Genomic DNA, 224,834 nt, shown 5'->3' on the forward strand with positions numbered 1-224,834 from the left:
ACGTCCCGCCGCGGTGCAGTGCCGCGCTGGTCTCGATCATCGGCAACCTCGCGGACAACGCCCTGGAGGCGATCACCGGGGCGAACCCACCCGAGCGTGCCGTGTTCCTGCGGCTGGAGTCATCGGACGGCTCGATCACGATCGACGTGAGCGACACCGGTCCCGGGATCCCACCCGGCGCGGCCGAGGCCATCTTCAGCGGCGGCTGGTCGACGAAGCCACACCCGGACGGCAGGCAGCGCGGCCTGGGGCTGACCCTCGTCCGCGAGATCGTGCGCAGCTTCGGCGGCGACATCGCGGTGCAACCGGGAGCCGGGGCGCGCTTCGTGGTGAGCCTACCGATCCCCGCGCCGGTGCGCCCATGAACGAACGCCCGATCCGCGTGCTGGTCGTCGACGACGACTATCGCGTCGCGGCGCTGCACTGCGAGTACGTCACCCGCATAGGCGGCTTCGAGGTCGTCGACTCGGCGCACACGGCGAGCGCGGCGCTGGCCGCGGTGCAGGCGAGCCGTCCCGATCTGGTCCTGCTCGACCTCTACCTGCCGGACGAGAACGGCCTGGCCTTGCTGCGCCGCTTCCGCGAGGGGGACCCGCCGCACCCGGACGTCCTCGCCATCACCGCCGCCCGTGACTTGGCCACCGTGCGCACCGCGATGCAGCGTGGCGTCGTCGGCTACCTGGTCAAGCCGTTCTCACTGCGCACGCTCGTCGATCGCCTCGAGTCGTACCGCTCCCTGTGGCTGCGCGCGCGCATCGAAGGCGAGGTCGACCAGAACTCGATCGATCGGCTGTTCGCCTCGCTCACCCCGCGCGAGCAGGCCGCCCACCTTCCGAAGGGACACTCCGAGCCCACGATGGCGCTGATCCGGGCCGAGTTCGGGGATGTGGACGCCGAGTGGTCGGCGACCGAGGTTGCCGACCACACCGGCATGAGCAGGGCGACCGCACAGCGCTACCTGTCGTTGCTGGTGCGCTCCGGCCAACTCGACGTGCGGCTGCGGTACGGCACGACCGGCCGGCCCGAGCATCGCTATCGCAGAGCGCGCTGAGGCCGGCCGGCAGGTCAGGGTGGGTCAGCCGTCGGCGCCCGCCGGGGTTGTCGTCGGGGTGAAGCCTTCGAGCTTGTTCGCCTGCAGCGCGAAGCTGTTCGTGAACGTGTTCGCCAGGGTCACCTTCGAGACGTCGGTGCCGAGCGTCTTCTCCATCGCGTAGATGGTCTTCGGACCGTTGGCCGGCATGATGCCGTCCGGCAGGAACTGGCCCTTGTCGGTGGTGAGCCCCGCGATGTACTGCGCCTTGGTGATCGTGCTGTTCTGGACGAACTGCTGCGGCAGCTTGTTCGCGATGTCTTCGGCGGAGTGCGTGGCGATCCAGTGCATCGTCGCGACGAGGGCGTCAACCACCTTCTGCGCAGCCGCCTTGTGCGAGTCCACCCACGAGGACAGGGCCAGGACGCCTGCGGCCGGCCAGGCGCCGCCGAGTGCTGCGGTCGCACCCTGCGTGGTCGCCAGGTCGATCGCCGAGTAGCCGAGCTTCTTGGTCTCCAGTGCGCCGACGGTCGGCTGGGTGGTCATGACGCACGCCGCGCTGCCGCGCTGGATCGCCGCGATGGCGGTGGCACCGGCCCCCACCGCGAGGGTGTGGTAGTCCTTGCGGCTGATCCCCTGCTGCGATGCGAGGAACTGGGTCAGCTCGTCCGTGCCGGAACCCAGGTCGGTGACACCGAGGGTCTTGCCCTTGAAGTCCGCCGCGGAGTGGACGCCGCTGTCGTTGCCGCACATCTCGCGTTCGCCGGGAGCACCGGAGAGCTGCACGATGTCCTCGACCTCCTTGCCCTTGGACTGGAAGTCGATCGTGTGGATGTACCAGGCGCCGGCCATGTCGACCTGTCCCGAGGCCATCGCGTCCTCGGCACCGACGCCGCCGTTGACCTCCGTCGACAGCTTCACGTTCACGCCGTACTTCTTGTAGTAGCCGAGGTTCTGCGCGAGCTGGTACGGCAGGTAGATCTGCTTGTCGATGCCGCCGACCATGAGCTTGACGGTGGGCAGTGCCGAGCTGCCCTTCGTCCCGCTGGCACTGCTGGAACAGGCCGCGGTAGCCCCGAGGGCAAGCGCCCCGATGGCCGCGACCGTGATGGCGCGTCTGAACATGGGTGTTCCTTTCTGTTGGGTGGATCGAGCGGCTCAGATAGCCGTCGACTCCGAGTGACTGGGCGGCCGCCACGCCAGCACCCGCTTCTCGAGCAGGGTGAGCAGGAACTCGGCGACGAGCGTGACGACTGCCATGATCGCCATGCCGGCGAAGACCGTGTTCGGGTCGAACCGGTTCTGCGCCTGGGTGATCACCAGGCCCATGCCGCGCTGCGAACCGAGCACCTCGCCGACGAGCGCGCCGATGATGGCGAAGCCGAACGCGGTGTGCAGGCTTGCGATGATCCAGGTCAGCGCCGACGGGATGGTGACGTGCCGGGCGACCTGCAACGACGATGCGCCGAGCACCCGGACGTTCGCGACGAGGTTCGGGTTGACCTCGCGGACGCCCTGGTAGGCGTTGAAGAACACGATGAAGAACACCAACACCGCTGCGAGCAGCACCTTCGGGAAGGTGCCCAGCCCGAACGCCACCAGGAAGATCGATCCGAGGATGATCCGCGGAACGGCGTTCAGCACCTTGATGTAGGGGCTGAGGACGTCCGAGAGGAAGCGGTTCTGGCCCAACAGCAGGCCGAGCACCACGCCCGCCGCGGTGCCGAGGAAGAAGCCGTAGACGGCCTCCTTGAGCGTCACCGCGATGTCGTCCCAGATCGACCCGAACTCGGTGCCCTTCGTGAAGAGCGTCACCAGTGCGTCCCAGATCATCGACGGCTGGCCGAAGAAGAACTTGTCGACCCACTGCTCGGCGGTGCACAACTGCCAGCCACCGACGATGAACACAGCGAAGCCCAGCCGCGCGAGCCAGAGCAGCATGAGGCGGCGCCGCTTGGCCCGCCGCCCCGCGAGCTTGACGGCTGCGTCGCTCTCCAGCTGCGCCGGCTGCGCGAGCAGCACGTGCGGAATCGTGGTCATGCCGCTGCGCCTGACGTGCGTGCGTAGGCCCGTTCGACCTCTTCCTTCAGCGACGACCAGATCTGGTCCTGCAGCTCGAGGAAGCGCTGCTCGTGCCGGATCGCCTGGACCTCGCCGCGCGGCCGGGGCAGGTCGATGTCGAAGCTCTGCTTGATCGAGCCGGGGCTGCTCGTCATGATCAGCACCCGGTCGGCCAGGGCGACTGCTTCGTCCAGGTCGTGCGTGATGAACAGGACCGACGGGCGCAGCTGCTCCCACAACCCGAGCAGTTCGGTCTGCATGATCGCCTTGGTCTGCACGTCCAGCGCGCCGAACGGCTCGTCCATCAGCAGGATGCGGGGCGAGTTGATCAGGGCGGCGGCCATTGCCACGCGCTTGCGCATGCCGCCGGACAGCTGGTGCGGGTAGCGGTCCTCGAACCCGGACAGCCCGACGCGCCGCAACCAGTCGCGGGCGAGCGCGATCGCGTCCTTCTTGCCCATCCCGTTGAGGACGGGCCCGATCATCACGTTGCTGAGCACGTTCTTCCACGGGAACAGCGCGTCCGCCTGGAACATGAAACTGACGCCTTCGGTCACGCCGCGCACCTCGTGCCCGCCGACGCGTACCGAGCCGGCACTCGGCCGCTCCAGGCCGGACACCTGCCCGAGCGTCGTGGACTTGCCGCATCCGGTGGGGCCGACGATGGCACAGAACTGCCCCGGCTCGACGGTGAGCGATACGTCGTGGATCGCGGTGAACGGTTCGCCCGATCGGGTCATGAATCGCTTTGTCAGGTGGCTGATCTCGATGCGCGCCGCGCCTGTGGACGACGCGCCGGCCGATGCCGCGGCGTGGTGCTGCGGTGGTTTCGCGGCCATTGGGGGCTCCTTTGCTTCGCTGAGCCGGCGGGCGCGATGTGGCGCCGATCACCGGTGGAAGCAGACTCTAGGAACCCGCACCTGCCCGGGGCGCGCTTTAGAGAGCAGCGCGGCTTAGTCGCATACTTCGCCGTTGTGCTCGTTGTGCGCGCCGGCCGGCTACATGTGACCTTCGGCCCTACGGACGGTGCCGACCCGCTTCATAACCTGCAGGCACAAGGGAGCAAGGAGTGAGGACTCATGGCCGGCGAACGCGTCACCGTGCTCGAGCTGCGTGATCACCTGCAGTCGCACGTCCAGAACGAAGAAGCGATCCTCAACGAGTACGTCGAGGCCACCGACGGCACCCAGTCCAAGGCGTTGCGGTACCTCGTCGACCTGATCGTGAAGGACGAACGCCGGCACCACCAGATCTTCAGCGACCTGGCGGAGACCCTGCAGTATCAGGTCGGCGTCCCCGGTCCGGAGCTGGTGGTCCCCGACATGGACTTCGACCGTGCCGACGGTGCCGCGACGTCCGAGATCATCGAGCGGCTGCTTCGCTTCGAGCTGGAGGACAAGCGCGAGCTGAAGGAGCTACGCAAGAAGCTCAAGGCCTTCGAGGACTGGACGCTGCACGCGTTGCTCGTCGAGCTGATGCAGCGCGACACCGAGAAGCACATCGCGATCCTGAAGTTCGCGAAGAAGCACACCAACCGCAAGCGCCAACCGCGCTGACGGCAACGCAGTGCTTGCTTGATCTTGGGCCGTCCACCGGGTGTCCTACTCCCACTCGATGGTGCCGGGGGGCTTGGACGTCACGTCCAGCACTACCCGGTTCACCTCGCGCACCTCGTTGGTGATGCGGGTGGAGATGCGCTCCAGCACGTCGTAGGGCACCCGCGTCCAGTCGGCGGTCATCGCGTCCTCGGACGACACCGGCCGCAACACGACCGGGTGGCCGTAGGTGCGCCCGTCGCCCTGCACTCCCACCGAGCGGACGTCGGCGAGCAGCACGACCGGGCACTGCCAGATCTCGCGGTCCAGGCCGGCGGCGGACAGTTCGGCGCGGGCGATCGCGTCGGCGCGGCGCAGGATGTCCAACCGGGCCGCCGTGACCTCGCCGACGATGCGGATGCCGAGGCCGGGCCCGGGGAACGGCTGGCGCCAGATGATCTCGGCCGGCAGCCCGAGTTGCTCGCCCACCCGGCGCACCTCGTCCTTGAACAGCGCGCGTAGCGGCTCGACCAGCCCGAACTGCAGGTCGTCCGGCAGGCCCCCGACGTTGTGGTGCGACTTGATGTTCGCGGTGCCGGTGCCGCCGCCGGACTCGACGACGTCCGGGTACAGCGTGCCCTGCACGAGGAAGTCGACCGAGTCGCCGCCGCTGACCACCTCGCGGGCAGCCAGCTCGAAGACCCGGATGAACTCGCGGCCGATGATCTTGCGCTTCTCCTCCGGATCGCTGACGCCGGCCAGCGCGGCGAGGAACCGGTCCTGCGCGTGCACGACCTTCAGCCGCACCCCGGTCGCCGCGACGAAGTCACGCTCCACCTGCTCGGGCTCGCCGGCCCGTAGCAGCCCGTGGTCGACGAACACGCAGGTGAGCTGGTCGCCGATCGCCCGCTGCACCAGCGCCGCCGCGACTGCCGAGTCGACGCCACCGGACAGCGCGCACAGCACCTGTTTGCCGCCGACCTGCGAACGGATCGCGGCCACCTGCTCGTCGATGATGTTCGCCTCGGTCCAGCTCGGGCGGGCACCGGCGACGTCGTACAGGAAGTGCGTCAGGATGGCCTGGCCGTGCTCGGAGTGCAGCACCTCCGGGTGGAACTGGACGCCCGCCAGCCCGCGCTCGGTGCACTCGAAGGCGGCGACCGGAGCGCCGGACGTGCTTGCGGTGACGGTGAATCCGGCCGGTGCGGCAGTGACCGCGTCGCCGTGACTCATCCACACCTGCTGCTCAACGGGCAGGCCGCGCAGCAGCACCCCGCCGCCGGTGACGTGCAGCGCGGTACGTCCGAACTCCGAACCGCCGGTATGGGCGACCTCGCCGCCGAGTGCCTGGGTCATCGACTGGAAGCCGTAGCAGATGCCGAACACCGGCACGCCCGCCTCGAACAGTGCCGGATCGGTGCGCGGCGCGCCGTCGGTGTAGACGCTGGCAGGCCCGCCGGACAGGATGATCGCCTTCGGCTCGCGGGCGAGCAGCTCGGCGACCGGCATCGTGTGCGGCACGATCTCGGAGTACACGTGCGCCTCGCGCACCCGCCGGGCGATCAACTGCGCGTACTGAGCCCCGTAGTCGACGACGAGGACGAGATCGGCCCGCATGCCGAGCAGTCTACGGACTGCGGTTCACCGGGTTGCCGTTCGGCCAGGGGTAGATGAAGCCGGTCAGCTCCTCGCTGAGCAGCCACAGCCGGTGCGCGAGCTTCTCGTCCTGCGCCTGCTCGGACAGCCGGGCCAGGCCGAGCGGTCCGCGTGTCTCGCCGAGACGCTGCGGACCCACGTACGAGCCCGGCGTCGCCTCGGTCACCGCGTACAGCGCTGCCCGCGCACCGGCCGCTGCCGGCTGGGTGAACAGCTTGAGGAACACCGGCGCCGCAACGCGCATGAGCCGGGTCGCGCCCATGCCCTCCGGGTCGCTGGCCAGGCCGGTGGCCGACACACCGGGGTGCGCGGCGACCGAGATCAGCGGCAGCCCACGCGCATCGGCTTCGCGCTGCAGCTCGAGGGCGAAGAGCAGGTTGGCCAGCTTGGAGTTCGAGTAGGTCGCCTGCGGGTCGTACGGCCCGTCCGCGTTGCCGCCGAGGACGGCGTCGGTGCCGGCGCGGTGCGCGATGGACGCGACGGTGACGACCCGTGGCGCCGGCGCCTTCAGCAGCGAGTGCAACAGCAGGCCGGTCAGCACGTAGTGCCCCAGGTGGTTGGTGCCGAACTGCAACTCGAAGCCGTCGCGGGTCCGGGACCTCTTCGGCGGCGCCATCACCCCGGCGTTGTTGATCAGGACGTCCAGCGGCTCGGTCCAGCCGTCGCAGAACCCGCGAACGGACTCCATCGAGGCAAGATCGAGTTCGCGGACCTCCAGCCGGGCTGACGGCACCGCGGCGCGGATCCGGTCCGCCGCACGCTCACCGCGGCGCACGTCACGCACCGCGAGCACGACCCGGGCATGGTGCGCGCTGAGCTCGCGCGCGGTGTGCCAGCCGATGCCGGAGTTTCCTCCGGTGACCACCACGGTGCGGCCACCCAAATCGGGCAACTGCGCCGCCGTCCACTTCATCCATGGAAACTTACGCGTTCTGGGCTCAAGTGCACGTTAGACCAGGCAGACTGAGCGCGTGTCAGAGTCGAGCGTGCGTACCCGCGTGTGGCGCAACGGGCAACTGGAGAGCGAACACATCGAGTTCGACCAGGTGTCCGACTTCCTCGCGCAGCCGGACTGCTTGGTCTGGGCCGACCTGTGCAACCCGGACGACGAGCTGCTCGCCAAGCTCGCCAAAGAGCTGGAACTGGACCCGCACGCGATCGAGGATGCCCGTGACGAGCACGAGCGGCCGAAGGCGATGCGTTACGCGACCCACATGTTCCTGACCACGAACGCGATCCGGTACGACGCGAACTCGGGCGAACTCGTGTCCACCAGGGTTTCGGCGTTCACGCTCCAGCGCGGGTTCTTCACGGTGCGCCTGGACGACGCCTTCGACATCTCCAGCGTCGTGCAGCGGTGGGACGACAATGCGGACCTGATCAAGTACGGACCGCGCGCGCTCATCCACGGCCTGCTCGACGAGATCGTCGACGGCTACTTCCAGACGGTCGAATCGCTCGACGACGGGATCGAGGAGCTGGAGGACGACCTGTTCGACGAGAACAGCAATGCCGCCCGCCAGCTGCAGCGGCGCACGTTCGCGCTGCGCAAGTCGCTCGTCGAGGTCCGCCGCACGGTCCTGCCGATGCGCGAGGTCGTCAACACGGCGATGCGGCGGGTCAACGAAAGCGACCACAATGCCGAGCTTGCGCCGTACTACGAGGACCTCTACGACCACGTGCTGCGCGCGGCCGAGTGGACCGAGTCGCTGCGCGACATGATCTCGTCGGTCTTCGAGACGAACATGGCGCTCGCCGACCTGCGGATGAATCTGATCATGAAGAAGCTGACGTCCTGGGCGGCGATCATCGCGGTGCCGACCGCGATCACCGGGTTCTACGGGCAGAACGTGCCCTACCCGGGTTTCGGGCACGAGTGGGGCGTCTGGGCCAGCGTGGCGTCGATCCTGCTGATCGCGCTCGCGCTGTACGGGCTGTTCAAGCGCAAGGACTGGCTGTAGCGGCGCCTCAGGTCCCGATCGAGGTGCGTACCGACAGCAGTTCGGGGAAGAACGTCAGTTCCAGCGCGCGCCGCAGGAACGCGACGCCGGACGAGCCGCCGGTGCCCTTCTTGTAGCCGATGATCCGCTCGACGGTCTTCACGTGCCGGAACCGCCATTGCTGGAACAGGTCCTCGACGTCGACGAACTCCTCGGCCGTCTCGTACTCGGCCCAGTGCTGCTCGGGGTCGGCGTAGATCTGCCGGAACACCTCGACGACGCCGTCAGATGCCGTGTACGGCTGCGACCAGTCCCGCTCGACGACGTCGGCCGGGACGCCGAACCCGCGCCGGGCGAGGAAGCGCAGGAACTCGTCGTACAGGCTGGGCGCGTTCAGGTCGGCGGCGAGTTGCTCGTGCGCCGCCGGGTCGTGCGCGAACACCTTGAGCATCGCGGCGTTCTTGTTGCCGAGCAGGAACTCCACCGTGCGGTACTGCAGCGACTGGAAGCCCGACGCGGGGCCGAGCCGGTCGCGGAACTGGGCGTACTCGATCGGGGTGAGCGTCGCCAGCACCGACCACTGCTCGAGCAACTGCTTCTGGATGTGCTTGACCCGCGCGATGCGCTTGAGGGCGGGCGGGAGGTCGTCCACCCGGATCAGCTCCATCGCCGACCGCAGCTCGTGGATCACCAGCTTGAGCCAGAGCTCGGACACCTGATGCTGGATGATGAACAGCATCTCGTCGTGATGCTCGGACACCGGATGCTGCGCGCTCAGCAGCCGGTCCAGGTCCAGGTAGCCGGCGTACGTCAGCCGTCCCTGCAGGTCGGTGGTGACCGTTTCCTCGAGCTCACGCACGTTCGTCATCTGGCCTCGGCTTCCTGATTCGCCCCTTCCCCCCATCGTGCCCTGTCCGGGCGACCGGCGGGACCCGCGAACGGCACTGTCCTTGGGGCCCTAGAGTTGCCGAATGCAAGCTCCTTCACCCGATCGGGTTTGCAGACGGGAGCTGAGATCGTGGACCAGGTCGACCGCAGCCTGCTCGCCGAGCTGCAAGCAGATGGCCGGTTGTCCTTCAACGAGCTGTCCCGCCGGGTGCACCTGTCCTCCCCCGCGGTGGCCGAGCGGGTGCGCCGGCTCGAGGAGACCGGCACGCTGACCGGGTACCACGCGCACGTCGACACCCGGCAGGTCGGCTGGCCGGTGCTCGCCCTGGTGCTGATGGACTGTTACGGCCCGCGCTGCGTGCTGCAGGACGAGCAGCTGCTGGCCTGGCCGAAGATCCTGGAGGTGCACCGGGTCACCGGCGAGCACTGCAGCCTGCTCAAGGTGGTCGGCACCTCGATCGAGGACTACGAGCAGACCGTCGACCGGCTCGGCAGCGCCGGGCCGCTGTCCAGCATGATGGTGCTCTCCTCACCGCTACCGTGGCGCGCGGTCGAGCCGCCGCCGGCCGAGGGCTAGCCCGCCAGGCTGGGCAGCACCCCGGTGTACGCACGCGCCGCGGCGTGCCGCTCCTCGCTCACCGGCCCGTAAGTGGTGTCGCGCTGGCGGACGGTGCGACCCGGCAGCGCCGAGACGATCTCCTCGAGCTGCGCGACCGTCTTCGCCGAGCCGTGCTGGCTGCCGGCCATCCGGCTGATCGTCTCCTCCATCAGCGTGCCGCCGAGGTCGTTCACACCGCCGCGCAAGAGCACCCGCGATCCGTCGATGCCGAGTTTGACCCACGAGCACTGGATGTTGTCGATCCGCCCGTGCAGCAGGATGCGCGCCATCGCGTGCACGACCCGGTTCTCCCGCATCGTCGGACCGGGGCGCGCGACGCCGGCGAGGTAGATCGGCGCATTCGTGTGGATGAACGGCAGGCCGACGAACTCGGTGAACCCGCCGGTCCGGTCCTGGATGCGGGCGAGCGTGCGGAAGTGGCCGAGCCAGTGCGCCGGGTTGTCGACGTGGCCGTACATCATCGTCGAGCTGGACCGGATCCCGAGCTCGTGCGCGGTCGTGACCACCTCGATCCAGGTGGACGCCGGCAGCTTGCCCTTGGTCAGCAGCCAGCGCACGTCGTCGTCCAGGATCTCGGCGGCCGTCCCGGGGATCGTGCCGAGCCCGGACTCCTTCGCCTTGGCGAGCCAGTCGCGGATCGACAGGCCGGTCCGCGCCGCGCCGTTGACGACCTCCATCGGGCTGAACGCGTGCACATGCATGTCCGGCGTGCGCCGCTTGACCTCGGCGGCGATGTCGAAGTACGCGGTGCCGGGCAGGTCCGGGTGGATGCCGCCCTGCATGCACACCTCGGTCGCGCCCAGCGCCCACGCCTCCTCGGCGCGCCGGCCGATCTCGTCCAGCGACAGCGTGTACGCGTCGGCGTCGGTGCGCCGCTGCGCGAAGGCACAGAACCGGCAGCCGGTGTAGCAGACGTTGGTGAAGTTGATGTTCCGGTTGACGATGTAGGTGACCTCGTCGCCGACCACGTCGCGGCGCAGGTCGTCGGCCAGCGCGGCGACCGCGTCCAACTCGGCACCGTCGGCGTGCAGCAGTGCGAGCGCGTCGGCGTCGGACAGGCCGACGCCGTTGTTGTCCTGCACGGCACGCTCGGCGGCGCGGAGCGCGGCGGCGACGTCGGCGTCCAGGCGCACCGGCGCGCTGGTGCGGGCCACCTCGGCGCGCACCGCATCCCAGTCGCCGTAGACGCTGTCGAAGTCGGCACGCCGGTCGGACGTGCGGCCACTCGTGTCGATCGCGGTGTGCAGATCGATCCGCCCGACGGACAGCTCGGCGCGCCAGGCGTCGTCCGGCACCTGCCAGGCAATCCCCTGCGGCTCAACGCCTTCGCGCGCCAGTCCGGTGGCCGGATCGGCGAGGGCGGTGACGTGCGGCAGGATCCGCGGGTCCAGCCACGGCTCGCCGGCCCGCACGTACGGCGGGTACACGGTGAGCCGCTCGACGAGCCGGAAGCCGTTCTCCGCCGAGTGCGCGGCGAGCTCGTCGATCTGCGGCCAGGGACGTTCCGGGTTGACGTGGTCCGGCGTCAGTGGCGACACCCCACCCCAGTCGTCGATGCCGGCACGCAACAGCAGCGCGTACTCCTCACCGATCAGGTTCGGCGGCGCCTGGATGCGCACCGACGGGCCGAGCAGCAACCGGCTCACGGCAACCGTGGCAGCCAGGTCGTCGATCTCGGCGTCGGCCATCCGCGCCATCGCGGTGTCCGGCTTCGCGCGGAAGTTCTGCACGATCACTTCCTGCACGCCGTTGTAGGCGCGCGCGACCTTGCGGATCGCGAAGATCGACTCGACCCGTTCGGCGAGCGTCTCGCCGATGCCGATCAGGATGCCGGTCGTGAACGGGACGTTCGAGCGGCCGGCGTCCTCGAGCACCCGCAGCCGCACCGCGGGGTCCTTGTCCGGCGAGCCGTAATGCGCACCGTGCGGGTCTTCGTACAGCCGCCGGGACGTCGTCTCCAGCATCATCCCCATCGACGGCGCCACCGGCTTGAGCCGCTGCAGCTCCGCCCAGGACATGACGCCCGGGTTCAGGTGCGGCAGCAGGCCGGTGCGCTCGAGCACCAGGATCGCCATCGCGCGCACGTAGGCCAGCGTCGAGTCGTAGCCGTGCGCGTCCAGCCACTCGCGCGCCTGCGGCCAACGCTCCTCGGGGCGATCCCCCAGGGTGAACAGCGCTTCCTTGCAGCCGAGCGCCGCACCCTGCTGGGCGATCGCCAGCACCTCGTCCGGCGTGAGGTACAGCGACTCGAGCCGGTTCGGGGTGGTGGCGAACGTGCAGTAGTGGCAGCGGTCGCGGCACAGCCGCGTCAGCGGGATGAACACCTTGCGCGAGTAGGTGACCACGCCGGGACGCCCGGCAGCCGCCAGTCCCTGGTCGCGCACCCGCGCCGCCGACGTCAGCAGATCATCGAGGTCCGACCCACGTGCCGTCAGCAGGATCTCCGCCTCGGTCGCGTCGAGCGCGACCCCGTCCCGCGCGCGGCGCAGCGCGCGCCGCAAAGCCGAGGAAGTCACGTGAACTCCTTGCAAAGGTGGCCGGCGACTTCCGCTCGGTGGCTACATGCGGTGGAACTCCGGGTGGACTCCCCATCCCGGGACTTGGCAACCCAACGCTACAACACGCGTAGCCGGGGCAGGATCTCCTCGCCGTAGAGCTTGAGGAACTTGGCCTGGTCCGGGCCGGGGGCGTGGAAGACGAGGTGGTTGAAGCCGAGGTCGAGGTAGGTCTTGATCTTCTGCACGTGCTCGTCCGGGTCGGTGGACACGATGAACCGTTTCGCGGTCTGCTCCACCGACAGCGCGTCGGCCAGCCGCTGCATCTCGACCGGGTCCTCGACGCCCTGCTTCTGCTCCGGCGTCAGCCCCAGCGCCCCCCAGAAATGCGTCGCGGCCATCGCGGCATCCCGGTCGTGATCGAAGGACACCTTCACCTCGATCATCATCTCCAGGTCCGCCACCTGACGGCCCGCCTTCTCGGCACCCTCGGTCACCGCCGGCAACAGCGTGTCGGTGTACAGCGCCGGATCCTTGCCCGAGGTGGTGATGTACCCGTCACCGGCACGACCGGCGAACCGGGTCGCCGCCGGACCCGACGCGGCCAGCCACAGCGGCACCGGCTCATCCGGACGGTCGTAGATCGTTGCCTTGTCGGTGCGGTAGAAGTCGCCCTCGAACGTCACCCGCTCCCCGGCCCACAGCGCCCGGATCAGCCGCACCGCCTCCCGGAACCGCGCGAACCGCTCCTTGCCGTCGGGCCACACCAGCCCCAACGGCACCTCGTTCATCGACTCACCGCTACCCATCCCCAACACCACCCGCCCCGGGAACAAGCACCCCAACGTCGCGAACGCCTGCGCCACGATCGCCGGGTGATACCGGAACGTCGGCGTCAACACGCTCGTCCCGATCGTGACCCGCTCGGTACGCGCCCCCAACGCCGCCAACCAGGTCATCGCGAACGGCGCATGCCCACCCTCATGCCGCCACGGCTGCAGATGATCGGACACGAACACCGAATCAAACCCACACTCCTCGGCCAACACCCCGTACGACAACAGCTCCCGCGGCGCGAACTGCTCGTTCGACGCCTTGTACCCGAACCTAATCGCGTTCATCGCTGCCCTCCGGAGACGATCAGTTCGACCTTCTGGAACTCCTTGAGCGTGGAGTAGCCACACTTGCCGATCACGCGCCGCACGGCACCGAACAGGTTGCGTTCGCCGCTCGGGTCGGACGTCGGCCCGTCGATCAGCTCTTCCAGCGACGGGCGCTCCGCGGGCTCGAGCCCGAGGTCGACCACCGCCGAGCGGGGCACCCGCGGGTGCGCGGCGGTCGCGTCCCAGTACCGGCCGTCGCCCGGCGCCTCTGCCGCGACGGCGAGCGCCTCCCCGAGCATGACGGCGTCGGCTCCGCAGGCGAGCGCCTTCGCGATGTCGCCACCGGTGGCCAGGTCGCCGTACGCGACCAGGTGCACGTAGCGCCCGCCGGTCTCGTCCAGGTAGTCGCGGCGGGCGGCCGCGGCGTCGATCAGCGCGGTCGCCATCGGCACGTCGATGCCCAGCGCGGCGTGCGTGGTCGAGCCCAGGTGGGCGCCGTAGCCGATGATCACGCCGGCCGCCCCGGTACGCATCAGGTGCAGCGCGGTCCGGTAGTTGGTGACACCGCCGACGAGCACGGGTACGTCGAGGTCGGCGATGAACGTCTTCAGGTTCAGGCCCTGACCGTCCGGCCCGGGTTCGCTCGCCGCGACGTGTTCGGCGGAGATCACCGTGCCCTGGATGACGAGCAGGTCGACGCCCTCGGCGAGCACGTGCGGCGCGAGTTCGACGGTGTGCTGCGGCGACAGCCGGACCGCCACGCGGACGCCGGACGAGCGCAGCTCGGCCACCCGGCGGCGAAGCAGGTCGGGCACGACCGGCGCGGAGTAGACACGCTGCAACGTGGCGTTGTCGGCGTCCAAGCCGGCCAGTTCGCCGGCGGCGTCCTCGTACCGCGCCCAGAGCCCCTCGCCGTCGAGTACCGCCAGCCCGCCGAGCCGCTCGATCTCGACCGCCGTCCGCGGCGACACGAGCGCGTCCGTCGGCGCCGCGACCAGCGGCAGGTCGAAGGTGTGCGCGTCGATCTGCCATGCGGCGGAGACCACGGACGAGCCGCGGGTGCGCCGCATCGGGACCAGCGCGATCTCGTCGAGGTGGTAGCCGCGCCGCGCGCTTCGCCCCAGCCCGATCTCCACGGTGTCCGGCATAGTCACTGAGTCTGCCGTACCGCCCTACCGGAGCGGGCGGGCGGCTACCGCGAGCTGTAGTTGGGGGCCTCCACGATGCCCTGGATGTCGTGCGGGTGCGACTCCTTCAGGCTGGCCTGGGTGATCCGCACGAAGCGTCCCTTGTCCTGCAGTTCGGCGATCGTGCGGGCCCCGACGTAGAACATCGACTGCCGCAGCCCTCCGATCAGCTGGTGCGAAACGGCGGCGAGCGGCCCGCGGTAGGCCACCCGGCCCTCGATGCCTTCGGGGATCAGCTGGTCGTCGCTGGTCACCTCGGCCTGGAAGTAGCGGTCCTTGGAGAAGGACTTCTTGCCCCGCGAGCTCATCGCGCCGAGCGAGCCCATGCCGCGGTACGACTTGTACTGCTTGCCGTTGACGAAGATCAGCTCGCCGGGGGACTCGTCGCAGCCGGCGAGCAGCGAGCCGAGCATCACCGTGTCGGCACCGGCCACGATCGCCTTGGCCAGATCGCCCGAGTACTGGATGCCGCCGTCGGAGATGACCGGGACGCCCGCGGCCTTGCAGGCCAGCGCCGCTTCGTACACCGCAGTCACCTGGGGCGCGCCGACGCCCGTCACGATGCGGGTGGTGCAGATGGAGCCCGGCCCGACGCCCACCTTGACGGCGTCCGAACCGGCGTCGACGAACGCCTGGGCCCCGGCCCGGGTGGCGACGTTGCCGCCGATCAACTGGACGCCCCTGGTGGCCGGATCCGACTTGAGCCGGCGCACCATGTCCAGCAGCAGGCGCACGTGCCCGTGCGCGGTGTCGGCGACCAGCACGTCGACACCTGCCTCGATCAGCGTGGTGGCGCGCTCCCATGCGTCGCCGAAATAGCCGATCGCCGCACCGACCATCAACCGGCCGTGCGCGTCCTTGGAGGCGTTGGGGAACTGCTCGGACTTGACGAAGTCCTTGACCGTGATCAGCCCGGCCAGCCGGCCCTGCTCGTCGAGCAGCGGCAGCCGCTCGCGCTTGTGCTGGCGCAAGATCGCGGTGGCGTCCTCGTGCGAGATGCCGACCGGCGCGGTGACCAGCGGCATCCGGGTCATCACCTCGTCGACCTTGGTGGTGGCCCATTCGGCGACCGGGACGAAACGCAGGTCGCGGTTGGTGATGATCCCCAGCAGGCGCTGGTCGCCGTCGACGACGGGAGCGCCGGAGATCCGGTACTCCCCGCACACCTCGTCCAACTGCTCCAGGGTGGCGTCCGGGCCGATCGTCACCGGGTTCGGGATCAGCCCCGTCTGGGTGCGCTTGACCAGGTCGACCTGGTACGCCTGGTCGGCGATGGACAGGTTGCGGTGCAGCACGCCGAGGCCGCCCTGGCGGGCCATCGCGATCGCCATCCGCGACTCGGTCACGGTGTCCATCGCCGCCGACAGCAGCGGCACCGCGAGCGAGATCTCCCGGGTGAGCCGCGACCTGGTGTCCACCTCGGACGGCACCACGTCGGTCTCACCGGGAAGCAGCAGCACATCGTCGAAGGTCAGGCCGAGAGCGGCGAACTTCGGGGGCAGGCCGTCGATGGCGTCAGGCAACGGAACTCTCCTTCACTGCCGTCAGTTCAGTCTAGTGGAGGGCTGACACCCCGATGACCCGGGACAAATGTCAGGGTCGACTGGGGGGGAAACCCAATGGCGCCGCCCGCTGCAGACCCCGACCCTGGAAGGCATGACGAGACCGATGTCCCCGATGCACACCACCGAAGTCGGCGCACCCGCGGCCACCGCGATCGACGTGGTCAAGCTGTACGGATCGGGCGAGACGGCGGTGCGCGCCCTCGATCACGTCAGCGTCGAACTGGTTCGCGGCGAGTTCACCGCGATCATGGGCCCGTCCGGCTCGGGCAAGTCGACCCTGATGCACTGCCTCGCCGGGCTGGACACCGTCACCTCGGGCGTCGTGCTCATCGGTGACGTCGAACTGTCCGGGCTCTCGGACAAGAGGATGACCGCGCTGCGGCGGGACCGCATCGGCTTCGTGTTCCAGGCGTTCAACCTGGTGCCCACGCTGACCGCGCTGGAGAACATCACGCTGCCGATCGACATCGCCGGGCGCAAGGTCGATCAGCAGTGGCTGGACACCGTGGTGATGACGCTGGGCCTGCGCGACCGCCTGGCGCACCGGCCCAGCGAGTTGTCCGGCGGCCAGCAGCAGCGCGTCGCGGTCGCCCGCGCCCTGGCCAGCAAGCCGGAGCTGATCTTCGGCGACGAGCCCACCGGCAACCTCGACTCGCGCACCAGCGGCGAGGTGATGGGGATCTTGCGCGAATCGGTCGACACCCTCGGCCAGACCGTCGTGATCGTCACGCACGACCCGCGGGCCGCCTCGTACGCCGACCGGGTGCTGTTCCTGGCCGACGGCAAAATCGTGGACGAACTGCGCTCGCCCGATGCCGATGCCGTCTTCGACCGCATGAAGACGCTGGAGAAGTAGCACCGATGGCCAACGCGATGCGGAGGGTGAGCGTCCGCAACCTGCGCGCACACAAGGTCCGCCTGCTGCTCACGCTGATCTCGGTCATCCTCGGTACCGCGTTCGTCGCGGGTTCGTTCGTGTTCACCGACACGCTCAAGGGCAGCTTCGACAAGATCTTCACCACCGCGACCAAGGGCATCGACGCGCAGGTGAAGCCGCGGCACGAGTACAGCGCGGGCGTGCCGATCAGCCTGGCCGACAAGGTCCGCTCGCTCGACGGGGTGCGCGCGGTGCAGCCCGAGATCACGGCGCCCGCCGTGCTGGTGAACAGTGCGGGCAAGCGCGTCGACCCGGGCGGCGCCCCCAGCCAGGCCGGCGCCTGGACGACGGCGGCCGATTCGCTCACCACGCCGCCGAGCTTCGTCTCCGGCCGGGCACCGAGCGGGCCGGACGAAGTCGTCGTCAACCAGAGCGCGGCGAAGAAGGGGCACCTGCACACCGGCGATCACGCCAAGGTGGTGCTGCCCAATACCGGCGTCCAGGACGTCACCGTCAGCGGCATCTACCACTCGGACACCGACACCGGCGGGTACATCGGCGTGCTGTTCACCGAGCAGCGGGCGGTCTCGCTGCTCACGGACGGCGCGCACTACACCGCGCTGGACATCGCGGCCGACTCCGGCGTCTCGCAGCGACAACTGGCTGACCGGATCGCCACGATCACGCCGTCGACGCTGGAGGTCAAGACCGGCCAGCAGGTGCGCGACGACGCGACGGAGGGCGTCACCGCCGCGCTGTCGTTCGTGAACTACATCCTGTTCGCGTTCGGCGTGATCGGCCTGATAGTCGGCACCTTCATCATCTACAACACCTTCTCAATGCTGATCGCCCAGCGGCTGCGCGAACTCGCCCTGCTGCGCGCGATCGGCGCCAGCCGCAAGCAGATCCGCCGCTCGGTCGTGCTCGAGGCGGCGATCATCGGACTGATCGGCAGCCTGCTCGGCCTGGCCGGCGGCGTCGGACTCGCCTACGGCCTGCACGCGCTGCTGGATGCGCTGGACCTCGGGCTCCCGTCCGGCGGGCTGGTCCTCTCGCCGCGAACCGTCATCGTGTCGGTGCTGCTGGGCACCGGGGTGACCCTTCTCTCGGCATACGCCCCGGCCCGGCGAGCCGCGAAGACACCGCCGGTTGCCGCCATGCGCGAGGAGTTCGCGTCGGCGAGCCCGGCGAGCATGCGTCGCCGGATCCTGATCGGACTGGTCTGCGGGCTGCTCGGCGTCGCGGCGACGGTCGGCGGTTTCGCCAGTTCGTCGGCGGGCAGCAGCGCCGGGTTGACCGGGCTCGGCCTGGTCGGCGTCTGCGCCGGCACGATGCTGCTGTCGCCGGTGCTCGCCCGCTGGATCATCTCGCCACTGGGCCGTCTGGTGGGGCGTCCGTTCGGGACCGTCGGGCGGCTCGCGCGCACGAACGCGGTGCGCAACCCGCGACGCACTGCCGCGACTGCGTTCGCGTTGACCCTCGGGCTGCTGCTCGTCAGCGGCATCGCGGTGATCGGCGCGTCGATGAAGTCGAGCATCAACGCGCTGTTCGACAACAACGTCAAGGCCGACTACATCCTCACCACGAAGATCCAGCTGAACGTCCCCGCCCCGGCGGCAGCCGCGGCCGCCAAGGTCAACGGCGTGCAGTCACTCACCGAACTGCACGACCTGGACGCGCTGGTGAACGGCAAGCGGCACCGCGGCACCGGTGTCGACGGTCCGCTCACGCCGGTCTTCAACATCCACATGGTGCAGGGCAACTACGACGTGTCCGGGAACGGCATGGTGGTCAGCAAGACCGCGGCAAAGGACAACGGCTGGACGATCGGCGATCCCCTGGTGTTCTCGCGGCCGGGCGGCGCGCGCGTCACCGAGAAGGTCACCGGCATCTACGAGGACAGTCAGCTGCTCGGCCCGTACCTGGTCAACGGCGATGCCTACCGTGCGCTCGTGCCCAAGAACGAGTGGGCGGACATGGTCGCGCTCGTGCAGGCCGCGCCCGGCACCGACAGCGCGGCGTTGAAGCAGGGTCTCGAGGCGGCGACCAACGACTACTACGTGGTCGACGTGAACACTCGCGACGAGTTCAAGGGGCAGATCGCCAGCCAGGTGAACGGCCTGCTCGGGCTGCTCTACGGCCTGCTCGGCCTGGCCATCGTGATCGCGATCCTTGGGATCATCAACACCCTTGCGCTGTCGGTGGTGGAACGGCGCCGCGAGATCGGGATGCTGCGTGCGGTCGGCATGCAACGCAAGCAGGTGCGGCGCACGGTGTACCTGGAATCGGCGCTGATCGCGGTGTTCGGGGCCGTGCTGGGCCTGGTGATCGGGCTGGTCTACGGTTCGCTGTTCACCCACACGCTGCGTGATCAGGGGCTGGATCACCTGAGTGTGCCGTTCGGGCAGAGTGCGCTGTTCCTGGTGCTCTCGGCGGTGGTCGGCGTGCTGGCCGCGCTGTGGCCGGGGATCCGTGCGGCGCGGACCAAGCCGCTGGAGGCGATCGCCGAGGCGTAGCTCGTGCCTCCTCGTCCCGGCAAGTCGACACTGACGTTCCAGCCGGACCTCGCGCCGCGCTGATGCGGTTCCGCAATGGGGAGACGCGCCCCAGGCCGGACGACTCAGTCCTCGTCGTGCCGATCGGGGTCTGCTGGCGAAACTGCTAGCAGACCCCGATGCGCCAGGACGGGTTTCGACGGGCTTCGAGGAACGACACCGGGAGGGCAATTGTCTTCCTCGGCACACTTTTTTGGTCGTAGGGTTGGCGCAGGCGGGGGGCTGGGTCTTACCGTGGACGCGTGACACATCGCGTGGGGACCCGATGAGAGCCGAGCGACGCTTGCGGAGCGAGCAGCGGGCGCAGCGACGCTTGCGGAGCGAGCAGCAGGCGCAGCGACGCTTGCGGAGCGAGCGGTGAATCTCGAGAACGGGCCGCTCGACCCGTTCCTGGACGACCCGCAGGATCCGGCCGCGTTGCTGGATGACGCCGAACCGCCGCAGCCGCTGACCGACGAGGAGCGTGCCGACGTGCAGGCCGACCTCGCCGAGCTGCAGGAGTTCCAGTCGGCGCTCGCGCCGATCGGCATCGAGGGCATCACGGTCGAGTGCGGGGACTGTGGCGAGCAGCACTACTTCGCCTGGGACCTGATGCGGGCCAACCTGTTCGCCCTGCTGGGCGAGGGCCGTACCCACGTGCACGAACCGGCGTACTCACCGGACCAGGATGCCTACGTCAGCTGGGACTACGCGCGCGGCTACTCCGACGCCGTCGCCATGCTGAGCAAGCGGCCCTGACCCCTTCGCCGTCCCGGAAAGAATTCCTCGCTCGGCGCGTCACCTTTGGGCGCGCCAGTCTTTGAAACATGCAAGACGCATCACCCACGCCGAACGGGTGGTCGAGCATGTCGGAGGGCAGAGCGAATGGCCGAGGTGCGACGTCTCCCGGTGCCGCGAGAGGGCGACTGGGACTGGCAGATGCGGGCCGCGTGCCGGGGTAAGGACACCGCCACCTTCTACCACCCGGAGAACGAGCGCGGCCCGTCCCGCGTCAAGCGCGAGATCCGGGCGAAGGCGGTGTGCGCACAGTGCCCCGTGGTCGAGAACTGCCTGCGCTGGGCGCTGGCGGCACGCGAGCCGTACGGGGTGTGGGGCGGGCTGTCTGTCGAGGAGCGGGAGGCGCTCATCGCGCGCAAGCCGGCCTGAGCCACAGCCGAGTTGTCCTCGCTTCGTCACCTGATGCGGTGGCGAAGCGAGGACAACGTGCAGCAGTGCGTATCCGGCTCAGAAGCCGGGGCCGTGCGAGTGGCCGTGACCGTGGCCGTGGCCGTCGTGGCTGTGCTGCTCCGGTTCGGCCGGCTTGTCGACGATCGCGCTCTGCGTCGAGAGCACGACCGAGGCGACGGAGGCCGCGTTGGCCAGCGCCGCCTTGGTGACCTTGACCGGGTCGACGACACCGTCTTCGAGCAGGTCGGTGTACTCGCCGGTAGCCGCGTTCAGGCCGTGGTTCACGGGCAGGTCGCGCACCTTGGCGGTGACGACGTACCCCTCTTCGCCGGCGTTGCGCGCGATCCAGTTCAGCGGCTCGTCGAGCGCGGTGCGCACGATCGCCACACCGGTCGCCTCGTCCCCGGTCAGCCCGAGGTTGCCGTCCAGCGCACTGGCCGCATGCACCAGGGCGCTGCCGCCGCCGGCGACGATGCCCTCCTCCACCGCGGCGCGGGTCGCCGCGATGGCGTCCTCGATGCGGTGCTTGCGCTCCTTGAGTTCGACCTCGGTGGCCGCGCCGACCTTGATGACGCCGACGCCGCCGGCCAGCTTGGCCAGCCGCTCCTGCAGCTTCTCGCGGTCCCAGTCGGAGTCGGTCTCCTCGATCTCGCGGCGGATCTGCGCGATGCGGGCGTCGACCTCGTCCTTGGCCGCGCTGCCGTGCGTGACGGTGGTGGTGTCCTTGGTGACCGCCACCCGCCCGGCTCGGCCGAGCAGGTCGAGCCCGGTCTGGTCGAGCTTGAGGCCGACCTCGGGCGCGATGACCTGGGCGCCGGTGACGATGGCCAGGTCCTGCAGGAACGCCTTGCGGCGGTCACCGAAGAACGGAGCCTTGACGGCGACGACCGGGAAGGTCTTGCGGATCGCGTTCACGACCAGCGTGGACAGCGCCTCGCCGTCGACGTCCTCGGCGATGATGACCAGCGGCTTGCCGGCCTCCACGACCTTCTCCAGCACCGGCAGCAGGTCGGCGATGGCCGAGATCTTCTGGGTGGTGATGAGCAGGTACGGGTCGTCCAGGACCGCCTCGAGAGCCTCGGCGTCGGTGACGAAGTAAGGGCTGATGTAGCCCTTGTCGAACTGCATGCCCTCGGTGAACTCGAGCTCGGTGGTGAGGGTCTGGCTCTCCTCGACGGTGATCACGCCGTCCTTGCCGACCTGGGTGAACGCCTCGCCGATCAGGGCGCCGATGGTCGGGTCCTGCGCCGAGATCGTCGCGACGTGGGCGATCGACTTCTCGCCCTCCACGGGCACCGCGACCTTGTCGAGCGCCGCGCTGACCGCCTCGACCGCGGCGTCGATACCGCGCTTGAGCGAGCCCGGAGCGGCCCCGGCGGCAACGTTCTTCATGCCGGCGTTGACCAGCGCCTGGGCGAGCACGGTGGCGGTCGTGGTGCCGTCACCGGCGATGTCGTTCGTCTTGGTCGCGACCGACTTGGCCAGCTGGGCACCCAGGTTCTCGTACGGGTCGTCGAGTTCGATCTCGCGGGCGATCGTCACGCCGTCGTTGGTGATGACCGGCGCGCCGTAGCTCTTGTCCAGGACCACATTGCGGCCCTTGGGGCCGAGGGTGACCTTGACCGTGTTGGCCAGCTTGTTCACGCCACGCTCGAGGGCGCGGCGGGCCTCCTCGTCGAAACTGAGGATCTTCGCCATGGTGTTCCCTTCTGTGCGCACAACGACGAACGCCCCGGTGCCGCTGAGCGGCTCCGGGGCGCCGTCGTTACGGCTTACTTCGAGATGATCGCGAGGACGTCGCGGGCGGAGAGGACGAGGTACTCCTCGCCGGCGTACTTGACCTCGGTGCCGCCGTACTTGCTGTAGAGGACGACGTCGCCGACGCTCACGTCGAGCGGCACACGGTTGCCGTTGTCGTCGATGCGGCCGGGGCCGACGGCGAGCACGGTGCCCTCCTGCGGCTTCTCCTTGGCGGTGTCCGGAATGACGATGCCCGACGCGGTCGTGGTCTCGGCCTCATTGGCCTGTACGACGATGCGGTCCTCGAGCGGCTTGATGTTGACCTTGGTGGCGGTCACGGTGGATCTCCCCTTCTCGGGTTCATATGTCGATGAGCGGGCGGTTGCCGTCGCGGGGGTCAACCGGTCCTGGTTGGCACTCTAGCCCTGCGAGTGCCAACTCTCAACGCCGGGGTGTGCCACCGCTACCGGAACGTGTACGCCGCCCAGCTCCGGCCGGCGTCGCGGGTCGTCCATATCGTCCGGCCGTCCGCGCTGAGCGCCCGGCCGAGGGTCGCGGACTCGAACCCGAGCCACCGTACCTGGCCGGGGCCGTCCGGCACCGGCGCGAAGCTCGCTCCGCCGTCAGCGCTGCGGTAGAGGACGTCGGAGCCGACGAGCAGCACGTGCTCGGACGCGGCGGCGAACGCGGTCGCCGGGCCCAGTGCCTGCAATCCTGACTGCCGGAAGGCCTTTCCCGGGCCCGCGGCCGTGGCGACCGCCTGGTGGTCGCCGGCCGTGCGCGGGACGCACAGCACGCTCACCGACCCGTCGACCGCCGCGGCTACGGCCCTGCTGTCCACCTCGCCGCCCTGCACCGGCTCCTGGCGGCACGGTTCGCCCCGGTCCGTCCAGGTCGCGCCGTCGTCGCGCGAGACCCACAGCGCGGTCGGGGCGCTGCCGGCGCCGCCAGCGGTGTGCCCGAACACGGCCAGGTAGGCGTCCGAGCCGATCCGCGACAGTGCCACTCCCGGGCTCATCCCACCGTCGACCTTGGCCACGGTGTGCCACTTCGGCGTGCCGACGGGCGCCGTCTGGACCCAGTACGGGCAGCCCGGCACGCAGGTGGTCGCGACGCGGATGACGTTGCCGTCCAGCGTCTCCAGCGCCTCGGCGCCACCGGCCTGGCTGGTCCAGGTGTGCCCGCCGTCGGTGGTCATGAACAGCGCCGCCGGGCCGAAGGCGTAGCCGATGTCGGGCGTGGCGAACCGGACGTGGCTGACGCACCGATCGGCACACTTCTGCAGCGCGACGCTCGCGCCCGGCGGCGTCATGCTGTGCCAGGTCCTGCCGGAGTCGCGCGTGTAGGCCATCGCGGTGCACGCAGCGCCCGAGCCGTCCAGGCAGTTGGCGCTGCCGAGCGCCCAGCCGTCGTGTGCGCCGGCGAAACTCAGGTCGACCGCCCGGAAGTGGGCGATCCCGACCGGGTTGGACGCCGTCGAGACCGGCTGGGCCGGGGCGGACGTCGGAGCGGACGTCGGCGTCGGGGCGGCCGGGGTTGCGCTGTCCAGCGGCGTGGCCCGGTGCAGCTGGGTGGCCGGCGGCGCGGACGCGGTGTGCCGTCCGCCGGCACTGATCCCGACCAGGGCTGCGGCGACCGCGGCCACGGCGGCGGACGCGATCAGCGGCAGCGTCCAGGTCCGCCACCTGTGGGCCTGCTGGATCGGCACGACCGACCCGTGGACGGCGTCGGCGATGATGCGCTCGGCCAGCTGCTCGCCGGGCGGCGCATGCCCGGCCTGCGCGGCCAGGCTGGCGCGCAGCCGGCGCTCCAGCTCGCTCATGCCAGTCTCCTCGGGCTCGCCCCGGACGTGGCACGCAACGCGGCCAGGCCCCGGCTGATCAGGCTGCGGACCGTCCCGACGCGGCAGTCCAGCGTGCTCGCGATGTCCTCGTCCGGCAGGTCGTGGAAGTAGCGCAGCACGAGCGCAGCGCGCTGCCGGTCGGGCAGCGTCCGCAGCAGGGTCCACACCTCGTCGCGGTCGGCCAGCTGCGCCGCGGCGTCCCACCCGTCGGCCAGCTCGGGCACCGCTTCGACGGCGAACTCGCGGCGGTCGGCGCGCCGCTGCTGGTTGATGAAGCCGTTGGCCATCGCGCGGCGCACGTAGGCGAGCGGCACCTCGGCGGCCTCGATCCGGGCCCACTTCGGGTACAGCCGGGCGAAGGTGTCCTGCACCAGCTCCTCGGCGGCCGCGGCCGAACCGGTGAGCAGGTAGGCGGTGCGCAGCAGCGCGGGCGTGTTGGCCCGCACGAACGGGGCGAACTCAGCGGTCCGCTCCATCACCACCTCCATGCCTGGTAGACAGCACGGGCGGCGGCCACGTTGCGATGAATCCCGCTCTCACCAGCCGGGCGTGTGGTGCAAGCGCGATTCACACCGCGTCGAGGTGCGCCGTGAGCGTGATCTCGCCGGCCGCACCGGACATCGTCAGCCGCACGTCGAAGCTGCGCTCGTCCGCGCCCACGGTGACCTGCCCCGGCCCGATCTCCGGCGACCAGAAGTAGCCCTCGTCCCGGTTGCCTAGGTCGCACTCGTAGTCCAGCGGGTCCGGATCGTCCTGCGCGCCCAGGTCGTAGCTGCCCGGCCCGTGGTACCCCTCGATGGCGAAGCACAGCCGCAGCAAGGGCTGCCCGCCCACGAGCGGCGCGCCTTCACCGTCCTCGGGCACCTCGATCGCGACCCGCAGCTCGGGCTGCTCGCCCTCGTCCAGGTCGGCCTCGTCCAGGTCGGCCTCGTCCAGGTCGGTCTCGTCCAGGTCGGTCTCGGGCGGCTCGACCCGCACGTGCACCGGGCCACTCGCCGACCCGGTCACCGCCCCGCTCACCTGCAGCTGCAACTGGAACAGCGGCAGCGCAAGGATCTCGGCGCGCGCGTCCGCCTCACGCCGCGCCGCCGCGGCGTCCTGGTTGTCCTTCCAGCGGCGCAGCGAGGGCACCGCGGCGAACGTCAGGTCCGACGCCACCTTGTCGCCCAGGTCGCGCTGGGCGTTCCCGGCCTGCGCCTCGGCGTACTCGCGCTCGCGCTGGTTGCCGGTCAGCAATTCGGTCTTCTTCGCCTTCCACCACCGCTTGGCCAGCCCTCCCAGGCTGTTCTCCTCCGGCATCGCGATCCCTCCCTAGGTGATCCGCTCGTAATGCGTGCGGGCATCGTCCAGTGCGAACACCGTACGGCCTCGCCCCGGTTTCGGAATCCCCCTGGCCTGCAGCGTGCGCCAGATCGGACGGTGCCACGTCGTGACCGGGATCGAGGCGACCACCTGCACGTACGCCGGGCGCTGGCCGCGGGGAAGCCGCTCGACCGCGCGGTCCAGATCGCCTGCCGCAAGCGCGGTGCCCGGGCGCAGCGTGACGGCCGCGACCAGCGCCTGCGCGTCGCCGGACGGCACGCCGTACGCCACGATCAGATCGACCGCCGGGATCGTCCCGAGGCAGAACCGGGTTCCGGCGGGCAGCACCGGCCCGGCCGCGGTGGGGACGATGTCAGTGACCGCACCCGCGAGCCACAGCTCGCCCTGCTCGTCGCGCAGGAACAGGTCCGCGGTCGAGCGCCACGCGTCGCCCGGCTCGAACACACCGCGCAGCACCGGCTGCTCGGCGGGCTCGGACGGGTCGACCCGCGCGAGCAGCAGGCCCACCTCGTCGACCCCGCACTCGCGCCCCAGCCCGGCCGCGTCCCGCACGAGGCCGTGCGCGCTCAGGTCGAACGCGGCGATCGTCACGTCCGCGGTGCCCGGCAGTGGCCGCCCCATCGATCCGGGTTTCTGACCGGTCAGGTTGGCCAGGATCACCTCGCTGTCGGCGGCGGCGTAGAACTCGAGCACCCGCACGCCGGGGAACCGCTCGACCACGCGGTGCCACAGGTTGCGGGGCATGCCCGACCCCATGAACATCCGGATCGGATGGTGCCGCTCGGCCGGGTTGGGCGGCGCCAGCGTGATGTCGTGCAGCGACGTCCAGGTGTAGGCGACGTGCGTGGCGCCGTACCGCCTCACCTCGTCCCAGAACGTTCGCGGCGAGCCGTCCGTGGCCATCGCGAAGCGCGCGCCGCCGGCCACCGCGCCGCCGACGCTCATCAGCAGCGCGGACGCGTGGTGGATCGGCGTGGTGCTGTAGACGGTGTCGCCGGGCCGCAGCGCGGCAGCGCTCGCCGTGCCCAGCGCGGACATCGCCCAGCGGCGGTTGGTGATCTGCACCGCGCGGGTGCCCCGGGCCTCGCCGTTGAACAGCACGAACGCCACGTCGGCGGCGCGGTGCGGGTTGGCCTCGAACCAGGCAGGCAACTCGACCTGGTCCGGGTCGATGCGTTCCAGGTCCAGGACGTCCGGCGGCAGCTCACGGGCGCCCGGCCCGCCGCCGAGCACGCACCAGGTGACGCCGGCAACCGCGCCGGCGCGGCCGGCATGCTCGGGGTCCGAGATCACCCGGCTCACCGCGCCCAGCCGCGCCTCGCGCACCAGGTCCCCGTCCGGGCGCAGCAGCACGGCCGTGGCACCGAGCCTGCTGAGCGCGGCGACGACGGTGAAGGCGCTGGGCCGGGTGTGCATCAGGACGCCAACCCGGTCGCCCTGCCGCACGCCGACCCCGACCAGTCCCTTGACCACGCTGTCGATGCGGCGCTTGACCCCGCTGTTGCGGTACGCCCGGTCACCGAACAGGAACAGCGCGTCGCCCGGTCGACGGCGAGCTTGCTCGTCCAGCAGCAGCCCCAACGAGATCCGGGTGGTGGGGTCGAGTCCCTCGATGCGGGCCAGCCGAGGCAGCTGGGCCGGCGCCTCGGACAGCACGTCGCGAGCCGCCCGGGCCGCGTGCAGAACGGTGCCGACGATGACGCGCCCCGCACCGATCCCGAGCTCGGCCGCCTGGGCGAGCGCCTGCGCGCCGGCACCCGGGCGCAGCGCCGGGCGGTCCGGAACCTGGTCCGCGGGCACGATGTTCGCCGGCAGGCCTGCGGCACCGCTGCGCCACGCGATCCAGTCGGCGACGGCGGGCCAGGTGATGCTGCTCGCCGTGCTGCCGACCACCAGGCCGAAGTGGCCGGTGGGCAGCGTCAGTTCGTACACGTCGGCACGAGGGGCGGCACGGGCGATCGCCCGGACCGAGTCCGGGTGCCCGATCGTGTCCGCGGCGCCGACCACGGACAGGACCGGCACGTCGATGTCGGCGAGCGTCACCAGCCGGCGGTCGATGAGGAAACCGCCCTCCAGCATGCGGTTGTGCGTGACGAACTGGTCGAGCAGTTCGGCGATGGCCGGACCCGAATAGGCCGTCCACGCCCCGGTGTCGAGGAACTGCCGCTGCCGTTCGCGCGGCAGCAACGCTTCCCGGTCGTGCAGCGCGAGCAGGAACTGGACGCGGCCCTGGACCGTCTTCATCGGCGAGAGCAGCATGAAGCCGACCCGGGTGGCCCAGCGTGGCAGGGACACGAGACGGAGCACACCGCTGTCGACGAGCGAGTTCGCCAGCCGGCGGGCCACCTCGGGCGAGACCGGGATCGGCAGTGGCGCGGTCGTGTCCACCGGTGAGCCGAACGCGACGAGCGAGTCGATCCCGTTGCCGCGCCGGTACGCCGCGGCCTGGTAGCAGAACATGCCGCCCTGCGAGTAGCCGCCGAGGACGACGGCGCGACCGGCCGCGGCGACCACCCGGTCGATCGCGTCGCTGAGCGCCAGCACGTGATCGGTGAGGGTCCGCTGCAGCCCGCCGGGCTCGTGGCCCGGGTCGCCGAAGTCGATCACCCACGGGTCGCAGCCACGCTCGTGCAGTGCGGCCACCGCCGACGTGTCCGGCGAGACGTCCCACACCTCGGCGGCCATCATCAGAGGGGGCACCAGCAGCACCGGCGCGCCGCGCGCGTCGTCGGCGAAGTAGTGCCGCAGCCGGTAGTTGGGCTGCTCGGCGGCGATCGCGTAGTCGGAGGGTCGCTCGCCGGTCTGCAGGCCGCCGAAGCGCACGACCTCGGCCGCGTTGCGAACGGTCGCGCTCACCCGCCGCGCGAGGCGGACCGGGTCGGGCAGGCCGGGGCGATGCGGGCGCTGCTCGTCCTCGTTCGTCGCCACCCGAGCAGCCTGCTGCCCGGCCGCCGCTGTGGCAAGCCGGCGCGTTCAGGGCACAGGTACGAAGCGCCACTGGTGTGCGGGGCGGGCGATCAGCTCCTCGGGGACGTCCGGGACGCCGGAGCCGGTCGGGTCGATGACGACCACGCGTGGCTCGCCGTCGGCGCTGCGGTACACCTGCGCGCCCGGATCGGCGTGCGCCCGCACGTACGCCACCAGCTCGTCGCAGCGGCCGTCGGCCGCGCGAACCTCCCACATCAGCGTGCTCACCACAGCATCGTCCCTCAGACCAGGACGTCGGTGACGGGCAGCGCGGAGTCGGCGGGCAGTTCGAGGGACGACGGGGTGGCCCCGTGCGCGACCAGCTGGGCGCCCAGGGCGGCCACCATCGCGCCGTTGTCGGTGCACAGGCCCGGACGCGGCACGCGCAGCCGGATGCCCGCGGCGTCGCACCGCTCCTGCGCCAGCGCCCGCAGCCGGGTGTTCGCGGCGACCCCGCCCCCGATGATCATGTGGCCGACGCCGGCTTCACGCGCGGCCCGCACCGCCTTCGCGGTGAGCACGTCCACGACCGCCTCCTGGAACGACGCGGCGACGTCGGCCACCGGCACCGCCTCGCCGGCCCGCTGCCGCGCCTCGACCCAGCGCGCAACCGCGGTCTTGAGCCCGGAGAAGGAGAACGCGAAAGCCGGATCGTGCGCGCCGGTCATCCCACGGGGAAAGGCGATCGCGTCCCGATCGCCCTCGCGCGCGATGCGGTCGATCGGCGGTCCGCCCGGGAACGGCAGGCCGAGCAGCCGGGCCACCTTGTCGTACGCCTCGCCAGCGGCATCGTCGACCGTGGCGCCGAGCTCGGTGAGCTCCTCGCCGCCGATCCGCGGCACGAGCAGCACCGAGGAGTGCCCGCCGGAGACGAGCAGCGCCACGCACGGCTCCTCCAGCGGGCCGTGTTCGAGCAGGTCCACCGCGACGTGCGAGGACAGGTGATTCACCCCGTACAGCGGCTTGTCCAGCGCCAGCGCGTACGCCTTGGCCGCGGCCACGCCGACGAGCAGCGCGCCGGCCAGTCCCGGCCCGGCCGTCACCGCGACCGCATCGACGTCCGCCGCCGCCACACCAGCGGTGTCCAGCGCGCGCCGGATCGTCGGCACCATCGCGTGCAGGTGCGCGCGGCTGGCGACCTCGGGGACCACGCCGCCGAACCGTGCGTGCTCGTCCACGCTGCTGGCGATGGCGTCGGCGAGCAGCGTGGTGCCGCGCACGATCCCGATGCCGGTCTCGTCGCACGAGGTCTCGATGCCCAGTACCAGCGGCTGATCAGAGGGCACGTGTCATCACCACCGCGTCGACCCGCCCGTTGTCGTAGTAGCCGCGGCGCACGCCGAGCTCGGCGAACCCCTCGCGCAGGTAGAGCGCGCGCGCCGGCGCGTTGTCGACGCGAACCTCGAGGAACGCCTCGGCGGCGCCGCGCCGTCGCGCCTCGGTCAGCAGCGCGTCGAGCAGGCGCGCCGCCAGCCCCTGCCGGCGCGCGGACGGGACCACCCCGACGGTCAGGATCTCGGCGGAGTCCTCGATCACGCGCACGCCGGCCCAACCGAGCAACTCGCCGCCGGCGCCCTCGGCCGCCAGGTAGTACCGGTGCCGCGTATCGGCCAGCTCGTTGCGGTACCCGTTGGCCGTCCACGCCTCGGTGCCGAACATCGCGCGCTCGTAAGGCATCAACGCGTCCACGTGTGCCGCGGTCATCGGCACGATCTCGGTGACGCCGGCCGGCTCGGCGCTCATCGGCTCACCGCCTTGGACGTGGGCGACGGTTGCGCGTCCGGCCGGCGCAGGTAGAGCGGGGTGAGCGGTTCGGACGCCGTGCCGGAACGGATGCGGTCGGAGGCGCGCGCGACCAGGGCCGGCGCCGCAGGAAAGTCCGCGTCGAGCACGGCCACGCCGAACACGTCCCGATACAGCCGCGCGCCGGCGCCGGCCACAGCGGTGATCCCGTCGAGCGGCACGTCGGCAGGGCGCGCCACGTGCGGGCCGTCCAGCCGTCCGCCCGCCGCGTCGTAGCGCGCCCAGTAGACCTCCTTGCGCCGCGCGTCGGTGGCGACGATCAGCTCGCCCGGCTGCCCCGCGGGCACCACCGCGTCCAGTGAGCAGACACCGTAGGCCGGGATCGCCAGCAGCTCGGCCAGCACCGCGGCCGTGACCAGCCCGACCCGCAGCCCGGTGAACGGGCCCGGCCCGAGTCCTGCCACGATCGCGCCGAGCGCTCCGGGGGCGACCGCTGCTTCGCGCAGGCAGGCGGCGATGTTCGGCGCGAGGTGCTCGCCGTGGCCGCGCGCGTTGACGGTGACCCGCTCGGCGAGCTGCTCCACCGCATCGTCCGTCACCTCGAACAGGGCGGCGGTGACCGCGGCGGAGGAGGTGTCAAGGGCGAGGACGAGCACGAGAACTCAGCCTAGCTGCGCGATGCGGGCGGCGCGGCCGGCCCAGTCGGCGCCGTGCGGGAACAGCCGGACGGTGCGCTGCTCGCTGTCCTCGGCGCGCGCGATCGCGATCTCCAGCCGGGCGTCGGCAAGCTGCTCGACCAGGCCGGCACCCCACTCCACCGCGGTGACCGCGTCGGCGGTGTCCACGTCCAGGTCCAGATCGTCGACCTCGTCCAGCGAGCCCAGCCGGTAGGCGTCGACATGCACCAGCGGCAGCGGACCCCGGTGCACGCGCGCGATCACGAACGTCGGCGAGACGACCGTGCCGCGCACCTGAAGTCCGGCGCCGATGCCCTGCACCAGCGCGGTCTTGCCGGCTCCGAGCGGTCCGGTGAGCACCAGCAGGTCGCCGGCCCGCAGCACGCCCGCGATACGGCGCCCGAGCGCGTGCATGTCCGCGGCGGTCGGCACCGCGAAGCTGGGCCCGGACAGGGCGTCGCGCTGCTGCTCGGTCAGCGGGACGCGCGGGCCTGCCGGCCGGCCCGGACCGTGCAGTGGACCGGCCATCAGACCTCGCCCACGTACACGCGGGGTACCCGGGCGCCGACCCGCGTGACGATCTCGTAGTGGATCGTCCCGATCGCCTCGGCCCAGTCGTGCGCGGTCGGCTCGCCGTCGCGTCCGGGTCCGAACAGGAGTGCCGCGTCGCCCGGCGCGACCGGATGATCGCCCACGTCGACCACGAACTGGTCCATGCAGACCCGCCCACTGACCGTGAACCGCGCTCCGTTGATCGATACCGGGCCGACGTCGGACGCGTGCCGTGGCACGCCGTCGGCATAACCCAACGGCACGAGCGCGAGGGTGCTCTCGCGGGTGGTCGTGTAGGCGTGCGCGTACGAGACCCCCTCGCCGGCCGCGACCCGCTTGACCGACGCCAACGCGGCACGCAGCGTCATCGCCGGAACCAGCGGGCCGTCGCCCGCCCCGGGCATCGGCGACAGGCCGTAGACCGCGATCCCCGGACGCACCAGGTCGAAGTGCGCCTGCGGCAGGCTCAGCGTCGCCGCGGAGTTCGCCAGGTGCCGCACCGCCGGCCGCACCCCGGCCCGTTCGGCGACCTCGAGCGCGTCGCCGAACGCGGCGATCTGCCTGGCGATGGTGGGGTGTCCGGGCTGGTCGGCGTAGGCGAAGTGGCTCCACACGCCGTAGGCCTGCACCTCGCCCGCCGCCTGCGCCTTCGCCGCGGCGGCCACGAGCTCGGGCCAGTCGGTGACGTAGCTCCCGTTCCGGGACAGCCCGGTGTCGATCTTGAGATGGACGCGCGCGGTGCGGCCGGTTGCGGTCGCAGCGGCGCGCACCGCGTCGAGTTGCCAACCGCTGCTGACCGACACGTCGATTCCGTCGGCCACGGCGCGCTGCACCGCGGCCTGCTCGCCGGGCGTCCAGAGCCAGGCGAGCACCGGCTCGGTGAGGCCGGCGGCGCGCAGCGCCAGCGCCTCGTCGATCGTCGCGGTGCCCAGCCAGGTCGCGCCGCCGGCCAGTGCGGCGCGGGCCGACTGCACCAGCCCGTGCCCGTAGCCGTCGGCCTTGACGATCGCCATGACGTCGGCTGCCGTGCCGGCCCTCAGCGTGGCGACATTCGCCCGGATCGCGGCGAGATCGACGACAGCTTCGGTACGCAACACGCCGTCCAGTCTGTCAAACCGGTCCCGGCGCTCGGATCACAGTCACTGCCGGTGAGCCGTCCGAGCGTGCTGCGCGCCGATGCGCACGTCTCGACCGTGCAGGTTCGTTGATCCTCGCGAGCTCACCGCCACGCCAGCCGGTGACCTGGGTATTGGCGTTCGATCGAGCGACCAACCGCGCATCGCCTCGCCACCGCTGCCTGGCCTGCGGACAGCTCGGTGGATCGTCAGCCGGTAGCGAGGGAGCCGAGGGCGCCGCGCAGCTCGGCGAGGACGTCGGCCGCTGACGGCGGTCCGTCGGCGGCTGCGAGCTGGCCGGCCACTCCGTGCGCGTAGGCCGCTGCGGCGGCCGCGAGCGGCGCGCGCAGCCCGCTGGCCAGCAGGGCCCCGATCAGGCCGCTGAGCACGTCACCGCTGCCGGCGGTCGCGAGCCACGGCGTGCCGGTCGGGTTGACGTATGCGGTCCCGTCGGGAGCGGCGACCACGGTGGCGTTGCCCTTGAGCAGCACGGTGGCCCCGAGGTCACGGGCCGCCCGCCGCGCGGCCGCCAGGCGATCCGGCCCGGGCTGGCCGGCGATGCGCTCGAACTCGCGGTCGTGCGGCGTGATCACCGTCGGAGCCGAACGGCCGCGGATCAGTCGCGGCGTCCGCGCGATCAGCGTGATCGCGTCCGCGTCGGCGATCACCGGGACGTCCGTCGACAGCACGTCGGCGAGCAACGCCATCGCGGTGCCGTCGGTCCCCAGGCCGGGGCCGACCACCCACGCCTGGACCCGCACGTCGTGCGGGCGCGAGTCCGGGTGCACGACGACCTCCGGGTAGCGCGCCCGCACCGGGTCAGGCGCCAGCCCCACGTAGCGCACCATGCCCGCGCCGCCGTGCACGGCCGAACCGGTGGCCAGCACGCCCGCACCCGCGTACTGCTCCGAGCCGGCGGCGAGCCCGACCACCCCGCGGGTGTACTTGTCATCGGCCGCGCCGGGCCGCGGCAGCACGGCCCGCACGTCCGCCGCCTCCAGCAGGTGCGCGTCCGTTACGGGCAATTCCAGCCCGAGGTCGACGAGTCGCAGCTCGCCGCACAGGTCGGCGCCCGGGCCCAGCACGGTCCCGGACTTGATGGCGCCGAAGGTCACGGTCACGTCGGCCCGCACGGCCTTCCCCCCGGCGGCACCGGTGTCCGCGTCCACCCCGGACGGGACGTCGACCGCGACCGTCAGAAGGTCGTGCGCCGCGTCCGCCAGGTCGGCGGAGACACCGGTCAGCCCGGCCCGCCCGCCTATGCCGAACATGCCGTCGACGACCAGGTCGGCGCCGGCCAGCAGCTGCGGGTCGGCTTCGTGGGCGCGTCCGCGGGCCCGGTCGAACGCGACCAGCCCGTCGGCGTGCGCGCGTGCCGGGTCGAGCAACAGCGCGTCCACCCGTGCTCCGCGCGCGGCCAGCCGGGCGCCGGCGAACAACGCATCGCCGCCGTTGTTCCCGCCGCCGACGAGCAGCACGACGTGTGCGCCGTAGACGCGGTCGAGCAGCGCGGCGCACTGCACCGACAGCGCGTGCGCGGCCCGCTGCATCAGCTCACCTTCAGGCAGCCGCGCCATCGCGTCGGACTCGGCGGCACGCACCTGCGCGACGGAGTGCACGCCGCGCATCAGCCGGACTCCGCGATCACGGTCGCCGACGCGATCCCGCCGTCGTGCGAGAGCGAGACGTGCCAGCGCGTCACGCCCAGTGCGGCGGCCCGCTCCGCGACCGTCCCGGTCACCGCGAGCGAGGGCCGGCCCACGTCGTCGGTGCTGATCTCGGCGTCCGTCCAGAGCATCCCGCCACCTCCGCCCAATGCCTTCGCCAGCGCCTCCTTGGCCGCGAACCGGGCCGCAAGCGATTCGGCCGAACGCGGTTCGCCGCCGGGAGTGACGAGCTCTGCCCGCGTGAACAGGCGGCGCGAGAGCGAGGGCGTGCGCTCGATCGCCTCGGCGAACCGGGCGACCGGGCACACGTCGATACCCACGCCGACGATCACGAAACCCCTTACGCCGTAGGCGATCCGCCCTCAGGCGCATAGTCGGACAAGTGCCCGGGGAAAGCGGACACCTTCGGGTTCAGGTAGGCGGCCGCATTGTTGACCGCGGTAGCGACCTCGCCGAAGCCGGTGGCGATCAGCTTCACCTTGCCGTCGTAGTCGACGATGTCGCCGGCGGCGTAGATGCCCGGCACGGTGGTGCGGCCCTGCGTGTCGACGACGATCTGCCGCTTCTGGATGTCGATACCCCACTCCATCAGCGGGCCGAGGTTGGCGGTGAAGCCGAGGGCGGCCACCAACTTGTCGCACGGCAGCGTGCTGATCTCGCCCTTGATGTCGACGTCCACCTCGGCCACGTCCGGCTCGCCGCGCACGGCGCTGACCTGCGCATCGGTCAGCATCGCCACTGACGACGCCTTGAGCAGCTCGACCGAGTGCGGGTGCGCCCGGAACTCGCCACGGCGGTGCACGATCGTCACCGACTTGCCGATCGGCTCGAGCATCAGCGCCCAGTCCAGCGCGGAGTCGCCACCGCCGACCACGACGATGTGCTGGCCCTCGTACGCGGTCGGATCGGGCACGAAGTGGAACAGGCCGCGGCCCAGGTACTCCTCCCCGGCCGGCAGCGGCCGCGGCGAGAACGTCCCGATCCCGCCGGTGATCACGATCGCGCGGCACTCGATGCGCGTGCCCTCGGACGTGGTGACCGCGAACTGTGCGCCCTCGCCGTCGCCGACCACCCGCTCCAGGCCGACCGCTTGATGGCCGAGCAGGTACTGCGGGTCGTGCGGCGCCGCCTGGGCGAGCAGCTGCGCGACGAGCTCCCGTCCCTTGATCGCGGGGAAGCCCGCGACGTCGAAGATCGCCTTCTCCGGGTACATCGCGGTGATCTGGCCGCCCGGTTCCTCCAGCGAGTCGAGCACGGCCGTCGACAGCTTGCGCACGCCGGCGTAGTAGGCGCCGAACAGGCCCACCGGGCCCGCGCCGACGATGAGCAGGTCCACCGCGATGTTGCCCGTACCGTCCGTCACAGCCGCGAGCCTACCGACAGCGGGCTGCGAACAGGCGGTCGCCGCGCAGTCACTCCACCGTGACGGATTTGGCCAGGTTACGCGGTTTGTCGACGTCGTAGCCGCGAGCCTGCGCGATCTCGGCGGCCAGCACCTGCAGCGGCACCGTGGTGACGAACGGGGTGAGCAGCGTCGGCACGGCCGGTACCTCGATCAGGTAGTCGGCGTGGCTGCGCGCAACCAGGTCGCCCTCCTCGGCGATCACGATGGTGCGCGCGCCCCGGGCCTTGATCTCGGCGATGTTGCTGCCCATCTTCTGGTGCAACACCGGACGGCCGATCGGCGAGGGCATGATGACGACCACCGGCAGGCCGTCCTCGATGAGCGCGATCGGGCCGTGCTTGAGCTCGCCGGCCGGGAAGCCCTCGGCGTGCATGTACGCCAGCTCCTTGAGCTTGAGCGCGCCCTCCAGCGCGACCGGGTAGCCGACGTGCCGGCCGAGGAACAGCACCGCCTTGGACGTCGCGATCTCGCGGGCCACGGCCCGGACCGCGTCCAGCTGCTCGAGCACCCGCGCGATCTGGTCCGGGATCGCGGCCAGGGCGTCGAACTCACGCTGGATCTCATCGACGTACTTGGTGCCGCGGGCCTGCGCGAGCGCCAGGCCCACCAGTTCGACGGCGGCGATCTGTGCCAGGAACGCCTTCGTGGACGCGACCCCGATCTCCGGGCCGGCGTGGGTGTACAGCACGGCGTCGGACTCGCGCGGGATCTGCGCGCCGTTGGTGTTGCAGATGGCGAGCACCTTGGCCCGCTGGGTGCGCGCGTACCGCACCGCTTCGAGCGTGTCGGCGGTCTCGCCCGACTGGCTGATCGCGACGACTAGCGTCTGGCGGTCCAGCACCGGGTCGCGGTAGCGGAACTCCGACGCCAGCTCGACCTCGACGGGAACCCGGGTCCAGTGTTCGATCGCCTGCTTGCCGATCAGCCCGGCGTGGAACGAGGAGCCACATGCGACGACAAACACCTTGTCGACGTCGCGCAACTCCTGCGCGTCCAGACGCTGCTCGTCCAGCACGATCTGCCCGTTCAGCAGGTGGCCACGCAGTGTGTCCGCGACGGCGCCGGGCTGCTCGTCGATCTCCTTGAGCATGAAGTAGTCGTAGCCGCCCTTCTCGGCGGCGGCGAGGTCCCAGTCGACGTGGAAGTGGTTGCCGTCGACGGGCGCACCGGTGAAGTCGGTGATGGTGTAGCCGTCGCGGCGGATCTGCACGACCTGGTCCTGCCCGAGCTCGACCGCTTCCCGGGTGAACTCGATGAACGCGGCCACGTCGCTGCCCAGGAACATCTCGCCGTCGCCGACCCCGACGACGAGCGGAGAGTTGCGCCGCGCCGCCACGACCACGTCCGGTTCGGCGGTGTCCAGGAACACCAGGGTGAACGCGCCCTCGAGCCGCCGGCAGACCGTGCGCACCGCGTCGGCGAGGGACTCGGCGGCTCCCTGCAGTTCGGCCGCGACGAGGTGCGCGACCGTCTCGGTGTCCGTCTCGCTGACCAACTCGACGCCGGCGGCCTCGAGCTCGGCCCGCAGCGCGGCGTAGTTCTCGATGATGCCGTTGTGGACGACGGCGATCCGCCCGGACGTGCTGGTGTGCGGGTGCGCGTTCTGGTCGTTCGGCGCGCCGTGCGTGGCCCACCGGGTGTGCCCCATCCCGGTGCTGCCGGCGATGGAACGGTTCGCCAGCTCCTTGTCCAGGTTCTCGATGCGCCCGGCCTTCTTGGCCGTCTGCATCGCACCGTCCGGCCCGATCACGGCCACGCCGGCCGAGTCGTAGCCGCGGTACTCGAGCCGCCGCAACCCCTCGACCACGACGTCCAGGGCGGCCCTGGGCCCGACGTATCCGACGATTCCGCACATGGGAACAGACTACGTGAGCCGGCGTCGTCGCCCGGTCACCTCGGACGCGGGCGCATCGCCTAACGTGCAGTACATGAGTGATCGCCACGCCTGGGAGCAGCCCGGGGCCCATGAAGCCGCGCCCGGCGTGTTCCGGATCCCGCTGCCGCTGCCGGGCGATCACCTCAAGGCCGTCAACGTGTACGCGATCGTCGACGGCGAGCAGGTGGTGCTGATCGACGGCGGTTGGGCGCTCGAGGACTCGGCCGAGCTGCTCGCGGCAAGCCTGGACAAGATCGGCTTCGCGCTCGGCGGTGTCCGCGAGTTCCTGGTCACGCACGTGCACCGCGACCACTACACGCAGGCGGTGGCGATCCGCCGCCAGTTCGGCACCCCGGTCTCGCTCGGTGAGGGCGAACGCCTCGCGCTGCAGGCGATCCACACGATAGATGCGCATCCGGACGTGGCGAACCTGTACCAGGCCGGCGCGTTCGAGCTGTCCAAGGCGCTCGCCGCGTGGCAGGGCGAGCGCGACCTCACCAACTGGGAGGACCCGGACACCTGGCTCACCGACGGGCTCGAGATCCCGCTGCAGACCCGGACGTTGCGAGTGATCGCCACCCCCGGCCACACGCGCGGCCACGTGGTCTTCCACGACGCCGGGTCGAACCTGCTCTTCGCCGGCGATCACGTGCTGCCGCACATCACGCCGTCGATCGGGATCGAGCTCAGCCGCCCGGAGTCGCCGCTGCGCGACTACCTGTCCTCGCTGCGGCTGGTCAAGGCGATGCCCGACGCGACGCTGCTGCCGGCGCACGGGCCGGTCAGCCCGTCGGCGCACGCGCGCGCCGACGAACTGCTGGACCATCACGAGAAGCGGCTCACCGCGATGGCCGGTTCGGTGGAACGGGGCGCGAGCACCGCGTTCGAGGTGGCCGACTCGATCACCTGGACCCGCCGTGAGCACCGGCTCGACGACCTGGACCTGTTCAACCAGGTGATGGCCGTCAACGAGACCATGGCCCACCTGGTCGTGCTCGCCGAGCGCGGCTGGCTGACCCGCACGAGCGTCGACGGCGTCGAGCACTTCGCCCGCGCCTGACCCGGTTCGTACGACCCGCCGCGGCCTCAGGGCGCAGCGGGTTGCCCGATCGGGTCCGCGGCGCCGAGCAGCGTCCTCGCGTACCCGATGGCCGCGGGGGTGTCCCGGAAGATCAGCCCGTCGCGGCGCAGGTGCTCGGCGACGCCCAGCCGCCGCAGCACCTGGCCGTGTTGCGGACGGATCCCCGACAGCAGCACGGTGATGCCGCGGTGTTCGAGCCGGCTGATCGCATCGCCGAGCACGTGCGCGCCCGTCGCGTCCACGGTGGTCAGGCGCGACAGGCGCAGGATGATCACCCGCACGTCGGCCACCTCGGTCAGCTCGAGCAGGAAGCGGTGCGCGGCGGCGAAGAACAGCGGACCGTCCAGGCGGTACGCCACGATGTTGCGGCTGAGCAGTTCGAACTCCTCGGCCGCGTGGTCGGCCGCGTCGAGCGGTACCTGCTCGAGCTGGGACGATCGCGCTACCGCGCGCAGCGCGAGCACGACCGCGACCGCGATGCCGACGGTGACCGCCGTGACGAGGTCGACCGCGACGGTGACCGCGAAGGTCGCAGCGAGCACCACGGCGTCGGACCTCGTGGCGCGGGCGAGCGTGGCCAGCGAGCCGACCTCGACCATCTGCACGCAGGTCGCGATCAGCACGCCGGCCAGCGCGGCCACCGGGATCTGTGACACCCAGGGCGCGGCCAGGTAGACGACCGCGGCCAGACCCAGCGCGTGCGTGCAGGCGGCCAGCCGTGAGTTCCCGCCGGACCGGACGTTGACCGCGGTGCGCGCGATCGCCGCCGTCGCCGGGACGCCGCCGAACAGGGGCACCACCAGGTTGGCCAGCCCCTGCCCGAACAGTTCGCGATCGGGATCATGGCGCTGGCCGACGGTCATCCCGTCGGCGACGGTGGCGGACAGCAGCGACTCGAGCGCCCCGAGCGCGGCCACGGCCAGAGCCGACGGCAGCAACGTGCCGATCGAGCCGGGGTCGAGGAAGCCGAGCGACGGCGCCGACAGGCCCTCCGGCAGGCTGCCGATCCGGACTACGGGCAGGTGCGTGAGCCGCGCGGTCACCGCGACGACGGCGATGGCCAGCAACGAGAACGGCACGCCGGGACGCCAGTGCACGCCGGCGAGCATGACCGCGGCCACCCCGAGGGCGATGGCGAGCGGCCACGGGTGCGGGTCGGCGGCGAAGTGGCGGACGGCGGACCAGGCCGACTGCCAGGCCTTGTCCCCGCCGCCGGCGGCCCCGAGCGCCGCAGGCACTTGTTGCAGCACGATCACCACGGCGATCCCAGCAGTGAACCCCTCGATCACCGGCGCCGGAAGGTAGCGAGCCGCGCGCCCCAACCGCAGCACGGCGGCCAGGACCAGGATCGCGCCGGCGAGCAGACCGACGGTGAGCACACCGTCGACCCCGAAGCGGTGCACGACCGGGATCAGCACGACGGTCATGGCGCCGGTCGGCCCGGACACCTGCAGGTTCGAGCCGCCGAACACGGCCGCGACCGCGCCGGCAACGATCGCGGTCACCAGGCCGGCGCCGGCCCCGGCACCTGACGCGACTCCGAACGCCAGCGCGAGCGGCAGGGCCACCAGCGACACGGTGAGGCCGGCGAGAAGGTTCTGCCGCGGATGGCGCCGGGCGGTCTGCCAGTCCGAGGCACGCGGGAGCAGCGCGCGCGTCCGCGCGATGAACGGGTGACTCACCGGCGCGGGCCGCGGGGTGCCCGATGGCGCAGTTCGGCGAGCAACTCCCCCTGGCCGGCGAGGATCGCGGTGAGGAACCGGCGGGCAGCCGTCATCAACTCGCCGACGTCGGCAGCGGCCAGCGAGTAGGTGACGGCGCCGTCGACCCGGTCGGCCCGCACGATTCCGGCCCGGCGCAGCACGGCCAGCTGCTGGGACAGGCTGCTCGGCTCGAGTTCGAGCTCGGCGAGCAGTTCACGCACCTGCATCGGGCGCGTCTGCAGCAGCTCCAGCACCCGGATGCGCACCGGATGTCCGAGGGTGCGGAAGAAGTCGGCCTTGGCCTGGTACAGCGGGATGGGAGCCGAGCGCTTCACGGTGATGATTGTTTATGTAATTGCAAACTTCTTCAAGTCGTCAACCGAGTGACCTGCGCCATTGGCTCTGTCCGATCAGGCAACCGTCCGCGGCCTCAGGGCGCAGCGGGTCGCTCGATCAGGTCAGACGGATGCGACGACCGCTGCGACGCGCCGGGCGATCGCGTCGGCGTGCTCCTGCGTGCCGGCCTCGACCATCACCCGCACCAGTTGCTCGGTGCCCGACGGGCGCAACAGGATCCGCCCCGCGTCGCCGAGTTCGGCGGCCGCCGCCGACACCGCGCCGGTGACTGCCGCCGAGGCTGCCACCGCTGCCTTGTCGCCCACCCGGACGTTGACCAGCACCTGCGGCAACCGGTGCACCACGGCGCCCAGCTTGGCGAGGGGCTCGCCGGTCCGCACGACCCGCGCCATAAGGTGCAGCGCGGTCAGCAGCCCGTCGCCGGTGGTGGCGGCGTCGGTGAACACCACGTGCCCGCTCTGCTCCCCGCCGAGGTTGAGACCGCGCGCGCGCAGCGCTTCGAGCACGTAGCGGTCACCGACCGCGGTGGTGACGACCGCGATACCGGCCTCGCGCATCGCGTGGTGAAAGCCCAGGTTGCTCATGACCGTGGCGACGACCGTGTCCTCGCGAAGCAGCCCGGACTCGCGCAGCGACAGCGCGCAGATCGCCAGGATCTGATCGCCGTCGACGAGCACGCCGGACGAGTCGACCGCCAGGCAGCGATCGGCGTCACCGTCGTGGGCGATCCCGAGGTCGGCACCGGCCGCCTGCACGGCGGCGATCAAGCCGTCCAGGTGCGTGGAACCGACCCCGTCATTGATGTTCAGCCCGTCCGGCGCCGCGGCGATCTCGCTCACCCGGGCGCCCGCGCGGCGATACAGTTCGGGCGCGACCAGGGAGGCGGCGCCGTGCGCGCAGTCGACGACCACGTGCAGCCCGTCCAAGCGCTGCGGAACGGCCCCGAGCAGATGGGTGAGGTAGCGCTCGGCCGCATCGGTCGCGTCCCGCACCCGGCCGATCTGGGCGCCGGTGGGGCGGCTTGCCGGCCCGGTGACGACGGCCTGTTCGATCTCGAGTTCGAGCTGGTCCGGCAGCTTGTGGCCACCGCGCGCGAACAGCTTGATGCCGTTGTCGGGCATCGGGTTGTGCGAGGCCGACAGCATCACGCCCAGGTTGGCGCCGTACGCCGCGGTGAGGAAGGCGATCGCCGGGGTGGGCAGCACGCCCACCCGCAGCACGTCGGCACCGGACGAGGTCAGCCCGGCCACCACCGCGGCCTCGAGCATCTCGCCGGACGCGCGGCCGTCGCGGCCGACCACCGCGAGCGGACGCTGCGCCCCCGCGGTGGCCGTGCCGGCTGTGTCCCCGAGGTGCGCGACCAGCACCCGAGCCGCCGCGCCGGCGACGGCGAGGGCGAGTTCGGGCGTCAGGTCGCCGTTCGCGAGGCCGCGAACGCCGTCGGTGCCGAAGAGCTGGCGCACTACCGCTTGGAGTACTGCGGCGCCTTGCGGGCCTTCTTCAGTCCGTACTTCTTGCGCTCCTTGACCCGCGGGTCACGGGTGAGGAAGCCGGCCTTCTTCAGGGCCGGACGGTCCTCCGGCTCCAGGCCGATCAGCGCGCGCGCGATCGCCAGGCGCAGCGCACCCGCCTGGCCGGTGACTCCGCCGCCGGTCAGCGACGCGATGACGTCGAACTGGCCGTCCTTCTCCAGCGTCACGAACGGCTCGCGGATCAACTGCTGGTGCACCTTGTTCGGGAAGTAGTTCTCCAGGGTGCGCCCGTTCAGCTTGAACTCGCCGCTGCCCGGGATGAGCCGGACGCGGACGACGGCCTCCTTGCGACGGCCGACGACTGGGGCATTGGCGTTGCTCACTGGCTTACCTGCTTGATCTCGAACGGCTGGGGCTTCTGCGCGGCGTGCGGGTGCTCGGGTCCGGCGTAGACCTTCAGCTTCTTCAGCTGGGCCCGGCCGATGCTGTTCTTCGGCAGCATGCCCTTGACCGCGAGCTCGATGACCCGCTCGGGCTTGGTCTCGAGCAGCTCACCGACGGTGCGCTTGGACAGGCCGCCCGGGTAGCCCGAGTGGCGGTACCGGTATTCGTCGCGCTTGGCGGCGGCGACGGCGACCTTCTCGGCGTTCACGACGATGACGAAGTCGCCGACGTCGATGTGGTTGGCGAACTGCGGCTTGTGCTTGCCGCGCAGCAACCGGGCGGTCTGGCTCGCCAGCCGGCCCAGCACCACGTCGTTCGCGTCGATGACGTGCCAGCGGCGCTCGATCTCGCCGGGCTTGGGGCTGTAGGTACCCACTGATCCCACTCTCTCGGTCTTCACGCCGCGAGCCGACTCGCTGCCGGACGGCGCCCCCACGGTCGGTTCTGTCGAGACCCCGGGGCATGGCCTGCGCGCGCAGGGACGCCTGCGCACCAATCGGCCACTCTACCGGGGGCCGCGGACCGGCTCCAAATCGCGCGGTCCGCCGAATCTCATGCCGGCTTCACTCGTTGAGCCAGGAGTCCAGGCAGTCCGACGCACGGAACGGGGGCATCGCAGCCATGATCCGGCAATCCGGCGCCGTGCGCCCGCGAACCGTGGACCGACTGCCGTTCTGGTGCGTCCTCGCCGCGATCGCGCTGCTCGCCTGCGCGGCGATCAGCTGGGTCATCTCCCCGACGTGGGGTAGGCACAACACGCTTGCCGCGGCCCGCGACGTCGGCCGGGTTCCCACCGCGCCGGGAGCCCTGGCCGCGCTCGTCACGCCCGAGCAGATCGAGATTCCGAAGCTGCACGTGAAGGCGCCGATCGTCGCGATCGGCACCACGGCCGGACGCGAGCTGGCGGTGCCCACCGATCCCCGCGTCGTCGGGTGGTGGCGGCACGGGGCTGCGCCGGGCGCGCGGCACGGCACGGCGGTGCTGGCCGGGCACATCAACTACGCCGGCGTCGAAGGCAGCCTGGCGCGCATCGGCACGCTCGACCCGGGCGACGTGGTGTACGTGCGCGGACTGCACAAGGGCAAGCGGACCACGGTCAGGTTCAAGATCACCGGGGTGCGCACGTACCAGAAGACGGCCTTGCCGTACCGGCAGATCTTCGACCAGTCGACCGTCGGCAGACTGGCGATCGTGACCTGCGGCGGTCCGTTCGACGCGAGCACCGGCAACTACCTGGACAACATCGTCGCGTACGCCGTCCCGGGCTGATCACCGCGGCCGGGCGACCCGCGTCTCGTCGAAGACCGGCTCGTCCGATTCGTACACCGAGCCGTCCGCGCCGAAGATCACGAACCGGTCCATGGAGCGGGCGAACCAGCGGTCGTGGGTCACCGCGACGACGGTGCCGTCGAAGGACGCCAGCCCCTCCTCGAGCGCCTCTGCACTGAGCACGTCGAGGTTGTCCGTCGGCTCGTCCAACAGCAGCAGGGTCGCCCCGGACAGCTCCAGCATCAGGATCTGCAGCCGCGCCTGCTGGCCGCCGGACAGCGAGCCGAACACCTGATCGCCTTGCTGGTTCAGGCCGTACCGCCGCAGCGCACCCATGGCGCGGCCGCGGTCCAACCCCGACCGGGCGGCGTCGCCCTCCCACAGCAGGTCGACCAACGTCCGGTCCTGCCACTGCGGGTGTGCGTGGGTCTGGGCGAACAGCGCGGGGACGACTCGGGCGCCGAGCCGCCAAGAGCCGCCGTGCGCCACCGGATCGCCGGCCAGCAGGCGCAGGAAGTGCGACTTGCCGGCGCCGTTCGCGCCGAGCACGCCGACCCGTCGCCGTAGTAGATCTCCGTGTCGAACGGGTGCATCAGGCCGGTCAGCTCCAGGCCGTCACAGGTCACCGCGCGCACGCCGGTGCGGCCGCCACGCAGTCGCATCGTGACGCGCTGCTCCTCGGGCTTGTCCGGCGGCGGCCCGGCCGCCTCGTAGCGCTCGAGCCGACGTGCCATCACCCGGTACTTCTGCGCCATGACCTCGCTGACCCTGGCCTGGATCTGCAGCGTGCGGACCAGCTCCTTGAGCCGCGCGTGCTCCTCGTCCCAGCGCCGGCGCAGCTCGGCCATCCGTTCGTGCTTGGCGGCCCGCGCCTCGTGGTAGGACGCGAACCCGCCACCGTGCACCCAGGTGTCGCCGCCCTCCACCGTGACGATCCGGTCGGCCACCCGCGCCAGCAGTTCGCGGTCGTGGCTGACGAACAGCACCGTCTTCGACGTCTCCCGCAGCCGCTGTTCGAGCCAGCGCTTGCCCGGCACGTCCAGGTAGTTGTCCGGCTCGTCGAGCAGCAGTACCTCCTCCGGGCCGCGCAGCAGCAGCTCGAGCGCGAGCCGCTTCTGCTCGCCGCCGGACAGCGTCGTCAGCTCGCGGTACTTGCACCGCTCGTACGGGACGCCCAGCGCGGCCACGGTCACCGTGTCCCACAGCACCTCGAGGTCGTAGCCGCCGACGTCGCCCCAGCGCGCCAGGGCGTGGGCGTAGTCGAGCTGCGTCGCCTCGTCGTCGCGTTCCATCAGCACGATCTCGGCCGCCTGCAAGCCGGTCCAGGCGTCGTTCAGCTGCGGGGCGGCGAGGTCGACCAGGAAGTCCTGCACGGTGGTGGCGTCCCGGACCGAGCCCACGAACTGCCGCATGACGGCCAGCCCACCGGTCGAGACGATCGCACCGCGCTGCGGCCGCAGGTCCCCCGCGATCAGGCGGAGCAGCGTCGTCTTGCCCGCGCCGTTCGCCCCGACCAGGGCCGCCTTGGCGCCGTCGCCGACCCGGAAACTGACGTCCCCCAGCAGCACCCGCCCGTCCGGCAGGGTGTGGCTCACCCCCGAGACGTCGACATAACCCACCCGGGCAGTGTGCGGCATCCCGGCGAGGGGCGCACCCGCTATTGCGGACCGGGTGCAGAATCGGCGCATGACCGCCGATCTCGCCACGCTGCGCGATGCTCTGCCGGACGGCGCGCTCGTCACCGATCGCGACGTAGTCGCCGGCTACCGGCAGGACTGGGCGAAGGACCCGACCGCCGGTTGGCCGCTGGCCGTGGTTCGCGCGACGTGCACCGCCGACGTCCAGGCGACCTTGCGCTGGGCGAGCGAGTTTCTCGTCCCGGTCGTACCCCGCGGCGCAGGCTCGGGCCTGTCCGGCGGCGCGACCGCGGTCGACGGCGGGCTGGTGCTCACCACCGAACGGATGCGCGAGATCGCGGTGGACCCGGTCTCTCGCGTCGCGGTCGTGCAACCCGGGCTGCTGAACGCGGAGGTCAAGCGCGCGGTGGCCGAGCACGGCCTGTTCTACCCGCCCGACCCGTCCTCGTTCGAACTGTGCTCGATCGGCGGCAACGCGGCGACGAATGCCGGCGGGCTGTGCTGCGTGAAGTACGGGGTGACCAGCGACTACGTGCTCGGCATGCAGGTCGTGCTCGCCGACGGAACCGCGCTGCGCCTCGGTGGGCCGCGGCTGAAGGACGTCGCGGGGCTGTCGCTGACGAAGCTGTTCGTCGGCTCCGAAGGGCTGCTGGGTGTCATCACCGAGTTGACGCTGCGACTGGTCCCGGCGCCGCCGCCCGCCTCGACCCTGGTGGCATCGTTCGCCTCGATCGACGCGGCGGCCGACGCCGTGCTCGCGATCACGTCGCGGCTACGTCCGTCGATGCTGGAGTTGATGGACCGCACCTCGATCAACGCGGTCGAGGACTACACGAAGATGGGCCTGGACCGCACCGCCGAGGCGCTGCTGATCGCCCGCTCCGACGCTCCGGGCGCCACCGCCGCAGAGGAGATCGCGATCATCGAGCAGGCCTGCCGTGACCACGGCGTCGACGAGGTGTTCTGCACCGACGATCAGGACGAGGGCGAGGCGTTCGCCGCGGCACGCCGGGCGGCGTTCCCCGCACTGCAGCAACTGGGTTCGCTGCTGCTGGAGGACGTGGGCGTGGCGCTGCCGCGGCTGCCCGAACTGGTGCGCGGCATCGAACAGATCGCGCGGAAGTACACGACCACGATCGCGGTGGTGGCTCATGCCGGTGACGGCAACACGCACCCGCTGGTCGTCTTCGACCCAGCCGATGCCGACGCCACCTCCCACGCGTACGAGGCGTTCGGCGCGGTGATGGATCTGGCGCTCGACCTCGGTGGCACGATCACCGGCGAGCACGGGGTCGGTCGCCTGAAGAAGGACTGGCTGCCGGCGTACCTCGGTGAGGACGTGATGGCGCTGTCCCGCCGCATCAAGGACGCGCTGGACCCGGCCGGCATCCTCAACCCGGGTGCCGTGCTCTGACTGCCGGGTGCCGTGCTCTGACTGCCGGGTGCCGTGCTCTGACCGTGCGTGTCAGTGCGGCCGATCGAGGTCTGCACGCAACAGTGCCCGCAGAGCCCGATACCCGAACGAACCACGCGACTCGCGACCGATCGAGGTCTGCACGCAACAGTGCCCGCAGAGCCCGATACCCGAACGAACCACGCGACTCGCAGCCGATCGAGGTCTGCATGCAACAGTGCCCGCAGAGCCCGATACCCGAACGAACCATGTCACTCGCGACCGATCGAGGTCTGCACGCAACAGTGCCCGCAGAGCCCGATGCCCGACCGAACCACGCGACTCGCGACCGATCGAGGTCTGCATGCAACAGTGCCCGCAGAGCCCGATACCCGAACGAACCACGCGACTCGCAACCCACCGAGGTCGAATCGGTCGCGTCGCGCGGGCCCGGCTGCACGGTGCGGCCGGGAACGCACCGGCCGCGCTCGCGTCGGCGCCAACCACCGCCGGGCATACTGCCGCCCATGACCATCGGCTTGTTGCTGGCCGCCGCGATCGTGGCGGTCGGCGACTGGGCGGCGGTGGGCCGGCGCTACTTCCGCATCGAGTACCTGCTCAAGCCGCTGACACTCGTCCTGTTGATCGCGGCAGCCGCGGCCGCCGATCTCGGTGCCGCCAAGGTCTGGGTGCTCGCCGCGCTCGCGTTCAGCCTGGCCGGCGACGTCGCGCTGGTGTGCAGCGACCGCGCGGCCGCCGAGCCCGACAGCGCCCTCCTAATCGGTCTGGGCAGCTTCCTGCTCGGCCACGTCTGCTACCTGATCGCGTTCGCGCGGCACGGCGTGCACGGGCTGTACCTGCTGGCCGGGCTGCTTGTGGTTGCCGGAGCCGCGGCGCTGAGCCTGCCGCAGGTGCTCGCGGGGGCGCGGCGGACCGGCGGTCGACAGCTCGCGATCATCGTGGCCGGCTACGCGGTACTACTCGCCGCGATGGCCGTGTTCGCCGTCGGGACGGGCACGATCGCGACCGCGCTCGGCGGGCTGCTGTTCCTCGCGTCGGACACGGTGCTCGGCCACGACCGGTTCGTCCGTCGAGTGCCGCGCGGCCCGCTTCTCGTGATCGTCAGCTACCACGCAGCGCAACTGCTCATCGTCATCGGGCTGCTGCGCTGATCCCTCCCCCACGGTCCGGCCGCGGCTGCCAATAGGCTCGGCCCATGCCGCCGCGCCGCCCGCTCCGCTCCGTCCCCGTCGTCATCGTGCACGGCTGGCGCGGATCCGAGCCCAAGCACTGGCAGAGCTGGCTGGCCGCGCAGTTGCTCGACGCCGGCCGCGAGGTGCGCTACCCCGACCTGCCCGATGTCGAGACGCCGTCGCTGGACGCCTGGCTCAGCGCACTCGACGCGACGCTGGCCGGGCTGCCTGAGGAGGGCTTCGACGTCGTGGCGCACTCGCTCGGCGCCGTGCTCTGGCTGCACCACGTGGCTGCCGACAGCGACGCCCCGCGCCCGGCCCGGGTCGCCCTCGTCGCTCCCCCGTCGCCGGCCACCCGGATCCCCGAGATCGTCGGATTCTTCCCGCCGCCACTGGACATCGACCTGGTCCGGCACGCCGGCGGCGGGACGGTGCTGGTCGGCGGCGAGGGTGATCCCTACACACCCGAGGGCATCGGCGCCGCCTACGGACTGCCACTGAAGATCGCAACGACCGTCATTCCGGGCGGCGCACACCTGAACGTGGACACCGGCTACGGGCCGTGGCCGGCGGTGCTGTCCTGGTGCAACCGCGACAACCTCGCCTTCTACTGAGTGGCCGGTTGGACGGACGGGCCCGGACGGACGGGCTCGGGCGACCAGCCGGGCGGGGCGAGCAGGTAGCCGAGCCGCCCACACCAGCGTCGGCTCACCCGCAGATCCCGAACGATCGCCGCGTACTCGTAGTAGTCCGGATCGCTGGCGTGGTGCACGCGGTGGTGCGAGGGCGTCGCGGGCGCAGAGCGAGACGGTCAGGACGGCGCGGCCCGCATCGCGCGCGTCTGCTCGATGCGCGCAGCCAACTCGTCGTCCGCGGGGTAGCGGACCTCGACCAGGGTGAGCCCGTGCGCCGGCGCCACCGATGCCGCCGCCCGCTCGGCCCGCGGCAACTGGGCGGCCGGCCAGGACGGCTGCTTGCGCCCCTCGCCCACCGCGATCAGGGCGCCGACGAGCGAGCGCACCATCGAATGGCAGAACGCGTCCGCCTGTACCGTGCACGCGATCAGCTCGCCGCCACGCACGACGTCGAGCGCCTGCAGGGTGCGGATCGTGGTGCCGGTGTCACGCGGCTTGCAGTACGCGGCGAAGTCGTGCAGGCCCAGCAACTCGCTCGCCGCGGTGGCCATCGCGGTCTCGTCCAGCCGGCGCGGCCAGCTCAACACGTGGCGGCGGAGCCGCGGATCGGGCACGCCGTCGCAGATCAGGTACTCGTAGCGCCGCCAGAGGGCGCCGAACCGGGCGTCGAACTCGGCCGGCACCGCCCGCGCGGCGCGCACCCGGACGTCGGCCGCGAGCAGCCGGTTCAGCCGGTGCGCCAGCCGGTCGCCCTCGGCTGCCCAGGTCGGCGCCGCGACGTCCAGGTGCGCCACCTGCCCGCTCGCGTGCACGCCGGCATCGGTGCGTCCGGCCACCGTCACCGCGACCGGCCGGCGCAGCACGGTGCCGAGGGCGTCCTGCAGCACCCCTTGCACCGTGCGCAGGCCCGGCTGCGCGGCCCAGCCGGCGAAGTCGGTGCCGTCGTAGCTCAGCTCCAGCCGGACACGAACGAGCCCGCCGGCCGCTGAGTCATCAGCGGGCTCGGCGGGCTCGTTCGGCGAACTCACCACGCGGGACTACTTCGCGTCGTCGGCTTCCGCGTCGTCGGCTTCCGCGTCGCCCTGCGCGGCGGTGTCGGCCGAATTCGCGGCACCAGCCTCGGCCTCGCCAGCAGCCTCGTCCGCAGCCTCGTCAGTCACCTCGTCCGCGGCCGCGTCGGTCTCCTCGACACCGGCGGACGCAAGCGAACCGGTGTCCGCACCGGCCTCCAGCGCGGCCTCGTCAGCGCTGGCGACGGACGTGTCCTCGTCGGCGCCGGCGGCCTGCTCGGCGACAGCCGCGGCGGTGGCGGACTCGGCGGCCGCCTCCTGCGCGATCTCGCGAGTGCGGCCGGTCGGCGCCTTCTTGGCGGCGGTCCTGGTGCCGCGCGCCCGCTCGGCCTCCTTCACGACCGTCCGGAACTCCTCGACGATCTCGATGATGGCCATCGGCGCGTTGTCGCCCTTACGCGGATTGGTCTTGATGATCCGCGTGTAGCCGCCCGGCCGCTCGGCCATCTTCGGGCCGATCTCGGCGAACAGCTTGTGCACGACGTCCTTGTCGCGGATGACCGTCATGACCTGACGGCGCGCGTGCAGGTCCCCGCGCTTGGCGAAGGTGATCAGCCGCTCGGCCAGCGGGCGCAGCCGCTTGGCCTTGGCCTCGGTGGTCGTGATCCGGTCGTGCTCGAACAGCGAGGTCGCCAGGTTCGCGAGCATCAGCCGCTCGTGCGCGGGCGAGCCACCGAAGCGGGGCCCCTTCGTAGGCGTAGGCATGTCGTGCTCCTCAGTGACCCGAAAACGGATCAGGTTCTGTGTGTTTGTCGGGGAGGACTTACAGCTGCTCGGTCTCGGCGAAGTCGCCGTCGCCGTTGTCGAAGTCGTCGTCGCCGTACGACTCGACCGAGGTGGGCAGCTCGAATCCGGGCGGGCTGTCCTTCAGGGCCAGGCCCAGGCCGTGCAGCTTGATCTTGACCTCGTCGATGGACTTGGACCCGAAGTTGCGGATGTCCAGCAGGTCGGCCTCACTGCGTCCGACGAGCTCACCCACGGTGTGGATGCCCTCGCGCTTGAGGCAGTTGTACGAGCGGACGGTGAGGTCCAGGTCCTCGATCGGCATCGAGAACGCGGCGATGTCGGCCACCTCGGCCGGCGACGGTCCGACGTCGATGCCCTCGGCCTCCTCGTTCAGCTCGCGGAACAGGCCGAACAGCTCGACCAGGGTGTGGCCGGCGCTGGCGACCGCGTCGCGCGGGGTGATCGAGCTCTTGGTCTCCACGTCGACCACGAGCCGGTCGAAGTCGGTGCGCTGCTCGACACGGGTGGCCTCGACCGCGTACGTCACTTTCAGCACCGGCGAGTAGATCGAGTCGACCGGCACGCGGCCGATCTCCTGCCCGGGCTGCTTGTTCTGTACCGCGGTGACGTAGCCGCGCCCACGCTCGACGACCAGCTCGATCTCCAGCCGGCCCTTCTTGTTGATCGTGGCGATCTTCAGGTCGGTGTTGTGGACGGTGACCCCGGCCGGCGGCGCGATGTCCGCGGCGGTGACCTCGCCCGGGCCCTGCTTGCGCAGGTACATGACCACCGGCTCGTCGCTCTCGGAGCTGACCACCAGCTCCTTGAGGTTCAGGATGATGTCGGTGACGTCCTCCTTGACCCCTTCGACGGTGGTGAACTCGTGCAGCACGCCGTCGATGCGGATGCTGGTGACGGCCGCACCGGGAATCGAGGACAGCAGCGTGCGCCGCAGCGAGTTGCCGAGGGTGTAGCCGAAGCCGGGCTCCAGCGGGCCGATGATGAACTTCGACCGGGTGTCGGTGATGGGCTCCTCGGTGACCGAGGGGCGCTCGGAGATCAGCACTGGTGTGCTCCTTGTAGGTCGTGGACGCCCGCTATATGACGTCCTGACTATTCGTTGTGCAGCGTCGTGATCACCCCGCTGCGGGGCCTGCTTACTTCGAGTACAGCTCGACGATCAGCTGCTCCTGGACCGGGATCTCGATCTGGGCCCGGACGGGGAGCGAGTGAACGAGGATGCGCAGCTTGTTCGGCACGATCTGCAGCCAGGCCGGAACCGGTCGCTCGCCGAAGGTCTCGCGGGCGATCAGGAACGGCGTCGTCTCCAGGGACTTCGGCTTGACGTCGATGATGTCCCACTGCGACACGCGGTAGCTGGGGATGTCGACCTTGTGGCCGTTGACCAGGAAGTGGCCGTGGCTGACCAGCTGGCGGGCGTGGCGGCGGGTGCGCGCCAGGCCGGAACGGTAGATCACGTTGTCGAGCCGGGACTCGAGGATCTGCAGCAGGTTGTCGCCCGTCTTGCCCTGCCGGGAGACGGCCTCTTCGTAGTAGCGACGGAACTGCTTCTCCAGCACGCCGTAGCTGTACTTGGCCTTCTGCTTCTCCTGCAGCTGCAGCAGGTACTCGCTCTGCTTGATGCGCGAGCGGCCGTGCTGGCCGGGCGGGTACGGACGGCGCTCGAATGAGCTGTCGCCGCCGACCAGGTCGACGTTGAGCCGGCGCGAGATGCGGGTCGCGGGACCGGTGTAGCGAGCCATCTAGATCAAACCCTCCGGCGCTTCGGCGGACGGCAACCGTTGTGCGGCTGCGGGGTGACGTCGGAGATCGTGCCGACCTCCAGGCCGGTGGCCTGCAGCGAGCGGATCGCGGTCTCGCGGCCCGAACCGGGGCCCTTGACGAACACGTCGACCTTCTTCACGCCGTGCTCCTGCGCCTTGCGCGCTGCGTTCTCGGCGGCCATCTGCGCGGCGAACGGCGTGGACTTGCGCGAGCCCTTGAAGCCGACGTGCCCTGCCGACGCCCAGCTGATCACGTTGCCCTGCGGGTCGGTGATCGAGACGATCGTGTTGTTGAACGTGCTCTTGATGTGGGCCTGGCCCACGGCGATGTTCTTCTTCTCCTTGCGGCGGACCTTCTTGACCGCTCCTTTTCGTGCCGGACCCGGCATTACTTCTTACCTGCCTTCTTCTTGCCGGCAATGGTCTTCTTCGGACCCTTGCGCGTGCGGGCGTTGGTCTTGGTCCGCTGGCCGTGCACGGGCAGGCCGCGGCGGTGCCGGATGCCCTGGTAGCAGCCGATCTCGATCTTGCGGCGGATGTCGGCGGCAACCTCGCGGCGCAGGTCGCCCTCGACCTTGAAGTTGGCGTCGAGGTAGTCGCGGAGCTTGACGAGGTCGTCGTCGCTCAGGTCGCGGGCGCGCAGGTCGGGGCTGACCCCGGTGGCCTCGAGCGCCTGCTTGGCGCGGGTACGGCCCACGCCGTAGATGTAGGTGAGCGCGATCTCCATCCGCTTCTCGCGGGGGAGGTCGACGCCGGCAAGTCGTGCCATACGGGCGGTTCTCCTGAATCTGTTACGTCGAAGGTGTGGTGCGCACCCGCCCGGCTGTTGTTCCGGGGGCCCTGCCCCGGATACCGGCTCCGGCCTTCGCCCGGAGGTGGACCTGACCGATGCGGTCAGGTTGGCGTGCGCTTAGTGGTGCGGCTGCTCAGCCCTGGCGCTGCTTGTGGCGCAGGTTCTCGCAGATCACCATGACCCGACCGTTGCGACGGATGACCTTGCATTTGTCGCAGATCGGCTTGACGCTCGGCTTGACCTTCACGGTCGCGTTTCCTTTGCAGTGAGCTCGGTGGCAGTGATGGCTACCGGTAGCGGCTTACTTGTAGCGGTAGACGATGCGCCCGCGGGTGAGGTCGTACGGCGAGAGCTCCACCACCACGCGGTCCTCCGGGAGGATGCGGATGTAGTGCTGACGCATCTTGCCGCTGATGTGGGCGAGCACCTTGTGTCCGTTGCTCAGTTCCACCCGGAACATCGCATTGGGAAGTGGCTCGACCACGCGGCCTTCGACCTCGATGGCCCCGTCCTTCTTGGGCATATCCTCCGCTTTTCGTCGCTAATTCGGTCCGTGCACCGGCGCTGCACACGAGGGTCCACCTCTTCGACCCGCGGCCACAGCGGGCATGGGAAAAGGGGCGGCAGGCGCCAACGACCGAGTCTACCCGGCGGCGTGTCCCCTTGCCAAAACGCCCCTGCCGGCCCTCGGCTGCGCCCAGACCAGTGGCGTGACCAGGATCGCGGCGAGGGCGACGATCAGCGCGATCCGGGGCGAACCGTTCGCCATCGCGAGGAACACCGCGAAGCCGAGCGCGAGCGTGCCCAGCCGGGCCAGGCGACGCGTGGCGTCGGTGCGCCGGCGCAGCGCGGCGATCACGAACGCGGCCGCGGCGAACACCACGAACGCCCGGATCGGCGACTGGCTGACGTTGGTCACCTGGCCCGGGACGTAGTAGCCGGGCAGATAGGTGTCCGGAGTGCAGTAGGTGTACTCGGTGTAGCCGCAGTCGCCGTACATGGTGATGCCCGGGCTCAGGAAGCCGGCACCGACGTCCCAGACCAGCCCCATCGGTGCCAGGCAGAGCAGCGCGGCCGTCCAGAGCCGCACGGCGACCGGCAGCCGCGCGAACGGATCGCGCATCACCAGGTGTGACCGGCCGATGGCTGGCCGCCGGCCGGGGACTTGCCCGGCGCGACCCAGGCGGCGACGGCGCCCGCGGCCACGCCGATCGTCGTCAACAGCGAGGTGTTGGAGCCGACCGACGGAAGCACGAACAGCACCCAGTACAGGACGAGTGCACCGGCACCCACGACGGCGGTCTGCCAGGCGCGCGCCGCGGTCATGCCGAAGCTGTGGCCCGCGACCGGCGCGAGAGTCAGCACCGCACCGGCGATCGCCAGACCGCCCCAGGCGTGCACCGAGTGCCACGCGTTGGCGCCGTCCTCCTTGAGCGAGATGCCCAGCACCACGCCGAGGATGCTGACCAGCCCGAGTGTCCAGACGAGGGCGGACGTGCGGGACACCGGCTGTGCGCCGGTCGCGGCGTACGCACCGGTCCAGCCGGCCGGCGGTGGCTGCATCGGCTGGCCCACCGGATAGCCGGGCTGGGTGGGGGTGCCCTGGTACGGGGCCTGGTACGCGGCCTGGTGCGGCTCCTGGTACTGCGGCTGGTACGGGGGCTGGTACTGCGGCTGGTGCGGCTGTGCGATCGGGCCCTGCTGCGGATGCGTCACGGTTCCTCCACGGACTGCGGCGCGCCAGCACGCCGCGAATCCCCGACTCTAGCGGGCAGTGAGCCGCGCGACGAAGGTGTACCGATCGCCGCGGTACCAGCTGCGCACCCACTCCACCGGCTCGCCGTTCGCGTCGAAGCTGTGCCTGCTGAGCACGAGCATCGGCGAACCGGTGTCGGTGTCGAGCAGGTCGGCCTCCCGCGGTGAGGCCGCGGCCGTCTCGATCGTCTCGTCAGCCGTGACCGGGACGACGCCGTACTCGTCGTCCAGCACCCGGTACAGCGACGCCGCGCGGCGCAGCTTGGCGATCAGCCCGGGAAAGCGTGCCGCCGACAGCTGCGAGGTCTCCACCGCCATCGCGGCCCCGTCGACCAGGCGCAGCCGCTCGATCACGTACACCGGCGCGCCGGCGTTGATCCGCAGCCGCCCGGCGACCTCTTCGCTCGCGCGCCTGCGCCCGGTGTCGAGCAACTGGGTCGTCGCGGCGTAGCCGGCGGCGGCGGCCTGCTCGGTGAAGCTGGTCATCTCCAGCGGCCAGCTGATCTTCGGCTCGGCGACATACGTGCCCGAGCCCTGTCTGCGCACCAGGCGGCCCTCACCGACCAGTTCGCTCAGCGCCTGTCGCACCGTGGTTCGCGAGGTGCCGAGTTCGACGGTGAGCACCCGTTCGGTCGGGACGAGGCTGCCCGGCGGCAGCGAGCTGATCAGCTCGAGCAGGTGCCGCTTGACCACGTAGTACTTCGGCTCGCGCGGCGCGCGCTCGTTCGCTGCGACGACCACCGAATCTCCTTCACGCCGTGCCTGCCGAACCGTACGCATGTCTACACCATTGACACCCACGGGGTAACCCGGCACGCTCAAAGTTGTCTAGTCCATTTACTCTATGGCATCGCGGAGCACTCCTTGTCGATCGATCCTCACATCCGGCGCCTGGCGCTGTCGTGTCTGCTGCTCGGCTTTCAGGGGCCGACCCCGCCGCGGTGGCTGCTGGACTGCCTCGCCGACGGGCTGGGCGGTGTCGTGCTGTTCGGCTCGAACCTGCGCGGGAACGACGTGCGGGCGCTGACCGAGTCGCTGCGCAAGGCGGCCGGGCAGGACATCGTCGTGGCGCTCGATGAGGAAGGCGGTGACGTCACCCGCCTGGACGACACGCGCGGCAGCGCGAGCCCGGGCGCCGCCGCCCTCGGCTTCCTCGACGACCCGGTCGTGACCGAGCAGGTGTACGGCGCGATCGGAGCACGGCTGGCGCACTGCGGTGTGACGCTCGATCTGGCACCGGTCGCCGACGTCAACCTCGACCCGCTCAACCCGGTGATCGGGGTCCGCTCCTTCGGCGCCGATCCCGAGGTCGCGTCACGCCAGGTCGCCGCGGCGGTGCGGGGACTGCAGCACAGCGGGACCGCGGCCTGCGTCAAGCACTTCCCCGGGCACGGGGCGACGCGCGCCGACTCGCACCATCAGGTCGCCACGCTGGATCGTTCACGTGCGCAGTTGGAGTCGGTCGAGTACGCGCCGTTCCGCGCCGCTATCGCCGCGGGCGCGCGCTCGATCATGACCGGCCACCTGCTCGTGCCGGCGCTGGACGCCGGCAACCTGGCCACGGTCAGCGCCGCGATCACGACCGGGGTGCTGCGCGACGAACTCGGCTTCACCGGCACCGTCGTCACCGACGCGCTCGAGATGCGTGCGCTGTCCGGGACGATCGGCATGCTCGACGGCTTCGTCCGAGCGCTCGCCGCCGGCGCCGACGCGATCGAGACCGGAGCGCTCGAGCATCCGCAGCTCGTCGCGGAGATCCCGGCGGCCGTGGCACGGGCGATCGACGGCGGGCAGCTCACCCTCGAGCGGCTGCGCGACGCAGCGGCCCGCACGGCGCGACTCGCCGGGCCGGGCGACCCGTCCGCCGGGTTCGATCCCGACATCGCGGCCGGTGCCGCCGCCCGCTGCATCGAGGTGCTCGGCACGTTGCCGCCGCTCACCGCGCCCCTGGTGCTCGAGTGCCGCCCGCCGGGCGGCATGGCCTCCGGTGAGCTGCCGTGGACCCTCGCCGAACCGCTCGCCGCCCTGGTTCGCGGGACGCAGGTGCTGACCGTCCGCGGCCCGGACGACCTGGCCGCGATCGCGCCGCGTTCGGCGGGGCGATCGCTGGTGGCCGTGGTCCGCGATCCGGCCCGGTACCCGTGGCAGCAGCAGGTCGTGGCCGCGGCACAGGCACATCCGGCCGCAGTGCTGGTCGACGTCGGCTGGCCCGGCCCGTCCGCGCCGCAGTTGCCGGCAATCCGCACGCGCGGCGTGGCGCCCGGACTGCTCGCCGCCGCGGCGGCCGTCCTGGCCGGAGCGGATCGATGAGCGCGCCACAGCCCGGGGCGCTGATGGCCGCGGAGATCGCCGAGCAGCCGGCGGCCCTCGCCCGGCTGCTCGAGGACAGCGAGCAGGTGCGCGAGGCGGCCGGGCGGATCCGTCGCGCCGCGCCCCGCTTCCTGCTCGCCGCCGCCCGCGGTACCAGCGATCACGCCGCGTTGTATGCCAAGTACCTGGCCGAGATCCGGCTCGGGCTGCCCGCCGGGCTCGCGTCCCCGTCGTCGATGACCGTGTACGGCTCGCGCCCGAACCTGGCCGAGGTGCTGTTCCTCGCGGTCAGTCAGTCCGGCGGGTCGCCGGACCTGGTCGACTCGACCGCCGCGGCCCGCGAGTGCGGCGCCCTGACCGTGGCGGTGACCAACGCGCCGGACTCGGCACTGGCCGCCGCAGCCGAGATCCACGTCGACATCCGCGCCGGCACCGAACGGGCTGTCGCTGCCACCAAGACGTACACGGCGGAACTGCTCGCGCTGTACCTGTTGCTGTCCGGCGAACGGCCGCCGGCCGGCGCGCTGCCGGATGCGGCGGAGCGGACGCTGGCCTTCACCGCGCCCGAGCAGGTGGCCGCCCGCTACGCCGGCGTCGACCGGCTGGTGGTGACCGGGCGCGGCTACTCCTACCCGAGCGCCCGCGAGGCGGCACTGAAGCTGATGGAGACGAGTTACCTGTCGGCTCAGGCGTTCTCCGGCGCGGACCTGCTGCACGGGCCGCTCGCCATGATCGACGCGGATGTTCCGGTCATCGCGATCACCTCGCCGGGACGCGGCGGAGCAGCGATGATGCCTGTCGTGGAACGACTGCGCGACAACGGCGCCGCGGTGCTGCAGGTCGGGCCGGCCGACGGGCTGCCGCTTTCCACCGACGGGATCGCCGAAGAACTCCTGCCGATCCTGGAGATCCTTCCGTTGCAGCGGCTCGCGCTGCGCCTCGCCCTCGACCGCGGCCGCGATCCGGACCGCCCGCGCGGCCTGTCGAAGGTGACGCGTACGTGGTGAGCGAGCGGCCCGAACTCGACCTGCTGCCCACCCGCGCCGTCGTCGAGCTGCTGCTGGACGGTGAGCAGCGGGTGGTGCCCGCGGTGCGCGCGCAGGCCGCCGCGATCGCCGGCGGTGCGGACCTGATCGCCGCGCGGATGCGCGCCGGCGGGCGGTTGCTGTTCACCGGCGCCGGGACATCCGGACGGATCGCCGCCGCCGAGGCGGCCGAGCTGCCGGGGACGTTCGGGCTGGACCGCGCGCTGGTCGCCGCGCGGGTGGCCGGCGGGGCGGTCGGCACCGACGAGCACGAGGACGACCTGGCGGGCGCGCAGGCCGACCTGACGGCGCTGGCGATCACCGCCGGCGACGTGCTCGTCGCGGTCGCCGCCAGCGGGACGACGCCGTACACGCTGTGCATCGCTGGGGCGGGGCGCTCGACGGGCGCGCAGGTGATCGCCGTCGTCAACGTCCCGGCATCGCCGCTGGCCGACCTGGCCGACGTCGCCGTGGAGGCGGTGGTCGGCGACGAGGTGCTGCGCGGCTCGACCCGGCTGAGCGCGGGCAGCGCACAGAAGATCGCGCTCAACGCGCTGACCACGGCGGCCATGGTCCGCCTCGGCCGGGTGCACGGCGACCTGATGCTCGACGTGGTCGGGGCGAACGCCAAGCTGCGCGCGCGATCCGCCGGCATCGTCGCCGAGATCGCGGGCTGCTCGCCGGAGGCCGCCGCGCGCGCCCTGGCGAGTTGCGGTTCGGCGCGTGCCGCGGTCGTGCATCTCGTCCTGGGTCTTCCGCCGTCGGTGGCCACTGCCCGTGCGGCGCAGCACATCACACTTCGGGACGCACTGCGATCGAACTCTTGACACCGTAAATGGTCTAGGCCAATATCCGAAGTTGTCTACATCAATCGTGGTAGGTCAACTCAACCGGAGGCGAGCTTGAAGCGCAGAGCACTGGCCGCGATCCTCGCGGTCGCAACGGCGGCCGCACTGGCGACCGCGTGCAGTTCCTCGAAGTCGTCCGGTGGTGATGGCAAGGGGCTGGCACTGAGCACCGAGGGCAAGGGCAAGACGGTCACCGTGTGGCTGCAGGGTGATGCCAAGGGCTGGCAGGACGTGGTCGACCAGGCCAACCAGCGTTTCGAGCAGGAGACCGGCGCCAAGGTCGATCTCCAATGGCAGAACTGGCAGAACTACACCACCAAGCTCGACTCGACGTTCGCGGGCAGCACCGGCATCCCGGACGTGGTCGAACTGGGCAACACCCAGATGGCCTCGTACATGGCGGCGGGCGCGTTCGCCGACCTGTCGAGCCTGAAGAGCAAGTTCGACAACAGCGACACCTGGATGAAGGGCCTGCTCGACACCACCGTCTACAACGGCAAGCAGTACGGCGTCCCGTACTACGGCGGCGTGCGCACCGTCATCTACCGCAAGGACATGTGGCAGGCGGCCGGCATCACCACCCCACCGACGAGCCTGGATGAGCTGTACTCGGACCTGGACAAGCTCAAGGCGGCCCACTCCAGCGACCCGAACTTCTCGGCGTTCTACATGCCCGGCCAGTACTGGTACGCGGCGATGACCTTCGTCCATGACGCGGGGAGCACCATCGCCACCGAGAAGGACGGCAAGTGGACGGCGCAGCTCAACAGCGCCGAGGCGCAGAAGGGCCTGGAGAACTGGAAGAAGCTGGCCACCGAGTACTCCTCGGGCGGTGCCACGAAGAACGAGGCCGACCAGGACGGCGTGATGGCCAAGGGGCACGTTGCCACGATCTTCGGCAGCGGCTGGGAGATGGGTGTCGTCGCCGACCCCAAGACGGGTGACCCGAAGCTCAAGGACCAGCTGGCCACCTTCGCGATGCCGAGCGAGACCGCGGGCAAGTTCATGCCGAGCTTCTTCGGCGGCTCGGACCTCGCGGTGCCCGCCAAGGCGAGCAACCAGGGCCTGGGCGCCGAGTGGCTGCGGATCTTCACCGACCAGAAGAGCATGACCGCGCTGGCGAAGTACGCGATCCCGAACTCCAGTTCCCTGCTGGACACCTACCAGAGCCAGTCCGACGCGAACAAGATCAGCGGCCAGGCCGCGCAGCAGACCTGGGTGACACCGACGTCGCCGAACTGGGCGAACGTCGAGAGCGGCAACATCCTGCAGAACATGCTGCAGGACATCGTCACCGGTAAGAGCAGCATCGCCGACGCCACTAAGGCCGCCGACGACAAAATCGACAGCACGCTCAACGCGACCGGCTGAGCCGGCCGCGGACCGGAGCACGACGAGCCGGTGCCGGATCGCCTCCGGCACCGGCTCGCGCCACGAGAAGGAGGTGATCGCCGTGACGGCAGACCGTCCCGGCCGCGTCGGCGGTTTACGCGCAACCGGCCTGCCGTACCTGCTGATCCTTCCCGCCGTCCTGATCGTGGTGGCGGTCGCGGGCTGGCCGCTTGTCAAGATCGTCGTCCTGTCGCTGTCGAAGCAGGAGAGCAGCAAGTTCGCGCTGTTCCACCACCGCGGCAGCACGCCGTTCGTCGGCCTGGACAACTACACGGCCGTGTTGACCGACTCGAACTTCTGGACCGTCGTCATCCGCACGGTGGTCTTCACCGCCGTCAACGTCGTCATCAGCCTGCTCCTCGGGATGGCCTTCGCGATCCTGATGAACCGGGTCTCCAACTGGGCCCGGCTGCTTCTCACCGCGGTGCTGCTGTTCGTCTGGGCAGTGCCCTCGACGGTGTCCAGCCAGGTCTTCTACTGGATGTTCAACAACCAGTTCGGCGTGGTGAACTACCTGCTCGGCAAGCTGCCCGGCGTGCACCTGCAGGGTCACGACTGGTTCGCCGACCCGGTGCAGGGGCTGGCCGTCGTGTCCGTCGTGGTCATCTGGGGTGCCCTGCCACTACTGGCGATCTCGCTACACGCCGGGCTGACCCAGGTGCCGCCCGACGTCCTCGAGGCCGCCCGCGTCGACGGGGCATCCAGCTGGCAGAGCTTCCGGAACGTGACGCTGCCCTACCTGCGTCCGCTGCTCATCATCATGACCACGCTGTCGATCATCTGGGACTTCGGCGTGTTCAACCAGATCTTCTTCATGCGCAACGGCCACCCGGAGCCCGGTTACCAGACGATCGGCGTCTACATGTACGCCGAGGGAGTCGGGAGCAGTCGCTACAACGTGGGCTCGACGATCGCGATCCTGATGATGGTGGCCGTGTTCGCGATGATGGCGGTATACATCCGCCAGTTGATCCGGATGGGCGACACCGAATGACTACCCCGGACGTGATCACGACATGACGGCAGTGATCAGGGCGCACGTCGATCCGGCCGACCCCGCCGAGCGAGCGGCGACGACGGCTGCGGCCGACCGGCCACAGCCGCGCAGCCGCGCCCGCTGGGCGTGGAACGCCCTCGCCGTACTGCTGTCGGTGATCCTGGGTGCGCCGATCTACTGGATGCTCATCACCTCGTTCATGACGGGCGCGGACCTGAGCAGGTCGACCCCGCAGTTCGTCCCGGTCCGGCCCACCCTGCGCGCGTTCCGCGAGATACTCGGCGATCCGGTGTTCCGGCAGAACCTGCTCAACACCCTGATCATCACGCTCGCCGCGGTCCTGATCAGCCTCGTGGTCGGCTTCCTCGGTGCACTCGCGATCGCGCGACTTCGCTTCGCCGGACGCAAGGTGTTCGTCCTCACCGTGCTGGTCGTGCAGATGATCCCGCTGCTCGCGCTGACAATTCCGCTCAGCCTGCTGCTGGACCAGTTCCAGCTCAAGAACAGCCTGACCGGCGTGATCATCTCGTACCTGATCTTCTCGATGCCCTACACCGTATGGACGTTGCGCGCCTTCATCGCCGGCATCCCGAAGGAGCTGGACGAGGCCGCGATGGTCGACGGGTGCACGCGTTGGCAGACGTTCTACAAGGTCATCCTGCCGCTGACCGGACCGGGGCTCGTCGCCACCGGCGTGTACTGCTGGATCCTTGCCTGGAACGAGTTCGTGGTCGCGAACACACTGCTGCTCGACAACAACAAGCAGACCCTGATGGTGTACCTGTTGCAGTTCCAGGCCAGCTCGACACACGGCGCGGACTACGCCGGGCTGATGGCGGCGGCGACGCTGACCTCACTGCCCGTGGTGGTCTTGTTCGTCATCTTCCAGCGCCGCATCACCGCCGGCCTGACCGCGGGGGCGGTGAAGGGCTGATGGGCGTGATCGGCATCGACGTCGGCGGCACGAGCATCAAGGGCGCCCGGTTCGCCGACGACGGCAGCATCGCCCGCCGCGGCGTCGTGCCCACGCCGCAGCACGACGTCGCCGCTACCGTGCGCGCCCTCGCCGCCGAGCTGATCGACGGCGGCAACATCGACGGCGGCAGCATCGACGGCGGCAGCGTGACGGCGGTGGGCGTGGCCGTCCCGGGAATCGTCGAGGACGGTGTCGTGCGCTACGCGGCGAACCTGGCCTGGCGGGACGTCCCGCTGCGCGCCCTGCTCGCCGATGCGCTCGGGCTGCCGGTCACCGTCGCGCACGACGTGGGCGCCGCCGCGCTGGCCGAGGCCGGCGACGACGAGCTGCTGTACGTCTCGCTCGGCACCGGCATCGGTGCCGCGCTCGTGGCTGGCGGGCAGGTGCGGCACGGCGCGACCGGCCAGGTCGCCGAGATCGGCCACATCCCGGTGTGGCCGGACGGCGAACCGTGCGCGTGCGGGCAGTTCGGCTGCCTCGAGGTGTACGCATCCGCTGCCGGCGTGGCGCGCCGCTACGGCCGGCCGGGGGCGACGTCGGCCGACGTCCTCGCGCGGTCGGGGAGCGAACCGGCCGCCGGTGCCGCCTGGTCGGACGCCGTCACGGCGCTCGGCCTCGCGCTGGCGACCGCGACCCTGCTGTTCGACCCGGCCCGCATCGTGCTGGGCGGCGGTCTGGCCCAGGCGGGCGACCCGCTGCTGGCACCGGTGCGCGCGGCGCTGGCGGGACGGCTGACGTGGCGTTCCGCGCCACCGGTCGTGGCCGCGCGATACGGGCTGGACGCCGGGGTGCGCGGTGCCGCACTGCTTGCCGAACGCCTGCCGGCGGGAACTGCCGACACTGACGCTGGAGAGGTTGGTCGCGCGCGATGACGGTACTGGCAGGTGCTCGGGTAGTGACCCCGGACGGCGTGCTCGAACCGGGTTGGGTGTCGATCGACGGCGGCCGGATCGCCGCGGTCGGAGCCGGCGCGGGGCCGCCGGGAGCCGAACCCGTCTCCGGCTGGCTGCTGCCCGGCTTCATCGACCTGCACGTCCACGGCGGCGGCGGTCACGACTTCACCTCCTCGCCGGCAGACATGGCCGCCGGTGTCGAGTTCCACCGCCGGCACGGCACCACCCGCGCGCTCGTGTCGCTGATGGCGGGCGGGATCGACGCGATGTGCACGCAGCTGGGCTGGGCCGCCGAACTGGCCGGGTCCGGCGCGATCCTCGGCGCCCACCTCGAAGGCCCGTTCCTGGCGTCGGCTCGCTGCGGCGCGCAGAACAAGGCACATCTGCTGGCTCCGGACCCGCTGGTGCTCGCCAAGCTGCTCGACGCCGGCCAGGGCACCGTGCGCACCGTGACGATCGCGCCGGAGGTACCCGGCGCGATCGGCGTGGTCGAGGCGATCGTCGCGGCCGGTGCTGTCGCGGCGGTCGGGCACACCGATGCCACCTACGAGCAGGCGAGCGCGGCGTTCGCGGCCGGCGCGTCCCTCGCCACCCACCTGTTCAACGCGATGGGTTCGATGAGCCAGCGCGCGCCCGGACCGGCCGTGGCCGCGCTCGACGCCGGCGTGTACGTCGAGCTGATCAATGACGGCGTGCACGTGCACGAGGCCCTGGTCCGGTTGGCCGCCCGCGTCGCCCCCTCGCGGCTGGCCCTGATCACCGACGCGATCAGCGCGACCGGCGTGGGCGACGGGCACTACACGTTGGGCGACCAGGCCGTCGTGGTCGAGTCCGGCAGGGCGAGGCTGGCCGGCGACGACCGGCTGCGGCTGGCGGGCAGCACGCTGACCATGGACGTGGCGGTGCGGCGCGCGGTGCAGTCGGTCGGGCTGTCGATCGAGGCCGCCGTCGCCGCTGCGTCGACCAACCCGGCGCGGCTGCTCGGGCTGTCCGGCGTGTGCGGAGCGATCGCCCCGGGTCTGGCCGCCGACCTGGTGCTGATGGACGACGACCTTCAGGTGCAGCAGGTGATGAGGGCCGGCGCCTGGCTCTGACCCCAGACCTTCTCCGTTGAGTGGCGGGTTACGCGTTCAGTGGCGGGCTACAAGCCGCCACTGAACCGGAAAGCCGCCACTCAACGGGAGCAGCGGGGGGGGTGTGGACAAGCTGGTCCTCGTCCACAGACGGGGGCTGACCGGTCGCGTCGGGTGGGCTTGTTGCGCACACTGCCGGACATGGCTGAGCTGATTCGCGTCACCCGGGGGGTATGGAGACGTGCGGACGAGGTCTGCGATCTCGCCGCGCGATGCGCCGCCATCCTGAGCGCATGTCCGGACGGCAGCGTCGTGGCCGGGCGGGCCGCCGCACAACTGCACGCCCTCTGGCTCCCTCCAGGCGCTGCCGGCACCGTCGATGTCGTGCTTCGACGCGACGCGGTAGTCCCGCGCGCCCACTCGCACAGCATGCGCGGCGAACTGCGCAGCCGCCGCCGCACGCTGCACCCGGACGAGATCGTGCTTGTCCAGGGCGTGCCGGTGACCAGTGCGGCGCGTACCTGGCTCGACCTTTCCGAGTCTCTGGCGATGCCCGACCTGGTGGCGCTGGGCGACAGTGTCCTGCGCGGAGGCGATACCGCGCCGGCCGAGCTCGCCGGCGTCGTGTCCCGGGGATACCACCGCCGGGGCGTCGTTCGGGCACGTCAGGCATTGCCGCTGCTGAACGCGCGCTCGCGGTCCCGTCCGGAGAGTCACTTCAGGTATGCCCTTGTCAGCGCAGGACTCCCGACGCCGGACGTCAACCTGCCGATCTACAACGAGCTTGGCGAGTGGCTCGCCGAACCTGACCTGAGCTATCCGGACGCGATGTTGGCGCTGGAGTACAACGGCGCCGAGCACGCCGAGGCGACCCGGATGCGACGCGACTACACCCGCACGTTCGACGTGCAGTACCGAGGCGGCTGGCGCGTGGAGACGTTCGGACCGGCCGAGATCTTCGGGCGACCGGATCAGACGGCACAGTTCGTCAAGGAGCTGCGGCGCGAACGGCTCAGCCGCCGCCGCATCGCCTGACTGGTGCGGTACAACGGGGCGCGCCAGGACGCACCGAGCCGCCCTTCTCCGTTGAGTGGCGGGTTACGCGTTCAGTGGCGGGCTACAAGCCGCCACCGAACCGGGAAACCGCCACTCAACGGGAGCAGCCACGGGACGGGCTCAGGCCGCGTACGCGCTGAGCTCGATGCCGCGCTCGGCCAGGGCGGCGCGGCCACCGTCCTCGGCGGTCAGCACCCACGGGCCGTCCTGCAGGATGGCCACCGTGTGCTCCCAGTGCGCCGCCCATGAGCCATCGGCCGTCGACACCGTCCAGCCGTCGTCCAGCTCCTGCGTCGCCCGCGAGCCGAGCGTGATCATCGGCTCGATCGCGAGCGTCATGCCCGGCGTTAGCCGCGGGCCCTTGCCGGCCCGGCCGTGGTTCAGGATGTGCGGCGCCATGTGCATGGCCGTGCCGATGCCGTGGCCGCCGTAGCCGGTGACGATGCCGTAGCGGCCGGAGGCCCGGACCGAACTCTCCACCGCGTGCGAGATGTCGGTCAGCCGGCCACCGGACCGCGCCGCCGCCAGGCCGTCCCACAACGAGCGCTCACACGCCTCGGACAACGCCCGCGCCTCGTCGGAAACCTCGCCCACGCAGACCGTGATGGCCGCATCGCCGTGCCAGCCCTCGACGATCGCGCCGAAGTCGATCGAGACGAGGTCGCCGTCGGCCAGCTTCTCCGCCGCGGACGGGATGCCGTGCACGACCCGGTCGTTCACCGATGCGCAGATGACCGCGGGATACGGCCCGTTGCCGATGTCGTAGTGCAGGAAGGACGACGTCGCGCCGGCCTCGCGCAGCACGTCGCGGGCGATCGAGTCCAGGTCGGCGGTCGACACGCCGGGGGCGGCCGCGTCGTGCATCGCCGTCAGCGCGCGCGCCACCACCAGGCCCGCTCGGCGCATCAGCGCGATCTGGTCCAGGTCCTTGATCTCGATGCGCTCGGGGAACGTCCGCATGGCCTCAGCCGGCGAACGGAGCGAGCGCGGCGATGGCCCGCTCGGTGACGTCCTCGACGGTACCGAGCGCATCGATCGAGACCAGTTGGCCACGCCCGTCGTAGAACTGGACTAACGGCGAGGTCTGGGCGGAGTACACCTCGAGCCGGTGCCGCACGGTGTCCGGGTAGTCGTCGTCTCGGTGGTAGAGCGCACCGCCGCACTTGTCGCAGACGTCCGGTCTGGTCGTCGGGTCGTACTCGACGTGCCACACGTGGCCGCACTGCTTGCAGGTGCGCCGCCCGGACAACCGCCGCACCACCTCGTCGTGGTCGACCTCCAGGTCCAGCACCACGCTGAGCGAGCGGTCGAGCGAGGCCATGATGCCGTCCAGCTCGCGAGCCTGCAGCACGTTGCGCGGGAAGCCGTCCAGCAGGAAGCCCTCGACGGCGTCGTCCTGCGCCAGCCGGTCGCGCACCATCGCGTTGGTGACCTCGTCGGGCACGAGATCGCCGGCGTCCATGTACTTCTTGGCCAGCCTGCCGAGCTCGGTCCCGCCGGACACGTTGCTCCGGAAGATGTCCCCGGTCGAGATCTTCGGGATGGCGAAGTGCTCGGCGATGAATTCGGCCTGGGTCCCCTTCCCGGCACCCGGCGGGCCGACGAGTACCAGCCTCATCAGCGAAGGAATCCCTCGTAGTTGCGCTGCATCAGCTGGCTCTCGATCTGCTTGACCGTGTCCAGGCCGACGCCGACCATGATCAGCACCGCGGTGCCGCCGAACGGGAAGTTCTGCGCGTTGCTGCTGGTGATCGAGAAGAAGAAGTTCGGCAGCACCGCCACGATGCCCAGGTACAGCGAGCCGGGCAGCGTGATGCGGGACAGCACGAACTGCAGGTACTCCGCAGTCGGGCGCCCGGGCCGGATACCGGGGATGAAGCCGCCGTACTTCTTCATGTCGTCCGCGCGCTCGACCGGGTCGAACGTGATGCCGACGTAGAAGTAGGTGAAGAAGATGATCAACGCGAAGTAGACGATGATGTAGACCCACGACGACTGGTTGATCAGGTAGTTGTTCACCCAGCGTTCGAAGGCCGAGGCCGAGGTGCCGTTGCTGGTCAGCTGGCTGATCAGCTGCGGGATGTAGAGCAACGAGGAGGCGAAGATGACCGGGATGACGCCCGCCTGGTTCACCTTCAGCGGCAGGTAGGTGGACGTGCCGCCGTACTGGCGCCGGCCGACCATCCGCTTGGCGTACTGCACCGGGATCCGGCGCTGGGCCTGTTCGACGAACACGACCGCGATGATGATCGCCAGCCCGAGCGCGCAGATCAGGGTGAAGACGAACCCGCCGGCGTTCTGCAGGATCGTCTGGCCCTCGTTGGGGATGCGCGCCGCGATCGAGGTGAACATCAGCACGCTCATGCCGTTGCCGACGCCGCGGTCGGTGATCAGCTCGCCGAGCCACATGATGATGCCGGTACCGGCCGTCATGCACAGGACCATCGTGGACAGCGTCCACATGTCGTCCTTGTACAAGATCGCGCCCTGGCAGCTCGGGAACAGCTGCCCCGAGCGCGCCAGCGCGATGAACCCGGTCGACTGCAAGATGCCCAGGCCGATGGTCAGGTAGCGGCTGTACTGGGTCAGCTTCTGCTGGCCGGACTGCCCCTCCTGCTTGAGCTGCTCGAAGCGCGGGATGACCACGACCAGCAGCTGGATGATGATGCTGGCCGTGATGTAGGGCATGATGCCCAGCGCGAACGCGGACAGCCGAAGTAGCGCACCGCCGGAGAACAGGTTGATCAGCGAGTAGACGTTCGCGTTGTCGCCGGCCTGTGCCTGGTTGATGCAGTCGTTGATCGCATGCGTGTTCGTGTTCGGGGTGGGCACCGAGGCGCCCAGCCGGTACAGCGCCAGCATGGCCAGGGTGAACAGCAGCTTCTTGCGCAGGTCCGGCGTTTTGAACGCCGATGCGAATGCGCTGAGCACGTGTCCTCCTGCGGAGCTGATCCGGTGTGCGCCAACGGTGCCGGCGACGAACTAAGTGTGGTACCAGACGCTCGGAGACGGCTCGCTCAGGCTAACAGTCCGTCCCGGAGCGCCGGGAATGCGGCGGCTCCGCTCAGCGCTCGGTGACCGAGCCGCCCGCCGCGAGGATCTTCTCGCGTGCGGTGTCGGAGAACTTGTCGGCGGTGATCGACAGCTTCACGCTGCCCAGCTCGCCGTTGCCCAGGACCTTCACCGGCTCGCCCTTGCGGACCGCGCCCGCGGCGACCAGCTCGGCCACGCCGACTGTGCCGCCCTCGGGGAACAGCTGCGCGAGCGCGGCCACGTTGACGACCTGATACTCGACGCGGAACCGGTTCTTGAAGCCCTTGAGCTTCGGCAGCCGCATGTGCAACGGCAGCTGACCGCCCTCGAAGCTGGCCGGCACCTGGTAGCGGGCCTTGGTGCCCTTGGTGCCACGGCCGGCGGTCTTGCCCTTGGAACCCTCACCGCGACCCACCCGGGTCTTCTTGGTGTGGGAGCCGGGCGCCGGACGCAGGTGGTGAACTTTCAGCGTCATGCTCTACTCGACCTCCTCGACCGACACCAGGTGGGTGACGGTCGCGACCATGCCCCGGAACTCCGGGCGGTCTTCCTTGACGACGACGTCGTTGATCCGCTTCAGGCCGAGCGAACGCAGCGTCTCGCGCTGGTTCTGCTTGTAGCCGATCCCCGACTTGATCTGGGTGATCTTCAGGCGCGCCATGCTCAGGCCCCCTGTCCCGCCCGCGCCCGCAGCATGCCGGCCGGAGCGACGTCCTCGAGCGGCAGGCCGCGGCGGGCCGCCACCTCCTCCGGACGCACGAGCTCCTTCAGCGCAGCGACGGTTGCGTGCACGATGTTGATCGGGTTGTCCGAGCCGAGCGACTTGGACAGCACGTCGTGGATGCCGGCGCACTCCAGTACGGCGCGCACCGGACCACCGGCGATGACGCCGGTACCGGGGCTGGCCGGCTTGAGCAGCACCACGCCGGCGGCCTTCTCACCCTGCACCGGGTGCGGGATCGTCTGCTGGATCCGCGGGACCTTGAAGAAGTTCTTCTTGGCCTCCTCGACACCCTTGGCGATCGCGGCCGGAACTTCCTTGGCCTTGCCGTACCCGACGCCGACCGTGCCGTCGCCGTCGCCGACGACGACCAGGGCGGTGAAGCTGAACCGGCGGCCACCCTTGACGACCTTGGCGACGCGGTTGATCGTCACCACGCGCTCGAGATGCGTGCTCCGCTCGGCCTGTCCGCCACGGTCACGCCGGTCGCGACGCTCGCCGCGCTGACCGCCCTGGTCGGTACCGCCTGTGCGGGCTCCGCGCTGGGGTCCGGGCATCAGCTTTTCTCCTTGCGTGCGTTGGTCATATCTAGAACTCCAGTCCGGCTTCGCGCGCCGCGTCGGCAAACGCGGCGATGCGGCCGGTGTAGGTGTTGCCGCCCCGGTCGAAGACGACCTTGCTCACGCCGGCGGCCTTGGCCGCCTCGGCGAGCTGGCTGCCGGCCTGCCTCGCCTTGGCCGTCTTGTCGCCGTCGCCGAGCTTGAAGGTCGACACCGACGCGAGCGTCACGCCCAAGCCGTCGTCGACGAGCTGAGCGAACAGGTGCCGCGCGGACCGGCTGACGACCAGGCGCGGCCGCTCCGCCGTCCCGGCGACCTTCTTGCGCAGCCGGAAGTGCCGGCGTGCCTTGGCGACCCGGCGGGTGGCCGAGACGCCGGCCGAGCGGCGAGCCTGCTTGGCGATCGTGGATGCGCCCATTACTTCTTCCCTGCCTTACCGGCCTTACGACGGATGACCTCACCCTGGTAACGCACGCCCTTGCCCTTGTACGGGTCGGGCTTGCGCAGCTTGCGGATGTTGGCGGCAACCTCGCCGACCTTCTGCTTGTCGATGCCCTCGACCGCGAACCGGGTCGGGGCCTCGACGCGGAACGAGATCCCGTCCGGCGCCTTGACCAGGACCGGGTGCGAGAAGCCGAGCGCGAACTCCAGGTCGCTGCCCTTGGCGACGACGCGGTAGCCGGTGCCGACGATCTCCAGGGTCTTGGTGTACCCCTCGGTCACGCCGGTGACCATGTTCGCGATGAGCGTGCGCGAGAGCCCGTGCAGTGCCTTGGACTCGCGCTCGTCGTTCGGGCGGGTGACGGCGATGACGCCGTCATCGCCGCGGTCGACCGCGATGGGCTCGGCCACGGTGTGGCTGAGCGTGCCCTTGGGGCCCTTGACGGTGATCAACTGGCCGGCGATCGTGACGTCCACGCCGGACGGCACGGTGACCGGCAACCTGCCGATGCGAGACATAGCAGACCCCCTTACCAGACGTAGGCGAGGACTTCCCCGCCTACTCCACGCTTGGCGGCCTGCCGGTCGGTCAGGAGGCCGGATGAGGTCGAGAGGATCGCGACGCCGAGGCCACCGAGCACACGAGGCAGCCCGGTCGACTTGGCGTAGACGCGAAGGCCCGGCTTGGACACGCGCCGGACGCCGGCGATGCTGCGCTCGCGGTTCGGCCCGTACTTCAGGTCCAGCGTGAGCACCCGGCCCGGCTGGCCCTCGGGGGCATCGGCGATCTGGAAGCCCGCGATGTAGCCCTCCTGCTTGAGGATCTCGGCGATGTGACCCTTCAGCTTGGAGTGCGGCATGGAGACGACGTCGTGGTACGCCGAGTTCGCGTTGCGCAGACGAGTCAGCATGTCTGCGATCGGGTCTGTCATGGTCATGTGTTGCTCTTCTTTCTCGCGGCGGTTCCTAACGGCCTGCCACGAAGAGTTGCAGTTGATCTTTCGGTGGGGTGACTTACCAGGACGACTTGGTGACGCCGGGCAGTTCGCCCGCGTGCGCCATCTCGCGCAGGCAGATCCGGCACAAGCCGAACTTGCGGTACACCGAGTGCGCCCGACCGCAGCGCTGGCACCGCGTGTAGCCGCGGACGGCGAACTTCGGCTTGGCCGCGGCCTTGTTCTTCAGGGCGGTCTTCGCCATCAGCTGTTCTCCTTAAAGGGGAAGCCGAGCGCCTTGAGCAGCGCGCGTCCCTCGTCATCGGTCTTGGCGGTCGTCACGACGGTGATGTCCATGCCGCGCGGGCGGTCGATCGAGTCGGGGTCGATCTCGTGGAACATCGACTGCTCGTTCAGCCCGAACGTGTAGTTGCCGTTGCCGTCGAACTGCTGGTCCGACAGGCCGCGGAAGTCGCGGATGCGTGGCAGCGCCAGCGACAGCAGCCGGTCCAGGAACTCCCACATCCGGTCGCCGCGCAGCGTGACCTTGGCGCCGATCGGCATGCCCTCGCGCAGCTTGAACTGCGCGATGGACTTGCGGGCGCGCTGCACGAGCGGCTTCTGTCCGGTGATCAGGGTCAGGTCACGGACCGCACCGTCCATGAGCTTGCTGTCCTTGGCGGCCTGGCCGACGCCCATATTGACGACGATCTTGACGAGGCCGGGGATCTGCATCGGGTTCGCGAAGGAGAACTGCTCCTTCAGCGCCGGCGCGATGTCCTCGCGGTAGCGGGCCTTGAGCCGCGGCACCGGAACCTCAGCGGTCGGAGCGCTCATCAGATGTCCTTCCCGGAACGGCGCGAGACGCGCACGTTCTTTCCACTCTCGTCATCGCGCCGGTAACCGACACGCGTCGCCTTGCCCTCGCCGTCGATCACCATGACGTTGCTCGCGCTGATCGCGGCCTCGACGTGCTCGATGCCGCCGGCCTTCGCGCCACGCGAGGTGGTCGAGAGCCGGGTGTGCTTCTTGACGCGGTTCACGCCCTCGACGACCACCTTGTTCGTGATCGGGTCGGCCGCGATGACCTTGCCCTTCACTCCCCGGTCCTTGCCGGCGATGACGACGACCTCGTCGCCCTTCTTAATCTTCACGGCTAGAGCACCTCCGGTGCCAGCGAGATGATCTTCATGAACTTCTTGTCGCGCAGCTCACGGCCGACCGGGCCGAAGATGCGCGTGCCACGCGGCTCGCCGTCGGCCTTGATCAGGACTGCGGCGTTCTCGTCGAAGCGGATGTAGCTGCCGTCGGGCCGGCGCCGCTCCTTCACGGTGCGGACGATGACCGCCTTGACGACATCACCCTTCTTCACGCCGGCACCCGGCAGCGCGTCCTTGACGGTCGCGACGATGGTGTCGCCGATGCCGGCGTAGCGCCGACCCGAGCCACCCATCACCCGGATGCACAAGATCTCCTTGGCACCGGTGTTGTCGGCGACGCGCAATCGCGATTCCTGCTGAATCACTTCGACTCCAGATCCTTGTGATCGCGCCTACGTTCCGGACGTCCCGGCATTAGGCGAAGATCGCTACTTTCCTGTGAAGGCTTCACTTGGCCTTTTCGAGAACCTCGACCACACGCCAGCGCTTGGACGCCGACATCGGGCGGGTCTCCATGATCAGCACGCGGTCGCCGACGCCGACCTCGTTGGTCTCGTCGTGCGCCTTGAGCTTGTTGGTGCGGCGCAGCACCTTGCCGTAGAGCGCGTGCTTGACGCGGTCCTCGACGGCGACCACGACGGTCTTGTCCATCTTGTCGCTGACGACGAGCCCCTCGCGGGTCTTGCGGTTACTCTCGCGGTTCTCACTCATGATGCGGTAACACCTTCACTGGCTTGCGCGGGAGCGACCGAGAGGCCGAGCTCACGCTCGTGCAGGATCGTGTAGATCCGCGCGATGTCGTGGCGCACGGTGCGCAGTCGCCGGTTGTTGTCCAGCTGCCCGGTGGCCGTCTGGAAGCGGAGGTTGAACAGCTCCTCCTTGGCCTCGCGCAGCCGCGTCTCGAGCTCGTCGTCGTGCAGCTCGCGCAGTTCGGCCGTGGTCGTGCTCGCCATCAGAGATCACCTGCTTCACGCTTGACGATGCGGCACTTCATGGGCAGCTTGTGGATCGCGCGGGTCAGCGCCTCGCGGGCGACGACCTCGTTCGGGTAGGAGAGCTCGAACAGCACGCGACCCGGCTTGATGTTGGCGATCCACCACTCGGGCGACCCCTTGCCCGAACCCATCCGGGTCTCGGCGGGCTTCTTGGTGAGCGGACGGTCCGGGTAGATGTTGATCCACACCTTGCCGCCACGGCGGATGCGCCGGTTGATAGCGATACGGGCCGACTCGATCTGCCGGTTCGTCACGTACGCCGACTCCAGCGCCTGGATGCCGTACTCGCCGAAGCTCACCTTGGTGCCGCCGGACGCGGTGCCCTTGCGGCTCGGGTGGTGCTGCTTGCGGTGCTTGACCCTGCGGGGGATGAGCATGACTACTTCTCCGTGCTCTCGTTGTTCGCCTCGGCGTCCGCGGAGCCCTCGGGCTGCGTGACCGGCGACGGCGCCTCGGCCGCGATGTCCGCGGCGGCGGCGGCCTCGGTGGTGACCGGCGCGACCTGCACCTCGGCCGCGGCGACCGCGCTCTCGACCGCCGCGGTCTCGACGGCGGGGGTCTCGACGGCCGCCTCGCCGGTCGGGGCCGACGCGGCGCGACCGGCATCGGTGCTCACGCCGGTGGTGCCCTGCGAGCCGGAGCGGCGTGGCCGCGAGGCCGGCCGGTCACGGCGCTGGCGCAGCGCCTCGGCGGCCTGGGCGGCCTCGCGCTCGGCACGCGACCCGGTCGGCACCTCGCCCTTGTAGATCCACACCTTGACGCCGATCCGCCCGAACGTGGTGCGCGCCTCGTAGAAGCCGTAGTCGATGTTCGCGCGCAGCGTGTGCAGCGGCACCCGGCCCTCGCGGTAGAACTCCGAGCGGCTCATCTCGGCGCCGCCCAGGCGGCCGGAGCACTGCACCCGGATCCCCTTGACGCCCGGGGACTTCAGCGTCGACTGCATGCTCTTGCGCATCGCCCGCCGGAAGCTGACCCGGTTGGACAGCTGCTCGGCGACGCCCTGGGCGACCAGTTGCGCGTCACCCTCGGGGTTCTTCACCTCGAGGATGTTCAGCTGCACCTGCTTGCCGGTGAGCTTCTCCAGCTCGCCGCGGATGCGGTCGGCCTCGGCGCCACGGCGGCCGATCACGATGCCCGGACGCGCGGTGTGGATGTCGACGCGAACGCGGTCACGGGTGCGCTCGATCTCGACCTTGGCGATGCCGGCGCGCTCCATGCCCTTGCTCATCAGCTTGCGGATCGCCACGTCCTCCTTGACGTACTCCGCGTACTGCTTGTCGGCGAACCAGCGACTCTTCCAGTCGGTGGTGATGCCCAGGCGGAACCCGTTCGGGTTGACCTTCTGGCCCATTACTTGGCCCGTCCCTTCTTGCCGGCGGGCGCATCCACGCTCTCGACCTCGATGGTGATGTGGCTGGTGCGCTTGCGGATGCGGTAGGCACGGCCCTGCGCGCGGGGGCGGAAGCGCTTGAGCGTCGGCCCCTCGTCGACGTAGGCACGCGAGACCACCAGGGTCTGCGGGTCGAGCGAGAAGTTGTGCTCGGCGTTCGCGATCGCGCTCGCCAGCACCTTGGCGATCGGCTCACTGGCCGCCTGGGGGGCGAACTCGAGCATCGCCAGCGCCTGCTGCGCGGGCATGTCCCGGATGAGGTCGATGACGCGGCGTGCCTTCATCGGCGTCACGCGGACATGGGTCGCCCGCGCGAACGCGGTACGCACCTCGTCAGTCTGTGGGGAACTCATATCAACCTCTCCGCGACCGGCGGTCGTCCTTGACGTGCCCCTTGAAGGTGCGCGTCGGGGCGAACTCTCCGAGCTTGTGACCGACCATGCCCTCGGTCACGAACACCGGGACGTGCTTGCGACCGTCGTGCACCGCGATCGTGTGCCCGAGCATGTCCGGGATGATCGTGGAGCGCCGCGACCAGGTCTTGATCACGTTCTTGGAGCCCTTGTCGTTCTGGTCGTCCACCTTCTTGAGCAGGTGGTTGTCGACGAAGGGGCCCTTCTTCAGACTGCGTGGCATCAGATCCTCTTAGCGCTTCTTGTTGGTCTTGCGGCGGCGGACGATCAGCTGGTCGCTGGCCTTGCGGCGACGGGTGCGGCCCTCGGGCTTGCCGTTCGGGTTCACCGGGTGCCGGCCTCCGGACGTCTTGCCCTCACCGCCACCGTGCGGGTGGTCGACCGGGTTCATCGCCACACCGCGGACGCTGGGACGCTTGCCCTTCCAGCGCATCCGGCCGGCCTTGCCCCAGTTGATGTTGCTCTGCTCGGCGTTGCCGACCTCGCCGACGGTTGCGCGGCAGCGCACGTCGACGTTGCGGATCTCGCCGGACGGCATGCGCAGCTGGGCGTACGGGCCGTCCTTGGCGACCAGCTGCACGCTGGCTCCCGCCGAGCGGGCGATCTTCGCCCCGCCGCCCGGACGCAGCTCGATGGCGTGGACCACGGTGCCGACCGGGATGTTGCGCAGCGGAAGCGCGTTGCCCGGCTTGATGTCCGCGCCCGGGCCGTTCTCGACCCGGTCGCCCTGCTTGAGCAGCCGCGGCGCGAGGATGTAGCGCTTCTCCCCGTCGGCGTAGTGCAGCAGCGCGATGCGTGCGGTGCGGTTCGGGTCGTACTCGATGTGCGCGACCTTCGCCGGCACCCCGTCCTTGTCGCTGCGCCGGAAGTCGATCACCCGGTAGGCGCGCTTGTGCCCGCCGCCCTGGTGCCGCGTGGTGATCTTGCCGGAGTTGTTGCGGCCACCGCGGTTGTGCAGCGGGCGGACCAGCGACTTCTCCGGCGTGTCACGCGTGATCTCGGCGAAGTCCGCCACCGAGGAGCCACGACGGCCCGGGGTGGTCGGCTTGTACTTGCGAATTGCCATCGTCAGCTACCAATCTGGCCGAAGACGTCGATCCGGTCGCCGTCGCGGAGCGTCACGATGGCGCGCTTGACGCTCTTGCGCTGGCCGTAGCCGAATCGGGTCCGCTTGCGCTTGCCCTGCCGGTTGAGCGTGTTCACGTCGGTGACCTTGACGTTGAACACCTTCTCCACCGCGATCTTGATCTGGGTCTTGTTGGCGTGCGGGTGGACGTCGAACGTGTACTTGTTCTCGTCCAGCAAGCCGTAGCTCTTCTCCGAGATCACCGGAGCGAGCAGCACGTCGCGTGGGTCGTCGAACATCAGGCCTCCTCGGCACTCTCGGTTGCTTCGGCGGCTTCAGCGCTGGTGGCGGCACCCTTGGCCGACTTGCCCTTGGCGGGGCCGGCGAGGAACGCGTCCAGCGCGCCCTTGGTGAACACCACGTCGTCGCTGATCAGCACGTCGTAGGTGTTCAGCTGGCCGGGCTCGAGGATGTGCACGGTCTGCACGTTGCGCAGGCTCTTCCAGGTCAGCTCGTCCGAGCGCTCGGCCACGACCAGGATGTTGGCCGCACCGCTGACCTTGGCCAGCGTGGCGGCGGCGTCCTTGGTCGACGGCGCGTCACCGGTGACCAGCGAGGACACCACGAACAGCCGCTCGTTGCGGGCCCGGTCCGAGAGCGCACCGCGCAGGGCGGCGGCCTTCATCTTCTTGGGCGTGCGCTGGTCGTAGCTGCGCGGCTGCGGGCCGTGCACCACGCCGCCACCGGCGAACTGGGGTGCGCGGGTGGAGCCCTGGCGGGCGCGACCGGTGCCCTTCTGGCGGTACGGCTTCGCGCCGCCGCCACGGACCTCGCCGCGGGTCTTGGTCGAGTGGGTGCCCTGCCGCGCGGCGGCCAGCTGGCCGACCACGACCTGGTGGATCAGCGCGACGTTCAGCGGGACGTCGAAGACCTCGTCCGGAAGCTCGACCTCCGCGCTCTTGGCTGCGGTGTCGGCCGGGTTCTGCACGGTGACTGACAGCGCCATGATCAGGCTCCCTTCGCCGCGGTACGGACGAGGACCAGCCCGCCCTTGGGACCGGGAACGGCACCCTTGATGAGCAGCAGTCCGCGCTCGGTGTCGACCTTGTGCACGACCAGGCTCTGCGTGGTCTGCCGCTCGTGGCCCATCCGGCCGGCCATGCGCAGCCCCTTGAACACGCGGCCCGGTGTGGCGCAGGCGCCGATCGAACCGGGCTTGCGGTGGTTGCGGTGCGAGCCGTGCGAGGAGGAGACGCCGGCGAAGCCGTGGCGCTTCATGACGCCCGCGGTGCCCTTGCCCTTGGTGGTGCCGCTGACGTCGACGATGCTGCCGACCTCGAACACGTCCGCGGTCAGCTCCTGCCCGACGGTGTAGTCGGCAATGGCGTCGGTGCGGACCTCGACGAGGTGCCGGCGCGGGGTGACCTCGGCGGCCTTGTAGTGCCCGGCCACCGGCTTGGTGACCTTGCGCGGGTCGATCTGCCCGTAGGCGAGCTGGACGGCGGTGTAGCCGTCCTTCTCCTGGGTGCGGATCTGGGTGACGACGCACGGCCCGGCCTTGACGACGGTCACCGGGACTATCCGGTTGTTCTCGTCGAAGACCTGGGTCATGCCGAGCTTCTCGCCCAGGATGCCCTTGGTGTCTCGGCTTTCGTTAGCCATTGGTCTCAGATCTCCGCTTACTGGATGTTGACGTCGACCGATGCCGGCAGGTCGATGCGCATGAGCGCGTCGACCGTCTTCGGCGTCGGGTCGAGGATGTCGATGAGCCGCTTGTGGGTGCGCATCTCGAAGTGCTCGCGACTGTCCTTGTACTTGTGCGGCGAACGGATGACGCAGTAGATGTTCTTCTCCGTCGGCAGCGGCACCGGGCCGACGACCCGGGCACCGGTGCGCGTCACGGTCTCGACGATCTTGCGCGCGCTGGCGTCGATGGCCTCGTGGTCATAGGCCTTGAGCCGAATGCGGATCTTCTGTCCCGCCATAGTGGCTGACTCACCTTCACTGTTTTCGGTAGTGCTGCTGCCTCAGGAACGAGCTCGCCCGCCGGTGGCCCGTCGGAGAGCGGTCTTGCGGTCTCAGGTCGAGGCGGCCGGTCCGGATGAACCGGCCGCCTCGGCCGTCGACGGTGTTACTTGATGATCTTCGTGACGCGACCGGCGCCGACGGTGCGGCCACCCTCGCGGATGGCGAACCGCAGACCGTCCTCCATGGCGATCGGCTGGATCAGCTCGACCGTCATCTCGGTGTTGTCGCCCGGCATGACCATCTCGGTGCCCTCGGGGAGGGTCACCACACCGGTCACGTCGGTGGTCCGGAAGTAGAACTGCGGACGGTAGTTGTTGAAGAACGGCGTGTGCCGGCCACCCTCGTCCTTGGACAGGATGTAGACGTTCGCCTCGAAGTTGGTGTGCGGGGTGGTCGTGCCCGGCTTGATGACGACCTGGCCGCGCTCGACGTCCTCGCGCTTGATGCCGCGAAGCAACAGGCCGACGTTCTCGCCTGCGCGAGCCTCGTCGAGCAGCTTGCGGAACATCTCGACACCGGTGACGGTCGTCGTCTGCTTGGTCTCGTGGATGCCGATGATGTCGACGGTCTCGTTGACCTTGAGGATGCCGCGCTCGACACGGCCGGTGACGACGGTGCCACGACCGGTGATCGTGAAGACGTCTTCAACGGGCATGAGGAACGGCTTGTCCGTCTCGCGGACCGGGTCCGGGATCGCCTCGTCGACGGCGCTCATCAGCTCGAGGACCGACTCGGCCCACTTGCTGTCGCCCTCTAGCGCCTTGAGCGCCGAGACGCGGACGATCGGGGCGTCGTCACCCGGGAACTCGTACTGGGTCAGCAGCTCGCGGACCTCGAGCTCGACGAGCTCCAGGATCTCCTCGTCGTCGACCATGTCGGACTTGTTGAGGGCGACCACGATGTACGGCACGCCGACCTGACGGGCGAGCAGCACGTGCTCCTTGGTCTGGGGCATCGGGCCGTCGGTAGCGGCCACCACCAGGATCGCACCGTCCATCTGGGCCGCGCCGGTGATCATGTTCTTGATGTAGTCGGCGTGACCGGGGCAGTCGACGTGCGCGTAGTGGCGCTTCTCCGTCTGGTACTCGATGTGCGCGATCGAGATCGTGATGCCGCGCTGCTTCTCCTCGGGCGCCTTGTCGATCTCGTCGAACGCGAACTGCGGGTTCACGTCCGGGTACTTGTCGTGCAGGACCTTGGAGATCGCTGCAGTCAGCGTCGTCTTGCCATGGTCGATGTGACCGATGGTGCCGATGTTGACGTGCGGCTTGGTCCGCTCGAACTTCGCCTTCGCCACGGTGGATCCCTTTCCCTCTGGGACGGTGCCGGGTTCTTCCCGGCTTGTTGGACTGTTTGTTTTAGGAGTTATTCGCCGGTTGCCTTGGCGATGATTTCCTTCGCCACGTTCTGCGGAACCTCGGCGTAGCTGTCGAAGACCATCGAGTAACTCGCCCGGCCCTGCGTCTTGGAACGCAGGTCCCCGACGTAGCCGAACATCTCCGACAGCGGCACGAGCGCCTTGACCACGCGCGCCCCACTGCGCTCGTCCATGGACTGGATCTGCCCGCGGCGCGAGTTCAGGTCACCGATGACATCGCCCATGTTGTCCTCGGGCGTGATCACCTCGACGGCCATCAGCGGCTCGAGCAGGCACGGGTCGGCCTTGCGCGCGGCCGCCTTGAACACCATCGAGCCGGCGATCTTGAACGCCATCTCCGAGGAGTCGACGTCGTGGTAGCCACCGTCGAGGAGCGTCATCTTCATCCCGACCAGCGGGTACCCGGCGAGGATGCCGTACTGCATGGCCTCCTGCGCACCGGCGTCGACCGACGGGATGAACTCCTTCGGGATGCGGCCACCGGTGACGGCGTTCTCGAACTCGTAGGTCGGACCGTCGGTCACCAGCGGGAGCGGCTCCAGCTTGATCTGCACCTTCGCGTACTGACCCGATCCACCGGTCTGCTTCTTGTAGGTGAGGTCCTCACGCTCGACGACCCGGCGGATCGTCTCGCGGTACGCCACCTGCGGCTTGCCGACGTTGGCCTCGACGGAGAACTCGCGGCGCATCCGGTCGACCAGGATCTCCAGGTGCAGCTCGCCCATGCCGGAGATGACGGTCTGGCCGGTCTCCTCGTCGTTCTGCACCCGGAAGGTCGGGTCCTCCTCGGCGAGCTTCTGGATCGCGATGCCCAGCTTCTCCTGGTCGGCCTTCGTCTTCGGCTCGATCGCCACGTCGATGACCGGCGCCGGGAACGTCATCGACTCCAGCACGATCGGCTTCTGCGGGTCCGAGAGCGTGTCGCCGGTGGTGGTCTGCTTGAGCCCGGCGACGGCGATGATCTCGCCCGCACCGGCGCGCGGCAGCTCCTCACGCTTGTTCGAGTGCATCTGGTAGATCTTGCCGATGCGCTCCTTGCGGTCCTTGGTGGAGTTCAGGACCTGCGCGCCGTTCTCGACGACACCGGAGTAGATGCGCACGTAGGTGAGCTTGCCCAGGTGTTTGTCGGTCGCGATCTTGAACGCCAGCGCCGAGAACGGCTCGGCCTCGTCGGCCTTGCGGTGCTCGACGGTCTCGCCGTCCATCAGCGTGCCGTCGATGCTGGGGACGTCCAGCGGCGAGGGCAGGTAGTCGACGACGGCGTCGAGCATGGGCTGCACGCCCTTGTTCTTGAACGCCGACCCGGTCAGGACCGGGTTGAGGGCACCGGACAGGGTGCCCTTGCGGATCGCTTCCTTGAGGTCCTGGACGGGAATCTCCTCGCCCTCCAGGTAACGCTCGGCGATCGAGTCGTCGACGTCGGACAGCTGCTCGAGCAGCTTCTCGCGGTACTCGTTCGCCTGCTCGAGAAGCGCGGCAGGGATCTCCTCGACCGTGTAGTCCTCGCCCTTCTGGGTCTCGCCACGCCAGGTCAGCGCGCGCATGCCCAGCAGGTCGACGACACCGATGAAGTCGCCCTCGGCGCCGATCGGGACCTGCAGCACCAGCGGGTTCGCCCCGAGCCGCTCGACCATCATGTCGACGCAGCGGAAGAAGTCGGCGCCCGTGCGGTCCAGCTTGTTGACGAAGCACATCCGCGGGACGTGGTACTTCTCGGCCTGCCGCCAGACCTGCTCGGTCTGCGGCTCGACGCCGGCGACACCGTCGTACACGGCGACGGCGCCGTCCAGCACGCGCAGCGACCGCTCGACCTCGACCGTGAAGTCGACGTGGCCGGGGGTGTCGATGATCTGGATGGTGTGACCCTTCCAGGTGCACTTGGTGGCCGCGGACGTGATCGTGATGCCGCGCTCCTGCTCCTGCTCCATCCAGTCCATGGTGGCGGCGCCGTCGTGGACCTCACCGATCTTGTAGGTGATGCCGGTGTAGAAGAGGATGCGCTCGGTGGTCGTGGTCTTGCCCGCGTCGATGTGCGCCATGATCCCGATGTTGCGGGTCTTGGCGAGTTCGGCGTTGTTGGCCATGATTCCTTCTGTTCGTGACGGGCGGAGCGATTCGCTTGGCGGGCTCGTGCTTGTCGGGATCCCCGACACGTCTTCGAGCCCCTGGGCGAGAGAACTGGGTGGGACTGCTTACCAGCGGTAGTGCGCGAAGGCCTTGTTGGACTCGGCCATCTTGTGGGTGTCCTCGCGGCGCTTGACGCTGGCGCCGAGGCCGTTGCTGGCGTCGAGGAGCTCGTTCGTGAGGCGCTCGGTCATGGTGGTCTCGCGCCGCACCCGGGAGTAGCTCACCAGCCAGCGCAGGGCCAGCGTGGTGCTGCGGCCGGGCTTGACCTCGATCGGCACCTGGTAGGTGGCGCCACCGACGCGGCGGCTCTTGACCTCGATGGCCGGCTTGACGTTGTCCAGGGCTCGCTTGAGCGTGACCACCGGATCGGTGCCACCGGTCTTGTCCCGGGTGCCCTCGAGGGCGCCGTAGACGATGCGCTCGGCCACCGAGCGCTTGCCGCTCAGCAGGATCTTGTTCACCAGCTGGGTGACGAGCGGGGAGTTGTAGACCGGGTCGACCACGAGCGGACGACGCGGCGCAGGACCCTTGCGGGGCATACTAGATCTCCTCTTTCTTCGCGATGGGGATGCCCCCGCGCGTGGGGGAGCTCATCACGACTTGTCCTTCTTCGCGCCGTAACGACTGCGCGCCTGCTTGCGGTTGCGAACGCCCTGGGTGTCCAGCGAGCCGCGGATGATCTTGTAGCGGACGCCGGGGAGGTCCTTCACCCGGCCGCCACGCACGAGCACGATCGAGTGCTCCTGCAGGTTGTGGCCGACACCCGGGATGTAGGCGGTGACCTCGATGCCGCTGGTCAGGCGCACGCGAGCCACCTTGCGAAGGGCCGAGTTCGGCTTCTTCGGCGTGGTGGTGTAGACGCGGGTGCAGACACCGCGGCGCTGCGGGGAACCCTTCAGCGCCGGGGTCTTCGTCTTGCCGATCTTGTCCTGCCGGCCCTTGCGGACCAGTTGCTGGATCGTAGGCATGCGGCCTGCAATCTCCTCGCTCGCTCGAGTTGTGCTCGTGACGTCGGTGCTCGTTAGGGCACGTGGCCCCGGCGATTCCCCTGCTGTTGTCTTGTCCGCCGTCCGATCCCCGAGGTCGGGCGTGTCGCCCTCGCTCAGGCCAGCCCGTGGTGGATTCCTCGGTCTGGACGGATGGCCCCGCGCGACGGCACTGCCGCGCACAGGTCGGGGCCCGGATTCCTCCGGGCACAAGAGGCAAGCCTACCCGGGGGCGCGGCGTGATTCCAAATCGCCCCCGCCCCTGAAGTTGTGCCCCCGCGGCGCACCGTACTCCGGCCACCCGGCGAGCCCGGGACCGAAGTGGCGTGAGCGAGAGTAAGAGTCGCGCGGGTACAGGTCGTCACCCGGGCAGCAGGCCGCCGCGGACGCACGGAACGGGCCGGCCCCCGAGGGAGCCGGCCCGTCCTGACGTGCTGCCGTGGACTACCGGTAGTCGTCGTAGCCGAACTCGTCCAGCGGGACGGCCGGCCCGAGCCCACCGGCACCGCCGAAGCCCAGGTAGTCGTTCTCGTCGTACCCGGCCATCGAGAACGCCGCGGCACGGGCCTCCTCGGTCGGGTTGACCTCGACGTTGCGGTACCGGGCGATGCCGGTGCCCGCCGGGATCAGCTTGCCGATGATCACGTTCTCCTTCAGCCCCACCAGCGAGTCGCTCCGGGCCGAGATCGCCGCGTCGGTGAGGACCCGGGTCGTCTCCTGGAACGAGGCCGCCGACAACCACGAGTCGGTGGCCAGCGAGGCCTTGGTGATGCCCATCAGCACCGGACGGCCGGACGCCGGCTCGTGACCTTCGGCCACGACCCGCCGGTTCTCCGCCTCGAACGCGCTGCGCTCGACGAGCGAACCCGGCAGGAACTCCGTCGCACCGGACTCGATCACGGTGATGCGCTTGAGCATCTGCCGGATGATGACCTCGATGTGCTTGTCGTGGATGGCGACACCCTGCGACCGGTACACCTCCTGGACCTCACGGACCAGGTGCAGCTGCACCTCGCGCGGGCCCATGATGCGCAGCACGTCGTGCGGGTTGACGGCGCCGGTGACCAGCTGCTGGCCGGCCTCCACGCTGTCGCCCTCGCCGACGAGCAGCCGGGCCCGGCGGGTGATCGGGTACTCGCGCTCCTCGGACCCGTCGTCCGGCGTGATGACCACGCGGCGCGAGGAGCCCTTGGTGCCGTCGGACTCCTCGATACGGACCCGGCCGGATGCCTCGGCGATCGGGGCGACGCCCTTGGGAACGCGCGCCTCGAACAGCTCGGCCACACGGGGCAGACCGTGCGTGATGTCCTCACCGGCGATGCCGCCGGTGTGGAAGGTCCGCATGGTCAGCTGGGTGCCGGGCTCGCCGATCGACTGGGCGGCGATGATGCCGACCGCCTCGCCGACGTCCACCAGCTTTCCGGTCGCCAGCGAGCGGCCGTAGCAGGTGGCGCACGTGCCGAACGCCGACTCACAGGTCAGCACCGAGCGGACCCGCACGTCGGACACGCCGGCCTTGACCAGCTCCTCGATCAGGACATCGCCCAGGTCGGAGTTCGCCGAGGCCAGCACCTTGTTGCCGACCTTGACGTCCTCGGCCAGCACGCGGGCGTACGCCGAGGTCTCCACGTGCAGGTCCTTGACCAGCACGCCGTCCGGACCGGGCGCCGCGATGCTCAGGCCCACGCCGCGATCGGTGCCGCAGTCCTCCTCGCGGATGATCACGTCCTGGCTCACGTCCACCAGCCGCCGGGTCAGGTACCCGGAGTCGGCGGTCCGCAGCGCGGTGTCGGCCAGGCCCTTACGGGTGCCGTGCGTGGAGATGAAGTACTCCAGCACCGACAGCCCCTCGCGGAAGTTGGACTTGATCGGGCGCGGGATGATCTCGCCCTTGGGGTTCGACACCAGACCGCGCATACCGGCGATCTGCCGCATCTGCATCATGTTCCCGCGGGCACCGGAGTTCACCATGATGTACACGGTGTTGGTCGCCGGGAAGTTGTCCTCCATCTCCTGGGCGACCTCGCTGGTGGCCTTCGTCCACACCTCGACGAGCTCCTGACGGCGCTCCTCCTCGGTGATCACACCACGCTGGTACTGCTTCTCGATCTTGTCCGCGTCCTTCTCGTAGCGGTCCAGGATCTCGGCCTTGCGCGGCGGCGTCACGACGTCGTCGATGGCGATCGTGATGCCCGAGCGGGTCGCCCAGTGGAACCCGGCCGACTTGAGCGCGTCGAGCGTCTGCGCCACGGTGACCTTCGGGTACCGCTCGGCCAGGTCGTTGACGATCTGCCCGAGCTCCTTCTTGGTGACGTCGTAGTTGACGAACCGGTAGTCCGCCGGCAGCAGCTCGTTGAACAGGCAGCGCCCGAGCGAGGTGTCGACCAGCATCCGCTCGCCCGGCTGCCAGCCTTCGGGCGCGGTCCATGGTGCGCCCTTGCCGTTGTCGACCGCGGCGATGCCGGACAGGCGCACCTTGACCGGCGCCTGCAGGTCCAGCGTCTTGGTGTCGCGAGCCATGATCGCCTCGGCGGCCGAGCCGAACACGCGCCCGGCACCCTCGCCGGTCGGCTTGAGCGCGGTGAGGTGGTACAGCCCAAGGATCATGTCCTGGGTCGGCATCGTCACCGGCCGGCCGTCGGACGGCTTGAGGATGTTGTTCGTCGACAGCATCAAGATGCGGGCCTCGGCCTGCGCCTCCGCGCTCAGCGGCAGGTGCACGGCCATCTGGTCACCGTCGAAGTCGGCGTTGAAGGCGGTGCAGACCAGCGGGTGGATCTGGATCGCCTTGCCCTCGACCAGCTGCGGCTCGAACGCCTGGATGCCGAGACGGTGCAGCGTCGGGGCGCGGTTGAGCAGCACCGGGTGCTCGCGGATGACCTCCTCCAGGACGTCCCACACCACCGGCCGCGCCCGCTCGACCATCCGCTTGGCGCTCTTGATGTTCTGCGCGTGCGAGAGGTCGACCAGCCGCTTCATGACGAACGGCTTGAACAGCTCGAGCGCCATGCCCTTGGGCAGGCCGCACTGGTGCAGCTTGAGCTGCGGGCCGACGATGATCACCGAACGGCCGGAGTAGTCGACGCGCTTGCCGAGCAGGTTCTGGCGGAACCGCCCCTGCTTGCCCTTGAGCAGGTCGGACAGCGACTTGAGCGGGCGGTTGCCCGGCCCGGTGACCGGACGGCCGCGGCGGCCGTTGTCGAACAGGGCGTCGACGGACTCCTGCAGCATCCGCTTCTCGTTGTTCACGATGATCTCGGGCGCGCCGAGGTCGATCAGCCGCTTGAGGCGGTTGTTGCGGTTGATCACGCGGCGGTACAGGTCGTTCAGGTCGGACGTGGCGAAGCGGCCACCGTCCAGCTGCACCATCGGGCGCAGGTCCGGCGGGATGACCGGGACGCAGTCCAGGATCATGCCGGTGGGCGAGTTGGTGGTGGACAGGAACGACGCGACCACCTTGAGCCGCTTGAGCGCGCGGATCTTCTTCTGCCCCTTGCCACTGCGGATCGTCTCGCGCAGCGACTCGGCCTCGGCGCTCAGGTCGAAGTTCTTCACCAGCGTCTGCAGCGCGCCGGCGCCCATGCCGCCCTCGAAGTAGTCGCCGAAGCGGTCGCGCAGCTCGCGGTAGAGCAGCTCGTCGCTGATCAGCTGCTTGACCTCGAGCTTGCGGAAGGTGTCCATCACCTCTTCGAGGCGGTCGATCTCGCGCTGGGCGCGGTCACGCAGCTGGCGCATCTCGCGCTCGCCGCCCTCGCGCACCTTGCGGCGCACGTCGCTCTTGGCGCCCTCGGCCTCGAGCTCGGCCAGGTCGGTCTCGAGCTTCTTGGCGCGGGCGTCGATGTCGGCGTCGCGCTTCTTCTCCAGCGTCGACTTCTCGGCGCTGACCTCGGCCTCGAGGGTCGGCAGGTCGCGGTGCCGCTCGTCGTCGTTGACGGCGGTGATCAGGTAGGCAGCGAAGTAGATGATCTTCTCGAGGTCCTTGGGCGCCAGGTCCAGCAGGTAGCCCAGCCGGGACGGCACGCCCTTGAAGTACCAGATGTGGGTGACCGGCGCGGCCAGCTCGATGTGGCCCATCCGCTCGCGGCGCACCTTGGCGCGGGTGACCTCGACGCCGCAGCGCTCGCAGATGATGCCCTTGAAGCGCACCCGCTTGTACTTGCCGCAGTAGCACTCCCAGTCCCGGGTGGGGCCGAAGATCTTCTCGCAGAACAGCCCGTCCTTCTCCGGCTTGAGGGTCCGGTAGTTGATCGTCTCGGGCTTCTTGACCTCGCCGTGGCTCCACTGGCGGATGTCATCCGCGGTGGCCAGGCCGATACGCAGCTCGTCGAACACGTTGACGTCGAGCAAGGTTCCTACCTTCTGTGGGTGTTGCAGTTCGTGCTGGTTGGGCTTGGCCCCGTAGCAGGGCGACACGCCGCGGCGGTGCCTGCTACGGGGCCAACTCTCAGACTTCTTCGACGCTGGACGGTTCGAACCGGCGGGACAGGTCGATGCCGAGCTCTTCGGCGGCGCGGTACACGTCGTCGTCGGTGTCGCGCATCTCGACCGTCTGCCCGTCGCTGGAGAGCACCTCGACGTTCAGGCACAGCGACTGAAGTTCCTTCAGCAGCACCTTGAACGACTCCGGAATGCCCGGCTCGGGGATGTTCTCGCCCTTGACGATCGCCTCGTACACCTTGACCCGGCCGAGGATGTCGTCGGACTTGATGGTGAGCAGTTCCTGCAGCGCGTACGCGGCGCCGTAGGCCTGCATCGCCCAGCACTCCATCTCACCGAAGCGCTGGCCACCGAACTGTGCCTTACCGCCCAGCGGCTGCTGGGTGATCATCGAGTACGGGCCGGTCGAGCGGGCGTGGATCTTGTCATCGACCAGGTGCAGCAGCTTGAGGATGTAGGTGTAGCCGACGCTGACCGGCTCCGGGAACGGCTCGCCGGAGCGGCCGTCGAACAGCCGCGCCTTGCCGGTGGACCCGATCAGCTGGACGCCGTCGCGGGTCGCCTTGGTCGAGGCGAGCAGCCCGGTGATCTCCTCCTCGCGCGCACCGTCGAAGACGGGCGTCGCGACCTTGGTGTCCGGGTCGCCCTGCCAGGCGTGCTCGGGCAGGTGGGCGGCCCACTTGGGCTTGCCCTCGACCTGCCAGCCGGTCTTGGCCACCCAGCCCAGGTGTGACTCGAGCACCTGGCCGACGTTCATCCGGCTCGGCACGCCGAGCGGGTTGAGCACGATGTCGACCGGGGTGCCGTCCTCGAGGAACGGCATGTCCTCCGGCGCCAGGATGATCGAGATGACGCCCTTGTTGCCGTGCCGGCCGGCCAGCTTGTCGCCCGGCTGGATCTTGCGCTTCTGGGCTATGTAGACGCGGACCAGTTCGTTCACCCCGGCGGGCAGCTCGTCGCCGTCCTCCCGGCTGAACACCCGGACGCCGATGACCTTGCCGGCCTCGCCGTGCGGGACCTTCAGCGACGTGTCGCGGACCTCGCGGGCCTTCTCGCCGAAGATCGCGCGCAGCAGCCGCTCCTCCGGGGTCAGCTCGGTCTCGCCCTTCGGCGTCACCTTGCCGACCAGGACGTCGCCGGGCACGACGTCGGCGCCGATGCGCACGATGCCGCGCTCGTCGAGGTCGGCCAGCACCTCTTCGGAGACGTTCGGGATGTCCCGGGTGATCTCCTCGGCGCCCAGCTTGGTGTCGCGCGCGTCGACCTCGTGCTCCTCGATGTGGATCGAGGTGAGCACGTCGTCCTGCACGAGACGCTGGTTGAGGATGATCGCGTCCTCGTAGTTGTGGCCCTCCCACGGCATGTAGGCGACCAGCAGGTTCTTGCCCAGCGCCATCTCACCGTTGTCCGTCGACGGACCGTCGGCGAGCACCTGGCCCACCTCGACCCGGTCGCCCTCGTTGACGATCGGCTTCTGGTTGAAGCTGGTGCCCTGGTTGGAGCGGGCGAACTTGGCCAGCCGGTACGTCTGGTGCGTGCCGTCGTCGGCCATCACCGTGATGTAGTCGGCGGACAGGTCGGTGACCACGCCGGCCTTCTCGGCGGTGAGTACGTCGGACGCGTCGACCGCGGCGCGCAGCTCCATGCCGGTGCCGACCAGCGGCGACTCCGAACGCAGCAGCGGAACCGCCTGGCGCTGCATGTTGGCGCCCATCAGGGCCCGGTTCGCGTCGTCGTGCTCGAGGAACGGGATCATCGCGGACGCGACCGACACCATCTGGCGCGGCGAGACGTCCATGTAGTCGACGTCGTCCGGCTCGATCAGGTCGACCTCGCCGCCCTTCTTGCGGCACAGCACCTTGCCCTCGGTGAAGTTGCCGTCGGCGTCGATGATCGCGTTGGCCTGGGCGATGACGTGCTTGTCCTCCTCGTCGGCGGACAGGTAGTCGATCTGGTCGGTGACCCGGCCGGCGGTGACCTTGCGGTACGGCGTCTCGATGAAGCCGAAGGCGTTCACCCGCCCGTAGGACGCGAGCGAGCCGATCAGGCCGATGTTCGGGCCTTCCGGCGTCTCGATCGGGCACATGCGGCCGTAGTGCGACGGGTGCACGTCGCGGACGTCCATGCCGGCTCGGTCGCGGGACAGGCCACCCGGGCCGAGCGCGGACAGCCGGCGCTTGTGGGTCAGACCGGCGAGCGGGTTGGTCTGGTCCATGAACTGCGACAGCTGGCTGGTGCCGAAGAACTCCTTGATGGAGGCGACGACCGGCCGGATGTTGATCAGGGTCTGCGGCGTGATCGCCTCGACGTCCTGGGTGGTCATCCGCTCGCGGACGACGCGCTCCATGCGGGACAGCCCGACCCGGATCTGGTTCTGGATCAGCTCGCCGACCGTGCGCAGCCGGCGGTTGCCGAAGTGGTCGATGTCGTCGGTCTCGTAGCCCTCGTCACCCTGCGCGAGGTGCACCAGGTACTCGATGGTGCGGACGATGTCGTCCTCGGTGAGCGTGCCGGTCGAGATCGGCGCGTCGACGCCCAGCTTCTTGTTGGCCTTGTAGCGGCCCACCTTGGCCAGGTCGTAGCGCTTGGGGTTGAAGAAGAGGTTCTCCAGCAGCGCCTGCGCCGACTCGCGCGTCGGCGGCTCGCCCGGGCGCAGCTTGCGGTAGATGTCCAGCAGCGCCTCGTCCGAGGACGCGATGTGGTCCTTGTCGAGGGTGTCGGTGATCAGCTTGGACCAGCTGAAGTGCTCGCGGATCCGGTCCTCGGTCCAGCCGAGCGCCTTCAGCAGCACGGTGACCGGCTGCCGGCGCTTGCGGTCGATGCGGACGCCCACGGTGGAGCGCTTGTCGACGTCGAACTCCAGCCACGCGCCGCGGCCCGGGATGACCTTGACGGAGTAGACGTCGATGTCCGACGCCTTGTCGATCGTCCGGTCGAAGTAGACGCCGGGCGAGCGGACCAGCTGGCTGACGACCACGCGCTCGGTGCCGTTGATCACGAAGGTGCCCTTGCGGGTCATCATCGGGAAGTCGCCCATGAACACCGTCTGGCTCTTGATCTCGCCGGTGGTGTTGTTGGTGAACTCGGCCGTGACGAACAACGGGGCCGCGTAGGTCATGTCCTTGTCCTTGCACTCCTCGATCGACGCCTTGACGTCCTCGAAGCGCGGGTTGGAGAAGGACAGGCTCATCGAGCCGGAGAAGTCCTCGATCGGGGACAGCTCGGTGAGGATCTCGGCCAGACCGGAGTGCTCCGGTGTGGTCGAGTCGGAGATGCGCGCCTGCCAGGCCTCGTTGCCGACCAGCCAGTCGAAGGACTCGGTCTGCAACGCGAGGAGGTTCGGCACCTCCAGCGGCTCGCGGATCTTGGCGAAGGACGTCCGGGGCGGTGAACCCGGGATACCGAACGACTTGCCGTGTGTGGAACTTGACTTACCGGAGCGGGAGACTGCCAAGATGCGTCCTTCCAAGGACTACTGACCGGGCCGAACTGCGCAGCCCCGGGCACCACAAAACAGGCCGCTGAGGTTGTCCAGACGGTCCGAAGGGTGGCAGAGGGCAGCGCAAAGTTGCAGTCTAGCAACTTTGGGCATGGCGAGCAAGGCCACCCCCCGCGACCGAGCCGACCTCGGCGCCGCGGTCCCGGCGACCGACGGCCACCGCCTCCTGCGTGCGCCCCAGCCGAGTACTTCAGCCAATGGCGTGTGCAGAAAGGGTGCCTCGCCGATGCCCCTGCGTCAAGCATTTCCGCCGATCTCAAACGCCGCGAGAACCGCCAAAGCGCGCACGCAGGTCAGCGACCGACCGTTTCGTGGGCGGCAGCACCACCCGGTGCGGCCTCCGCCGAAGATCCGCGCGCCGCCGTGTCGGCCGACTCCAACGCGATGAGCTCCCCCGCCGAAGTGCCGCGCGCCGCCGTAGCGGCCGACCACAACGCGATGAGCTCCCCCGCAAGCGGGAGGTACCCCCAGCGCGAAGAGCCCGCGCCGGCGCGAGCGAAGCGAGCTTGCCGATCGGCCCGCGCGATCCTCCCCCGCCGGCTACGCCTCGACTGGCGGGGGGACCCCCAGCCGCTTTGGGGCGGTCGCAAGGTCTGAGCCGCGCGGATCAAATCGGCGCGGATTCAGGCAGCCGGCGCGTACTCGTAGTTGGCGACCAGCCAGTGGCCATGGCTTTGCTGCATCGTGACCCGGGCGCTGAAGATCGACAGCTTGGGGGCGTTGGAGCCGGTCTGGCTGTTCGTCGTGGACAGCTGGCCGAAGATCAGCACGGTCCACTGCGAGCCGTCCTTGCTGATCGACTCGATCCCGGCACTGTTGACCTGGGCGGTCTGGGTGAACTGGACCTTGGCGGCCTGCGGCTTGATCAGCTTCTCCATGGCGGTGCGGTACTGGCCGGTCAGCTTGCCGGTGGTGCAGGCCAGCCCGCTCTTCTCCGCCGCGTCCAGCTTGCGGTAGTCGTAGGTGTTCATCGTGGCCATGCAGGTCTTCGCGGCGGCAAGCACCTCGGTGCGCTGGTGCTGGACGTCGACGTGCGGCGTGGCCCACCAGATGCCGTGGCTGGCGGTGACGCCGAAGCCGAGCAGGACCACGACCAGTGCCGCCAGCAGGCCGGCCGGCAGCCAGGCGAGCCGGCCGGGTGAGTCCGGGCGGTTCCGCTCCCGCGCGGGCGCCACGGACCTAGGTGTAGTCGGTTCGGGCGCCACCGACTGCGGCGCGGCCGCCTCGGGTGCGACCGGCGCCGCCTCGGGTGCGGCCGGGCCGGGCCGGGGAGCGGGTCGCGCCGCACCCGGCGTGGGCCGGCCGCCGATGCGGCGCGCCCGGCTGGCGGCCCCGGGGCCCGGTGTGGGGCGCGTGGCCGGCTGCTCGGTCCGCTGCTCGTCGGCGTCGTTCATGACAGGTCGATCCCCTGCAGGTCGGACGCGAGCCACTTGGAGCCGGAGTGCACCATCGTCAGCTGGATGCGCTTGGGGATGGCCGCCGACGTCTTGCCCGTGTCGTCGACCCGATAGCCACTTGCCACGACCAGAACCAGCAGCCCCTTGACCGGGCTGCCACCCTCCAGCGCGACGTCGCTCACGGTGGCCTTGATGTCGAACTTGTTCTTGGTCAGTTGCACCAGCGTCGTGGCCTTGTCCTTCTGCAGATCACTCTTGAGTTGGCCGGTGACCCCGGCCAGAGCGCGGGCGAAGTCGGCGTCGAAGCGGGCCCGCGAGTAGGTCAGCAGGTTCACCGTCTGCACCGCGGCGGCCTTGAGCGCAGCCTGCTCGCCGGAGCTGAAGGCGGCTGCCGGAGCGGCCTTCTCGTGCCGGTCCCGGGCCGGGTAGACCACGACGAACAGCAGCACGGCGAGCACCGCCGCGACGACGGCCAGCACGCCGGCGGCGACCCACGGGGGACGCGCCAGCGGTTCGCGTACAGATGCCATCGTCTACCTCGAATTCTCAGGTCCGCGCTACCGGCCGGCGCCGCGGACGTGGTGCCCGGGGGCAGGTCAGTTCAGCGCGGTGGTCAAGATCGCGATCCAGGACCGGTCACCGAGGATCGCGGCGCGACCGCCGACGTCCCCCAGTCTGACAGTGTTCGCCGTGGTGGCGCGGGGGTAGGCGACCCCGCCGCCGGACTCGCTGATCGGGTCGCCGCCGGGCACATTGGCCGAGCCGCGCACGCTCGTCCCGCTGCTGACCGGCGCGGTGCAGCGGGCACCCACGTTCGGCGCCTTCGGCTCGGTCTGGCTGGGCTGGCGGCGGTCGGTTCCGCCGTACCCCTGGCCGCCCTTTTTGGGGTCGCCACAGTCCGGCGGGTCCATCTGGGACTGCAGCACGAATCCCAGCCGGCCGCAGGTGGCGTTGCCGCACGAGCCACCGGTGCCCAGGGAGGTCTGCCCGCCCGCGGCGAGCGCCGGGTACAGCTCGAGGATCTCCTCGATCCCGTCGAGGTGGCGCACCAGCACGTCGCCCAGGGACGCCAGGTTGGCCAGCGTGGCACCCAGGTCGGTCCGGTTGTCCTTGATGAAGCTGCCGATGACCGACACGTCGGCCGGGCCGTTGCGCAGCAGCTTGCGGATGTCGCCGTCGCTCGCCTTCAGCTGCTGGGACAGCAGGTTCAAGCTGTGCGTGAAGCTCTGCAACGGCTGCGCCTCGGCCAGCTGGGTGTCCAACACCTTCGCGGCCGACTGGATGAGCGCGATGGTGCTCGGCAGGTTCTGCTGCGCCGTCTCGAGCACGTTGTTGGACGAGTCCAGCAGCGAGCCCAGCGCCTCGCCACGGTTGGCGAACGCCTTGCCCAGCTCGGTGACGGTCGTCTGCAGCGACGGGATGTCGACCGAGGTGACCAGCGCGTCCAGGTTGGTCATCAGCTGCTGCGCCGATACCGGGATGCGCGTCTTGTCCATCGTGATGATCTCACCGCCCTTCAGGTACGGCCCGGTACCGTCGGGCGGGACGAGGTTCACGTACTGCTCGCCGATCACCGACCGGTCCGAGACCGTGGCGGCGGTGCTGACCGGGATCTTCGGGTCGTTGCAGTCGTCCAGGTGCAGGTCGACCTTGACGCCCTTGTCGATCAGGCTCAGCCGGCCCACCCGGCCGACGGTCACACCGCGGTAGGTGACCTCGGCGTTGGTGAAGATGCCGCCGGAGTCGGGGAACTCGGCGCTGATGGTGCAGGCGTCCGATCCGATCCCCCGGAACAGGCCGACGTACTCGGCGCTCACGTACGACACGCCCACCAGGGTCAGGACGACGAACAGGATCAGCTGGACCTTGACCGATCGACGCAGCATCAGCTCATCACCTGCCCACTCCGATCAGCGCGGGCTGCAGCGAACTTGCCCCGGACGAGTCCGTCGTCAGCGGCGTCGCGGCTACGTCGCCGGCCCCGGCGGGCACCAGGTTGCACAGCTTCTTGTTCAGCCCGCACAGCTCGTTCGTGAGGTTGAAGTCGAGATACAGGTGCAAGTTGGCGTAGTCGCCGCGGATCATTTCGGTGGTCTTGCCGACCGGGAACGGGAAGCTGAGCGCCACCTTCATCGCCCTGGGCAGGTTCTGGCCGGCCGCGGCGAGCTCGTGCAGCACCGGGGTGAGACTGTTCAGCGAGGAGACGAAGTTCTGCTCGGTTCCGGTGATCACCCGGGTCGCGACGTCACCCAGGTTGGCCAGGCTGGAGAGCATCGTGACCAGCTGGCCGCGCTCGTCCTTGAGGATCTGCAGCGCCTGCGGGAAGGTGTCCAGGGCGTTCACGATGGTGCGCTTCTGCGCGTTGAGGCTGACGGCGAGCCGGTCCAGCGCCTCCAGTGCGTCGACGATGTCGTTCTTCTGGCGATCCAGGGTGCCGACGAACGTGTTCAGCTGACCCAGCAGGTCACGGACGGCGCCCTCGTTGCCCTTGAGCGCCTTGTTCAGCTCGGTGGTGATGATCCGGATCTGCTGCAGGCCGCCGCCGTTGAGCAGCAGCGAGAGCGCCCCGAGCACCTCCTCGACCTCCGGCGCGCTGCCGGTGTGATCGATCGGGATGACCGAACCGTTCTTCAGCTCGGTCGCGGCGGGCTTGTCGGTCGGCTGCTGCAGGGCGACGTACTTCTCCCCCAGCAGCGAGGTCATCTTCACCTCGGCGCGCGCGTTCGCCGGAAGCTGGACGTCGCGGTTGACCAGCAGCGTCACCCGGGCCGTCCAGCCGTTGGTGGCCGGATCCCCGCTCCGGCTGCCGTCCTCGGCCGCACTGAGCCGGATCGACTCCACCTTGCCGACGGCGACGTCGTTGACCTTGACCGCCGACTGCGGCACGAGGTCCAGTACGTCGCGGAAGTAGACGGTGACGTGGTACGGATGCGCGCCCAGGTCGGCGCCGCCGGGCAGGTCCGCGCTGTACAGCCCGGAGAACCCGCAGCCGGACAGCGTCACGGCTGCTGCGGCGAGGCCGGCGACCCCGGCGAGGACGATCCCACGGCGCGCCATCAGCCACCACCTACCGGGATCAGGCCGCCGAGGCCGCCGTCGAGCAACTGCTGGATCAGCGCCTGCAGCGCGGCCGGATCCACGCCGGACGGCAGCGAGCCGCCGCCGGGAAGCTTGGCGATCACCTGCTGGCAGGTCTTGGCGATCTCGCCGGTCAGCGGCCCGAGCAGGTTGCCGACCGGCGCGAGCAGGCCGCCGGCGTTCAGCAGCAGGCAGATCTGGCCGGGGTCGGTGATGGAGGCGAGATTGCTCCGGGTGCCGACGACGCCGAGGTCGTCCTGGTACGCGTGCACCAGGTTCGCGAGCGCGATCGGCCCGACCGCCAGCGTCTCGTTGATCGACGCCTTCTGCTTGATCAGGACCCCGGTGATGTCCTTGAGCCCGCTCAGATCGGTGTGCACCTTGGCGGCGTTGTCGTGGACGAACGTGGCGACCGAGTCCAGGGCGTTGCCGAGATTGTGCAGCGCGGCTCCCAGGTCGGCGCGCTCGTTCGCCAGATCGCCGGCGACCTGTGCCAACTGCTCCTCGAAGTGCCGGACCTGGGTGTCGCTCGCGGCGAGCGCCTGGGTGAACGCCTGCAGGTTCTTCACCGTGCCGAACAGGTCCTCCCGACCGTCGGAGAGGGTCTTGGCCGCCTGCGACAGCGCGGTGATGCTCTGGCCGAGCGCGGCGCCGTTGCCCTGCAGGTTGGCGGCCGCGACCTTGACGAACGTGTCCAGCGCACCGTCGGAGTTCGCGCCGTTCGGGCCGAGCGCGGTCGAGAGCTTGTCCAGTGCGGCGTAGATGTCGTCCAGCTCGGCGGGCGAGGCGGTGCGGGACAGCGGGATCGTGGCGCCGGAGGCGAGCTTCGGACCGCCGTTGTACGCCGGCGCCAGCTGGACGTAGCGATCGCTGACCAGGGAGTTCGCGATGATCACCGCGACCGCATCGGCGGGGACGTCGTACTTGCTGTCGTACTCCAACTTGACCGCGACCGAGGCACCCTGCGGAGTGACGTTGTCGACCTTGCCGACCTTCACGCCCAGGATCTCGACCGGAGTGCCGGGATACACGCCGACCGCGGACGCGAAGTGCGCGGTGACCGAGCGGGTCCCGCGACCGCCGAGCAGCACGTACAGCCCGACGCCGAGCGCGACCGCGACGACGACTACCCCGACCACGACCCTGGTCAGGTTCGCGGACAGCCTGGCGATCATGAGCCGCCCCCGACGAGCAGCCCGACGACGCCGCCGGCGCTGAAGTTCTGGATGTAGTTGTCGAACCAGCGTCCGTTGCCCAGGGTGTTGTTGAAGACCCGGTAGAACGGGCCGAGCAGCGCCAGGCCGCGGTCGAGGCTGTCCTGGTTCTTCTGCAGCAGGGTCAGCAGGCCGTGCAGCTGGTCCAGCAGCGGGCCGAGCGTCTTCTGGTTGTCCGCGACCAGACCCTGCAGCTGGGTCGACAGCGTCGTGGTGTTCACCAGCAGCGAGTGGATCGCGGCCCGCCGGTTGTTCAGCTCGTCCAGCAGCAGGCCACCGTCCGAGATCAGTTTCTGCAGGTCGGCGTCGCGGGAGGCGAGCACGCCGGTGACCTCGTTGGCCTTCTGCAGCAGGTTGCGCAGCTGCGCGTCCCGCGAGGCGATGGTGTTGGACAGCCGGGTCATTCCGCTGAGCACGTTCTGCACCGAGGCCGGGGTGCCCTTGAAGTCGTCGGACAGCACCCCGAAAGCCTTCGCGAGCGCGCCGGTGTCGATGTCCTGCACGGTGTGGGTCAGCTCGGTGAAGGCGGGGTACACGTCGAACGGCGAGGTCGTGCGGGACAGCGGGATGGTCGCACCGGGCCGCTGTTTCGCGGTGCCCGTCGAATCGACGGACAGGTACTTCGCACCGAGCAGCGTCTTCAGCTTGATAGCCGCGGTGCTCCGGTCACCGATGAAGGCGCTCTTGACCCGGAAGGTGACCTTGACCTTGTTGCCGGCCAGGGCGACCTCGTCGACCTCACCCACCTTCACGCCGGCGACCCGCACCTCGTCACCGGAGCGCAGCCCCGCGGCTTCGGAGAAGTACGCACTGTACGAGGTGCCGCCGCCGATCAGCGGCAGCTTGCTGGCATTGAACGCGGCCCACAGGATCACCAGGATGAGCACCAGGCCGATGGCGCCGATCGGCGTGGGGTTGCGCGCGCTGAACGGCTTGCCGCCGATGTTGGTGCGGCGGGTCTTGACCGGCTCCGACTCGGCGGCCGGCGGCGTCCGGGGCTCGCTCACGAGTTGCACCTCGCAGCCGTCGTCGTCGGCACCAGCCCGAGGTCCAGGCTCTTGGCGCCGCCGGGCAGCGTGATCGCGCCGGTGATCGAGCACAGGTAGAAGTTGAGCCAGGACCCGTAGCTGGCCGTGCGGATCAGGCCGGCCACCGTCGGGGGCAGATCCTGCAGGAAGGTCTGCACCGTCCCGCTGCCCTGGTTCAGGTTGCCGACGAGGCCGGTCAGTTCGGTGATGTCCTTCGCCAATGGGCCGCGCGCCTTGGTGAGCAGCCCGGCCGTTGAGGTGGCCAGGTCGTTGATTCCGTTGATCGCGTTACCGATCGTGGTGCGGTCCTGGGCCAGCCCGGACACGAACCCCTGCAGTTGCACGATCAGGTTCGACAGTTCCGCATCGCGGCTGCCGACCGTGGTGAGCACCGAGCCGAGGTTGGTGACGACGTCCCCGATCACCTTGTCCTTGTCGGCCAGGCTGTTGGTCAGGTCGCCCAGGGTGCTCAGGAGCAGCTCCAGGCTGCCGCCCTCACCCTGCAGCGCCGAGATGATCTCGCCGGACAGCTGGTTGATCTGGTCGGCGGCCAGACCCTGGAACAGCGGCTGGAAGCCGGCGAACAGCACGGTCAGGTCTACAGCGGGGTGGGTCTGACTCTCCGGGATGACCGCGTTCGGCTTGAGCGTCGCGTTGCTGTCTCCGGGCCCCTGCGCGATGTCGAGGTAGCGCTGGCCGACTAGGTTGCGGTAGCGCAAGGTCGCCTCGACCGACGTCGGCAACGGCCGCGACTTCTGCACCGAGAAGGTGAGCTGCGCCTTGTCGTGGTCGACGACCTTGATGCCGCTGACCGAGCCGACCCGGACCCCGGCGATGCGCACGTCGTCGCCGACGGTCACGCCCGAGGCGTCGGAGAAGATCGCCTTGTAGGAGTTCGTCGACCCGAAGCTGCTGTTGGCGATGGTCGCGCCCAGGACGTACGTGGCGAACGCGGTCACGATCAGGAAGATCACCAGCTTGATCAGCGGTGACAGCAGGCCCCTCATTTGGGGCCCCCGCAAAAGTGCGGAGCGCTCTTTGCGGAGCAGTTTTGTGGGATGTTCATGAGATGTCCACCGTCTGGCCGCGCAGCAGCGGCGCGGCGAGGGCCGTGGCGATGTCCGGGACATGATCGGGCGTGGTGCCGAGCGTGCCGGCGACCAGCGAGTCGACCAGCGCGTTCTCCGCCGGCGAGCCCAATGCCTCCTGTGAGTTCAACGCCCGCTGCGACTGCGAACTGGTCTTGGTCTGCCCGCACGGCGCATCGGTCAGCGCGGCGCCGTCGTTCATGCACTGGTACTTCGCCGGCGTCCTGAACGGCACTGCCGGGTGCGGCAGTCCCATGCAGCTCGGGCCGTACCCGGTCACCAGTCGTGGTTGCTCGCCCGGCTTGTACTTGCCCATGCTCGTGAAGTCCAGCTGCGCGCTCAACTGGAACTGGTGGTTCTGGATCGAGGCGTCCGCCCGGTCGGCGAGCGTGTTCAGCCCGGCCAGCAGGCAGGTGTACTCGGGCGAGTACTCGGCGAGCAGGCCGTAGACCTTGTCGGTCGTTCCGACGAGCCGGATCAGGTTCTGCTCGTTGTCGGCGAGGAAGCTGGTGATGATCGTGGACGTTCCGGTTACCGACGTCAGCAGGTCGTCGAGCCGTTGCTTGTTCTCGATCACCGTCTTCGCCGACGTCTGCAGGTTCTGCAGTGTCGCCGCGATGTCGGGGACCACGCCGTTGTACTCGAGCGCGACCTGGCCGAGCTTCTTCAGGTCATCGACCATGGCCTTGGTGTGCGGGTTGAACGCCTTGAGGTAGTTGTCCAGGCCGACCAGCGTCTGGCCGAGCTTCTCGCCGCGCCCCTGCAGTGCCGTGGCGAGCGCGGTCAACGTGGCGTTCAGTTCGGCCGGCTTGACGGCCTGCAGCAGTGGCAGCAGGTCGCCGAGCACCTTCTCGGTCTCCAGCGCGCCCTGCGAGCGGTCCTGGCTGATCTCGTCGCCGTCCTCGATCGCCGGGCCCGGTTGTGGCGGGATGGTGAGCGAGACGTACTGCTCGCCGAACAGTGTCTTGGGCAGGATCTGCGCCGACACGTTCTTCGGGATCAGCTTCACCCGGCCGGGGTCCAGCGCCAGCGTGACACTCACGCAGGTCAACGTCTCGCGCACGCAGGCGCCGGATCCGGAGTCGACGTGCACGCTCTTGACGTAGCCGACGATGATGCCCCGCTCCTTGACGTCCGACTCCTCGACCAGTTGGTTGCCGGTGTGGTCGGTCTTGAGCGTCACGGTGACGACGCTGGTGAACGTCTTGTTGTAGAAGGCGATCGACAGCGCCACCAGAGCGATGACCACGACGATGTACAGCAGGCCCAGAGCCCGCCGCCGCAGGATCGCCGTCACCGCCTCCTTCGCCACCGCCGTCACCCGGCCAACCGGACGCTGGTGGTGGAACCCCAGATGGCGAGGGAGAGGAAGAAGTCGACGAGCGTGACCGCGGCGATCGCGGTGCGCACCGCGCGTCCCACGGCGACGCCGACGCCGGCCGGGCCGCCCTTCGCGGTGTAACCGAAGTAGCAGTGCGTCAGCACGATCACGACCGAGAAGACGAGCACCTTGAAGAAGGACCACACGACGTCGCCCGGCGGCAGGAACAGGTGGAAGTAGTGCGAGTACGTGCCGGCGGACTGGTCGAAGTAGTAGACCAGGATCACGTAGGTGGCGAAGTAGCTGGACAGCAGCCCGATCACGTACAGCGGGATGACCGCGATGAACCCGGCGACGATCCGGGTGGTCACCAGGAACGGCAGGCTGGGCACCGCCATCACCTCGAGCGCGTCGATCTCCTCGGAGATCCGCATCGCGCCGAGCTGGGCGGTGAAGCCGCAGCCGACCGTTGCCGACAACGCGAGTCCGGCGACGAGCGGGGCGATCTCGCGGGTGTTGAAGAAGGCCGAGATGAAGCCGGAGTAGGAGGCGATGCCGAGCTGGTCGAGCGCGGCGAAGCCCTGCAGCCCGACCTCGGTGCCGGTGAAGAAGCTCATCGCCGCGATGACGCCGACCGTGCCGCCGATGACCGCAAGCGAGCCGCTGCCGAACACCACTTCGGACAGCAGCCGCAAGACCTCCTTCTTGTACCTGCGGATCGTGCGCGGCGTCCAGGCCAGCGCGCGCAGGTAGAAGGACATCTGCGCGCCCAGCTGGTCCAGCAGGCTCACTGGAGCCCGCACCACCCGGCGCGCGGAAGCGAGGACGTCGGTGCCGGCCATCACGAGCCCTTCGCCGGAACGATCTGGAAGTACACGGCGGTGATGACGAAGTTGACGAAGAACAGCAGCAGGAAGGTGATGACGACGGACTGGTTGACCGCGTCACCGACGCCCTTCGGGCCGCCACCGGCGTTGAGTCCCTTGTAGGACGCGACGACCGCGGCGATGATGCCGAAGATGAACGCCTTCAGCTCGCCGGCGTACAGGTCGGGCAACTGCGCCAGCGCCGAGAAGCTGGCCAGGTAGGCGCCCGGCGTGCCGCCCTGCAGCACGACGTTGAAGAAGTAGCCACCCGCGGTGCCGACGACGCACACCAACCCGTTGAGCGCGACGGCAACCAGGGTGCAGGCGAGCACCCGTGGCACGACCAGGCGCTGCACCGGGGAGATGCCGAGCACCTCCATCGCGTCGATCTCGTCGCGGATCTTGCGGCTGCCGAGGTCGGCACAGATCGCCGACCCGCCGGCGCCGGCGATCAGCAGGGCGCACACGATCGGGCTCGCCTCGCGCACGATGGCGAGCACGCTGGCGGCACCGATGAACGACTGCGCGCCGATCTGCCGCGCCAGGCTGCCCAGTTGCAGCGCGATGACCGCGCCGAACGGGATCGCGACCAGGGCGGTGGGCACGATCGTCACGCTGGCGACGAACCAGGCCTGCTGGATGAACTCGCGGAACTGGAACGGCCGGCGGAACGTCAGCCGGAACACGTCCAGGAACAGGGCGAACAGGCGGCCCGCCTGACGCACGCCCCCGACCGGCGAGAGGGCGACCATCAGCCCTGCTCCGCGGGCACCGAATCGGTCTGCCCCGAATCGTGAACCGGGTCGGACACGGTGTCGTGGACCCACGACGGGTGACTCGCCCCCCGGGCCGCGTCGCGAGCCTGGGACTGCTCGCGTTCCTCCTGGTCCAGCAGGTCGCGGATCGCCACCTGCGCCTGCGCGGGCAGCGTGTGCAGCATGTCCAGCACCCGCTGCTGCCGCCGGCCGACCGCCCTGCGCTCGGGCAGGCCGGGCGAGGGCTGCATCTGCGGCGGGATGCCGGTGACGTCGTCCACGCCCCCGGCGTTGTGACCGGCCGCGAACATGGCCTGCTCGGCGGCCATGGTGGCCGAGTCCTTCTCCTCGCTCATCCCGATCGGGCCCTTCATCGAGCCGTTCAGGAACTGCTTGACCACCGGTTCCTCGCTGGTGAGCAGCACCTCGCGCGGGCCGAACATGACCAGCTCGCGGCGAAAGAGCATGCCCAGGTTGTCCGGCACGGTACGGGCCAGGTTGATGTTGTGGGTGACGATTAGGAAGGTCGCGTCGGTGACCGCGTTCAGGTCCATGAATAGCTGGCTGATGTAGGTGGTGCGCACCGGGTCGAGGCCGGAGTCCGGCTCGTCCACCAGGATGATCTCCGGCTCGAGGACGAGCGCGCGGGCCAGCCCGGCCCGCTTGCGCATGCCTCCTGAGATCTCCCCCGGCAGCTTCTTCTCGGTCCCGGTGAGGCCGACCATCTCCAGCTTCTCGGCGACGATGCCGGCGATCTGCTTCTCCGACTTGCGGGTGTGCTCGCGCAGCGGGAAGGCGACGTTGTCGAACAGGTTCATCGAGCCGAACAGCGCGCCGTCCTGGAACAGCACCCCGAACAGCTTGCGGGTCTCGTACAGCCGGCGCTCGGAGCAGTGGGCGATGTCGACGTCGCGGATGACGATCGAGCCCTTGTCCGGCTTCAACAACCCGATCAGCGACTTGAGGAACACCGACTTGCCGGTGCCGGACGGGCCGAGCAGCACCGAGACCTCGCCCGGCGGCAGGGTCAGCGTGACGTCGCCCCAGATGCGCTGCTTGCCGAAGGACTTGGTCAGGTCGGTGACCGCAACCTCGACGCCCACGTGAGGCCCCTTCCAGCCGTCGTCCGCCGCGCAACCCGGCAGTTGTGCAGCGACCTACCCCACTTAACGAGTTCGCTACCCGTTGGTAACGCACACCGCCGCCCAGCGTCGCACAGGAGGGCGGCTCGGACGTGAATGCCGCGAAAAGGCACGCGGGGCGGCCCACCCGAAGGTGGACCGCCCCGCTGTGCGGACTGAGGGGACTGCTGAACTACTTGACGGTGACCGTCGCGCCGGCGGCCTCGAGGGCCTCCTTCGCCTTGTCGGCGGCCTCCTTGTTGACCTTCTCCAGCAGCGGCTTCGGCGCGCCGTCGACCAGGTCCTTGGCCTCCTTCAGGCCCAGGCTGGTGAGGGTGCGCACCTCCTTGATGACCTGGATCTTCTTCTCGCCGGCCGACTCGAGAATGACGTCGAACTCGTCCTTCTCCTCAGCGGCCTCGGCCGGGGCGGCCCCGCCCGGGCCGGCGACCGCGGCAACCGCGACGGGCGCGGCGGCGGTGACGTCGAAGGTCTCTTCGAACTGCTTCACGAACTCGCTGAGCTCCAGGAGGGTCATCTCCTTGAAGGACTCGAGCAGCTCGTCGGTGCTGAGCTTCGCCATGGTGGCGTCCTTTCTGATGTGCCGGATCAGCCGGCGGTTGGGTTACTTACTCCGCCGGCTCGGCGGGAACTTCGGGTGCAGCCTCGGTGGGAACCTCGGCCTCGGCTGCCGCCTCGGCGGGATCGGCTGCCGCCTCGGCAGGCTTCTTCTCCTCCAAGGCCTTGGCCAGGCGGGCCATCTGCGACAGCGGTGCCTGGAACAGGCCGGCTGCGCGCGTCGGCAGCGCCTTGAGCGCCCCGGCCAGCTTGGACAGCAGTACCTCGCGCGATTCGAGGTCGGCGATCTTGGCCATCTCGGCGGCGCTGAGCAGCTTGCCGTCGAGCACGCCCGCCTTGATGACGAGCATCGGGTTCGTCTTGGCGAAGTCGCGCAGCCCCTTCGCCGCCTCGACCGGGTCACCGCCCACGAACGCGATCGCGGTCGGGCCGGTGAACAGGCTGTCGTCGATCGTCAGCCCGGCGTCGGCCGCGGCGCGCTTGGTCAGGGTGTTCTTCACGACCGCGTAGGTGGTGTCCTTGCCCAGGGCGCGACGCAGTTGGGTCACCTGCTTGACGGTCAGCCCGCGGTACTCGGTGATGACCGCCGCGGACGAGTTGGTGAACTGCTCGGTGATCTCGGCGACCGCGCTGAGCTTGTCTGCATTCGGCATGTGCTTCCTCCTCTCCTGTGGTCTCGAGCCGGCCGTCCCGGCACCACCACAGACGAGAAACGCCCCGGCGCAGGGCGCACGGGGCGGCATGATCTGGAGCCGAACCGTCCATCCTGCGCGGGCCGCTCCGGCGCTTGCGGAGGCGTTCGGTCGCGTGTGCGCACGCGACGACCAGCGGTCTTCGGTTGGATCGGTGCCTACGGTACGCGACGGCGTCGCGCCGCTCCAAATCCGGGCGCCCGCCACGACGAGCCGAAGCAGACGAACGGCACCGGGTCCTCGACCGACGCGACAGCGCCGGCCAGCGCGGACGCGGAGTCCGCGCCAGCAACGAGCCGCCGGTGGTAGTCGATCATCGCCTGCTCGGCCAGTTCGTCCCCGACCCGGGCGACGCCCGCCACCACGCTCCGAGTGCCCAGGCGCAGCAGTACCGAGGTCAGCCCGAGGGCCTCGTCCCCGGGGCGGACGGTGGCCAGCCCCAGCTCACATGCCGACAGCACCACGTGCTCCGGCGTGCGGGCGGTTCGGTCGAGTTCGTAGGCGAACAGCGGGCCGTCGGCGAGACGCACCGACGAGAACAGCGGGTTCTCGGTCTGGTGCACGCCGTGTGCCGCGACGTGCAGGAGCGTGCTGCGCGCCATCGCGTCCAGCGCGGCCGAGCACGTCGGCTGCGGGACCGCCGCGTCCCAGATGTCGGCGACCTGCTTCGCCTCGTCGTGAGCGCGTTGCAGGTCGGGCCCGGACAGCGCGGTAGCGGCGAAGCGGCGGCGGCGCGCACGGGACTCGGCCGCCCGCAGCCACGCCGTCGCCGACGGCGCGACCACGACCGGGACTCCCCGCAGCGACGGCAGCAGGCCCCACGGCAGTTGCCCCAGGACGCCGGTCCCGACCACGACGACCGGGCCGGCACCGACGGCGAGCGGCGCGACCAGCTCGGCGTCCAGCCGCTCGGCGGTGCGCCGGAAGGAGCCGAGGACCGCGGCCCGCATCGGCGCGGGCAGTCGCGGCTGGGCCGCCACGTCCAGGTCGGCGCGCGCCCGGCGCACCAGTTCGGTCACGGTCTCGGCCGCGCCGAGCACCTGCATCCGGGCCGAACGTCGATCGACAGTGACGGCGTGCAGTGCCGCGCCCACCTGGACGAACTGCACCAGGACTCCGTGCTCGAGCGCAGCACTGACCTGCTCGATGCCCGCGGGCGCACCGGCCTGTCCGGCTCCGGTCCGGGTCCAGCCACGTTCCTTGATCGCGCGCTCGAGTTCCCGGCGGCGGCTGCGCAGCGCCGCGGGATCTGCCGTTGCGTACCGCTGCGCGTCGATGGTCTGCCGCAGCTCTGCGAGCAGCCGGGCCGCCTGGGGGTCCGCGGGTGGGACGACGGCGGGCAACCTGTTCGTGACGGCGCGCGTTCGCTCGGCCGCGGCGAACAGCACCGCGGCCTTGCCCGTGGCCCCGGCCAGCGCGACGTCCAACTCGGCCAGCCGCCGGCCCAGGACGGCCGCAGCGGTGCTTGCGTCGGTGCTGCCGAAGCTGGCCTGGTGCGCGGCGAGTTCGGCGAGTCCCCTGCCGGCCGTGCGGCGGGCCTCGGCGACCCGGCCGCGGGACGAGCTCAGCCGGGCGCGCACGTAGCGATCGTGCAGACGCGCGGTGATCGGGTCGTTCCTGCCCGGCCGGGGCGTCCCGTGCAGTACCGCGGTTGCCTCGGCAACCTGACCGGCACTCAGATGCGCCTCGGCCGCGATCAGTGCCGCGGTCCGGGCAGGCAGCGGCGTCCCGGCGCTCTCGAACTCGCGCCGCAGCCGAAGGGCCGGGCCGGCGAGGCGCTTGCCCGGTCTGCCGGCCGCGAGGTCGCTCATCAGGAGCACCAGCTCGGCGCTGCGGCGCCAGCGTTCGTTGCCGCGCCGACGGAATCGGTCGCGCGCACGCGCGGCCAGGGCTCGCGCGACGACGACATCGCCGAGGGCGAGGGCACACCGCGCACGCTCCAGCTCCGCCTCGCCCAGGTCCTGGGCGATCCGGGCCCGCGAGAAGATCGCGGCGGCGCGTGCCAGCGCGTCGTCGGCGTCCTGCAGCAGGCCGGCCTCGGTGAGCACCTCGGCCTTGCCGAGCAAGGCGATTCCCGGACTCACCGTGGGATCGAGCTCGCGCGCGCGATCCATCAGGTCGAGCGCGACGGGCAGGTTGCCGCGGAGGAATTCGAGAAAGCCTAGGTTGTGCGTCGCCTTGACCGCGATCACGGTGAGACCGGAGCGCTCGGCCCCGCGCGCGCAGGCGCGCAGATCGGCCGCCGCCGCGTCGAGCGCGGCGAGATCCATATGTGCGACCGAACGGTTGAGCAGCGCACCGCACTTGTCGATGTCGATCGGACCCGGGGCAGCCAGAGCCAGGTCGAATTCGGCGACGGCGTCGCGGAGCCGACCGGCGCGAAGCAGCAGTACCCCGCGCTGGTTGTGCAGCGGGGCGAGCAGCCGTGAACGCACGGCCGGCGGGGGCGCGGTCTCGGCCTCGCTCAGCCGTCCGAGCGCGCCGTCCAAGCCGTACAGCTCGAACTCCGCACTGGCGAGAGTGATCATCACTCGGGCTCGCACGTAGGCGGCGTCAGCGTCCGCGCCGTCCCCGAGGAGCGCCTGCGCCTTGAGCAGCAGTGCCTCGGCCTGGCGCGGCCGCCCACCGTTCATGGCGTCCCGTGCCCGCTGATTCAGCTCCCGGGCGCGTTCGAGCGGTTCGACCTGCCGCACCGGGCGTACGACCTCACAGCTCGATCGACGGCGTGACCACCGGCGACAGCGCGGTGCTGTCCGACGGAGTGAGCAGCAGCCGCGCCATGCCGCGCGGCACCTGATCGAACACGAATCGGCCGTCCGCGTCGGCGTCGGTGCGCAGCGTCTGGCTCTCGGTCCGTAGCTCGACCGCGGCCTCGCCGCCCGGGGCCGCCCACCCGTCCAGCCGCACGGAATCCGCGGAGGCCGGCGTGATCGTGATCATCACGGTCAGGCCGGAGCTGGCGAAGGTGACGGTTCGCGCCTCGGTGGCCTCGGCCGACCGGACGCCGGTGAACTCGGCGGTCCGCTGCAGTTCGGCCACCTCGGCGTGCAGCGCATCCAGCGTGAGGGCGAACTCGATCCGCTCGACCAGCCCGGTCGGCGGCGGGTCGATCTGCTCGTACAGCGCGGCCACCCGCGCGAGGACGCGGTCGTCGTCGTCGTCGAGCGGAGCGTCGGCAAGATCGGACTGCCGCGGTGCGGGACTCATCAGTTCACCCACTCGGGATCGTTGGCCAGTTGCAGTCGCAGCTTCGCGAGGCATCGCCCGCGGGTCGGGCCGATGCTGCCGATCGGCATGCCGAGCGATTCGGCGACAGCGGCGTAGTCGGGACGGTCCGCGAACGCGATGACCCGCAGCAACGCGCGGCATCGTTCGGGCAGCCGTGCGATGTGCTGCCACAGCCGCGCATCGCCGTCACTGCGAACGACGACCTCTTCGGGCAGGTCGACCACCGGCGTGGCGAGTTCGTCGTCCTCGATCTCGCGCGGCTCGACTCGCGCATCTCGCTTGACCACCCGCCACGACTCGCGGCGCGCGCTCACGATCAGCCACTTGAGCACCGCCTGCGGGTCGGCGATCGAGTCCGCGCCGCGCACGAGGGCGAGCCAGGTGGTCTGCAGCACGTCCTCGGCGATGTCGCGCTCGACACGCTGCGCCCTGACGGTGTGCCAGAGGATCGGAGTCAGGAGCGCCACGAGTTCGCTCAGCTTCGCCTCGTCCCCGGCACGGTAGGCCGAGAACAGGTTCGCGGCGCGGGCCGCGAGCGTCTCAGGTACAGGCTGTACGTCGATCATCGGGGCTCCAGGTTCAACGTCAGACCGGCGGCATCCCAACTGCGTTTGATCATTGCCGCGGCATCGACCGGCAGGCAACTCGTCCCGGCCATCGCGGCGGCGATCTCACCGGCGAGGATCGGCGCGGCGAACGACGTGCCGCTCCACGTGCCGAAACCGCAACTGAAGTTGTCCGGGTCGTAAGCGGCCCGCGTCCCGTCCGCGGCCTCGACGCGGAACGGCGGCTGCCCGGAACCGTCGAACGTCACCGGGAACGTGCTGACCAGGCCGGCGCCGGGCCGGAAGCAGGTGACCCAGTCGCCACCGTTGCTGAACAGCGCGATCGTGCCGTCCGGGTTCCGCGCACCGACGCTGACGATCGGTGCACGGTCCTGGCCGAGCGCGCCGGGGAACGTGGTGAAGGCTGCCGGGAACATCGGCCGCGTCGTCGCATCGTTGCCCGCCGCGGCGACGATGATCACGCCGGTCTGCGCGAGCGCCCGCAACGGGTGCAGCAGCAGCGGATCGAAGGTCACGTCCTCGGGCTGCTCGTGGTAGTAGCCGAGCGAGAGCGAGAGGATGTCGATGATCTCGTCTTCGCGCCCCTCCTGCTGCGCCAACTGCTGGCGCAGCGCGAGCAGGTTCAGCGCGTCGAGCAGCACATGCTCGGGCACCGCGCCGTCGCTGGGCATCACCCGGGCGGACAGGATGTTCGCGTCCGGGCACATCTGGTGGATCAGGCCGGCGATGAAGGTGCCGTGGCCGGAGTCGGAGTCCAGCACGCCCTCGAGCGGATCGGTGATCACGCCGGTGGCCTCGGGATCGGTCGCGGCGTCCTGGAAGCCGATGGCCGCGCCCCCGCAGTGCGGGTCGCGGGTGATCAGCCCGGGCACGGCGTCGAACCACGGGTGCTTGCCGACCCCGGTGTCCAGCACCGCGACCACCGGCCGTCGGCCGGAGAACTCGGCGCTGCGGTGCGGCCGCGCGCCCATCCACTGCACCGGTCCGCGGCCGCCGAACCCCGGCGTGCCGTACGAATCCATCGGCATCGGTGCCGCCGAAGCGCGCGGCGGGAACGGGCTGCCCTGTGTGTGCCGGGTCGCGCTGATCAGGTGGTCGAGGGCGACCTGACGTCCCGCGGCGCCCGCACGGCCGACGTTCCCGCGATAGGTCTGCAGCACCCGCCAGGCGTCCGGCGCCTCGACCGGGCCGGTACCGGTCGGTACGAGATTCACGGCGATGCTGTCATGGACGCTGGGACCGTCGACCCCGGCGCGCCGCGCCAACTCGGCGCGCTGCCGCGATCGTTCCTCGTGCAGCAGCGGCGGCTGCAACGCCAAGCCGTGCTGCGCCGCCGCCTCGGTGAGCGCGTCGCGCGCGGCCGTGTCCGCTACCCCGTGCACGAGCAGGCGGTCGGCGAGGTAGACGGTCGGCATCGCCTGCGGCTGGCCCGGGACCTGGACGGCGGTGCTCGGGTCGAGCACACGAGCGTTGTACCGGCCCAGAAGTGCCGGCGGAACCTGCAGGCTCGGGTCGCGCTCGAAGGGCGGATTGCGCCGCTCGTCCGGATCCGTCATGGATTGACTCCCGTCGTCCGTGGCCCTGACACGTTCGTGCGGTGCGGGCAGTCTAGGGCTCCCCACGGCACACCACCACACCCTGCGATCAACCGGACAGGAGGTGACCGGGACGGATTCTGATACCGGTGTATCAGCGTGGCCGCCGCCCGCTCCTGCCTCACAACGTCGACGGAGGTGGGGACATGGGCAACGGGGGGTTCCATGGACCGGACCGCGTCGACGGCGGGGCCGCCGTCGCCGTGTGGGTGGGACAGGGCGAGGGCGATGGAACCGGTGGGGGCGGCGAGTCGCAAGGGGGATCCGGACAGTTCCGGAGGAAAGCGGCCGCCCCCACCGGTCCTTGGCCCGGCTGGGCCCGGCCACAACTTCTCGACGCTGTCGCCGTCGCCGCGCGCGCGGGTTCGGTCGGCGCGCTCGCGCTCTACCGGGACTGGTTCGCCGCGCCGACCGTCCACGCGGCCGTGCGGCCGCCCGTCCTCGGCCCGCTCGCCGGGCTGTACCGCCGGGCACACGCCGGGAGCGGCACCCGGCGCGAGGTGAACGGCGTTGCCGTGGTCGATCGCGCCGACGTGGTCGGACGGGACGGCTGGTGGCGCACTTGGGGGCCGGCCTGGCGGCCGCTGCGCAGCCGCGAGCAGAGCGTGCGGGTGCTGTTCACGCCGCAGCCGCAGCAGCTCGCCACCTTCGTGGCCACGGTCACCGCGGCGCTGCGCGGGACGCAACTGCCCTGGCTGCTTGCCTGCCCGACCGATCCGCGCCAGTTGCTACGCGCCGGCCATGCCGTGCTGCACCTGCCCGAGCTCGGTTGTGCCGGCGACCTGATCGCGGACGTCACCGGGCTGCTCGCCGAGGCACGTCCGCCGCTGTGCCTACCGCTCGCGCCGGGTGTTGCCGTCGCGAGCGATCCGGGCAACGGCATGACGTTCGGCGAGCACCGCTGCCACCTGATCTCGCTCGCCCTCGGCCTGCCGCGGGCACACCAGGAACCGCTGTCGGCCATCGCCGAGGTGTTCGCGACGCACGGAGTGGACCCCTCCGCGCCCCATCGCTGAGGCGCGCGCGGCCGAATGCCGGCGCCGTCAGGCGTCGATGCGCAGGTCCACGACGGCGGGCAGCCGCGCGCCGGACTGCACCGAGCGCAACGCCAGGTAGAGCCGCGCCCAGCCCTGCTGCGGTGTCAGCTGCCCCGGGACGGCCGCGTGCTCGGTGAGCGCGCCCGCGAACACGATCCGGTGGCCGCCGGTGGCGTAGATGTTCGCCCACTGCGCCGCTTGCGCCGAGGTGTAGATCTGCGGCAGGGCCTGGATGCGTGAGTCGCGCCCGCCGGCCAGCGTGTTCAGCTGCGCCTCGGTCCAGCCCCAGTTGCAGGTGCCGCCGGTGGCGCCGAACCGCGTCGGGCAGCCGTCGGCCGACCCGGCGAAGATCAGCTCCTTGGTGGTGGCCGCGGCGAGGTAGGCGGCCTCCCACTGCTGGGCCTGCGCCTGCGTGCTGTAGAAGTCCGGCTCGATGTCGCTCGCTCCGACGACGCGCACGCCCGCACGGGGCGTCAGCGTGTCGACCACCTTGTTCGCCCAGTCCGCGCCGCGGGCGCTCGCCGGGTAGGTCGCCCAGTCGTTCGCGTCGTTGTTCGTCGCGATGGCCACCGTCACGCCGGACCGGGCGCCGAGACCGGCGAGGTAGCCGTTGAGCGCGGCGGTCAGCTGGGCGTAGCTCAGCGTGCGGTCCGTGGCCGAGAGCAACACACCGGACTTGTCGTTGAGCTGGGCGCCGATGTGCAGCAGCACCAGCCGGCTGCCCGACGCCGCGTCGGCCGCGCCCTCGGCGTGCATGATCGTGGTGTCGCTCGCCGCGCCCGTCAGATTGCGCACGTACCGCCCGACCGACGCCGCGGGCGGGTGGATCGATCTGGCCAGGATGTAGCCGGTGACCGCGGCGGTGACGTTCACCGCGCGCCGCGATCCGTTGTAGACGTCGACCCGGCCTCCGGAGGACAGCGGCACGATCACGGTGTTCGAGGTGGTGTGTCCGGCCGCGAACTGCACGTTCGTCGTGTGCGGGCGGCGGGTGCCCGCGGTCCAGACGACCAGGACGCCCGCGGCACGCGGCGAGAGCGCGGCGACGCTGAGCACGGCGGCGACGGCGTTGACCGGAACGCCCGCCTTGCCGCCGACGTGCACCGAGGCGGACCGCCCGGCGCGCAGGGCGCCCTTGCGGTTGCCCGCAATCCCGGAACGGGTGTCCAGGATGCGCTGCGTCGCCAGCGGGACGAGCGCCCCGGACGTCGTCGGCACACCGGAGCGCAGGTACCCGCTCACATCGACCGCCACGTAGAGCGAGCCACGCGAGGCGTTGGTCAGGGTGATCCGGCCGCCGTTCAACGGGACGACCGCGAGCGTCGAGGTGAGCGGCGTGCGGGCGGCGAACTGCACTGCCCCGTCCGATGGTCGCGCGCCGTGCCACGGGTAGGCGAGCAGCCGGCCGGTCCGGGTCGGCGACATCACGCTGATGGTGACCACGACCGCGCCCGCGGACGTCGGCACGCCGGCGTGGCCGGCGATGCGCGGGCTCATCGAGCGGCCGGCAGGCAGCGGTCCCTTGCCGTTTGCCAGCCGTCCGGTGCGGGTGTCGACCACCCGGCTCGCGCGTAGCGGTCGGTAGCTGCCCGGCTGGCCGGCGCTGCCCGCGGTGTAGTACCCAGTCACGTCGGCGACGACCTGCACCGTGCCGCGCGAGTTGTTGTACAGGTCGATCCAGCCGGTGCGCGATACCGGCACGACGGCGAGGTCAGACGCCGCGGTGTTGCGGGTGAAGCCGACGTTGACGGTCGCCGGACGCCGCGTGCCGCGCGCCCCCGCGACGAGCGATCCGGACCGGGTCGGGGACAGCACGGTCAGCGTGACCGCGACCGCCGCCACTCCCCTGGCCGGGACGTGCGCGCGCCCGCCGATCCGGGTGATCATCGTCCGATGGGCGCGCAACACGCCGTGGTGGCCGCCGCGCCCGGATCGGGTGTCCACGACCCGCGCGGCGTGGACCGGGACATAACTGCCCGCGCTGGTGGTGGCCGCGGCCGCCGGCGGCGGTGCGAGCACCACGACCGCGCCGGACACAGCGAGCACCGCGGCGGTGCTCAGGCTGATCAATGCGAAACGGCCCGGCAGGGTTGCCGGGCCGTTCCTGCGCGATCGGATCATGCCTGCGCGGTGTCCTCGAGCAGGTTGCGGGTGCGGTTGGCGTCGACCGGGATACCCGGGCCCATCGTCGTGGTGAAGGTGACCTTCTTCAGGTACTTGCCCTTCGACGACGACGGCTTGGCGCGCAGCACCTCGTCCAGCGCGGCCGCGTAGTTCTCGACCAACTGCTCGACGCTGAAGGAGGACTTGCCGATGATCAGGTGCAGGTTGGACTGCTTGTCCACCCGGAAGTTGATCTTGCCGCCCTTGATGTCGGTGATCGCCTTCGCGACGTCCGGGGTCACCGTGCCCGTCTTCGGGTTCGGCATCAAGCCGCGCGGGCCGAGCACCCGGGCGATCCGGCCGACCTTGGCCATCTGGTCCGGCGTGGCGATCGCTGCGTCGAAGTCCAGGTACCCGTCGGTGATCTCCTGGATCAGGTCGTCACTGCCGACCTTGTCCGCTCCCGCGGCGCGGGCCTCCTCGGCCTTGTCGCCGGTCGCGAACACGATGACGCGCGCGGTCTTGCCGGTGCCGTGCGGCAGGCTGACCGTGCCGCGGACCATCTGGTCGGCCTTGCGCGGGTCGACCCCGAGCCGCATCGCGACCTCGACGGTGCCGTCGAACTTGGTGGGCGAGGCCTGCTTGGCGATGGTCGCCGCCTCGAGCGGGCTGTAGATCTTGTCGGCCTCGATGAGTTCGGCGGCCTTGCGGTAAGCCTTGCTGCGCTGCATGGTTCTCTTCTTTCTCTAGTGGTTCAGCGGACCGCGACCTTCGCGGCCCTCCCACGTCATCTGTTCTCGTTGAGTGGCGACTTACACGTTCAGTGGCGACCTGTAGCCCGCCACTGAGCCCGGAACCCGCCACTCAACGGGACGGGGACGGGCGCGAGCGCTGATCGCGCCGGTTCAGCCTTCGACGGTGATGCCCATGGAGCGGGCGGTTCCGGCGATGATCTTGGCCGCCTGATCGATGTCGTTCGCGTTCAGGTCCTCCATCTTGGTCTGCGCGATCTCGCGGACCTGCGCCATGGTGACCTTGGCGACCTTGTTCGTGTGCGGCTCGCCGCTGCCCTTCTCGACGCCCGCGGCCTTGAGCAGCAGCCGGGCGGCCGGTGGGGTCTTGGTGACGAAGGTGAACGAGCGATCCTCGTAGACCGAGATCTCGACCGGGACGATCTGCCCGCGCTGCGACTCGGTGGCCGCGTTGTAGGCCTTGCAGAACTCCATGATGTTGACGCCGTGCTGGCCCAGCGCGGGGCCGACGGGCGGCGCCGGGTTCGCCGCGCCCGCCTGGATCTGCAGCTTGATGATCGCGGCGAGCTTCTTCTTCGGAGGCATAGGACTTCTTTTCTTCTCTGGTAGGGCAGGCGGTGTGATGCGTGAACTAGATCTTGGCGACCTGACTGAACGCGAGCTCGACAGGCGTCTCGCGTCCGAAGATCGACACCAGTACGTGCAGCTTCTGGTGCACCGGATCGATCTCGCTGATGGAGGCCGGCAAGGTGGCGAACGGGCCGTCCATGACGGTGACCGACTCGCCGATCTCGAACTCGACCTCGGTGAACTGCGGCTTGTCGGCGGCGGCGGCCCCCGGCTTGCCCGCGGCGACGGCAGCGGCCTTCTGGGTGGCCGGGGCGAGGATCTTGACGACCTCGTCCAGCGTCAGCGGGGACGGCCGGGACGTGGCGCCGACGAAGCCGGTGACCCCGGGGGTGTTGCGGACGGCGCCCCACGACTCGTCGTTGAGGTCCATGCGCACCAGGATGTAGCCGGGGAAGACCTTGCGCTGCACCTGCTGGCGCTTGCCGTTCTTGATCTCGACGACCTCTTCGGTCGGCACCTCGACCTGGAAGATGTAGTCCTCCATGTCCAGGCTCTGGATGCGGCTCTCCAGGTTGGTCTTCACCTTGTTCTCGTAGCCCGCGTAGCTGTGCACCACGTACCAGTCACCGAACTGGGTCTTCAGTTCGCGGCGCAGCGTCTCGACCGGGTCCTCGTCGTCCTGCTCGGCGGCCTGCTCGGCGGCCTCGGCGTCCTGCTCGTCGCCAGCCGCGTCGGCCTGCTCCGCGGCCGCGCCGGCAGCCGGTGCCGCGGGCTCGGCTCCGGCGGGCTCGTCGGCGGCCGGTTCGTCCGCGCCCAGCGCGGACACGTCGTAGTCGTCATCGGGCTCGCCTACCTGCTCGTCGTCGGCTGCTCCCAGCAGGCGAGCGGCGGAAGCGACGTCGGCGGGTCCGCCGGCAACATCCTCGGCGGCTTCGCTGCGCGGTTCGGCGGCACCGCTGCGCGGTTCGGCCGTGGCGAACGGGTTGTCGAGTTCGGGCTTGTCGCCACCTGACGCAGCGGCGTCGTCGTACTCGGACACAGTCTCTCTTCTCTTGCTTGTCGTGCTCGGGTCGGGGCGGTCGTCGGCTCTATCAGCCGAAGACCAGCAGCACCAGCTTCGCGAAGCCGATGTCCAGGCCGGCGACGATCGCGGTCATGATCACCAGAAAGATGATCACCACGATCGAGTAGGTCACCAGCTCGTTACGGGACGGCCACAGGACCTTGCGCAACTCCGAGACACTCTCGCGGGCGAAGCGCGTCGGCCCAGCACCGCGGCCACCCGACGGGCGGGGGGTCGCGGACTCGGTACGAGTCGCGGTCAACGAGCTCTCCTCTCGGACGGGTACTGCCTCACTGCGCAGGGGCGACAGGACTCGAACCTGCAACCGCCGGTTTTGGAGACCGGTGCTCTACCAATTGAGCCACGCCCCTAGGGACCCTGCGCGGGGATCTGCGCGGCCTGCACCGGCGGCTCGCGAGCATGCTGGCGCAGAGCCGCAGCGGACCCCGGTCGCCGAGTCTACGGGTAGGACGCAGGGCGCTCCAACTCCGCTGCGCCAGCGCGGCCCGCGGCCCGCAGGCCGCGCGTAAATCGAGCAGCCGGCATCTGGGACGATGGTGCCATGGGATCGCGCATTTCCGACCGCATCGCCGCCATCGCCGAATCGGCCACGCTCGCCGTGGACGCCAAGGCCAAGGCCCTCAAGGCCGCCGGCCGGCCGGTCATCGGCTTCGGCGCGGGCGAGCCGGACTTTCCCACGCCCGACTACATCGTCGAGGCGGCCGCCGCCGCCTGCCGCGACCCCAAGAACCACCGGTACACGCCGGTCGCCGGGCAGCCGGAGCTTCGTGCGGCCATCGCGGCCAAGACGCTGCGCGACACCGGCTACCAGGTCGACGCCACCCAGGTGCTGGTCACCAACGGCGGCAAGCAGGCCGTCTACAACACCTTCGCGGCGCTGCTCGACCCGGGCGATGAGGTACTGCTCATCGCTCCGTACTGGACGACGTATCCCGAGGCGATCAAGCTGGCCGGCGGCGTACCGGTCGAGGTGATCACCGACGAGACCAGCGGTTACCTGGCCACCGTCGACCAGCTCGAGGCCGCCCGCACGCCGCGCACCAAGGTGCTGCTGTTCGTCTCGCCGTCCAACCCGACCGGCGCGGTGTATCCGCGCGAGCAGATCGTCGCGATCGGCTCGTGGGCGGCCGAGCACGGGCTGTGGGTCGTCACCGACGAGATCTACGAGCACCTGGTCTACGCCGGTGCCGAGAACGTCTCGATCGCCGCGGCCGTGCCGGAACTCGGCGATCGGGTGGTGATCTTGAACGGGGTCGCGAAGACCTACGCGATGACCGGCTGGCGGGTGGGCTGGATGATCGGGCCCACCGACGTGATCAAGGCCGCCACGAACCTGCAGTCGCACGCCACCTCGAACGTGAACAACGTGGCCCAGGTCGCCGCGCTCACCGCGGTCAGCGGTGACCTGTCCGCTGTTGCGCAGATGCGTACCGCGTTCGACCGGCGCCGGCGGATGATCGTGGGCCTGCTTTCGGACATCCCCGGCGTGATCTGCCCCGAGCCCAAGGGGGCGTTCTACGCCTACCCGTCGGTCAAGGGGCTGCTCGGCAAGCCGCTGCGCGGCCGGGTCTCGCACTCGTCCGCCGAGCTGGCCGGGGTGATCCTGGAGGAGGCCGAGGTCGCGGTCGTGCCGGGCGAGGCGTTCGGCACACCCGGGTACCTGCGGCTGTCCTACGCGCTCGGGGACGCGGACCTGGCCGAGGGCATCGGCCGGATCGCCAAGCTGGTCGCCGACGCCGGCTGAACTCCCCCTCTCGGGCGATCAGCGCAGCGCGCCGGCCCGGCGCAAGATCGCGATTGCGGCCGGGAACTGCGTGATGGCCCGGGCGAAGTCGGCCGGAACCGCGATCTGCCACGCGTTGGCGGCCACGTAGCAGCGCATCACCCGGTCCCAACCCGACCGGCCGGCCGCCGTCCGGGCAGCCTCCAACGCCGCCGCGCCCTTCGCGTACGTCACGTTGAAGTAGTCGTACGAGTCGGTGCCGTACGACTCGATCGAGCGGTCGACGTCGCCGCGGTAGCTCAGCCAGGACGCCGCCTCGGGACGGGCGTCGACCAGCCGCTCGGCGTACTCGGCGAACGCCTCGTCCAGCCACGGGTGCAGCGCCTGAGAGTTGCCGACCATCGCGTAGAACCACTGGTGCGCGGTCTCGTGCACCGCGTCGGTCACCGACTCGGACTGCATCTGGATCGATGCCGGGTACTCGATGCCGCCCCCCTGGCTGCCGGGCACCCGCGCGATCGACAGCGACGCGAACGGGTACCGGCCGAACCGGGCAGACAGCTCCCGGATCGCCCGGGCGAAGATCGGCATCAGGGTGTTGCGGGACGCCGTGGTGTACGAGCCGACGCGCAGCGCGACCCCGTCGACCACCGTGTCGGACACGTGGAACGGCCCGACCGCGACGCTGACATCACGCGCCGCCGGGATCCGCGCTCGCCACACCCGGTTCGCGCCGTCGCGCCGCGGCGTGCGCGGGCCGCCGGACATGATCACGACGTCGGCGGCCGGCGCGGTCACGGTCAGCGTGGTGTCCATCGCCTCGCTCGTCGCGCTCTCGCCGGCGTTGATCGAGATCAGGTCCTCGGTGTGCCAGCCGTACCGCGTTGCCAGGCCAGTAACGGCTGGGCGGAGCCCAGCCAGGCGAACCCGCGGCTGCTACCGACCCGCTCGTAGTACGCGCCGCCCACGCTCAGGGTGAAGGCCAGCTCCGCCCTGACCGTGGTCCCGGCAGGGACGGTGCGGCCGAGCGGGAGGTGTAACAGACCGCCCTGGGTGGACGAGGCCGCAGCGGCCCGGCTGAACGTGTACCGCCCGGTGCCGGGGGTCACCGTCGCCGAGTCGACCCGCAGCCGGTTCCCGCGGGCGACCTGGCCGGCACTGTTCGGCGTCAACCGGAACACCAGCTCGCGCACCGGCCGGTCCGGCGTGAACGCCACCCGCTCGGTGCCGCGCACGGTCCGCAGCCCGGACGCGAAGGTGAACGCCAGCTCGACGCGCGGCCGGTCCGGGTCCGGCACCGCCCGCACCGTCGAGCAGGTCGTCTGCGCCGGCGCGGGGCCGCTGCCGCGCGCACTGGTCCGGGTGGCCGGGCTCGAGGCACCGCCGGGCGCCGCGGTCGACCGTGCTGGGCTCGAACTTGCGGACGACGACGTGGCGGACGACGACGTGGCGGACGACGACGTGGCGGACGACGACGCGGCAGCTGAGGACGCGGCACCGGACGCGATCACGCTCGCGGACCGCGCCGCCGGCGACGCGGGTCGGTGCGACGAGCCGGTGCACCCGGCCAGGGCGGCGGCCACGACGCAGGCGAGCGCGACCGGGCACGGCCGGGTCGGGATCACCGCAGGGCTCCCGCGCGCTGCAGCACCCCGATCGCTGCCGGGTACGCGGCCAGCGCGGCCTTGAGGTCGGACGGGTTGGCGATCCGCCACGCGTTGGCGCCGACGTAGCAGCGCATTGCGGCGTCCCATGCCGCGGTCCCGATCGCCTTGCGCGCGGCGGCGAGCGCGGCCGCGCCCTTGTCGTAGGTGATGAAGTAGTAGTCGTTCGCGTCCGTGCCGTACGACCCGGTCGGCCTGTCCACCGGGCCGTTCGCGTCCAGCGCCCCGCCCGGCTCGGACGTGCCGTCCACCCGCTCCTCGGAGAACTGGGCGAACGCCTCGTCCAGCCAGGCGTGCAGTGCCTGCGAGTCGCCGATCATGGCGTAGAACCACTGGTGCGCCGTCTCGTGCACAGCGACCAGCCGCGAGCCGTCCAGCATCAGGATCGAGCTGGGGTACTCGATGCCGCCGCCCTCGGCGGGTACCCGCGCGACCGAGAGCGACGGGAACGGGAACGGCCCGTACAGCTTGGCCAGCTCGGTGATCGCGCGCTCGAACTCCGGCACCAGCGCGTCGCGGATCGCGTCACTCGGGGCGCCCAGCCGCAGCTTCACGCCGTGCACCTCGGTGTCCGCCACGTGGAACGGCCCGACCGCGACGCTGACGTCCCGCGCTGCCGCGATCCGCGCGTGCCAGGTTCTGGTCGCGCCGGCGCCCGCGGCAGGGTCGGCCGGATCGCCGGACATGATCACGGTGTCCTTCGCGGGGGCGCTCACCGTCAGGTCGGTGTCCATCGCCTCGCTCGTGGCGCTCTCGGCGGTGAACTGGATCAGGTCCTCGTCGTGCCAGCCGAACCCGCGCTCCCAGGCCAGCAGCGGCTGCCCCGAGCCGAACCACGCGTAACGCGCGCCGGCGACATCGTTGCGGCCGAACCGGTCGAAGGATTCCGGCCCGAGGGTGAGCGTGAAGGCCAGGTCGGCGGTGACGGTCGTGCCGGCCGGCACGGTGCCGGACAGCGGAATGTGCAGCAGGCCGCCCTGGGTGGACGCCGCCGCGCCCGCGCGGCTGAACGTGTGGCTGGTGCCGCCGTGGTCCGCGGTCGCGGAGGTGACGACGATCTTGTTGCCGGCATCGACGGTCGGCGCGGTGTTCGCGGTCAACCGGAACACCAGCTCGGTGATCGGCCGGTCCGGCGTGAACGCGACGTGCTCGGTGCCCCGCACCGTGCTCAGGTCGGTGCTCACGACGAAGTTCAGCCGCACCACCGGCCGGTGCGGATCGGGTTCGGCGTACGACGCCGGGCAGTCCGCCGGCGCAGCGGACCCGCTCGGCGAACCCGGAGCAGTTCCCGGTGCGCTGCTGTGCGGCGGCGCCTGCGTCGAGGCGGCGGCAGGCAGCGTCCCGTGGCCGGACGAGACGGAGGTGCACGCGCTCAGCGCGAACAGGCCGGCCGCTACAGCCGCGGCAGCCGGCCGGAGGTTCACCGCGCGCCGTGCGGGCGGACGACGGCTCTGGCCTTGGCCAGGACGGTCTGGCCGTCCACCGTCGTCGTCAGGTCGACATCGATCAGCCCGTCGTCGCGTACCGCGCGGACCGCGCCCTCGACGCGCAAGGTGGCGCCGTCCGGGTCGGGCACGACCACCGGCCGGGTGAACCGCACGCCGTACTCGACGACGGCGCCCGGGTCGCCTGCCCAGTCGGTGACCACCCGGATCGCGAGAGCCATGGTGAACATGCCGTGCGCGATCACGTTCGGCAGACCCACCGACGTCGCGAACCGCTCGTTCCAGTGGATCGGGTTGAAGTCGCCGGACGCGCCGGCGTAGCGCACCAGGTCGGCCCGGCTGATGGCGAACTCCTGCGCCGGCAGCGTATCGCCTGCGTTCACAACGGCGTTCACTGCGCGGTCCCCCTCGCGACGATGGTGGAGTAGGCGCTCAGCACTGCTTCGCCGTCCACCGTCTGGACGTCGGACTTCGTGGTGACGATGTCGTTGCCCGCCGCCTGCCGGATGTCCTCGACGGACACGACCACCCGGAGCAGGTCGCCGGCGTGGATCGGCCGGTGGTGCACGAAGCGCTGCTCGCCGTGCACCACGCGCGAGTAGTCGATGCCCAACTCCGGGTCCATGATCACCTGGTGGCCGGCGCGCATGGTCACCGCGATCGCGAAGGTGGGCGGCGCGATCACGTCCGGGTACCCGAGGGCCCGCGCTGCTGCGGGGTCCCGGTACGCCGGGTTCGGGTCGGAGACGGCGTCGGCGAACTCGCGGATCTTCTCGCGGCCCACCTCGTAGGGGTCGGTCGGCGGATAGACGCGGCCGATGAACGTGGGGTCGACTGACATGGCGCAAACGCTAACCGAGCGTCGCAGCCCGCGTCACCCGCCCTCGCCCGGCACCGTCGTCGTCACCGCGAACGGGGCGGCACCGAACCCGTCCACCCGCGGCCGGCCCCACGGGTCGACGTCGGACAGCCTAGTCTCGGCCTCGCCCTGCGGCGTGCGCAACAGCACCGGACGCCGGCCGGTGGCGACCAGTTCACTCACCTCGGGCGAGGCCGAGACCCGGCCGTACCAGCTGTACCTGCCGGAGATCGGGTCGAAGTGCCCGGCCAGCCGCACTTGCGCCGCGACACTGCGGCCCTCACTGATCAGCTCCGCCGGGCCGGTGTAGCCGTCCTCGTCCATGTCACGCTCCTGCGCCGCTTGATTCCAGTTGGTTCCACGGCAGCGGCTCGTCGTAGCGCAGCGCAACGCCGCTCGCCCGTGCCGTCCCGTCCAGCAGGTGCCAGATCCCGTCACACACGACCTCGGTGACCTGCTCCCGCGAGAGCGTGCGCCTGGCCAGCCACCACGCGCCGATCGACTCGACCATGCCGACGATCGCGAACGCGTTCGGCTCGGCCCGCGCCTCGTCCAGCCCGAGCAGCAGCAACACGACCCTGAGCAGGTCGCTGACCCGGTCGGCCAGCGTGTTCTCGACCGCGTCCAGACCGGTGCGCCGCGCGCGCAGGAAGAAGTAGAGGTTGGGATGCTCATCGAACCAGCCGACGATGACGCCGACTGCCGAGCCGATGATCTGCCGCGGCGTGCTGTCACGACCGAGTGCGAGGTGCGGGACGACGCTGTCGACGATCGCGTTCACCACGTGATCGGCGATCGCCTGGCGCAGGTCCTCACGGTCGCGGAAGTAGCGGTACAGCACGGTCCGGCTGACCCCCGCGGCCGCCGCGATCTGCTCCGCCGAGGCATCCGGGCCGTGCTCGTCGACGGCCACCGCGCCGGCGGCCACGAACGCCGCGCGGCGCTGCACGCGGTGCTCGGCCCAACGCAGCCGCCGGCCGTCCGGCGTGCGCTCGGGACCGGCCTGCCGGACCTCGGTCACCGGTGCCTCCCCTCGCTCGCCCGTGACGGTACCGCGCGCGCAGCATGTATGCGACATTGCGTCACATCATTACCGGAGTCCGCCGTCCGCGCGGAACGCGCAGAGCCCCGCACCGACCGGGGTCAGCACGGGGCCCTGCGAAGAACGTGACGCGTCAGCGCGTCTCGCGGTGCTCGGTGTGCTTGCCGCAGTTCGGGCAGAACTTCTTCATCGAGAGCCGGTCGGGATCGTTACGCCGGTTCTTCTTGGTGATGTAGTTGCGGTGCTTGCACTCCTGGCACGCCAAGGTGATCTTCGGTCGCACGTCGGTGGCTGCCACGGTGGTGCCTTTCAACTCACGGATGGGACGGGCCGGGGCGCCGGCCCTTCTTCACTTCTTCACGAGCCCGTAGTTTCGAGCTCGTACCAAGCACAGTAGCGAGGGCCGGACTTGAACCGGCGACACAGCGATTATGAGCCGCTTGCTCTACCAGACTGAGCTACCCCGCCCGGGGTGATCCCGGATGGGACCACCGGAGCCCCCTTACGGAATCGAACCGTAGACCTTCTCCTTACCATGGAGACGCTCTGCCGACTGAGCTAAGGGGGCAGTTGCGGACGCCGCAGCGCGGCACCCACACCGAGCGATGAGCTTACACGACGGCACGCAGCGCCCGAGCCATTCGCCGGATGAGCCGAAGGCCACCGTCGATCGGCCTGTGAGGTTGGCAACATGATGGTTCTTCGACAGACTCGCAGGCGAGACAGTCACCTGCGAGTGAGTCAGGAGTGCCCATGGCCGTCACGTCCGAGCTGACCGTCCTGCACCGTGCCATCGACGAACTGCAAGCCGTCGTAGGTTCGGTCCGCGGCCGCTACGGCGACATTCCCGCGGTACGCCGACTGCTCGGCGACGTCGACCGGATCCTGTTGGACGCCGCCGAGCTCGATGAGGTTCCCCCACCGCCGCAACCGGAAGGCCAGGTCGAGATGCAGATCATCGACGACACCCCGTTCGACCCGTCGCTGTGGAGCGACGCCGACGACGAAGGGCTCGGCGGCTATCACGGCGGGAGCCGATGACCCGCAGCCTGCCGGTCGGCGCCGAGTCTCCCGGCCGGGCGCACATCGGGGTTCGCACGCTGCGCGAGGACCGCTGGTGGGTGCAGCCGCTCGTCACGTTCGTGCTGCTGTGCCTGTGGGTCGCGTACGCGATGGTGCGCACCATCAGCCAGAGTGACTACTTCGTCTCGCAGTACCACTACCTGTCGCCGTTCACGTCCCCGTGCGTCACCGCGTCCTGCCCGGAGGCAGCGCGCGACTTCGGCACCTGGCTGCCGCACTTCCCGCCGTTCCTGCCGTTGGCGCTGCTCTCGCTGCCGTTCCTGCTGGGGTTCCGGCTCAGTTGCTACTACTACCGCAAGGCGTACTACCGCGCGTTCTGGCTCTCGCCGCCCGCCTGCGCGGTCGCCGAGCCGCACGCGAAGTACACCGGCGAGACCCGCTTCCCGCTGATCCTGCAGAACCTGCACCGCTACTTCTTCATGATCGCGGTGGTGATCTCGCTGGTGAACAGCTACGACGTCGTGCGCGCGTTCAAGGGCGCCGACGGCGGGATCGGCCTCGGGCTGGGCACCTTGATCATGCTGGCGAACGTGGTGCTGCTGTGGTGCTATACGCTCGGCTGTCACTCCTGCCGGCACATCACGGCCGGCCGGCTGAACAACTTCTCCTCGCACCCGCTGCGCTATCGCGCGTGGACGAAGGTGTCGTGGTTGAACGCCCGGCACATGCAGTTCGCCTGGACCACGCTGGCCACGCTGCTGCTCACCGACCTGTACGTAGCGCTGGTCGCCGGTGGCGCATTCAGCGACCCGCGCATCTTCAACTGAGAGGTTCGGCGTGCCAGAGCAAGAAGATCTCGAGAAGCACAAGTACGACGTCCTGATCATCGGGGCCGGCGGGTCGGGGCTGCGCGCCGCGATCGCCGCGCACGAGGCGGGGCTGCGAGTCGCGGTGATCTGCAAGTCGCTGTTCGGCAAGGCGCACACGGTGATGGCCGAGGGCGGCTGCGCGGCAGCGATGGGCAACGTCAACAGCCACGACAACTGGCAGGTGCACTTCCGGGACACCATGCGCGGCGGCAAGTTCCTGAACAACTGGCGGATGGCCGAGCTGCACGCCAAGGAGGCACCGGACCGGGTCTGGGAGCTGGAGACGTACGGCGCGCTGTTCGACCGCACGAAGGACGGCAAGATCAGCCAGCGCAACTTCGGCGGCCACGAGTACCCGCGGCTGGCGCACGTGGGCGACCGCACCGGCCTCGAGCTGATCCGCACGATGCAGCAGAAGATCGTCTCGCTGCAGCAGGACGACGCGCGCAAGGCGGGCCGTTCCTCGGGCGCCGACGACGGCCGGCTGAAGGTCTTCGCCGAGCTGACCGTGACCGAGCTGCTCACCGACGACACCGGCGCGATCGCCGGCGCGTTCGGGTACTACCGCGAGACCGGCAAGTTCGTGCTGTTCAAGGCGCCCGCGGTCGTGCTGGCCACAGGCGGCATCGGCAAGTCGTTCAAGGTCACCTCCAACTCCTGGGAGTGCACCGGCGACGGCATGGGACTGGCGCTGCGCGTCGGCTCGACGCTGATGAACATGGAGTTCGTCCAGTTCCACCCGACCGGCATGGTCTGGCCGCCGTCGGTGAAGGGCATCCTGGTCACCGAGGGCGTGCGCGGCGACGGCGGGGTGCTGAAGAACTCCGAGGGCAAGCGGTTCATGTTCAACTACGTCCCGGACGTGTTCCGCAGCCAGTACGCGGACAACGAGGCCGAGGCCGACGCCTGGTACAAGGACCCGGACCACAACAAGCGCACCCCGGACCTGCTGCCGCGCGACGAGGTCGCCCGGGCGATCAACTCCGAGGTGAAGGCCGGCCGCGGCTCACCGCACGGCGGGGTCTACCTGGACATCGCCTCGCGGCTGCCCAAGGAGGAGATCCTGCGGCGGCTGCCGTCGATGCAGCACCAGTTCAAGGAGCTGGCCGACGTCGACATCACCTCCGAGCCGATGGAGGTCGGGCCGACCTGCCACTACGTGATGGGCGGCATCGAGGTCGACGCCGACACCGCTGCTGCGGCGCGCGTCCCGGGCCTGTTCGCCTCCGGCGAGGTGGCCGGCGGCATGCACGGTTCGAACCGGCTCGGCGGCAACTCGCTGTCGGACCTGCTCGTGTTCGGCCGGCGTTCCGGCGAAGGCGCGGCCGCGTACGTCCATGCGTTGCGCGGCGAGTACCCGGCGATCAGCGACGAGCAGGTCGCGTCCTGCATGCAGGTCGCGCTCGCGCCCTTCGAACAGCACGGTGACACCGCATACGAGATCCACCAGGAACTGCAGCAGTGCATGAACGATCTCGTCGGCATCATCCGCAAGGCCAGCGAGGTGCAGGACGCCCTGGAGCGGCTGGAGAAGCTCAAGGAGCGCGCCAAGACGGTGTCGGCCGCCGGTCCGCGCGAGTTCAACCCGGGCTGGCACCTCGCGCTCGACCTGCGCAACATGATCGCGGTGTGCGAGTGCATCGCCCGGGCCGCGCTGATCCGCGAGGAGTCACGCGGCGGTCACACCCGAGACGACTTCCCGAGCATGTCCGCCCAATGGCGCAAGGTGAATCTCATCTGCACGCAGAACGAGGCGGGCGACGGGATCGACGTCGTGGAGCAGCCGATGGAGCCGATGCGCGCCGACCTGCTCGCCCTGTTCCCTCGGGACGAGCTGATGAAGTACTTCACCGACGAGGAACTCGTCGACGTTGCGGGGGAGGCCGAATGACGTACAACGCCCACTTCCGCGTCTGGCGTGGCGACGCGTCGGGTGGCGAACTCGGCGACTACACGGTCGAGGTGAACGAGGGCGAGGTCGTCCTCGACATCATCCACCGGCTGCAGGCGACGCAGGCCGGTGATCTCGCCGTGCGGTGGAACTGCAAAGCCGGCAAGTGCGGCTCGTGCAGCGCCGAGATCAACGGCCGGCCGCGGCTGATGTGCATGACCCGCATGTCGACGTTCACCGAGGACGAGGTCGTCACCGTCACGCCGATGCGTACCTTCCCGGTGATCAAGGACCTGGTCACCGACGTGTCGTACAACTACCGCAAGGCCGAGCAGATTCCTGCGTTCGCCCCGCCACCTGGTCTCGCGCCCGGCGAGTACCGGATGGCCCAGGTCGACGTGCAGCGCTCGCAGGAGTTCCGCAAGTGCATCGAGTGCTTCCTGTGCCAGGACGTCTGCCACGTGATCCGCGACCACGAGGACAACAAGCAGTCCTACGCCGGGCCGCGGTTCTTCATCCGCCTCGCTGAACTGGACATGCACCCGCTGGATGCTCTGGACCGCAAGCAGGAGGCGCAGGACGCGCACGGGCTGGGGATGTGCAACATCACCAAGTGCTGCACCGAGGTCTGCCCCGAGCACATCAAGATCACCGACAACGGCATCATCCCGTTGAAGGAGCGCGTGGTGGACCGCCGGTACGACCCGTTGCAGGTCATCGCGCGCAAGGTGCTGCGCAAGGACAAGTAACCGGCCGGCGGTCCAGTTCGGACAGCAACGGCTCCGGATCGGTTCCCGCGTCCTCGGCGGCGAGTTCCGGCAGGCTGCGGGCCTCCTGCGAAGCGATCGTGCACCGCTTCCGGTCCCGGTTCCACTGACCGGGACCGGAAGGGTCAGTGCATGGCATGGACGACGGCGTGTCCCCTGCCGCGTCCGATCATCCAGCGGTTCACCGGCGTGGTGAGCACGAAGGCGGCCGCGAGTGAGACGGCCAGGGCCAGCCAGAACAGCGCGCTGCCGAGGCCGGCGTCCATCGCCCCGGGGATGGCGACGACAACGGTGTTGTCGATCAGTTCCATGACCGCGATCGACACGGTGTCGGCGGCCAGGGCGACCCGGGCCGCCGCGTTCAGGGGAAGGCCGGAGCGCAGCACGCCGCGCATCGTCAGCGCGTAACCGAAGGCGAACGCGAGCACGACCGACAGCACGATCGTCGCCGCATTGTGCAGACCGGCGGCCGAGCCGATCACCATGCCGAGGACCTCGCCGATCGCACAACCGGTGAGGCAGTGCAGCGTGGCGGACATGGCCATGGCCCACGGGACGGCAGTGCGTCCGGCGGCGTGCTGGTGCACCGAATGATCGCTCGACGTGCTCATCGGGTCCTCCTGGATGGTCGCTGCACGCTCGAACCAGGATACCCCCATGGGGTATTCCGACAACGCCGCGTCAGATCGTCATCACGGCGAGGATCGCGCCTGGCGTCGGCCGGCTGGAACCGCCGTCCGGCTCGAGCGAGATGCCCATGCTCGCCGCCCCGGTCAGGTCGCCGCTCGCCTGCACCAGGACATTGCCCTTCGCATCCGGCCGGAACACACCGGCCGAGGTCGCGGCACCATGTGGATCGATCATCCACAGCTGGTAGGTGTGATCGGCGGAGGGCGCGGGCACGTCGCGGCCCAGCAGCACGAATCGATGCTCGGCCTTGGAGTAGAGGAGCGTCGCCTGCCCGGTGCCGCCGACCGCTCCGGTGACGGTACGGACGTCCGGGTTCTCGAGCACCGAGATGATCGCCGCAGAGCGGTCCTGGCGCCGGCCGGCGTCGCGATGCTGCTGGTACCCCCACGCCGTCGCGGCCACCGCGAGCAGCAGGCACGCGGCGGCGACCGACTGCCAGAGCCATCGGCTGCTCCGGCGGGTGGAAAGCTCGACGACGTTGTCACCGGCCGGCGGCAGCGGCCGGACCGTCCCGATCGCGTCCAGGATGTCTGCCCGCAGCCCGGGCGGCGGAGCGGTCGAGGTCGTGTGGCTCAGCTCCGCGGCCGCGGCCCGCAGGCTGCGCACCTCGGCGGCGCAGTCCGCGCAGCCCGCCAGATGGGCCTCGAACTGGGCACGCTCCTGCTCGTCGAGGGCGTCGAGGGCGTAGGCACCGGTCAGGCCGCTGAACTCATGACTGCTCATCGCACACCCCCAGGGCATCTCGTAGTCGGATCAGGCCGTCGCGGACCCGGGTCTTCACCGTTCCCAACGGCAGGTGCAGCAGTTCGGCGACCTCCCGATGCGTGTAACCGCCGAGGTAGGCGAGGGTGATCGCCTCGCGCTGCACCTCGGTCAGGTCCGCCAGCGCCTTGTGCACGCGTTGCGCGTCGAGACCGGCCTGCACCTGCTCGCTGACCTGATCGTAGGGACGATCGGTGTGCACCGCGGCGTAGCGGTCCTCGCGCAGCGTGCTCGACTGGGCGGCCCGGACCCGGTCGACCGCCCGGCGGTGCGCGATCATCAGCAGCCAGGGCAGCACGGCGCCGGCCGTCGGGTCGAAGCGCGCCGACTCGCGCCAGATCTGCAGGTACACGTCCTGGGTCACCTCGGCTGCCTGCGCCGGGTCCCGGACGACCCGCAGCACCATGCCGTGCACCCGCGCCGCCGTCAGGTCGTAGAGCCGCGCGAACGCGCCCTGGTCACCGCGCGCCGAGGCCGCGAGCAGGCCGGCCGGATCCGGGTCCGGGTCGTCGTGCCCGCCGTCACCGGTCGCCGACGTCCGCAGGAACCGCACGTCGTTCACTGTGACAGACCCGGCCGGCCGGCCGCGGCGCGGCGCGGTGGTGCGCCACGGATCGGCCTGCTGCACGACACCCACCTCCGGCGATCCGATACATCCCTGTCGACGGTGATTCGGTGCCGCGCGCGGTGTGGATTGGCGGGGCGCCGCACGGCATTTCGCGCGCCGTCCAATCCGGGTAGGGCTCGGCTCCGAACTGCTGCCATCGGGCCGAGGCGTCCTGCTGAGCCGGACCGCCGCGTCAACGCGGCCCGTCCGACACCGGGCAGCCGTCCGGCGACGTCAAGTCGAAGGGAACACAGCATGAACAAGCTTCTGCGCTGGGCCGTGCCGATCGCCGCGATCGGGATCACCGGCCTGGGCCTGGCGATGCCGGCCAGCGCCGCACCGAGTTCGACCAACTACCAGGCAACCCTGGACGCGCTCAACCACGCGAGCGGCTCGGGAACCCTGAGCATCAGCCTGAACGGGGACCGCGCCACGGTGACCGAGCACTACACCGGTCTGGCGACGACGTTCAGCGGCAATCCGTACCCGCATGTGCAGCACATCCACATCGACGGTATGGGCACCTGCCCGGCGATGTCCGCCGACAAGAACGGTGACGGCATCGTGGACACCGTCGAGGGGCAGCCGTCGTACGGCAAGATCGGCACCACCCTGGCGACCACGGGCGACACCAGCGCCAAGGCGGCCACCACGCTGACCGTCGCTCCGAGCGGCGGAAGCGCGGACTACAAGCGCACCTTCACCATGAACGCCGCCACGATCGCGGCGCTGAAGGCGGGAACCGCGGTCGTCGTGGTGCACGGGCTCGACCCGTCGACCCTGAGCAAGAAGGCGCAGGGCGAGAAGAGCAACCTGGTCCCGTCGCTGCCCCTCGCCGCCACCTCGCCGGCGCTGTGCGGCGTGCTGGCCGCGTCGCAGATGTCCACCATCCCCGGTGGTGCTCCGGACACCGGTGGCGGCAGCACGTCCGGCGTCGAGGACGCGGCACTGCTCGGCGTCAGCGGCGGCCTGATCCTCGCCGCGGGTGGCGCGTTCGCAGCGCGTCGTCGCTTCGCCCGGCAGAGCTGACCTGCGGGTAGCCGAGAGATGAGCACCCACGCCCGCCGTGCCCGCGTGTTCGCCGCGGCGGGCGTGGGGTTGCTGATCGCCGGCGTCCTCGCGCTGGTGGTCGGGCTCCGCGCGCAGCAGTCGGCGCCGCAGCCCCCTCCGTCGGCGGCCAGCCCCGTCTCGATCGTCCCGAGGACGGGCAGCCCAAGCGATGCCTCGCCCTCCGGGCGGACCGGAACGGGCCGGACGTCGCCGCGCACCCGCGGCCCGATCCTGGCGCGTTCACTACCGGTCCGGCTGGCCATCCCGGCGATCGGGGTGGATACCAAGGTGCAGCAACTCGGCCTCAACCCGGACGGGTCGGTGCAGGTGCCGCCGCTCGGGCGTGACTCGCATGCGGGCTGGTACAAGTACTCGCCGACTCCCGGAGAGCTCGGACCCTCGGTCGTCCTCGGTCATATCGACTCGGCGGCCTACGGCCCAGGCGTGTTCTTCCGGCTCGGCGACCTGCGGCAGCGCGACCGCATCTCGATCACGCTGGCCGACCGCACCGTCGCGGTCTTCGAGGTCGAGCGGGTGGTCGAGTACCGCAAGGCGCAGTTCCCCACCCTCGCCGTGTACGGCAACACCGACCACGCCGCGCTGCGGCTGATCACCTGCGGCGGAACCTTCGACCCGGCCCGGCACAGCTACGAGTCCAACATCGTCGCCTACGCCGCGCTGGTGTCGGCACACCCGAGCTGAGTTCGACCCTGTGGAAGGACACGAGATGAAGGCACCCCGCAGATGGGCGGCGCTGGTCGCCGCGAGTGCAGTGCTGCTGGCCGGTTGCGCGTCGTCCGCCGGAGCTGACCAGCCGGCCCGGATGGCGGGGCCGACCGGCGCCGCGATGACGCCCGGCATGGTGATGCCGGACGGATCCACGATGGGCGCGATGGCGCCGTCGGCCAGTTCGCAGCAGAGCGGTCCCTCGGCCGCCGCCCTGATGATCTGCAGCGACGAAACGCGCGCGGACATCGCGCAGGTGCTTGCGCTGCCCGACCGGCCGACCGCGACGGCGACCTGGCGCGCGCACACCTACACCTGTAGCTATCGGCTGCCCGCCGGACCGTTCGTGCTGTCGGTGACCGAGTCGGCCGACGGCGCTGCGGCCGCTCGCTACCTGGCGGACGCGCGCAGGCGGCTCGGCACGACCACCGACCTCGCCGGCCTCACCGAGGGCGCGTTCGGCACGGCAGCCGGCAATGTCCTGCTGCGCAAGGACAACGACGTGCTGCACGTCGACGCGACCGCCCTGCCCGCCGTGTTCGGCACCCAGGGCCAGAAGCGGGCAGACTTCGCGTACGAGATCGCCTCCGACATCCTGGGCTGCTGGACGGGCGATTGAGTCCCCGCGTTTCGGCGCACCGCCGGCGGGGGTACGACCACTCGACCGGAGAGCACGAGAATTGAGGACGGTTCATGGGCACTCACGCGGCGTGGCACGGCTACGCGGGGCACGGCCTGGCCGTTGCGGCAGCCGCCGCCGTCGGGGGTGCCGCGACGGCAACGGGGTGGGACGACCGGCTGGACACGCCGGCATGGCAACCGCCCCGAGCGGCGTTCGGGCCGGTATGGACCGGGCTGTACGCGCTGGTCGCCGGCGCGGGCGGAGCCGTGTGGAACGCCGGCCGGGGACGCCAACGAGCCCGCTTCGCGACGGCGTTCGGGATCAATCTGGCGCTCAACGCCTCATGGACGTGGACCTTCTTTCGGGCGAGGCGCCTGCCGGCCGCCGCGGCGCATGCCGCTGTGCTGACGCTCTCCGCGTCCGACCTGATCAGGCGTGCGCGGCGGGTGTCGCCGGCAGCTGCAGCCGCGTTGGTCCCGTACGCGGCCTGGTCCGGGTTCGCCACCGTCCTCGCGGCGGAGATCGCACGCCGCAACCGCGGCGCGCAGCACCAGCCGATCGCCCGGTAGCTGACCGGCCGGCAGCGGGGTGAGCGGATGAGAGTGCTCGTGGCGGGAGCGTCCGGTTTCATCGGGCGCAGACTGTGCCCGGCGTTGCGCGAGGCAGGTGTCGAGGTGCGAGCGATGACGAGGGCGGCGCCGGACCGCTATCACGGCGCCGGCACGCCGGTGCGCGCAGACGCCCTCGACGCGGCGTCGGTACGTGCGGCGTTGGACGGCTGCGTCGCCGCCTACTACCTGGTGCATTCGCTGGCGAGCGCCGACTACGAGGAAAAGGACGCTGCCGCGGCGCGCACCTTCGGTCGTGCCGCGGCCGATGCCGGAGTGCGCCAGCTGGTCTATCTGGGCGGTCTCGGCGCCGACGAGGACGACCTGTCGACGCACCTGCGCAGCCGCCGCCGGGTCGAGGGGCTGCTCGGTGAGGCGGGTGTGCCGGTAACGACCCTGCGCGCCGGCATCATCGTCGGCCATGGCGGCATTTCTTGGGAGATCACCCGGCAGCTGGTCGAACACCTGCCGGCGATGATCACCCCGCGCTGGGTGCGGACCCGGACCCAGCCGATCGCCGCCGCGGACGTCGTCCGGTATCTCGTCGGCGTGCTGGACCGCGCCGAGACGATCGGGCGGGTGTTCGAGATCGGCGGCCCGGACGTGCTCAGCTACGCCGACATGCTGCGTCGGGTCGCGGCGATCGAGGGTCGGCCGATACTGATTCTGCCGGTGCCGCTGCTGTCGCCCGGGCTGTCATCGCTGTGGCTCGCGCTCGTGACCGACGTCGACGTGCGCACCGGCCGTGCGCTCGTGAACTCGATGATCAACGAGGCAGTGGCCCACGACGACGGAATCCGCACGCTGCTGCCGTTCGACCCGATGGGTTACGACGCCGCAGTACGCGTCGCGCTCGGTGAACGGGCCGCAGGTGATGCGCGGTGAATCGAGGGCGAGGGCCGCGTGCCGGCCTGCCTCGCGCTGCTGCACGCACGGCGCCCGCCGAGAGCGGAGCCACACTCGCGCACCGACGGCGGGTCGTGGCGGGCGCGTCCGTAGCCGGCGCCGGGCTGTTGGGGGCCTCGCTCGCGGCCGAACCCGACTCGCCGCGGTTCTACCTGCTCACGCTCGGTGTGGCAGGCACCTGGTTGGTCGGCGGGCTGAAGTCCGGTCCCCTGCACCTGGGGCGCGTCGACACCGAAGAGGGCGGTCAATGCCGGCCGGTGACAGCTCCGCTGGCCACCGGAGTCGTCGCCTTCGGCGCGTTCGTCGCCGTGGCGCTGGCGATTCGTCGCTTCCGGTTCCTCGGCTTCCTCGACGAGGCGCTCACCTCCGTGCTGCGGTACGCCACCCGCGGCTCGGGTCCGCTGGTGCTGGCGACCGCCTTGGCCAACGGGGTGGGCGAAGAGGTGTTCTTCCGTGGCGCCGTGTACAACGCGATCGGCCGGCGGCGCGCCGTGCCGGTATCGACGGCTGTCTACGTCGCGGCGTCGAGCGCCACCCGCAACCCCGCACTGGTGCTCGCCTCGGCGGTGATGGGCACGCTGTTCGCCGTTCAACGCCGCATCTACGGCGGGATCCAGGCACCGATCCTGACGCATCTGACCTGGTCCGCGTTGATGCTGCGCTACCTGCCGAAAGCCCTGCGCTTCCTGCCGGAAACCTCGCGCGAGCCGGCGGCGGGCAGGCGGGGCCGATGACGGTCGGCGTGGTCCTGTTCACCCGCGACCTGCGGGTGCACGACAACCCGGCGCTGTGGCATGCGGTGCGTGAGCACGAGCAGGTGCTGCCGATGTTCGTGCTCGACGACGACATCCGCACCGGCGGATTCAACCGGCCGAACCGGGCGACGTTCCTGGCTGACTGCCTGCGCGACCTGGACGGGTCGCTTCGCTCCCGCGGGGCACGACTTGTGGTGCGCCGCGGCGACGTCGTCGCCGAGACGGCGCGGCTGGCCGAGCAGGTCAGCGCGCGGGCCGTTCACGTGGCCGGTGACGTCAGCCGGTATGCGCAGCGCCGCGAACGGCACCTCGCGCAGGCCCTGACCTGCGAACTCGTGGTGCACGAGGACGCCCTGTTCGCCGTGCCCCCCGGGCGCATCCGCCCCTCGGGGGGCGGCGCGCACATGAGCGTGTTCTCCGCGTACTACCGCCGCTGGCTGGTCGAGTCGCGTCGCGCACCGCTGCCGGCTCCTCGCGTCGTGGCGCTGCCGAAGGGGTCACCCGCCGGCCTGCTGCCGTCGGCGCGCAGCATCTGCCCCGGGCCGACCGCGCCGCGGTTGCCGCCGGGGGGCGAGTCCGCCGGCCGGTCCCGCCTGGCGCGCTGGCTGCGCACCGATGCCGGACGCTACGACGAGGTTCACGACGACCTCGCCGCCGACGCCACCAGCCGCCTCTCGCCGTACCTGCACTTCGGCTGCCTGTCCCCCGTCGACGTCCTCGCCCGCTCCGGCACGACGGCCGGCTTCGCGCGGCAGCTGGCCTGGCGCGACTTCCACGCCCAGGTCCTGGCCGCGCGAAGCGACGCGTCGACCCGCGACCTGCGCCCCCGCGAGGATCGCTGGCGCAGCGCGCCCGCCGAGTTCATCGCGTGGCAGCAGGGCCGCACCGGGATACCGGTCGTCGACGCCGGCATGAGGCAGCTCGCGGAAGAGGGGTGGCTGCACAACCGGGCCCGCCTGCTGGTCGCGCATTTCCTCACCAAGACGCTCTACCTCGACTGGCGCCTCGGCGCCGCCCACTTCGCCGACCAGCTTGTCGACGGCGACGTCGCGAACAACAGCCTGAACTGGCAGTGGGTGGCCGGCACCGGTACCGACTCGCGCTACAACCGGATCTACAACATCGATGCCCAAGCTCGCCGGTACGACCCGGACGGTGCATACGTGCGCCGTCACGTGCCCGAACTGAGCGAGATCCCGGGGGCCGCGGTCCATGAGCCGTGGCTGCTGCCCACCCGCCGGCGCGCAGCCCTGGACTACCCCGATCCGATCGTGGACGTCGCCGAGGGCAACGCGCGGTTCCTGCGCGCCCGCGGCAGACGGTGAGGGCACACCGCGCCAGGATCCGGTCGGGGTCCGGACCCATGAGATCGCGATCGTGTTACTAGCTGGCGACCGTGTTACGGCCCGGCGGATCGCGTCCGGCGCCATCCGGACGCGGCGTCGTAGTGGACCAGGCCACGCTGCTCGAACGCTTCGAGCCAGCCCTGCATCGGCCACCAGCCCCAGCGCCGATGGAAGACGCCGGCGTTGCGCACGATGTCGTCGAGGTGTTCGAGCGGCGGATCGCTGATCGGATGGAACTGGTGGTAGGCCCATGCGCCGCCGATCCAGTCGATGCCGATCCCCGCGGCGGCCGCCTGCTGCCCGAAGTCGGTGTCCTCGCCGCCGTACCCGCGGTAGAGCTCGCAGAAGCCGCCGACCCGGCGCCACACGTCCGGTAGCACGGCGAACGAGAGCGACCAGAACAGCCGCGAGTCGTCAGCGGGAAGGATCGCGTCCTCCGCCGGAACCGGCCGGGCGGGATGTGCCCGGGCGAGCTCCGGCAGACGGTCCAGGTCGTAACCGGCTGTGGGTACCGGGGGCAGGTAGGCCACCGGCCCGCAGAGCAGCCGTGGCGCGCCGCGCCGCGCGACCTGGACGTAGCGGCCGATCGTGCCGCGGCCCGGGATGCAGTCGACGTCGAGGAAGACCAGCAGCTCGGCGCCCGCTTCGAGCGCGGCTTCGGCACCGGCATTGCGAGCCAGCGCCAGTGGCAGCTGCTCGTCCCGGACCGGGACGTGCACCGCAACGACGGCCGGTGCCGGTCCGGCAACGCTCTCGCTGACAGCACCGGGATCGGACATGGCCACCACGACGTGCGCCGCGACCGGGTGCCCGCTCCGCGCGAGTGCTTGCCGCTGCACCTGCAGGTGCCGGTGCCGGCCGGACACCGCCGTGATCACCGCGACGCGCACTGCTCCTGCTCCCGTCCCGCGCCGGATCCGACGTCGTCGATCAGCCGCGCCGCCCGCGCTGCTCCGGACCGGCACCAGCTCGACCATCGCGACGCCGGGGTCCGGGCCGCCCGGGCCAGCAGCTCGGACCACTCGTGCGGGCGGGGCCAGCTCGTGAGCACCGTCGCGAGGCCGGCGGTGCGCAGGGCGTCCGCCGTGGCGTACTGCTCGCCGTGCGGGCGCGGTTCGGGCAGCACGATGGCCGGGCACCCGGCCGCCGCCACGTCGGCCAACGCGCCGAGGCCGGCGTGACAGATCACCACGTTCGCCGACGACAACGCCGGCCACGGATCCGCGCACCACGCGCCGGGGCCGAGCCGCTGCCAGCTCCAGCCCGGCGCCGCGTCCGCTGCCGACCGCACCGTCGACTCGCTGACGGAGGTGCCGCCGCGACCCTGCAGCACGACCACCCGCCGTGATGACGCCCGGTCGTGCGGGTGGCGCGAACGCCCCTCGAACGGGGACAGGCCACCGACGTGCGCTGTCCGCTGGGCCCAGGGCTGCAGGTCCCGGTCCATCGCGGCCAGCCCGGGTGGCCACGGCGCGAGGATGAGTTCGGCGACGGAGTAGCCGAGTTGATGTGCGGCGTCCGAACGCTTCCCCGGCAGGCCCATGACGACCACGGGTACCCCCATGAGGCGTGCGAAGACGCTCACCTCGACAGAGACGTCGACCACCAGTACGGCGGGCGCGGCCGTGTCGAGCCAACGGGCGATCGTGCGCATGCGCGCCGAGAGACCCCGGTCGTGCAGCGGGGACCAGTGCAGCCGACCGTGACCGGTGGGGTCGACGGGACGTTCCGCCGAGTCGTCCCGGTCCAGCTGGATCCAGGGCCCGGTCCAGTCGTCCGGACGCGGCAGGGACGAGAGCGCGGTGAGCTCCTGGCCCGAGGCGGCGGCGATGCAGCGGGCATGGCGCAGGTGTCCGGTGCCGACGTGGTGGACGTAGTAGCCGATCATGATCCGCCGCTCACGCGGCAGCACCGGTGGCAGCCAGCTCGGTGTACAGCGCCTCGTACCCGTCGACCATGCGGCCGACGGCACAGTGCGCCTGCGCGTGTGCGCGCGCGGCGTGGCGGGGCAGCTGCCGCGCGCGCCCGATCGCGGCGGCCAGCGCCACGACGTCCTCGCCGTCGACCAACGCCGCGCAGTCGGCACCGACGACTTCAGGGATGCCACCTCGCGCGAAGCCGGCAACCGGCGTGCCACAGGCGAGCGCCTCGGCCGCGACCAGGCCGTACGGCTCGTCCCACCGGGGCGTGACCAGGGCGACGGCCGCCCGCCCGACCTGCTCCGCCAACGTGCCGTGGTCAGCGGCTCCCAGGTACCGGACCTCCGGTCCGAGCAGCGGCGCGATCTCGGCGTCGAAGAACCGTCGGTCGGGAACCGGCCCGACCAGGTCGAGGCCGACCCCGGCGAGGCGGGCGGCGGCGATCGCCAGGTCAGGGCCCTTCTCGCGAACCAGCCGGCCGAACCAGATCACCCGTTCGCCGCCGGGCCCCGTGCTCCAGCGCTCGAGGTCCACGCCGTTCGTGATCACCCGGGCATTGACTGCGTGCCGCCACGCGCGGGCGGTGAACTCGCTCACCGCGACGAACGTGACCGGGCACGGACCCGACTGGATCGCCGATTCGAGCCACGGTGTCGGCGGGGTGTGCAAGGTGGTCACCAGTGGCACCGGCAGAGCCGAAGCCATCGCCACCGGCAGGTGATGCAGGCTGTTGTTGTGCACGACGTCGAAGTCGCCGCTGCGCGCGAGTTCGAGCATGAGGCTGAGATACGCGTGGTGCTCCTCGAGCCACACGTCCGCGGTCATCGACACGTCAGCCCGGGCGGCGGCACTGATCCGCGGCCACTTCGCGTTCAGCTCGCGCACGCCGAGTGCCGGATCGCAGCCGGGACCGGCGAAGATGGTGATCTCGTGCCCACGCCGGCGCAGCGCGTTGGTCAACGTCCAGGTGTGAGCTTCCAGGCCTCCCGCGAACGGCTCCCTGATCGCGTACCTGGCCGATCCGATGATCGCGATACGCATCGCTGTTCTCACCGCACCACTGCTTCGTAGATGCCGCGGTGCGCTGCCGCCACGGCGGAGCGCTCGCGCTTGCGCTCTGCGACGTCGGCACGCCACACCGGACGCTGCTCGTAGGCGAGTCGCACTGCCGCGCGAAGCGAATCGGCGTCGAGCCCGCGTTCGTCGTGCCGGTAGGTCAGGCACTTCCGCTGCTGGGCGTAGTAGCCGCAGCTCGGAGCGATGACGGTCGTGCCCAGGTCGTAGCAGGCCTCGAGCCATCCCGAGTGGGTGCCGAACCGATAGGGAAGCACGGACACGTCCAGCGACTGGAGGTAGTCCCAGAGCTCGTCGTCGCTGAAGCAGTCGTGGACGACCAGGTCCAACCGCCCGTCGGCCGCCGCGACGCGAAGCCAGCTGGACAGCTCGTGATCGTGGCGGCGACCGTCCTCGTCGAACACGTCGTGATGGATGTTCACCTGCAACCGGGCGCCGGGAAGGTCACGCAGCGCGTCCAGCACGGCCGCCGCCACCGGAAGCGGGTCCATGCTGGCCCGCAGGCTCTTCGCGTGCAGGCCTACCGTCCAGCCGTCGTGACGTGCGCGCGGCTGCGCCATCCGCTCGAACTCGGCGACATGCGGGTGGGGAAGCACCAGGGGCCGCACGCCCCACCTACGCTCGATCACGTCCGCGGCCCCCGTCGTCAGCGTGATCACCTCGGCAGCCGCAGGGATGAGAATGTCCAGGTGCTGGCGGTGCGCGCCCGGGTCGATGTGATGCGGGTTGCGCAGATCGTGCGCGGTGTACACGAGTGGTTTGCCGCAGCGGTCGAGTTCGCCGATCAGCGCGGCCAGGTCGGCGGGGTCCTGCGCGTCGAAGCCGAACTGGACGTGCATGACGTCGAACTCGTGGTGGTGCTTGCGGACCCAATCGGCTCGGAGCATCGCGGGCGGCCACCACTGACCGGGCTCGGCATCCGCGGGAGCCGGATCGGCCAGGCGGTGCACGCGATCGGACCCGCTCGGGTCGCTGAGATGCTGTACATAGACGTGGTTGGCCGGCACCGATGCAACCCGCATCGTTGCCGACTCCGTCGCCGACATCGACGTCGTCATTGTTGTCCCCGGCTCGCGCTCGGCTAGCTGTTGAGCCGGCTCCGGATGGGTACCCGGCCGGACGGCAGCCAAAACGACGCACGGCCCGTTGCGACCGACGAGCGGCCTCTCCAGCCGACGCCCGCTGCCGAAAACCGGTGGGCGGCCTGAGATCCGGCGGGTAACGTGCGGCGGACCGTGACATCGCCCGGGGAGGTGAGACCCATGAACGCACTACCGACATGGGTGCTCCCCCTCGTCGTCACGGTCGCGCGATTGAGGTAAGGGTCGCCGGGAGCGCCAGGATCACTCCGGCGAAGGGCACCAGCCATGCAATCCTTGCAGTTCACCGCGCAGAATCTCACTTCCCAGGCATCGCCGAACGGCGTTCTCGAACGCGACTTCACCGTGGGCGAGGTCCCCGGGGTGTTGTGGTCGCGCCCATCCGGCCCGCACGGCGCACCCCTCGTGCTGATGGGTCACGGCGGCGGCCTGCACAAGAAGACGCCCGCGCTCGCGGCCCGCGCCCACCACTACGTGAGCGCCTACGGGTTCACGGTCGTGGCCATCGACGCGCCCGGTCACGGCGCACGCCCGCGCACCGAGCGGGACGAGCAGACCCGGCACGATCTTCGGCAGGCGGTGGCGGCCGGCGACAACGAGCGATTCGCCTCGATCAGCATCGGCTACGGCGCCTGGCTCGCGGACCGCGCCGTGCCGGAATGGCAGGCGACGCTGGACGCGCTTCAGGGCCTGCCCGAGGTGGGCACCGACGCGCCGATCGGGTACGGCGGCGGCATCTCGCTGGGCACCGCGATCGGGATACCGCTGACGGCGGTCGAACCCAGGATCCGAGCTGCCGTCTTCGGTGGCGGGTTCTTCGTGACCGAAAGCCAGCTCGAGGCGGCGAAGCGGATCACCGTTCCCGTCCAGTTCCTTCTGCCGTGGGACGACGAGCACGTCGACCGGCAGTCCGCGCTCGCGCTGTTCGATGCCTTCGCCTCGACGGAGAAGACGCTGCATGCCAATCCGGGCGATCACCGCACCATCCAGTGGTTCGGCCTCGACGAGGAGTTCCTGTCCCGCCAGCTCGCACACACCCGGACCGAGCCGGGCTCACGCCGCGGGTCGTCCGGCGTAGGCTGATCCGGCCTTGACCGAGTAGTGGAAGCACTGCGGAGCCAGGCTGCGTACGTGCACGGTCGCGACGTCCGGCTCGGCGAGCAGCCGCTCGATGATCGGGGCGAGATCGGCGTCGTTGGTGACGACCGTGTTGTGCTCGTAGTTCATCGAGTCGTCGTCCCGGTAGGTGCGCAGGACCCGCGGTCCGGAGCTCAGTTGCTCGGGTAACCGGCCGTTCGGCGTATAGCCCGCGCAGCGCGCGGCGTGGATGTAGACCGGGCCCACCTCGGTCCACACGGACGGGTGGTCGAACGGTGCATAGGAGATCAGCGCGATCTGCTCACCGGGCTCGGCGAACCGCAGGCAACAACGCAGCGGCTCGCCCTCGCCGGTGGCGGCGAGCCGAAGGAGGCGATTGCCGTGAGCGTCGGTGCCGGTGTCGTAGACGGCGGCCAGCCGCGCGGGATCGATGGCGTGCACGAGCAAGGTGGTGGTCGTCTGGGTGTCCATACCCTGCAGACGAACGGCGGTGCCCGAACGTGAGATCAGCCGTGCGGCCTCAGTCCTCGTTTCGGGCACCTCAGCTGCTGTTGCTACGCGCTCAGGGCGGCAATATGGTCACCACGTACTTCGCCTTCTTCTGAAACGGGAGTCCGCAATGGGGGACATCAAGCACGGTGACGCGAACGTGCACTGGGCCGAGAAGACGTTCGGCAACGGCAAGAGCCGCGGGATCACCGTCAAGTACAAGGAAGGGTCCAAGCCCGCGCAGAGCTACAAGATGACGCCGAACCCGCACGACGACCCCTGGTACAACAAGAACCAGGGCAAGTTCTACGACGAGGCGGCGACCGAGCTCGCCAAGCTACTCGTCGCCAGCGGCGCCACTCCCGCGACCCGCAGCTTCCCCCGCTACGGCAAGAAGATCAAGGTTCACAACGTGGAGTACACGCTCAGCGGGTCGTGAGCCCGCCTCACCCTGCTGAGCTCGGCGGCCACTAGTTCATCAGGCCTCGCAGGTTCATCAGGCCTCGCAGGCGATGCCGTCCTTGTCGCGGTCGCTCTTGGTGTTGGCGTCGTACAGTGCCGCCGACACGAAGAACCGGGTGTCGGGCTTGCCGCTGGTGTGATCGCGGGCGCCGGGTCGTCCGACCCCGTGCGGGTAGTCCTGACGTAGCGCGGTGCAGTTCGCGTAGGACTTCGCGCTGGTGGCCGACGGTTGCACCACCGCTGCCCTCGTCGTGGGCGCAGCCGGCGAGTGGTACGTGCTCGGTGCCGGCTCAGCGCTGCTGTGCGGCCGGACCGTCGGCGGCGCGCCGGCTTCGGTCGGCACCCGCTGCCCGGGGCAGGCGGACAGCACGCGCGCGATCGCGTCGCGCTCAGCCCGGGTCATCCACAACCCGTAGCGGGCCTTGACCGCGACCTGTCGTGCGACGTACGCGCAGCGGTAGGCCTTGTTCGGCGGCAGCCAGGTCGCCGCGTCGCCGTCGCCCTTGCCCTGATTCGTCGGTCCGTCGACCGCTAGCAGGTTCAGCGGATCATTGGCCAAGTCGACCCGCCTGCGCGCGTCCCAGTACTGGGCACCCTTCTGCCAGGCGTCCGACAGCGCGACGACATGATCGATCTGGACCGCGCTGGACGTACCCTGCCCGTACCGGAACGTGATCGTCCTGCCGGTGTACGGATCGACGAGCACGCCGGAGGTGACCTTGCAGCCATCGGCGCGCACCACGTCGGTCAGGTCCCGGGCGAGGATGTCGTCTCGGGTGCGGCACCCGTTGTGGCCGCCGGGGTCGTCGTTGTCGTCTGTCCACGCGGCGCCGAACTGACCGCGGCTGTAGTCCGTCTTCGGCGCGCGCCCCTTGATGACGAGCGTGTCCAGTACAGCCGTCGCGGTGCTGGACGCGGTCACCCCGTCCGCGCGAACGGCGCTCGGCTTCGGGGCAGCCGAACTGCGCACCGCGGCGGTGCTCGAGAGCGGGTCCGCGCTGCCGTCCCCGGGCGATGCAGGGCTGTCGCGATCGGTCGTGGCGCGCGACGGCGCCGGCGAACCGGTCGAGTTCGCGACGTGTGCGTCCGGGTGCGGCGGCCGGCCGTTGTCACCGACCGCGCCGATCACGACCACCAGCGCGAGCGCAGCACCGAGCCCGCTCGCCCACTTCGGGTGCGCGTGACAGAACCGCAAGATCGTTTTCACTGAGAGCAACCCTGCAGGGCGTGTGAGGTGCGCGTCAAGTCCGGGGTGTCGCGGTTATCCGGGTTCCGCGTGGATTGCGGCTCGACGAGTTTTCCCGGCGGGTCAGCGCGGCGACGACGACCGCGGTGACCAGAGCGGCGCACGCGGACAGGATCAGCGCGTGGTTCCAGCCGGCGAAGCCCGGACGTGAACCGGCGCCGGTGCGCGTGGCGACGATGACCACGAGGGTCACACCGATCGACGAACCGAGGTAGCGGGCGGTGTTGTTCGCGCCGCTGCCGACCGATGCCCGCTCCGGCGGGACGGTCGCGACCGCCTGCCTGCCCAGCCCGGCGTTGAGGACGCCGCTGGCGACGCCGGCTACGGCCAGGCCCGGCACCAGGTGCCACACCGGGCCGGGCACGGCGCCCACCATGGCCAGTTCGCCGACGGCGACGCCGGCCAGACCGAGGGTCAGCTGACGCGGTCCCTGCAGGGCCGGCGGGAGGCACCGCGCCAGCAGTGCCGCGCCCGTGCTCGCGCCGGACCAGGCGAGCAGCAGCAGCGCCGCGCCGAGCGAGGAGAGCCCGAGTTCGGTGATGAAGAAGTTGCAGGAGAACGACATGACACCGATGACGCCGATACCGGTGCCCAGCGCAGCCACTGTGGCCCCGGTGAACTGCCGATCCCGGAACAGGTGCAGTTCGAGCATGGGCGCGCGCCGACGCCGCTCGACGACGACGAACAGGGCGGCGGCGGCGAGCGCGCCGCCGCCGGCGGTGGCAACCCAGGGGGTGAGCCCGTCGCGTCCTTCGGTGAGTGCCACGAGGGCGAGGACGAGCGCCAGACCCAAGGCACCCGCGCCGGGAAGGTCAACCGGACGCGGCGTCGGCGCGACCGACTCGGCCGCAACCCGCTGGGCCACCAGGGCCAGCGCCACCGTGCCGAGCGCCAGCAACGCGTAGAACCCGCGCCACAGGTGCAGTTCGTCGAGGAACCCGGTGATCACCGGGCCGGCGGCGATGCCGCCGCCGACGCTGGCACCCCACACGCCGCTGATCATCGCCCGGTCGGCCGGCGTCCGCGCGAGAGCCGCCACGAGACCGAGGCTGGAGGCCACGATTCCGGCGCTGCCGACTCCCTCGACCAGGCGGCCGAGGATGAACGGGGCGGTGGATGTTGCCAGCGCGCAGGCGAGCGAGCCGGCCGCGATCAGCGCATTTCCGGCGACGAAGACCCGGCGGCGGCCGTGGTCGTCGGCGAGCGCCCCGGCCGTCAACAGGACGGCGGCCAGGGCGACGCTCGTCGAGCTCAGGATCCAGGTCTGGCCGTTCGCGCCGGCCGCGAGTGCCCGCGCCACGGTGGGCAGGTTCCCGAGCGGCCCGGTATAGGTGACCAGCGCCAGGAAGGTGCCCGCGGCGACGATCGCGAGCGTCGGCGCCAGCCGGCTCGAACGTTCCCCCACCCCCTCGGCGGGCGTGGGCTCGACTCGATCCAAGGTTAGTCTGTTCATCAGACCAACTCTAGAGCCAACTCGGTCTGATGAACAGACTATTTTCTTGCTAATCTGAGGACATGGCCCTCGGGATCGGTTACGCGGCGCAGAACTGCAGCCTGGCGCGGGCACTGGAGATCGTCGGGGAGCGCTGGACGATGCTCGTCATCCGGGACCTGTTCTACGGGGTGCACCGGTTCACCGACCTGCTCGCGCATCTGGACATCTCGCGGGCAGTGCTGACCGATCGGCTGAACACGCTCACGGAGGCCGGGCTGGTCCGGCGCCAGGAGGGCGATGGTCATCCGGGCTACGAGCTCACCGAGGCGGGCGTGGCCCTGTGGCCCAGCCTGTTCGCGCTCTGGAGCTGGGGACAGCGGTTCGCCGGCGACGGCACCCCCGGCCGATCGTTCGCGCACGCGACCTGCCACACCCGGCTCGAGGACACCGGACGCTGCCCGCGCTGCGGCAGCGTGCCCGGGCCCGCCGAGGTGCTCGCGATGCCGCCGGCCGGCTCCGGCGAGCCCGGTCGCAGCGACCGGGTGAGCGTGCTGCTGCGCCGGCCGCACCGGCTGCTGACACCGCTCGTTCCCGAAAGTTGACAGCTACGGCGGCTATCCGGAGCTGATCCGCTTCGCGATGCCTCCTCGACGTCTCCTCGACGCCTTCTGGGTGCCGCGATCGGTCAGGCCGTCTCGATGCTCGGGTGGTAGCGCTTGACCCGGTGCAGCGTGTTGCGATCGGTGTGGTGCATCTCCGCACCCGTCGCGGTCAGCTTCAGAACGAGATCGGACACGTAGCTGAACGTCCCGTCGTCGTTCATGGTGAAGGTGCTCTCGAACGCCATGGCGCGCGCCCGCTCCAACAGGTACTTGTTCTGGCACAAGCCGTAAGCACCCGACCCGGGCTCGGCGACGAAGGTGAGCGACCTGTCGCGCGGGCCGGCGTCACCGCCGGCCAGGATGGCCAGTCCGCGCGGCACGGCGAAGCACCGGATCACCTGCCCGTTCGCCTTGTCCCACAGCAGGTAGCCCGTCTCGTCATGGAAAGGATCCATCGCCTCCTCGCCGTGACGCCAGGCCGTCATCGAGTAGTTGAGCCCCTCCATGCTCTGCTGACCGTTCTCGACCACCGGGATGGGCTTGAACCAGGCGCGCTCGAAGTAGCCGGTTTCGATCGTCTCGTCGTCCTTGTTGTGATAGGAGAGATCGATGCCGAGGTTCCCCTCCCACTCGCCGACGAGAGGGGTCAGCGGGCCAAGCTTCTGCGGGCCGGCCGTGGTCGCCGTGACGGGTGTGCTCATGGTGTCTCCGTTTCAGTGCGCCTGTGAAGTTCTCGATGTGGTGGACGCTGCGTGCCGGTAGGCGGGGCGGCTGCGGCCGGCCGGCGCCGGTGAGGGCGTGCGGGGAACCACGCAGCCCTCGTTCAATCTGGAGTCGGTCAAGACCACTCTGCCCGCAAGGGCGTGCTTAAGGCAAGACTTGCCGCCTGCAACACTCTGGCGTGAGCGAAATGCCGGGAGCGTCCGCCCCCATTCCGATCGACCGCATTCGGCCCGCCGCGGACTTGTCTCGTGCAATGCTTGAGCCATGCACAAGGCGGGACGAGTCGCCCGAGCCCGGACCCCGGTCGATGAACTGGTGGCGTTCGAGGTTGCGACCCGGGACCTCGTCGGGGTCGCCCTGCGCAGCGTCGAGCGGCTCGAGGTGTCGCTACCCCAGTTCCGCCTGCTGCAGGTACTGCACGAGCACGGACGATCCACCTCGACGCATTGCGCTCAGGCGCTGAACGTCGCGGGGTCCTCGATCACCCGCCTGGCCGACCGGCTGCACGCGTCCGGGCACCTGATCCGCGGCGTCGACGAGTCCAATCGCAGTGTCGTCATCCTGGAGCTCACCGCGCCGGGCCGCAAGGTCGTCCAGCAAGTCACCGCCCGCCGCCGGCGCGAACTGGGCCGCGTGCTCGGTCTTCTCGACCCAGCCGCACGGGCCGCGTGCGCAGCAGCCCTGACGACCCTGCACGAGCATCTCGGCGACGAGTACACCGGCGAACTGCACAGCCCGGTTCCGCTTTGACAGCGAGGGTTCCCGAACCGCGTGCAGGCGCGATCAACCGCGTACGGTGCCGACTCGATCATTGCCGGCGACCTTCCGCCTGCCGGATGATCAGGTCGGCCGTCTGGGTGGGCGCCTGTTCGGGGATCCAGTGGCTCACGCCGTGCAGCGTCACGAATTCGTACGGCCCGGTGACGTAGCGCTCGGTGGCGCGGGCACCGTACGCACCCAGCGCTATGTCCTGGTCCGACCAGACGTGCAGGGTGGGCACGTCGGTCGCCGGTGTCGCCGCGGGACGGTCGAGCGACTGGGCCGCGTACCAGTTCAGTGCGCGCCGCAACCGGGGTGCGGTTCCGACGCGGCGCAGGACGTGCTCGACATCGACGCCCGTGCCGTGCCCGAAGACCGCGCGCAGCTTCGCGGCTGCGTCGGCGAGCAGCGTGTGCTCGTAGCCGGGCGTGGCGAAGTCGCGCATGTACGCGGACCGGCGCCGCTGGTCGTCATCGACCCGCAGCGCTTCGGTGAAGGCGCCGGGATGCGGCACCGACAGGGCCGTCAGCGTCCTGACCCGGTCCGGGTGCCGGCTCGCGACCTGCCAGGCGACCGCGGCGCCCCAGTCGTGACCGACCAGGTCGACCGACTCGATGCCGAACGCGTCGAGCACGCCGAGCACGTCGGCGACCAGGTACGCGGCGCGGTACTGCTCCACGGCATCCGGACTGGCCATCGGGGAGTAGCCGCGCTGGTCCAGGGCCAGTACGCGGTACCCGGCCCGGCTCAGCCGCGGGATCACGTGGCGCCACGACCAGGCAGTCTGCGGGAAGCCGTGCAGCAGCAGGATCGGCCGGCCGTCGCCCGGGCCGTCCACGGTGACGTCGAACGTGAACTCACCGACGGCGACCGGCCGCGACTGCGGGACGCTCACTGGCTGCTCCTTCTCCTCGATCCTGACGGCCGCCGCGCGACGGCAACGCCCGCGGTCCACTGTGCACCGGTCGGCCGTGAGGTGAGCCCAGCACTGCTTCCGGCAGCAGGCGCGCATCTACCGCTCGGCAGCGGTAGGCAACTTCGCGAGCCCGACATTGCCGATCCGTCACCTGTCGGCGGGATCTGCCGCACACGAGACTGGACATACGGAGCCGATAGCTCACCGAAAGGAGCCGACGATGACGTGTCTTCGCATTCGCTGCTCGAAGTGCCGGATCTCCTTTTCCACGGTGCGAGCGCTCCTCAAGCATCGCGACGCGCACGATGCCGGACCGGCCGCGGGCACGGATCCGGTGGTCGCCTTCGATTCGGTGACCAGCGCCGCCGGAGCCGAACGGCGCGACGCGGTTGCCGTCGGCGCCAACAGCTGACCCGGCAGCGGCCGACGCGCGGTTGACCCCGCGGCTGACTGCGCGCGGTTCCCGGCGGCGCGTTCGATCCTCGCGCGTAGTGCACGGAAGGCAACCGTCGTGCCGCGCGCTGCGAAGGCACGCCGGCTGCGGCAACAGCCGCCAGTTCGTGCCCGGAGCGAGAACCCGCCCCGGCCGGCGGCACCACAACCACGAGAGGTGAGGACCGAACCATGACGATGACTGATCTTGCGAGCGGCGCCTCGTCGGTCGAGCGGGTTCGCGACGTAGCCAGGATCCGCGATGTCCTGAACCGGCAGCGCGAGGCGCAGCTCGCGCACTTGGACGCATTGACTCGCGAACACGCCGCTGCCGGCACGTCCGGGCAAGCCCAGCTGCGTGGCCTCACCGCGGGCCTGCGCCAGACGGTCGCACAGATCGACACCGCGCTCATGCAGCTCGAGGCAGGCCGATACGGAATCTGCCTGTCCTGCAGCGAACCCATCGCACCGCCACGACTCGAGGCGCTTCCGGCAGCCGTGCTGTGCCTGCGTTGCCAGCGGCTGAAGGAACGACGGTAGGGAAAGGAACCACGATGTCAGTCAACACAGGCCGGATCGTCGTCGGCATCGACGCTTCCGAAGGCAGTGAGCTCGCACTGAACTGGGCGCTGGACGAGGCACTCGCCCGTGACGCTGCGGTGCACCTGATCTGTTGCCACACCCGTCCCCTGCTGCTCGGGTGGGAGGGCGCGAATGTGGCCGACCTGCAGGAACTGGCCAGTGCCGCCCGCCGAACGGCGTCGGACGCGTTGGTGAGCGCCCTCGACCGGGCCCGGGGCACTGCGCCGACCGTCCCGGTGACGGGAGAAACGGTCGAGGGCCGGCCGGCGGTCGTGCTGGCCGAGCGCTCGGCCGGCGCCCAGCTGATCGTTCTCGGGTCCCGGCGGCTCAAAGCGGTCGGTTCGGTGCTGCTCGGCTCGGTCGGTACTGCCGTGACAGCGCGCGCGCAGTGCCCGGTGGTCGTGGTGCGTGGCCCGGCCGGCATGCTGGCCGAACGTCCCGCCGTGGTCGTCGGCATCGACGGGACCGACGCAGCTGATCCGGCTCTCGCATACGGTTTCGAGCACGCGAGCCGGCACGACGTGCCGTTGCGCGCGTTGATGTGTTGGCGACCGGACCCGCTTGCGACGATGCAGTGGCGTCCGGAGGCACCAGTTCCGGAGCGGGCCCAAGCGTGGGTGACGGCCACGCTGCAACGGTGGCAGCGGCGGTACCCCTCGGTCACCGCCGCGGGCATCGTCATTCGGGATCAGGCCGCTGCCGGGCTGGTGGAACAGTCAGCCGCGGAACACCTGCTTGTCGTCGGCAGCAGGTCACGCAACGCACTCGCCGGGACGTTGCTCGGGTCGGTCGCCCAGGGCGTCCTGCACCACGCGACCTGCCCCGTCGCGGTCGTCCCGGTCTGGGTCGGCTGATCCGAACCAGCCGCGATCGCGGACTCGGCCCATGCACCCACCCGGTCTGAACGACAACAAGGAGGAAGCGATGAGCACGACAGCACTCGCGACACGATCAGATGTGAGCGCGGCAGGCACACAGCCGGTCCGTCCGCGACCGGCGGCGGTTCCCGACGCCGGTGTCATGTCAGGGGCTGAGCACCTGTCCGAGCTGTGCACCCCGCGCGGAACTGCGGCACACGTGTCGCTGTTCCTGCCGACGGTGCGGCGGGGTCCGCAGACCGCTCAGAACGGCATTCGCTGGAGGAACCTGCTCGCTCGGGCCGAGGTCGCGCTGCGTGCGACGGCCGCACCCGCGGAGGCGACTGCGACGCTGGACGCGCTGCGTCAGGTATCCGAGGACGAGGGGTTCTGGCGCAACGACGGCAGCGGCCTGGCAGTCTTCGCCGCGCCCGGCTGGTCACGCGTGCTCCACACGCCGAGCACGCTGCCGGAACTCGCGGCCGTCGGCAACCGGTTCCTGATTTCCCCGCTGCTGCCGTCACTCTCGTCAGCTGGGCGCTTCCTGTTCCTCGCGCTGGACAGGGCCCAGTCCCGGCTGTTCCTCGGCACTCGGTTCGGTCTCGAGGAGGCCGGCGTACACATCCCGACCGGTCCGGGGCACGCGTCCGAGGATCGGCGACGGCCGGCCGAGCGGCCAGAGGGCTTCGTTGCCGACCGGGGTGGGTCCGGCAGGAGCGTGGTGTTCTACGGACGCGGGAACCTGGACCGCAAGCAGGTCGAGGAGACGCTGCAGTACTTCCGCGCGATCGATGCCGTGCTCGCCGAGCTGCCGAACGGCGAGCGGCCGCCGATGCTGCTGGCCGGTCTCGGTTACCTCGTCTCGCAGTACCGGCAGGTGACCCGCTATCGCGAGATCGTCGAGGACGTGTTGGTGACCGATCCATCGCAGCTGCCGATCGAGGAACTGCACCGGCGGGCATGGCTGCAGATCGAGCCACAGCTTCGAGGCGACGAATCGGCCGCAGCCGCGCGCTACCGGCAACTGGCGGGCACCGGACGTACCGCGCACGAGCCCGGCGCGGTACTCGCGGCGGCGCGAGTCGGTCGGGTCGAATCGCTGTTCCTGTCATCCTCGATCATGGCTACGCCGCCCGACTCGGTGCTGCTGCTCGGTGCCGGGGCCCGCAGCCAGTTCGACCAGTTCGACCGGCTCGACCAGTTCGACCGGCTCGACCAGGCCGCGGCAGCCTGCCTGGCCCACGGCGGAGCGGTCTATCTCGTCGCGCCGGAGCGCATGCCGATTCGAGACGAGTGCGCAGCCGCGCTGCTGCGGTACTGAGAAGCGAACCGCCGGCAACCGCTCGGGGACTGCCTGGCCGCCCGGCCGCCGGGAGAGCCGCTACGGGCTGCCGGCGATCGCCGCCGACACGAGCGCGCACGACGAACTTCGCACGGCGATCGCACAGATCCGGCCGCACCGACGCGTCGTCGGTGAGGAGGCCACGGAGCCACCGCCAGCCTCTACCGCACCGCACCCGGCGGCGCGGCCGAACTGATCTACACGGTGACGGTCAACAGCACCGGACTCGCGCTCGTGTACCTCGCCCGAAACGACGCGGTCTTCGCCGGCCATGCCGGCGCCGAGGGCGCGTTCCGTCGCGTTACCGCCGCGGACCTGTGGCCGGTCGAGGGCATCCGTCACGACGTCGTGGCCTGCGTCGCGGCCAGTCCGCGTCATCGAGAACTCATCGCGCCGCTGCTCGCCACTGGCGTCGACTGGCAGTTGCCCGGGCTGAATACGGCACCGAACGCCGGCCTCACCGTGCTGACGCTGGGTGGCGCACCGGCTGCCATCGGCCTCGTGGTCGCGCGGCTCTGGTGCTACCCAACCCGCAAACGCTGCACGACGCCGCGCCGATGCTCGCCCTGGCGGCGCTCGACATTGCGAGCTTCGACGAGCGGGGCAATCCGGTCAGCTACCCCGAGCTGAAGGCGCGGTTCAATGAACTGGCCCGACCCGCCGCCGGACATGACCGCTTCCACCCAGTGCCGCGACTCCTGTTCGCCCGGCGCCCGGAACTCGGTCGCCTGCTCGCGCGTCGCATCTTCCGCCGTGCTGAGGACGGTCGGCCGGGCAGCTGGAGCGTCGCCGCTCGCGGCCGCGCGCGGCGGCGGTTCTTCGAGCCGGAACAGGGCCAACCGGTAGGCCATCTCCGGCAGTGACTCGCCGGTTATGGAACCGCGAAGATCCCGGAACGCACTCGCGAGCACCGCCACCGCATGCGGCCGCTGCGCTACCGGCAAGGCGTCGGTCAGTTCGCGAACGAGCCGTCGGCGGCTGGTCCTGGTCACGGCTGTCCTGCCTCGCCTGCGGCCCGGCGGGACGGGTCGGCAACGGGCGCAAGCCGGCACGAGCCGGCGTGGCGGGGTGACCTGTGGCAGACGCGGCCACTGGGCAGGTGGGTGAAACCACACCGTCCTTGGATCGCCGCCGAGAAGTGCGTGCTCGAGTTGTGCAGGTCGAGCCGGCAGGAAGTTCGCGTGGATGCGCTCATCGCCAGAAGCTCCTTCCGTCCTTGACGCCCATGGATTCAGCCTGCCGCGCCGGCGCCGTCGCGGGCAGTGTCACGGTCGGCAGTCTCGACAGCCGCGGAACTGCTGGAGGCGGGCAAGTTGGGCCATCGCTGCGATGATGATGCGATGAGCGGACCGCCGGCGGACCCATTTCCGAACGTCGCGACCGGTCCGTGGCTGACGGCCGTCGCAGAGGACGCGGCCCGGCGTACCGGTGTCCCGGCCGATCTGCTCGGGGCCTACCTCACCCTGCTCGCGGACGCGGCGCTGCGCGGACGGCGGCCCTCGAAGGCGGAGCTGTCGGCTGTGCACGATCTCGGTCGCCAGGCCGCGGCACGCAACGTGACAGCGCGGCAGATGGCGCACCTGTACCTATCGGCGGCGGCCCAGCTCTGGAGCACGGTGCCTCGGGAGGTGCGCACCCGCGGCCGAGATGCCGTGTCATCGGCGGCCGAGGCGGTGCTGCTCGCCGTCGACGGCGCCGTCGTGGCGCTGGTGGAAGGTCACGACGTCGAGCGGCGCCGGATGATCCGCCAGGCTGAGTCGCTCCGGCAGACGTTCGTCGACGATCTGCTGCGGGGCGATTCGGACGTCGCATCACTCGTCGAGCGCGCCGAGCCCTTCGGCCTCGACCTCGCCCGAGCGCACCAGGTCGCGGTAGCAGCGCACAGCGGCCGCCTGGTCGACGAGATCGCCCTCGCCACAGCGCTCGAGCGTTCGATCGCCGACCGGTTCGACGGACGCGAGGTGCTGGTCACTGACAAGGGCGGCCTGTTCGTCGTCATCGGTCCGGCCAACGCGACGGCCGCCGCGACGGCCGGCGCCGGCAACGTCCCCGGCAACGTCGCCGAGGTCGGCGCAGTCACCCAGGAGGCGTTGGACGGCTTGCGGCGTAGCGGCCGGTGGCGGGTCGCCGCGGGCCGACCGCACTCCGGCGCGTACGGCGTCGCGCGGTCCTACGAAGAGGCCCGCGAAGCGCTGCAGCTGGCCGAGCGCCTTCACCTCGATGCGCCGGTCGTGTACGCCCGGGACCTGCTGGTCTACCGGGTGCTGGTGCGCGACCAGGCCGCGATGAGCGACCTCGTCCACGCCGTCCTGTCCCCGCTCCTGGCTGCGCGCGGCGGTGCGCAGCCGTTGCTCGACACGCTGCGCACCTACTTCGAGACCGGAGCAGTGGCCACCGAGACCGCGCGCCGCATGCACCTTTCGGTCCGCACGGTGACCTACCGGTTGGCCCGGGTCGCCGAGCTGACCGGCTTGAATCCGGCCGATGCACAAGCCTCGCTGACACTCTGGGTCGCCGTGCTGGGCGCGCGGCTGCTGGGCTGGCCCGCTCCTGAGGCCTCACCGGCACGCTGATCCGCGGCGATCAGGCCCAGGTCTCGACCGCGAGCACGTCCCGCATCGACACCATGCCCACCAGTTGACCGTCAGAGACGACCGGAAGGTGGCGGATCCCGGCATCGAGCATGCGCCGGCCGACGGTCCAGGAATCCTCGTGTTGCCGGGCGACCTCGACGCCGCGGGACGCGTAGGAACTCGCCAGGGCCGACCCCGGTTCGCGCTGCTCGGTCATCGCGCGCGCCAGGTCGCGCTCGGAGAGAATGCCTACCAGCGTTCCGTCGTCGTCCACGACCGCGAGCGCGCCGATCCTGGCGCGGACCAGCAGATGCGCGGCGTGCGCCAGCGTGTCGGACGGGCGGCACCGCACCACGTCCGGCTGGTACAGATACTCGATCTTCATGTCGTGCAGTTCCTCTCTGCCACTCCCGCAACCCCACCTTGGACGACCTGTTCGGCGCCGCGCACGGGCACGCGCAGGCGAACTCACGGGCTGCCACTTGCCGGAGCCCGGCAGCGAATCTCCCGAGTGCCCGCGGCAGGCAACGGAACAGGCCGAAATCTGCCGACAGCGGCCCTGTGCCCGGACCTCGCGGGCATAGATGGTGGAAGGACAGGACGACAGACAGACGGGAGTTGACGAGCATGCGGTTGGGACGGTTCGCCGGTATCGAGGCGAGGGCGCACTGGTCGCTGCTGTTCATCGCGTTTCTGGTGGCGCAGCTTCTCGCGGTCGGCATACTTCCGGCTGCGGCGCCCGGCCTCCCGGCTGCGGCGTACTGGCTGGCCGGTGCCGCCAGTGCGGTGGTGTTCCTCGCGTCCGTGCTGGCCCATGAACTTGCGCACGCGGCGATAGCGCGGCGGCACGACATCCCGGTCGAACGGGTGACCTTGTGGCTGCTCGGCGGGGCGACCGAGCTCGGACACGAGGCCAAGACCCCGCGCGCCGAGGCCGCGATCGCGGCGAGCGGGCCGATCACCAGTCTCGTGCTCGGCGGCGTGTTCGCGGGCCTGGCCGCTCTGGCGAGCGGCGCCGGCCTGCTCACGGCGACCCTCGCCTGGCTCGCCGGGGTGAACCTGCTGCTCGGGGTGTTCAATCTGCTGCCGGCTGCGCCCCTGGACGGTGGACGCTTGCTTCGCGCGGCCTTGTGGCGCCGGTACGGCGACTGGACCCGAGCCACGTACGCGAGCGCCCGGGCCGGATCCGTGCTCGGCGCCCTGCTCATCGCCTGGGGGCTGTTGCAGGTGTTCGGCGGCCAGCTGTTCGGCCTTTGGCTGGCGTTGATCGGCTGGTTCGTCCTGACTGCAGCGGCTGCCGAGCGAACCGTCGCTGCCGGTAAGCGGCTCACCGGTCGCACCGTACGTGACCTGATGACGACGCCGCCGGCAGTGGCGCCGTCCTGGTGGTCGGTAGCGAACTTCCTCGCGCAGGCCGACAGCACCCTGGTGCGCTCGGCAGTCGTTCCGCTCGTCGATTTCGACGGCAGCCCACGGAGCCTGCTCACGATGCGGGACCTTCAGCGTGTGGCGCCCGACGACCGTGACACCACCCGGTTGCGCGACGCCGCGCGCAGTCGAGTGCCGGTGCTGGTACTCGACCCGGACACCCCCGCATCCGACGTGGTGCTCCCGCTTCGAGCACGCGGCGGCGTTGCAGTGGTGGTCGAGGACGCTCGCGTGGTCGGCACCTTGAGCTCGGTCGACATTACGGCCGCGATGATGCTCGCCGGCCTCACCGATCGCGGCCTCACCGATCGCGGCCTCACCGATCGCGGCCTCACCGATCGCGCGGAAGGCCCGCACCCCGCCGGGCCGTCGTCGACAGGCGTGACGGAACCGGCGGCCGGCGCGGGGCTCACGTCGAATCACTGACGGGACGGACGCTGCATCTCGGCGATCTCGGCGCGACCGCTCATGCCGGGGCTCTGTTGGTCGAAGCTAGCTGTGGTGCCTCATCTCGCTGGCGCCTCGCCTTGCAGACGCCGCCGCGGTGTGCTCGGCGCCCGAAGACGTGGCGACCGAAGACGTGGCGACCAAGACGTGGCGACCGAAAGCGAAGTGAGCGGCTGTGCTGACCATCGCGCGTAGTGCCGGCGTCGGGCCCACGCGGCGCGGGGCCGGTGTTCGAACGGCCGGTCGCGGATCGCGCCACTACGGGCCGACCTCGCCGGCGAGCGCAGCTACCGCGGTCGGCTTGCTGTACGCCTTCGGCGGGATCGGCGCGCTGCTCGGTGCCCAGTTCCCGATGAGCCCGGATCTGGCAGTCGGGTTGTCCCGGTTCCTCGGGATCGTCTGCCTCACCGTCGCGCCGCTCATCCTCACGCTCCGGCGCCGGCTCGCTATCGCGTGGATCAACGTGGCCCTGGCCACCGCAACAGTACTGCTGAGTGTCCTCGTGGCCGCCACCGGTTCGGCGGTCGGCGTCGTGCTGCCCGGTGTGGTCTACATGTGCATCGCGCTGATAGCTGCGTACTTCTCGGCACCGCTGCAGGCCCGAGCCCAAGCGTGCCTGGCAGTCGGCGGATTCTCCGCCGGCGTACTCCTCAGCGGCGTGCCGAACCTGTTCGTCCCGTGGTTCGTGACCAGTGCGACAGTGCTGGGCGCCGCCGAAATGCTGCGCCACGTCGTCACGCAACTCCAGGAACAGGCCGCGCTCGATCCACTCACCGGCATCGCGAACCGTGCCTACTTCCAGCTCGCCGCAGAACGCGAGATCGCACTGGCCGGCAGGGGCCGCACACCGTTCAGCGTGGCGCTGCTCGACCTCGACGACTTCAAGACGGTCAACGACACCTACGGGCACGTCGCCGGAGACGCCCTGCTGTCCGAGCTCGCCGGCGCCTGGCAAGCACAGCTTCGCGGAGCCGACCTGATCGCCCGCTACGGCGGTGACGAGTTCGCCCTGATCATGCCCGACACCGGCCACGACGAAGCGATCAACGTCCTCGAACGGCTGCACACCGCACACCACGCCCAATGGTCAGCGGGCGTCGCCACGTGGGACGACGACACCGACCTGAGCCAACTGCTACACCGCGCGGACCAGAACCTGTACATCGCCAAGAACATGCGTGCGCTGAGCAGACCTGAGCCGAGCCGAAGGCCGGATCGCCAGGTCGCCGTTCAGCGGCGGCACGTCGGTCGCGAGCAACACCCTGGTGCCAGGACCGCTTTCACGAGCCCGGCCCAGGGATTGACGGCGGACTGATCGATCGGGTCGCGGTTCCACCCCACTTCCGGCCGGCGCCCGTACGCATCGGCGCGTCGTGCCGACGCAGCAAGAGCATCGGCTGCGCCGGCACCGACGAGCTGCGGGCCGGCGATCCGCCTCTGCCTGCCCCGCGCCGCTCACCTGTTGGCGATGAACCTGTTTCCGTGTCCGCTGCCGTCGTAGTCGATGTTCACCGGGTTGGCCGTGATCCGGTTGCCGATGATCCAGTTGTCGACCGGCGCCGCGCCGCCGGTGATGCCCGCGGCGTCGCGGATCGTGAGGCCCACTCCGGAGAAGTCCGCTCCGGTTCGCGACGGCACGTTCGCGGTGATGTGGTTGGCCACCAGCAGCACATAGCTGGTGCCCAGCAGGACGACGCCGATCCCGGACTCAGCAGGGCCGTCGTCGCCCGCGCAGTAGCGGTTGTTGTGGCTCAGCTCGTTGCCGGCGATCAACAGCGAACCGGTCACTGCTCCGTCGGGGGTGTCGAGGGCGATCAGCCCTGCGCAGTTGCCGGTGAGCGTGTTGTCCACCAACTGCCCGCCGCGTGAGTCGAGGACCAGCAGTCCCTCGCGGTTGCCGGACGCGAGGACGTGCCGCACGTTCAGCCCGCTGGTGGCGCTGATCCGGACGCCCGCGCTCGCGTTGTCCCGCACCACGACGTGATCGAGTTCGGTGCCGGTGCCGGTGCCGTGCGAACGTATGCGCACCACGCTGCGGGCCCCAGCAGATCGGGCTGACCTACCATTCGGCGAACCTGATGCCACACTGACCGCCCGACATACTAGCTGGCACCGGCTAGCTCGTCCCTGTGTGGCTGTGGCTTCGCCGCAGCCCCGATGGTCCGATTCACCTTTCACTGCGCGCAGGCTGCTCACCGCTCTCGGTAGGCGATATCGAACGCCGAAACCTCGGAAACTTGACCTTGATCTGTCCCGCGTATATCCCGCGCGCTACCGATCCGGTCCCAGGACGGCTTCGGTGCCTCGCAGCGACTTCGCGCGTACCCCGGCAATTCCCATTCCGGGGCCTACGACGGTGGGCCGGCAGACAAACCCGAAATGCGACGGTTATCCACACCGCCGGATCTGACGCATCCCGGCCCGCGATTCGAACACGCTAGAGGCCCCGGAATCCGGGGCCTGCAGCAGGTGGCGGGTGTTGGGTTTGAACCAACGTAGGCTGAGGCGGCGGTGTTACAGACCACCACGTCCTATTTCTGGACGCCCTGTACTTACTGGGTTACAGGCACTTGCGGTGATCTTCGACCATGATCGATCCCGCGTATGTCCCGCGACATCCGAGCCGATCGCGGTTCAGACCGGCACGATCTCAAGCATGTCCTCCACACCCACCAGGTCCGTCGCGTTACGGGTGTAGAGGCGTGCCCCGTGCGCATGCGCCGTCGCAGCGATCAGCAGATCCATCACTCGCGCCCGCGGCCGTCTTCCCGCTGCAACGACGTGTGCCGCGAGCTCGCCGTAGCTGGCCGCTACCGCCTCATCCACCGGCAGCGGATCGAAGCGCCGCTGGAACTGCGACAGCCGTCGCAGCCGATGTGCGCGCGCCGCCGGATCGACCGTGACCAGCACCCCGAAGTGCAGTTCGGCCAGCGAGGCGGCGCTGATCGCCAGCTCGCCCTCGAGCGCCGGCAGGTCGGTCGCGATCAAGACACTGGTGTCCAGGACCGCCTTCACGCGCCGCGAACCCACGGATCGGCGACCGACTGATCAATCAGCTCACGGTCGCGATCCCAGTCACCATCCGGACCACCGGCGAATGCGTCCGCAACATCCTCCCAAGCCAGCCACCGCTTCGGACGCGCCGGCACCAAACGAGCCGCCAGCCGACCAGAGACCGTGATATCGATCTGCTCCCCCGCCTCGACCCGCCGCACCAACTCGGACGCGTCCTGCCGCAATTCACGCAACCCCACTCGCTCCATACCGCGACGGTAGCACATGGGCTACACGCTGGGACGGCGGTCCAAACCGTCACGAGGAATACCGGCTCGAGTACCGTGACGCCAGCCAGATGCGGCAAAGGAGCTCGGCTGTCACCCGTTCGTGCAGCAGATCCAGCCGACGGTGAGAGCGGTGGATGCGGCGACTGTCACAAGTACTGCGCCCGCCATGCGTAGACCGGTGCAGCCGAGCGCAGCGCGATGCCAGATGGTGTCACCAGATGCCACTACATGTCAGAATCCACGGGACATACGCGGGATTGATCACGATCGCGACGGCGCGCCTACGTCCCGCTTACGCCAGCGACGACGCTGCAGGCCCCGGAACCCGGGGCCTGCAGGGGCTTGTGGCGGGTGTTGGGTTTGAACCAACGTAGGCTGAGCCGGCGGCTTTACAGACCACCACGTCCCATTTCTGCAGGTCCCGTACTTACTGGGCTGCAAGGACTTGCGATGATCTTCGACCATGATCGATCCCGCGTATGTCCCGCGGAGGCGCCCTCCTCGCCGACGAGCGACCCCACCTACGGGATCTCGGCCACGCATCGATTGGCCTCGGACGAAACCCGTCCAAGTCGTCCGTCAACCGGTGATGTCGGACTCACCGAATGCCGCGTAGGCCGCGCGCATCAGTTTCACCAAGTCGTTGTCGCGCACCATGATCGCGACGCTCGGCAGCTGATCGAGCAGTCCGACACTTGAGATCGCGGGCAGGCCGGTCGCGGGCAGCGGAACGGCCAGGTCGTAGTAGTGCTCGAGGCAGTCGTCCAAGGGCTTACCTGTCCGCTGTCGATCCGCCGGCGGCGGGCCGGCGGAGCGCACGGCGGCGAGGTTGTCCAGCAGCGTATCGCGGTCCCGTCCGCGCCAGGCGAGGATGGCGAACGGGTTGTCGTCGAACGCCTCCGCGAGCAGATAGAACACCGCTGCGAGGTGCTTGCAGGGCACCTGCCAGTCCGGGCAGGTGCAGTCCATCGATAGCTCGCTCGCCGTGGCCGGGAACAGCGGAAGCTCCTGCGCGGCGAACAGCTCCTCGATCTGCTCGGGCATCTCGCCGGCGAGCAGCTGCGCGGCGAACCAGGCGTCGCCGGCCAACGCCTGCTCCAACTTCGTCCACTGTGTCTTTCCGTACGCCGCCAACCCGATCCGCACCCGGTAGGGGCGGGCCCGGCTGCCTTGCACTTGGGCGGTGACCGCGCCGGCGTCTACGTCGAGTGAGATCACCTGGCCCCGGCGGGCGTAGTTGCGTCCGCGTTGCAGCCGGCTACCGAGTCCAATGCTCTCCAGCACGCTGACGAACCGTTCCGACCACCAGGTCGCCCCGATCGCACCGCGCCGGCTGCGGGCCTGGAGCCCACCCTCGACGGGACGCGGCCGCGACGGCGGCGGGTACCAGCTCTGTCTATTCATCGACCGCACCGGCCGAGAGCGCGAACACCTCGCGCAGGTCGCGGGTGGACAGTTCGGTGAGCCAGCCCTCGCCGTCGCGGATCACCAGCTCGGCCAGCGCCTTCTTCTCCTCGATCATCTCGTCGATCTTCTCTTCCAGCGTGCCGGTGGTGACGAACTTATGGACGGCGACGTTGCGGTGCTGACCGATTCGGAACGCGCGGTCGGTGGCCTGGTTCTCGACCGCCGGGTTCCACCACCGATCCAGGTGGATCACATGGTTCGCGGCGGTGAGGTTCAACCCGGTGCCGCCGGCCTTCAGTGAGAGCAGGAAGATCGACGCGCCCTGCCCGGACTGGAAGTCGGTGACGAGCTGGTCGCGCCGCGTCTTCGGCGTCCCGCCGTGCAGGTAGGCGACATCGGTGGCGAAGCGCGCGGACAGGTGCGGTAACAGCATCTCGGCGAACTCGGTGTACTGGGTGAAGCACAGTACCCGGTCGCCCTCGGCGAGGATCTCCTCCAGGATCTCCTCCAGCCGGGTGATCTTGCCGGACCGGGTGCCGATCGCCGAACGGTCGTGCAGCAGCAGGGCCGGGTGGTTGCACACCTGCTTGAGCTTGGTCATCGCCGCGAGCACGTTGCCGCGGCGGGCGATTCCCTCGGAGTTCTCGATGCGATCCATCATCTCGTCGACCACCGACTGGTACAGCGAGGCCTGCTCGGTCGACAGGCGGCAGTACTGCTTGAGTTCGATCTTTTCCGGCAGGTCGTCGATGATCTCCGGATCGGTCTTGATCCGCCGCAGCACGTAGGGACGGGTGACGGTGCGCAGCCGCTCGGCCGGTTCGGTCTGCCCGTAACGTTCGACCGGGATCGCGTACCGGGCACGGAACAGTTCGGGGCTGCCGAGCAGGCCGGGGTTGAGGAAGTTCATGATCGACCACAGTTCGGCGAGCCGGTTCTCCACCGGCGTGCCGGTCAGCGCGATGCGGCTCGCGGCGTTCAGCCGGCTGGCCGCCTTGGCCGAGCGGGACAGGCTGTTCTTGATCGCCTGCGCCTCGTCCAGGATCACGCGCTGCCAGTCGATCGCCACGAGCTCGTCGATGTCGCGGATCGCGGTGGCGTAGGTCGTCACGACCAGATCGGTCCGCCCGAGTTGCTCCCGCAGGGCCGCACCGGTCAGCCGTTCCCGGCCGTGGTGGGCATACACCCGCAGGCCCGGGGTGAACTTGGCCGCCTCCCGCTGCCAGTTGCCGACCAGCGACATCGGGCACAGCAGCAGGCTCGGGCCGCACTCCGCGTTCTCGGCGCGGCGGGCGATCTCCAGGGCTAGTAGCTGAACCGTCTTGCCCAGGCCCATGTCGTCGGCCAGGCAGGCACCGAGCCCGAGCGAATCGAGGAAGGCCAACCAGGACAGCCCGCGCAGCTGATAGGGGCGCAGCACGGCGCGCAACCCATCCGGTGGCGTGACGGTCTCGATCGACGCGCCGAGGGATCCGGACAGCAGGTCGCCGAGCCAGCCGTCGGCGCGCACCCCGGTAACCGGTAGCGGTGTGTTCGTGTCGTCGGGGTGGGTGGCGGCCAGAGCCAGGATCTCGCCGGCAGTCATCTTCTTCTTGGGCTTGCGTTTCAGGAACGCCAGGCCGCGCTTGAGCTGGTCGGCGTCGATGGCCACCCACTGACCGCGTAGCCGGATCAGCGGCGCCTTCGTCGCGGCCAGCGTCGCGATCTCCTCGTCGGTCAGAGCCTCCTCGCCGACAGCCAGTTCCCAGCGGAAGCTCATCAGCTGGGACCTGCCGAACTTGCTGGCCTTGGCCACCACACCGTCGACCGGGGTGGACGCGGAGAGCTTCAGACCGAGCCCACGGCGTTGATCCCACCAGGGCGGAAGCAGTACCCCGAAGCCCGCCTGGTCCAGCTCGCCCGCCGCGCTCGTGAGGAACTCGACCGCGCCGTCGGCATCCAGCTCCAGCGCGCACGGCCGCGCGGTGCGCAGTCCGCCGGCCAGCCCCGGATACACCCGCGCGGCCCGGCCGAGTTCGGTCAGCAACAGCTCCTGCGGGCGGGGCAGCCACCGGTCCAGCCCGCCCCCGTCGTCCCACACCTGCGCCGCCGGCACTAGCAGGCTCGGGTCCTCGACCGACTGCAGCCAGAACTCCACACGCCACGGCAGAGTTGTCCCGGCGGCGTCCTCGGCGGTCTCGTCGTTCTCGGGCGGCTCGGTGAGTCGGAACGTCGCCCGGGCCACTCCGACCTCGCCGCGGCCGACCGCGTCCCACGGGCGCAGCGCCTCACCGAGTGCGGTCAGCTCGTCGACATCGGCGTCGAAACGGCCGTGTGCCGACGTGAGCGCGCCCAGCCACGCCTCGGCGGCCGGCAGTCGGCGCGGGCGGCGTCCGGGGCGCGCGGGGGCGAGTCGCAGACCGGACGCGAAGCGTTCGCGGACCGCCGCGTCGACGAACCCGCGCAGGCCCGTTACGGTCAACGCGGTCGGGTCGTCGTGTCCCGGTAAGGCCCGGCACACCGGCGGCATCGCCGTGGCCAGGTTGTGAAGTGCTATGACGTCCTGTCCGTGCAGCACCGGTCGCCAGCGCGCGGACGGGCCGATCTCGTCGCGTTCGAGGGTTGGCAGGACGCGGCCGCGAGCGATCAGACCTCGCGCGAACCGCGCCAACTCGGTCAGGAAGTCCAGGGACGCCCCGCGCCGGATCCCGTTGACGGGCTCGGCCAGCACCTCCAGCGCCGTTGTCGCGTCGAGCGTGACCACCGGTACTCGCCATGGCAACAACGCGGGGGCGGAGCGGGGTTCCGGGCGCGGCACGGCGCGCAGCAGCCGGGGCGAGTCCAGCGGCGCGGTCCGCAGTGACGGCAGCAGCAGCGTCACCTCGTCCGGCTTACCCGAGTACGACTGAACCAGCGCTTCGGCAGGAGTCGCGAACGGATGCGGCCGCGCCGAACGCAACGCTTGGCTCGGGCTCTTCACCCCGAGGTCAGAATCCTCGGCCCACACACACAGGCTCTGGTCGGGGGCGATCAGGCCGTGCACGACGAGCATGGGCGGTCGACTTTCGGCGAGTAGCGGGCGCTGCGGCAGCCTCAGGCTATCGCCGCCGCTCGCGGCTCCGCCGCCCGCCGCGCCGGGCCGGGCCGGGCCGGGGACGGTTCAGCTGCCGAGCGCCGCCCTGGCCTGTTCGATCGCGCGACGATCGGCCAGGATGCCTTGGCGTTCGTAACGCTTACGAGCGCGGCTCAAGCGCACCACGACAGCCGTCAGGGCACTCGTCTGCTTCGCGCGCCGGGTAAGTGTGGCATCACCGGAGGGCAGGAACTCCAAGTGGCTAAGGTCGGCGCAGTCCATGCAGATTGGGCCGTCATCGACCATCAGCAGGAGTTCGCCGGCCCCGTACGGAGCATGGCAGCGGTCACAGTTCCACGGCCTGCTGTCCGCGATCACCAGCAGGTCCGGCGGGCGACTCAATCGTTCGTCCAGCGGCGCCCGGCGGCGTTCGGACAGCGCCGGCGAGACCCAGTGCGTGCGGTAGGCCCGCTCGATGCGCGGTGCGTTACTGGCGCTGAACCGCAGCGGGTGCCGGTCGCGCGTCCGAGCCAGGTAGCTGGGCTCGGACGCCACGAGACCTCGCTCGCGTGCCCAACGGCGCAGTTCGGCCGTCGCCGCCGAGATCTTGCTCAAGTTCGCCTGCACAACCTGCTCAAGGTTGGGCGCGCGACCCTGTCGCCACCGATCGACGTGTGTCGGGGCCAGCCAGCCCAGGCCGAGCAGGACGTCGAGCGGGCTCACGTAGTGCAGCTCGGCCAGCACCTGCTCGGCGACGCGACGTACCCGGGTCGGGATATCTTGACGAGCCATAGCGATCCGATGATGCCTCAGTATCGCCGGCGATGTCGCCCTCCGTCGCCAGGACCGAGCCGACCGGTGTCACCGGGGTGATCGAAACGCTCTGGCGAGCGGGCGTACCTCAGGGACTCAGTCGAGTCCGCCGGGCGCGGCCCGATCACGTTCGACCCTGCGTGGCCGCCCGAAACAGCTCACATGCCGATGCCATGCCCAGGCGGCTCCGGCTCATCAATGCTCTTGCGTGGACGACTGGTGCCGGTGGCCGGTCCGGCGGGCTGGGCGGTGATGATCGTTTCGAGGATGAGCTGGGTCTTGGCGGTCAGCCGTTCCGGGCGGTAGAAGCGTTCGACGAGGTCCAGCGCCTGAGCGGTCGTGGTAATGCCCAGTTCGCGGGCGAGCAGGCGCAGATCGGCGCCGTCGGTTTCTAGCCGTGCCGCGGCGGCTTTCATCGCGAACAGGTACTCGGCAGAGGCCACGCCGACGTGGATACCCGGGGCGCTGAAGCTGGCGGTGCCCTCGACCGGTGCTGTGTTGTCCGGCAGCAGTCCCTTGACGCTGTCGTTGAGCCAGTCCTCGGCAAGCCCTCGCTCGCGGGCGATCGCCGCGGCGTGCGCGTAGATCTCGCTCTTCGGCTCGAACACGGCGTCCAGGTCGCGGGTGATCCGGCGGCGGCTGAAGGCCAGCGCCATCGCGGCGCCGCCGACCAAGAACAATCTCGCCTCGATCCCCTGCGCGGACATCCGGGCGCCGAGTTCGGTGAGCAGGGCCCGTACCTGCTCGGCGTCCAACAGCGGCCCGGCCCCGCGGCTCACACCGCCTCCAGATCGGCCGGATCGACCATCACGCCACGAACCTGCAACGCCATCGGCGAGTGCCCGAAGACGTACGCGCGCAGCGCAAGCTCGTCGGTGACGAACCAGAACCTGTCCAACGCCTTCCCGCGCGTCCACTCCGGCGCGGGCACCCCGTCGCGCACCGCGAGGTCGTCCACCGCGCCGGCCAACATCGCGTTCCAGCGCGGATCGCCGGTGGTCGAGGGTTCGGCGTAGAACGCCGCCCGGTCCGCCGGCCGCGTCAGGTGCGTGGCATCGGAGCGCATCTGGCGCACCAGACGCAGCAGGTCCGCTGTCGCCCACCCCTGACGCAAGCCCAGGCGCAGCGCCGCCGCAGTCGCCGGCGCGGTCGCCAGCTGCGCCCGGTGCACGACACTGTCGGCGCCCGCGTCGATCACCGCGACTAGCCGCCGCAGGGTGCGTTGGTTCGGGGCTTTCGTCCCGCGTTCGTAAGCCGAGACATTGGCCTCGGCAGTACCCGCAGCGCGCGCCACCTGCTGCAACGTCAGCCCGGCGTCGCGACGCCGACGCCGCAACTCCCACCCATCCATCAGTCAAACATATCAGGTATCAGTTGATTGGTGTCCGAATTAGATTCGCGGCGGGCTAACGCCTCTTCAAACCACCGCCCAGATACCCGCCTGGGGTATGTTACCTTGATCTTGATCTGTCCCGCGCATATCCCGCGACGTCCGAGTCCCGCCGCCCAAACAAGCCCAGACCCCAGATGGTCGCGAACACTGCACTCCAGTGATTCCGGGACTTTCAGCCATGCCACGCGCGACAATGACACCGCACCAACGGTCATGAGAACCGCTCCCGTACGGGATACCCCCATGATCACTTGAAACGCATACAGGCCCCGTATCCTGGGGCCTGCAGCTGGGTGGCGGGTGTTGGGTTTGAACCAACGTAGGCTGAGCCGGCGGTTTTACAGACCACCACGTCCAACTTCTGGACGTCCCGTATTTGCTGGGCTACAGGCACTTGCCGTGATCTTCGACCATGATCGATCCCGCGTATGTCCCGCGGCTCTGGGGTCTGTTTGAACCGTCCCGGGTTTGATGCCGCTTCCTTTCTTGCGAAGGATGCTGATCATGCCCAAGAGGTACCCGACGGAGCAGCGGGAACGTGCGACCAGGATGGCCCTTGATCGACTTGAGGAGTACGGCTCGGCGTGGGCGGCTGCCCAGGCGCTGGGCCCGAAGCTCGGAGTCGGTCCGGAGACGCTGCGTAAGTGGGTGGTCCAGGCCCAGGCCGACGACGGGAGCCGGCCGGGCCCGACCAGTGAGGAGCTGGCCGAGATCAAGCGGCTGAAGAAGGAGAACGCCGACCTTCGTGAGGCGAACGAGATCTTGAAGGCGGCTTCGATTTTCTTCGCGAGGGAACTCGACCCTCGCCACCGTTGATCGTCAGGTTCATCGACGAGCAGCGCGCCGACGGCCGCGGGGTCGAGTCGATCTGCCAGGTCCTGCGTGAGCAGGGCCTGGCGGTCGCCCCGCGGACTTACCGGGCCTGGAAGCTGCGGGCACCGGCGGCACGCACCCACAGCGACGCGCAGCTCACCGATGCGTTGCGCCGCGTGAAGACCGGCGGCCCGGATGGGCGTCCGCTGCCCGAGGTGCTCTACGGCCGCCGCAAGATGACCGCATGGCTGGCCCGCAACGGCTTCCCCGAGGTCTCTAAGCACACTGTCGACCGGCTGATGCGCGACGAGGGCATGGCCGGGCTCGTGCGCGGCCGCAAGACCCGCACCACGATCGCCGGCAAGGACGGCCAGCGGGCCGCCGACCTGCTCAAGCGCGACTTCCGCACCACGGCTCCGAACCGTGCGTGGGTCACCGACTTCACCTACGTCAGCACATGGGCGGGTTTCGCCTACGTGGCGTTCGCGATCGACCTCTACTCGCGTGCGATCGTGGGATGGTCGGCCGCCACCGTCAAGGACGTCGCATTCGTCGAGCAGTGCCTGTCGATGGCGCTATGGCGCCGCGACCATACCAGCCGACCCGTGCCCGAGGGCATGATCCACCACTCCGATTATGCCGAGGTCTGCGTTATGCCGAAGGTCGGCGGGATCCCCTTTGCTGGCAGGGCTGCGTGACTGATTCCTCGGCTTAACGATCCGGCGGTTAGCGGAGGCTGTAGAGGGCCTGCAGTCGCTCCTTCGTGAGTCGGCGCGCCTGGGGTGTCGTGACGGCTGGGGTGGCGGCATCGACGGCTTTGCGCATCATGTCGACGGTGGCGAAGGCGTAGAACGCCGAGGTGGTCGACATGTTCTCGTGGCCGAGGAGTCGCATGATGATCGGCAGCGCGATGCCCTGCTGGTAGAGGTCCATCGCTTTGGTCTTGCGCAGCATGTGGCAGTGGATGTCTTCGGGAATCGAGGGACATCTTCGGCGTGCGGTTGTGGCGGCGCGTTTGAGCACTGCGGCGACGGTGTCGGTCGACAGCGCGGTCGGTGCCCCGTTGTGCAAGCTGTAGAACACCGGGCGGGTCGTTTCGGTTCGGGCGATGCCGGGGTGGAACTCGGCGAGGTAGACGTCCAGGTGTTCGATCGTCTTCGCGGTGAGCGGGACGACGCGGGTCTTGTCACCTTTGCCGGTGAGGACCACATGGCCGGGCCGGTGCAGGTGCAGGTCGGCCAGCGTCATGGCGGTGAGCTCACCGACGCGGGCGGCGGTGTCGTAGAGCAGGATCAGCAGCATCCGGTTCCGCCGCGATTTCGGGGTGCGGCCGGTGAATGCGGCGAGCACCGCGCTCGTCTCGGGTTCGGTGAGGTACTCGATCGGTTCCCTCGCCGCGGTGGGTGCGCGCAGCGTCTTGGCTTGCTGGCTGACCGTGACGAGGGTGAGGTCTTCGGCCGCGCAGTAGGCCAGGAACGCTTTGACGGCGGTGAGCCGCAGGCCGATCGTCCGTGGCGCGTAGTGCTGCTGCCCGCCCATCCAGGCGAGCCATCCTTTCAAGTGCTGCCGGTCGAGATGGTCGAAGCTGACGTGTGCGCGGGCGACGTGGTGCTGTTCGGCGAGGTAGCGCAGGAGGCATTCCAGGCTGATCCGGTAGGCCTCGACCGTGTTCGCCGAGCGGTGCGCCATCGTCGGCAGGTAGACGTGCAGGTAGTCGCGGGCGTAGCGGTAGAAGTCCGGTTCGCGGGTCGCTCGGTCATGCTTGGTCATCGAATCCGACCTCCGGCAGCAGCGACTGGCCTGCGGTGGTGAGTCCGTCGTAGGCGTGCAGGAACTCCGGCGAGGTGTGGATGTAGTAGAACGTCGACTCGATGCTGGCGTGGCCCATGTAGCGGGCCAGGTAGGGAAGCATCGCCATGACGTCCTTGCCCTGCGCCATCCAGCGATCGACGTTGGCGTAGGCGAAGTGATGCCGGAAGGCGTAGGGCGTGGGCTGCACCCCGCCGCTCGGCCGTGAAAGAGCGGCCTGGTGCCAGATACGCCGGAAGATCTCATCGATGGTCGCGCCTGTGACCTCGTTGCCGGTCCTCGAGATGAAGAAGGTGGCCCGTGACGGTCCGAAATGCGCACGCGTGATGCGGTCGCACTTGGCCAGAACCCTCGTGACGTCGGCAGTGAGCGGGAGCCTTCGCGACCGGTTGCCCTTGGAGTCGACCACGTCGAGGGTCCTGTCGCGCAGGTGCACGTGCTCGGGGCGTAGCCGCCGGGTCTCCCCGGTCCGCAGCCCGCAACAGTGCATCAACGTGAAGAACGCGACCGACTGCCACCGCCACGGCGACGCCGCCCGCACCGCCGCCGCAGTAGCGAAGAACGCCTCGATCTCCGCCTCGCCGAGCAAGTAGGGGTGCGTGGGCAGGCGTTGAGCCTTCCACCGGTCCGACAAGACGTAGGCGTCACACTGCCCGTGGGCCTGCAGCCAGCGGCCGACATCGCGGATGTAGGACATCCAGGACCGGTAGGGGCCCGTGCGGGCCAGACGCTCGCTGACCCATCCCTCGACCGTGTCGCGGTCGAACACCGTCCGGTCGTGAGAGGTGCAGTAGGCGTCGAACTGCCTCAGGTACCAGACCCTGGAGGCGCCGTAGAACCCCATCTGCTCCTTGAACGCGAGGTAGGCGGCAAGGTGCGGTGCGAACGCGCTGGTGAAGTCATGGCCGTTCGCGGCCAGCGCCTTCGTGCTCATGGCCGCGCGCCGGCGGGGACGTCGAGGACGCAGTCGAGCAGGCGCACGACATCGACGCTCAGATACAGGTCAGTCGATTTCGGCCGCGCGTGGCCGAGCACGGCCGCGATGGTCGGCAACGGCACCGACGCCCTCAGCAGCCGTGTCGCGGCGTTGTGCCGCAACAGACGCGTGCTGCCCAGCACGTCCGCGACGCCGGCCCGACGGAACACCGTGGTGATCACCCGGTGGACCGTGGCGTGGTCGGCCAGCCGCGTGTGCGGGGCCACCGAACGCACGAACAGATGCTCGTCCGGCGAGTCTGGCCGCTGGTCAAGGACGTACTCGGCAAGCCGGTCGACTACCAGATCGGTCAGCGGCACTGTCAGCGGGTTGTGGGTCTTCTGCTGCACGAGGCTCGCGGTCCGTGCCCGCCAGTCGATGTCGTCACGAAGCAGACTGATGATGTCGCATGCGCGCAGCCCCGTCGTGACCGCAAGCAGCGTGATGGCAGCATCCCGTGCCGGTATAGCCGGCGTTGCGCATGCCTGCACGATCAGGCGCTGCGCCTCGTCCGGCAGCGCCGGCACGATCCGGTGAGAGCGCTTGAGGCCAGCCAACCCGAGCGCGTCGACCAGGTCGCTGCGGCCGGTGAACTTCAAGAACGGGCGGAAGTTCGACACGACCCAGAACAGCGACGACGTCTTCCACGTAGCCGTCAACGAGTTCAGGTAGCTCAGCACGCTCGCCCCGTCGGCGTCACGGAGACGGCGGATCCCGCCTGCCTCCAGGAACACCAGGTAATCGCGAGCGACCCGGCCGTAGGCATCCCGGGTCGCGGACGCGAGAGCCCGGTCAGCCATGTCGGCCTCCCACGCGCCAACAAGCCGGACGAACTCCCGCGAGACAGGACGGGGCCCGCCCCCGCCACGGGTGCAGCAAGCCAACTCGACCCGGCCCGTGGTGACGTAGGAGTTGAACACGCGGACCAGCCGTCCGTAGTCGAACCGGCGCTGCACGCTGAACCTGCCCGTCCGCGGGCTGATCGTCATCGCCGCGAACTCCGCACCCAGCGCCGGTGTGTACTTGCCGCCCCGCCCGTCGGCGAGTTGCGTCAACGCCCTGATCGACTTCTCGTAGTTGCCGATCGTTGACTCCATATAGCCGGCCGCGCGCAGCTCCGCGACAACAACCGACCCGATCCCCGTGACCGTCATGTCCATGGCCGTCTCCTCCTCCGCATCGCGAATGGACACGGCGGACGCTGCCACCGAACAGGCCCAAACGTTAGCCCGAGGAATCAGTCACGCAGCCCTGCCAGCAAAGGGGATCCCGCCGATCCTCGGCATAACGCAGACCTCGGCATAATCGGCGCTAAGCCGAATTCGGCTTAGCAGCGACGCCGGCAGTCAGTACACCTCGATCAGGTTCACGGAAACCCTTACGCTGCAAGGGCTTTCCGCCTCGATCGGCACGGTCGGCGACGCGTATGACAACGCCGCCGCCGAGTCGTTCATGGGGCTGTACAAGAACGAAGCGATCGCCGCCGGCTCCCCGTTCCGCAGCGGCCCGCTACGCACCCTGGCAGACGTCGAGACCGTCACCATGAACTACGTCCACTGGTACAACAACGAGCGACTGCACAGCCTGCTCGACCACGTCACCCCCGAAGAGTTCGAGATCGCCTACTACGCTCACGAAACCGGCTCACCGACCGGAGACGCCGCCAACAAGAAGACGGCATGATTCCCGGGACGGTTCAGTTCGTCAGCAGCAAGTCGCCTGCGCGCGTGCGGCTTGAGGTCATGTATGCGTCATGCCACGCCGGCCGGCGCAATTGTCGCCACCCTCCGCTGGGCGATACATGCGTCTACTGTGGTCGACGTGGATATCACGTCGTTGATTGAGACGCGGCCGGGGGTGCGCAGCGGCAAGCCATGCTTTGTCGGAACCCGGATCGCGGTTTACGACGTGCTGGAGTACCTGGCCTCCGGCATGAGTAGCGACGAGATCGTGTCCGATTTTCCGGAACTGACCGCCGAGCATGTCCGTGCCGCGATCGAGTTCGCGGCACTTCGTGAACGCCGCCTCGCCACAGCGTGAAGTTGCTCGTCGACCAGAATCTGTCCAGGAAGCTGGTCGACCAACTACAGCACGAGTTCCCCGACAGCATCCACGTCACTGCGGTCGGCCTCGGCACCGCGACCGATCGCGAACTCTGGCAGTTCGCGCGTGAGCACGGATTCGCCATCGTGTCCAAGGACTCCGACTTCCGCCAACTCGCATTCCTGTACGGGCCGCCCCCAAAGGTAGTCTGGCTACGCGTAGGCAACGCCTCGACCGCCGGCGCGCTGCAGGTGATTCTCGATCACCTCGACGACGTGCTCGCTTTCGATGAATCCGAGGACGCCGCTCTCCTAGTCGTTCCACGATTGCCGAACTGATCCGTGAAAGGGTCAGTCGCCGGCGCTGAATTCACCCCCGGTGCCGTCGCGCCATCACGGATCGCACCACGGCGAGTGAGCAGCACGACCGTTGACGAAGACCCTGCAGCTGCCGGGTCGCCCGCCCCGGCGTGCTTGCACGCTTGCGCCGCGTGAGCGCTAGCTTGCAACCCCGTCATCGCTAGCTACGGCTCCGCGCGCACGTGCTCTGTCACGCGAGCACCAGAGTCGCCGGTTGCCTGTCCTTGCCAGCTCGACCAGCGCGGTCGCCTCCGCACCGGACGCCAGGACTTCAATCTCGGACGACGCCGACTTCCAGCAAAGTAGCATCGGGCCGGCGCAAAACGCCGGTCCGTCGAACTGCGTGCCAGCCGAGAAGCACGGACGACCGCTCAGAACGACCGGCGCACGCGTCATTCCGACAGGTTCTGCAGCGCCGCACGGTCACGTGCGATCCGCCCGGCCGAGACGAACGGCAGGTCGGAGCCGAACACGATGCGTTCGGTCCCCGCCACCACCGCGAGCGCAGCAAGCCCCGCCGAGCCGACCAGGGCCGAGTCGAACCGGCTGGCGAATAACAGATCCCGCATACTGTCGCCGCCGGCGATCGGAGCCGCCGGGTCACTGCCGCTCATTCGGTCGGCCAGCGCTCCGAAAGTGCCCCCGCCGTGGGAAAACACCCAGCGTATCGCCGGGTAGCGGCTGAAGACACGCTGCCGCGCCAGTTCGAGAATCGCCCGAGTCGTTTCGAAGGGGTAGTCGAGCACCGAGGGCCGCACCGGCGCCTGCGGGTCCCATCCCTCGGGCACGGTCGGGTGAACGTGCGCCAAGGCACCGCGCTCATTCAGCAAGACGTAGAGCTCGTCCCACGCACGATCGCCGAGATAGCGGCCGCCGTACTGCGTGAGCAGACCGACACCATCGAAGCCGTCAACTTCCAGAGCCCGTTCAACTTGCGCCAGAGCGGTTGCCAGCTCCGGCAGCGGCACGGTGGCGAAGATGCCGAACCGCTCGGGCCATCGGTCGCGCAGCTCGGCGAGCTCGGCATTGCAGATCTCGGTCAGCGCGGTGGTCACGGACTGGTCACCGAAGTAGAACCCCGGCGAGCCGACCGACAGCAGGGCGCGATCGACGGCTGCGTCGTCCATCCAGGCGAGCGAGCCCTCCGGTGTCCAGGCCGGGAACGGGACGCCGGGTTGCGCTCCGATCCCCCAGGCGTCCAGGCGGGCGCGGTAGCCGGGCAGGATCGCGTGGTGGTGGTAGTCCAAGCCGCAGCAGGAGCTCGTCACAACACCTTGCTGAGGAACTCAGCGGTACGCGGCTCCTTCGGGTTGGCCAGCAACTCGCGCGCCGGGCCCTGCTCCACGATCTGGCCGTCGTCCATGAACACGACGCGGTCGGCCACCTCGCGAGCGAAGCCGAGCTCGTGGGTGACAACAACCATTGTCATGCCGCCAGCGGCCAGTCGCTTCATCACGTCCAGCACTTCGCCGACCAGTTCCGGGTCCAGGGCGGACGTCGGCTCGTCGAACAGCAGCACCTTGGGATGCATCGCCAGCGCACGGGCGATCGCCACGCGCTGCTGCTGGCCACCCGACAGCTGCACCGGGTACCTGCTGCCCTGTCCGGCCAGCCCGACCTGACCCAGCAGCTTCTCGGCGGCGGCGGCGGCATCCGCTCGCGAGAGCTTGCGCACCTTCATCGGCGCGAGAATCAGATTGTCGAGCACGGTCTTGTGCGCGAACAGGTTGAAGCTCTGGAACACCATGCCGATGTCGGCCCGCTGACGACACAGCACACGGTCATGCATCGGTACGAGCCGGCCATCCTTCTCGGTCAGGCCGACGAGCTCGTCGTTGACCTTGATCCGACCGTCGTTTGCCTGTTCCAGGTAGTTGATGCATCGCAGCAACGTCGACTTGCCCGACCCGGACGGGCCGATGATGCAGACCACCTCGCCGGAGCTGACGGCCAGGTTCACGCCGTGAAGTACCTCGACGGACCCGAAGCGCTTGACGATATTGGTCGCCTCGATCATGAGGGTCATCGCATGTCTCCCGTTCCCGCAAACGTCAGTGGCTCCGCTCCCGGTTCGATGGCGACGCCAGAGTTGGGATCAGCCGTGCGCGACCTGGCCCGCGCGTTAACTCGAATCCCCTTCGCAAAGTGCTTCTCAATGAAGTGTTGCGCGATGGTCAACACAGTCGTGACGATCAAGTACCAAAGACTGGCAACGACGAGCAGCGGAATCGTCTCGAAGGTACGCGAGTAGATGATCTGCGCCGAGTACAGCAACTCAGGCACCGCGATGACCGAGACCAGCGACGAGTACTTCAGCATGCTGATGACCTCGTTGGAGGCCGGCGGAACAATCAGTCGCATCGCCTGAGGCAGCAGGATGCTGAACAGCGTCTGCACCTTCGTCAGTCCAAGGGCGTACGCCGCCTCGCTCTGACCGTGATGGATCGACTGGATACCGGCGCGAACGATCTCGCTCATGTACGCCGCGGCGTTAAGGCCCAGGCCGAGGATCGCAGCAGTGAACGGTGTGATGAGCGAGTTGGAGTCGGCGTGCCAAAAGGTGGGGCCCCACGGGACGCCGAAGCTGATTGTGCGGTAGAGCGCACCGAGGTTGAACCAGAAGATGATCTGGACAAGGAGCGGGGTTCCGCGGAAGAACCATACGTACAGCTGGCTCACGCCCGAGGCGATTGCGCCGCCGGAAAGGCGCATCACCGCCAGGATCGTGCCTCCGACGAAGCCGACCAGCGCGCCCAGTGCCGTGAGCTCGAGGGTGCGCACGAGGCCGTGCAGGATCGGGCTGGAGAAGAAGTAGTCACCGACGGTGCCCCATTCGAAGCCCTTGTTGCGCGCCACCGAATTGATTGTCGCGACAACGATGATCAGGATCAGCACACTCCAGATGATGTGTACCGGGTTACGGCTGCTAGTCAGCCGATCTACGAAGGAACGCCGCTTCGTCGTCGTGTCGCTCATGTGGGTCCCGCCTTACCTCTGAGGGTCTCTCGGTGGTTCCTGCCGGGGACGGGGCGGGATGAGCACCCGTCCCCGGCAGATTCTCGTCAGCTGTTGGCGCCGAGGTTGATCCCGGCCGCAGGCAGCGCGCCCGACTCCATCTTCCACTGCGCCAGAATGGCCTTGTACTTGCCGTTGTCCATAAGGCCCTGCAGCGCTGTCTTCAGCGCATCGGCCAACGGCTGGTTCGACGGAAGCACCTGAAAGGCGATCGGGTGCGGCGCCAGGTTCTCACCGATGACCTCGATCTTGACGCCCTGCTGGATCCGGTAGGACTGCAGGATGCTCGAGTCGACCTCGGCGTCGGCTCGGCCGGCCTTCACCGCAAGCAGCGCCTCGTCGGCCGTCTTGAAGGTGCTCATGTTGATCTTCTTGTTGCCGGCCTTGGTGCAGGCGTCCGATGCATCGTTGATCAGGCCCTGGTAGGTGGGAGAGCCCGCGAGCACCGCGATGGTGAAGCCGCACGCGGCATCCAGGCCCTTGATGCCCTTCGGATTGCCGGCAGGGACGATCATCTGTACGCCGGTCTGCATGAAGTCGACCATGATCGTCGCCTTCTCGTTGGTCGGGGTGTCGGTGGTGCCACCGCTTGCGATGAGCTGACGCCCGGCCTGAAGCGAGGGGATGAGCGAGTCGAACGAGGTGTTCTGAAGGTCGAACTTCGCGCCCATCTCGTCGGCCAAGGCCTGAAGGATGTCGACAGCAACGCCCTTGATCTTGGTGCTCCCCGCGTCGGCGAAGCTGATGGGCGGGTAGTCCGAGACGGCCGCGACGGCGATCGTCTTGCCGGCGTACGCCGAGGTGCCGCCAGCGGACGATCCGGTGCCGACGGGCGAGCCCGCGCCGACGGACGACCCGTTGGCCGGGGACGGCGACGAGTCACCCGAGGAACTGCACGCGGACAGGGCGGTGGCGCTGGCGGCGGCGGCGATCAGTGCAGCGAGCCGGATGCCGCGGGAGTGTCGTGCCATCGAGTACTTCCTTCTCATTCGGTGGGTGGAGCGATGGATGGTGGGGTGGTGCTCGGTGCGGCCGCGCCGGGCTATTGCCCTCGCCGTCCCGTCCTGGTGAGGACCTGCGCGGGATTGCCACGCAGCATCCGGTCGATCTGATCTTCGGCAAGACCCACCTCGGGCATCCGTGGCACCACTCGGCGCAGCAGGTGCGCGTAGCCGTGTCCGCCGTAGGTTTCGAGGTGGTGCTTCAGCGCGATGTCGTGTGACAACAGCACCTTGTCGCCGAAGCCGCGGCGCACGACCTCGGAGATCATCCGCAGCCGTCGCATGTCACTGGGCAGTTCGATGTCGCCATACGTAATGTGGCTGGACTCCTGGCCGAACAGGTCGAACTCCAGGTAGACGCCGCAGTCGGCGAGCGCCAGGACCTGGTCGACCGAATCGAAGGTACGGTCCAGATGTCCGATCACGACGCGCCCCGGGTCGGCACCGGCAGCCACGAGCACCGAGACGATCTCGGCCGGCGCCGCGGCGGCGCGACCCGGATGGATCGAGATCGCCGCTCCGGTCTGCTGCTGCGCGATAGCCGATGCCGCGAGACTCACGCGCTCGCGTTCGGTGAGTGGCCACGAGCAGCCGACTTCGCCGATAATCCCGGCGCGCACGCCGGTGTCGTCCACGCCGTCGGTAAGCTCGCCGACCATCCGCCCCGCGAGCGCGTCGATCCGCGACGCGTCCATCTCCTCGGTGAGGAACTGGTCGACGTAGTAACCGGTGCCCACGATGACCCCGACTCCGGTGGCCTCGCTAACCTTGCGCAGCTTCTCTATGCTGCGGCCGTTGCTGGCCGGGCTCAGATCGACGATCGCGCCGCCGCCCAAGGCCTTGAAGGACTCAAACTCGGCGATCGCGTCTGCGACGTCGTTCAGATGGAGGTTGTCTAAGTTCATTCGCTGCGCATAGCGGATGCGTCCGATGTTGGCCAGGGATACGGGTTCCAGTCCGGTGCCGCAGCCGAACCCGGTAGGGGCGCAGAAGCGCGCCCGCAGGTCGAAGAAGACGTGTTCGTGCGGCAGGACCACGCCGAGCGACGAGGATTCGACGGCACCGAGGACAGTCTCGACGACGGCGCTCATCGTGTGCTCCGCATTCGGTGCTGGATGTCCACTTCAGGCTCCGGCCAGCAGTTCGGTGAAGGAGAAGCCGGTGAACTCGGACTCGCAGGGGTTGCCGACGGCCACCCAGAGCTCCGAAGTCCCGAGGTCGTAGAAGACCGTCGCGAGCGTGCCGGTCCGGCGCACAGCCGGTTTGCGCGGGTCACCGTGCAGGCACACGCTCAACGGGTAATTGGCGTGGTCGCGCAGGCAGTCCAACACGTCCTCACGGTCGATCTTGCCGCCGATCATGGCAAGGCGCCGGTTAATGCGGTCTAAGCGGATGACGGTGTTCGAGTTCTCGCGCACTCGCCGGTCGGTGAGAGACAGCCGTGTGTCGCGGAAGTGATTCGTGTGGGTGAGCACGCCGTCGGAGACCGTGAGGTGGGCGACTCCCTCCGGTCCGCCACCGCTTGTCTCGATGTCGAGCACGGCGCCGTCCGCATGCATGATCAGGTAATTGGCCGACAGCGCTCGCGGCGTGCTGTGCAGGAACTGCAGACCGTCGGAGACACGCTCCATCTGCAGCAGTTCGTGCAGGAAGACGTGATACGGCAGGCCGTCCGGGTCGCCCGTGTCAGTGGTGCTCACGAGCGTGTTGGTGCACAGACCCAGGCCGACGCTGTTCATTCCCGTCTTGGCGAGCAACCCCGCCTCGACCAGCGTGACGTAGCCCGGTCGGTCGTCGCCCTCGCGCACGAGCAGGACGACCGACTCGCTGGCAGCCTCGGTCCAGTCCCAGTTCTGCGAGAGCAGCGAGTGCCCGCTTGCAGAACGCTCCGGTGCAACGGCGACTGACGTGCAGCCGTCCTCGACGAAGTCGGCGTGCGGAACGCCGAACATCAACTCGCTCCGCGTGTTGAGCGCCAGGATGTCCCCGACCTCGAGCCCCGACCCCTCGGCGATGCCCCCGATCTGCGCCAACGATCCTGGTGCGTACGTGGCGATGGTGTCGCGATAGCGCAGCGCCAGCGTGCGCGCGTCGATCCATGAACCGACACCGGCATCGGCGAAGACGGCCGTGTACCGCTCGATCGAGACGCGGATCTCGTCGGCGGCCTGCTGCCCGTAGGCAACGCCGGCGTCGAAGTCCGTGCCGCGCATGCGGACGGTCCTCAGGCGTTGGGCGCGAGCAGTCATGGTGGCTCAGACCTCGGTAACCGCGAACTGCAAATAGTTGGCCGATCCCGGCGCGGCCGGCCGCTGCCGCACCTTGGCCGGCGAGGCGTACACCGCCGAGACGGGCTGCTCGGCCTTCAGGCCGGACGGCGTCTCGCGAGCGGGGAGTTCCGCGACGACCTCGATCGTCTTGGTGATCCACGCACCCACGTCGTTGGGCAGCCGGGCCGTGACGATCTTGCCATCGCGCACGACGTTGTCCTCGCTATAGTCGGCACCTGCGTTGACCATGTCGTCCTTGATGATCGAGACACTGGTGAGCTTTACGCCCTTGGCCAGGCCTGCAGAGGCGAGCACCCACGGTGCGTGGCAGACGGCCGCCACGACCGATCCGCGGTCGTGGACCTCCTTCACCAAACGAAGCACCTCGGGGTTGCGCCGCAGGCTCTCGGGGGCGAAGCCGCCGGGAATGACAACGGCGTCGAGGTCTGCGCCGTTCACGTCCGCGACATTGGCCTCGGGAACCACGGGAAAGCCAAGCTTGCTGCCATAGGTGGTCGTGTTGCTCGGGCCGATGACGACCACGTTCGCGCCGGCCTCGCGGAACCGGAGGACGGGGTACCAGAACTCGAGTTCCTGGTATTGGTTCTCGACGAGTACACCAATCGTCGCGTCAGCGATGTCCATCAGACTGCCTCTCTAACGGCGCTCGACGCCGTGTGACCCGCAGGAAGCCACTGAAGAATACTTCAGTTGGCATGAAATATAGTTAAGTGAGTTGATGGCCTGTCAAGACCAGCGCTGCAATCGGCCGGTCGACCCGGTACTACTTCCGGTCCCAGGCGAACAGCCGCGCCGGGTTGTCCACCAGGACGGTCTTGAGCTCGGCCTCGCCGAACCCGTGCTTGGCAAGGCGCGGGACGAAGAACTCCCACAGGTAGTCCATCTTCACGGCCTCGTTCTGCAGGTCACCTTCGGCCGCGGCGCCGGTGTGCTGCCAGTGGAAGAACCGGTCATAGGAGAAGGTGAGCTGGCTCAGGTAGCCGCGCTCGACGAGTGCCGCTACGTGCTTGGCGATCAACTCGTCCAGCTCGTCGGCCGAAGAGTGCCGCCAGGGGATGCCGATGTGGTCGATCTGGAGCATCGCACCGCGCTCGCAGATCTCGACCATCTGATCGAGGTTCGGGTGGACGAAGGCGTGACCGATGAGCACCTTCGTCGGGTCGGCACCCTCAGCGGTCAGCAGGTCGAGCTGCTCGATGCCTGGGTTCGTGACCTCGAAGTCGCTCGGCTCGGTATGCGTGTTGATCGGGCAGCCGGTTCGGGCCTGAGCCCGTCCGGCGGCTCGCACGATCTGCTCCTCGATCGGCGTGATCCGCAAGCCCGACTCCTGCACGGGCGTCTGGCCCTCATGCCCGTCACTGGATCCGGTGGCGATCTTGATGACGCCGGCCCTCACGTCCCACAACTTGTTGGCGTACGCCATGCCGACCGTCAGGTCACGGACGAAGAAGTCGGCCATGTAGCCGACGTCCTGCTTGCGGAAGTGGTACGGGATGCCGATGCGCTCGGGGAAGAAGCCGGTCGTGCCGATGATGTGCACGCGGGACTTCTGGGCGGTCTTCTTCAGTGTCTCGGGGTTGCGGCCGAGCTCGTTCGCCGTCAGGTCGACCATGGTGCCGAGGCCGAATCGGGCCTTGGTGTCATCGAGCGACGCGGCGACCTCGGTCGACACGGCGTCGACGTCATAGATGGTGTTGTGGTCCAGGTCCGCGCCTGGGTTGGCGTAGATGATGTGCTCGTGGGTGAGCATCACGCCGGCGTCGGCCTGGTCGATCTCGCCGAGAACGGTGTGGATCTTGCCCATGATGTCTGGCCTTTCCCTGATCAGCTGGACTGGTTGGTCAGCGCGCGGAACAGCTCGGGCAGAGCGTCCGCGTCCTTGGCGATGACGACGTTGCCGTCGACGGTGACCGCATCCGAGGCGGACGGGACGCTCAGCCCCGCCGCGTCGAGTACGCCTGCTCCCTCGGCGATGGCTACAACACGCCCACCCGCCGCCCCGACCTGTGCGACGAACTTGGTGAGCGAGTCCAGGCCCGCAGCCGCTGCTGCGCCGGGGCCCCCCGCGACGACGAGTAGGTCGACCGTCGAGGCATCGATGTCGCTGACCCCGGCCTGCGGCGCGAGCGGGTAGCTCAACGCGCCGAACGCAGCCGACACACCGTCCGGCCCGGCGAGCACAACCTCGTCGCCCTCCTCGCGCAGGCGCAGCACCGGATACCAGACGTGCAGTTCCTGGTAGCCCTCGAAACCGAGAACGACGACCCTACGACTCATGAGCACGAATCCCTTCAGTGTTGCATTGGTGACGAATCGGTGGCCCGGCGTTCGCCCGCCGGTTCAGGATTGTGGTGTGAGCGGCGCGGCGAGGGCGCAGACAGCGTCGGACACCGCTCGTAGGTGCGCCCGCATCGCGTCCTCGGCGGCGCGCGCGTCGCGGCTGCCGATCGCCTCGAGGATCGCCCAGTGTTCCGCGACGGCACGTTCGCTGCGGCCGCGCACGGTCGACAGGGCCCGGGACTGCTCCTCCAGGCCGCTGCGGATGAACTCGACGATCCGCTCGAGGAGCGGGTTTCCACTCGCACGGGCGACGCCGATGTGGAACCGCCCGTCCTGGCGAACGGCACTGACCGGGTTGTCCGCCGACGACTCGGTCTGCAGCGTCCGCCGTAGGAAGTCCAGCTCGCTCTTCTTGTGCCTCAGTGCCGCAAAGCCGGCCGACGGCACCTCCAGGTGCAGCCGCACCTCGGTTAGGTCCTCGGAGCGGTACGAGCCGGCCAGCAGCAGGCTGGTCCCGATGCTGTTGCTCGCGACGTACCAGCCCTTGCCGACGGCCGAAGCGACCAGGCCCGTCGCCCGCAGCGATCCGAGCGCCTCGCGCACGACCGGCCGGCTGACCCGGAAGGTGGCGGCCAGCTTCGCCTCGGAAGGCAGGCCGTCGCCCACTCCCATGTTCAGCACCGCGGCCCTCAGTTGATCGGCAACCTGATCCACAGCCGTCCGCCGGGTGACGGGAGCCAGGCCATCGAGAACCTCGCTGGTTGGCAGGCTGTCTGACAGGCGCATCGGTACAACGTAAGTGGTGCGTCCCAGCGCCGCAAGAGCCTGGCCTGCACGGACTGCGACGGCTTTTACATACAAACACGGCACCCCGCCACAATCACGGCACGCGGGTGGCGCAGCATCGTCGCGTGATCGGAGAAGGCGCCAGCCAGCGGATCGGCGTCGAACGCGACCAAGTCACCCAGTCGACCGGGATCCAGCGTGCCGCGATCTGACAGACCGAGCGCGGCCGCGGCGGCCGATGTTGCCGCTCCCATCACGGCCTCGGCACGCAGTCCTGCGCCGTGCAGCGCTAGGAGCCCGTCGGCGTACGCGCCGAAGGCGACGCCCGGGATGCCGGCGTCGGTACCTGCGATCAGGGTGCTTCCTGCGGCCTGCAGCGCGGCTAGGCGACCGGCCCGGACGCGCGCGCTGGCCTCAGGGGCGGCCAGCCAGCGTCCGTTCGCCGTGGGACAGACGACGTCGGGCGCGATCACAGTGCCGGGGTCGGCATCGAGCAGCGTGCAGTGCTCGACGGTGTCGACACCGACGGCGACTGCGAGGCGGGCCGCCTCGGCTGTGTGCGCGTGTGCGGCGACCCGGCGGCCGAGGCGGTGTGCCGCAGCGGTTGCGGCCCGTGCCGCCGGCTCGGCCAGCGCCTGCGCGCGGAGATGGGATCCCGGGGTGATCTCACCGCCCGTCAGCACCAGCTTGATCCAGTCCACGCCGGCCCGGACCTGGCGCCGCACCAGTTCGACGGCGTCCTCGACAGTGGCGGCGGCGCCGCCGAAGAAGTGCAGGTGGGCGCCCACGCCGGTGATCGGCGCGCCCGCGACGAGCAGCCGCAACCCGCCACCCGCAGCCAGGGCGGCTCTGACTGCGATCGCGGCCGCGGTCGGCGCACCGAGGTCGCGAGCGGTCGTCACGCCGGCGGCGAGCAGGGCGCGCGCATTCGCGATCATGTGAGCGGCGATGTCGTCGTCCGAGGCGTCGAGCCCGGTGGTGACCTTGCCGCCGGCGGGGTCCAGCGCCAGGTGTACGTGGGCATCGATAAGGCCAGGAAGGATCACGGCGTCGCCGAGGTCGAGCACCTCGAGTCCTGCAGGCAACGACGCGGCCGGGCGGACCTCGCCCACCCGCCCGTCCTGGATGACGACAGCGGCGTCTTCGAGGACCGGTCCCGGCACGGCGACATGGACCCGCCGTGCTAGTACCGACACCGTGCCCGCGCCCACCGATCAGCCCCCGAAGACCGTGCGATAAAGGCGCAGCCAGTTGCCGCCCATGATCGCGCTCGCCTCGTCCGCTGTGAAACCGTTGCGGCCGAGTGCGTCGGCGAGCACCGGGAAGCCTGTGGTGTCGGCCATCCAGTCGACCGGCTTGGCCTTGCCGGGATTGGCCGCCGAGCCCGCGCCGAAGTTCGGCGTGCGCGTCCAGCGGCCCATCCGCATCCAGTTCAGCTCGGTAAGGCCGGACTTGCGGCTGAGGTCGGTGCCGATGCCTACGTGGTCTACACCGATGAGGTCGACGGCGCGCTTCACCAGCTCGCACCAGCGGTCGACGCTTTCGATCCAGTCCCCGTTGATGTTGCGGTACGTAGCAAGGCCCAGCACGCCGCCGCGCTCGGCCAGTGCTCGCAGCAGGTCGTCCGGCTTGTTGCGCGGGTGCGGGTAGACGCTGGACGGGTTGGCGTGCGTGATCGCCACCGGCCGCTGAGACCACTCGACGGCGTCAAGACCGGTCTTGTTGCCCACGTGCGAGAGGTCGACCAGCATGCCGACCGCGTTCATCTCGCGGACGACCTCCTTGCCGAACCGGGCCAGTCCCGAGTCGACTTCCTCGTAGCAACTGCCGCCAATCGCGTTCTGGTTGTTGTACGTCAGCTGCATGACTCGCAGGCCGAGGTCGTGGAACAGCTCGACGTAACGCAAGCGGCCGTCCAGCAGCTCGCTGCCCTGACTGCCCATGACGATCGCCGTCTTGTTCTCGGCGTGCGCGGCTTCGATGTCGGCGGCCGTGCGGGCCATCGTCACGAGGTCTGCGTTCTCACGGATCAGGTCGCGCCACATGCCGAGGCGGTCGAGGGTCTCCCCCGCGTCCTCCCAGAAGCTGACCGTGTTGACGATCGCGGCCAGATTGCCAGCCCGCAGCTCCTCGAAGACCTCCCGGTCGTACACGCCGCACTCGAGCCCATCGATGAACATCACGTCTGCTCCTTGGATTCGTCGAACAGCGCTTCGCGGTCGCCGCTGTAGATGGTCGGGTCGAACTCGTCGTCGGTGGCGCCGAGCAGCGTGCCGTCCTCGGCCACGAGCGTCGCGCCGGCGTGGCGCCGCGAGGTTCGGGTGTCGACACTTAGCGCGAGGTTCGAGCGCCGGTAAGCGGCCCACCACAGCTCGGCATCGACGACGATGCCTGCGGTCACCGCACCCAGCCTTTCCGGTCCGCCGGCCAGCCGCTCGGCGGACGACGCGGGGACGGGAGCGGGACCGAGCACGCTCACACGTGCCGCGACGTCCTCGATACGCACCTGGACCTCGAGACCGTGCCGGACGCCGCTGATCCGTAGACCAGCAAGCAGTTGGGGCGCGTCCAGGCCAGTTATGGTGACGGTGCCGAGGCGCCGCGCCTCGTCCAGAACGGACGGGGCCACGAGCAGAGCCGGCACCCCGTCGCCGGTCAGCCGGTTTGGTGCGCACGCCGCGATGCGCCCCGCGGCGTCGATCATGTACCGCAGCGCCGCTCCGGTGGCCAGTTCTGCGTCCAGCACGCTGTCACGCAACGGCACGACCACGCCACGGTCCAGCCCCGCGTGCTGCAGCAGCCGTTCGACGACGAGCAGGTACTCGCGAGGGGTGACCCGCAGGGCGGTAGCCCTCATCGGGCGGCCTCCGTCCCGGGCGGTAGGACAGGCCAGAACCAATCCGAGTCGGCGTCGGCAAGGTGCTCGCGGGTCGGGGCGCCATGGAACATCAGGCCGCGCAGGTTGCGGCCCAGGTGGTCGCGCGTCTTGTCGATTCCGTAGATCGCCACGTTCATCAACCGGATCAGGTGGGCCGGCACGAATGCGTCGTCGTGCACGTTCGCGTGCGGTGTGTGGTATCGCCGGCCCGCCAGCGACTGCATTCGTTCGATGATCCACCGCAGGTCGGGGTGCTCGGCGACGAATTCGCCGACTGTCACGGCCGTGGTCGTCGCGAGTAAGGCGTTCAGGCGCTGCAGAAGCACGGGCAGGGCGAGGGCGAGGTCCACCGTCTGCGGCGGCACTTCGTCCACCGGACCGCGCCGGGGCTCTTCGGCGTCGCGGGACTTGTACCAGACCTGGTTGAGGGCGCCGGGCGCGGCGAGGTCGATCGCGAGCGCCCAGGCGTACTCGTCCCGCAGGACGGCGGCCAGTTCGGCCACCGGCCAGCCCGGGTCCGCCGCTGCCAGTTCGGAGGCGATCGCGCCGTCGAGGAGCGTGTCGATCTGCTCACCGAGGCATTCGATGAGCAGCGAGTTCACCGATTCCTGCGCGGCCGCGCAGACGCTCTCGGCCAGGCGGCTGCGGTAGGCCTCGACCGGCCGGTCGGTATCGGGGACGGCGTCGAGCTCGGCCCGGGCGCGTCGCAGGTCGGTGGCGACCGACCGGCTGTCGGCGAACTGCTCGTAGACCATGCAGTCCTGCTCGAAGTACGTGACGGTGCGTTCGAGCAGTGCGGCCAGCCTCGGGCGCAGCGCGGTGAACTGTTCGGGGTCGAGCGACCGCGCCTGAGCCAGTGCCTGTTCCCGCAGGCCGAGCCACGCTTCGAGAAGGTGCGGATGGTTGTGCACCCACAGGACCAACCCGAGTCCGGATCCGTTGCCCAGGCCGAGATACGCCTTGAGTTCGGGCGCGAGCCGGCTCGCGTCGGGGTTGCGGGCGGCCGCGATGTGGTCGGCGAGGTCGAAGCTGAACTCACGCGCGAGGTAGGCGCACAGCATCTGCGGGAAGTAGGGCGTGCGCAGCGGGTGGTCGTCCGGATAGGCGAGGAATGAGCGAGTACCGAACGTGCCGTTGGCGTCCAGTCCGGTGTTGCGGAACAGGTAGCCGATGGTCGCGAGCGTGCCGAGGTCCGGTTGCCGGCCCTCAGCGAGCGCGTCTACGGCGAGGTCGAAGGCACGCAGGCTGCGGTTGGCTCGGCACCACACCAGGGTGTCGGGCGCCGCGCGGCCAGCGTAGAGCTTGCCGATCTCGCGCCGGGTGGCCTCGACCTGCTCGTCGGTGGCGTCGCCGTCGATCAGGGCGCCGAGCATGTCCCATGCCCCGCCGATGATCCGCGGTGAGCGGGCCTCCATCGTCGGTTCGTTGGAGATGATCACGAAGCTGAAGGTGTGCGTGCCGATGCGTACGCGGTACTGGGCGCGACCGTTGCCGTGCTCGTCCATCGCCCATTCCGTGCGGTCGATGCGCCAGGCTTCGCGCGCCATGCGGTTGACGAGCGCTCGGGTGAACGAGAGCCGGGTGGGTTGCAGCCGCGCGAGCGCCTCGGGCGTCATCACCTCGGTGGCGGCCCGCAACGAGATCTGGGTGTTCGTGAGCGTCATGTTTCTGCCTTCACGCGCGTCTTCTATATGAAGACGTTGGTATCTATCCGTTGACGTTCTACCACGCCGACCACATAGAATGCGAGAGTGACGTCCGATTTGCACGCGGCCGTGATCGTCGTCGGTGCCGGTCCGGCAGGTGCGGTCCTCAGCGTGAGACTGGCCGAGGCCGGTCTGTCAGTGATCTGCCTCGAACAAGGCGACTGGCTGCAATCCGGGGCGGTCATCCACGAGTCGACCGATACTCCGACGTTGTCGTTGCAGACGTTGCGCGAGCTGGACGGAAACCCGATCCGGCGTCGGCTGCCGGGGGACTATCCGATCGACGAGTCTGCTTCGGACATCACTCCGATCATGTGGAACGGCGTCGGAGGTGGCAGCGTCGCCTACCTCGCCCAGTGGACGCGCAGCCTGCCGTCGGACTTTCGCGTGCGCAGCCTCGACGGTGTGGCCGACGACTGGCCGCTGACCTACTACGACCTCGAGCCGTTCTACCGACGCGTCGAGACCGATTTCCGGGTCAGTGGCACCTCCGGTGACCCGGCCTACCCCGCAGGCAACGCCCCGCCGCATCCGGCCGTTAGTCTGCCCGAGGGCGCGCTACGGGTGGCTGAGGCCCACCGTGACCTCGGCTGGCACTGGTGGCCCGGCACCAACGCCCTGCACACAGGCCCGGGCGATCACGGGTGCACCGACCTGGGAGTCTGCCGCTGGGGTTGCCCTCGCGCGGCGAAGGGCAGTGCCGATCGCACCCATTGGCCGCGCGCCCTGGCACTCGGCGTGCGACTGCTCACCGGTGCCCACGTGCAACTGGTCGAGACCGATCTCGCCGGCCGCGCGACCGGGGTGGTCTATGTGACGGGCGACGGCACCCGGCACCGCGTCACCGCCGACGCCGTCGTGGTCGCGGGCAACGGCATAGGCACGCCGCGCCTGCTGCTCGCCTCCGCCTCGGAGCGTTTCCCGGACGGCGTGGCCAACTCGTCCGGCCTGGTCGGCAAGCGATTGATGATGCACCCGTTCGGCACCGTCGTCGGCCTGTTCGACGACGAGTTGGGCACCAGCGCGGCGGCATGGGGACAACTGCTGTATTCGCTGCAGTTCTACGAAACCGACCCGTCGCGCGGCTTTGCGCGCGGGGCCAAGTGGGGGCTGGTGCCGACCGGCCGGCCCGAGACGATCACCCGCACCTACCCGTGGGGCGATCGGCCGATCTGGGGCGCCGGCTTCCACGACGAGGTGGCGCGTCGGTTCGACCGTTCGATCGCCTGGGGCATCATCGCCGAGGACCTGCCGGACGAATCGAACTTCGTCTCGCTCTCATCGACGCTTACCGACTCCTGGGGCATGCCGGCGCCGGCCCTGCACTACCGGGTGTCCGAGAACAGCCAGGCGATCCTGGACTTCAACCTGGCGCGGGCGGCCGAGTCGCTCGGCGCGGCCGGTGCGCGCGAGACGATGGTCGCACCGTTGATCCGCGAGAGCGGCTGGCACATTCTCGGCACCTGTGTCATGGGAACCGATCCGGCCCGCTCGGTCGTCGACGCATTCGGGCGGACGCACGACGTCCCGAACCTGTTCGTCGCTGACGGTTCGGTTTGGCCGACGTCGTCGGGGACGAACCCTACTGCGACCGTGGCTGCGATGGCGCTGCGGCAGGCGGAGCATCTCCTGTCGACCATGCGGGTCGCGGCGTGATCGGAGAGCTGCTGGACGCGCTGATCCCGCCGGCCGCCGGGCTGCCGGGCGGTTCGATCGCCGAGCCGACGTTGCTCGCCGAGCCCGAGCTGGCGCGCGTCCTGGAACGTTTCGAGGGCGGATCCGATCCGGCGACGGTGTGGGCGGCGTGGACGAGGCTCGTCGTGGCTGACCCGCGGGGCAGCAGCGCCCTGCTGCACGTGCTCAGCGCGGTGTACTTCGCCGACCCCCGCGTCCGGGCGCACTACCGGCTCGACAAGCTCGGCCGACCGGAACCCCAGCCACAGCGATTGGCAGCCCTGCTCGCCAGCATTCCGCCCGCACCCCGACTGCCGGAGAGATGACCATGCCCCTGCTGAACGAAGTCCGCGCCTTTCTCGATCGCGACCACGGGCTTGTCATCGACGGCGCGTCGCAGGCTTCCACCGGCGGCCGGCTCGACGTGCTCGACCCGGCGACCGAGAAGGTGATCACGACGGTCGCGGCCGCCAGCGCTGTCGACGTCGAAGACGCCGTCGCCGCGGCCCGTCGCGCCTTCGAGTCGGGCGTCTGGTCCGGGCTGGCACCGACCGAACGAGCAACGATCCTGTGGCGGGCCGCCGACCTGATCGAGGCCCGGCGCGAATTCTTCATGCAGCTCGAGACCGTCGACAACGGCATGCCCCGGATGGTCGCCGAGGGCGGCCTCGCGGTCGTGATCGATGTGCTGCGCTACATGGCCGGCCTCGTCACCAAGATCGAGGGGATGACGCTCACCCCGTCGCGGCGCACCCCGACGACAACCGCCACCAGCCTGCTGCGCGAACCGCTCGGCGTGGTCGGACTGATCACCCCCTGGAACGCCCCGTTACTCATCACCGTCGAGAAGGTCGCGCCGGCGCTCGCGTGCGGCAACACGGTCGTACTCAAGCCTGCCGAGTGGACACCGCTGTCGGCGCTCGCGCTGGCCGACGTCTTCGCCGAGGCCGGCCTGCCCGCAGGCGTCTTCAACGTCGTCGCTGGCGACGGTGTGACGGCAGGCCGCGCGCTGGTGCGCTCCCGCGGCGTGAACAAGATCGGTTTCACCGGCTCGACCGCGGTCGGTAAGGAGATCGCCCGTGAGTGCGCGACCGACCTCAAGCGGGTGTCGCTCGAACTCGGCGGCAAGTCACCCAACCTGATCTTCGCCGACGCCGATCTCGACGCGGCGATCCCCGCCGCCGCCGCGGCGGTGTTCCGCAACCAGGGACAGTCCTGCACTGCCGCCGCCCGCCTGTACGTCGAACGGGCCACCTACCAGCAGGTCGTCGACGGCATCGTCGCTGCGGCCGGACGCCTCACCGTGGGCCCGGGCCTCGAGCCGGGCGTCGACTTCGGCCCGCTCGTCAGTGCCGAACACCGCGACCGGGTGAGCGGGTACGTCGAGCGGGCAGTGGGCGACGGTGCCGCCTTGCTGACGGGGGGCACGCGCCCTGACCGCGAAGGCTTCTTCTTCGCCCCGACCGTCTTCGCTGAAGTCACCTCCCAGCATCAGATCCAGCGGGAAGAGGTTTTCGGACCCGTCATGACCGTCACCCCGTTCGACGACGAGGGCGAGGTGCTGAGCTGGGCGAACGACAGCGAATTCGGCCTGGCGTCGAGCCTGTGGACCTCGGACATTTCGCGGGCCAACCGTGTATCCCGCGCGTTGCAGGCCGGCGTGGTCTGGGTGAACTGCTTCGGCGTCTTCGACGCAGCCGTCCCGCTCGGCGGCTACAAGCAGTCCGGGTGGGGACGCGAGAACGGCCAGGCCGTCATCGAGACGTACTCCCAGCTCAAGGCCGTGACGACCGTCTACGGCTGACCCTGGCGCCCACCGCTACGCGGGGGCGCCAGCCTCAGTCCTGGCGCGCCAGCGCCGCCAGTTGCTCTCTGGTGGTGACGACCCCACCGACCATCACGATCTCGGCGTCAACGGTGGACAGCTGCTCGGCGGGCACAGCGTGGGGATCCTTGTTGAGGACGGCGAGGTCGGCGTACTTGCCGACCGTGATCGACCCGAGTTCGTGCTCCTGGAAGGTCGCCCGCGCGGCGTCGACGGTGAACATCCGCAACGCCTCGTCCAGGGAGATCGCCTCGTCGCCGTCGACGATGACTCCGTTGCGGTTCGCCCGGACGAGCATGCACTGCATCGTGAACCACGGATTGCACGCGAACGGCTGCGCGCCCGCGGTGTCGGAGTTGCCCGGCGGTTGCGCGCCGGCCGACAGCAGCGTGCGAAGACCGTACTTGACCGCACCGGCCGGCAGTCGCCGCGCGGGGTCATCCGGTTCGGCGAAGACGAAGCTCGGGTTGGGCGCGGGGATGCCGCCGGCGGCGATGAGCCGGTGCATCCGGGCGTCGGAGTAGATCTCGTTGCCGAAGTGCTCGATTCGGGTGCGGTGGTCGAGTCCCGGGTGCGCCCGGACGGCTTGCTCGATGGCGCTCACGGTGACCTCCTGCGCGAGGTCACCGATGGCGTGGATCCACGCCTGCGTCCCGGCGCCGAGGATCGCGGTGACCTCTTCAGCGAGTCGCTGCGGCGCGCGGCTCAGCAGGCCCCACCGGTGCGCGGGATCGCCCATCAACGTCGAGCGCAGGGCGCCGTCACGGCCCCCATCGACGAAGATCTTTACGGCCGACAGGCGCAGCTTGGCCCCGCCGAACCCGACGGGCAGGCCGATTCCGGCGAAGGAATCGACGGTGATCAGCGGCTGGTGTCCGGGCGCGGCCGTCAGGGCAAGCCCCATGCGGGGCATCGGTCCGTCGCCCGCCGCCAGCTGCCGGTAAGCGGCGATGCCGGTGCGACTGGCCGCGATCTCGTGGATCGTCGTCACGCCCTTGGTCATGAACAAGGTACGAGCGGTCTCGGCGATGGACTCGCGAAGCGCATCGACCGCAGGCGGCTCCCACCCGAGCAGGTCCCAGCCCTCCTCGACCAGTCCGGTAGGGCGGCCGGAGGACTCGAAGTGAATACGTGCACCCGGGGGCGCCACCGTGCGATGCGTGATGCCGGCCGCGTCCAGTCCGGCACCGTTGAGCTGGAACTTGTGCATCGACCAGCGCACCGCGGTCGGGTGCTCGGGCGCGGCGTCATCGAGGGCGGCCCGATCGGGCAGTTCCTGGCCGAAGGTCCCCTGCAGCACGATCCACGAGCCGGTCGGACTGGTCGCGGCTTCCGCGCGCACGACGTCAAGGACCTGCCGAACCGTGAGTCCGCGCACGTCGGTCCAGTGGTGGCGCGAGTAGGCAGTGAGCTCGACATGGGTATGGCTGTCGATCAGGCCGGGGACGACGGTCCGACCTGCGAGGTCGATGCAGCGCGTCCCGTCGCCGGCCGCGGAGAGGATCTCCTCGTCACTGCCAACCGCGGCGATCCGCTCGCCACGCACCGCGACTGCGGTCGCGGTCGGTGCAGCCGGATCCATCGTGAGGACCCGGCCACCGGTCAGGACGACATCGGCCTGCATCAGTCGTTGCTGAGGTAGGTCGCCGGCGCCTCAACGCCGCCACGCCACCAGAACTCCCACCAGTGCGCGGTCGCAGGGGTGACCGACAGGGTGTGGAAGAATTTCGAGCGCAGGCCCAGCGCCGGGCGCGGCCAGTAGTAACCGGCGTTGCTGTACCAGGTGGTGTAGCGCTGCACCTTGTCCGCGGCCGGTCGGAAGCGACTCTCCCAGTTGGCCAGCTGGGCCGGCACGTCTGCGCTCGATCGGCCGTCGGCGACGGTGCGGGCCAGCTCGTAGGCCGCCGCAATCGACAATCCGGCTCCCTGCCCGAAGTTCGGAGGCTGGGCGTGCGCGGCGTCGCCGATGATCGCGACCCGGCCGGACGCCCAGCGCAGGCAGGTCACCTCCTGGTGACGATGGTGCACGCCGCTGTCCGGCTCGATGCGGTCGAACACGTGCCCGAGATTCGGGAACGCCTCGTTCCAGTAGTCCTTGTCGAGCGGCAGTGCGCCGCAGCGCGGGTTGCTCTCCGGCCCGATCAGGAAGACATAGGCGAGCTCCGGCCCGCAGGGGGCGACACCGACCCGACGATTGCCCGACCAGTACTCGCGTCCCTCCGGCCCCTCGCCGTCGCGCTTGATCAGCACGCGGGTCGCACCGTCGGGCAGGTAGCGGTAGGACTTGGTCAGCCCGAGCGACTCGCGCACAGTGGAGTACACACCGTCGGCGCCGATGACGACATCGGCACTCACCTCGGTGCGGTCATCGAAGCGCAGCACGCCGTCGGCCGAGGCACCGGTGACCGTTTTGCCGGTGACGAGCTTGACGCCCGCGGCGGTAGCGGCGTCACGCAGCGCGTTGTGCAACTCGGCGCGCAGCACGACGATCAAGCGTTCGCGCGAGACGTCGCGCCGCACGATCACCTCGCCACGCTCGTCGGTGATCGACGCGGTGTCGATCTTCGAGCCGGCCGCGGCGATGTGGTCGTACACGCCAAGAGCGTCGAGCACCGGCAGGCTGTTGTCCTTCAGATATATGCCGGCGCCGAACTCGCGCGGGTCCTGGCTCCGCTCGTAGACGGTGACGTCGAACCCCCGCTGGGCGAAGGAGGCGGCTGCGGCGAAGCCGGCGATTCCGGCTCCGGCGATAGCGACCGTACCCGTGGTGCTCATGTGATTACTCCTGTCGTGGTGGGAGCGGATCAGTAGCTCGGAGGGCTGACGATCCAGATCAGTTCGGAGGGCTGATCGCCGGCGTTGATCAGCCGATGCGGCTGGGCACTCGAGTAGCTGAGGGTGTCGCCGTGATGCAGGTGATGCACCTCGTCACCGATCTCGACCTTCACCTGGCCGGACAGCACGACCAGCAACTCCTCGGAGTCGCCGTGTGCGTAGGCGTTCACGCCGGTTGAGCCGCCCACGACGAGGTTTGCCTGCAGTACTTCGATGTTCTGCAGGTTGCGCTGCGCGGTGAGCAGGGTCTTGGTGGCGCCGTCGCCGAAGGCGATGCGCGGGTGGTCGGCGCGTCGGACCAGATGCGAGTCCGCGGTCGCCCCGGTGTCGAACAGGTCGCTGACCTGGATCTCGAGCGCCTCGGCGATGCGCCGCACGGAGGAGATGCTGGCTTGGGTGAGGCCTCGTTCCAACTGGCTGAGGAAACTCTCCGAGAGGCTCGCCCGTGTGCTCAAAACCTTCAACGTCATCCGCTTGCGGGTGCGCGCAGATTTGATGCGCGCGCCCAGAGCAGCGGCGTCGGAGTCGACCGGCACAGTACCTCGCTTCAGCCCTACTTAAGTTTGCTTCAGTACATCCACACTTCACCTCGGGCATGGGCGCTGTCAAGAGTCGATTCGGTTCGGCAATCACCACCGGGGCAGCTCGCATCGTGTCGTCGTGCCGACGACGTTGTACAGCTCTCGTTGACGCACCTTACTCGCGGATGCAACGCTACCGGGGTGACGCAACCGACGACCCGTCCGCTCACTTCGGCCCGGCGCACCCTCGAGGTACTGGACGCGATCGCCACCTTCCGCCGGCCGTTCCGCGCGCCCGACCTGTCGGCCGCGCTCGGCTGGTCACGCGCCACCACCTATCAGCAGCTGGTCACCCTCGTCACCGCCGGTTGGCTCGAGCGCGGGTCCGATGGTGACTACCGCCTCAGCGTGCGCGCGGCCCGCATCTCCTCGGCAGCCGCCGCCCAGGCTGCGCCGGCGGAGCGCCTGCTGGCCGTACTCCAAGAGCTCGTCAGCCGGACGCGCGAGGCCGCAAGCGTCGCTCTCCTGGATGACCTGGACGCCCGCGTGTTGTGGCGGGTGGTCCCCGACCGGCCCGTATCTGCGTCGGTGCCACGGGTAACGACACTGAGCGCGCGCAGTGCGTCGGTCCACGTGCTACTGGCCTACCTGCCTGCCGAGCGCAGGCAGCAGCTGCGCCGCTCGGCGCCGGCACGGTCGGGCTTCCTGTCCGAGCGGACGCTCGCGGCGGTTCGCAAGGCAGGCCATGCGATCTATCGCTCGACCGACGCCGACGGGGTCGCGGCGGTTGCCGCGCCGATCTTCGACGCCGAGGGTAGCTGCGCCGCTGCGCTGGCAGTCACCGGCCCGTCGTCGCGCTTCGAACCGGAGTCCGCGATCGAGGCGACGTTCGCCGCCGCCGAGCGCATCTCGCAGCTGTGGCAATACGTCGGTGATCCCGCCCAGAACCTGGGCTGAGTGCCCGCTCGTAGCCCTCCGCAGGACGTCATCCACACAGGGAGAACATCATGACCGCCATGTCGATCGCACCAGTTAACACCCGCGAACTGTCGGAGTCCTCCGCGGAGGCCGAGACTCGGCTGCGACGCGAACTCGCGGCGGTCTACCGGCTCGTGCACCACTTCCAGATGACGGACCTGATCTTCACACACATCTCCGGTCGGCTTCCCGGCCCCGACCACCACTTCCTGCTCAATCCCTATGGGCTGATGTTCGACGAGATCACCGCCTCGAGCCTGGTCGTCGTCGACCTGGACGGGAACCTCGTGAAGCCCTCATCGGGCGTGAACGTGAATCCTGCCGGTTTCGTGATCCACTCCGCAGTCCACCGCAGCAGGCAGGACGCGCACTGCGTCCTGCACACGCATACCCGCGCCGGCTGCGCCGTCGCCGCGCAGTCGCACGGACTGCTACCGCTGAACCAGATCTCGATGGAGTTCTACGGTCGCGTCGCCTATCACGAGTACGAGGGCATCGCCCTGAGCAAGGCTGAGCAGGTGCGACTGGTGGACGACCTCGGTGACCTGCCGGTGATGATCTTGCGCAACCACGGACTGCTGACCGTCGGCCTCTCGCCGGCTCAGGCCTTCCTGCGGATGTTCTATCTCAACCGCGCGTGCCAGATCCAGATCGACGCCATGGCGGGCGGGTCGGACCTGGCAATCCCCGCCCCCGAAGTCGCCGAGCGCACCGCGCGGCAGTTCGAGGGCGCGGACACCGGCGACGACTTCACCGACCCGATCGCCAGCAGCCTGGCCTGGCAGGCGCTGCAGCGGCTCGTGGACCGTACCTATCCCGACTATGCCGACTGAACTGCGGGCTGTCGTCGTATCGCGGTACGGGCAGTCGGTGCTGGACGCATTCTGCGAAGGACTGCGGAGCGAATACGGCGGGAGAGTCTCCATCCAGATCTCGGCGACGCTCCCAACCGGACCCGACGTTGTCGCGGTCGCGGTCGCCCCGCCCACCCGGTTCACCGCAGGCGACCTCGCCGCCCTTCCCGACCTGCGAGTCGTCGTGGCGGTGTCCAGCGGCGTCGACCATATCGCCACTGCTCTGCCCGCAGCGGCGGGAACCGGCGTGGTTGCCGCGTTCACTCCTGGGTACTGCGACGTCGAGGTGGCAGACCACACGATCACCTCGGCGGCGATGCTGTTGCGTGCGATCGCGCGCGGTGAACAGGCTCTCCGTGCGGGCACGTGGGACTCGCGGGCGACCGGTGCACGGCGGGTCACCGGAGCCCGACTCGGCATCGCCGGACTCGGACGCATCGGCACGCTGGTACTCGCCCGCGCGCTCGCGCTCGGCATGAGCGCCGCGGTGTGGGCGCCGCGCACGCCCTCGCCGGTGGTGCGCGAGCTGGGAGGCGAGCCGTACGAGTCCCTCGAGACGATGCTCGCCGAGGTCGACGTGGTGACCCTTCACGTCCCGATGACCGACGCCACCCGCGGCCTCATCGGTGCGCAGCAACTGGCTGCGATGCGGCCGGGCTCCTATCTGATCAACACCGGCCGCGGTGAGTTGATCGACTTTGACGCACTGCGCGCGGCGCTGGAGTCGGGTCACCTGGCGGGCGCGGCGCTCGACGCCTTCGACGTCGAACCGCTGCCGGCGGACCACCCGGCACGCGGGTTGCCGAACACGGTGCTCACCCCCCATATGGCGTGGATAAGTCCGGAGGCCGAGTACGAGGCCTACCGCATGGCCGGCCGCGCGGTCGCTGCCGTTCTCGACGGCGGCAAGCCGGAACATCTCCTCGCCTGAGTACCGAAATCACCCGCCGTACGCTCCAGCGCATCCGTCTGCGTCAGGCGCGGACCAGCGCGCGAAGGGCCAGCCAGAGCTCGGCGGTGACGTCCACGCTGTCGAGATCGACACCGAGCAACTCCTCGGCACGTCGTACGCGGTGGCGCAACGTGTGCCGATGCACGCCGAGCTCTCGGGCGGCCGGCTCCCAACCGCCGCTGTGCCGCAGGTATGCGACCAGCGCCGGGACCAGATCGGCCCGCTCGTACTGCAGGATCGGCTCGAGACAGCGCCGCGCCCAGGCGGTGAGCACGGCCGGCTCGAGGTGCGCAAGCAGCGAACCGTCGGACACGCCGAGCTCAGCGACTGTTCCAGGTTCGGCTCGGCCGGCACGCGCGGCCAGTAGCTCGTACGCCGCAGCCAGGTAATCCCATCCCACCGCGGTTCCGATCGCGGCGCTCACCGTCGGCCGGGCGTGAACCAGCTCGCCCAGCCACTGAGAGGTCGCGTCACCGGCCAGCAGCACTCGCAGGGTCCGGCCGTCGTCCCACGCCAACTCGCACCGGTTGTCGGCGGCCAGCGCCTCAGTCAAAAACGCGAGGTCGGTTCCCGTGAGCACGGCCGGCCGATGCGTGCCGTCGAGCACAGCGGGCGCCACCAGCCCGGCAAGCGCGCGAGCCGCCTCACGCTGGTCGCCCAGTAGCAACTGCAGGACGGGCGCCCGCGCTGATGAACGGGCGACGGCCAGTTGCCGGCGGTGGTTCAGCTGCGCGCCGAGAACGGCGACCCCGGCGAGAACGAGGTGGCGTTGTTCAGGGTGCAGGGTCTCGGTCGAACCGACAGCGATGTACCCGGCCACGTGCCCCGTCCGGCCCGCACGGTCTGCCAGCGGGTGCAGCACGACGACCTGATCGTCGACGGGCAGCGTCGCCGCTGCGTGAACGCCGGCCACGGCCAGCCGCGCGACCTCGTCGCGCAGTTGTCGCGCGTGCGATCGTGCCGCCGCCGGCTGCACGCTCAGTAGGGCTCCCTCCGGCGACAGGTGTGCGGCCCACCCGCCGACGCCGGCCGCGAGCCGCCGGATGACGGCCGACTCGGCGTTGGGCTCGGTCGCCGCCTCGATCAGCGCGCGGTGTCCTGCCAACGCGTCGGCGATCTGCCGGCGACCGGGCACGGCCGACATCTGCCAGTACCTGCGCGAGATCGTCAGGAACGGCGTCTGCACCGGAACGATGAACAGCGGCAACTCGACCGCCGCGGCGGCCTTGGCGAATCCGGGTGGCACGTCGGCGAAACGCGGGCCGAGGCCGAGCGCGAGGCCGGCGATTTCGGCCTCCTGCAGTCGAGCGAAGAACGCGCGGAACCAGGCTACGGTTGGTACCGCGGAGAGCCCTGTCGTCAGCAGCAGCTCGCCACCCTCGAGGTACTGCCTCGGGTCCGGCAGTTCGCTCATGTGAACGGCTGTGATCGGCGTGGCCGGTACGTCCCGGCCCGCCGGGTACGGCACCAGGTCCGCCTGCAGCGAGCGAACCAGCGCGGCGAGGGTGATTGCCATCGAGCAGCTCCCCACCGGTCTGGACAAGCTTTGACCTTTACTTTAGCCGAACCGGCACCTGACGCAATCGCATAGCGGCTCTACCGTTGAAGCGCCACCGACCCTCCAGGAGCCGACATGACCGCGACCGCCGACGCAATCAACGTTGCTTCCACGCTGCCGGAGCAGCGACGCATCCTCAAGACTGCGATCCCCGGACCCGAATCCGTCGCCCGCGAGGCAGAGCGCCGCGCGAACGTCACCGACGGACTCGGCGTGACCCTGCCGATCTTCGTCGAGCAGATGGCCGGCGGCATCATCGTCGACGTCGACGGCAATCAACTGGTCGACCTCGCCTCGGGAATCGCGGTGACCAGTGTCGGATCCAGCCATCCTCGCGTCGTCGCGGCCGTGCAGGAACAGGTCGCGAAGTTCACCCACACCTGCTTCATGGTCACCGAATACGACGGGTACGTGCAGGTCGCACGACGCCTCAACGAGTTGACGCCGGGTGACTTCGACAAGCGCACGCTGCTCGTCTCGACCGGCGCCGAGGCCGTCGAGAACGCGATCAAGATCGCCCGCACGTACACGGGCCGTCAGGCCGTCGTGACCTTCGACCACGCGTACCACGGGCGCACGCTGCTCACGATGACGATGACCGCAAAGCACGCGCCGTACAAACGCGGCTTCGGGCCGTATGCCCCCGAGATCTACCGCGTGCCGGCCGCCGATCCGTACCGCTGGGTCGGCGACGAGCAGAACGTGGCCGAGGAAGCATTCGACCGTTTCGCCGAGGTGATCACCACTCAGCTCGGTGCCGACCATGTCGCCGCCGTGATCGCCGAACCGGTGATCGGCGAGGGCGGCTTCATCGTTCATGCCCCCGGCTTCTTGAAGCGGGTGCAGGACTTCTGTCGGGCGAACGGGATCGTCTTCATCGCCGACGAGATCCAGTGCGGCCTGGGCCGTACGGGCGACATGTTCGCGTCGACCTTCGAGGGCACCGAGCCAGACCTGATCACGACCGCGAAGGCGCTCGGCGGCGGATTGCCTATCTCGGCGGTCACCGGTCGCAAGGAGATCATGGACTCGGTACCAGCAGGCGGTCTGGGTGGCACCTACGCCGGATCGCCGGTGGCGTGTGCGGCTGCCGTGGCTGCCCTCGACGTCATCGTCGAGGAGGACCTGCCGCGCAAGGCGAAGGCCATCGAGGCGATCGTGCTGCCGCGGCTACAGGAACTGAAGAGTACCGGCATCGTCGGGGACGTGCGCGGTCGCGGCGCCATGCTGGCTCTCGAGTTCGTCCGGCCAGGTGGCAAGACGCCGGCGCCGGAGTTCGCCGGCGCGATCGCGAAGGCGTGCCACGACCAGGGTGTGCTCGTGCTGGTCTGCGGCACGTTCGGCAACGTCATCCGATTGCTTCCGCCGCTGGTGATCGGCGAGGAATTGCTCACCGATGGTGTGGACGTTCTCGCGTCCGCGGTCCGCGCCGTCGCTGCGAACCCGCCGAGCGTCTCGGGCAAGAGCCGCTGATGGCAGTCGAGCTCGCTCGCAGTCCCTACACGGGCGCGGCGCTGGCGGACTACGTCACCACGCCGCCCGCGGGGGTTAATGCCGCCGTCTCGGCCGCAACCAGGGCGGCAGCCGCCCTCGCGGACTCGTCCCCGGCGACCTTCGCGCGATGGCTGGACGCGATCGCGGACGCGCTTGTCGCGCAGCGCGACCGGCTGGCGGAGCTGGCCGACTCCGAGACGGGTCTGGGCCTGACTCGTCTGAGCGGGGAGGTCGAGCGGACGGCCAACCAACTACGGTTCTATGGCGCGGTTGCGCGGGAGGGCTCGCACCTCGGCGCGACACTCGATACGGCGCCGACTGTGATCGCGCGCGTGCAGCGCCCGCTCGGACCCGTCGCCGTCTTCGGAGCCAGCAACTTCCCGTTCGCTTTCGGCGTTCTCGGCCACGACACCGGTTCGGCGATCGCGTCGGGTAGTCCGGTTGTCGTGAAGGGTCATCCCGCGCATCCTGGTCTGTCCCGACGCTTGGCCGAGATCGCGACCGAGGCCCTCGGCTCGGCCGGTGCCCCGCCCGGCACTTTCGGGCTGGTGACCGGCTTCGACGCGGGAACGGCGCTTGTTCGCCATCCTGGTATCACGGCCGTGGCGTTCACCGGCTCGGAGCGCGGCGGTACTGCGCTATGGCGTATTGCGAACGAGCGAGCCGAACACGGCGTCGGAGTCATCCCTGTGTACTGCGAGATGGGCACGGTGAACGCGGCCGTCGTCACCCCCGGCGCGGCCTCGTTACGCGCCGATAGCCTGGCAGTCGGCTTCGTCGAGTCGTTCACGCTGGGCATGGGGCAGTTCTGCACCAAGCCCGGGCTGCTGCTCGCGCCCAGCGGCGCAGGCTTGCCCGCTGCTGTCGCCGCGGCCGTCGCCGACCGCCCGGCCGGCGTGCTGCTCACCGAGGCCATCGCCGCCGATTGCCGGGCGGGAGTTGATCGGCTCGTCCAGAACGGCGCGACCGTGCTGTCGACCGGCGCCGGCGTGGATAACGGGTGGTCCGCCGCCGTGAGCGTCCTCACAGTTCCTGCGTCCGCGTTGACGAAGGGCTCGCCGCTGCTGGCCGAGGTCTTCGGACCGGTCGCGATGGTCGTCGAGTACGCCGACCGTGGCGAACTCGAGACCGTGATCGCGCAACTGCCCGGAGCTCTCGCCGCGGCCGTGCACGCGAACGACGACGAGGACGTCGCCGCGCTGACCACCGCGCTGAGCGCCAAGGTCGGACGCGTGGTCTTCAACGGTTGGCCGACCGGCGTCGCCACCACCTGGGCCCAGCAGCACGGCGGGCCGTGGCCGGCGACCACCGTTCCGTCCGCGACCAGCGTCGGGGCTGCGGCGCTTGCCCGCTTCCTGCGCCCAGTCGCCTTTCAGGACGTACCCGACACCGCCCTCCCACCCGCCCTTCAGGCGTCCAATCCGTGGAAGATCCCGCGTCGAATCGACGGTGCGATGCAGTGAGACCGCTCGAGGGGCTACTCGTCGCCGACTTCAGCCGTGTGCTGGCCGGCCCACTGGCGACGATGACCCTGGCCGATCTGGGTGCGACGGTGATCAAGGTCGAGCGGCCGGGAACCGGCGACGATACCCGCACGTGGGGGCCGCCGTTCACCGAGCGGTCGACGGCATATTTCGAGTCCGCCAACCGCGGCAAGGCCAGCCTGACACTCGACATCGCCGACCCGGGTGACCGTGCCCTCGCGCAGGAGCTGGCCCGGCGCGCCGACGTGTTCGTCGAGAACTTCAAACCCGGCAGCCTGGCGCGGTACGGCCTCGACCATGAAACGGTTGCTGCCACCAACCCGCGGATCGTCTACTGCTCGATCTCGGGATTCGGCAGCGGGCCCGGCGCGAACCTGCCGGGCTACGACTTCCTGGTACAGGCCGTCGGTGGCCTGATGTCGATCACCGGCGAGGCCGACGGCGAACCGCTGAAGAGCGGGGTGGCCCTGGTGGACGTCCTCACCGGCAAGGACGCCGTGATCGGAATCCAGGCGGCGCTCGCCGCCCGCTCGCGGACCGGGCGGGGCCAACGCATCGAGGTCAGCCTGCTCACCAGCCTGCTCGCCGCGATGGTCAACCAAACCGCAAATGCCTCGCTCGGGCTCGTCCCGCGGCGGATGGGCAATCAGCACCCGTCCATCGCACCGTACGAGACGCTGCGTTGTGCCGATGGGCTCATCGCGGTGGCATGCGGCAACGACGGGCAGTTCCGGCGCTTCGCCGCCGTCATCGGCGACTGTGCGCTGGCCGATGACGAACGCTTCGCGAACAACCCCGCTCGCGTGACCAACCGGGCCGCGTTGGTCGACACTCTGGAACTCGCACTAGCCGGCAATCCGGTCCAGCACTGGATCGATGTTCTCACCGCCGCCGGCGTCCCCGCCGGAGCCGTCGGCACGGTCAACGACGGGATCGCGCTTGCCGAGAGGCTGGGGCTGAAGCCACTGAGCCAGACCGGTCCCGGCTATCTGCCGCAGGTGCGCCACCCGGTCACGTACTCGCACGACTCGCCAGACATCGAAGCGCCGATTCCGCTTCCGCCGCCGATCCTCGGCTCCCACACCACTGCCGTCCGCGACTGGCTTGCCGGACCGCCCGACGCCCATCCGCCCATCCTGAAGGAGAACCAGACATGAGCAGTCAACCGGATGAGCACGCAGGGTGGCGGCGGTGAGTGCTCAGGCTCGCGGCAACATCGACCCGCTCGACCCGCTCGGTGTCGACGACCTGTTGTCCGCCGAGGAGATCGCGATCCGCGACACCGTTGCCAAACTGGTCAAGGACCGCATCGCCCCGCACGTGGCCGGGTGGTACGAGACCGGTGCGCTGCCCGAGGTTCGCGAGCTGGTTAAGGATCTCGGGGCGATCGGCGTGCTGGGCATGCATCTGACCGGTTACGAGTGCGCCGGCATGAGCGCGGTGGCGTACGGCCTGGCGTGCTTGGAGTTGGAGGCAGGCGATTCAGGCATCCGGTCCTTGGTCTCGGTGCAGGGTTCCCTGGCCATGTTCGCGATCTGGAACTGGGGCAGCGAGGAGCAGAAGCAGACCTGGCTGCCGCGTATGGCCCGCGGTGAAGCAATCGGCTGCTTCGGACTGACCGAGCCCGACCACGGTTCCGATCCGGCCGGCATGACGACCCACGGCCGCCGCGACGGCAGCGACTGGATCCTCGACGGACGAAAGATGTGGATCACGAACGGTTCGATCGCCGACGTCGCCGTCGTCTGGGCCAAGGTCGACGGGAGCATCCGCGGTTTCGTGGTTCCGACGGACGCACGCGGCTTCTCCGCTCCGGACATCAAGCACAAGGGCTCGCTGCGTGCGTCCGTGACATCAGAGTTGGTGCTCGATGGTGTGCGCCTGCCGGCTGATGCGGTCTTCCCGGAGGTCCTCGGCTTACGCGGCCCGCTCTCCTGTCTCAACGAGGCCCGCTACGGCATCGTGTGGGGGGCGATGGGTGCCGCGCGCTCGGCCTTCGCCACGGCACTGGATTACAGCATGACGCGCACCCAGTTCGACAAGCCGCTGGCCGCGTACCAGTTGACCCAGCAAAAGCTGGCGAACATGTCGCTGGAACTGAACAAGGGCTTGCTGCTGGCGTTGCACCTCGGCCGTCGCAAGGATGCCGGAACGCTTCTGGGTCAGCAGGTCAGCTACGGGAAGCTCAACAACACGCGCGAGGCGATCGAAATCTGCCGCACCGCGCGGACGATCCTGGGCGCCAATGGCATCTCGTACGAGTACCCGATCATCCGGCACATGAACAACCTCGAGTCGGTGCTCACCTACGAGGGAACGCCCGAGATGCACACGCTGGTGATTGGCCAGGCGTTGACCGGCGCGGCCGCGTTCCGCTGAGACCGGGCTGTTGGGCGGCGCTCTCAGCGGAACACCGACGTCAGTACCCACGCGATCCCGTCCCGGTGGATATACGCAGCGGCTCTGCGTCGCCGTGGCCGCGGATGCCCGAGCGGCTCCGACTGGCGCCGAGTCGCAGTGACGGTCAGTCGGTTGTTGACACGAGGGCTGGGTCGCACCGCAGATCGATCAGCAACGGCCGGTCGCGTGACGCCATATGGTCGCGAAGATCATTCAGCTGACCCGTGTTGCGGATCGTGACGCCGTCGCCACCCAATGACCGCGCCAGTCCGGTGAGGTCAGGTGGCGTCAATGATGCGATGTTAGGGTCCAAGCCCCGCCTTACCAACTGGACGTGCTCGGCCCCGTACGCATGGTCGTTGCATACCACGCAGATGAGATCCAGCTTCTGTTCGACCGCCGTCCGGAACTCGTTGAGGCCGCCCAGCATGAACCCGCCATCGCCGCAGACCAGGACGGCTGGCTGGTCGGGACGCGCGACGGCAACACCAATTGCCATCCCTATGCCCAGCCCGATCGCCGAGAATCCCGCACCGGAGCCGAACCATGAGTTTGCGTCCGGAACGTGCAAGAGGGTCACTGCATGGCGAACGAACCTGCCGACGTCGACGACGATACTGCGCTGCGCCGGGAGCGCCCTGTCCAAGAAGTCCAGCGCGACGCGTATATCGACCGTCTCCGCGGTCCCCCGGTCTACGAGCGTCGGCCACGCCCGCACCTGCTCGATAGCCGGTCCGGAGTTGAAGTGACGCGGCCGATGTCCGAGCTCGCGCAACATCGCGGTCATCCGCTCCGCCACGCGTGATACGTCACCATTCACGGCGGCGTCGACCTCTTGAAAGCGGCCGAAGGCAGCAGCATCGACGTCGACCTGCACGATGCTCTTGCCGTTCGTCAGATGACCGCGGTCGGTGGTGTGCGGGTTGAGCGCGGCGCCGAACGCAACGATGCAGTCGGCAGCCGCGACGACAGCTTGGGTCGCCGGTGCCGCCAGCGAGCCGAAGACGCCGAGATCGGCGGGCTCACTGTAGAACAGGTCCTTCGCGCGAAGTGTTGTGGCGACGGGCGCGCCGAGCATGTCGGCAAGCGACAGCAGAGAGTCCCGTGCTGCTCGGGCGCCACGGCCAGCGAGCACCAGAGGGTGTTCCGCGCTTGCGACGATGCCCAACGCCTTGTCCAACTGGGCGTCGTCGGGCAGCAACATCGAGCCGGCCGGAGCGGGGTACGGTCGCAGCTCGGGAGCGTCCACGTCCGTCCACATCAGGTCGATCGGAACGTTCAGAACAACTGGCTGAGCGCGCTCACGCGCGTGAGCGAAGGCGACTGCGAAGTCCTCGGCGAGCGTCTGCGCCGCCCGCACCTGGACGAACCGAGCGCCCGAGGCCGCGACAAGGGGCTGCTGGTCGACGTCTTGGGTGTGGTAGCGCGAGGTGGTCGCCGTGTCGCCCACGACCAGGAGCAGCGGAGTGCTCGTCCTAACCGCCTCGACCAGCGCAGTGATGCCGTTGGTCAGGCCAGGCCCATGGGTGAGGGTGGCGACGGCGGGCTCACCTGTCGTACGCGCATGACCGACAGCCATCATTACCGCGCTTGCCTCATGCAGGCCGGGAACGTAGCGACCGCCTGACCGGGCGTAGTGATCGACGAAGAAGAGGTTACCGTCTCCCACCAATCCGAAGACGACGGTGACGCGCTCAGCAACCAGCTGTGACAGCGCTTCGTAGAACTTCATAGACAGCTGACCTCATTTGATGATCGATGACGCGAACCGAATGCCCGCCAGGTTGCGGGACCGAACGGTCATAGCGCTACGGCACGATGACTGCCCTCTGTCCGGCCCCCGCCGCATGGACCTCCCACGCCGTCGCGGCGTCGGCCAGCGCATAGACCGCGGTGTCCACGACCAGGCGGCCGGCGCGCAATTGCTCGGCCATCGCCGCGAATGCCACCGCCTTCTGCGCCACGCTCGTGTCCGAGTTGCGGTGCGACAGCAGGCTGCGGCCCATGAGCGAGCTGCTCGCGATCTCCGATGTGCTCGCGGCAGAGGCGCCGATCGTGACACTGCGGCCACCGGGACGCAGCACCGCGAGCGCCGCCGCAAGCGGCGGGCCGAACAAGGTGTCCACCACGACGTCGGCGCTGCCGCCCGGCAGCTGGGCGGCGAACCTCACGGCGTCGCCCGTGCCACGCAACTCCACGACGCTGTCGGCGCCACGGTCACGAAGCCGAGCCAGCACGTCCGTTCGCCTCCCGACCGCAAGGACGTGCCCCGCCCCTCGCAGCCGGGCCAGCTGCACCGCAGCCTGACCGACGGAACCGGTCGCACCGAGCACGATCACTGACTCGCCCGCGGAGAGCGCTGCGCGATCCAATGCGAACCAGGCCGCGAGCCCCGGGATTCCCGCGGTCAGTGCGGTCACCGGATCCAGCCCCTGCGGCACTGGAATCAAGGCATCCGTAACGACCAGGGTCCGGTCCGCGATCGTGCCGTACGGCGGGACCGGTCGATTCGCATAGAACGCAGTGCCGTCGCGTTCGACGACCGCCTCCATGCCGAGCCGTAGCGGCGCGTTGCCAGGAACGAGCGACGCGGCGACGCGTACATCGTGCGGGTTGATCGCGGCTGCGAGGACCGTGACCACCGCCTCGCCCTGACCGGGGACATAGTCGTGCGCGCACGCGCGCAACGTCGGTCGTTGCCCTGCCCGATGCAGGACCAGCTCACGCACGAACACCGTCCACGCGTCGCGGTACGCCCCAGGGATTCAACTCGCGAATCGGTTCAGGCAGCGCCGAGTCCGGCGCGTCCTGGTAGGCGACCGGACGCACGAACCGGGTGAGCGCCGACGCGCCGACCGAGGATGCCGACGAGTTCGTCGTGGCCGGCCACGGCCCCCCGTGATGTTGTGCCCAACCCAGTGCGACTCCGGTCGGCCAACCGTCGACGACCACCCGGCCGGTTCGCCCTGCCAGGCATGCGACGAGACCGGCGAGCTCGGGGTCTTCGGGGCCGCCGGAATGCACCGCTGCGGCGAGACTGCCGGGCAACGCGTGCAGCGCACCGTCCAGCTCGGTGTCGTCGGCGTACTCGGCGACCAGCGCGACCGGACCGAAGCACTCCTCGAGCAGCACGGAACCGGCTTGTAGCGCCGCGATGTCGACTTCCAGTACGGTGGCCGGCGCCGCCCAGCCGTCGGCGGGCGGGGCGCACGCGTGGACTGTTCTGGCGCCCGACTCGAGCAGCCGTTCTAGCCCCGTGGTGTAGGCGCGCGCGATGGATGCGGTGAGCAGCCAGCCGGACGGTGCCCGGGTGGCCAGCGCGTTCCGGACGTGATCGATCATCGCGGACCCGGCCGGGGCTAGCAGCAAGCCGGGCTTCGTGCAGAACTGACCCATCCCCAGGGTGAACGAGTCCACGAAGCCCGCCGCGACCTCGGCAGCACGCCCGGCACCGGCACGGGTCAACACCGCCGTGTTGACAGTGCCCATCTCGGCGAAGACCGGAATCGGCACTGGGCGACCCGCCGCCAGCTTCCACAACGCGACTCCGCCCGCCTGGGATCCGGTGAAGCCGACAGCGCGCACCGCCGGGTGCGTGACCAGCGCCGCCCCGGCATCGAAGCCGGCGACCAAGCCGAACGTTCCCGACGGCGCACCCGCGGCGGCCAACGTCGACAAGGCCAATTCGCCGAGCGCGGCGGACAGCCGCGGGTGGGCGGGGTGCGCCTTGACCACGACCGGGCAGCCGGATGCGATCGCGCTCGCGGTGTCGTGGCCCAGCACGCCGAAGCCGAACGGAAAGTTGCTCGCCCCGAAAACCGCAATCGGTCCGAGCGGTACGTTTACCCGCCGCAGATCCGGTACGCCGTCGCGCGCGTGGTCGATGACCGCGTCCAACCAGGAACCCTCCTCAGCCACTGCTCCGTAGAACCGCAGAGCGCCCGCCGCCCGCGCCAGCTCACCGGTCAGCCGAGGCACACCCAACGCCGTTTCGGCGTCGGCGAGTTCGCACAGCTGCGCGGAGCGCTCCTGCACCGCATCGGCCACCGCCGACAGCCAGGCGGCGCGGGAAGCCGGCGGCCGCGCGGCTACATGAGCCGCGCAGGCCCGCGCGGCGGCGACGGTCGCCTCTACCTGATCCCGTCTCGACTCCGGGGGAGCGGATACCGCGATCCCCGATCGCGGCTCAAACGACAGCGGCCCGGAGGTCTCGGTGCTGCGGGCAAGGCTCATCACTGCTCAACTCCTCAACTGTGCGACGGCGCCGACCAGGCGCTGAGGCGCCGCGGGGTCCTGGGGAAGGAACAGGCTGGGCTCGACCAGTTCCAGCTCCAGAAGCAGTGGGCCGCGGTCGCCGGCGACGACATCGACGCGGGCGTACAGGAGCGGTGCTGTCAGCGCCAGCTGGGCTGTGGCGGCTGTGAGCACCGTTCGCGCCAGCGCGAGCTGCTCGGTCGTGGCGTTGACCACACGCAGATCACCGCGGCTGTTGCGATCCTGCCGGACACCCTCGTCCGGCAGCAGCAACGGACCCTTGCGCACCGCGTGCGAGAACCGCCCGCCGATGAAGAGCAACGCCGTCTCGCCCTGGTAGTCGACGCTCGCCACGTAGGGCTGCACCATCGCGGTCGCGCCCGCGGCCCGCAGGCCCCGCACGTGCTCGAGTACTTCGTCGCGGGTCGCCCACCGCGCCGTGTTGCGCGAGCCCGCCGAAATAGCCGGCTTGACCACCCACTCGTCGGCCACGGGGAGCTCGCCGGCGTGGTCCGGATTCCACACGGTCGGTATCACGTCGCAGCCCCGGCCGGCCAGATCGTTCAGGTAGCGCTTGTCCGAGGACCAACGAAGCGCTGCTGGCGGGTTCTGCAGACGCGGCACGGACGCCGCCCAGGCGAGGAACTCCTGTCGGCGCCACGAGTAGTCCCAGCACGAGCGCACGATGTTGGCGGTGTACTGCTCCCAGTCGACCGCAGGATCGTCCCAGCGCACGGCCTCACACTGATAGCCGGCCTCGGCGAACGCCTTCGCCGCCAGCGTCAGGTCCGGATCCTGCTCCAGGCCGGACGCTGAGCAGATCAGCGTGACTGCTTGACCCACGATCTTCCCTCTCTGGCGGCTCGTGCGTTGACGCGGCGGCGGTCACGACACCTGCGACACCCAGACACTCTTCACTCGTGTGTAGAGCTCCACCGCCGAGGTGCCACCCTCCCGGCCGTAGCCGGAGCGGCCGACGCCACCGAACGGGACCAGATCCGAAATGTTCTTGTACGTGTTCACCCAGACGGTCCCTGCCACGAGCCGCGCGGCGATGCGGTGCACCCGCGCCGAATCAGAGGTCCATAGGCCGGCGGCTAAGCCGTACTCCGTGCCGTTGGCTGCCAGGACCGCCTCCTCCTCGGTGCCGAAGGAGGACACTGTCAGCACCGGGCCGAACACCTCTTCCTGGACGATCTGAGTGCTGTGCACGGCGTCGGCCAATACGGTCGGGCGCACGTAATAACCGTCGCTCAGCGCAGAATCGGCGGGCAGGTCAGCCTGTGCGACGATCCGGGCCCCGTCGGCCACCGCCTGATCGATCATGCGCACGGTCTTGTCGCGCTGCGTCGCGGTCGCCTGAGGTCCGACGTCAGTGCCGGCCAGGCGGGGGTCGCCAACCTTCAGCGCGGTGGTGCGCTGCGCCAATCGATCGACGACGTCAGCGTAGATCGGCTCCTCGACGATCAGCCGGCTGCCCGCGATGCACGCCTGGCCGCAGTTCTCGAAGATGCCGTGCGAGATGCCCTTGAGCGCGCGGTCCAGGTCGGCGTCCGCGAATAGCAACTGAGCCGATTTCCCACCGAGCTCCAAGGCCACCGGAATAAGCCGTTCAGCGGCCGCCTTCGCGATCGCGATACCGGTCTTGTCGTGGCCGGTGAACACGATCAACCCGACCCGGTCGTCGCTGGTGAGCGCAGCTCCGGTCTCCCGGCCACCCGTCAGCACCTGCGCAACGCCCGGCGGCACACCGCACTCGTCGAACACGTTCTGCAGCAGCAGCGCGCTCAACGGCGTCTCCTGCGCAGGCTTGAGGATGCAGACGTTGCCCATCGCCAGTGCCGGAGCCATCTTCTTGGTTGCAAAGATGATCGGCGCATTCCACGGCACGATGGCGACGACGATGCCGTACGGCTCGCGACGCGTGTAGGTATGGAACTCACTGCCCGTCGGGATCACGGTGCCCAGCACCTTGTCGGCCATGCCACCGAAGTAGGTGAACGTCGACGCCGCTCGCAGCACACTGGCTCTCGTCACCTCGACCGGCGCGCCGAGGTTGCCCGTCTCGCACTCGACGAACTCCTGCGCACGGGACTCCATGAGCCGTCCGACATCGCAGAGCAGCCTGCCGCGCCGCGTGGGGTTTAGCTGCGCCCACTCCTCCTGCGCCGCCTGGGCACGCGACAGCGCCCGGTCGACCTCGGCGCGACCTGCGTCAGGCACGTCGCACAGCGCTGAGCCGTCGATCGGACTGTAAACGACACTCATCTGCTCACTCTCCACAGGAAGGGACCGGTTGCTCGACCGATGTCATTGCCAACTGTTGATCGTGGTACTCGGTCGCTCGCCCTGCGCCGCGGTCACCGCGTTCGCCAGCGCGAGCTCTCGCATCGCCGAGCGGGTTCGCTCAGTCGCACTGCCCACGTGGGGAAGGAGAATCACGTTGTCCAACGTCCTCAGCGGGTGGTCGGGCAGGAGAGGTTCCTGCTCGAAGACGTCAAGGGCAGCGCCCGCGATGCGGCGCTCGCGCAGGCATTGGATCAGCGCCCGTTCGTCGATAACGCCTCCCCGGCTGGTATTGACCAGGACTGCCGTCGCCTTCATTCGGGCGAGTTCGGCGGAGCCGACCAGTCGACGGGTCTCGTCGGTGAGCGGGGTGTGGATCGTCACGTAATCGCATTGCTCGAAGAGATCCGGCCAGCTTACGTACTCCGCGAGGCCGCGGGTCTCCGCATCACGGATCCGCCTGCGATTGTGGTAGACGACCCGCATACCCAGCGCGCTCGCCAACTGCGCCACTCGTCGGCCGATCCGGCCCATGCCGACGACGCCCAGCGTCGCGCCGTGGACCTGCCCGGTGAGCTCCGGTGGGGTGATCGTCCAGGCGCCGGCCCGGATGAGCCGGTCGAAGGCGACGATCTTGCGGCCCGCCGCGATGATCATCCCGATGGTCAACTCGGCGACTGCGTCATCGAGGACGCCCGGGGTATTGCACACCCAGACCCTGCGCTCGGTCGCGTCCTGGACAGCGATGTTGTCGATGCCGACCCCGAACTTCGAAACCGCCAAGAGGTGCGGGAGTTGATCGAGTACCGCCCGGTCCACCTTCGTCCGCGCGTCGACGATCCAGGACCGCGCGTGGCGTACTCGTTCGAACGGGACCGCCTTACCGGGCGGGACCTGAATGATCTCGCAGGTCGGTGGCACCCCCCTACACAGTTCCTCGGGGATGCCGATCGAGTCCAGTACCAACGACTTCACGCGCTTGCTCCACTACTGGCATGCTGTGCGTCGCTCTCGGCTCCGTCCGCGCCGACGCGGATACACGCGGCTCGCTGTCCGGGCGCCGCGTCGCGGAGGACCGGGACCGTATGCACGCAAGCCTTGACTGCGACCGGGCACCGTGGATGAAAGTTGCATCCGGTCGGCGGAAAGGCCGGATCGGGCACCTCGCCACCCAAACTCTTCGGCCGTATCCCGGAGCCATCCGGTACGGGTATCGCATCGATGAGAGCACGCGTGTACGGATGAGCCGGCGAGTCCCACACGGTCCCGGTGGGTCCGGATTCCGCCACCTCGCCGAGGTACATGACCAGGACACGGTCGGCGATCGCCCTAATCACCGCGAGGTCGTGCGAGATCATCAGCAGGCCGATGCCCTCTTCGCGGCAGATGTCGACCATCATGTTCGCTACATACGCCTGCGCAGACGCGTCGAGCGCGGAGATCGGCTCGTCCGCGACGAGCACCTTCGGACGAGTGGCCAGCGCGCGCGCCAGTGCGATGCGCTGCCGCTGTCCGCCGGAGAACTGGTGAACGTACTTGTCCGCCGCCGACGCCGGCAGGCGCACTCGATCGAGTAGTTCGACGACCTGATCACGCCAGCGCTCTCGGGAGCCGGCGTCCCGGGCCCGGAGAACCTCGGTGAGCTGCTGGCCCACGGTGCGCCGAGGATTCAGCGCCGTGGCAGCGTCCTGGAAGATCATCTGAAGGTCGCACTCCGGTTCCGGCCGGCGCCGCTTGCGCAGTGCGCGGATCGGCCTGCCGTCCAGGCGTACCTCCCCGTCCGCGAGCGGCAGCAGGCCGACCAAGCCCCGAGCGAGTGTGGACTTGCCGCACCCGCTCTCGCCTACCAGGCCGAGAATTTCGCCAGGCTGCAGGTCGAAGGTCACGCCGGTCACGGCCTGGACCTGGGTGCGGTCCGCGCGCCGATAGGTGATGGTCGCGTTAGCGACCGACAGCAGAGGCGTGGGCGTCATGGCTGCGCCCTCCACGGATCGACGAAGCAGGCGAGTTCGTGCCCGGCCGCGCCGACCTGCAGGTCGGGAATCGCATCCCGACAGCAGTCCTGGGCAAACTCGCATCTGCTGTGGAACGCGCAGCCGGGCACCTCGTCACCAATCACCGGCGGGGCTCCGGGCATGGGCCTGAGCCGCCCCCCGTCGGAACTGTTCGCGTGGGCAGGAAGCGCGTCCAGCAGTGCGCGGGTGTATGGATGCCGCGGGCTGCGGAAGATATCCGCGGCGCATTCGGACTGCTCGATCACCCGACCGGCGTAGAAGACCGCGATCTTGTCCGCGACGCTGGACAGCACGCCGAGATCGTGCGTGATAACGACGATCGCCACGCCGGAGTTACGGCGCAGGTCGTCGAGTAAGGCGAGGATCCCGGCTTGCACGGTCACGTCCAGCGCCGTCGTCGGCTCGTCCGCGATGATCAGCTTGGGCTCACACGCGAGCGCCATCGCGATCGCGATGCGCTGACGCATGCCGCCGGACAGCTGATGCGGATAGGTCTTCAGCATCCGGTCCGTGCCGGGCAGGTGTACCCGCTCGAGCAGCAGCTTCGCGTGCGCTGCGGCCTCCGTGCGCGTGAGCCCGCGATGATGTCGGACGTGGTCGGTCAGCTGGTGACCGATTGTCAGCATCGGATGCAGACTGCTCAGCGGATCTTGAAACACCATGGCGACGTCGCGTCCACGCGCGCGGCGCATCTCGCGTGCAGGCAGAGCGAGCAGATCGCGCCCGTCCAGGACCGCGCGGCCGGACGCCCGGGCTCCGGAGGGCAGCAGGCCCATCAGCGCCAGGCCGGCCATCGTCTTGCCGCTTCCGCTCTCCCCTGCTATGCCAAGGATCTGTCCCGCACCGACGCAGACGGAGACGCCGTGCAGCACCGGCGCGTCGCGGCCGCCCACAGGCAGGCTGACGCGCAGCGAGTCGACCTCGAGTACCGGCATCACGAACTCCGGTCCACGATCTGCTTGGTCTGCGGGTCCAGCCAGTCGCGCAGACCGTCGCCGATCAGGTTGAAGGCCAGCGCGACCAGCATGATGGCGAGGCCCGGGAACACCGCGATCCACCAAGAATTGAAGTAATTGATGCCCGCCGAGATCATGCTGCCCCACTCGGCCTCGGGTGGCTGTGCACCCAAGCCAAGAAACGACAGCCCCGCCAACAATAGGATCGCACCGCCCACCTCCATTGTGGCCAGCACCAGGATCGGCCCGGCCACGCTGGGCAGGACGTCGATGAACATCGACCGCATGGAGCCGACGCCGGCCAACCGGTTGGCGGCGACGAAGTCCGCCTCGCGCAAGCTCATCACCAGGCCGCGAACGGTCCTGGCGTACATCGGCCAGGAGACCAGCACGCCCGCGATGACCGCGTTGTGCAGGCTGGGACCTAGCGACGCAGCTACCGCCATCGCCAAGATGATGATGGGGAAGGCGAATACCAGGTCCACTATTCGCATCAGCACCTCATCCACGACTCCGCCGAAGAAGCCGGCCACGACGCCGACGAGGCCGCCGATCACCATCGCGCAGACGACGAGCAGTACCGCAAACAGCACGGAGACCCGGGAGCCGAACACGACCCGACTGAGCACGTCCCGACCGACCTCATCGGTACCGAACCAGTGGGAGGCCGACGGTGCCTGCAACGGCGCGAACGACTGCTTGATCGGACTGGACGGCGCGATCAGCGGAGCAAGAAGCGCCACGCCGGCAACCACCAACAGCAGGAGGGCGCCGATCGTGAGCAGACGGTTCCGCTTCAGCCGTGCCAGCGCACGACTGCGCTGCCGGCCGTCCACCAGGGTGGATGCGACGGCGGTCATGTCAGCCTCATTCGGGGGTCGAGCGCCATGTAGGCGAGGTCGACAAGCAGGTTTACGACGATGTACGTCAGGGAGACGAGCAGGCTCACCCCCATGACGGCGGACAGGTCATTCGAGGTGGCCGCACGATAGGCGTACTGCCCGAGGCCGGGCCAGCTGAACACCGATTCGACGAGCACGGTGCCCGAGAGCAAGGTGCCGAATGCTACGCCGGTCACCGTCACGATCGGGCCGGCGGCCGCGCGCAGGATGTAGCGCCAGATGACATACAACCCAGGCAGCCCTTTACCGCGGGCGCTTCTGACGTAATCGGTGCCGATCACCTCAAGCACCGCCGCTCGGCTGAACTTGATCAGAATGCCGAGCGTGTAGGTCGCGAGCACGGCAGCAGGCAGAATGATGTGCTCGACCGCCGAACCGAACGCCCGCAGATTGCCGTCCACAAGTGAGTCCAGCAGCAAGAACCCGGTGTGCTTCGTCGGGGCGCCGATCCGAGGATCGATCCGGCCGCTTCCCGGGAGCAGATGCAGCTTCGCGAACATGACGTAGGAAACAACCAGGCCCAGCCAGAACACCGGAGTGCTCACGCCGATCAGGGAGACCACTCTCGCGAGTTGGTCGGGCCACCGGTTGCGGCACAGGGCGGCCACCGTACCGAGCCCGATTCCGAAGATCGCCGCGAAGGCGATCGCGACCATCACCAGTTCGATCGTGGCTGGCGCGTACTGCAGCAGATCGGTCCGCACCGGTCGACCGGTTTGATGTGAGGTGCCCAAGTCGCCGTGCACGAGTTTGTCGAGATAGCGGAAGTACTGGACCAAGAGCGGCTTGTCCAGTCCGTACTTGGCACGGAAGGCTGCCACGACGGCCGGGTCGCCGGAAGCGATGTCCCCGAGGTTGGCCACCGCGGGGTCGACCGGGATGACGTTCGTCAGCAGAAACGAGATGATCGTTATCCCGAACCCCAGCACAACCGTGATGCCGAGCCGGCGCGCAACGTAGTGCGCCAACGGGTGGCGTCTGCGCGGGCTCCGGGGGGCGGGATCCGTCCCGCCCCCTGTCGCCTTCCGCGCAGGCAATGTCGTGACCATGCTCGTCTTTCCGTTCCAGCCCTGTGCGTGGACTAGCTCTTGCCGAGCAACGCGTAGTCGACGCCGAAGGAGCCGTTGATGTTCAACCCGGTGATGCCCTTGGCTCCGGCGACGTGCGACACTCCGGTGAACAGCGGGATGAAGTGGTAGGTAGCGTTCAGCGCTTCGCCCCAGGCCTGGTAATCCGAAGCCCGCTTGGCGCTGTCCATCTCCGCAAGCGCCTTGTCCGCCAGTTCCACAACCGGCCTCGCGTCCGGTGCCGACGCCGGCCAGTGGATTCGGGTGGGCAACAGGTCACCTGGGTTGTAGACGGTGAAGCCGAACGGATCCATGACGTCCTGCGGGAAGTTCCACAACGCGATCTGGGTCTTGCCCTGCGAGTACTGCGTGCGTGCATCAAGGTTGGGCGCGGGCACCAGCTTCATCTTGATACCGGCCTCGGCGACGCTGGCCTGGATGCGCTGCGCGAACGTTCCCATCGTCAGCCCGTCCACCGCATAGTCGCTGCCGTAGGACAGTTGCACCGTCTCGTTGGCCTTGCCAGAGGCGGCCAGCGCCGCCTTGGCAGCCGCGAGGTCCCTCTTCACCGCATCCGACGGAGGCAGCGATCCGGCGATGGACGCCGGTATGACGCCAGCCGCTTGCACGGCGCGTTCCCCGGCCAACTGGACAAGGCCTGCATAGTCGATCGACAGTGCGATCGCCTTGCGGAAGTCCGCGTCGGAGGTCGGTGAGCCCGGATCGTTCGACAGGGCCATGTAGACGACCGTGGGCGACTGGACACTGTGCACGGTAACGGAGCCGCTCAGCTGCTTCACCTGGTTTCCGCTCAGGTTGACTGCGACCTGAGCTCCGCCGTTCTGCACGTCCTGCAACTGCTGCTGTGTCGACGTGACGCTCTTAATGATGACCTTTGAGAACGCAGGCTTCTTCCCCCAGTAGTTCGGGTTGGCGACGAGAACCACCTGCGAGTTCGGCGTGAAGCTCTGCAGCTGGTACGGCCCGGAACCCGCCGAATGGCTGTTGAACCACGGCCCGGCCTTGTCCGCCTTGTCCGCGCCGGGCTGATCGGTGCCCCCGGCCGCCTTGACCTGCTTTGCGTTGACGATGGCCAGCGAATCGGTCGCGACGAGCGCCGGCAACTGTGGGTTCGGCTCGTCCGAGTTCAGTACCACCGTATTGGCATCAGGAGTCGACACCTTGATGCCGGTGAGCTTGTGCGAATTGTTCGACTTCATGTTGAGAGTTCGGTTGTAGGAGAAAGCGACGTCCGCGGACGTAAGCGGTGTACCGTCAGCGAACTTTGCGTCCTTGCGCAGCGTGAAGGTGTAGGTCCGACCGTCGGCGGACGCCTTGTAGCTGGTCGCGAGGCCAGGAACGATGTCCTTGATGTTGTCCCCGTGATACGTCAGCAGGGTGTCATACATCTGGTGTACGAGGTTCTCGGCCGTGTTGTCGAACTGGACGGCAGGATCGAGTGTGGTGGCTCCGAGCGAGGAGTCGACGAGGAGCGTGTCCGACGACGCGGACGGCCCGCCGGACGAGCTTGCGCCGCAGGCGGACAGAGTCAACCCGAGCCCGGCGGCCACGGCAGCCGCGAGGGCTGCCCTGGCGAACCCATAGCGGTGGAGCGACTTCATCATGATCTCTCCCAATTGGATGGACGACTGCGCGTGTACGAGTTCCTTACGTTTCTGCGTTCCGACAATCGGCGGTGGAGCCGGTTCACGCGCGGCCACCGCCGCCGCTGGGGCTGAGCAGCGCCCGGATTTCGAGCAGCTGCTTCGCGATCTCGTTCGACCGCTCCTCGCTCAGGCGCGGGGTGGGCACTGAGCAACTGATCGCGTAGGCCGACGGGCTGTCCGGCCCGACCGCGACGGCGAAGCAGCGCAACCCGATGCTGGACTCCTCGTTGTCGATGGCGTATCCACGGCTCCGGGTTGCCGCAAGCTCTTCCTCGAGCCTGTCCAGCGAGACGATCGTGTTCGCGGTGTAACGGACGAACTCCAGCGGAAGTACCCGCTGCACCTCAGCGATGGGGCGTTCGGCGAGGATGGCCTTTCCGAGCGCGGTGACAGTGGCCGGCATCCGCCGTCCCGGCGCCGTCGCCGCGGAGAGCCGATGCCGCGACGGCAGGCTGTGCAGGTAGATCACTTCCGCGCCGTCGATCCGACCGAGGTGGATCGTCTCATCGAACAGTTCGGACAGTTTCTGCATCACCGGACGTGCCTCAGCCACCATCCCGTCCTGGTTGATGAAAGCGCGGCTGACCTGCAGGCACCTGACGCCCAGCGCATAGCGCCCGTTCACCTGCGTCAGCCAGCCACGCGCGACCAGAGTCATCAGCAGCGCATAGGTGCTGGCGCGTGGCATATCGAGGGCCACGCTGATCTCACGCAGCGTCTGCGGCTCGCTCGCTGTGCTGAGAAGCTCAAGCACCAGCAAGGTCCGCTCGGCCGACTTGACCACTCGAACTCCGTGGTCAGCATCGTTCGTTCCGGGTTCCATGAGCACGCTCCCTTCTGCAGATCGACTTCTCAGTCCGCCTCGCCGATGATGTCGGCGAGAAAGACGCCATCACGATCCTCCGGGCTGTCCTCCGGCGCACAGATCAGCCATGCGCCGTCGCGCGGGTTGTCGACGACGAACAGCACGGTGCCGTCCTGGAGGCGTACGCGCGAACCGGGCTCGAGGTCCCGCAAGTTCAGCGGCTTGGACACGGCGGTCTCCTATAGAAACGTCGTGAGGTTCTTGGCGAGCAGGACTGTCTGGTCGAGATAGACCGTTCGTTTGGCGATCAACCAGGAGTCGCCGGAGCGGACAAGCTCGTCGACCCGCTTGCCGACCATGATGTCAACCTCGTCCCGGAGCCGGTTTCGATAGACCAGGAACCGCATGCGCGCCGTGACCCGCTCCACCGGCTGCCGGCCATCGGTGTCGACGACCCGGATATTGGTGTAAAGGTGCGATGTCCGTGACACTGGCTCCTCGCACCAGTGGATCCCGGTCTGCAACTGTTCGACGCGCTGGCTCAAGGTCAGCTTCCCCTCGTCGATCCAGGACACGTCCAGCCGATCGGTGAGGTATTCGCGGTCGGTATCGCTGGACTGCACGTTGCGGCTGATCGGCACGCGGTAGCTGATGTTCTCGTCAAGCAGGTCGAGCCACTTCGTGAAGTGACGGCTGTCCAGCAGATCCGCCTCGTGGTAATAGAAGTCCTCGAGCTCCAGCCGGAGCAGCGTGGGTGCCAGTACGTCCAGGGTCGGTGCGCTCATGCCGAGGTCGCCTCCGCTTCGAGCATCGGGAACGGCACGTCACCGGGGGTCTCGACGCGGTGCATCAACTGGTCCCAGGAGCGGCCCTGCATGAACTCGCTCCAGCGTTTGAGCCAGATCAGCTGATTCTGCTCGGAGAACAACTGCCGTGCCCACACGCATCCGGGCACCGGTTCGTATGGCTCGGAGTAGCCCAGGCCCATCTGGTAGTTGTACGGATGGTCCCGGGCGACGCGGCCCCGACTTGCCTCGGTCGCTGCCGACCAGTTCTCCAGGTCGTCCTGTTCGGTAAGTCCGGCAGGCCCGGAGTAGCTCATGAAGTACCTGCGCAAGACATCCTTAACGTTGTCCGGCGCGTCTTCGTCTACGAGGTAGTACCGCCAGAACTCCGTTTCGCACGGGCCGTTCGGATGCGCCACGATGATCGTCCGCGGCTGTTCCTCGTGGAAGGACATATTCGGGAAGATCGTGCCCTTGCCTTGGAAGTGGAACCGCCCCTTCAGGCGCTCCCGGCGTGCGGCGCGTGCGCTCTCGAAGTACTCCGCCACTTCCGGGAACCGCCCGAAGCTCGGTGGCTGGGTGTAGTCCTCCTCGAGCGCACCTGCCCAACCTGTCCCGCCGTGGCCGAGGTCCGGCCAGCCGAACACAGACGCACCGTCTCGTTTGTCATCGCGACGCCCGGCCCCACTGGGGCCGATATTCACCATGTCCACCGAACGGTGGCTGACGACATGTGCAACGTCCCCGATGAAGTTGGTGGGAGCGAACTTCCAGTTACAGCCAACACGCCACTTCTGCACGCCGGCCAGCACGACGCCACCGGCGTCGCGGCCGTCACGGTGATCGAGCGCGAAGTCCAGCCACATTTTCATGCCGCCGAGGTAGTCCTCGAGGTCGGGCGCATCCGGGTCCCAGTTCCCCCAGATGGTCCCGCGGTAGTTGACAATCCGCGGAACCCGGACCAGGCCCCACTTGGTCTTGTCCAGCGCCTCGTGATAGCGCGCGCGATAGCCGGGCACACCGAACAGTTCGCCGGGCGTACTGACCAGGTTGCCGTCGGTGGAAAAGCTCCACGCGTGGTACGGGCAGGTGAACAACGTCGTGTTGCCCTCGTCGTAGCGGCACAGCTTCATGCCGCGGTGCGTGCATGTGTTGAGAAGGACGTGGATGTTGCCCTGCTTGTCCCGCGTGAGGATGACCTGCTCTTCGCCCATGCGCGAGACGTAATAGTCGTCCGGGTTGGGGATCTGGCTCTCGTGCCCGACAAGGAGCCAACTCCGCGAAAACACCTTTTCCTGTTCGTCGCGGTAGATCGCGTCGTCGACGAAGATCTCGCGGCTCGCCGTGCCGTTGCGTACGTCCACCAGGCCGGTGCTGCGTTCGGTTGTCGTCATCTGCCTTCCTCCGTCATTCGGTCGACGTGCTGGTCGTGTTCAGGCGGCCCGCGCCACGCACTGGTCGGCCCACGAGCATGCTTCGTCGAAGTTCGTGCGGGCCAGCAGGTGGCGCTGGCCGAGTCCTTGCCATTTCGGGCTGCCGAGTGTGACCACGCCGCAGAGCTCACGCTCGCCCACCACGGCCACGAGCTTGCGACCACTGCGCGCGGTATGCGTGCGCATGCCGCTCGTGAAGCAGCCGCTGAACTGAAGCTTCGCGTCCAGTAGGTCAGACCAGAAGTAAGGCGGCGTGTCCCACCGCGCCTGGTCACCGAGGATCGCGTCGGCAACCCGGGCTCCGTGATCGCGGGCCGCCTGCCACTGCTCGACTCGGCCGGAAGTGCCGGTGAGCGTGTTGTGCCAGGCTGCGACGTCTCCGGCCGCCCAGATGCCTGGGCGGTTCGTGCGGCCGTCGGCGCCGCATCGCACGCCGTCGCCGACGTCCAACCCGGCTCCGGCGAGCCACTCGGTGTTGGGCACCGCACCGACGCCGACTACGACCAGGTCCGCCTCGAGGAGCTCCCCGGAGCTGAGGCGGGCCGCCCGGACGGTCAGCGTGCCCACCAGTTCCGTGACCGTCGCGCCCGTGCGGATGTTGACCCCCGCCTCGAGATATCCGGCGACGCATGCCACGGCCAATTCGGCGGGCAGCACCCGCTGCAGAGGGGCGGCAGCTGACTCCACGACCGTCACCCGCCACCCGCGCCGGCTCGCGGCGGCAGCGACCTCCAGCCCGACGAACCCGCAGCCGACGACGATCAGCGAGCCCACGTTGTTCAACGCAAGACCCAGCGCGCGCGAGTCAGCCGCGCTGCGCAGGTAGTGCACGCCTCGGCGTCCCGCCCATGCCGGTACACGCCGGGCACGCGCTCCGGTGGCGATGAGGATTGCATCGGCGGCGAGCGTCTCCCCGTCGGACAGGGCTACCGCGGTCCGGTCTGCTTCCAGCGAAACCGCACGCGTGGCGCGGCGCAGCTGAATGTCGTGCGCCGCGTACCAGCTCGGCTCGTGCAACAACTGGACCCGGCCGGTACCGGTGAGCACCTGCTTCGACAGGGGCGGACGGTCGTAGGGCCACTCCGCTTCATCGCCGATTACAACTATTTCGACGTCGTCGCCACGCTGGCGGATGCGCTCGGCCGCCGAAACGCCGGCGAGCGAAGCACCGACAATCAGCACGCGCTGCCTAGCCATCTCAGTATTCCAGCCGCAACGCCATGGCGGGGCAGGCTTGGACGGCGGCCTTGGCAGCCGGCAACTGCTCGCTTGAAGGCGCGGTCACCAGCACGACTGCCTTGTCGGTCTCCTCGTCGATGTCGAAGAGGTCGGGAGCTTGGACAACGCAGTTCGCGTATCCCATGCACAGGTCCTCGTCGAGTTTGATCCGCATGATGACCGGCTGCTCTCCCTTCCGATTCCGTGTGCTCAAGCGCCCTGCGCCGCGATCGCGCCGAGTGCCGAGCGGTCGCACGGGATAAGGACGTCGCTGAGTCGCAATCCGGCCAACCAGGTCCGCAGGTCCGCGAGGTCGCGCTCGTTCGGCTCGATTAGCGGGGCCCGCACCGTGCCGGTGTCCGCACCGCGCAGACGAGCCCCCGCTTTGATCAAGGAGACGGCGTAGCCGGGTTCACGATCCCGCAACCGGACGAACGGGTGTACGACCTGGCGCAACAGTTCATCCACCCGCTCGGTGTCACCCGTACGCAATGCGTGAAAGAACTCGCTCGCGAGCTCCGGCACCACGTTCAGCAGCGCCGAGCTGTACGCGGTGATGCCGTACGGCCGCAGCGCGGGTGCCAGCAGCTCGGCAGTCGGGACGCCGTTGATGAAGCCGAAGCGACTGCGGTCGACTGCCGTGACCTGCTGCTGCAGTAGTTCGACGCGGCCGGTTCCGTCCTTGATGCCTACGATGTTTGGCACTTCGGCCAGGCGAGCAACGGTGTCCGCGGTGAATATGGCGGCATCCCGCTGGTAGATGACCAGAGCCAGAGGCGTCTTGGCCGCCAGCGAGCAGTAATAGTCGAGGTACTCGTCGCTGCCGGGTGACTGCAGGTACGGCGGGAACACCAGCGCGCCGTCCGCTCCGGCTGCTTCAGCCATCTGAACCATCTCGGCCGCCAGGCTGGCACCGAAGCCGACGCCGGCCAGCACGGGGACTGCGCCCTCCGCGACCGCGACGCTGGTCGAGATGATCGTGGCGTACTCGTCGGGCGAGAGTGCCCCCATCTCGCCCGTGCCGCACCCCGGGAAGAGGCCGCTCACGCCGTAGGACAGCAGCAACTCGGTGTGCGAATGCAGCGCGCGGGCGTTGAGCGCACCGGCGCCGTCGAACGGCGTGATCGGGAACGCGAGCAACCCGTCGAGGGCTGCCGGCATCTCCTCATACGACCAGCGCATTCCCGAACTCCTGTCTATATATGAATCGTTCGTCTACTCATCGATACGCTAGAGCGGACTTGCAATCGCTGTCAAGAGGTTGGGCGGGGCAGGATCCCTTACGCTTGGGGAGGATTGACAGCACATACGACCACACCTAGCGTGTCACGTGTAGACGACGTACTACATATGTAGATGGAGACGTATGGTGACCGCTTCGGTCCCCTTCCTCTCGGCCCGTGCCGTGGTGAAGCGCTATCGCACCGGACAGCTGTCGCCTGTGGACTACACCCAGGCGCTGCTGGATCGGATCCACGCTCTCGATCCCGGCCTAAAGGCGGTTGTCGACGTCTATCCCGACTCGGCACTACGGGCCGCACAGGCGTCGGAGGCGCGCTATCGCGCCGGCGCCGCGCTCGGTCCCCTGGACGGCCTTCCGATCGCGATCAAGGATGAGACCCCGGTCGCCGGACGCCGAACCACGATGGGTTCGGTCAGCCGCCGAGCACACGTCGACGACGTCAGCGCTGTAGTGGTGCGTCGCATGCTGGCGTGCGGTGCTTTCGTGCATGCGCGCACCGCGACGCCGGAGTACTGCTGCGCCCCGTTCACCCACTCGGACTTATGGGGGATCACCCGCAATCCGTGGAACCGGGCGTTCAGCCCGGGCGGCTCGTCCGGCGGCGCCGGAGTGGCGCTGGCGGCTGGATTCACACCGCTCGCCGACGGTAGCGACACTGGCGGCTCCATCCGCATCCCCGCCGCGTACTGCGGTGTGGTGGGTTACAAGCCTCCGTACGGTCGCGTCCCAGGAGTCCCACCGCACAATCTCGACCCGTACCGCCACCAGGGACCGCTCGCCCGCACTGTGGATGACTGCGCCCTGTTGCAGGACGCGATCTCCGGGCAGGACCCAGAAGATCCGGTTACAGTGCCCGGCCGGGTGAGCGTCTCGGATACCGGTGTCGACGTGCGCGGATGGCGAGTCGGGGTCTCATATGACTGCGGCGGATACCCCACCAGCAGGGAGGTTCAGGCAGCAGTGCGCGATGCCGCCGACAGGTTCGCGAAGCTTGGTGCGCACGTCGAGGAGGTGACTCCCGGCTGGACGTTCGACCAGATCCAGCGCGCCGTGCACATCCATGGCGGCATCCGGGCCGAACGCTTCGAGACATCGGCCACCGGCGCCTCCGACACCCGGACGCGGTACCTGCGCGGCGTCGCAGAACGGGCGGCGAACGTGCGCCGGGAGGACTTCAACGAGGGCGTGCGACTCGAGGCGGAGATCCAGCGCGCGATGGCGACGGTGCTCACCGAACACCGCATCTTGTTGTGCCCGACGATGAGCTCAACTTCGTTGGTCGCCGGCGAGGACTATGTCGACTACGGCCCCGAGGTGGACGGTGTCGCAACGACCAAGCACCGCGACGTCATGCCGACGCTGCTGTTCAACATTTGCAGCCGCAATCCGGTGATGTCAGTGCCGGTCGGCATGTCGAGTCAAGGGATTCCCATTGGCATGCAGATCGCCGGACGCCCCTTCGACGACGTCTCGGTGTTCATTGCCGCGCGGGCGCTTGAAGCCGCTGCGCCTTGGCCGCTCGCGATCGGCCGTCCACCGCTGGGACTATGAGGGTTCCGTTTCGCACCGGCTGTTCCGCTGCGATCACCCGGAGAGAGCCGGAGTGCAAGACTCCGCGCCGTGACAGCGACCACGGGAGACGGCTCTGGCACGCATTTCGTGATCGGCGCGGGTCCGGTTTGCTCATGGCTGGGTTGAGGATTCGTTTGCGTAGTAGAGGAAGCTGCCGACCAGAACACCGGCGAGGAACCCGACTTGCGCCACTCGGCGAGACTCTCCCCTACCGCGATCGTGCGCGAACAGCACTACAGTCAGGCAACACCCCACATCAGCGGCGATCAAGCTGCATAACCCGTGTCGTCCCAACCGGGGAGGGTCAGTACGAAAGGACACCATTGCCGGGCACACAAGCAGAATTGGCAATTGTGGACGCGCGAGTGTGGACGGGTAACCCCGCGAGCCCGGCTGCAGACGCTATCGCAGTCCGTCGCGACCGGATCGTGGCTCTCGGTGCCGAACCGGTGCGCGAACTGATCGGCCCGCGCACGGAGGTGATCGAGGCAGGCGGGGGATCGGTGGTTCCGGGCTTCCAGGACGCCCACTGCCATCCTCCGCAGGCCGGCAACAACATGTTGCGGGTGTGGCTCAACGACGACACCGGCCGTGAGGCCTACCTAGCCCACATCAAGCAGTACGCTGCCGACCACCCGGACGAGCCGTTCATCGTGGGTGGCGGCTGGGCGATGGAGGAGTTCCCTGGAGGCACGCCGCGCAAGGAGGATCTCGACGCGATCATTCCGGATCGCCCGGTGTTCCTGTTCAATCGCGACGTTCACGGCGCTTGGGTGAACTCCAAGGCGTTGCAGGTAGCGGGCATCGACAAGGACACGCCCGACCCTGCTGATGGGCGCATCGAGCGCGATCCTCGAACTGGCGAGCCGACCGGCACGCTGCACGAAGGTGCGGCCTACTCGTTCAACGACCGCTACGTACCGCTGCCGGACGGGCATGCTTGGGAGGTCGCAATCCTCGCTGCGCAGCGGCACCTGCACGCGATGGGCATCACCGGCTGGCAGGACGCGTGGGTCACTCCGGCGACGCTGGCGGCGTATCGCGCACTTGCCGAATCCGACGATCTCACCGCGAGGGTCGTCGGAGCGCTGTGGTGGGATCGACATTCGGGCCTGGAACAACTCGACCAGCTTCTTGACCAGCGAGAACACGGCCGTGCCGGGTCGTTCTTCCCCACCACTGTGAAGATCATGACCGATGGAGTGCTGGAGAACTTCACCGGCGCGCTGCTCGAGCCGTACTGCGACGGATGCGGCGGTGTCACCGACAATGCCGGCCTCACCTACGTCGATGCCGAACTGCTCAAGGCCGCGGTCACGATGCTGGACGAGCATGGGTTCCAGGTGCACATGCACGCGATCGGTGACCGCGCTGTGCGCAATTGCCTGAATGCCGTGGAAGCGGCGCGCACAGCAAACGGCATGAACGACCTACGTCACCACATCGCGCACATCCAACTGATGCAGGCCGAGGATGTACCGCGGTTCGCGCAGCTCGGGGTGGTTGCGAATTGCCAACCGTTCTGGGCACAGCACGAGCCGCAGATGCAAGAACTTACGATCCCATTTCTCGGCGAGCGGCGCGCGCAGATGCAATACCTGTTCGCGACACTGCAGCGCAGCGGCGCCACACTGGCGATGGGCAGCGACTGGCCGGTCACCACGGCGAACCCGCTTCGGGAGATTGAGGTTGCGACGCGGCGGATCGACCCGGATCACCGGGACAACGCCGCGTTCCTGCCTGAGCAGGCACTTACCCTGCAGACTGCGCTGCGCGCCTTCACGGCAGGGTCGGCGTACGTCAACCACGATGCAGACGGCGGCGTGCTGCGGATCGCCGCCCGCGCGGACCTCGCGATGCTTGATCGTGATCTATTCGCCGATGGCGTTCTGCCGGCCGACGCGACCGTGAGGGCAACCGTCGCCGCCGGCCGCGTCGTCTACCGCGCTCAGTAAGGTTCCGGTCACTCGTCGGCGGCCGTGCGAGCTGTCCGTCCACATCTGCAGATCGTGCGTAGCGTCGATGGGCGATCGGACGCGTCAATCGTCGGGTGCATCGTTCTGGCGTAGCTGAGAGGCTGCGGTCCATGCCGGCAAAGCATTACGACCATATCGTTGTCGGCGCCGGGGCGCTCCGCGCCGCAGCCGCGTACTGGCTCAGCCGCGGCGGGAGCCGTGTGCTGGTTTGCGAGCAATTTCAGCCGGGCCATCCGTGGGGGTCCTCCGACGATCATTCGCGGATCATCCGACCTCGCCCGTGAGGGAACGACCGGACGGATGCTCCTGGATACGTACCGGGCGTCACTGGACGCCGCCAAAATCGAATACGACCTGCTCGACGCACGCGAACGGAGCGGGACGTCCACGGTTGCAGGTCGAGCGGGTTGGGCGGGGCTGAGCGCAGCAGCACGATGCCCTGCCCGAACGGCAGGGTGCGGAGGCGGCCGGTGTCCAGCAGCGGGACCTCATGCGTCGAGTAGGACACCGACTGGCGGCCGTCCGCGCCGATCGTCTCGCTGGCGCGGCGTTCCATGCGGGTGCCGATCAGCGCAGACACGTCCCGCAGATCGTTGGCATTGCCGGCACCGCCGAGGATGAGTTTGACGATCGCGGCGTCCCAGATCGCGGCAGCTGCATCCGTACCCCAGCGGTCACGTGCCTGCGCCAATGACTGCAGCACCACGATTGTCGTGATGCCGGTCCCGCCACCGTCACTCATCAATGACGGAAGTGAGGGCAGCGGGTAGTTCGCGGCCTCATCGAGGATCACCGCCAGCGGCGGGTCGAGCCTGGCACCGGCGGACGTTGCGGCGAGGCGGCGAGCGGTCTCCACGACGTCCTCTGCGAGCGCCGCGACGAGGTTCGCCGTCGCTGATGCGCCGGCAGCGGTGCCGAGCAGGTACAGCGTCCCGCGCTCGCGAAGGAACGGCTCGGGATCGAACTCCTCACCTAAGGGCGGTGAGACGGCGGCGAGCACCCGTGGGTCGGCCAGCGGCGCGAACACGTTGGCGACCATCGACCAGGTCGAGTCACGCTGCCGTGGGTCGGCGGCGAGGATCGACTCCAACGCGCTGTCCCACGCCGGCGCCGCTTCCGGCCTCTCGGTGAGGATGGCCACGGCGTCCTCGGCCGCGATCGGCGACAGCGACCAGCGGTACAGCTCCACCGCCGCCCGGCCGCCCAACGCTGCCGCGTGCAGCAGGCACCGCACGGCCGTGTAGCACTGCTGCGACCAGAACGTCGCGTTCTCCATGCCGCGACTCGGCTCACTGCACAACGCACGAGCACGCGCCATCGCCACGTGAGGTTCGGCGCAGCCACGCACCGGCGACCACCTAAGCGAGGACGGCAACCCGGCCAGTTGCTGCGGGTCGAACACCGCGACCGGACCGCTACTGCGCTTCCGTGACCGCATGGTGGCGGTCAGGTTGTCCGGACGGGTACTGGTCGTGACCACCGCGCCCGGTGCATCCAGGATCGCGGGAATCACCGTGTTCAAGCCCTTGCCCGACCGCGGCGGTCCGAGCAGCACCATGGAGTCCTCCACGGATACCCAGCAGTCGGCGCCGCGGGAGCGCCCCAGCCGGTAGCCCAGCTCGTAACGTGCCGGCTCCGCGATGGCCGGACGCAACACACGTCCGCGCTTGCGCAGCCGACGCACGCCCGCGGCACGCTGCACCTCCCCACGGGTGGCCATGCCTACTACGGAGCCAGCTGAGCCACTCCGACCTTCACTGTCCCCGACGAAGACTCGTCGCAGGACGACCAGGACTGCGGCGGACGCGGCGAACACGAGCACTGTCAACGCCCAGTAGAGCAGCGGTGGTCCGACCGGGGCGTGCCACGCTTTCGACGGATCACCGAGGTGCGCGAATGCCAGCACCGCGCCGTCCGGATGGTGACGCGGGACGGCGTGCCCAGTCAGGAGGGCAGACGCGGCGGCAGCAGCCCACAGCATGCCGGCAACGGCGACGCCGGCCGCGAGCAGCATCGGCACGGTGTCTCGTCGGCCGTACGGCTCGATCACGAGCGACCTCCAGAGACGTTGACGTCACGAAGGCGGCGATGTCGGTGAAAGCCGGTCCCGGCACGGCGCACGAATCGGGTGCGGCCGCGGTTCGCGAGCGTGGCTCAGGAACGGCGGCGAAGCACCCGCTCAGTCTCGTTGTGCAGTGCCGCGGCGAGCGCACGAAGTGGCGAGGCGCGGGCCTCGTGTGCCGCGGCTTCGGCTTGTTCGAGGTGTTGTTGTGCGTAGCGAACGACTCGCCGGCCGTCGGTCGTGAGGGTGATGTGGATCCGGCGCCGGTCGCGCGGGTGCGGGCTACGTTGCACGTGGCCGTTGTCGGCCAGCCGGTCGATGATCGCGGTGAGGGTGCCGGAGCCCACGAGCATGCGCTCGCTCAATTCGCTCGGCATCAGCTGGCCGCCGGCGTCGGCGAGATGACCCAGCACAACTGCCTCGCTCAGGCTGAGCCCGAAACGGTCGGCTAGTGCCTGACGGAATCGCTGCCCGGCCAGCAGCAGCGCCCGCAGCTCGCCCACGCCGTCTTCAGGTTCACGCCCGTCAGTCATGACCACACCACCCTATCGAAAGATCATCA

Annotated in this window: 231 protein-coding genes, 5 tRNA genes and 2 pseudogenes (1 of these 238 cut by a window edge); 66 read left to right on the top strand and 172 right to left on the bottom strand. The window is 69.7% G+C overall.

All coding sequences use genetic code 11. The features are described 5' to 3' along the window. Both M6B22_RS08460 and M6B22_RS08465 read left to right on the top strand, forming a co-directional pair. Positions 1-365, top strand: the end of a protein-coding gene (locus M6B22_RS08460; RefSeq protein WP_269445331.1) for an ATP-binding protein. Its footprint begins 1,237 nt before the window's first position; 365 of the gene's 1,602 nt are visible here — the last part of the coding sequence; its start codon lies off the left edge, out of view; it ends in the stop codon at positions 363-365. After that, positions 362-1,051 (top strand): response regulator, encoded by a 690-nt coding sequence (locus M6B22_RS08465; RefSeq protein ID WP_269445332.1) that lies wholly within the window; start codon positions 362-364, stop codon positions 1,049-1,051. The genes M6B22_RS08460 and M6B22_RS08465 overlap by 4 nt, the downstream gene beginning before the upstream one ends. 24 nt (positions 1,052-1,075) lie before the next feature. On the opposite strand, the gene M6B22_RS08470 is transcribed toward M6B22_RS08465, so the two are convergent. Genes M6B22_RS08470 through M6B22_RS08480 form a run of 3 tightly spaced genes read right to left on the bottom strand, consistent with a single transcriptional unit; the run spans position 1,076 to position 3,930 of the window. Further along, positions 1,076-2,155, bottom strand: coding sequence for an ABC transporter substrate-binding protein (locus M6B22_RS08470; protein WP_269445333.1), 1,080 nt, complete (start codon positions 2,153-2,155; stop codon positions 1,076-1,078). Positions 2,156-2,188: 33 nt separating this feature from the next. Continuing rightward, positions 2,189-3,070: an ABC transporter permease gene (locus M6B22_RS08475; protein WP_269445334.1), complete on the bottom strand. Its 882-nt coding sequence runs from the start codon at positions 3,068-3,070 to the stop codon at positions 2,189-2,191. After that, positions 3,067-3,930 (bottom strand): ABC transporter ATP-binding protein, encoded by an 864-nt coding sequence (locus M6B22_RS08480; protein ID WP_269445335.1) that lies wholly within the window; start codon positions 3,928-3,930, stop codon positions 3,067-3,069. The genes M6B22_RS08475 and M6B22_RS08480 overlap by 4 nt, the downstream gene beginning before the upstream one ends. A gap of 240 nt (positions 3,931-4,170) precedes the next feature. Here M6B22_RS08480 and M6B22_RS08485 point away from each other — a divergent pair, with 240 nt between their 5' ends. After that, positions 4,171-4,647: a hypothetical protein gene (locus M6B22_RS08485; protein ID WP_269445336.1), complete on the top strand. Its 477-nt coding sequence runs from the start codon at positions 4,171-4,173 to the stop codon at positions 4,645-4,647. 45 nt (positions 4,648-4,692) lie between these two features. Here the strand turns inward: M6B22_RS08485 and guaA are convergent, their stop codons facing one another. Together guaA and M6B22_RS08495 are read right to left on the bottom strand one after the other, a co-directional pair. After that, the gene (gene guaA, locus M6B22_RS08490; RefSeq protein WP_269445337.1) at positions 4,693-6,243 is read right to left on the bottom strand and encodes a glutamine-hydrolyzing GMP synthase; all 1,551 of its coding nucleotides are present in this window, start codon (positions 6,241-6,243) and stop codon (positions 4,693-4,695) included. A gap of 10 nt (positions 6,244-6,253) precedes the next feature. Continuing rightward, positions 6,254-7,195: an oxidoreductase gene (locus M6B22_RS08495; protein WP_269445338.1), complete on the bottom strand. Its 942-nt coding sequence runs from the start codon at positions 7,193-7,195 to the stop codon at positions 6,254-6,256. 58 nt (positions 7,196-7,253) lie between these two features. Between M6B22_RS08495 and M6B22_RS08500 the strand changes: the two genes are divergently transcribed. Beyond that, positions 7,254-8,243 carry a magnesium transporter CorA family protein gene (locus M6B22_RS08500; protein WP_269445339.1) on the top strand — a complete coding sequence of 330 codons (990 nt, stop codon included), beginning with the start codon at positions 7,254-7,256 and terminating at the stop codon, positions 8,241-8,243. Between the two features lie 7 nt (positions 8,244-8,250). Here the strand turns inward: M6B22_RS08500 and kynA are convergent, their stop codons facing one another. Then, positions 8,251-9,090, bottom strand: coding sequence for a tryptophan 2,3-dioxygenase (gene kynA, locus M6B22_RS08505; RefSeq protein ID WP_269445340.1), 840 nt, complete (start codon positions 9,088-9,090; stop codon positions 8,251-8,253). A gap of 150 nt (positions 9,091-9,240) precedes the next feature. Here kynA and M6B22_RS08510 point away from each other — a divergent pair, with 150 nt between their 5' ends. Further along, positions 9,241-9,687: an Lrp/AsnC family transcriptional regulator gene (locus M6B22_RS08510; protein ID WP_269445341.1), complete on the top strand. Its 447-nt coding sequence runs from the start codon at positions 9,241-9,243 to the stop codon at positions 9,685-9,687. Here the strand turns inward: M6B22_RS08510 and M6B22_RS08515 are convergent. The 4 genes from M6B22_RS08515 to guaB form a co-directional block, all read right to left on the bottom strand. Next, positions 9,684-12,230, bottom strand: coding sequence for a bifunctional FO biosynthesis protein CofGH (locus M6B22_RS08515; RefSeq protein WP_407935667.1), 2,547 nt, complete (start codon positions 12,228-12,230; stop codon positions 9,684-9,686). The two genes, M6B22_RS08510 and M6B22_RS08515, sit on opposite strands and share 4 nt — an antisense overlap. A gap of 113 nt (positions 12,231-12,343) precedes the next feature. Then, positions 12,344-13,345, bottom strand: coding sequence for a glucose-6-phosphate dehydrogenase (coenzyme-F420) (gene fgd / locus M6B22_RS08520; protein WP_269445343.1), 1,002 nt, complete (start codon positions 13,343-13,345; stop codon positions 12,344-12,346). Next, positions 13,342-14,475: a GuaB3 family IMP dehydrogenase-related protein gene (locus M6B22_RS08525; protein WP_269445344.1), complete on the bottom strand. Its 1,134-nt coding sequence runs from the start codon at positions 14,473-14,475 to the stop codon at positions 13,342-13,344. The genes fgd and M6B22_RS08525 overlap by 4 nt, the downstream gene beginning before the upstream one ends. Before the next feature lie 44 nt (positions 14,476-14,519). Then, positions 14,520-16,037, bottom strand: a complete 1,518-nt coding sequence (gene guaB, locus M6B22_RS08530; protein ID WP_331459801.1) for an IMP dehydrogenase — start codon at positions 16,035-16,037, stop codon at positions 14,520-14,522. A gap of 133 nt (positions 16,038-16,170) precedes the next feature. On the opposite strand from guaB, the gene M6B22_RS08535 reads away from it, so the two are divergent. From M6B22_RS08535 to M6B22_RS08550, 4 genes are all read left to right on the top strand, one after another. Next, positions 16,171-16,935, top strand: coding sequence for an ABC transporter ATP-binding protein (locus tag M6B22_RS08535; RefSeq protein ID WP_269445345.1), 765 nt, complete (start codon positions 16,171-16,173; stop codon positions 16,933-16,935). A gap of 5 nt (positions 16,936-16,940) precedes the next feature. Continuing rightward, on the top strand, positions 16,941-19,472 hold the full coding sequence (locus M6B22_RS08540) for an ABC transporter permease (protein WP_269445346.1): 2,532 nt from the start codon (positions 16,941-16,943) through the stop codon (positions 19,470-19,472). 396 nt (positions 19,473-19,868) lie between these two features. Beyond that, positions 19,869-20,249, top strand: a complete 381-nt coding sequence (locus M6B22_RS08545) for a DUF5319 domain-containing protein (protein WP_269445347.1) — start codon at positions 19,869-19,871, stop codon at positions 20,247-20,249. Between the two features lie 126 nt (positions 20,250-20,375). Then, positions 20,376-20,657 (top strand): WhiB family transcriptional regulator, encoded by a 282-nt coding sequence (locus M6B22_RS08550; protein WP_407935597.1) that lies wholly within the window; start codon positions 20,376-20,378, stop codon positions 20,655-20,657. A gap of 78 nt (positions 20,658-20,735) precedes the next feature. Here the strand turns inward: M6B22_RS08550 and groL are convergent, their stop codons facing one another. The 16 genes from groL to glmS form a co-directional block, all read right to left on the bottom strand. After that, a complete protein-coding gene (gene groL, locus M6B22_RS08555; RefSeq protein ID WP_269445349.1) occupies positions 20,736-22,376 on the bottom strand; it encodes a chaperonin GroEL in 1,641 nt (546 codons plus the stop codon). 74 nt (positions 22,377-22,450) lie between these two features. After that, positions 22,451-22,756 carry a co-chaperone GroES gene (gene groES, locus M6B22_RS08560; RefSeq protein WP_269445350.1) on the bottom strand — a complete coding sequence of 102 codons (306 nt, stop codon included), beginning with the start codon at positions 22,754-22,756 and terminating at the stop codon, positions 22,451-22,453. A 125-nt stretch (positions 22,757-22,881) separates the two neighbouring features. Beyond that, complete coding sequence (locus M6B22_RS08565) at positions 22,882-24,240, bottom strand: beta propeller repeat protein (RefSeq protein WP_269445351.1); 1,359 nt, start codon at positions 24,238-24,240, stop codon at positions 22,882-22,884. After that, positions 24,237-24,737 carry a SigE family RNA polymerase sigma factor gene (locus M6B22_RS08570; RefSeq protein WP_269445352.1) on the bottom strand — a complete coding sequence of 167 codons (501 nt, stop codon included), beginning with the start codon at positions 24,735-24,737 and terminating at the stop codon, positions 24,237-24,239. The genes M6B22_RS08565 and M6B22_RS08570 overlap by 4 nt, the downstream gene beginning before the upstream one ends. A gap of 91 nt (positions 24,738-24,828) precedes the next feature. Next, the gene (locus M6B22_RS08575) at positions 24,829-25,560 is read right to left on the bottom strand and encodes a hypothetical protein (RefSeq protein ID WP_269445353.1); all 732 of its coding nucleotides are present in this window, start codon (positions 25,558-25,560) and stop codon (positions 24,829-24,831) included. Positions 25,561-25,572: 12 nt separating this feature from the next. Next, the gene (locus M6B22_RS08580; protein WP_269445354.1) at positions 25,573-28,512 is read right to left on the bottom strand and encodes an AMP-binding protein; all 2,940 of its coding nucleotides are present in this window, start codon (positions 28,510-28,512) and stop codon (positions 25,573-25,575) included. 45 nt (positions 28,513-28,557) lie between these two features. Continuing rightward, complete coding sequence (locus M6B22_RS08585; protein ID WP_269445355.1) at positions 28,558-28,779, bottom strand: hypothetical protein; 222 nt, start codon at positions 28,777-28,779, stop codon at positions 28,558-28,560. 14 nt (positions 28,780-28,793) lie between these two features. Further along, positions 28,794-29,837: a tRNA (adenosine(37)-N6)-threonylcarbamoyltransferase complex transferase subunit TsaD gene (tsaD, locus tag M6B22_RS08590; protein WP_269445356.1), complete on the bottom strand. Its 1,044-nt coding sequence runs from the start codon at positions 29,835-29,837 to the stop codon at positions 28,794-28,796. Further along, entirely contained in the window at positions 29,827-30,294 is a 468-nt protein-coding gene (gene rimI, locus M6B22_RS08595) for a ribosomal protein S18-alanine N-acetyltransferase (RefSeq protein WP_269445357.1), read from the bottom strand. The genes tsaD and rimI overlap by 11 nt, the downstream gene beginning before the upstream one ends. Further along, positions 30,291-30,950, bottom strand: coding sequence for a tRNA (adenosine(37)-N6)-threonylcarbamoyltransferase complex dimerization subunit type 1 TsaB (gene tsaB / locus M6B22_RS08600; protein WP_269445358.1), 660 nt, complete (start codon positions 30,948-30,950; stop codon positions 30,291-30,293). Before tsaB ends, rimI begins: the two co-directional genes overlap by 4 nt. A 6-nt stretch (positions 30,951-30,956) precedes the next feature. Continuing rightward, positions 30,957-31,385 (bottom strand): tRNA (adenosine(37)-N6)-threonylcarbamoyltransferase complex ATPase subunit type 1 TsaE, encoded by a 429-nt coding sequence (gene tsaE / locus M6B22_RS08605; RefSeq protein WP_407935668.1) that lies wholly within the window; start codon positions 31,383-31,385, stop codon positions 30,957-30,959. A gap of 113 nt (positions 31,386-31,498) precedes the next feature. Then, the gene (alr, locus tag M6B22_RS08610; protein ID WP_269445360.1) at positions 31,499-32,620 is read right to left on the bottom strand and encodes an alanine racemase; all 1,122 of its coding nucleotides are present in this window, start codon (positions 32,618-32,620) and stop codon (positions 31,499-31,501) included. A 227-nt stretch (positions 32,621-32,847) separates the two neighbouring features. Next, a complete protein-coding gene (locus M6B22_RS08615) occupies positions 32,848-34,266 on the bottom strand; it encodes an NAD(P)H-hydrate dehydratase (protein ID WP_269445361.1) in 1,419 nt (472 codons plus the stop codon). Beyond that, positions 34,266-34,637, bottom strand: coding sequence for a holo-ACP synthase (locus M6B22_RS08620; protein ID WP_269445362.1), 372 nt, complete (start codon positions 34,635-34,637; stop codon positions 34,266-34,268). Before M6B22_RS08620 ends, M6B22_RS08615 begins: the two co-directional genes overlap by 1 nt. 8 nt (positions 34,638-34,645) lie before the next feature. Further along, positions 34,646-35,668 carry an NAD(P)/FAD-dependent oxidoreductase gene (locus M6B22_RS08625; protein WP_269445363.1) on the bottom strand — a complete coding sequence of 341 codons (1,023 nt, stop codon included), beginning with the start codon at positions 35,666-35,668 and terminating at the stop codon, positions 34,646-34,648. A gap of 49 nt (positions 35,669-35,717) precedes the next feature. Further along, positions 35,718-37,565, bottom strand: a complete 1,848-nt coding sequence (gene glmS / locus M6B22_RS08630) for a glutamine--fructose-6-phosphate transaminase (isomerizing) (RefSeq protein WP_269445364.1) — start codon at positions 37,563-37,565, stop codon at positions 35,718-35,720. 73 nt (positions 37,566-37,638) lie between these two features. Between glmS and M6B22_RS08635 the strand changes: the two genes are divergently transcribed. Beyond that, complete coding sequence (locus M6B22_RS08635) at positions 37,639-38,646, top strand: MBL fold metallo-hydrolase (protein ID WP_269445365.1); 1,008 nt, start codon at positions 37,639-37,641, stop codon at positions 38,644-38,646. Positions 38,647-38,672: 26 nt separating this feature from the next. Here the strand turns inward: M6B22_RS08635 and M6B22_RS08640 are convergent, their stop codons facing one another. From M6B22_RS08640 to rplM, 5 genes are all read right to left on the bottom strand, one after another. Continuing rightward, the gene (locus tag M6B22_RS08640; protein ID WP_269445366.1) at positions 38,673-40,349 is read right to left on the bottom strand and encodes a SulP family inorganic anion transporter; all 1,677 of its coding nucleotides are present in this window, start codon (positions 40,347-40,349) and stop codon (positions 38,673-38,675) included. Continuing rightward, positions 40,346-40,705 carry an ArsR/SmtB family transcription factor gene (locus tag M6B22_RS08645; protein WP_269445367.1) on the bottom strand — a complete coding sequence of 120 codons (360 nt, stop codon included), beginning with the start codon at positions 40,703-40,705 and terminating at the stop codon, positions 40,346-40,348. Before M6B22_RS08645 ends, M6B22_RS08640 begins: the two co-directional genes overlap by 4 nt. A gap of 123 nt (positions 40,706-40,828) precedes the next feature. Next, positions 40,829-42,190 (bottom strand): phosphoglucosamine mutase, encoded by a 1,362-nt coding sequence (gene glmM, locus M6B22_RS08650; RefSeq protein ID WP_269445368.1) that lies wholly within the window; start codon positions 42,188-42,190, stop codon positions 40,829-40,831. After that, positions 42,190-42,582: a 30S ribosomal protein S9 gene (gene rpsI, locus M6B22_RS08655; protein ID WP_269445369.1), complete on the bottom strand. Its 393-nt coding sequence runs from the start codon at positions 42,580-42,582 to the stop codon at positions 42,190-42,192. The genes glmM and rpsI overlap by 1 nt, the downstream gene beginning before the upstream one ends. Beyond that, positions 42,579-43,019: a 50S ribosomal protein L13 gene (gene rplM, locus M6B22_RS08660; RefSeq protein WP_269445822.1), complete on the bottom strand. Its 441-nt coding sequence runs from the start codon at positions 43,017-43,019 to the stop codon at positions 42,579-42,581. Before rplM ends, rpsI begins: the two co-directional genes overlap by 4 nt. A 245-nt stretch (positions 43,020-43,264) precedes the next feature. On the opposite strand from rplM, the gene M6B22_RS08665 reads away from it, so the two are divergent. Next, positions 43,265-43,912, top strand: coding sequence for a class F sortase (locus tag M6B22_RS08665; RefSeq protein WP_269445370.1), 648 nt, complete (start codon positions 43,265-43,267; stop codon positions 43,910-43,912). Here the strand turns inward: M6B22_RS08665 and M6B22_RS22135 are convergent. Further along, positions 43,913-45,531, bottom strand: a pseudogene (locus tag M6B22_RS22135) (ABC-F family ATP-binding cassette domain-containing protein). 67 nt (positions 45,532-45,598) lie between these two features. On the opposite strand from M6B22_RS22135, the gene M6B22_RS08680 reads away from it, so the two are divergent. From M6B22_RS08680 to M6B22_RS08690, 3 genes are all read left to right on the top strand, one after another. Then, positions 45,599-46,963, top strand: coding sequence for an FAD-binding oxidoreductase (locus M6B22_RS08680; RefSeq protein WP_269445372.1), 1,365 nt, complete (start codon positions 45,599-45,601; stop codon positions 46,961-46,963). Between the two features lie 506 nt (positions 46,964-47,469). Beyond that, a complete protein-coding gene (locus M6B22_RS08685) occupies positions 47,470-48,114 on the top strand; it encodes a lysoplasmalogenase (RefSeq protein ID WP_269445373.1) in 645 nt (214 codons plus the stop codon). A 44-nt stretch (positions 48,115-48,158) separates the two neighbouring features. After that, the gene (locus M6B22_RS08690) at positions 48,159-48,749 is read left to right on the top strand and encodes an RBBP9/YdeN family alpha/beta hydrolase (protein WP_269445374.1); all 591 of its coding nucleotides are present in this window, start codon (positions 48,159-48,161) and stop codon (positions 48,747-48,749) included. Positions 48,750-48,946: 197 nt separating this feature from the next. Here the strand turns inward: M6B22_RS08690 and truA are convergent, their stop codons facing one another. The 11 genes from truA to M6B22_RS08745 all read right to left on the bottom strand — a co-directional run bounded on the left by truA (position 48,947) and on the right by M6B22_RS08745 (position 55,678). Continuing rightward, positions 48,947-49,798: a tRNA pseudouridine(38-40) synthase TruA gene (gene truA, locus M6B22_RS08695; protein WP_269445375.1), complete on the bottom strand. Its 852-nt coding sequence runs from the start codon at positions 49,796-49,798 to the stop codon at positions 48,947-48,949. Between the two features lie 9 nt (positions 49,799-49,807). Further along, entirely contained in the window at positions 49,808-50,545 is a 738-nt protein-coding gene (gene rplQ, locus M6B22_RS22140) for a 50S ribosomal protein L17 (protein WP_407935598.1), read from the bottom strand. Between the two features lie 58 nt (positions 50,546-50,603). Then, the gene (locus M6B22_RS08705; protein WP_269445376.1) at positions 50,604-51,632 is read right to left on the bottom strand and encodes a DNA-directed RNA polymerase subunit alpha; all 1,029 of its coding nucleotides are present in this window, start codon (positions 51,630-51,632) and stop codon (positions 50,604-50,606) included. Positions 51,633-51,723: 91 nt separating this feature from the next. Next, positions 51,724-52,329 carry a 30S ribosomal protein S4 gene (rpsD, locus tag M6B22_RS08710; protein WP_269445377.1) on the bottom strand — a complete coding sequence of 202 codons (606 nt, stop codon included), beginning with the start codon at positions 52,327-52,329 and terminating at the stop codon, positions 51,724-51,726. Positions 52,330-52,334: 5 nt separating this feature from the next. Next, on the bottom strand, positions 52,335-52,739 hold the full coding sequence (gene rpsK / locus M6B22_RS08715; protein WP_269445378.1) for a 30S ribosomal protein S11: 405 nt from the start codon (positions 52,737-52,739) through the stop codon (positions 52,335-52,337). After that, entirely contained in the window at positions 52,739-53,119 is a 381-nt protein-coding gene (gene rpsM, locus M6B22_RS08720; protein WP_269445379.1) for a 30S ribosomal protein S13, read from the bottom strand. Before rpsM ends, rpsK begins: the two co-directional genes overlap by 1 nt. A gap of 157 nt (positions 53,120-53,276) precedes the next feature. Beyond that, positions 53,277-53,390 carry a 50S ribosomal protein L36 gene (rpmJ, locus tag M6B22_RS08725; protein ID WP_062069916.1) on the bottom strand — a complete coding sequence of 38 codons (114 nt, stop codon included), beginning with the start codon at positions 53,388-53,390 and terminating at the stop codon, positions 53,277-53,279. A 54-nt stretch (positions 53,391-53,444) separates the two neighbouring features. Then, a complete protein-coding gene (infA, locus tag M6B22_RS08730; protein ID WP_091360043.1) occupies positions 53,445-53,666 on the bottom strand; it encodes a translation initiation factor IF-1 in 222 nt (73 codons plus the stop codon). A 120-nt stretch (positions 53,667-53,786) separates the two neighbouring features. Next, positions 53,787-54,266 carry a hypothetical protein gene (locus M6B22_RS08735; protein WP_269445380.1) on the bottom strand — a complete coding sequence of 160 codons (480 nt, stop codon included), beginning with the start codon at positions 54,264-54,266 and terminating at the stop codon, positions 53,787-53,789. Further along, positions 54,266-54,859 (bottom strand): hypothetical protein, encoded by a 594-nt coding sequence (locus tag M6B22_RS08740; protein WP_269445381.1) that lies wholly within the window; start codon positions 54,857-54,859, stop codon positions 54,266-54,268. The genes M6B22_RS08735 and M6B22_RS08740 overlap by 1 nt, the downstream gene beginning before the upstream one ends. Positions 54,860-54,907: 48 nt before the next feature. After that, the gene (locus tag M6B22_RS08745; RefSeq protein WP_407935599.1) at positions 54,908-55,678 is read right to left on the bottom strand and encodes a GntR family transcriptional regulator; all 771 of its coding nucleotides are present in this window, start codon (positions 55,676-55,678) and stop codon (positions 54,908-54,910) included. Positions 55,679-55,762: 84 nt separating this feature from the next. On the opposite strand from M6B22_RS08745, the gene M6B22_RS08750 reads away from it, so the two are divergent. The 9 genes from M6B22_RS08750 (at position 55,763) to M6B22_RS08790 (ending at position 65,447) form a co-directional block, all read left to right on the top strand. Then, complete coding sequence (locus M6B22_RS08750) at positions 55,763-57,208, top strand: glycoside hydrolase family 3 protein (protein WP_269445383.1); 1,446 nt, start codon at positions 55,763-55,765, stop codon at positions 57,206-57,208. Continuing rightward, a complete protein-coding gene (locus tag M6B22_RS08755) occupies positions 57,205-58,215 on the top strand; it encodes an SIS domain-containing protein (RefSeq protein WP_269445384.1) in 1,011 nt (336 codons plus the stop codon). Before M6B22_RS08750 ends, M6B22_RS08755 begins: the two co-directional genes overlap by 4 nt. After that, positions 58,212-59,060, top strand: coding sequence for an N-acetylmuramic acid 6-phosphate etherase (locus tag M6B22_RS08760; protein WP_269445385.1), 849 nt, complete (start codon positions 58,212-58,214; stop codon positions 59,058-59,060). Before M6B22_RS08755 ends, M6B22_RS08760 begins: the two co-directional genes overlap by 4 nt. Before the next feature lie 75 nt (positions 59,061-59,135). Then, entirely contained in the window at positions 59,136-60,452 is a 1,317-nt protein-coding gene (locus tag M6B22_RS08765) for an extracellular solute-binding protein (RefSeq protein WP_269445386.1), read from the top strand. Between the two features lie 82 nt (positions 60,453-60,534). Continuing rightward, a complete protein-coding gene (locus M6B22_RS08770) occupies positions 60,535-61,467 on the top strand; it encodes a carbohydrate ABC transporter permease (protein WP_269445387.1) in 933 nt (310 codons plus the stop codon). Positions 61,468-61,489: 22 nt separating this feature from the next. After that, positions 61,490-62,404 (top strand): carbohydrate ABC transporter permease, encoded by a 915-nt coding sequence (locus tag M6B22_RS08775; protein ID WP_269445388.1) that lies wholly within the window; start codon positions 61,490-61,492, stop codon positions 62,402-62,404. Further along, positions 62,404-63,318, top strand: coding sequence for an ROK family protein (locus tag M6B22_RS08780; RefSeq protein ID WP_269445389.1), 915 nt, complete (start codon positions 62,404-62,406; stop codon positions 63,316-63,318). Before M6B22_RS08775 ends, M6B22_RS08780 begins: the two co-directional genes overlap by 1 nt. Then, positions 63,315-64,433: an N-acetylglucosamine-6-phosphate deacetylase gene (gene nagA / locus M6B22_RS08785; protein ID WP_269445390.1), complete on the top strand. Its 1,119-nt coding sequence runs from the start codon at positions 63,315-63,317 to the stop codon at positions 64,431-64,433. Before M6B22_RS08780 ends, nagA begins: the two co-directional genes overlap by 4 nt. Before the next feature lie 180 nt (positions 64,434-64,613). Then, positions 64,614-65,447 (top strand): hypothetical protein, encoded by an 834-nt coding sequence (locus tag M6B22_RS08790; protein WP_269445391.1) that lies wholly within the window; start codon positions 64,614-64,616, stop codon positions 65,445-65,447. Between the two features lie 141 nt (positions 65,448-65,588). On the opposite strand, the gene map is transcribed toward M6B22_RS08790, so the two are convergent. The 47 genes from map to M6B22_RS09025 form a co-directional block, all read right to left on the bottom strand. Further along, on the bottom strand, positions 65,589-66,428 hold the full coding sequence (map, locus tag M6B22_RS08795; protein ID WP_269445392.1) for a type I methionyl aminopeptidase: 840 nt from the start codon (positions 66,426-66,428) through the stop codon (positions 65,589-65,591). A gap of 4 nt (positions 66,429-66,432) precedes the next feature. Next, positions 66,433-67,086 (bottom strand): adenylate kinase, encoded by a 654-nt coding sequence (locus tag M6B22_RS08800; RefSeq protein WP_269445393.1) that lies wholly within the window; start codon positions 67,084-67,086, stop codon positions 66,433-66,435. Further along, entirely contained in the window at positions 67,086-68,399 is a 1,314-nt protein-coding gene (gene secY / locus M6B22_RS08805) for a preprotein translocase subunit SecY (protein WP_269445394.1), read from the bottom strand. Before secY ends, M6B22_RS08800 begins: the two co-directional genes overlap by 1 nt. A gap of 133 nt (positions 68,400-68,532) precedes the next feature. Further along, entirely contained in the window at positions 68,533-68,976 is a 444-nt protein-coding gene (gene rplO, locus M6B22_RS08810) for a 50S ribosomal protein L15 (RefSeq protein WP_407935600.1), read from the bottom strand. A gap of 3 nt (positions 68,977-68,979) precedes the next feature. Beyond that, positions 68,980-69,162 (bottom strand): 50S ribosomal protein L30, encoded by a 183-nt coding sequence (gene rpmD / locus M6B22_RS08815; protein ID WP_269445395.1) that lies wholly within the window; start codon positions 69,160-69,162, stop codon positions 68,980-68,982. 2 nt (positions 69,163-69,164) lie between these two features. Beyond that, positions 69,165-69,779: a 30S ribosomal protein S5 gene (rpsE, locus tag M6B22_RS08820; RefSeq protein ID WP_269445396.1), complete on the bottom strand. Its 615-nt coding sequence runs from the start codon at positions 69,777-69,779 to the stop codon at positions 69,165-69,167. Positions 69,780-69,810: 31 nt separating this feature from the next. Then, positions 69,811-70,200, bottom strand: a complete 390-nt coding sequence (gene rplR / locus M6B22_RS08825; protein ID WP_269445397.1) for a 50S ribosomal protein L18 — start codon at positions 70,198-70,200, stop codon at positions 69,811-69,813. Beyond that, on the bottom strand, positions 70,200-70,742 hold the full coding sequence (gene rplF, locus M6B22_RS08830; RefSeq protein ID WP_269445398.1) for a 50S ribosomal protein L6: 543 nt from the start codon (positions 70,740-70,742) through the stop codon (positions 70,200-70,202). Before rplF ends, rplR begins: the two co-directional genes overlap by 1 nt. A gap of 11 nt (positions 70,743-70,753) precedes the next feature. Further along, complete coding sequence (gene rpsH, locus M6B22_RS08835; RefSeq protein ID WP_269445399.1) at positions 70,754-71,161, bottom strand: 30S ribosomal protein S8; 408 nt, start codon at positions 71,159-71,161, stop codon at positions 70,754-70,756. Positions 71,162-71,237: 76 nt separating this feature from the next. Next, positions 71,238-71,423, bottom strand: a complete 186-nt coding sequence (locus tag M6B22_RS08840) for a type Z 30S ribosomal protein S14 (RefSeq protein ID WP_269445400.1) — start codon at positions 71,421-71,423, stop codon at positions 71,238-71,240. Further along, the gene (gene rplE / locus M6B22_RS08845) at positions 71,423-71,995 is read right to left on the bottom strand and encodes a 50S ribosomal protein L5 (protein WP_269445401.1); all 573 of its coding nucleotides are present in this window, start codon (positions 71,993-71,995) and stop codon (positions 71,423-71,425) included. Before rplE ends, M6B22_RS08840 begins: the two co-directional genes overlap by 1 nt. Next, positions 71,995-72,312, bottom strand: coding sequence for a 50S ribosomal protein L24 (rplX, locus tag M6B22_RS08850; protein ID WP_269445402.1), 318 nt, complete (start codon positions 72,310-72,312; stop codon positions 71,995-71,997). The genes rplE and rplX overlap by 1 nt, the downstream gene beginning before the upstream one ends. A gap of 2 nt (positions 72,313-72,314) precedes the next feature. After that, positions 72,315-72,683 (bottom strand): 50S ribosomal protein L14, encoded by a 369-nt coding sequence (gene rplN / locus M6B22_RS08855; RefSeq protein WP_269445403.1) that lies wholly within the window; start codon positions 72,681-72,683, stop codon positions 72,315-72,317. An 82-nt stretch (positions 72,684-72,765) separates the two neighbouring features. Then, a complete protein-coding gene (gene rpsQ, locus M6B22_RS08860; protein WP_269445404.1) occupies positions 72,766-73,029 on the bottom strand; it encodes a 30S ribosomal protein S17 in 264 nt (87 codons plus the stop codon). Then, a complete protein-coding gene (gene rpmC / locus M6B22_RS08865) occupies positions 73,026-73,271 on the bottom strand; it encodes a 50S ribosomal protein L29 (RefSeq protein WP_269445405.1) in 246 nt (81 codons plus the stop codon). The genes rpsQ and rpmC overlap by 4 nt, the downstream gene beginning before the upstream one ends. Next, complete coding sequence (rplP, locus tag M6B22_RS08870; protein WP_269445406.1) at positions 73,271-73,690, bottom strand: 50S ribosomal protein L16; 420 nt, start codon at positions 73,688-73,690, stop codon at positions 73,271-73,273. Before rplP ends, rpmC begins: the two co-directional genes overlap by 1 nt. Before the next feature lie 2 nt (positions 73,691-73,692). After that, positions 73,693-74,664, bottom strand: a complete 972-nt coding sequence (gene rpsC, locus M6B22_RS08875) for a 30S ribosomal protein S3 (protein ID WP_407935601.1) — start codon at positions 74,662-74,664, stop codon at positions 73,693-73,695. Continuing rightward, positions 74,664-75,056 (bottom strand): 50S ribosomal protein L22, encoded by a 393-nt coding sequence (rplV, locus tag M6B22_RS08880; RefSeq protein WP_269445407.1) that lies wholly within the window; start codon positions 75,054-75,056, stop codon positions 74,664-74,666. The genes rpsC and rplV overlap by 1 nt, the downstream gene beginning before the upstream one ends. A gap of 1 nt (position 75,057) precedes the next feature. Then, entirely contained in the window at positions 75,058-75,339 is a 282-nt protein-coding gene (gene rpsS, locus M6B22_RS08885; RefSeq protein WP_269445408.1) for a 30S ribosomal protein S19, read from the bottom strand. 9 nt (positions 75,340-75,348) lie between these two features. Further along, positions 75,349-76,182, bottom strand: coding sequence for a 50S ribosomal protein L2 (rplB, locus tag M6B22_RS08890; RefSeq protein WP_269445409.1), 834 nt, complete (start codon positions 76,180-76,182; stop codon positions 75,349-75,351). Positions 76,183-76,184: 2 nt separating this feature from the next. Continuing rightward, entirely contained in the window at positions 76,185-76,481 is a 297-nt protein-coding gene (rplW, locus tag M6B22_RS08895) for a 50S ribosomal protein L23 (RefSeq protein WP_269445410.1), read from the bottom strand. Continuing rightward, positions 76,481-77,188: a 50S ribosomal protein L4 gene (gene rplD, locus M6B22_RS08900; protein WP_269445411.1), complete on the bottom strand. Its 708-nt coding sequence runs from the start codon at positions 77,186-77,188 to the stop codon at positions 76,481-76,483. Before rplD ends, rplW begins: the two co-directional genes overlap by 1 nt. A gap of 2 nt (positions 77,189-77,190) precedes the next feature. Then, positions 77,191-77,844, bottom strand: coding sequence for a 50S ribosomal protein L3 (rplC, locus tag M6B22_RS08905; protein ID WP_269445412.1), 654 nt, complete (start codon positions 77,842-77,844; stop codon positions 77,191-77,193). A gap of 17 nt (positions 77,845-77,861) precedes the next feature. Further along, positions 77,862-78,167 carry a 30S ribosomal protein S10 gene (rpsJ, locus tag M6B22_RS08910; protein WP_040804197.1) on the bottom strand — a complete coding sequence of 102 codons (306 nt, stop codon included), beginning with the start codon at positions 78,165-78,167 and terminating at the stop codon, positions 77,862-77,864. Positions 78,168-78,313: 146 nt separating this feature from the next. Further along, positions 78,314-79,507 (bottom strand): elongation factor Tu, encoded by a 1,194-nt coding sequence (gene tuf, locus M6B22_RS08915; RefSeq protein ID WP_269445413.1) that lies wholly within the window; start codon positions 79,505-79,507, stop codon positions 78,314-78,316. A gap of 68 nt (positions 79,508-79,575) precedes the next feature. Beyond that, positions 79,576-81,672, bottom strand: coding sequence for an elongation factor G (gene fusA, locus M6B22_RS08920; protein ID WP_269445414.1), 2,097 nt, complete (start codon positions 81,670-81,672; stop codon positions 79,576-79,578). A gap of 108 nt (positions 81,673-81,780) precedes the next feature. Then, positions 81,781-82,254 carry a 30S ribosomal protein S7 gene (gene rpsG / locus M6B22_RS08925; RefSeq protein WP_269445415.1) on the bottom strand — a complete coding sequence of 158 codons (474 nt, stop codon included), beginning with the start codon at positions 82,252-82,254 and terminating at the stop codon, positions 81,781-81,783. 54 nt (positions 82,255-82,308) lie between these two features. Next, positions 82,309-82,683 (bottom strand): 30S ribosomal protein S12, encoded by a 375-nt coding sequence (gene rpsL, locus M6B22_RS08930; protein WP_269445416.1) that lies wholly within the window; start codon positions 82,681-82,683, stop codon positions 82,309-82,311. A 462-nt stretch (positions 82,684-83,145) separates the two neighbouring features. After that, the gene (locus tag M6B22_RS08935; RefSeq protein ID WP_269445824.1) at positions 83,146-87,048 is read right to left on the bottom strand and encodes a DNA-directed RNA polymerase subunit beta'; all 3,903 of its coding nucleotides are present in this window, start codon (positions 87,046-87,048) and stop codon (positions 83,146-83,148) included. Positions 87,049-87,145: 97 nt separating this feature from the next. Further along, on the bottom strand, positions 87,146-90,592 hold the full coding sequence (gene rpoB, locus M6B22_RS08940) for a DNA-directed RNA polymerase subunit beta (RefSeq protein WP_269445417.1): 3,447 nt from the start codon (positions 90,590-90,592) through the stop codon (positions 87,146-87,148). A gap of 668 nt (positions 90,593-91,260) precedes the next feature. After that, entirely contained in the window at positions 91,261-92,031 is a 771-nt protein-coding gene (locus M6B22_RS08945; RefSeq protein WP_269445418.1) for a hypothetical protein, read from the bottom strand. After that, positions 92,028-92,564: a hypothetical protein gene (locus M6B22_RS08950; RefSeq protein WP_269445419.1), complete on the bottom strand. Its 537-nt coding sequence runs from the start codon at positions 92,562-92,564 to the stop codon at positions 92,028-92,030. Before M6B22_RS08950 ends, M6B22_RS08945 begins: the two co-directional genes overlap by 4 nt. 66 nt (positions 92,565-92,630) lie before the next feature. Continuing rightward, positions 92,631-93,920, bottom strand: a complete 1,290-nt coding sequence (locus tag M6B22_RS08955) for an MCE family protein (RefSeq protein ID WP_269445420.1) — start codon at positions 93,918-93,920, stop codon at positions 92,631-92,633. Between the two features lie 7 nt (positions 93,921-93,927). Next, complete coding sequence (locus tag M6B22_RS08960) at positions 93,928-95,091, bottom strand: MCE family protein (protein WP_269445421.1); 1,164 nt, start codon at positions 95,089-95,091, stop codon at positions 93,928-93,930. After that, positions 95,091-96,287: an MCE family protein gene (locus M6B22_RS08965; protein ID WP_269445422.1), complete on the bottom strand. Its 1,197-nt coding sequence runs from the start codon at positions 96,285-96,287 to the stop codon at positions 95,091-95,093. The genes M6B22_RS08960 and M6B22_RS08965 overlap by 1 nt, the downstream gene beginning before the upstream one ends. Then, on the bottom strand, positions 96,284-97,333 hold the full coding sequence (locus M6B22_RS08970) for an MCE family protein (RefSeq protein WP_269445423.1): 1,050 nt from the start codon (positions 97,331-97,333) through the stop codon (positions 96,284-96,286). The genes M6B22_RS08965 and M6B22_RS08970 overlap by 4 nt, the downstream gene beginning before the upstream one ends. Then, positions 97,330-98,361: an MCE family protein gene (locus M6B22_RS08975; protein WP_269445424.1), complete on the bottom strand. Its 1,032-nt coding sequence runs from the start codon at positions 98,359-98,361 to the stop codon at positions 97,330-97,332. The genes M6B22_RS08970 and M6B22_RS08975 overlap by 4 nt, the downstream gene beginning before the upstream one ends. Positions 98,362-98,416: 55 nt before the next feature. Next, the gene (locus tag M6B22_RS08980; protein WP_269445425.1) at positions 98,417-99,763 is read right to left on the bottom strand and encodes an MCE family protein; all 1,347 of its coding nucleotides are present in this window, start codon (positions 99,761-99,763) and stop codon (positions 98,417-98,419) included. After that, on the bottom strand, positions 99,760-100,605 hold the full coding sequence (locus M6B22_RS08985; RefSeq protein WP_269445426.1) for an MlaE family ABC transporter permease: 846 nt from the start codon (positions 100,603-100,605) through the stop codon (positions 99,760-99,762). The genes M6B22_RS08980 and M6B22_RS08985 overlap by 4 nt, the downstream gene beginning before the upstream one ends. Beyond that, complete coding sequence (locus M6B22_RS08990; protein ID WP_269445427.1) at positions 100,605-101,381, bottom strand: MlaE family ABC transporter permease; 777 nt, start codon at positions 101,379-101,381, stop codon at positions 100,605-100,607. The genes M6B22_RS08985 and M6B22_RS08990 overlap by 1 nt, the downstream gene beginning before the upstream one ends. Next, positions 101,381-102,487: an ABC transporter ATP-binding protein gene (locus tag M6B22_RS08995; RefSeq protein WP_269445428.1), complete on the bottom strand. Its 1,107-nt coding sequence runs from the start codon at positions 102,485-102,487 to the stop codon at positions 101,381-101,383. Before M6B22_RS08995 ends, M6B22_RS08990 begins: the two co-directional genes overlap by 1 nt. Before the next feature lie 211 nt (positions 102,488-102,698). Next, positions 102,699-103,088, bottom strand: a complete 390-nt coding sequence (gene rplL / locus M6B22_RS09000; RefSeq protein WP_269445429.1) for a 50S ribosomal protein L7/L12 — start codon at positions 103,086-103,088, stop codon at positions 102,699-102,701. Positions 103,089-103,134: 46 nt separating this feature from the next. Continuing rightward, on the bottom strand, positions 103,135-103,737 hold the full coding sequence (gene rplJ / locus M6B22_RS09005; RefSeq protein WP_269445430.1) for a 50S ribosomal protein L10: 603 nt from the start codon (positions 103,735-103,737) through the stop codon (positions 103,135-103,137). Between the two features lie 197 nt (positions 103,738-103,934). Continuing rightward, complete coding sequence (locus M6B22_RS09010; RefSeq protein ID WP_269445431.1) at positions 103,935-106,469, bottom strand: CHAT domain-containing protein; 2,535 nt, start codon at positions 106,467-106,469, stop codon at positions 103,935-103,937. A gap of 13 nt (positions 106,470-106,482) precedes the next feature. Beyond that, complete coding sequence (locus M6B22_RS09015) at positions 106,483-106,983, bottom strand: hypothetical protein (protein WP_269445432.1); 501 nt, start codon at positions 106,981-106,983, stop codon at positions 106,483-106,485. Next, complete coding sequence (locus M6B22_RS09020; protein WP_269445433.1) at positions 106,983-107,570, bottom strand: RNA polymerase sigma factor; 588 nt, start codon at positions 107,568-107,570, stop codon at positions 106,983-106,985. The genes M6B22_RS09015 and M6B22_RS09020 overlap by 1 nt, the downstream gene beginning before the upstream one ends. Then, positions 107,567-109,126 carry a S8 family peptidase gene (locus tag M6B22_RS09025; RefSeq protein ID WP_269445434.1) on the bottom strand — a complete coding sequence of 520 codons (1,560 nt, stop codon included), beginning with the start codon at positions 109,124-109,126 and terminating at the stop codon, positions 107,567-107,569. Before M6B22_RS09025 ends, M6B22_RS09020 begins: the two co-directional genes overlap by 4 nt. Positions 109,127-109,311: 185 nt before the next feature. On the opposite strand from M6B22_RS09025, the gene M6B22_RS09030 reads away from it, so the two are divergent. Then, positions 109,312-110,181 carry a T3SS effector HopA1 family protein gene (locus M6B22_RS09030; protein WP_269445435.1) on the top strand — a complete coding sequence of 290 codons (870 nt, stop codon included), beginning with the start codon at positions 109,312-109,314 and terminating at the stop codon, positions 110,179-110,181. 27 nt (positions 110,182-110,208) lie between these two features. Here M6B22_RS09030 and M6B22_RS09035 read toward each other — a convergent pair whose 3' ends face one another. The 6 genes from M6B22_RS09035 to M6B22_RS09060 all read right to left on the bottom strand — a co-directional run bounded on the left by M6B22_RS09035 (position 110,209) and on the right by M6B22_RS09060 (position 115,061). After that, positions 110,209-112,323, bottom strand: coding sequence for a hypothetical protein (locus M6B22_RS09035; protein WP_269445436.1), 2,115 nt, complete (start codon positions 112,321-112,323; stop codon positions 110,209-110,211). Continuing rightward, on the bottom strand, positions 112,320-113,036 hold the full coding sequence (gene rplA / locus M6B22_RS09040; protein WP_269445437.1) for a 50S ribosomal protein L1: 717 nt from the start codon (positions 113,034-113,036) through the stop codon (positions 112,320-112,322). The genes M6B22_RS09035 and rplA overlap by 4 nt, the downstream gene beginning before the upstream one ends. 174 nt (positions 113,037-113,210) lie before the next feature. Next, entirely contained in the window at positions 113,211-113,642 is a 432-nt protein-coding gene (gene rplK / locus M6B22_RS09045; protein ID WP_269445438.1) for a 50S ribosomal protein L11, read from the bottom strand. Positions 113,643-113,688: 46 nt separating this feature from the next. Next, positions 113,689-114,507, bottom strand: coding sequence for a transcription termination/antitermination protein NusG (gene nusG / locus M6B22_RS21995; protein ID WP_407935669.1), 819 nt, complete (start codon positions 114,505-114,507; stop codon positions 113,689-113,691). Positions 114,508-114,718: 211 nt separating this feature from the next. Beyond that, a complete protein-coding gene (gene secE, locus M6B22_RS09055) occupies positions 114,719-114,952 on the bottom strand; it encodes a preprotein translocase subunit SecE (RefSeq protein WP_269445440.1) in 234 nt (77 codons plus the stop codon). 36 nt (positions 114,953-114,988) lie between these two features. After that, positions 114,989-115,061: transfer RNA gene (locus tag M6B22_RS09060), tRNA-Trp, on the bottom strand. A gap of 191 nt (positions 115,062-115,252) precedes the next feature. Between M6B22_RS09060 and M6B22_RS09065 the strand changes: the two genes are divergently transcribed. Then, the gene (locus tag M6B22_RS09065) at positions 115,253-116,455 is read left to right on the top strand and encodes a pyridoxal phosphate-dependent aminotransferase (RefSeq protein ID WP_269445441.1); all 1,203 of its coding nucleotides are present in this window, start codon (positions 115,253-115,255) and stop codon (positions 116,453-116,455) included. 18 nt (positions 116,456-116,473) lie between these two features. On the opposite strand, the gene M6B22_RS09070 is transcribed toward M6B22_RS09065, so the two are convergent. Beyond that, complete coding sequence (locus M6B22_RS09070) at positions 116,474-117,250, bottom strand: M1 family aminopeptidase (protein WP_269445442.1); 777 nt, start codon at positions 117,248-117,250, stop codon at positions 116,474-116,476. Between the two features lie 38 nt (positions 117,251-117,288). After that, complete coding sequence (locus M6B22_RS09075; RefSeq protein ID WP_269445443.1) at positions 117,289-117,732, bottom strand: hypothetical protein; 444 nt, start codon at positions 117,730-117,732, stop codon at positions 117,289-117,291. On the opposite strand from M6B22_RS09075, the gene M6B22_RS09080 reads away from it, so the two are divergent. After that, the gene (locus M6B22_RS09080; protein WP_269445444.1) at positions 117,692-118,123 is read left to right on the top strand and encodes a hypothetical protein; all 432 of its coding nucleotides are present in this window, start codon (positions 117,692-117,694) and stop codon (positions 118,121-118,123) included. The two genes, M6B22_RS09075 and M6B22_RS09080, sit on opposite strands and share 41 nt — an antisense overlap. Here the strand turns inward: M6B22_RS09080 and M6B22_RS09085 are convergent. The 8 genes from M6B22_RS09085 to M6B22_RS09120 form a co-directional block, all read right to left on the bottom strand. Then, a complete protein-coding gene (locus M6B22_RS09085; RefSeq protein WP_269445445.1) occupies positions 118,056-119,522 on the bottom strand; it encodes a gluzincin family metallopeptidase in 1,467 nt (488 codons plus the stop codon). The genes M6B22_RS09080 and M6B22_RS09085 overlap by 68 nt on opposite strands. Continuing rightward, on the bottom strand, positions 119,519-119,926 hold the full coding sequence (locus M6B22_RS09090) for a MaoC family dehydratase (protein ID WP_269445446.1): 408 nt from the start codon (positions 119,924-119,926) through the stop codon (positions 119,519-119,521). The genes M6B22_RS09085 and M6B22_RS09090 overlap by 4 nt, the downstream gene beginning before the upstream one ends. An 8-nt stretch (positions 119,927-119,934) precedes the next feature. Next, positions 119,935-120,384 (bottom strand): MaoC family dehydratase N-terminal domain-containing protein, encoded by a 450-nt coding sequence (locus tag M6B22_RS09095; protein ID WP_269445447.1) that lies wholly within the window; start codon positions 120,382-120,384, stop codon positions 119,935-119,937. Positions 120,385-120,417: 33 nt separating this feature from the next. Beyond that, a complete protein-coding gene (locus tag M6B22_RS09100; protein ID WP_269445448.1) occupies positions 120,418-120,726 on the bottom strand; it encodes a DUF4873 domain-containing protein in 309 nt (102 codons plus the stop codon). A 1-nt stretch (position 120,727) separates the two neighbouring features. Continuing rightward, positions 120,728-121,423 (bottom strand): TetR/AcrR family transcriptional regulator, encoded by a 696-nt coding sequence (locus tag M6B22_RS09105; protein ID WP_269445449.1) that lies wholly within the window; start codon positions 121,421-121,423, stop codon positions 120,728-120,730. Between the two features lie 154 nt (positions 121,424-121,577). Continuing rightward, positions 121,578-121,742, bottom strand: coding sequence for a 50S ribosomal protein L33 (rpmG, locus tag M6B22_RS09110; RefSeq protein ID WP_407935602.1), 165 nt, complete (start codon positions 121,740-121,742; stop codon positions 121,578-121,580). 96 nt (positions 121,743-121,838) lie between these two features. Next, positions 121,839-121,912 (bottom strand) — tRNA-Met (locus M6B22_RS09115). Positions 121,913-121,939: 27 nt separating this feature from the next. Then, positions 121,940-122,012: transfer RNA gene (locus M6B22_RS09120), tRNA-Thr, on the bottom strand. Positions 122,013-122,197: 185 nt separating this feature from the next. Here M6B22_RS09120 and M6B22_RS09125 point away from each other — a divergent pair. Genes M6B22_RS09125 through M6B22_RS09140 form a run of 4 tightly spaced genes read left to right on the top strand, consistent with a single transcriptional unit; the run spans position 122,198 to position 125,976 of the window. Beyond that, entirely contained in the window at positions 122,198-122,485 is a 288-nt protein-coding gene (locus M6B22_RS09125; RefSeq protein WP_269445450.1) for a hypothetical protein, read from the top strand. Beyond that, the gene (locus tag M6B22_RS09130) at positions 122,482-123,294 is read left to right on the top strand and encodes a hypothetical protein (RefSeq protein WP_269445451.1); all 813 of its coding nucleotides are present in this window, start codon (positions 122,482-122,484) and stop codon (positions 123,292-123,294) included. Before M6B22_RS09125 ends, M6B22_RS09130 begins: the two co-directional genes overlap by 4 nt. 10 nt (positions 123,295-123,304) lie before the next feature. Beyond that, complete coding sequence (locus tag M6B22_RS09135; RefSeq protein ID WP_269445452.1) at positions 123,305-125,227, top strand: fumarate reductase/succinate dehydrogenase flavoprotein subunit; 1,923 nt, start codon at positions 123,305-123,307, stop codon at positions 125,225-125,227. After that, the gene (locus M6B22_RS09140) at positions 125,224-125,976 is read left to right on the top strand and encodes a succinate dehydrogenase/fumarate reductase iron-sulfur subunit (protein WP_269445453.1); all 753 of its coding nucleotides are present in this window, start codon (positions 125,224-125,226) and stop codon (positions 125,974-125,976) included. The genes M6B22_RS09135 and M6B22_RS09140 overlap by 4 nt, the downstream gene beginning before the upstream one ends. Positions 125,977-126,119: 143 nt before the next feature. Here the strand turns inward: M6B22_RS09140 and M6B22_RS09145 are convergent, their stop codons facing one another. The 3 genes from M6B22_RS09145 to sigK all read right to left on the bottom strand — a co-directional run bounded on the left by M6B22_RS09145 (position 126,120) and on the right by sigK (position 127,990). Beyond that, the gene (locus M6B22_RS09145) at positions 126,120-126,605 is read right to left on the bottom strand and encodes a DUF4396 domain-containing protein (RefSeq protein ID WP_269445454.1); all 486 of its coding nucleotides are present in this window, start codon (positions 126,603-126,605) and stop codon (positions 126,120-126,122) included. Between the two features lie 70 nt (positions 126,606-126,675). Continuing rightward, positions 126,676-127,407, bottom strand: coding sequence for an anti-sigma factor (locus tag M6B22_RS09150; protein WP_269445455.1), 732 nt, complete (start codon positions 127,405-127,407; stop codon positions 126,676-126,678). Beyond that, complete coding sequence (sigK, locus tag M6B22_RS09155) at positions 127,394-127,990, bottom strand: ECF RNA polymerase sigma factor SigK (protein ID WP_407935670.1); 597 nt, start codon at positions 127,988-127,990, stop codon at positions 127,394-127,396. The genes M6B22_RS09150 and sigK overlap by 14 nt, the downstream gene beginning before the upstream one ends. Positions 127,991-128,308: 318 nt before the next feature. On the opposite strand from sigK, the gene M6B22_RS09160 reads away from it, so the two are divergent. From M6B22_RS09160 to M6B22_RS09190, 7 genes are all read left to right on the top strand, one after another. Then, positions 128,309-129,082, top strand: a complete 774-nt coding sequence (locus M6B22_RS09160) for a hypothetical protein (RefSeq protein ID WP_269445457.1) — start codon at positions 128,309-128,311, stop codon at positions 129,080-129,082. A gap of 18 nt (positions 129,083-129,100) precedes the next feature. Then, positions 129,101-129,805, top strand: coding sequence for a class F sortase (locus tag M6B22_RS09165; protein ID WP_269445458.1), 705 nt, complete (start codon positions 129,101-129,103; stop codon positions 129,803-129,805). A gap of 25 nt (positions 129,806-129,830) precedes the next feature. Then, positions 129,831-130,448: a hypothetical protein gene (locus M6B22_RS09170; protein WP_269445459.1), complete on the top strand. Its 618-nt coding sequence runs from the start codon at positions 129,831-129,833 to the stop codon at positions 130,446-130,448. Between the two features lie 74 nt (positions 130,449-130,522). Next, positions 130,523-131,020, top strand: coding sequence for a TspO/MBR family protein (locus tag M6B22_RS09175; protein WP_269445460.1), 498 nt, complete (start codon positions 130,523-130,525; stop codon positions 131,018-131,020). Between the two features lie 27 nt (positions 131,021-131,047). Further along, complete coding sequence (locus tag M6B22_RS09180) at positions 131,048-131,944, top strand: NAD(P)H-binding protein (RefSeq protein WP_269445461.1); 897 nt, start codon at positions 131,048-131,050, stop codon at positions 131,942-131,944. Between the two features lie 95 nt (positions 131,945-132,039). Then, positions 132,040-132,699, top strand: coding sequence for a CPBP family intramembrane glutamic endopeptidase (locus tag M6B22_RS09185; RefSeq protein WP_269445462.1), 660 nt, complete (start codon positions 132,040-132,042; stop codon positions 132,697-132,699). Further along, positions 132,696-134,045: a cryptochrome/photolyase family protein gene (locus tag M6B22_RS09190; RefSeq protein WP_269445463.1), complete on the top strand. Its 1,350-nt coding sequence runs from the start codon at positions 132,696-132,698 to the stop codon at positions 134,043-134,045. The genes M6B22_RS09185 and M6B22_RS09190 overlap by 4 nt, the downstream gene beginning before the upstream one ends. Positions 134,046-134,119: 74 nt before the next feature. On the opposite strand, the gene M6B22_RS09195 is transcribed toward M6B22_RS09190, so the two are convergent. Genes M6B22_RS09195 through M6B22_RS09210 form a run of 4 tightly spaced genes read right to left on the bottom strand, consistent with a single transcriptional unit; the run spans position 134,120 to position 138,081 of the window. Beyond that, positions 134,120-134,956, bottom strand: a complete 837-nt coding sequence (locus tag M6B22_RS09195) for a glycosyltransferase family 2 protein (RefSeq protein ID WP_269445464.1) — start codon at positions 134,954-134,956, stop codon at positions 134,120-134,122. Continuing rightward, complete coding sequence (locus M6B22_RS09200) at positions 134,941-135,978, bottom strand: glycosyltransferase (RefSeq protein WP_269445465.1); 1,038 nt, start codon at positions 135,976-135,978, stop codon at positions 134,941-134,943. Before M6B22_RS09200 ends, M6B22_RS09195 begins: the two co-directional genes overlap by 16 nt. After that, positions 135,965-137,026 (bottom strand): glycosyltransferase, encoded by a 1,062-nt coding sequence (locus M6B22_RS09205; protein WP_407935671.1) that lies wholly within the window; start codon positions 137,024-137,026, stop codon positions 135,965-135,967. Before M6B22_RS09205 ends, M6B22_RS09200 begins: the two co-directional genes overlap by 14 nt. Positions 137,027-137,034: 8 nt before the next feature. After that, entirely contained in the window at positions 137,035-138,081 is a 1,047-nt protein-coding gene (locus tag M6B22_RS09210; RefSeq protein WP_269445467.1) for a glycosyltransferase family protein, read from the bottom strand. Between the two features lie 345 nt (positions 138,082-138,426). Here M6B22_RS09210 and M6B22_RS09215 point away from each other — a divergent pair, with 345 nt between their 5' ends. Beyond that, positions 138,427-139,242 carry an alpha/beta hydrolase gene (locus M6B22_RS09215; protein ID WP_269445468.1) on the top strand — a complete coding sequence of 272 codons (816 nt, stop codon included), beginning with the start codon at positions 138,427-138,429 and terminating at the stop codon, positions 139,240-139,242. Here the strand turns inward: M6B22_RS09215 and M6B22_RS09220 are convergent. Continuing rightward, the gene (locus M6B22_RS09220) at positions 139,213-139,728 is read right to left on the bottom strand and encodes a DUF1203 domain-containing protein (protein ID WP_269445469.1); all 516 of its coding nucleotides are present in this window, start codon (positions 139,726-139,728) and stop codon (positions 139,213-139,215) included. The two genes, M6B22_RS09215 and M6B22_RS09220, sit on opposite strands and share 30 nt — an antisense overlap. 148 nt (positions 139,729-139,876) lie before the next feature. Between M6B22_RS09220 and M6B22_RS09225 the strand changes: the two genes are divergently transcribed. Next, positions 139,877-140,185, top strand: a complete 309-nt coding sequence (locus tag M6B22_RS09225; protein ID WP_269445470.1) for a hypothetical protein — start codon at positions 139,877-139,879, stop codon at positions 140,183-140,185. Positions 140,186-140,242: 57 nt separating this feature from the next. Here the strand turns inward: M6B22_RS09225 and M6B22_RS09230 are convergent, their stop codons facing one another. Both M6B22_RS09230 and M6B22_RS09235 read right to left on the bottom strand, forming a co-directional pair. Next, positions 140,243-141,415, bottom strand: a complete 1,173-nt coding sequence (locus M6B22_RS09230; protein WP_269445471.1) for a GmrSD restriction endonuclease domain-containing protein — start codon at positions 141,413-141,415, stop codon at positions 140,243-140,245. A 34-nt stretch (positions 141,416-141,449) separates the two neighbouring features. Continuing rightward, positions 141,450-142,907, bottom strand: a complete 1,458-nt coding sequence (locus M6B22_RS09235; RefSeq protein WP_269445472.1) for an MFS transporter — start codon at positions 142,905-142,907, stop codon at positions 141,450-141,452. Between the two features lie 62 nt (positions 142,908-142,969). Here M6B22_RS09235 and M6B22_RS09240 point away from each other — a divergent pair, with 62 nt between their 5' ends. Continuing rightward, positions 142,970-143,491 carry a winged helix-turn-helix transcriptional regulator gene (locus M6B22_RS09240; protein WP_269445473.1) on the top strand — a complete coding sequence of 174 codons (522 nt, stop codon included), beginning with the start codon at positions 142,970-142,972 and terminating at the stop codon, positions 143,489-143,491. Between the two features lie 83 nt (positions 143,492-143,574). On the opposite strand, the gene M6B22_RS09245 is transcribed toward M6B22_RS09240, so the two are convergent. Then, the gene (locus tag M6B22_RS09245) at positions 143,575-144,192 is read right to left on the bottom strand and encodes an FABP family protein (protein ID WP_269445474.1); all 618 of its coding nucleotides are present in this window, start codon (positions 144,190-144,192) and stop codon (positions 143,575-143,577) included. A gap of 286 nt (positions 144,193-144,478) precedes the next feature. Between M6B22_RS09245 and M6B22_RS09250 the strand changes: the two genes are divergently transcribed. Then, positions 144,479-144,964 (top strand): MarR family winged helix-turn-helix transcriptional regulator, encoded by a 486-nt coding sequence (locus M6B22_RS09250; protein WP_269445475.1) that lies wholly within the window; start codon positions 144,479-144,481, stop codon positions 144,962-144,964. Positions 144,965-145,022: 58 nt separating this feature from the next. On the opposite strand, the gene M6B22_RS09255 is transcribed toward M6B22_RS09250, so the two are convergent. Beyond that, on the bottom strand, positions 145,023-145,868 hold the full coding sequence (locus tag M6B22_RS09255; protein WP_269445476.1) for an alpha/beta fold hydrolase: 846 nt from the start codon (positions 145,866-145,868) through the stop codon (positions 145,023-145,025). 241 nt (positions 145,869-146,109) lie between these two features. On the opposite strand from M6B22_RS09255, the gene M6B22_RS09260 reads away from it, so the two are divergent. From M6B22_RS09260 to M6B22_RS09275, 4 genes are all read left to right on the top strand, one after another. Then, a complete protein-coding gene (locus tag M6B22_RS09260) occupies positions 146,110-146,301 on the top strand; it encodes a hypothetical protein (protein WP_269445477.1) in 192 nt (63 codons plus the stop codon). A gap of 212 nt (positions 146,302-146,513) precedes the next feature. Beyond that, positions 146,514-146,861, top strand: a complete 348-nt coding sequence (locus M6B22_RS09265) for a TraR/DksA family transcriptional regulator (protein WP_269445478.1) — start codon at positions 146,514-146,516, stop codon at positions 146,859-146,861. Between the two features lie 14 nt (positions 146,862-146,875). Continuing rightward, entirely contained in the window at positions 146,876-147,757 is an 882-nt protein-coding gene (locus M6B22_RS09270; protein WP_269445479.1) for a universal stress protein, read from the top strand. A 166-nt stretch (positions 147,758-147,923) separates the two neighbouring features. Beyond that, positions 147,924-149,081: a baeRF3 domain-containing protein gene (locus M6B22_RS09275; RefSeq protein WP_269445480.1), complete on the top strand. Its 1,158-nt coding sequence runs from the start codon at positions 147,924-147,926 to the stop codon at positions 149,079-149,081. Positions 149,082-149,623: 542 nt separating this feature from the next. Here the strand turns inward: M6B22_RS09275 and M6B22_RS09280 are convergent. Then, entirely contained in the window at positions 149,624-150,094 is a 471-nt protein-coding gene (locus tag M6B22_RS09280; RefSeq protein ID WP_269445481.1) for a hypothetical protein, read from the bottom strand. 348 nt (positions 150,095-150,442) lie between these two features. On the opposite strand from M6B22_RS09280, the gene M6B22_RS09285 reads away from it, so the two are divergent. Then, complete coding sequence (locus M6B22_RS09285; protein WP_269445482.1) at positions 150,443-151,675, top strand: PucR family transcriptional regulator; 1,233 nt, start codon at positions 150,443-150,445, stop codon at positions 151,673-151,675. 10 nt (positions 151,676-151,685) lie between these two features. Here M6B22_RS09285 and M6B22_RS09290 read toward each other — a convergent pair whose 3' ends face one another. Next, positions 151,686-152,060, bottom strand: a complete 375-nt coding sequence (locus tag M6B22_RS09290) for a CBS domain-containing protein (protein ID WP_269445483.1) — start codon at positions 152,058-152,060, stop codon at positions 151,686-151,688. Between the two features lie 176 nt (positions 152,061-152,236). On the opposite strand from M6B22_RS09290, the gene M6B22_RS09295 reads away from it, so the two are divergent. Both M6B22_RS09295 and M6B22_RS09300 read left to right on the top strand, forming a co-directional pair. After that, entirely contained in the window at positions 152,237-153,529 is a 1,293-nt protein-coding gene (locus tag M6B22_RS09295) for a site-2 protease family protein (RefSeq protein WP_269445484.1), read from the top strand. Positions 153,530-153,851: 322 nt separating this feature from the next. After that, the gene (locus M6B22_RS09300) at positions 153,852-154,865 is read left to right on the top strand and encodes a GGDEF domain-containing protein (protein WP_269445485.1); all 1,014 of its coding nucleotides are present in this window, start codon (positions 153,852-153,854) and stop codon (positions 154,863-154,865) included. Positions 154,866-155,005: 140 nt separating this feature from the next. Here M6B22_RS09300 and M6B22_RS09305 read toward each other — a convergent pair whose 3' ends face one another. The 10 genes from M6B22_RS09305 to M6B22_RS09350 all read right to left on the bottom strand — a co-directional run bounded on the left by M6B22_RS09305 (position 155,006) and on the right by M6B22_RS09350 (position 163,871). Then, positions 155,006-155,581 (bottom strand): NosD domain-containing protein, encoded by a 576-nt coding sequence (locus M6B22_RS09305; RefSeq protein WP_269445486.1) that lies wholly within the window; start codon positions 155,579-155,581, stop codon positions 155,006-155,008. Positions 155,582-156,184: 603 nt separating this feature from the next. Beyond that, positions 156,185-156,565, bottom strand: a complete 381-nt coding sequence (locus M6B22_RS09310; RefSeq protein WP_269445487.1) for a type II toxin-antitoxin system VapC family toxin — start codon at positions 156,563-156,565, stop codon at positions 156,185-156,187. After that, positions 156,562-156,813, bottom strand: coding sequence for a type II toxin-antitoxin system Phd/YefM family antitoxin (locus M6B22_RS09315; protein WP_269445488.1), 252 nt, complete (start codon positions 156,811-156,813; stop codon positions 156,562-156,564). Before M6B22_RS09315 ends, M6B22_RS09310 begins: the two co-directional genes overlap by 4 nt. A 366-nt stretch (positions 156,814-157,179) precedes the next feature. After that, positions 157,180-157,257: transfer RNA gene (locus M6B22_RS09320), tRNA-OTHER, on the bottom strand. Between the two features lie 156 nt (positions 157,258-157,413). Continuing rightward, positions 157,414-158,238 (bottom strand): SWIM zinc finger family protein, encoded by an 825-nt coding sequence (locus tag M6B22_RS09325; RefSeq protein WP_269445489.1) that lies wholly within the window; start codon positions 158,236-158,238, stop codon positions 157,414-157,416. Then, positions 158,231-161,272: a DEAD/DEAH box helicase gene (locus tag M6B22_RS09330; RefSeq protein ID WP_269445490.1), complete on the bottom strand. Its 3,042-nt coding sequence runs from the start codon at positions 161,270-161,272 to the stop codon at positions 158,231-158,233. The genes M6B22_RS09325 and M6B22_RS09330 overlap by 8 nt, the downstream gene beginning before the upstream one ends. A 108-nt stretch (positions 161,273-161,380) precedes the next feature. Next, positions 161,381-162,037, bottom strand: a complete 657-nt coding sequence (locus tag M6B22_RS09335; protein ID WP_269445491.1) for a hypothetical protein — start codon at positions 162,035-162,037, stop codon at positions 161,381-161,383. Between the two features lie 227 nt (positions 162,038-162,264). Then, positions 162,265-162,885 (bottom strand): hypothetical protein, encoded by a 621-nt coding sequence (locus tag M6B22_RS09340; protein ID WP_269445492.1) that lies wholly within the window; start codon positions 162,883-162,885, stop codon positions 162,265-162,267. Beyond that, positions 162,882-163,457, bottom strand: coding sequence for a helix-turn-helix domain-containing protein (locus tag M6B22_RS09345; RefSeq protein WP_269445493.1), 576 nt, complete (start codon positions 163,455-163,457; stop codon positions 162,882-162,884). The genes M6B22_RS09340 and M6B22_RS09345 overlap by 4 nt, the downstream gene beginning before the upstream one ends. A 336-nt stretch (positions 163,458-163,793) precedes the next feature. Then, a tRNA-Tyr gene (locus M6B22_RS09350) sits at positions 163,794-163,871 on the bottom strand. 132 nt (positions 163,872-164,003) lie between these two features. Between M6B22_RS09350 and M6B22_RS09355 the strand changes: the two genes are divergently transcribed. Beyond that, positions 164,004-164,315 (top strand): transposase, encoded by a 312-nt coding sequence (locus M6B22_RS09355; protein WP_269445494.1) that lies wholly within the window; start codon positions 164,004-164,006, stop codon positions 164,313-164,315. Then, entirely contained in the window at positions 164,312-165,010 is a 699-nt protein-coding gene (locus M6B22_RS09360) for a DDE-type integrase/transposase/recombinase (RefSeq protein WP_269445495.1), read from the top strand. The genes M6B22_RS09355 and M6B22_RS09360 overlap by 4 nt, the downstream gene beginning before the upstream one ends. Before the next feature lie 28 nt (positions 165,011-165,038). Here M6B22_RS09360 and M6B22_RS09365 read toward each other — a convergent pair whose 3' ends face one another. From M6B22_RS09365 to M6B22_RS09375, 3 genes are read right to left on the bottom strand one after another with little or no spacing between them, the layout of a single operon-like run. After that, positions 165,039-166,082 carry a tyrosine-type recombinase/integrase gene (locus M6B22_RS09365; protein WP_269442920.1) on the bottom strand — a complete coding sequence of 348 codons (1,044 nt, stop codon included), beginning with the start codon at positions 166,080-166,082 and terminating at the stop codon, positions 165,039-165,041. Next, on the bottom strand, positions 166,069-167,055 hold the full coding sequence (locus tag M6B22_RS09370; protein WP_269442921.1) for a tyrosine-type recombinase/integrase: 987 nt from the start codon (positions 167,053-167,055) through the stop codon (positions 166,069-166,071). Before M6B22_RS09370 ends, M6B22_RS09365 begins: the two co-directional genes overlap by 14 nt. Next, on the bottom strand, positions 167,052-168,257 hold the full coding sequence (locus tag M6B22_RS09375) for a tyrosine-type recombinase/integrase (RefSeq protein WP_269442922.1): 1,206 nt from the start codon (positions 168,255-168,257) through the stop codon (positions 167,052-167,054). The genes M6B22_RS09370 and M6B22_RS09375 overlap by 4 nt, the downstream gene beginning before the upstream one ends. A gap of 244 nt (positions 168,258-168,501) precedes the next feature. Here M6B22_RS09375 and M6B22_RS22145 point away from each other — a divergent pair, with 244 nt between their 5' ends. The 3 genes from M6B22_RS22145 to M6B22_RS09390 all read left to right on the top strand — a co-directional run bounded on the left by M6B22_RS22145 (position 168,502) and on the right by M6B22_RS09390 (position 169,478). Continuing rightward, a complete protein-coding gene (locus M6B22_RS22145; protein ID WP_407935672.1) occupies positions 168,502-168,780 on the top strand; it encodes an integrase core domain-containing protein in 279 nt (92 codons plus the stop codon). 138 nt (positions 168,781-168,918) lie between these two features. Further along, entirely contained in the window at positions 168,919-169,137 is a 219-nt protein-coding gene (locus M6B22_RS09385; RefSeq protein ID WP_269445496.1) for a DUF433 domain-containing protein, read from the top strand. After that, a complete protein-coding gene (locus tag M6B22_RS09390; protein ID WP_269445497.1) occupies positions 169,134-169,478 on the top strand; it encodes a DUF5615 family PIN-like protein in 345 nt (114 codons plus the stop codon). The genes M6B22_RS09385 and M6B22_RS09390 overlap by 4 nt, the downstream gene beginning before the upstream one ends. A 413-nt stretch (positions 169,479-169,891) precedes the next feature. Here M6B22_RS09390 and M6B22_RS09395 read toward each other — a convergent pair whose 3' ends face one another. From M6B22_RS09395 to M6B22_RS09460, 14 genes are all read right to left on the bottom strand, one after another. Next, complete coding sequence (locus M6B22_RS09395; RefSeq protein ID WP_269445498.1) at positions 169,892-170,746, bottom strand: amidohydrolase family protein; 855 nt, start codon at positions 170,744-170,746, stop codon at positions 169,892-169,894. A gap of 17 nt (positions 170,747-170,763) precedes the next feature. Next, positions 170,764-171,525 (bottom strand): amino acid ABC transporter ATP-binding protein, encoded by a 762-nt coding sequence (locus M6B22_RS09400; RefSeq protein WP_269445499.1) that lies wholly within the window; start codon positions 171,523-171,525, stop codon positions 170,764-170,766. Beyond that, positions 171,522-172,475: an amino acid ABC transporter permease gene (locus M6B22_RS09405; RefSeq protein ID WP_269445500.1), complete on the bottom strand. Its 954-nt coding sequence runs from the start codon at positions 172,473-172,475 to the stop codon at positions 171,522-171,524. The genes M6B22_RS09400 and M6B22_RS09405 overlap by 4 nt, the downstream gene beginning before the upstream one ends. Positions 172,476-172,561: 86 nt before the next feature. Next, a complete protein-coding gene (locus tag M6B22_RS09410; RefSeq protein WP_269445501.1) occupies positions 172,562-173,485 on the bottom strand; it encodes a transporter substrate-binding domain-containing protein in 924 nt (307 codons plus the stop codon). Positions 173,486-173,556: 71 nt separating this feature from the next. Further along, complete coding sequence (locus tag M6B22_RS09415) at positions 173,557-174,606, bottom strand: phosphotriesterase family protein (RefSeq protein ID WP_269445502.1); 1,050 nt, start codon at positions 174,604-174,606, stop codon at positions 173,557-173,559. A 33-nt stretch (positions 174,607-174,639) separates the two neighbouring features. Beyond that, entirely contained in the window at positions 174,640-175,728 is a 1,089-nt protein-coding gene (locus M6B22_RS09420; RefSeq protein WP_269445503.1) for a C45 family autoproteolytic acyltransferase/hydolase, read from the bottom strand. A 42-nt stretch (positions 175,729-175,770) separates the two neighbouring features. Then, positions 175,771-176,430 carry a type 1 glutamine amidotransferase domain-containing protein gene (locus M6B22_RS09425; RefSeq protein WP_269445504.1) on the bottom strand — a complete coding sequence of 220 codons (660 nt, stop codon included), beginning with the start codon at positions 176,428-176,430 and terminating at the stop codon, positions 175,771-175,773. A gap of 139 nt (positions 176,431-176,569) precedes the next feature. Further along, complete coding sequence (locus M6B22_RS09430; protein ID WP_269445505.1) at positions 176,570-177,610, bottom strand: phosphotriesterase family protein; 1,041 nt, start codon at positions 177,608-177,610, stop codon at positions 176,570-176,572. Positions 177,611-177,630: 20 nt separating this feature from the next. Continuing rightward, positions 177,631-178,083, bottom strand: a complete 453-nt coding sequence (locus tag M6B22_RS09435) for a DJ-1/PfpI family protein (RefSeq protein WP_269445506.1) — start codon at positions 178,081-178,083, stop codon at positions 177,631-177,633. Between the two features lie 63 nt (positions 178,084-178,146). Further along, complete coding sequence (locus M6B22_RS09440) at positions 178,147-178,872, bottom strand: FadR/GntR family transcriptional regulator (protein ID WP_269445507.1); 726 nt, start codon at positions 178,870-178,872, stop codon at positions 178,147-178,149. A 65-nt stretch (positions 178,873-178,937) separates the two neighbouring features. Beyond that, positions 178,938-180,035, bottom strand: coding sequence for an amidohydrolase family protein (locus tag M6B22_RS09445; RefSeq protein WP_269445508.1), 1,098 nt, complete (start codon positions 180,033-180,035; stop codon positions 178,938-178,940). Between the two features lie 51 nt (positions 180,036-180,086). Continuing rightward, a complete protein-coding gene (locus M6B22_RS09450; protein WP_269445826.1) occupies positions 180,087-181,052 on the bottom strand; it encodes a dipeptidase in 966 nt (321 codons plus the stop codon). Then, positions 181,052-181,729, bottom strand: coding sequence for a hypothetical protein (locus M6B22_RS09455; protein ID WP_269445509.1), 678 nt, complete (start codon positions 181,727-181,729; stop codon positions 181,052-181,054). Before M6B22_RS09455 ends, M6B22_RS09450 begins: the two co-directional genes overlap by 1 nt. After that, positions 181,726-183,519, bottom strand: a complete 1,794-nt coding sequence (locus tag M6B22_RS09460; protein ID WP_269445510.1) for a hypothetical protein — start codon at positions 183,517-183,519, stop codon at positions 181,726-181,728. The genes M6B22_RS09455 and M6B22_RS09460 overlap by 4 nt, the downstream gene beginning before the upstream one ends. On the opposite strand from M6B22_RS09460, the gene M6B22_RS09465 reads away from it, so the two are divergent. From M6B22_RS09465 to M6B22_RS09475, 3 genes are read left to right on the top strand one after another with little or no spacing between them, the layout of a single operon-like run. After that, on the top strand, positions 183,502-185,112 hold the full coding sequence (locus tag M6B22_RS09465) for a GMC family oxidoreductase (protein WP_269445511.1): 1,611 nt from the start codon (positions 183,502-183,504) through the stop codon (positions 185,110-185,112). The two genes, M6B22_RS09460 and M6B22_RS09465, sit on opposite strands and share 18 nt — an antisense overlap. Then, on the top strand, positions 185,109-185,456 hold the full coding sequence (locus M6B22_RS09470; protein ID WP_269445512.1) for a hypothetical protein: 348 nt from the start codon (positions 185,109-185,111) through the stop codon (positions 185,454-185,456). The genes M6B22_RS09465 and M6B22_RS09470 overlap by 4 nt, the downstream gene beginning before the upstream one ends. Before the next feature lie 2 nt (positions 185,457-185,458). After that, a complete protein-coding gene (locus M6B22_RS09475) occupies positions 185,459-186,934 on the top strand; it encodes an aldehyde dehydrogenase family protein (RefSeq protein ID WP_269445513.1) in 1,476 nt (491 codons plus the stop codon). Between the two features lie 34 nt (positions 186,935-186,968). On the opposite strand, the gene M6B22_RS09480 is transcribed toward M6B22_RS09475, so the two are convergent. The 4 genes and pseudogenes from M6B22_RS09480 to M6B22_RS22150 form a co-directional block, all read right to left on the bottom strand. Continuing rightward, positions 186,969-188,579 carry an amidohydrolase gene (locus M6B22_RS09480; RefSeq protein ID WP_269445514.1) on the bottom strand — a complete coding sequence of 537 codons (1,611 nt, stop codon included), beginning with the start codon at positions 188,577-188,579 and terminating at the stop codon, positions 186,969-186,971. Further along, positions 188,579-189,730 carry an FAD-dependent oxidoreductase gene (locus M6B22_RS09485; protein WP_269445515.1) on the bottom strand — a complete coding sequence of 384 codons (1,152 nt, stop codon included), beginning with the start codon at positions 189,728-189,730 and terminating at the stop codon, positions 188,579-188,581. The genes M6B22_RS09480 and M6B22_RS09485 overlap by 1 nt, the downstream gene beginning before the upstream one ends. Before the next feature lie 29 nt (positions 189,731-189,759). After that, positions 189,760-190,167: a cupin domain-containing protein gene (locus tag M6B22_RS09490; protein WP_331459802.1), complete on the bottom strand. Its 408-nt coding sequence runs from the start codon at positions 190,165-190,167 to the stop codon at positions 189,760-189,762. A 9-nt stretch (positions 190,168-190,176) separates the two neighbouring features. After that, positions 190,177-190,260 (bottom strand): annotated as a pseudogene (locus tag M6B22_RS22150) (hypothetical protein); the annotation flags it as partial. Positions 190,261-190,512: 252 nt separating this feature from the next. Here M6B22_RS22150 and M6B22_RS09495 point away from each other — a divergent pair. From M6B22_RS09495 to M6B22_RS09505, 3 genes are read left to right on the top strand one after another with little or no spacing between them, the layout of a single operon-like run. Further along, positions 190,513-191,268, top strand: a complete 756-nt coding sequence (locus tag M6B22_RS09495; protein WP_269445517.1) for an IclR family transcriptional regulator — start codon at positions 190,513-190,515, stop codon at positions 191,266-191,268. A 59-nt stretch (positions 191,269-191,327) separates the two neighbouring features. Further along, positions 191,328-192,122 (top strand): class II aldolase/adducin family protein, encoded by a 795-nt coding sequence (locus M6B22_RS09500; protein ID WP_407935673.1) that lies wholly within the window; start codon positions 191,328-191,330, stop codon positions 192,120-192,122. Further along, positions 192,112-193,074, top strand: coding sequence for an NAD(P)-dependent oxidoreductase (locus tag M6B22_RS09505; protein ID WP_269445519.1), 963 nt, complete (start codon positions 192,112-192,114; stop codon positions 193,072-193,074). The genes M6B22_RS09500 and M6B22_RS09505 overlap by 11 nt, the downstream gene beginning before the upstream one ends. A 43-nt stretch (positions 193,075-193,117) precedes the next feature. Here the strand turns inward: M6B22_RS09505 and M6B22_RS09510 are convergent, their stop codons facing one another. Next, positions 193,118-194,611 carry a PucR family transcriptional regulator gene (locus M6B22_RS09510; RefSeq protein ID WP_269445520.1) on the bottom strand — a complete coding sequence of 498 codons (1,494 nt, stop codon included), beginning with the start codon at positions 194,609-194,611 and terminating at the stop codon, positions 193,118-193,120. Positions 194,612-194,728: 117 nt separating this feature from the next. On the opposite strand from M6B22_RS09510, the gene gabT reads away from it, so the two are divergent. From gabT to M6B22_RS09530, 4 genes are all read left to right on the top strand, one after another. Next, positions 194,729-196,126, top strand: a complete 1,398-nt coding sequence (gene gabT / locus M6B22_RS09515) for a 4-aminobutyrate--2-oxoglutarate transaminase (protein ID WP_269445521.1) — start codon at positions 194,729-194,731, stop codon at positions 196,124-196,126. Then, positions 196,126-197,610, top strand: coding sequence for an aldehyde dehydrogenase family protein (locus M6B22_RS09520; RefSeq protein ID WP_269445522.1), 1,485 nt, complete (start codon positions 196,126-196,128; stop codon positions 197,608-197,610). The genes gabT and M6B22_RS09520 overlap by 1 nt, the downstream gene beginning before the upstream one ends. Positions 197,611-197,672: 62 nt before the next feature. Beyond that, positions 197,673-198,788, top strand: a complete 1,116-nt coding sequence (locus M6B22_RS09525) for a CaiB/BaiF CoA transferase family protein (RefSeq protein WP_407935674.1) — start codon at positions 197,673-197,675, stop codon at positions 198,786-198,788. Between the two features lie 34 nt (positions 198,789-198,822). Beyond that, positions 198,823-200,010, top strand: a complete 1,188-nt coding sequence (locus M6B22_RS09530) for an acyl-CoA dehydrogenase family protein (protein ID WP_407935603.1) — start codon at positions 198,823-198,825, stop codon at positions 200,008-200,010. Between the two features lie 145 nt (positions 200,011-200,155). Here M6B22_RS09530 and M6B22_RS09535 read toward each other — a convergent pair whose 3' ends face one another. The 18 genes from M6B22_RS09535 to M6B22_RS09620 form a co-directional block, all read right to left on the bottom strand. Then, positions 200,156-201,763: a thiamine pyrophosphate-binding protein gene (locus tag M6B22_RS09535; protein WP_269445525.1), complete on the bottom strand. Its 1,608-nt coding sequence runs from the start codon at positions 201,761-201,763 to the stop codon at positions 200,156-200,158. Positions 201,764-201,839: 76 nt separating this feature from the next. After that, complete coding sequence (locus M6B22_RS09540) at positions 201,840-202,760, bottom strand: quinone oxidoreductase family protein (RefSeq protein WP_269445526.1); 921 nt, start codon at positions 202,758-202,760, stop codon at positions 201,840-201,842. Further along, the gene (locus tag M6B22_RS09545) at positions 202,753-204,264 is read right to left on the bottom strand and encodes an aldehyde dehydrogenase family protein (protein ID WP_269445527.1); all 1,512 of its coding nucleotides are present in this window, start codon (positions 204,262-204,264) and stop codon (positions 202,753-202,755) included. The genes M6B22_RS09540 and M6B22_RS09545 overlap by 8 nt, the downstream gene beginning before the upstream one ends. Positions 204,265-204,270: 6 nt before the next feature. Next, positions 204,271-205,128, bottom strand: coding sequence for an ATP-grasp domain-containing protein (locus M6B22_RS09550; protein WP_269445528.1), 858 nt, complete (start codon positions 205,126-205,128; stop codon positions 204,271-204,273). Positions 205,129-205,170: 42 nt separating this feature from the next. Further along, the gene (locus tag M6B22_RS09555) at positions 205,171-206,553 is read right to left on the bottom strand and encodes an aldehyde dehydrogenase family protein (RefSeq protein ID WP_269445529.1); all 1,383 of its coding nucleotides are present in this window, start codon (positions 206,551-206,553) and stop codon (positions 205,171-205,173) included. Between the two features lie 42 nt (positions 206,554-206,595). Beyond that, positions 206,596-207,546: a 2-hydroxyacid dehydrogenase gene (locus M6B22_RS09560; RefSeq protein WP_269445530.1), complete on the bottom strand. Its 951-nt coding sequence runs from the start codon at positions 207,544-207,546 to the stop codon at positions 206,596-206,598. Further along, complete coding sequence (locus M6B22_RS09565; RefSeq protein WP_269445531.1) at positions 207,543-208,544, bottom strand: ABC transporter ATP-binding protein; 1,002 nt, start codon at positions 208,542-208,544, stop codon at positions 207,543-207,545. The genes M6B22_RS09560 and M6B22_RS09565 overlap by 4 nt, the downstream gene beginning before the upstream one ends. Continuing rightward, entirely contained in the window at positions 208,541-209,479 is a 939-nt protein-coding gene (locus M6B22_RS09570; RefSeq protein WP_269445532.1) for an ABC transporter ATP-binding protein, read from the bottom strand. Before M6B22_RS09570 ends, M6B22_RS09565 begins: the two co-directional genes overlap by 4 nt. A 41-nt stretch (positions 209,480-209,520) precedes the next feature. Beyond that, entirely contained in the window at positions 209,521-210,402 is an 882-nt protein-coding gene (locus tag M6B22_RS09575; protein ID WP_269445533.1) for an ABC transporter permease, read from the bottom strand. Continuing rightward, positions 210,399-211,412 (bottom strand): ABC transporter permease, encoded by a 1,014-nt coding sequence (locus tag M6B22_RS09580; protein ID WP_269445534.1) that lies wholly within the window; start codon positions 211,410-211,412, stop codon positions 210,399-210,401. Before M6B22_RS09580 ends, M6B22_RS09575 begins: the two co-directional genes overlap by 4 nt. Before the next feature lie 113 nt (positions 211,413-211,525). Continuing rightward, entirely contained in the window at positions 211,526-213,136 is a 1,611-nt protein-coding gene (locus M6B22_RS09585) for an ABC transporter substrate-binding protein (RefSeq protein ID WP_269445535.1), read from the bottom strand. Positions 213,137-213,218: 82 nt separating this feature from the next. Continuing rightward, on the bottom strand, positions 213,219-213,962 hold the full coding sequence (locus M6B22_RS09590; RefSeq protein ID WP_269445536.1) for an IclR family transcriptional regulator: 744 nt from the start codon (positions 213,960-213,962) through the stop codon (positions 213,219-213,221). A 68-nt stretch (positions 213,963-214,030) separates the two neighbouring features. Next, entirely contained in the window at positions 214,031-214,213 is a 183-nt protein-coding gene (locus tag M6B22_RS09595; RefSeq protein WP_269445537.1) for a hypothetical protein, read from the bottom strand. A gap of 9 nt (positions 214,214-214,222) precedes the next feature. Next, complete coding sequence (locus tag M6B22_RS09600) at positions 214,223-214,768, bottom strand: aromatic-ring-hydroxylating dioxygenase subunit beta (RefSeq protein ID WP_269445538.1); 546 nt, start codon at positions 214,766-214,768, stop codon at positions 214,223-214,225. Beyond that, complete coding sequence (locus M6B22_RS09605; RefSeq protein WP_269445539.1) at positions 214,765-216,162, bottom strand: aromatic ring-hydroxylating oxygenase subunit alpha; 1,398 nt, start codon at positions 216,160-216,162, stop codon at positions 214,765-214,767. The genes M6B22_RS09600 and M6B22_RS09605 overlap by 4 nt, the downstream gene beginning before the upstream one ends. 39 nt (positions 216,163-216,201) lie before the next feature. Next, complete coding sequence (locus M6B22_RS09610) at positions 216,202-217,398, bottom strand: NAD(P)/FAD-dependent oxidoreductase (protein WP_269445540.1); 1,197 nt, start codon at positions 217,396-217,398, stop codon at positions 216,202-216,204. Position 217,399: 1 nt separating this feature from the next. Continuing rightward, positions 217,400-217,594, bottom strand: coding sequence for a ferredoxin (locus M6B22_RS09615; RefSeq protein WP_269445541.1), 195 nt, complete (start codon positions 217,592-217,594; stop codon positions 217,400-217,402). A 35-nt stretch (positions 217,595-217,629) separates the two neighbouring features. Further along, positions 217,630-218,601, bottom strand: a complete 972-nt coding sequence (locus tag M6B22_RS09620) for a 5-dehydro-4-deoxyglucarate dehydratase (protein ID WP_269445542.1) — start codon at positions 218,599-218,601, stop codon at positions 217,630-217,632. 187 nt (positions 218,602-218,788) lie between these two features. Between M6B22_RS09620 and M6B22_RS09625 the strand changes: the two genes are divergently transcribed. The 3 genes from M6B22_RS09625 to M6B22_RS22155 all read left to right on the top strand — a co-directional run bounded on the left by M6B22_RS09625 (position 218,789) and on the right by M6B22_RS22155 (position 222,494). After that, positions 218,789-220,213 (top strand): amidase, encoded by a 1,425-nt coding sequence (locus M6B22_RS09625; protein ID WP_269445543.1) that lies wholly within the window; start codon positions 218,789-218,791, stop codon positions 220,211-220,213. A 470-nt stretch (positions 220,214-220,683) separates the two neighbouring features. Then, positions 220,684-222,189, top strand: a complete 1,506-nt coding sequence (locus M6B22_RS09630; RefSeq protein WP_269445544.1) for an amidohydrolase — start codon at positions 220,684-220,686, stop codon at positions 222,187-222,189. Positions 222,190-222,320: 131 nt separating this feature from the next. Then, positions 222,321-222,494, top strand: a complete 174-nt coding sequence (locus M6B22_RS22155; protein ID WP_407935604.1) for an FAD-dependent oxidoreductase — start codon at positions 222,321-222,323, stop codon at positions 222,492-222,494. On the opposite strand, the gene M6B22_RS09635 is transcribed toward M6B22_RS22155, so the two are convergent. Both M6B22_RS09635 and M6B22_RS09640 read right to left on the bottom strand, forming a co-directional pair. Next, positions 222,464-224,260, bottom strand: a complete 1,797-nt coding sequence (locus M6B22_RS09635) for a type IV secretory system conjugative DNA transfer family protein (protein ID WP_269445545.1) — start codon at positions 224,258-224,260, stop codon at positions 222,464-222,466. The two genes, M6B22_RS22155 and M6B22_RS09635, sit on opposite strands and share 31 nt — an antisense overlap. Before the next feature lie 104 nt (positions 224,261-224,364). Then, positions 224,365-224,805, bottom strand: a complete 441-nt coding sequence (locus tag M6B22_RS09640) for a MarR family transcriptional regulator (protein WP_269445546.1) — start codon at positions 224,803-224,805, stop codon at positions 224,365-224,367. Positions 224,806-224,834 lie beyond the last annotated feature (29 nt).

Origin of the sequence: Jatrophihabitans cynanchi (assembly GCF_027247405.1) — a bacterium.
Classification (GTDB): Bacteria; Actinomycetota; Actinomycetes; order Mycobacteriales; family Jatrophihabitantaceae; genus Jatrophihabitans_B; species Jatrophihabitans_B cynanchi.

Excerpts from the sequence above, each read along its gene's own strand:
- M6B22_RS08465 (WP_269445332.1), top strand. The coding sequence starts at position 362 with ATGAACGAACGCCCGATCCGCGTGCTGGTCGTCGACGACGACTATCGC.
- M6B22_RS08470 (WP_269445333.1), bottom strand. The coding sequence starts at position 2,155 with ATGTTCAGACGCGCCATCACGGTCGCGGCCATCGGGGCGCTTGCCCTC.
- M6B22_RS08475 (WP_269445334.1), bottom strand. The coding sequence starts at position 3,070 with ATGACCACGATTCCGCACGTGCTGCTCGCGCAGCCGGCGCAGCTGGAG.
- M6B22_RS08480 (WP_269445335.1), bottom strand. The coding sequence starts at position 3,930 with ATGGCCGCGAAACCACCGCAGCACCACGCCGCGGCATCGGCCGGCGCG.
- M6B22_RS08485 (WP_269445336.1), top strand. The coding sequence starts at position 4,171 with ATGGCCGGCGAACGCGTCACCGTGCTCGAGCTGCGTGATCACCTGCAG.
- guaA (WP_269445337.1), bottom strand. The coding sequence starts at position 6,243 with ATGCGGGCCGATCTCGTCCTCGTCGTCGACTACGGGGCTCAGTACGCG.
- M6B22_RS08495 (WP_269445338.1), bottom strand. The coding sequence starts at position 7,195 with ATGAAGTGGACGGCGGCGCAGTTGCCCGATTTGGGTGGCCGCACCGTG.
- kynA (WP_269445340.1), bottom strand. The coding sequence starts at position 9,090 with ATGACGAACGTGCGTGAGCTCGAGGAAACGGTCACCACCGACCTGCAG.
- fgd (WP_269445343.1), bottom strand. The coding sequence starts at position 13,345 with ATGAACGCGATTAGGTTCGGGTACAAGGCGTCGAACGAGCAGTTCGCG.
- M6B22_RS08525 (WP_269445344.1), bottom strand. The coding sequence starts at position 14,475 with ATGCCGGACACCGTGGAGATCGGGCTGGGGCGAAGCGCGCGGCGCGGC.
- M6B22_RS08535 (WP_269445345.1), top strand. The coding sequence starts at position 16,171 with ATGACGAGACCGATGTCCCCGATGCACACCACCGAAGTCGGCGCACCC.
- M6B22_RS08540 (WP_269445346.1), top strand. The coding sequence starts at position 16,941 with ATGGCCAACGCGATGCGGAGGGTGAGCGTCCGCAACCTGCGCGCACAC.
- M6B22_RS08550 (WP_407935597.1), top strand. The coding sequence starts at position 20,376 with ATGGCCGAGGTGCGACGTCTCCCGGTGCCGCGAGAGGGCGACTGGGAC.
- groL (WP_269445349.1), bottom strand. The coding sequence starts at position 22,376 with ATGGCGAAGATCCTCAGTTTCGACGAGGAGGCCCGCCGCGCCCTCGAG.
- M6B22_RS08565 (WP_269445351.1), bottom strand. The coding sequence starts at position 24,240 with ATGAGCGAGCTGGAGCGCCGGCTGCGCGCCAGCCTGGCCGCGCAGGCC.
- M6B22_RS08570 (WP_269445352.1), bottom strand. The coding sequence starts at position 24,737 with ATGGAGCGGACCGCTGAGTTCGCCCCGTTCGTGCGGGCCAACACGCCC.
- M6B22_RS08575 (WP_269445353.1), bottom strand. The coding sequence starts at position 25,560 with ATGCCGGAGGAGAACAGCCTGGGAGGGCTGGCCAAGCGGTGGTGGAAG.
- rimI (WP_269445357.1), bottom strand. The coding sequence starts at position 30,294 with ATGAGCGCCGAGCCGGCCGGCGTCACCGAGATCGTGCCGATGACCGCG.
- tsaE (WP_407935668.1), bottom strand. The coding sequence starts at position 31,385 with ATGCACGCGCTCGGGCGCCGTATCGCGGGCGTGCTGCGGGCCGGCGAC.
- M6B22_RS08615 (WP_269445361.1), bottom strand. The coding sequence starts at position 34,266 with ATGCGCGGCGTGCACTCCGTCGCGCAGGTGCGTGCCGCCGAGTCCGAC.
- glmS (WP_269445364.1), bottom strand. The coding sequence starts at position 37,565 with ATGTGCGGAATCGTCGGATACGTCGGGCCCAGGGCCGCCCTGGACGTC.
- M6B22_RS08635 (WP_269445365.1), top strand. The coding sequence starts at position 37,639 with ATGAGTGATCGCCACGCCTGGGAGCAGCCCGGGGCCCATGAAGCCGCG.
- M6B22_RS08665 (WP_269445370.1), top strand. The coding sequence starts at position 43,265 with ATGATCCGGCAATCCGGCGCCGTGCGCCCGCGAACCGTGGACCGACTG.
- M6B22_RS08680 (WP_269445372.1), top strand. The coding sequence starts at position 45,599 with ATGACCGCCGATCTCGCCACGCTGCGCGATGCTCTGCCGGACGGCGCG.
- M6B22_RS08685 (WP_269445373.1), top strand. The coding sequence starts at position 47,470 with ATGACCATCGGCTTGTTGCTGGCCGCCGCGATCGTGGCGGTCGGCGAC.
- M6B22_RS08690 (WP_269445374.1), top strand. The coding sequence starts at position 48,159 with ATGCCGCCGCGCCGCCCGCTCCGCTCCGTCCCCGTCGTCATCGTGCAC.
- rplQ (WP_407935598.1), bottom strand. The coding sequence starts at position 50,545 with ATGCCTACGCCTACGAAGGGGCCCCGCTTCGGTGGCTCGCCCGCGCAC.
- rpsD (WP_269445377.1), bottom strand. The coding sequence starts at position 52,329 with ATGGCTCGCTACACCGGTCCCGCGACCCGCATCTCGCGCCGGCTCAAC.
- rpsK (WP_269445378.1), bottom strand. The coding sequence starts at position 52,739 with ATGCCGGGTCCGGCACGAAAAGGAGCGGTCAAGAAGGTCCGCCGCAAG.
- rpsM (WP_269445379.1), bottom strand. The coding sequence starts at position 53,119 with ATGGCACGACTTGCCGGCGTCGACCTCCCCCGCGAGAAGCGGATGGAG.
- infA (WP_091360043.1), bottom strand. The coding sequence starts at position 53,666 with ATGCCCAAGAAGGACGGGGCCATCGAGGTCGAAGGCCGCGTGGTCGAG.
- M6B22_RS08735 (WP_269445380.1), bottom strand. The coding sequence starts at position 54,266 with ATGCGCGATCCGTTCGCGCGGCTGCCGGTCGCCGTGCGGCTCTGGACG.
- M6B22_RS08745 (WP_407935599.1), bottom strand. The coding sequence starts at position 55,678 with ATGCGTACGGTTCGGCAGGCACGGCGTGAAGGAGATTCGGTGGTCGTC.
- M6B22_RS08755 (WP_269445384.1), top strand. The coding sequence starts at position 57,205 with ATGAGCGCGCCACAGCCCGGGGCGCTGATGGCCGCGGAGATCGCCGAG.
- M6B22_RS08775 (WP_269445388.1), top strand. The coding sequence starts at position 61,490 with ATGACGGCAGTGATCAGGGCGCACGTCGATCCGGCCGACCCCGCCGAG.
- M6B22_RS08780 (WP_269445389.1), top strand. The coding sequence starts at position 62,404 with ATGGGCGTGATCGGCATCGACGTCGGCGGCACGAGCATCAAGGGCGCC.
- nagA (WP_269445390.1), top strand. The coding sequence starts at position 63,315 with ATGACGGTACTGGCAGGTGCTCGGGTAGTGACCCCGGACGGCGTGCTC.
- M6B22_RS08790 (WP_269445391.1), top strand. The coding sequence starts at position 64,614 with ATGGCTGAGCTGATTCGCGTCACCCGGGGGGTATGGAGACGTGCGGAC.
- map (WP_269445392.1), bottom strand. The coding sequence starts at position 66,428 with ATGCGGACGTTCCCCGAGCGCATCGAGATCAAGGACCTGGACCAGATC.
- M6B22_RS08800 (WP_269445393.1), bottom strand. The coding sequence starts at position 67,086 with ATGAGGCTGGTACTCGTCGGCCCGCCGGGTGCCGGGAAGGGGACCCAG.
- rplO (WP_407935600.1), bottom strand. The coding sequence starts at position 68,976 with ATGACGCTGAAAGTTCACCACCTGCGTCCGGCGCCCGGCTCCCACACC.
- rpmD (WP_269445395.1), bottom strand. The coding sequence starts at position 69,162 with ATGGCGCGCCTGAAGATCACCCAGATCAAGTCGGGGATCGGCTACAAG.
- rpsE (WP_269445396.1), bottom strand. The coding sequence starts at position 69,779 with ATGCCCGGACCCCAGCGCGGAGCCCGCACAGGCGGTACCGACCAGGGC.
- rplR (WP_269445397.1), bottom strand. The coding sequence starts at position 70,200 with ATGGGCGCATCCACGATCGCCAAGCAGGCTCGCCGCTCGGCCGGCGTC.
- rplF (WP_269445398.1), bottom strand. The coding sequence starts at position 70,742 with ATGTCTCGCATCGGCAGGTTGCCGGTCACCGTGCCGTCCGGCGTGGAC.
- rpsH (WP_269445399.1), bottom strand. The coding sequence starts at position 71,161 with ATGACCATGACAGACCCGATCGCAGACATGCTGACTCGTCTGCGCAAC.
- M6B22_RS08840 (WP_269445400.1), bottom strand. The coding sequence starts at position 71,423 with ATGGCGAAGACCGCCCTGAAGAACAAGGCCGCGGCCAAGCCGAAGTTC.
- rplE (WP_269445401.1), bottom strand. The coding sequence starts at position 71,995 with ATGAGCGCTCCGACCGCTGAGGTTCCGGTGCCGCGGCTCAAGGCCCGC.
- rpsQ (WP_269445404.1), bottom strand. The coding sequence starts at position 73,029 with ATGAGTGAGAACCGCGAGAGTAACCGCAAGACCCGCGAGGGGCTCGTC.
- rpmC (WP_269445405.1), bottom strand. The coding sequence starts at position 73,271 with ATGGCGAGCACGACCACGGCCGAACTGCGCGAGCTGCACGACGACGAG.
- rplP (WP_269445406.1), bottom strand. The coding sequence starts at position 73,690 with ATGCTCATCCCCCGCAGGGTCAAGCACCGCAAGCAGCACCACCCGAGC.
- rpsC (WP_407935601.1), bottom strand. The coding sequence starts at position 74,664 with ATGGGCCAGAAGGTCAACCCGAACGGGTTCCGCCTGGGCATCACCACC.
- rplV (WP_269445407.1), bottom strand. The coding sequence starts at position 75,056 with ATGAGTTCCCCACAGACTGACGAGGTGCGTACCGCGTTCGCGCGGGCG.
- rpsS (WP_269445408.1), bottom strand. The coding sequence starts at position 75,339 with ATGCCACGCAGTCTGAAGAAGGGCCCCTTCGTCGACAACCACCTGCTC.
- rplB (WP_269445409.1), bottom strand. The coding sequence starts at position 76,182 with ATGGCAATTCGCAAGTACAAGCCGACCACCCCGGGCCGTCGTGGCTCC.
- rplW (WP_269445410.1), bottom strand. The coding sequence starts at position 76,481 with ATGTTCGACGACCCACGCGACGTGCTGCTCGCTCCGGTGATCTCGGAG.
- rplD (WP_269445411.1), bottom strand. The coding sequence starts at position 77,188 with ATGGCGCTGTCAGTCACCGTGCAGAACCCGGCCGACACCGCAGCCAAG.
- rplC (WP_269445412.1), bottom strand. The coding sequence starts at position 77,844 with ATGGCTAACGAAAGCCGAGACACCAAGGGCATCCTGGGCGAGAAGCTC.
- rpsJ (WP_040804197.1), bottom strand. The coding sequence starts at position 78,167 with ATGGCGGGACAGAAGATCCGCATTCGGCTCAAGGCCTATGACCACGAG.
- fusA (WP_269445414.1), bottom strand. The coding sequence starts at position 81,672 with ATGGCCAACAACGCCGAACTCGCCAAGACCCGCAACATCGGGATCATG.
- rpsG (WP_269445415.1), bottom strand. The coding sequence starts at position 82,254 with ATGCCCCGCAAGGGTCCTGCGCCGCGTCGTCCGCTCGTGGTCGACCCG.
- rpsL (WP_269445416.1), bottom strand. The coding sequence starts at position 82,683 with ATGCCTACGATCCAGCAACTGGTCCGCAAGGGCCGGCAGGACAAGATC.
- M6B22_RS08945 (WP_269445418.1), bottom strand. The coding sequence starts at position 92,031 with ATGAACGACGCCGACGAGCAGCGGACCGAGCAGCCGGCCACGCGCCCC.
- M6B22_RS08950 (WP_269445419.1), bottom strand. The coding sequence starts at position 92,564 with ATGGCATCTGTACGCGAACCGCTGGCGCGTCCCCCGTGGGTCGCCGCC.
- M6B22_RS08955 (WP_269445420.1), bottom strand. The coding sequence starts at position 93,920 with ATGCTGCGTCGATCGGTCAAGGTCCAGCTGATCCTGTTCGTCGTCCTG.
- M6B22_RS08960 (WP_269445421.1), bottom strand. The coding sequence starts at position 95,091 with ATGGCGCGCCGTGGGATCGTCCTCGCCGGGGTCGCCGGCCTCGCCGCA.
- M6B22_RS08965 (WP_269445422.1), bottom strand. The coding sequence starts at position 96,287 with ATGATCGCCAGGCTGTCCGCGAACCTGACCAGGGTCGTGGTCGGGGTA.
- M6B22_RS08975 (WP_269445424.1), bottom strand. The coding sequence starts at position 98,361 with ATGAGGGGCCTGCTGTCACCGCTGATCAAGCTGGTGATCTTCCTGATC.
- M6B22_RS08985 (WP_269445426.1), bottom strand. The coding sequence starts at position 100,605 with ATGGCCGGCACCGACGTCCTCGCTTCCGCGCGCCGGGTGGTGCGGGCT.
- M6B22_RS08990 (WP_269445427.1), bottom strand. The coding sequence starts at position 101,381 with ATGGTCGCCCTCTCGCCGGTCGGGGGCGTGCGTCAGGCGGGCCGCCTG.
- rplL (WP_269445429.1), bottom strand. The coding sequence starts at position 103,088 with ATGGCGAAGCTCAGCACCGACGAGCTGCTCGAGTCCTTCAAGGAGATG.
- rplJ (WP_269445430.1), bottom strand. The coding sequence starts at position 103,737 with ATGCCGAATGCAGACAAGCTCAGCGCGGTCGCCGAGATCACCGAGCAG.
- M6B22_RS09015 (WP_269445432.1), bottom strand. The coding sequence starts at position 106,983 with ATGAGTCCCGCACCGCGGCAGTCCGATCTTGCCGACGCTCCGCTCGAC.
- M6B22_RS09020 (WP_269445433.1), bottom strand. The coding sequence starts at position 107,570 with ATGATCGACGTACAGCCTGTACCTGAGACGCTCGCGGCCCGCGCCGCG.
- M6B22_RS09025 (WP_269445434.1), bottom strand. The coding sequence starts at position 109,126 with ATGACGGATCCGGACGAGCGGCGCAATCCGCCCTTCGAGCGCGACCCG.
- M6B22_RS09030 (WP_269445435.1), top strand. The coding sequence starts at position 109,312 with ATGGGCAACGGGGGGTTCCATGGACCGGACCGCGTCGACGGCGGGGCC.
- M6B22_RS09035 (WP_269445436.1), bottom strand. The coding sequence starts at position 112,323 with ATGATCCGATCGCGCAGGAACGGCCCGGCAACCCTGCCGGGCCGTTTC.
- rplA (WP_269445437.1), bottom strand. The coding sequence starts at position 113,036 with ATGCAGCGCAGCAAGGCTTACCGCAAGGCCGCCGAACTCATCGAGGCC.
- rplK (WP_269445438.1), bottom strand. The coding sequence starts at position 113,642 with ATGCCTCCGAAGAAGAAGCTCGCCGCGATCATCAAGCTGCAGATCCAG.
- M6B22_RS09065 (WP_269445441.1), top strand. The coding sequence starts at position 115,253 with ATGGGATCGCGCATTTCCGACCGCATCGCCGCCATCGCCGAATCGGCC.
- M6B22_RS09070 (WP_269445442.1), bottom strand. The coding sequence starts at position 117,250 with ATGGACACCACGCTGACCGTGACCGCGCCGGCCGCCGACGTCGTGATC.
- M6B22_RS09095 (WP_269445447.1), bottom strand. The coding sequence starts at position 120,384 with ATGTCAGTCGACCCCACGTTCATCGGCCGCGTCTATCCGCCGACCGAC.
- M6B22_RS09100 (WP_269445448.1), bottom strand. The coding sequence starts at position 120,726 with ATGGACGAGGACGGCTACACCGGCCCGGCGGAGCTGATCAGTGAGGGC.
- M6B22_RS09125 (WP_269445450.1), top strand. The coding sequence starts at position 122,198 with ATGGCCGTCACGTCCGAGCTGACCGTCCTGCACCGTGCCATCGACGAA.
- M6B22_RS09130 (WP_269445451.1), top strand. The coding sequence starts at position 122,482 with ATGACCCGCAGCCTGCCGGTCGGCGCCGAGTCTCCCGGCCGGGCGCAC.
- M6B22_RS09140 (WP_269445453.1), top strand. The coding sequence starts at position 125,224 with ATGACGTACAACGCCCACTTCCGCGTCTGGCGTGGCGACGCGTCGGGT.
- M6B22_RS09145 (WP_269445454.1), bottom strand. The coding sequence starts at position 126,605 with ATGAGCACGTCGAGCGATCATTCGGTGCACCAGCACGCCGCCGGACGC.
- M6B22_RS09150 (WP_269445455.1), bottom strand. The coding sequence starts at position 127,407 with ATGAGCAGTCATGAGTTCAGCGGCCTGACCGGTGCCTACGCCCTCGAC.
- M6B22_RS09160 (WP_269445457.1), top strand. The coding sequence starts at position 128,309 with ATGAACAAGCTTCTGCGCTGGGCCGTGCCGATCGCCGCGATCGGGATC.
- M6B22_RS09165 (WP_269445458.1), top strand. The coding sequence starts at position 129,101 with ATGAGCACCCACGCCCGCCGTGCCCGCGTGTTCGCCGCGGCGGGCGTG.
- M6B22_RS09170 (WP_269445459.1), top strand. The coding sequence starts at position 129,831 with ATGAAGGCACCCCGCAGATGGGCGGCGCTGGTCGCCGCGAGTGCAGTG.
- M6B22_RS09175 (WP_269445460.1), top strand. The coding sequence starts at position 130,523 with ATGGGCACTCACGCGGCGTGGCACGGCTACGCGGGGCACGGCCTGGCC.
- M6B22_RS09180 (WP_269445461.1), top strand. The coding sequence starts at position 131,048 with ATGAGAGTGCTCGTGGCGGGAGCGTCCGGTTTCATCGGGCGCAGACTG.
- M6B22_RS09190 (WP_269445463.1), top strand. The coding sequence starts at position 132,696 with ATGACGGTCGGCGTGGTCCTGTTCACCCGCGACCTGCGGGTGCACGAC.
- M6B22_RS09205 (WP_407935671.1), bottom strand. The coding sequence starts at position 137,026 with ATGCGTATCGCGATCATCGGATCGGCCAGGTACGCGATCAGGGAGCCG.
- M6B22_RS09210 (WP_269445467.1), bottom strand. The coding sequence starts at position 138,081 with ATGCGGGTTGCATCGGTGCCGGCCAACCACGTCTATGTACAGCATCTC.
- M6B22_RS09215 (WP_269445468.1), top strand. The coding sequence starts at position 138,427 with ATGCAATCCTTGCAGTTCACCGCGCAGAATCTCACTTCCCAGGCATCG.
- M6B22_RS09220 (WP_269445469.1), bottom strand. The coding sequence starts at position 139,728 with ATGGACACCCAGACGACCACCACCTTGCTCGTGCACGCCATCGATCCC.
- M6B22_RS09225 (WP_269445470.1), top strand. The coding sequence starts at position 139,877 with ATGGGGGACATCAAGCACGGTGACGCGAACGTGCACTGGGCCGAGAAG.
- M6B22_RS09235 (WP_269445472.1), bottom strand. The coding sequence starts at position 142,907 with ATGAACAGACTAACCTTGGATCGAGTCGAGCCCACGCCCGCCGAGGGG.
- M6B22_RS09240 (WP_269445473.1), top strand. The coding sequence starts at position 142,970 with ATGGCCCTCGGGATCGGTTACGCGGCGCAGAACTGCAGCCTGGCGCGG.
- M6B22_RS09245 (WP_269445474.1), bottom strand. The coding sequence starts at position 144,192 with ATGAGCACACCCGTCACGGCGACCACGGCCGGCCCGCAGAAGCTTGGC.
- M6B22_RS09250 (WP_269445475.1), top strand. The coding sequence starts at position 144,479 with ATGCACAAGGCGGGACGAGTCGCCCGAGCCCGGACCCCGGTCGATGAA.
- M6B22_RS09260 (WP_269445477.1), top strand. The coding sequence starts at position 146,110 with ATGACGTGTCTTCGCATTCGCTGCTCGAAGTGCCGGATCTCCTTTTCC.
- M6B22_RS09265 (WP_269445478.1), top strand. The coding sequence starts at position 146,514 with ATGACGATGACTGATCTTGCGAGCGGCGCCTCGTCGGTCGAGCGGGTT.
- M6B22_RS09270 (WP_269445479.1), top strand. The coding sequence starts at position 146,876 with ATGTCAGTCAACACAGGCCGGATCGTCGTCGGCATCGACGCTTCCGAA.
- M6B22_RS09275 (WP_269445480.1), top strand. The coding sequence starts at position 147,924 with ATGTCAGGGGCTGAGCACCTGTCCGAGCTGTGCACCCCGCGCGGAACT.
- M6B22_RS09285 (WP_269445482.1), top strand. The coding sequence starts at position 150,443 with ATGAGCGGACCGCCGGCGGACCCATTTCCGAACGTCGCGACCGGTCCG.
- M6B22_RS09290 (WP_269445483.1), bottom strand. The coding sequence starts at position 152,060 with ATGAAGATCGAGTATCTGTACCAGCCGGACGTGGTGCGGTGCCGCCCG.
- M6B22_RS09315 (WP_269445488.1), bottom strand. The coding sequence starts at position 156,813 with ATGGAGCGAGTGGGGTTGCGTGAATTGCGGCAGGACGCGTCCGAGTTG.
- M6B22_RS09325 (WP_269445489.1), bottom strand. The coding sequence starts at position 158,238 with ATGAATAGACAGAGCTGGTACCCGCCGCCGTCGCGGCCGCGTCCCGTC.
- M6B22_RS09330 (WP_269445490.1), bottom strand. The coding sequence starts at position 161,272 with ATGCTCGTCGTGCACGGCCTGATCGCCCCCGACCAGAGCCTGTGTGTG.
- M6B22_RS09345 (WP_269445493.1), bottom strand. The coding sequence starts at position 163,457 with ATGGATGGGTGGGAGTTGCGGCGTCGGCGTCGCGACGCCGGGCTGACG.
- M6B22_RS09355 (WP_269445494.1), top strand. The coding sequence starts at position 164,004 with ATGCCCAAGAGGTACCCGACGGAGCAGCGGGAACGTGCGACCAGGATG.
- M6B22_RS09365 (WP_269442920.1), bottom strand. The coding sequence starts at position 166,082 with ATGACCAAGCATGACCGAGCGACCCGCGAACCGGACTTCTACCGCTAC.
- M6B22_RS09370 (WP_269442921.1), bottom strand. The coding sequence starts at position 167,055 with ATGAGCACGAAGGCGCTGGCCGCGAACGGCCATGACTTCACCAGCGCG.
- M6B22_RS09375 (WP_269442922.1), bottom strand. The coding sequence starts at position 168,257 with ATGGACATGACGGTCACGGGGATCGGGTCGGTTGTTGTCGCGGAGCTG.
- M6B22_RS09400 (WP_269445499.1), bottom strand. The coding sequence starts at position 171,525 with ATGACCCTCATGATCGAGGCGACCAATATCGTCAAGCGCTTCGGGTCC.
- M6B22_RS09405 (WP_269445500.1), bottom strand. The coding sequence starts at position 172,475 with ATGAGCGACACGACGACGAAGCGGCGTTCCTTCGTAGATCGGCTGACT.
- M6B22_RS09410 (WP_269445501.1), bottom strand. The coding sequence starts at position 173,485 with ATGGCACGACACTCCCGCGGCATCCGGCTCGCTGCACTGATCGCCGCC.
- M6B22_RS09415 (WP_269445502.1), bottom strand. The coding sequence starts at position 174,606 with ATGAGCGCCGTCGTCGAGACTGTCCTCGGTGCCGTCGAATCCTCGTCG.
- M6B22_RS09420 (WP_269445503.1), bottom strand. The coding sequence starts at position 175,728 with ATGCGCGGCACGGACTTCGACGCCGGCGTTGCCTACGGGCAGCAGGCC.
- M6B22_RS09425 (WP_269445504.1), bottom strand. The coding sequence starts at position 176,430 with ATGGACATCGCTGACGCGACGATTGGTGTACTCGTCGAGAACCAATAC.
- M6B22_RS09430 (WP_269445505.1), bottom strand. The coding sequence starts at position 177,610 with ATGGGCAAGATCCACACCGTTCTCGGCGAGATCGACCAGGCCGACGCC.
- M6B22_RS09435 (WP_269445506.1), bottom strand. The coding sequence starts at position 178,083 with ATGAGTCGTAGGGTCGTCGTTCTCGGTTTCGAGGGCTACCAGGAACTG.
- M6B22_RS09440 (WP_269445507.1), bottom strand. The coding sequence starts at position 178,872 with ATGCGCCTGTCAGACAGCCTGCCAACCAGCGAGGTTCTCGATGGCCTG.
- M6B22_RS09450 (WP_269445826.1), bottom strand. The coding sequence starts at position 181,052 with ATGTTCATCGATGGGCTCGAGTGCGGCGTGTACGACCGGGAGGTCTTC.
- M6B22_RS09455 (WP_269445509.1), bottom strand. The coding sequence starts at position 181,729 with ATGAGGGCTACCGCCCTGCGGGTCACCCCTCGCGAGTACCTGCTCGTC.
- M6B22_RS09475 (WP_269445513.1), top strand. The coding sequence starts at position 185,459 with ATGCCCCTGCTGAACGAAGTCCGCGCCTTTCTCGATCGCGACCACGGG.
- M6B22_RS09480 (WP_269445514.1), bottom strand. The coding sequence starts at position 188,579 with ATGCAGGCCGATGTCGTCCTGACCGGTGGCCGGGTCCTCACGATGGAT.
- M6B22_RS09485 (WP_269445515.1), bottom strand. The coding sequence starts at position 189,730 with ATGAGCACCACGGGTACGGTCGCTATCGCCGGAGCCGGAATCGCCGGC.
- M6B22_RS09500 (WP_407935673.1), top strand. The coding sequence starts at position 191,328 with ATGTCGATCGCACCAGTTAACACCCGCGAACTGTCGGAGTCCTCCGCG.
- M6B22_RS09505 (WP_269445519.1), top strand. The coding sequence starts at position 192,112 with ATGCCGACTGAACTGCGGGCTGTCGTCGTATCGCGGTACGGGCAGTCG.
- M6B22_RS09510 (WP_269445520.1), bottom strand. The coding sequence starts at position 194,611 with ATGGCAATCACCCTCGCCGCGCTGGTTCGCTCGCTGCAGGCGGACCTG.
- gabT (WP_269445521.1), top strand. The coding sequence starts at position 194,729 with ATGACCGCGACCGCCGACGCAATCAACGTTGCTTCCACGCTGCCGGAG.
- M6B22_RS09520 (WP_269445522.1), top strand. The coding sequence starts at position 196,126 with ATGGCAGTCGAGCTCGCTCGCAGTCCCTACACGGGCGCGGCGCTGGCG.
- M6B22_RS09525 (WP_407935674.1), top strand. The coding sequence starts at position 197,673 with ATGACCCTGGCCGATCTGGGTGCGACGGTGATCAAGGTCGAGCGGCCG.
- M6B22_RS09535 (WP_269445525.1), bottom strand. The coding sequence starts at position 201,763 with ATGAAGTTCTACGAAGCGCTGTCACAGCTGGTTGCTGAGCGCGTCACC.
- M6B22_RS09545 (WP_269445527.1), bottom strand. The coding sequence starts at position 204,264 with ATGAGCCTTGCCCGCAGCACCGAGACCTCCGGGCCGCTGTCGTTTGAG.
- M6B22_RS09555 (WP_269445529.1), bottom strand. The coding sequence starts at position 206,553 with ATGAGTGTCGTTTACAGTCCGATCGACGGCTCAGCGCTGTGCGACGTG.
- M6B22_RS09565 (WP_269445531.1), bottom strand. The coding sequence starts at position 208,544 with ATGACGCCCACGCCTCTGCTGTCGGTCGCTAACGCGACCATCACCTAT.
- M6B22_RS09575 (WP_269445533.1), bottom strand. The coding sequence starts at position 210,402 with ATGACCGCCGTCGCATCCACCCTGGTGGACGGCCGGCAGCGCAGTCGT.
- M6B22_RS09585 (WP_269445535.1), bottom strand. The coding sequence starts at position 213,136 with ATGATGAAGTCGCTCCACCGCTATGGGTTCGCCAGGGCAGCCCTCGCG.
- M6B22_RS09600 (WP_269445538.1), bottom strand. The coding sequence starts at position 214,768 with ATGAGCGCACCGACCCTGGACGTACTGGCACCCACGCTGCTCCGGCTG.
- M6B22_RS09605 (WP_269445539.1), bottom strand. The coding sequence starts at position 216,162 with ATGACGACAACCGAACGCAGCACCGGCCTGGTGGACGTACGCAACGGC.
- M6B22_RS09610 (WP_269445540.1), bottom strand. The coding sequence starts at position 217,398 with ATGGCTAGGCAGCGCGTGCTGATTGTCGGTGCTTCGCTCGCCGGCGTT.
- M6B22_RS09615 (WP_269445541.1), bottom strand. The coding sequence starts at position 217,594 with ATGCGGATCAAACTCGACGAGGACCTGTGCATGGGATACGCGAACTGC.
- M6B22_RS09620 (WP_269445542.1), bottom strand. The coding sequence starts at position 218,601 with ATGCGCTGGTCGTATGAGGAGATGCCGGCAGCCCTCGACGGGTTGCTC.
- M6B22_RS22155 (WP_407935604.1), top strand. The coding sequence starts at position 222,321 with ATGCCGGCAAAGCATTACGACCATATCGTTGTCGGCGCCGGGGCGCTC.
- M6B22_RS09640 (WP_269445546.1), bottom strand. The coding sequence starts at position 224,805 with ATGACTGACGGGCGTGAACCTGAAGACGGCGTGGGCGAGCTGCGGGCG.